This window comes from Alcaligenes sp. LTN-3 (genome assembly GCF_059735605.1).
The window spans coordinates 57672-285892 of sequence record NZ_JCAPDN010000001.1 but is presented as its reverse complement, the minus strand read 5'-3'; the positions used below and the strand labels follow the sequence as shown (position 1 = coordinate 285892).

Sequence of the window (228221 nt, the reverse complement as noted above, 5' to 3'; positions counted from 1 at the left end):
AGTTGTCGCACAATTTCCACCTTGGTGGCCGCGATATCGCGCGGATACACACCACAGACAGCCCGACCCTCGTAATGTACTTTAAGCATAAGCTGTTCGGCCTGCTCCGGGGTCTTGGCAAATACCCGCTCCAGTATATTCACCACAAATTCCATGGGCGTGTAGTCATCATTGAGCAAGATGACCTGATACATGGGTGGTGGGGCAAGCCGCGCGGATTGGCGCTCTACCGTTGTGGCGCCTTGCTTATCGATCTCAATGGCCATAATACAGAACTAGGTGCTTTCCATAGGTTGACTGGGGGGAACAAAATTCAGCATCATCCGACTGATCGTGTCAACTTCACAATAAAAAGTGGGGTGCCGCGATCACAGGCCCAGGGAGGGGCCGAAAAAAGTATCAACCATACACTAAGTTGAGAGGCAGCAAGCATGTCGGAAACTACCACCACCGCAGGCACTGGAGACAATCAAAAACTATCCGGGACCGTTAAGTGGTTCAATGATGCCAAAGGCTTTGGGTTTATTACACCCGATAACGGCGGCGAAGATCTCTTCGCTCATTTTTCATCCATTCAGATGAACGGGTTCAAGACTTTGAAAGAAGGCCAGAAAGTTCTGTATGAAGTTGCCCAAGGCCCTAAAGGCAAGCAGGCACTTAATATTACTTCGCCTTAAGATCTCTTGCGCTCTCGATTCTAACAAAAGCAGGTTCGCAACACACATGCAGTATCGCACGACGACTACGGGGCCTGCGCGCCCTGTTTTTTTTGCCTGTCTTCTGGCCGCGTTTTGTATAAGCGCCCCGGCCCAGGCCAAAGAGACTCTTCCCACCCTGACCCTGAGCCTGGGTTCCAAACAAATTCAGGCTGAAGTGGCCGATCGCGACGAGACTCGTGCTCAAGGTTTGATGCATCGAGAAAGCCTGGCCCCCAATCACGGCATGTTATTTGTATTCGAGCAAACCGGAATGCCTTGCTTCTGGATGAAGAATACGCCCTTGCCGCTGGATATTGCCTTTATTACCGATGAAGGCACGATTACCAATATCGAGGCCATGCAACCCTTTGATCTTCAATCCCACTGCCCGGTGCGACCTGTGCGCTACGCCTTGGAAATGGAACAAGGCTGGTTCAAGCAAGCAGATAAAAAGGCCGGTGAGAAAATCACCGGCCTGCCTGCCCTGAAACCGTAGTTAGACGCGCTCAAGAATCAAAGCCACGCCCTGTCCGACGCCAATACACATGGTGCACAGGGCGTAGCGACCGCCTGTGCGGTGCAATTGGTTGATGGCTGCAATTGCCAGACGCGCACCACTGGCACCCAAAGGATGACCCAGAGCAATTGCGCCCCCGTTCGGGTTCACACGCGGATCGTTATCAGCCAGACCCAACATACGAGTTACCGCCAAGCCTTGAGCGGCAAAGGCTTCGTTCAGCTCGATCACATCCATTTGATCCAGTGTTAGGCCGGCCAAGGCCAGGACTTTCTGGCTGGCCGGTGCTGGCCCAATACCCATGATACGAGGCTCGACACCCGCAAAGGCCATGGCCACCACACGAGCGCGTGGAGTCAGACCCTGAGCCTGGACCGTTGCCTTGTCGGCGACCAGCAGCGCGCAAGCGCCATCGTTCACACCCGAGGCATTACCGGCCGTCACGGTGCCATCGGCACGCACGACAGGCTTCAGACGAGTCAGGGACTCCAAGGTCGTGGCACGAGGGTGCTCGTCCTTGTCCACCACAATGGGATCGCCCTTGCGCTGGGCAATGATCACGGGGGTAATTTCTTCAGCCAGAATGCCCGCTTCCTGGGCCGCAGCCGCACGCAGTTGGCTGTTCAGGGCAAAGACGTCCTGGTCTGCACGGGACACATTGAACTGCTGGGCGACGTTTTCAGCCGTTTCAGGCATGGAATCCACACCGTACTGCTCTTTCATGGCTTTGTTGATGAAACGCCAGCCAATCGTGGTGTCATAAATGTTGGCGCTACGGGAGAACGCCGATTCAGCCTTGCCCATCACGAAGGGAGCGCGGCTCATGCTTTCTACACCACCAGCCAGGATGAAGGAGGCATCGCCAGCGCGAATCGCGCGAGCAGCCGAACCAATCGCGTCCAGGCCGGAGCCGCACAACCGGTTCAAAGTCACACCAGGTACGTCCACGGGCAGACCGGCCAGCAGCGCGGACATGCGTGCCACGTTACGGTTGTCCTCACCCGCCTGGTTGGCGCAACCGTACATTACATCGTCCAACTTGGACCAATCGACTTGCGGATTGCGCTTGATCAACGCGGCGATAGGCACTGCACCCAAGTCATCCGCCCTCACAGCGGACAGCGAACCGCCATAACGTCCGAAAGGCGTACGAATTGCGTCACAAATAAAGGCGTCCTGACTCATGAAAATCACCCTGATAACTTGAATAAAATCACGCGAGAGCGCTATAGAGAGCGCTCGAAATCTACTGTTTTGATAGTAGCGCTTGAGAGCTGGCAGGATTTTTATCATTACGGAGGCCGTCCGCTGCGCGGTCAATTTCTCAGACCCCCAATAGCCAGCTTGAAAGAAAATACGGATAGACGAAATCCACCGTTTACTGTCCAACTATCCAGCAGCTCTCTCGAACCTCAGCCTCGCCCCACCTCTCATCGTCCCAGTGTAAACCCCATGACGCGTAGCCCCATGGCATACTTTCACCGTTGGCATTCTCTACAGGCTCATCATCATGCAAGGTAATCCCGAAGTCCTCGACTATCTGAATCAATTGCTGCGCGGCGAACTCGCAGCGCGTGACCAGTACTTTATTCATTCCCGCTTTTATGAGCATCTGGGTTTCACGCAGCTTTACGAGCGCATGAACCACGAAATGGAAGAAGAAACCCAGCACGCTGACGCCCTGATCCGTCGCATCCTGATGCTCGACGGTATTCCCGACATGCGCCCCAATGCGTTTGAGCCCGGCAAAGACGTAGTCGGCATGTTGCGCAAGGACCTGGAGCTGGAATATGAGGTTCGCGCTGCTTTGCAAAAGGGCATTGAACTGGCCGAATCCGCCAGCGACTTTGTCACCCGCGACATTATTCTGGCCCAGTTGCGCGATACGGAAGAAGACCATACCTACTGGTTGGAAAAACAATTAGGTCTGATCGAGAAAGTGGGTCTGGAAAATTACCAGCAATCCCAGATGTAACGCTTTCGACAACAAGGTATGGCGGCCTCTGCCCTATGCCTTGTTTTCATTGAAGCCATAAAAAAAACCGCCAGCATGCGCATGGCGGTTTTTTCTTGCCGGGCAGCACTCCAATGAGCGCTACCCACGACCTGAGCGATTAACCCAGGTTTTTGGCGGCAAAATCCCAGTTCACCAGGTTCCAGAAAATTTCCAGGTACTTGGGACGGGCATTGCGGTAGTCGATGTAGTAGGCGTGTTCCCACACATCACAGGTGATCAAGGCAACGTCATCGGAAGTCAGGGTCGTGCCAGCGTTGCTGGTGTTGACGATATCCAGGGAACCGTCGGCCTTTTTGACCAACCAGGTCCAGCCCGAACCAAAGTTGCCAACAGCAGACTTGGTGAAGGCTTCTTTGAAGGCATCAAAGCTGCCCCATTTGGCATTGATGGCATCGGCCAGTTTGCCGGTAGGAGCGCCGCCACCGTTAGGGGACAGGCTGTTCCAGTAGAAAGTGTGGTTCCAAACCTGAGCAGCGTTATTGAACACGCCACCGGAGGATTTCTTGACCACATCTTCCAGGGAAGCATTTTCAAATTCGGTGCCAGCAACCAGGTTGTTCAGGTTGGTGACGTAAGCCTGATGGTGCTTACCGTAGTGAAACTCCAAAGTCTCTTTGGAGATGTGTGGCTCAAGGGCGTTGAGTTCGTATGGAAGAGCTGGAAGAGTGAATGCCATTTCAATTCCTTCTAAAAAAAAACCGGGTTTGGTATCCAACAAGGACGACGCAGCCTAAAGCAGATCGTGCGTGCGCACCACATCCACCGTCACATGACCGCGACTCAACTCGACATCGAGTCGTTCACCAATCTTTAAGTCTAACGCATTTTTTACAACTTTCCCCTCGCTATCCCTGACTATGGCATATCCACGATTGATGATAAGGCGCGGGGACAGGGCTTGCAGTGTTTGCTGAGCCGCAGCCAGGCGTTGACGGCGCAAAACCAGCGCATGGTCCAGACCTTTTTCCAGCCGCTGGAAAAGCATATTCAGATTTTGCTGTCTTGACGTCAGCTGCGGAATGTTGCGCTCCAAACGTGCCTGCAATGTGGCCAAGCGCAAAGCGGCAGCATCGGGCACGCTGCGGGCCACGCGTTGCAGTCTTTGGGTCAGATGATCCAGGCCTTGCTGCTGCTGGGCCAGGCGTTGATGTGGGGAAACCAGTTTGGCCACCGCTCGATCCAGACGCAAAGAGGCCCGGTCCACATGGCGCTGCACGCCGTGGCTCAAAGCCCCTATACGTGCAAAGACCTGCTCCAGCAATTGATCACGTCCCAGGCAAGCCAGTTCGGCTGCTGCCGTGGGTGTAGGTGCACGCAAGTCGGCCACGAAATCGGCAATGGTGAAATCCGTCTCATGCCCCACCCCACTAATAATAGGAATAGGACTGGAAGCGATCAGGCGCGCCAGCCCCTCATCGTTAAACGCCCAGAGATCTTCCAGGCTGCCGCCCCCGCGTACCAGCAAGAGCGTATCAACCTCGGCTCGCTCAATCGCGGTTTCCAGCGCTTGTCGCAATCGCGGTGGCGCTTCAGCACCCTGGACCGGGGCGGGGTAAACAATAATGCGCACATGCGGAGCGCGACGCTCCATCGCCGTCAGCACATCTCGCAAGGCCGCAGCAGCCAAGGAGGTGATGATGCCTATGCTACGCGGCAAGGTGGCAATGGGGCGTTTGCGTTCCGGCTCGAACAGTCCTTCGCTTTGCAACTGACTTTTCAGTCGCAAAAATGCTTCATGCAAATCCCCCAGGCCCGCGCGGCGCATGCCCTCAACCTGAACTTGAAAATCCCCACGCGCCTCGTACAAGGTCACCGAGCAGCGAAACTCGAAGCGTTCGCCTGCACGCGGCACAAAGCCCACGGTTTGGGCGCGCCCCCGGAACATCACGGCACGCACCGCCGCCTTGTCGTCCTTGATGGAAAAGTACCAATGCCCGGAAGCGGCCTGGGTAAAGTTGGATACTTCGCCGCTGACCCAAACTACCGGCATGTGCTCGTCCAGCAATTGGCTGACACGGCGGTTCAACTGCGCCACGGTCCATACTGCGGGTGCTCTAGATTCTTGATAATGCATCATATTCTTTGTTTTTGACTCGCCACGAGCTAGTTTTCCACCGCTCCGTATCCACAACTGTCATGCTTTTGTCAAATAGACGCCAAGACAATGGTTTCCGCCCAACACCTGATAGTTCACATCACATAAATTCATTAAGTAATTGAAATTACACGACATTTAAGAAAACACAAAAATGGTCGAAAATTAGCCAGAGAACCTCTAAACCACCACCCGAGCCACTATGGGATGTTTTATGCACAGAATTATCCACAGTTTTTGTGGATAGTTTTAGCACTACACTTATTACTTCAAATACATCAGGGGTTTGGCGTCATTTTGCGTGGAAAAGACGTTAAAGTGTACCGCGCCAGCGCCGGAACATTCCCGCAATGCAGACAGGGGCTCTACAATAAGTGCTGATTTATTTCCTGACCGGATAATCGACTCGTGCTTACTTTGATCCATGCCGCTGGCTGGCCTGTCTGGTTTCTGCTGGCCTGCTCCATTCTTGCCCTGGGTTTGATCCTGGAGCGCCTTCTGGCCCTGCGCAGTAAACGGATCTTACCGGCTGGACTGGCACGCCAGATCAGCGAACTGACAAACCAGAACCGTGTTCAGGATGACTCGCTGCCTCGCCTGTACGACAACTCCCCCTTGGGTCGAGTGTTAGCCACTGTACTGAAGAACCGCCACCTGTCCCCCGCCTTGCGTGAGGCTGCTGTGGAAGCAGAAGGCAAAGACATCAGCTACCAATTGAACAAATATATTCCGGCACTGGGCACCATTGCCGTGATCGCCCCCTTGCTGGGCCTGTTCGGTACAGTCATTGGCATGATCGACATTTTTGCCGCCTACGACCCCGCTGGGGGTGACCCCAGCCTGATTGCTCGTGGCATTTCCGTTGCCCTTTACAACACCGCCCTGGGGATTCTGATTGCCGTCCCGGCCATGATCTTTCACCGTTACTTTCGCAGCCGTGCCGACTATCTGCTGCACTGCCTGGAAACAGAAGCCGGTGCCCTGGATCGTCTGCTGGCTCAGAGGGCTGCCTGATGCGCTTTCGCCGAGCCCAAGACCCAGACACGCTGGAACTGAACCTAGTGCCCTTGATTGATGTCTTGCTGGTCGTGCTGATTTTTCTGGCTGCCAGTAGCACCTTCGTGCGCTATCGCCAGTTGGATGTGTCCTTGCCCCAGGCTCAGGCCCAAGCAGCCCAAACGGCTGAACTGTTATTGGCCATCAGCCAGGATGGGCGCTATGCCTTGAACGGCATGTGGCTAGACGCCAGTAGCGCCTCCCCTCTTAGTCAAGCCTTGTCGACTGAGAAAACCGACGAGAACATTAGCCTGCTGATTCTGGCCGATGCCCAGGCCCCTCACTTTGCCGTCGTTCAGGCTATGGAAGCCGCCCGTCAGGTAGGCATCCACCGCGTTCACTTTGCGACCCAGGCCCCATGAGTGTGCGTGTCCGCCTGACTGATTGGCTTCACCAACAGTGGCAGAAAAAAGGCTGGTTCAGTCTCTTGATGCGCCCTCTTTCAACGCTGGCTGCGCTTTTCGTACAGCGCAAACAACGACGCTACGAGCAAGATCCCAGCGCGTCCTACCGCAGCCCGGTGCCGGTCATTGTGGTGGGAAATATTATTGTGGGTGGCGCAGGCAAGACCCCCATCGTCCTGGCGCTGACCGAGCAATTGCGCGCGTTGGGATGGACTCCCGGCATTATCAGCCGTGGGTATGGCGTAAAAATCGGCCCCAGCCCTCGCGTAGGTCAAGGTCAGTTAGCTGCTGAACAGTTTGGCGACGAACCCGCACTCATTGCCGCCCAAACCCAGGCCCCCATTGCCGTCCACCCCCGCCGTGCGCTGGCTGCCCAGGCTTTGCTCACTAACTTTCCAGCAATCGACCTGATTATTTCAGATGACGGCCTTCAACACCTGGCCCTGCAACGCGATATGGAAGTGGTAGTTCAAGATGCCCGTGGCGTGGGCAACGGCTTGCTGCTGCCAGCCGGCCCATTGCGTGAAGGCCCCGAACGCCTGCGCAGCGTGGACTGGCTGATCAGTCAAGTGGTGGCCGATCAAACGGCTCCATCCACCCCTCAACCCGCCGAACCTGGCCGCACCCTGACCATGAACCTGCGCCCGCATCAGCTGGAGCACTTGAGCTCGGGCCGCCGCCTGAACTGGTCAGACTGGCAGCAGGAATACGGTCAACAAGAACTGCAAGCTCTGGCCGCCATTGGCCAGCCCGACCGTTTTTTTTCGATGCTGCGCACTTGTGGTCTTCATCTGAACCAGACTTTCCCCCTGCCCGACCATGCTGCCTTGCAAGCCCAGGACTTTCAGGCCCTGCATGATGGGTTGGTACTCATTACCCGTAAAGACGCCGTAAAATGCCAGCACCTTAACGACCCACGTCTGTGGGTTGTGGATGTCCAGCCCATGTTTTCACGTCCGGACTGGATTGCTGAACTGGATGGCCTGTTGCGCAAGCGGCGCTTAACCTCCCCCTCTTTACCCGGAGTTCAATAATGGAAACTCGCCTACTCGACGTACTGGTCTGCCCCCTGTGCAAGGGCCCTCTGCGCCACGACCGCGAACAAGAAGAACTGGTCTGCAAGGCCGACAAACTGGCCTTCCCTATTGTGGACGGCATCCCCACCATGCTGGTCAACGAAGCGCGCCAACTGAACGCGCAGGACCCCGCCAGCAACTGATATGACTTTTTCCGTCATCATCCCCGCACGCCTGGGTTCCACTCGTCTACCCAACAAGCCGCTGGCCGACATCGCTGGCCAACCCATGATCGTGCGCTGCGCCCAGCAAGCGGCGCTCAGTGGAGCGCGTCAGGTTTGGGTGGCGACGGACTCGACCCGCGTGCTCGAAGCCGTGCAGTCGCACGGCTTCAGGGCCTTGCTGACCGATGCCGAACATCCGACCGGCACCGACCGTCTGGCACAGGCCGCCCGTCTGCTGGAGCTGTCCGAGGACGAGATCGTGGTCAATGTGCAGGGTGACGAACCCCTGATTCAGCCCGAACACATCCATGCCGCCGCCGAACTGCTGGCTCGCAGCGAACAGGCCGATATCGCCACGCTGGCCGCGCCCATCAAGAGCGTCGAGACCCTGTTCAATCCCAATGCTGTGAAAGTGGTCTGCGACCTGCAAGGCCGCGCCCTGTACTTTTCGCGTGCGCCCATGCCCTGGGCCCGCGACGCACTGGCCCAGGGAGAGCGGGTACTGGCCGACGGACTTCCCGCATTGCACCATATTGGCCTTTATGCGTACCGAAATCGCTTCCTGCAGCAGTACGCCCAGCTACCGCGTGGGCCGCTGGAGCACTTTGAGTCTCTGGAGCAGTTGCGAGCCATGGAAAACGGCTTCCAGATTATGGTTCACCGCCTCCAGGAGATTCCTGCAGCGGGGGTAGACACCGAACAAGACCTGGAAAGAGTACGCGCTCACTTCGCAAATCGGTTATAAAAGATCTTTTTTCTGCTCCATCCGAATAAAAAATGCGCTCATTATGCTGCAACGCATCATACTGAAGCGAGAATCGGATCGACGCATTTCCTGGAGGAATTCATGCGACTTATACTGCTCGGGCCCCCTGGTGCCGGCAAAGGCACTCAGGCTGCTTTCATCACCGAGAAATTTGGTATTCCACAAATTTCCACGGGCGATATGTTGCGTGCCGCTGTCAAAGCCCAGTCCCCGTTGGGTGTAGAAGCCAAAAAAATCATGGACGCCGGTGGCCTGGTCTCCGATGACATCATCATCGGTCTGGTTCGCGACCGTCTGAAAGAAGCAGACTGTGAGCCTGGCTACCTGTTCGACGGTTTCCCGCGCACGATTCCCCAGGCCGACGCCTTGAAGGATGCTCAGGTCAAACTGGACTTCGTGATCGAAATCGACGTACCGGAAGAAAGCATTATCGAACGCATGAGCGGCCGCCGTATTCACGCTGCCAGCGGTCGCAGCTACCACGTCACATTCAACCCACCCCAAACCCCCGGTGTGGACGATGTAACTGGCGAACCCTTGCTCCAGCGCGATGATGACCGCGAGGAAACCGTCCGCCACCGCTTGTCTGTCTATCGCGAGCAGACCCGCCCTCTGGTCGATTACTACTCGCAATGGTCAGCCACCGGCGACCCGCAAGCTCCGGCCTATCGCAAGATTTCCGGCGTGGGCAGCGTCGATGAAATCCGCCAGCGCATTGTGGACGCCCTGGCAAGCTAAGCAAATCAAAATTCAGCCGGCCCCAAAAGGGCCGGTTGTTTATTATTCAAGGGAGACAAGCTCATGCAAATCAATAACAAGACTTTTATTGTCACCGGCGGCGCATCGGGTCTGGGCGCAGGCACCGTACGTATGCTGGTTCAAAACGGCGCCCGCGTGGTGATTGCCGACATTCAGGACGAGGCCGGCCAGGCTTTGGCCAAAGAGCTGGGCCAACACTATCAGCGCTGCGATGTGACTTCCGAGCACGATGCCCAGGCCGTCGTGGATCTGGCGTGCCAGGACAGCGCCCGCCCTCTGTTCGGATTGATCAACTGTGCCGGTGTGGCGCCTGCCTCGCGCACCGTGGGACGCAACGGCCCACACACGCTGGACCTATTTCAAAAAACCGTCATGATCAACCTGGTCGGCACCTTCAATATGTGTCGTCTGGCCGCCGCTGCCATGAGCAACAATACACCTGAAGCATCGGGCGAACGTGGTGTGCTGATCAATACGGCTTCGGTCGCCGCCTATGACGGCCAAATCGGCCAAGCGGCTTACGGCGCCTCCAAGGCGGGCGTGGTCGGCTTGACCCTGCCCCTGGCCCGCGACCTGGCCCAAACCGGCATTCGTGTCATGACGATTGCTCCCGGCATCTTCGGCACCCCCATGATGTTTGCCATGCCTCAGGAAGTTCAGGACTCGCTGGCAGCCAGCATTCCCTTCCCCTCGCGTCTGGGTCGCCCTGAAGATTTCTCCCAACTGGTGCAGAGCATTATCAATAACGAAATGCTCAATGGTGAAACCATCCGTCTGGATGGCGCCATTCGTATGGCACCAAAATAACTTTCTGTATCGGCTCCAATGGGTTTGTTTCGCTCGGCGGCCACGATTAGTGGCCTGACGCTGCTGTCTCGTATCACCGGACTGGCACGCGATATTTTGATTGCCCGCGCCTTTGGGGCGGGTCCGCTTACCGACGCTTTCTGGGTCGCATTTCGCATTCCCAACCTGCTGCGACGTCTGTTTGCTGAAGGGGCGTTTTCGCAAGCCTTTGTACCCATTCTGGGACAGGTGCGCAAAGAGCATGGACAAGACAAGGTGCAGCAATTGCTGGACCGTGTCGCCCTGCTGCTGACCTTTGCCGTCATGCTGGTCACGGTCATCGGCATCCTGGCCGCCCCTTGGGTGGTCAGCGCCATGGCCAGCGGCTTGACCGCCCCCGAACGACAAACCGAATTTGGCGCCGCCATCACCATGACGCGGATGATGTTCCCCTACATCATCTGCATGTCGCTGGTGGCGTTTGCGTCTGCCGTACTCAATACCTGGAGCCGCTTTGCGGTGCCGGCCTTCACCCCTATCCTGCTGAATCTGTCCATGATTGGCGCCAGCCTGTTTCTGGTGCAGTACATGGACACGCCGATTTATGCGCTGGCTGTTGGGGTGATGATAGGTGGTCTGGCCCAATTGCTGGTGCAATGGGCCGCACTGGCTCGTCTGGGCCTGTTGCCACGATTCTCGCTACGACTGGGTCAAGCGCGCCGCGACCCCATCGTGCAACGCATTCTTAAACAAATGCTGCCCGCCATTTTGGGGGTGTCCGTGGCGCAGATTTCCCTGCTCATCAATACCAATATTGCCACCTGGCTGCAGTCAGGCAGCGTAACCTGGCTATCATTTGCCGATCGCCTGATGGAGTTTCCCACCGCCCTGCTCGGTGTAGCGCTGGGCACGGTCTTGCTGCCCAAGCTATCGGCTGCCCATGCCAGTAAAGATGACCAGAACTACAGCGGTTTGCTGGACTGGGGCCTGCGTCTGGTTCTGCTGCTGGGCCTGCCAGCCGCGCTGGGCATGGCCATGCTGTCCGACGGCCTGGTCGCCACTCTGTTTCATTACGGTGCGTTTGCCGCCGCTGACGTTGCCCAGACCAAGCTGGCCGTGGGTGCGTACTCAGTGGGTCTGGTCGGCCTGCTGGCCATCAAGATTCTGGCCCCCGGTTTTTATGCCCGCCAGGATATTCGTACACCGGTGCGCATTGCCATTGCTGTTCTGATCATTACCCAGCTCTTTAACCTGGTACTGGTGCCTACCTTTGCCCATGCTGGACTGGCCTTGTCGATTGGCCTGGGCGCCACCGTCAATGCGCTGACCTTGCTGGTCATGCTGCGCAAACGCGGGATTTACCAGCCCAATCATGACTGGTTACGTTTTTTCCTGAAGATTATTCCCGCCCTGGCTGCCCTTGCTGCCGTCCTTGTGCTGGCTGACCGCTATATCGACTGGATCAGCCTGGGAGCCACGCCCTTGCTGCGTGTGCTGTATCTGGGCGGCGTGTTGCTTGCCAGCGGCATTTCTTATTTCGGCATGTTGTTTATCGTAGGCATTCGGCCCTCTTACTTTACAAAGCGGGCTTAGTGTCTTAGAATAATTGTCTTTGCCGATTAAACTTTAAAACTTAGGCTTTACTAAAAATGGCTAATACCGCACAAGCACGCAAGCGCGCCCGCCAAGCAGTGGCTCGCAACAAACACAACGCCAGCATCCGTTCCATGCTGCGTACCGCTATCAAGCGCGTTCGTCAGGCCATTGACGCCGGCGACAAAACTGCTGCTAACGAAGTTTTCCGCAAAGCGACCAGCATCATTGATCGCGTTGCCGACAAGAACATCATTCACAAGAACAAGGCTGCCCGCCACAAGAGCCGCCTGTCTGCTGCTATCAAGGCCCTGGCCTGATTGCTGAAGATTTTTAATGGTTTAATCGGCTCTGGCCTAAAAACCAGTTAGAAAGGGGGTGCTTAGCACCCCTTTTTTATTAGCCACAAAACCATTGCCTGAACATGCAGGCCAATCATGCTAAGTTATAGATTTGCTTGTTCATCAGCGAGTCCCCATGACACGTCCCATCGTGCTGCAACTGGCATCTTTGGCCCAGCACCCTTCTTTTGACGACATTGATCGTTATTTCGAGCGCATTGTCCTCCCGGACCTGAACCAGCTCTGTGCCGAACAGATCGAACGCGTACAGGTACTCCTGACCAGCGCCGTCACCCCCACCCCCGCCTCCTTGATAGACCGCCTGCCCGCTTTAAAAGCGATTTGCAGTGTGGGAGTAGGCTACGACTGCATCGACGTGCACGCCGCCCAACAGCGTGGCATCCAGGTCAGCACCACCCCCGATGTTCTGAACGACTGCGTGGCGGATATGGCCTGGGCCTTGATGCTGGATGCCGCCCGCCGGGTGACGGAGTCCGACCGCTACGTACGTGCCGGCCTGTGGGACAGCCCCAATGGTTTTGGGCTGGGCACTCGGGTCAGCGGCAAGAAACTGGGGATTGTGGGCCTGGGTCGCATCGGCCAGACCATTGCCCGCCGTGCCAGCGGCTTTGATATGGAGCTGCGCTATCACAACCGCCGTCCACGCCACGACGTCCCCTGGCACTATGAACCTTCCCTGATCGAGTTGGCCCATTGGGCCGACTTCATGGTGATTGCAGCCGTCGGTGGCGACGAGACACGCGGGCTGATCAATATAGATGTGCTGAATGCTTTGGGGCCCAAAGGGATTCTGGTCAATATCGCCCGCGGCAGTGTGGTTGATGAAAGCGCACTGATTGCCGCCCTGCAAGAAGGACGACTAGGCGCTGCCGGGCTGGATGTGTTCGAGAACGAACCCCAGGTCCCTCAGGCTTTGCGTGACCTCAAGCAGGTCGTTCTGGCACCGCACACAGCCAGTGCGACACACGAGACGCGTCAAGCCATGCTCTCGCTGGCACTGGACAATATATTGCAGTATCAAAAAACCGGCAAAGTACTGACTCTGCTTACGGTACAAAAAATAAATCGCCTACCGTTTTAACGGTGGCGACTAGTTGGATGTGCTGCCTTAATCAGGAATCGACAGGGCCCATATTGGTGGGATCAATGCCGCTGGTTTTTAAATTATTATCTTCCGCAAAGCCACAGACAAATTTCCAGGCCAAAGGCTCCAGCTCCCGCAAACGCGCATCGACCACCACACAGCGCACGCCGTCAATCAATCGCGGCACCACATAGGGCGAATACGTCAGATGCCCTCCCATCGCCCCAGCCGGACGGAACTGAGACATTACACCGGCCAAGCGTTCTGCCCAGTCACTGGGACGAAAGCGCTGATCCTGCCGGGTCACACCATGGATTACAAGTTGCTTCACTGGCTCTGTCATAACAATTGATCACTCATCGTGCAGTTCAGGTAGGCTGCACCTTTTCCTTTCTCGCTCCGCATTGTATCCGATCGCGGCCAAGCAAAGCCCGGGATTCAATAAATTAGCCACTTGACAATTTATTGCTAATCATTACCTTACCCTTTCTTTTTATCTTAAGACCAAGCTATTTCCCCTTGTCGTGCACAGGCCGGCTTTGCTCTAAATAGCTGGACAGGTTAAGATGGCTTTCTTTATCCGCAGGATTTTTTTATGGATGCCATCGTGCACGCAGGACCGCTTCGGCACTTTCTGCAATTTCGCGACTTTTCTCACGACGAAATTTTATATGTGCTGGAACGCGCACGCCTGATCAAAGACAAGTTCAAACGCTATCAGCCGCACCACACATTGCACGACCGCACCCTGGCGATGGTTTTTGAAAAAGCCAGCACCCGTACCCGTGTTTCCTTTGAAGCCGGTATGTATCAGTTGGGCGGTTCGGTCATTCACCTGACCACCACCGACTCGCAACTGGGTCGCTCCGAACCTATTGAAGATACCGCCCGCGTAGTTTCGCGCATGGTCGATATCGTCATGATCCGCACCTTCGAACAAACCCGTCTGGAGCGCTTTGCCTCCCACTCGCGTGTGCCGGTCATCAATGGCCTGACCAACGAATTTCACCCTTGCCAGATTCTGGCCGACATCTTCACCTTTATCGAACATCGTGGCGATATCAAGGGCAAGACCGTGGCCTGGATTGGGGATGCCAACAATATGGCTTACACCTGGCTGCAAGCGGCGGAAATCCTGGGCTTTACCCTGCATGTATCCGCTCCTAATGGTTACCACCTGGAGTCAGATCGTACTGGCAACCCGGACTCCAGCATCCTGCGCGAATTTGACGACCCGCTGGAAGCCTGCAAGGGCGCACACTTGGTCACCACCGATGTGTGGACCAGCATGGGTTACGAAGCCGAGAACGAAGAGCGTCGCAAAGCATTTGCCGACTGGTGTGTGGACCAGGAAATGATGGATGTGGCTGCTGCTGACGCCATCTTCATGCACTGCCTGCCCGCCCACCGTGGTGAGGAAGTCACAGGCGAAGTCATCGACGGCCCACAAAGCGTGGTCTGGGACGAAGCCGAAAACCGCTTACATGTACAAAAAGCATTGATGGAGTTCCTGATTCTGGGTCGTTTGGAAGCCTAAACGCTGCCACTCGGAGCAGATTGCTCATTGATGACAAAAGGGGATGCTACGGCATCCCTTTTTTACGCAACAACGTCGCACACCTGCATCCAGGCCATCATTGAAAAAAGCGCTTGAAGATCATTTCAATCGGGCAGGACCTAGCCTGCTTCATGTAAACGACGCGAGACGACGGCTCTGTTGAGTGCTGCGACGATACCAACTACAAGCGACTACAGCCAGACCATGACCCTGTGCTGCGCTGTGCCCCTGATGCTCAGCGCAGCGCGCCCGCCCCTATTCTTCAACCTCCAAACCCGCCAATCGGTAACCAACCTGCAATTCCGTCAACAGATACTTGGGCTGTGCCGCATCCTCTTCCAGCTTTTGACGCAACTGCATCATGTACACCCGCAAATAATGGGGCCGATCACAGTAAGCCGCACCCCATGTTTCATGCAACAAATGCTGGTGCGTCAACACCTTGCCATGACCTCGAATCAAAGCCGTCAACAAGCGAAACTCAATCGGCGTTAAATGTACCGCCTCCCCGTCGCGGAACACCTCGTGGGAGGCCAGATCCACACGGACACCACCGAAGCGAACCAGCGATGAGGCTGTCTGTGCGTTCGGGACTAATTGAGAACGCCGCAGCAAGGCCCGAATCCTGGCCAGCAACTCCGGCACCCCAAAAGGCTTGACCAGATAATCGTCCGCCCCCGCATTCAGCGCAGCCACTTTCTCCTCTTCCCGATCGCGCGCAGACAACACCAGAATGGGCGAGTAGACCCAAGCGCGCAGATCGTGAATCAAGTCCTTGCCGTCGCCATCGGGCAAACCCAAATCCACAATCATCAAATCCGGGCGACGGGTTGCCGCATCCATGCGCGCTTGCGCCAAGGTGCTGGCCTCGACCACGAACATACCTTCCTGTTCCAAGGCGATCCGTACAAAACGACGAATATTGGATTCGTCCTCCACAATCAATATCTGGGTTTTGTTCATGTCAGTAGTTCGTCACCATCCATCTGAGGAGCCGCTTTCCAAGGCAGGCTGATTTCGAAGATCACCCCATGAGGCTGACGCGGCTTGGCGCTGATCGTACCACCATGCGCGGCAATAATTGTTCGGCATAGCCCCAAACCCAAGCCTACCCCTGCTACAGAAGACTCCTTGTACCCCCGCGTAAACGTCTCAAACAAACGCTCGGGATCGCCTGGCGGCAGGCCGGGTCCATCGTCACTGATCAATAAATACATGGATTGGCCAGAACACAGGCCGCGTAGCGAGATTGTGCTGGTAGCGGGGGTATATTTAGCCGCATTATCCAACAGATTCGTCACCACTCGCTCCAGCAACACACCGTCCACCTCGACCAAGGGCAGATCCGTGGCGAACTCGGTCACAATTTTGCGGGGCTGCAAGGCGGCTGCACAGCGGGCAACGGCGATCCCCACAATCTCGCCCAAGGCATGCCACTCTTTATGCAGTTTCACTCCTTCACTTTGCATACGGGCCAAATCCAGCAAGTTAGATACCTGGCGACGCAGTTCGTCAGACTCAATACGGATGGAATGGGCAATATCCGTGCGCTCCGCCTCACTCAAGCCCTTGGGCTGCTCCAAGGTTTCAGCCAAGCCCCGGATCACGGTCAAGGGCGTACGTAAGTCGTGTGAAACAGCAGACAATAAGGTATTACGCATTTTCTCCCCCTCCATGCGCAGCACGGTATCCTGGGCAATTTCCACGTAATGAATCCGCTCCAGAGCCTGAGCCAACGTAAAGCAACAAGCATCCAGCAAGCGCCGTCCGTCAGGAGTGCTTAAAGAGGCAGCAGCCCCGGACTGCACCACCAGGACACCCCGTGGGGCCATCGGGCCTTTCAAGGGCAGGTACAAGGCACTGGCGCCGTTCAGGGTCTCCGTACCATTACCGGCAGCTTCCATGTGATCAAACACCCATTGCGCTACCGACAGCTCAACAAAGCCGGTGTGGCGGGTTGCCACCAGTTGGTTCTGTTGATCCGGCACCACCAGCACCAGTTGCATCTCAAACAAAGGCTCCAGCGTATCGCGGCAGACCGCCAGGACCTGCTCCAGGGCCAAGGCCCCCGCTAAATCCCGACTAACACGCGTTAACGCCGCCGCGCGACGTTCACCATCACGCGCAGCCCGGGCCTCGGCCTGCAGTTTGGCAGCCAACTGGCCAATAATCAGCGTCACGACCAACATGACGCCAAAGGTAAACACGTATTGGGTATCGGTGACCGAAAAGGAGTAGCGCGGCGCGACAAAGAAAAAATCAAAAAACGCCACTGAAAGCAATGACGCCCATGCCCCCGCCAGCCGTCCCAAACGCAAAGCGATAAAGACCACTGTAATCAGGAACAGCATGATGACATTGGAGAGATCAAAAAAGGACAAAAGCTGCTCGGCCAACAAGGTGGTCGCCACGCAAATAATGGAGGCGATGGACAAGGCCTTGCCCTGCGCCATGGGCTGCTCCAGCTCCAAGGGCCGGATTGGTCGCTGAACCGTATCCATGCGCAGGAGCAGCAAACCAATTTCAGGATTACTGCGGGCCAGGCGCTCGGACAGGCTGGTGCGCCAGGGCCAGGCAGAGCGCGCTGAAGAGTTCCCCAGAATCAGCTTGGTGACATTGCGCTGACGGGCATAGGCCAGAATCGTATGCGCCACATCCTGCCCGGCAATATTGGCAAACTCGGCCCCTGCATGCTGAGCACTGGCGGCCAAACGCACCAACGCCTCCTGCGCCTTGATCTGCCCGCTTTCCTGCGGCGTATCCACATGCAGCACAATCCAGGGGGTTTGCAATTGCTGCGCCAAGCGCGCCCCCTCCCGAATCAGGGCTTCCTGAGCACTATCGGCGCTGACGCAAACCATTAACAGCTCACGGGTGGGCCAGACTGTTCGTATCGCATGGGAGATTCGGTAGACATGCACATCGGCATTGACCCGATCCGCCACACGACGCAACGCCAACTCACGCAAAGCGATCAGATTGCCGCGACGAAAAAAGTTCTGGCGCGCGTGGGCGACCGAGTCGGCCAGATATACCTTGCCCGCATTCAGACGAGACAACAAATCGTCTGGAGGCAAATCCACCAGCAGGACATCCGCCGCTCGATCAAAAATACGGTCCGGCACCGTCTCCCGAACCCGTACCCCGACAATCCCGCCCACTACCTCATTGAGACTGTCCAGATGCTGCACATTCAGCGCGGTATATACATCAATACCGGCATCGAGCAGTTCCTCCACATCCTGCCAGCGTTTGGCATGACGGCTACCCTCAAGATTGGAGTGCGCCAGCTCATCGACCAGCAGCAACTGATAGCCCGACGCCAAGGCGGCATCCAGATCAAACTCCGTCACTACCCGCCCCTGACGCTGATACGCCTTGCGTGCCAGTACGGGCAAACCTTCGATCAAGGCCTGGGTTTCCTGGCGACCATGCGTTTCTACAATCCCGATGGCCACGGACACCCCTTCGGACTGGCGTTGATGCGCCTCCTTGAGCATGGCGTAGGTTTTCCCTACGCCCGCACAAGCGCCAAAGAAAATCTTAAGCTGCCCACGGCGAGGCTGATGCGGATCCTCGCCAATGACCTGCAACAGCGTATCCGGGTCCGGCCTATCCTCAGGTGACATGAATCTGTGCACTCCATCCAGAAAATAGCTATTGATCTTACGCTCTTATCCGAAAAACGGCGTCAGCAGCATATCAATCAGTTTGATACCTATAAAAGGCGCAATCAGCCCGCCCAAACCGTAGATCAGCAAGTTACGCCGCAGCAGTCTGCTTGCGGGCTCCGCCCGATATTTCACGCCGCGCAAGGCCAAAGGAATCAAGGCGATGATGATCAGAGCATTGAAAATGACCGCAGACAGAATCGCTGTGGCTGGGCTGTGCAGTTGCATCACATTCAAGGCGCCCAGAGCCGGATAGGTGACCACAAAAGCCGCAGGAATAATCGCAAAGTACTTGGCCAGGTCATTGGCAATACTGAAGGTGGTCAGAGCACCACGCGTCATGATCATCTGCTTGCCTACTTCCACCACACGCAAGAGCTTGGTGGGGTTGCTATCCAGATCCACCATATTGCCGGCCTCTTTGGCCGCCTGGGTACCGCTATTCATGGCCACGGCCACATCTGCCTGCGCCAGAGCAGGCGCATCATTCGTCCCGTCGCCAGTCATGGCCACCAGGCGACCTTCATCCTGATAGCGTCGAATCAATTGCAGCTTGTCCTCGGGCGTGGCTTCGGCCAGATAATCATCCACCCCGGCCTCAGCCGCGATTGCTGCGGCGGTCAGCTTGTTATCCCCCGTAATCATGACGGTCTTGATGCCCATGGCGCGCAGCTCGGCAAAACGCTCCTTGATACCGCCTTTGACAATGTCCTTGAGCTCCACCACACCCAGCGCCTTATTGCCCTCGGCAACGACCAGCGGTGTGCTGCCGCGCCGTGCCACCTCATTGACCAAGGTATCCAGTTCACGAGGGAACACCCCGCCCTGGGACTCAATGTGCGCGCGCATGGTATTGGCCGCCCCTTTACGGATCTGGCGACCCTCAATATCAATCCCGCTCATGCGGGTATGGGCACTGAAGGCAATGGTCTGCGCGCCCTGCAATTGACGGCCACGTAAATTGAAAAGCTGCTTGGCCAGCACCACAATAGAGCGCCCTTCGGGAGTCTCGTCGGCCAACGAGGCCAATTGAGCCGCATCCGCCAAGGCGTGCTCCGATACCTGCGGCGCGGGCAGAAATGCCGAAGCTTCTCGATTGCCCAGTGTGATGGTGCCTGTCTTGTCCAGCAACAAGACATCCACATCCCCGGCCGCCTCGATCGCACGGCCCGAGCTGGCCAGTACATTGGCCTTCATCATGCGGCTCATTCCGGCCACGCCCACTGCCGACAACAAGGCGCCAATCGTGGTCGGAATCAGGCACACCAGCAAGGCGATCAGGGCCGTAATCGTGACGGGCGAACCTTGGCCGGTCAGCGCGGTGGCAAAACTGGAGAAAGGCAACAAGGTGACGCACACCAAGAGAAAGATCAGCGTCAAGGCGACCAGCAAGATATTCAAGGCAATCTCGTTTGGCGTCTTGCCACGTTTGGCCCCTTCCACCATTGCAATCATGCGATCCAGAAAGGCTTCGCCGGGTTTGGCGGTGACCTGCATCACAATCCAGTCCGACAGAACACGCGTCCCGCCCGTGACCGAGCAAAAGTCGCCCCCCGACTCCCGGATAACCGGCGCTGACTCCCCAGTAATAGCGGACTCGTCTACCGAGGCTGCCCCCTGCAGCACTTCACCATCGGCCGGAATAATCTGGCCAGCCTCGACCAGCACATAGGCACCGGGCACCAGCTCATCGCTGGGGACAGGCCAGGAACGACTATCTCGCCTGGGCTCTTTCAACACTTTGGCCATAACCCGCTTGCGCGTAGATCGCAGCGCATCAGCCTGCGCCTTGCCACGCCCTTCTGCCACCGCTTCGGCCGCATTGGCAAACAAAACCGTAAACCACAACCAGGCAGCAATGGACCAGATAAAACCAGCGGGGGCCTCGCCCTGCCCCATCAAAGCCTGCACACCCAGCAGGCTGGTCAGGATGCTACCCAGATACACCACACACATTACCGGGTTCTTGAACTGCACCCGAGGGGACAGTTTCTTGAAGGCTTCCTTGCACACGGTGCCCCAGGGCACAGCCTGAAACACCGTTGTGTGCTCCGCCTCTTGCGAGGCTTTTAAATCAGTAATAGACATATTGACACCTGCTCCTAACGCACGACGGGCTGGACGCTCTTGGCCATATCCAGCGCAAGATTTAGCTCCAGGACCTGCACACGTGGTTCACCCAGTACACCCAATTGACGAGCATGGGTATAGCGATCAATCAAGGCCAGCACCTGTTCCAGCGACATGCCGCGCACCCTGGCAATACGCGCAGCCTGCAAACGGGCATTAGCCACCGAGATATGCGGATCCAGACCCGATGCCGACGCTGTCACGGCATCGACAGGTACGGGGGCATCCTCTGCCAAACCATTCATCAGACGATAAGCCTTGCTTCGCTCTGCCACGGCATTGAGCAAATTCTTGCTTAATGCCCCTTGATTGCTGCCCCCGCTAGCGGCGGCGTTATAGGGCTGCGAGATACTATTGGATGGATCTGAAGTGTCCACACCCAGGGTCACACTGGGGCGGCCATGAAAATACTCTGGCTGACTGAAATATTGGCCAATCTGGCGTGAACCCACGACTTGGCCATCACGCTCAATCAAGCTGCCATTTGCCTGCTCCGGGAACAAAGCCGTCCCGATGACAGTCGTTGCCAAGGGATAGGCAATCCCGGTCAGAAGCATAAAAAACACAGCCGACAGCAACACGGGACGCAGCAGGCTTTTCACCGTCGGTGCCACTGGGGTTGAAACCATAAATTGATGGGTAGACATGACAGTCAATCCTCAAAAAGTAATGCCATCGAGCATCAACAGGTGCTCCACAATCGGGCCCAGCGCCAGAGCAGGCAGAAAAGTAAGACCGCCCACCACCAGGACCACGAAAATCAACAGGCCAGTAAACAAAGGGGTGGCCGTCGACAAGGTTCCTGGACCAGCAGGAACGGCTTTTTTGGCCGCCAGCACACCGGCCAGAGCCAGCAACGGCAATAAAGTCAGATAACGCCCGACCAGCATGGCCAGCCCGATCGTGGTGTTGAAGAAAGGCGTGTTCGCGTTGAAACCGGCAAAGGCCGAACCGTTATTGGCCGTACCCGAGGTGTAGGCGTACAGAACTTCACTGAAACCATGCGGCCCCATGTTCGAGAGGCTGTCCATGGTGGACGGCAGTACGCTGGCCAAGGCCGTAAACCCCAGAATGCTGAAGGCGTGCGCCAGCATGGCCAGCATCACGTACTTCATCTCCCGGGCCTCGATCTTCTTGCCCAAAAACTCCGGGCTGCGTCCTATCATCATGCCCACCAGAAACACGGTCAGAATGGCGTAACTGACCAGGCTGATAAAGCCCACCCCGATCCCGCCAAACACATTGTTCAGCATCATTTGAGCAATCGGCACCAAGCCGCCCAAAGGGGTCAGCGACGCATGCATGGCATCGACCGAGCCAGTGGTAGCTGCGGTGGTCACCGTCGCAAACAGACTGCTTTGCGCCACACCGAAACGCAGTTCTTTACCCTCCAGATTGCCCCCACCCAGCGTACTGCTTTGGGTCTGATCGACTCCCAAAGGCGTCAACAAAGGATTGCCTGCTTGCTCGGCGCTGTAGATCAGGGACAGAAAACCGATGAACATCCCCAGAAAGGCCGCAAAAAAGGCCCAGCCCTGCCGGCGACGAGCCAGCATGGAGCCAAAGGCATAGGTCAGGGCCGAGGGCACCAGCAACATGCTAAGCATATGCACGGTATTGGTCAGCGGCGTGGGGTTCTCAAAAGGATGCGCCGCGTTCATGCCAAAGAAGCCGCCCCCATTGGTTCCCACATGCTTGATGCTTTCAAGACTGGCCACGGGTCCCAAAACAATCTGCTGCTTGAGTCCTTCCAGCGTGTTGACCACGACCTCAGAACTCAGTGTTTGCGGCATACCTTGCCAGATATAAAACAAGGCCAGCAAGAAGCTGCACGGCAAGAGCAGGCGATACAAAGAACGGGTAAAGTCCACCCAGTAATTACCAATATCAGCCGAGCTTTTACGGCTTAAGCCACGGATGAAACCACCTGCCGCCGCCAGACCCGTGGTGGCACTGATCATCATCAAAAAGGTGATGGCCGCCATTTGGGAAAAATTGGACAGACTGGATTCGCCCGAATACGCCTGCCAATTGGTATTGGTCGTAAAGGACACGGCCGTGTTAAAGGCCAAGTCTGGCGTTTGTGCGGCACGCTGCAGGCTGTCTCCGGGAATCCAGCCCTGCACCCGCAAAAGAACATATCCCAGAAGCAACATGGCGGCGTTGCTCAATAAAAGCGCCAGGCCATATCGCTTCCAGGACATTTTCTCTTCAGGATTCACACCCAGCAGCCGATACGTACCGCGCTCCATCAAACTGTGATTCGGGCTGCTGAAAAAATGGGCAATCCATTTACCCACCACCACTAACAAGACCGTTGAGACGGCCAAAATAACTAGAAACTGCATCAGATCGTCCAGCATGACAGCACCTCTTACAGTTTCTCAAGACCAAGAATAAATCCGGTCGCCATCGCAAAGAACGCGAACAGCACCGCTAGAAATAGAAAATCACTCATATGCACACCTGTTCCAAACAATGAACACTTGTCGGCCTGAAGTTAAAATTTTTCGGCCTTTATCAAGGCATAGAACAAATAAATAAACAGTCCCATAGAAATCCCTCCTGCCAGAACCGTAAAAAAAGACGCACTCATTCCACACTCCCTCTCAATGCTGGCTTGCAGCAGACAGAGAAAGTCTAGAATTGGCGGCATAAATTCAGAGCAGTGTTTACTGGCCTGCGTATAAAGACGGCATATGGATTTGGGTGCGGGCAAACCCGGAGCGCTCCAGCAACTGATCTGTCCAGCGCTGGTAAGTCTGTCTGGCAAGAAGATGCAAGGTGCTCACATGCTGATCCAGCCCAAGCAAGATATGGTCAGCATCCTGAGCGGCAGGACCGTATACCTGCGCCAGCTCGTGGCGACCGTGGTCGCACCACTGCCGAATGCTATCGGCAGTCACTTCCAGATGACCTTGAAAAGCCCAATGCGGGCCCAAGCCAAAGCCCTTGTTCAGACAATGAGGGCCATACAACGTCCGGCTGGCACCCGAAGGAATCTGAAAAGTGTCGTAATGCCAGTTAAACAGCACAGCACGTCTGGGCAGGCCCATCACACGCTGGGCATAAGGGCTGCTCCAGACCTGGCCCCAGCCTATATTCGGATACGGGCTGCGCTGCACCTTGGCGCCCAGAGAACGGGCCAGAAGCTGCGCCCCAAAGCAATGGCCCAGCACAGGAACATGGCGCTGGACTGCATCCTGCAAAAGCGCCTGTTCACACACTATCCAGGGCAGATCCTCGTTAACACTATGGTCGCTGCCCAAGACGACAATCCCGCTGTAATCACGTGCCAAGACCGGTGCTCTCCCCTCCAGCGGTGACATCAGTAGTTGATAGCAAAGGCCGTTTTTCTCCAGATGATCCAGTAATACACCTGGCCCTTGTGTAGCCTCGTGCTGCAAAACAAGAATGGGTTTCATGACGTGAAAGCCTGACCGCGCAGGCCTGTTGTTCAGGAGAGCCCACTGTAGAATCCGCCGCATCAAGACCAGGATCTGTTTCAGATCCCGCTCGTATAAGTGGCATCAATTTTGGTGAGGAACGATGCTTCCGGCCACGAAACCCGATAAGGTTCTTGGCGCCCGGCAGGAAAAAAACCGATTCGTCATTTGCCTGACATATGCCTTTGCTCAAATGTAATCGTTTTCATTTTGACGGCTGAATGTCATGGCCAATGTTGGAATCCTGGATGTTGCCAAGGCAGCGCAGGTATCGGTTGCCACGGTATCGCGTGCGCTCAACGAACCAGAGAAAGTGGGTAAAAAAACCCTACTGCGTGTGCAAACTGCCATCCAGGCCCTGGGTTATCAACCCAATGCTTCGGCCCGCAGCCTGCGTAGCCAACGCAGCCGTGTGATTGGCGTGGTCTTGCCTACTTTGCTGAACCCCGTCTTTGCCGAGTGCCTGAAAGGGATAGCCGATACCGCCGCCCATGCCGGCTACGCCATCTTGCCCTTCTTTACGGAATACCACGTCGAACGTGAATCCCAGGCCGTAGCTCTGCTGTTGGCCAGCAATGTCGAAGGCATTGTGCTGGTGGTCTCCAATCCGGCCACGTCCCCGGCATTGGAACGCTTGAGCACCACACCCTGCCCCTATGTACTGGCCTACAACCAGCATCCCGAACACCCTTGCGTCAGCGTCAATGGTGAGCAAGCCATGGTTGAGCTGATTGGTCACCTTGCCACCCAAGGGCATCGCCGCATTGCCATGGTGAGCGGACATTTGCATGTCTCGGACCGGGCCCAACAACGCAGTTGCGGTTACCTCAAAGGAATGGAAAGCGCGGGCTTGGCCCCCATGCCGCTACTGGAAGTACCTTTTATGGATCACCCTCCTGAGGACCCGACAGCCCCTGCCTCCACAGAAGGCGGCATTCATTTGGCCAGCGTCGCCCGACTGCTGCGTCAGGCTGATCGGCCTACGGCCGTCATTGGCTCCAATGACCTGATTGCCATTCGTTGTCTGCGCACCGCCCAGCAGATCGGTTTACGCGTACCCCAGGACATCAGCATCATCGGCTTTGACGGCATTGGCCTGGGGGCTGAGCTGTTCCCTCGCCCGGCCACCATTGCTCAACCCAATGAGGAAATTGGCCGCCAGTGCATTGGCCTGCTGCTGGGTTCTATCGCCCGGCAGCAAGCTGTCCCGGCTCAAGAGTCGATATTGCTGCCCTACACCTTTGATCCGGGTGAGTCCTGCGCCCCCTCTCCGTTCCAACTACAGGCGCCCTGACAATGCTGTGCCTTCCTTTCCGGGAAACTTTCCCGCAACACCCCTGCTTGCAAGCCATGCCGGCTTTATCTAGACCCACCTACTAACTGGAGTGACCAACCATGAAACACATCCTGAGCACACTGGCCTGCCGCCTCGCATTGCCATTGGCCATGCTGACATTGGGCAATGCGGCCGCCGCACAGACGGCGATTTGCTACAACTGCCCACCCGAATGGGCTGATTGGGCCAGCCAGATCGAGGCCATCAAACAGCACACCGGCATTACCGTGCCTCCAGACAACAAGAACTCCGGTCAGTCGCTGGCCCAACTGGTTGCCGAATCGGCCAACCCGGTGGCCGATGTGACCTATCTGGGTATTACCTTCGCCATTCAGGCCCAGAAAGAAGGCGTGACGCAGGCCTACAAACCCAAGGGCTGGGAGCAGATTCCGGAAGGCTTAAAGGATCCGCAAGGCCACTGGTTTGCCATTCACTCCGGCACCATGGGCATCATGGTCAACAAATCAGCCTTGGGCGATGTACCGGTCCCTGCCTCCTGGAACGACTTGCTCAAACCGGAATACAAAGGTCTGGTCGGTTACCTGGATCCTTCGTCCGCCTTCGTGGGTTATGTGGGCGCCGTGGCCATCAATGAAGCCCTGGGCGGCACGATGGATAACTTTGATCCGGCCATCAACTGGTTCAAGGCCCTGCAGCAAAACAACCCCATTGTCCCTAAGCAAACCGCCTATGCGCGCCTGATTTCCGGCGAGATCCCTATCTTGCTGGACTATGACTTCAGCGCCTATCGCGCCCAATACAAGGACGGAGAAGATGTGGCCTTCGTGATTCCGCAAGAAGGCACGATTGTGGTTCCTTACGTGATGTCGCTGGTCAACAAGGCACCGCACACCGAAGAGGGACGTAAAGTGCTGGATTTTGTGCTTTCCGAGCAAGGTCAATCCATCTGGGCCAATGCCTTCCTGCGTCCGGTTCGCAGCAGCGCCATCAGCGAACAGGCACAGTCGCGCTTTTTGCCTGACAGCGAATACGCCCGTGCCAAAGCAATTGACTATGACCGCATGGCACAAGGCCAGAAACCCTTTGCCGAACGTTACCTGGCCGAGGTCCGCTAAGCGGCCCTCTGAGATGTGGAGTTAGCGTATGCAACGCAAATACCTGTTACCCCTGTGCTCGGCCCCCGCTGTCGCTTTCTTTGCCGCCTTCTGGCTCTTGCCTGCAGCACAGCTCCTGGCACTACCCGCACAAGAAGGCATGCACACCTATTGGGTCGTTCTGACATCAGGACGTTACTTGCAGGCCCTGCTGCAAACGCTGCTCCTGTCTGCCATCGTGACGCTGGCGACCCTGATATTGGGCGCCATGGTAGGAATTGTGATGGCTCGCTATCGCGTCCCTGCCAAGCGTCTGCTGCTCTCCTTGATGACCCTGCCCCTGTCTTTCCCTGGGGTGATTGTCGGTTTTTTCATTATTTTGCTGGGTGGCCGGCAGGGGCTGCTGGCCCAAATTACACAGGGTCTGGGATTGGGACGCGTGACCTTTGCCTATGGCCTGTTAGGTCTGTTTCTGGCCTACCTGTACTTTTCACTGCCCCGCGCCATTGCCACCTACACTGCGGCGGCAGAATCCATCGACCGCAATCTGGAAGAAGCGGCACGCTCTTGCGGTGCCTCGCGTTGGGCCGTCGCCAGAGACGTCTGGATACCGGAACTCGCACCTACCTCCTTGTCCTGTGGCGCCATTGTGTTTGCCACCTCCATGGGCGCCTTCGGCACGGCCTTCACCCTGTCCAGCCGCTACGAAGTACTGCCCATCACCATCTATAACGAATTTACCAATTATGCGAATTTCACCCTGGCCGCCAGCCTATCCATTTCATTGGGGCTGCTGACATGGTTTACCTTGTGGATGGCTCGGCGTCTCGTGCGCGACCCCTCCGTCATCGCGTGAGGGTTCCATGAAGACGATCTCTTCTGGCAGCATGCATCGCCCTGCTCCTTTGCTTTTGGCGGTCACTGGCCTCACTGTTTTGTTTCTGCTGGGTCCCATCCTGATTTCGGTGATGGCGGGCCTGGTCAACAACTATCGACTGGGCCTGAAAAGCGGCCTGACCCTGAAATGGCTGGAACAGGTCTGGGTGAACTATGGCGGTACGGTCTGGCTATCACTGCAACTGGCTTTACTCTGCGTACTGGCTGTCATTGTGCTTGGTGTGCCCTGTGCCTACGCATTGGCTCGCAGCCGCTCGCGCCTGGCCCGAGCCTTTGAGGAACTGCTGACCTTGCCAGTCGCCGTTCCCGGGCTGGCCTCGGCGTTAGCCCTGCTGCTGGCCTACGGCTCCTTACAAGGTTTTCGGCAAAGCTTCTGGTTCATTTTGGTGGGCCACATTGTGTTCACCCTGCCCTTTATGGTGCGCACCACCAGTGCAGCCCTGCAAAAACGTAGCCTGACTGATCTGGAAGAAGCCGCCCGATCCCTGGGTGCCAGCTTTAGCCAGATCTTTTTCGGCATCTTGCTGCCCGCCATCCTGCCCGCGATTGTGGCGGGCAGCTTGATGGTGTTCACCTTGTCCCTGGGCGAGTTCAACCTGACCTGGATGCTGCATACGCCACTGACCCGCACCCTGCCCGTGGGGCTGGCTGACAGCTACGCGTCGATGCGTATCGAAGTGGGCTCGGCCTATACACTGATTTTCATGCTCGTCATCTTGCCCGTGCTCTGGGGGCTGCAAACACTGGCGCGCTTGCTGGAGAAACACGATGGAAAATAAACACGTCCCGGTACGTATCGAACAATGCGCCAAAACCTATGCGGATGGCACGCGGGGTTTGCATCCCAGCACACTGGACATCGACCCCGGTGAAGTCATGGCCTTGCTCGGGCCTTCGGGCTGTGGAAAAACCACCTTGCTACGATTGATCGCCGGTCTGGAAATGCCAGACGCCGGCAGCCGCATTCTGTTCGATGGGCAAGATGTCACCCATCTGCCTATTGAAAAGCGCGAGGTAGGCATGGTGTTTCAACACTACGCTTTGTTCCCCTCTATGACGGTAGAAGCCAATATCGCTTATGGCCCTAAAATCAAGGGCATGGCACCAACCCTGCGCCAAGAACGAGTCGGCGAGCTGGTCGATCTCATGCGTCTGAATGGCCTGGAAAAACGTCTGCCCTCTGCGCTGTCCGGGGGCCAACGACAGCGGGTCGCCATTGCGCGAGCCATTGCGAATCAGCCCCGCGTCCTGCTATTGGACGAACCCTTGGCCGCCCTGGATGCCAAGTTGAAAATCTCCTTACGCGATGAACTGGCCGAACTACTGCGGCGTTTACGCATCACGGCCATTCATGTCACCCACGATCAGCAGGAAGCCTTTGCGATTGCCGATCGGCTGGCCGTCATGCACGAGGGCCGTATTGTTCAAACCGGTGACGGTGAAAGCCTGTACCGCAACCCGGCCCACCCTTTTGTGGCGACCTTTTTGGGGCGTGTGAATGTACTGCAACGTACAGCGCAAAACCTGCTGAACAAGGATATTCAGCTAGCCGATCTATGCCTGCCCTGCCCCGAGACCTTGCTCGGCACCGATCAGTTGCTGGTCCGGCCAGAAGATATTGACGTTTCCATGAACAGACCAATAGGCTGGGCACAGGCACAGGTGCGTCAACGCAGTTTTATGGGAGGAAGGGTGCAACTGACACTAGGCGTCGAAGGCCAGGCAGACATGATTGCCGAAGTTGATCGGGATCACACAGCGATGGTCGGCAGTATCGTGGGCATTCGGATCAATCCCATAAAACTGATGCCAGGCACCGTGACACACTCCCAGGATGTCCCTAATCAACCCTGATCCTGAACACGCCACTTACCTTCCCCACCGAACCGTTGACACAGAAAGCGCCCACCTAAGGGAGCTCGGAAAAAGATGCTGAAAACACTACTGATTCAAATGACAGACCCGCATATCCGGGAAGAAGGCAGGCTGGCCTATGGGCGCCTGAATACCGCACCCTATCTGAAACAGGCCATAGAGCACGCTCTGACCCTGCCCCAAAAGCCAGATGCGATCGTGCTGACGGGCGATCTGACTGATTTTGGCAGACCGCAGGAATATGCCCACTTGCGCCGCTTGCTTGCCCCTCTAGGAACGATTCCTGTGTACCTGCTGCCCGGAAACCATGACGATCGACAGCAATTACGCGCAAGCTTTCCCGAGCATACTTACTTGGGCAAGACCGGCCCCGTTTGCTACGGCGTGGATATGGGTGAGTTAAGACTGTTGGCCCTGGACAGTGCCGTCGCGGGTGCCAGTGCGGGAAGTCTGGATCAGGAGCAACTGGACTGGCTGGCAGCCGAACTGAGCGCACAGCCCAAGCGCCCCACCGTCATTGCCTTGCATCACCCTCCTTTCAACACCCTGATCGGCCATATGGACAAGATTGGCCTACTGAACGGGGCAGAACAACTGGAGGCGATTGTGCGTCAGCATAGCAATGTGGAACGTGTAATCAGCGGACATTTGCATCGCAATATACAGATCCGCTTTGGCGGAACCATTGCCAGCACCGCCCCCTCTGTTGCCCACCAGGTCTGCCTGGACCTAGCTGAGGATGCCACCTCGGCCTGGACGCTGGAACCACCGGGCTACGCCGTTCATGCACTGAGTAATCACGGCCAGATCGTCACCCATACCGCCACAGTGGGTCAGTTCGATGGCCCGTTCGCCTTTCATGAGCCAAGCGGAAAACTGATCGACTGATTCGATGCCCGACGCACGCTAAGCGCAGCTTGCGTCTTGCTGGTCTCATCAAACCAAATTGACGATAGGCTCGTACCGCTCTGCGTACTCAAGCAAGTAGCGACAACTGCAGCCATTAAACAGAACGGCTCAGGAACGCTGGGCCAACTCCATAAAAAACACCCCAATGCCTGTTGAATCGGGCATTGGGGTGTTTTGACACTGCTACTTCAAATCAGGGGTTCTACTCAGAGCCCCCCGATCTGCCGCGATGTCTCACTTCTTGCTGTCTTTGAGCTGAGGCACAGCCGAACCGGCAGCAGGAGCCAGCAGGCCAACCTGGGTGTAGGTGAACAACTTATCACGTGTGTCCACGATGTCCAGATTGCGCATGGTCAGTTGACCAATACGGTCGCGTGGCGAGAACATGCTGTCCACTTTTTCCATGCTCAGGCGCTCGGCCTTGTAGGTCAGGTTAGGCGAAACCGTATCCAGGATGGAGTAGTCATTACCGCGACGCAGTTCCAGAGTCACTTCGCCCGTAACAGCACGAGCCACCCAGCGCTGGGCAGTTTCACGCAGCATAATGGCTTGTGGGTCAAACCAGCGGCCTTGGTACAGCAAGCGGCCCAAACGCAAACCGTTGATGCGGTACTGCTCGATGGTGTCTTCGTTGTGGATGCCGGTCACCAGGCGCTCGTAAGCGATGTGCAGCAAGGCCATGCCGGGAGCTTCGTAAATGCCACGGCTCTTGGCTTCGATAATGCGGTTTTCAATTTGGTCGCTCATGCCCAGACCATGACGGCCGCCGATGCGGTTGGCTTCCAGCATCAGTTCCACCGGGTCGGCGAATTCCACGCCGTTCAAGGCAACAGGCTGGCCTTCCTCGAAGCGCACACGCACCTCTTCAGCGGCCACAGCCACGTCGTCACGCCAGAAAGCCACGCCCATAATGGGTTTGACGATATTGATACCGGCGTTCAGGTATTCCAGATCCTTGGCTTCGTGCGTGGCACCCAGCATATTGGAGTCGGTGGAGTAGGCTTTCTCGGCCGACATCTTGTAGTCGAAACCGTTTTCCTGCATGTACTCGGACATCTCGGCACGGCCACCCAGCTCATCAATAAACGTCTGGTCCAGCCAAGGCTTGTAAATCTTCAGCTCAGGGTTGGTCAACAAACCGTAGCGGTAGAAACGCTCGATGTCGTTGCCCTTATAGGTGCTGCCGTCGCCCCAGATATGGACGTCGTCTTCTTTCATGGCAGCAACCAGCATGGTGCCGGTCACAGCACGGCCAATAGGCGTGGTGTTGAAGTAGGTGACACCGCCGGTGGTGATGTGAAAGGCGTTGCACTGCAAGGCGGCAATCCCTTCAGCCACCAGTTGCTGACGGCAGTCCACCAGACGGGCCAGCGTGGCACCGTATTCCTTGGCCTTGCGGGGAATCGCATCGTAATCGGGTTCGTCAGGCTGACCCAGGTTCGCGGTGTATGCGTAAGGGATCGCGCCCTTATTGCGCATCCACAAAAGTGCAGCGCTGGTGTCCAGGCCACCGGAAAAGGCAATGCCGACCTTCTGGCCGACTGGAAGAGATTCAAGGATGGTTGTCATTATCGCGTCAGTAGTGGTGTGCAAGTACAGTTCCGCCCGTAAGACTCTATAGCAGAGCCGTGCCCGCGGCAGGATCAATATGTCATTATATCGTCTTGACCGACCCTGGACACCTTTGCGTAGCTGGATTTAATTACTCGATGAACTAGAACATCCATTTTCACCTGGAGACAAGCCATGCCCGAGACACAAGCACAACCCGCTATCAGCCGTTATCCCGTCCCTACCCTGGCCGACATGCCCGAGGATATTCGCAGTCGTATTGAAGCCGTACAGGAAAAATCCGGTTTTATTCCGAATGTATTTCTGGCTCTGGCACACCGCCCTGACGAGTTTCGCGCCTTTTTTGCCTATCACGACGCGTTGATGGAAAAGCCCAGTGGTTTGAGCCATGCCGATCGGGAAATGATTGTGGTGGCTACCTCTGCCGCCAATCAGTGTCATTACTGCGTCATTGCCCACGGTGCGATTTTGCGCATCCGCGCCAAGAACCCGTTGGTGGCAGACCAGGTTGCCGTGAACTGGCGCAAGGCCGATATTCCGGCGCGTCAAAAAGCCATGCTGGCATTCGCCATGAAAGTCTCGCAAAACGCCCAGGAGATTGAAGACGCGGACTTCCAGGCCCTGCACGAGCACGGCTTCAGCGACGAAGACGCCTGGGACATTGCCGGCATCAGCGCCTTTTTTGGTCTGAGCAACCGCATGGCCAACTTCATGTCCATGCGCTGCAATGACGAGTTCTACATGCTGGGACGCGTTCCCCGCTAAGCATGATGCGTTACGCCCTGATGGTTGCCGGGTGGGTATGTGTAGCGCTGGCCATTGCCGGCGCTGTTTTACCCTTGCTGCCTACCACGCCTTTTGTGCTGCTGGCTGCATGGTGCTTCTCCCGTAGCTCCCCCCGCTTTCATCAATGGCTGCTGGACCAGCGCCATCTGGGCCCTTATTTGCGCAACTGGGAAAACGGCCAAGGCTTGACCCGCAAAGCCAAACGTCGGGCGCTGATCATGTTGTGGCTGTCGCTGGCCGCCTCGGCCTGGCTGACCAGTCACTTGGGCTGGTATCGACTGGGCTTGTTAATTCCGGGCATTTTCGCCACTCGTTATTTGCTGCGAGCCAAAACCCTGGATGACACCCCTTCCGAGCCTGTGCAAAAATAGCCTGCTTGAACCGATCCTGGCTTGACCCCTTTTGCTTGAAGAACCCATGTCTCATCCTGTCATCTTGCTGGCTGCCGCCTACATCACCAACTCTGCCGGACAAATTTTGCTGGTCCGTAAATGTGGCAGCGCCTATTACATGCAAGCCGGTGGCAAGCTGGAAGCAGGCGAGACGCCCTTGCAAGCCTTGCAACGTGAACTGGATGAAGAACTGGGCTTGAAAGCGGAAGAAACCGCCCAGGCCCGGTACGAAGCCTACTTTGAAAGCCCTGCCGCCAATGAGCCTGGCCATATGGTTCATGCCCACGTGTTTACGTTGACAGTAGACCGCGACATTCAGGCCGCTGCCGAGCTGGAAGAAGCCCGCTGGGTCAGCCCGCAAGAAATCCGTTCGCTGACGCTGGCCCCTTTGCTGGCTAACCACATCCTGCCGCGTCTGTGCGCACAGGCCGCAGCCTAAGGCTCAGCCTGCACAAGACGTCCTTCCGTCTTGTGCTGTCCAAACCACGAACCGCCTATTTTTTGGCATAATGTCGCCCTTGAGTCCCCTCTTGCGGGGACGTAGCTGTTTGCCCGACCAGCCCGCAACGGCGGGCTTTCTTTATTGAGCGCTAATTTATGTCCTCTTTGCCCTGTCAAGGCGCAATCGTCACCTTCACCCTGCAGCAGCTGCGTGCCGCCACGCAAGCCGGGGGCATTTTAGGTGTGTCCATCAAAGGACAAGGCAATCATTTTTTTGTACAAGTGGCCACGCGTGCCGGTCAGGCGGTGCTGGTTACCGCCCGCAGCAAAGATCCGCGCAGTTTCAAAAGTCCCTTGCAAGCCATGGTTCTGCTCAAGCAAGTGGGTATCGTTACAGGCCAGTTTGACCTGACCCAGTACTCGCCCGACCAACAGGAAACCGCCCCGCGCAGCCGTCGCCGCCCGGCCAAGCCCAGCAAACTGGGGCTGCGATGGAACCGAATTGCAGAACGCATCTCCAGCCCCGCTCAACCTTCTTTGGACGATCCCAGTCTGGACATCAATGAAGAACAGACGCGCCGCCTGATCGCCCGACAGGAAAACCAGCAGTTAAGCCTGCTGGGCAACTAAGCACAGCCCCTCTGTGTTTCTGGACGTGTTAAGGGCATAGGCCGCATCCAAAGCCTGTGCCAGATCTTGCTGCAGGTGCTGGGGCTCTTCCAGCCCTACATGCAAACGCAACAACTGCCCCTGCCCGAACAAGGCGCGCCCGTTGCGCTTGGGCATATCCATAGGCAAAGCCAGGCTCTCGAACCCGCCCCAGGATAGACCGATACCAAACAGGCGCAAGGTCTTGAAAAATAGAGATAACTGCGCTTGGCTCAACGGTTCCAGCACCACACCGAACAAGCCCGTAGAACCGGTAAAATCCCGCTTCCAGATCGCATGGCCGGGATGAGACTCCAGCGCCGGATGCAAAACCTGTTGTACCTGCGGATGATGTTCCAGAAAACGGGCAATCTGCAAGGCACTGGACTGGTGCTGACGTAAACGCACTCCCAGGGTACGCATGCCCCGTAAGGCCAAAAAGACATCATCAGGCCCGGCTGTCTGACCAAAATCATGCGCCGCCCGACGCAGCAACGGCCAAGCGCGTTCATTGGCCGTGGCAACTCCCAGCAAGGCATCGGAATGCCCCGTCAGATATTTGGTGGCAGCCTGGATAGACACATCCACGCCATGTTCAAACGGATTAAAAAACAAGGGGGTAGCCCAGGTATTGTCCAAAAGCACATACGCCCCGACCGCATGCGCACAACGTGCAATGGCCGGAATATCCTGAATCTCGAAGGTGGCCGAACCGGGCGACTCTACGTACACCACCTTGGTATGGGGACGAATCAGGCTGGCTATCTCCTCCCCCAAAGACGGCTCGTAAAACTGAACCTGAATACCCATCCGGCTAGCCAGTACCTGCTGCGCAAACGCGCGTACCGGTCCATAGACCGAATCCGGTATCAGCAAATGATCCCCGACTTCCAGCATGCCCAACAAAGCATGGGTACACGCCGCCAAGCCAGACGGGAACAGGCTGGCCTGAAAACCGCCTTCCAGCTCGGCCACGGCTTGCGTCAAGGTTTGCAAGGTAGGGTTGGTGAAGCGGCCATAAGAAACATAGGGATTGTCAGGTTCCTTGCGCTGGGCCCATTGCTCCAGATTGTCGGCCAAAATAGTCGAGCCACGACAAACGGGCACATTCACAAAGCCAGCCGACACGCGGGTGTCCCGGCCTAAATGCGTCAAACGCGTATTTTGATAATCGCAGTCCTGCATGCTGTTTTCCTGATCGTGATCGCTAAAGACGAATGGAAACAGTCTACGCAAGAGCCCAGGGACAATTATTGCGTTTTCACGCTACCACAGGCAGAATTCAGAGAATAAAAATCTACAACTACCGATATTATTAGGAAATTATTTCTATGCTGGATAAATTCGACAAGCACATCCTGGAGATCCTACAAAACGATGCCACCTTGGCGATCCAGGAAATTGCCGATCGGGTGGGTTTGTCCAGCACTCCCTGCTGGCGACGCATACAACGTCTGGAACAAGAGGGCTATATCGAAAAGCGGGTGGCGCTAGTCAGTTCAGAAAAGCTGAATGTAGGAGTCACGGTATTTGTGGCTATCAAGACCAATCAGCACAACAAGCAGTGGTACAGCCAGTTTTCGGCGGTGGTCGAGGCAATCCCACAGATTGTGGAGTTCTATCGCATGAGCGGCGATACCGACTATTTACTACGTGTCGTCGTGCCGGATATCAAAAGCTTTGACCGGGTTTACCAGCGACTGATCTCGGAAATAGAGCTGACCGATGTCAGCTCCAGTTTTGCCATGGAGCAGATCAAGTTCACGACACGTCTGCCCCTGGACTACGCCTGATCCGGCGCCGGTTAATGCTTAAAAGCTGTATTCCACGTCCAAGGTCTGGCCAATCGTCAGCCTCTGAGACCGGGATTCAACCAGCATGGCTTGCATGCCAAACAAGGTGCCTTGCGGAAACTGGCGACTTTGCGCCAAGGCCAAACCGGGTTGTGTGCCCACCTCGGCCGTTCGCTGGTTCACGTTGGGCATAGGGCAACGGGTGCACTGACGGACAAACGCAAAGCTCAGACCCTCGCTGCTCACACCCAGGACGTAGTCTTCCTCGTAGGCGGGCAAACCCGTGAAAACGACGTTGGCACGGAAACGATCCATGGGCACCGCTTGCTCCCCAGACTGCAGAACCAGGCGATTGAGCTCTTCCAGGGACGCCTCATTGGTGAACAAAAAAGGCAAGGCGTCGGCAAAACCAAAACCGTTTAGCTGATCACCGATCTGGCGCCAGCCCTGAGACTTTTCTTCCCAAGGGCGTACCCGTTCAGTCAGGACATACCGACGGGCACGACTATGGTTACGCAATACCCGACAAGGGGTTTGCAAAAAGTCGCTAAACCATTGCGCGACTTGATCGCCTTCATCCCGGCCCAACGTATCTGAACTCCAGATACGCACAGAGACGGCGACGTTATCCCCTACCGGAGCATCCAGAGACCAGCTCAACGTCTCCATACCGGGCGCTTGGACCGTAATCTGCCCATCCTGTACCAATGGTCGAATCAAAGACATACGCGGCCAGCGACGCTGCGTCATGAATACGCCCTGCTGGTCAACAACGACCCACTCGCGATCGTGGGCCAGGCCCGCAACGCTAACCTCAACGCCCTGCGGATGCGCCTGGGCTGCACAGGATTTGATGGGATGGGTGAACAAGCCGGTGATGGTAATCATGGGAGGCAACAACAAAAGGCAAGATAAAGAACGTATTCTAAAACAGCCTGTTCAACAGCCCGCCCCTGCTTTGACGATAGCGTGCAAAGAAGTGGATTAGAAACATCGACCTGCAGCAATGACGTCCCCCTGACACTTGACAACATCGCAAACCTATGACTTAATAGTTAGTTGATCGCGCCCATATATCCATTACATCAAGAACGTGCGATCAATATTTTCTTGAATATACCCACGTAAACAGGTCCCTTTGACCTTCTGGCATGTCCCCAAACATGCGGGTATTCATTTACTACGGCGACGGCAGCCACATCCAGACTTATTTTTTGCATCGTAGCGGACTACTTGCTCCGTCCATATGCTTGGCAAACGAATAAGGCGCTGTCCATGCTGTCACAGAGTACGTTTGCTTGACATTGTTATTGTCCAGTCAGCGATGCTCTACATTGAAATAGCAATGGCCTGACCTCCGTGTGGAGGCTGGTCCATCATGGTGTCATCAAATCTCAATAAAAAAACGATGTAATGACACCACACGATAAGGAAAAAAATATGAAAAACGTCTATCCAACTGGTTTGATCTCGCGCCCTGACCATATTGCCTTGAATAAAACCGATATTCGCATTGGCGATACGGTGTATCTGCAACCTAAAAACGGCCCTCGTATGGCTGGTACCGTGATCTTCAGTTCACCTGTACACGGCTGCACCACCTACACTGCCGACGCCCATAGTCAGGATGCCAACGTACGGTTTCGCTTCCGCCTGCAGGACGTGCATCACGTGGCCCCTCGCCATCCCATGCCCGCTCTGAATTAAGAATATGTTCCCTAATTAATACGGGGCAATCAGATACAGCCCCGTATTAGTCTCATTTGATAACACATAATTACAATCTGTAATGGCCATTCCTGCTTTCGTCCTAAAATAGTGGCGGCTTAAAACTTATCCGACGCTGTAAAGCGTCCACGTTGAGCGTGCGCTCCTATGGCAACGGATATGAAACCAAAGCAGGCTTTCTGCTTGCGCCCACCCCGGCGCTACTCCTATCTCTCCCGGTTTTTCCTGTTCAGCCTGGTCCTACTTCTGACCCTGCTGGGTACCAAGCTGCACCATTCCGATGCACTAACCATCTTCTGGCCTACCGAAGCTGTGCTTCTGGGTCTGTTTATCCGCCGCCCAGACTGGGCCAGTCAAAAATTTAACTGGCTACTCATTACGCTGGCCTATTTCTGTGCCGAGCTGCTTGCCACCAATCCCCTACCCATTGCGCTGCTTTTGACCGTAGCCGATGTCAGCGGCGTCAGCCTGGCGTATTGGCTGATCACCCGCAATCGCCAGTTGGATCTTTCCCTGCGTCGCCCCCAGGCGATGTTGACCCTGGCCTCCTACTACGGCCTGGCCTGCGTTTTATCTGCCTTGCTAGGCGGTTTTGCCCTGTATCTGCATACCGATCAGGATTTGCCTTTGGCCATTCTGTCCTGGATGCTGACTAGCTTGATTTCCTATAGCGCTATCTTGCCCGTCATCCTGACCGCCCCCGCGCGCCCTTGGCGCCGCTTTCTGGAATACTGGAACGAACCGCACCTGATGAGCCTGGCCCAGTTAGCGCCCGCTCTGTCCTTGTTATTGGCCAGCTTGTTAAGCCTGCTGATTGACGGCCCCGGCTCCCTGGCCTTTCCCGTCCTGCCTTTATTGTGGTGCGCCCTTAGCTACTCGCTCTTTTCGACCACCTTACTGACGTTGTTCTATGTGCTCTGGACGCTGTTTGCCCTGAGCCCGCCGGTGTACTTCTTGCCCAATCAGTTCCACTCCTCGCTAGACCTGCTGTCACTGCGCATCGGGATTGCTTCCATTGCGCTGGCCTCGATCACCAGCGCCAGCCTGATGTCAGCACGCAATCTGGCGGTTGAAAAACTGCAGCAACTTGCCCACCACGATGACCTGACGGGCTTGCTCAACAAACAGGCTTTTTATCAGCAAAGCCAGACAATACTGACCCAATGCCGTTTGAAACAGGTTCCTATCAGCGTCATCGTTCTGGACATCGACCACTTCAAGCCCGTTAACGACACCCACGGCCACCATGTCGGCGATCTGGCCTTGAGCGCTGTTACCCAACGTATTTCACTGGCTTTGCGCGAGACCGATGTATGTGGCCGGCTAGGCGGAGAAGAATTTGGTATTTTGTTGCCGGACTGCAGCGCACTACAAGCGCATGCTGTTGCTGAGCGAGTCCGTAAAAGCATTTCCTTGCTGCCCTTTTGCCTGGACAACGACCAACAACTGACTATGACTGCCAGTTTGGGCATCGCCACTTTGGACTCTTCAACCCTGGATCTACACGCGTTGCTACGCCAAGCAGACACTGCCTTGTACGAAGCAAAACGCGCGGGTAGGGATCAAAGTTATTCCTATCATTTGCCCGAGCCCAAGACAGGTACTTGACGCTATCCGTAAGCAAACCGATACTGATGTATCAATACGAAACAACACATCAGGGAGCGGTGATATGGCGTCAGTTTACGGCTCGCCCTTGTGCCAGGCATGTTTGGCCTTGCCACAGGGTGTCAGTACTAGCCAAGCGCATGCCGATTTGCGCTTACTTGGGCAACACCCCCCATCTCCTGACGGAGCCCACGAAACACAGTATCGCTGTCTGAACTGCCAGACTCACTGGCTACTACGCACCAATCGCTGGGGAACTCCTGAAGGGTTTCGCCTCAAGCCCGTATAGGCAAAGCCAGACACATGCACTACCATGACGGCTTTGTCTGTTAGCGATTCCTGTATGTCTGCCCTGCTGTTTGATACTGAAACCACCGGCACTGCCCAGCCTCAAGTCATCGAGGCCGCTTGGTTGCGTTTGAGCGACCCGGTATTTTTGCTGGTCAATGAAGAATTTGAGCAACGCTACCGGCCTGATCAAGCCAATACGCTAGGCGCCTTGGCCACGCATCACATCTATGACGAGGAGCTGCAGGACTGCCCCCCGCACACCGAATTCAAGCTGCCTGCCGACACCCAATACATCATCGGCCACAATGTGGACTATGACTGGGGGGTAGCCGGTTCCCCCAATATCAAGCGTATCTGTACCTTGGCCTTATCGCGCCACTTGATTCCAGGCCTGGATAGCTACAGCCAATCTGCTCTGATTTATCACATTGATCGCGCCAATGCTCGCGAGCGCCTGCGCAACGCGCACAGCGCACTGGCCGACGTACGCAATTGCCTGTCGCTGCTGCAGTATTTGTTGGGGCTCAAGCAGAACATCAACACCTGGGAACAGTTGTGGCAGCTCTCCGAGCACGCCCGCATTCCCACCGTTTTGCATTTTGGCAAACACAAGGGCATGGCTATTGCCGATGTGCCACAGGATTACAAGAACTGGTTGCTGCGCCAGCCGGACCTGGACCCTTATCTGATCAAGGCTTTGAAGGTATAAACCTCAAGGTTCGTAAAATCCCTAATGGCTACCAGCCTGCTTATGCCCAATGATGAAGGTCCCAACAAGAACTTCATGAGGTGGCAAATGATCGAGGTTGCATACGTCACGAAAGATATGCGTCGGGACCCTTACGAACGAATTACCCATCTTGGAGGAGCGGGCTGGCAACGCTCTCAACCCGATGTTGTCCAGCAAATTGAGCAGGGCCAAGAAGACTACTACATTCTTCTGGATGGCATTCCCGCCAAACTGACCGTGGCGCTCAGCCGTTTTGGTGCCAAGTACCTGAAAACTGAGCTTGAAGTTGAAGAGCCTCACATTTTGCTCAGCCTACCCAGCCAGGCTGCTTGAACAGCAGCCTGACTTTCCTTCCTCTATCTATCAGGGAACACAAAAAAACGCGGCGTGACGCCGCGTTTTTCATACCTGCCTTCAAATCTGCTTACGGTTTGAGCAAGCGCCATTGGCCGTTACGCACAGTGATCAGTTCACGACCACGCTCGTCAAAGCCGCTATGGTCCTCAGGCGACATGGTGTAGACACCTTGGGTTGCCACCAAGTCACGAGTTTGCTCCAGTGCATCACGCAAGGCAGAACGAAACTCAGGCGTACCCGGTTTGGCCTTGCTGGCTGCTTCAGGAATCGCCTTTTCCAGCAATAGGCCGGCGTCATAGACGTTGGCACCAAAGGTAGCAGGGGCCTGACCATAACGCTCGGAGTAGCGCTGGATATAATCTTGAGCAATGGGCTTGGCAGGATTGCTGTCTTCAATTTCAGGCAACACCAGCATCAGGCTGGCAGCCAGAATCGTGCCCTCCACCTGCTCGCCCCCCAGGCTCAAGAACGCAGGCAAAGCGGCACCGTGCGTTTGATAAATCTGCCCTTTGTAGCCTTGCTTGACCAAAGTCACTTGCGGCAACACGGCAGCCGCGCCCGTGCCGGCCACCAGAACCACATCCGGTTTAGCGGCGTAAACCTTCAAGGCCTGACCCGTTACCGAGGTGTCCGAACGTACATAGCGTTCCGTAGCCACAATCTTGATATTGTTTGCATCCGCCAAGTTTTTGAACACGTTCAACCAGCTCTCGCCATAGGCATCGTTGAACCCGATAAAACCCGCAGTCTTGACGCCATTGTCAACCATATGCTTGACCAGGGCCTGAGCAATAATGTCGTCGTTCTGGGTGGTTTTGAACACCCATTTCTTTTGCTCAGTCATCGGCAACACAACCGATGCCGCCCCCACCGGTGCCAACACCGGCGTGCCCGAATCAGCCGCAAACTGAATCAGGCCCATTGCGTTGGGCGAGCCAGTAGGCCCGATCAGGGCATCGATCTTGTCCTCGGAAATCATTTTCTTGAACAAGGTGACGGTCTGGTTCGGATCACTGGCGTCATCCATGGAGATGTACTCAACGGTCAGATCTCCAACCTTGGTTGGCAAGAGGGGCACTGTATTGCGCTGCGGCAAACCAACCACCGCTGTCGGCCCGGTTGCCGAGGCGATCACGCCGATTTTGACTTGTGATTGGGCCGGAGCGGCCAAGGTGGCCAACACTACGGACAAAGCGAAAGCAGTTCGAGTCAATTTCATAATATACAGAGCCAGTTAAGCCCTTCCCCCCTTGATATCAGCGTAAGCGCGCCTATATGGATTGATCGGGACACAAGACACCCAATTGCCCATGCCATACCCGCCTTCTTAGGCGACTTTCCCCGGCAGGTCTGCTTACAATTGTACGCGGGCGCGCCCAATAAAGTAGTTTATAACGAAGCTACTGTTTACCCCTTACCTGATAGAGCGAATCCATGTCACTTCAGCAAATGTTGCAACAAATTCTGCAAAGCGGCCAAAGCGCCCTGAAACAAGGCCAAGGCCAGTTAAATACCTCCGGCCTGGGTAAAAAGATCAGTGAACAGGCGGGTGGTTTTGGCGGTGGGGCCGTTGTAGGCGGCGTTCTGGGCGTACTGCTAGGCAACAAGAAATTCCGCAAAATGGGGGGCTCCATGGCCGCCTATGGTGGAGCCGCTGCCCTGGGCGCCCTGGCCGTCAAGGTGTACCAGAACTGGCAAGAACAAAATGCGGGCCAACAAGCTGCCCCTTCTCCAGTGCAAGCCGTTCCTCCCGCCCCACTGCCTTTGGCCGCCAGCAGTCAAGCCGATACACACGCCATGGTCATCCTGGCCGCTTTGGTCTCTGCTGCCAAGGCAGACGGTCACATCGGCGATGCCGAGCGCGAACTGATCGATGCAGAAATCGATAAAATGGCCGCCCCCGAACAGGCACGCCACTGGTTGTCCCAGGAGCTGCTCAAACCTGTTGACCCGCAAGCCGTTGCCCAACTGGCTCAAACACCCGAGATGGCGGCCGAGATTTATTTGACCAGCGTACTTGCCATTGACGAGCAAAGTTATATGGAACGAGCCTATCTTGATGAGCTGGCACGTTTACTATCCTTGCCAGACTCTTTGCGCAAAAGCCTGGATAATCAAGTACAGGCTTTAACAACAAACTAACTCCAACTGGCAACTGTTCCGTGCAACGACGTCACCGGAGCGCGTTTGTTTTCCTCAAGGGCGCCACACAAGGCAAGCCAAGGACTCAACAAGGAAACCACCCATGAAAAGCACCTTCAAGTTAACGATTGCGTCAATCGCACTAATGGGTCTGGCCGCCTGTGCGGCTCCAAACAACTCATCCAGCCCCGCTAACTCCGAGCGCCATATGGACAAAGAAACCGCTTTGCAAGCTTATCACTGGCGTCTATTTGCCACTGCAGGCAAAGACGGCCAGCCAGCCCCCGCTATTGCTGGCGCAGGCGGTGAACAAGTCACCCTGAATTTCACCGACAAGATGATGTCGGTCGACAATCTGTGTAATGTTCTGGGCAGCGGCTACACCTTGAAGGGCTCCAGCATTAGCTTTACTTCGCCGGTCAGCACCATGAAAATGTGCGCGGACCCCGAACTGATGCGCAATGAGCAAGCCGTGGGCAAGCTGCTGCCTACGGCAACGACATGGAGCATGAGCAAGGCCGACTCTGCGCCGAACAACCCAGCCCCTGTCCTGACTCTGAGCTTCAAGGACGGCACCCAATGGCGCCTGAAAGGGGAGCCTACTGCCACGACCCGTTATGGCAGTGAGCCTACCCGGGTGTTTCTGGAAGTAGCGGCGCAGCGCGAAGCCTGCTCGCATCCTCTCATGCCCAACTACCAGTGCCTGAAAGTACGTGAAATCCAGTACAACGACTCTGGTGTCAAAACCCACCTGGGCGAATGGATGTACTACTACGGTGACATCGAGGGCTACACCCACACACCAGGTGTTCGTAACGTGCTGCGTATCAACCGCTACGAACTGAAAAACGTCCCTGCTGATGCCTCTTCCAAGGCCGACGTGCTGGACATGGTGGTGGAATCTGAACAAATCGGCAAATAAGTCAGGCAGCTACCCTATCTGAGTGCTGTCTTCACGAATGGCCGAATTCAATACCCCCAAGGCTGGTTTAAGCCATCTTGGGGGTCATTTATTTCAGGCTGTTTTTTTATTAGGCTTAGAAAAAAACCCTATTTCAAATTGCCACAACAGGATAAGAAATCGCAGCCAGGGAGCCACAAACAGTTACGCACTGCTATGCATTGAACCTAGTCAACAAGCTTACTCATCCGTAATATGGGAATACCGGATAACATTTTCCACCTCCCTATTTATCCGGCTTCAAGCCTTGCAATATGCGAGGCTTTTTTTTGTCGCCGGGCCGCCCCAAGACAAAAATCCCCCCCGGGGGGCAGCAAGCCAAAGGCGTAGCGAGGGGGCCTTTTTTGTACCGGCAATAAGGTATTCCTTATTTCAGTGGCCCATAAAATATAAAAAATGCCCCGGCACCAATCAGCGTGAAACCGACCAGGTGATTAAGCGTAAAACTCTCTTTTAGATATAGCACCGAGAACACCACAAACACCAGCAAGGTAATCACTTCCTGCATGGTCTTTAACTGGGCCGCACTGTAAACGGTATGCCCCAAACGATTAGCCGGCACTGCCAGGCAATATTCCACCAAGGCAATACCCCAACTGATCAGTACAACTTTCAGCAATGGGCTATTGGGATACTTCAGGTGCCCATACCAGGCAATGGTCATGAACACATTGGAGACGACCAACATCAAGATAGGGAGGATCTTAGCCATTCTGGACACGAAGAAAAAAAGCGACCTGCGCCGCGACCCGGCCAGTGTAGCGTCACATTGGATTAGCGCCTATGAGGATAATCAGGCAGCAAAAAAACGGGGTATCAAGCAACGGTTATCCGTCCACGGTTTTCAGAAAATCCGCCACGATCTGCCCGCGACCACCAGACAACAGAAACTTGTGGTGGGCCGTTTGAGGTAGCAGATGGCCTTGCTCCCGCACGTCCTGATCATCCACAGGATGTTTCAAAGCTTCCGCTTGCGTCGTCTGACTACTCTCCGACGGACCCGTGTACTGAGCATGGGAAGGAAACGACAGCACGCTTGAGAACAAAGTCAGTGCAACGGCCAAGCACATTTTGACCTAAGTGGGCCCAATAACTCGTATTGTTCATCGTTTGAAACCCAACCATAACAGCAGCTATCATCAGCGTCCTGATCACAATAGCGGTGTTGGGCTTGCCTGCTTACCAAGCGCGACACCGTGGCCAGCGTTTAATTTTCGCGTCTACCGCTACTACAAACCAACCTTCATCACACCAGCACTGCACCCTGCCCCTTTTTGAGAGCATTGGCACACGCATCTGTGCCTGTCCGAGCGCTCTTTTGCTCTGCAGATCAAGGGCGACTCCATGTTGCCGGACTTCAAGGAAGGCGACCGAATTATTGTTGATTGCGAGCTCACGCCCCGCCCCGGTGATTATGTCGTCGCCAAAAATAGTGAAGAAGAAGCCACTTTCAAGAAATACCGCCTCCTGTGCATTGATGAAGGCGGGCAAGAAATCTTTGAGCTGGTGCCGCTGAACGAAGACTACCCGTCCATTCGCAGCGACCAGCATGCCATTGAAATTATCGGCACCATGGTGGAACACCGGAAATACTATCGCCGGTCATAAGCCATTGACTGCGCGGCCTACCCGGCGTGGCGCGGCCTAACGCTTTTTCATTTCCTGATCGACCTTCTCCATCCAGGCTTGGTCGCAAGGTACGGGCTCTACAGAAGCTTTCCCGTACAAACGAAAATGGACCACGTTGCACCACTCCTGCGAGCCATAATCGGGACCATGGCCTTGGCCATCTGAAACAGCTAATTGGCGATCCACCTGTTCCAACCATGCTTGGCTGCCAACTGCCTCGGTGGGCGCCATCGTTTGACAAGCGGCTAATAATAAAGCGGGGAAAAGCATTACGATTCGCATGACATCATCCAAAATAAAATAGCTATTACAGCAGAGCACAAAAAGAAATGTATTTTCAACGCTCTTTCTATGGCAAAACCCTCGGGGGTTCAAGCTCGTCCCTGGCGCGTGAGACAAAAATGAAATGCTTGTTCCTGTGCCTGATCATGGCATTGCTACCTCTCGATACGCAGGCACGAAATACCCCCTGTTCAGGCAAAAAAGGGGGTATTTCCCATTGTGAGGGGGAGGTTTTTGTATGCCGTGATGGTTCTGCCAGCGGCAGCAAACGATCTTGCCCCGCGTACATCGGTACAACAGGACGAAGTTTGCCATCGGCTCCACAAACGCTGCAGTCAAACAGCGCTTGCACATGTGCCAGTGGCACCTATTGCACGGGCCCGCGTGGGGGCCGCTATTGCGAAACCAGCACAGGTAGCAAGCGCTATCAACGCAAATAAAAATGCCGGCTGAAGTGCTTGCTTAGCAATTGCCTTTTTTCGCCTGGCCGGGTGGACAGTGGCGCTGTCCATATCCGCCGTGCCCATCTGGATCCACAATGACAGAACCTCTGGGGGTATGAACAGCACAGGCAGAAAGAATGGATGTCAGGGTCAGGGCTAAAAACAGTGTTTTCATCATTATTCTCTGGATTTCAGACGCACCCATTGTCCTCCAAGGATAAACAACAAGGTGCTACCAATCGCGAGCAAATACGGTTGGCTTCCCAGACGCCCCCATCTCTTGCGTTGCGCGCAGCTTCGCTAGGCATAAACACGGACTTTATGTAATAATTGCGGACTTGTTGCCCCTCTAGCTCATGCTTGGTTAGAGCAGCGGACTCATAATCCGTTGGTGCCGTGTTCGACTCACGGGGGGGGCACCATCCCATTCCCCTTGCCAGCGTCGGCCTACACAAATAATGCTAATGCCGAACTTGCTTGTTCTCTGCCGTTTGGCGTCCAGCCAGCAGCAAGCTTAAAACCTGGGTTTGGTGCTATTTGAGCACGTCACCCAGGCTTGAAAAGCGCTTATTTATCAACAGGCGAAAGTGAGGAGTGGTGGCTGACGATGAGCCAGTCCTGGCCGTTCCACTGATACGTATAGGTATAACGCGCGCCTACGTCTTTACCGCTGCTGCCCATATGAAACGTGTACAGGCCCGAGTCCACGGCCATATTGCAGCCCAGGGTGATTTGTCTGTCCGTTACCTTGCCTTGCGGTTTGGCGGCCAGAAAATGTTCAAAGTAGTCTACTTTTTCTGCCGTGCTAACGCGGTTTACTCCAGACAGTGTGGGCAACAGAATCGAACGCTCTGCATAGTTCTTAGCAACAACGTCAGGCTTGCCAGTTTGTAGAGACTGGTTCCAACGTTCAAACAAAGCGGCAACGCCTGACTCATCTATCGGTGCACAGCTCTGTGTCATTTGGGCGCCCGGACCACGTTCGCCCTGGGTGTGAGCCGCACACCCAGCCAGTACCAGTGTTCCCAGCAACACCATGATTTTCTTACTCATTTCCTTGTCTCCCTCTCGTTTTGTGAAGTAAATAGTAACACTGGTACCTAATCATTACATTAGCGTTTACCTCCGAATGGGACTTATCTTCTGGGCGTCCCACGGCAAGCATTCCAGCATAAATATCATCTTGGATTAAAATGCTTTAACCTCGCTTATCGTGCTCGCCTACACCTCTTATCTGCGCGCAAGGGCGGCAGCAATAATTGTTAAATATTGTTTTATATACAGACCCTTCACTGTCGAATCATTAAAATCGCTTCTTTTTTTATAAGTAGAAGGGGAAATCCATGACTTTTCGTATGGGTGCGTTGGCTGCCATGTTGGCCGTCGCTGGCCTGACCGCAGGCTGTCAGACTATGGATGTGGGTGGCTTGGTGGGTGCTGGCAGCAAGGCTGTTCAGGCTTTCAGCTTGTCTGATCAGGAAGTGGTCGCTTTGTCTGATCAATCCTGCAAGCAGATGGACGCTGAAAACAAAGTGGCCAGCGCCAACAGCAAGTACAACAAACGCCTGCAACGTGTCGTGAAACCATTGACGAAACAGTTGAACGGCCAAACACCAAACTTCAAGGTTTACCAGACTCAGGAAGTCAACGCCTGGGCCATGGCTAACGGTTGTATCCGTGTTTACGCCGGTCTGATGGACAAGATGAACGACGACGAGTTGCGCGGCGTGATCGGTCACGAAATGGGTCATGTTGAACTGGGCCACAGCAAGAAAGCCATGCAAACCGCCTACGGTCTGTCCGCCGCTCGTGATGCGGCCGCCGCGACTGGTAACAGTGTGGTGACTCAGTTGAACTCCAGCCAATTGGGCGAGCTGTCCGAAGCATTTCTGAATGCTCAGTTCTCGCAATCGCAAGAGTCCGCTGCTGATGACTACTCCTTTGACCTGCTGACCGAGCGCAAGCTCAAGACGCAAGGCCTGGTCTCTGCCTTTGAAAAATTGGCAGCCTTGGACGGCGGCGAGAGCAGCGTGATGAGCTCGCACCCCGGCTCCAAAGAGCGCGCCCAGCGCATGCAACAGCGTATCGACGCGGCTAAATAAGCCAGTTCGACGTAGCCAAGAGCATGCCTGTGACCCGTCCGCTTTTGCGGGCGGGTTTTTTATGGTGCACACATGGGCGAGCAGCAAGACTTGGACAATCGCAACGTCGCCACCACAAAGGCAAGCAGGAACTTTTCGGCAGTCAGAAATACCAATTACACAGCTTCAGTACTCGTACTAGCTCGAACACCCCAGGCATGAGAAGCCGCCGCCTTGAAAAAGTTACTTTTCGTCGCGGGGGGCCATAAGCCAATACCGGCTTTCAGGTATGCTTGTGCCATTCTTTGGTCTTGGCAGTTACGCTCTTGAAAAAGTATTCCTCTTCAAAACCTTCCTGCCCCTGTGGCAATTCCAACCCCTACGAAGCCTGTTGCGGCCCGTGGCATCAAGGCCCCCAATACTTGCAAGCTCCCGATGCCGTCACGTTGATGCGTTCACGCTACTGCGCGTTTGTACGCGACGATCTGGACTACCTTCTGGCCACTTGGCATTGCTCCACCCGCCCCCATTCACTGGAACCCAATCCACAGGGTTTGCAATGGCTGGGCCTGGACGTGCGACGCCATGAGCGTGTTTCCGACACAGAGGCGATTGTAGAGTTTGTGGCACGCAACCGTTTGCATGGCCGGGCCAATCGTCTGCATGAAATCAGCCGTTTTGTCCTTGAGCAAGGCCAGTGGTTTTACGTGGACGGGGATTTTTCATGAGCCAGCCCAGTAAGCCGGAACAAGTGCAACAGATTCATGGTTCCAGCCTACCCATGGCTTTACTCCTGGAGGCTGACCCCAGCACAAGCCTGATTGAACGCTACAGGGACACGCCGCACGCCTGGTGCATCCGGGATCAGCAACACATTGTGGCCGCCGCGATTTTGCAGCGCAACAATGCCCAGGACTGGGAACTGATGAACATGGCTGTTTTGCCCTCGCATCAAGGTCAGGGACTGGGTCACACGCTGCTGTCAGCCGTGATTGATTATGTGCGCCAACAAGGTGGACAGACCTTGTTTGTCGGCACCGGCACAATAGGCTACCCGCTGTTTTTCTATCAACGCGCCGGTTTTCGGATTGTGGCGATTGAACCCGATTACTTCCTGCACCATTACGACGAAGCGCTGTTTGAGGACGGTTTGCAGCACAAAGACCGCCTGATTCTGAGTTTCCCCCTGAACTAAAGGACAAGCCATGACTGTCCCTTCCTTCTGGTTGATATGCTAAGTACTTTAAGCAATTTTGCCGAACAAGCCACGGCGCTGATCAGCGCGCACCCTCAATGGGTTGCGCCTGCCGTATTTGCGTTGTGCCTGGTTGAGTCTCTGCCCTTTTTGGCGCTCATCATTCCAGGTACCGCTATCCTTTTATCTGTCGGTGCGCTGGTTGGCGCTGGCGAAATGGATTTGCTGCCCGTCTGGCTGGCCGTCACGCTGGGCGCAGGCATCGGCAATGCCATCTCCTTTTATCTGGGCCAGCGCTACGGCGGTAATCTGTTCCATTTCGAATGGGCGCGCAAGCGTTTGCACCTGTATGCAAAAGCACAGGCGTTTTTTGCTCGCTGGGGGTGGTTCAGTATCGTAGCCTGTCGTTTTGTGGGCCCTTTGCGCTCGACGGTTCCATTAATTGCGGGCACCTGCGCCATGTCACCCGTCAGCTTTCATATCTCCTCCTGGGCTTCAGCCGCTTTATGGGCCAGCGTCCTGCTGCTGCCTGGCTGGTTCAGTTTTCAACCTTGATTTCCCATGACTCCTGTAAGCCTGGCCTACCTGCATTTATTCGTCGCGATTATCTTCGAGATCATTGCCACCAGCTTGTTGCAACGCTCTGAGCAGTTCACCCTTGTCGTACCCAGCGTATTGACTGTGCTGTTTTATGCAGGCGCGTTTTATTTTTTGTCGCTTAGCCTGCGCGTCATGCCTGTTGGCGTGGCGTATGCCATCTGGAGTGGTGTCGGCATTGTGCTGATTTCGCTGATCGGCTGGGTGCTTTTCAAGCAGAAACTGGATTTGGCCGCTATGATCGGTATCGCCTTTATTGTGGTGGGCGTACTGATTGTGAATCTGTTCTCCAAAGCTGTCGGCCACTGATCTTCGTGAACTATCTATGATTGCCTTGATTCAACGGGTACGTCAGGCCCAAGTCGATATTGAAAACCAAACCGTTGCAAAGATTGGGGCTGGCATGGCCGTGCTGGTCTGTGCTGAACACGGTGATACCAGCGAGCAAGCCAGACGTTTGCTGGACAAGCTATTAGCCCTGCGCATTTTTTCCGATCAACAGGGCAAGATGAATCTGAACCTGTTGCAAGCGGGTGGCCAGCTTTTGCTGGTCAGCCAATTTACCTTGGCTGCAGACACGCGCAAGGGTAATCGCCCCGGTTTCAGCCGTGCGGCGCCCCCTGCCCTTAGCCAACCCCTGTTTGATGAACTGGTGTCCATGGCCCGCACCCGCCTTCCTGATACACAGTGCGGCGTGTTTGGTGCCGATATGCAATTGAGTCTGACCAACGATGGCCCAGTCACTATTCCCCTGCATATCACTCCTGACACTGCCTCAAGCTGACGTTTGCCTTAAAGAAACTCCCTCCCTATAATTGCGCAGGGTGTTTTGCTGGCATGGTGCAGCAGGGCAGGTTAAACATATACGCAAGGTCGGGCCGCCTTGTGGAGATTTGCCGACCATGTCCCACCCCTCCTCCGGTACGCCCTTACCGCGTGCCCATGTCGTAACCCGCCAGCTTCAAGCGCAATTACAGCGGCTTTTGCATATCGAAGCCCTGGGCGGGGTTGTCTTATTGCTAGCCGCTACCGTGGCTTTGATCTGGGCCAACTCCTCATTTTCCGATAGCTATTCAGCCCTCTGGCACACACAAGTGACTTTGGAGCTGGGCCCATGGCGTTTCTCGCAAGATCTGCATTTTTGGGTCAACGACATTTTGATGACCCTGTTTTTCCTGGTTGTCGGGATGGAGATTCGTCGCGAGATCCATGACGGGGCCCTGTCTGATTGGCGCTCGGCCATGCTGCCTATCTGTGCCGCCCTGGCTGCCATTACCCTGCCCGCGCTGATCTATGCGGCCATGAACCCCGATCCAAAAGTGTTGATGGGCTGGGCCATTCCTACGGCTACCGATATTGCGTTTGCCGTTGGCGTATTAGCGTTGCTGGGCCGTTCCCTGCCCCCCAGCTTGCGGATATTTTTGCTGGCACTGGCCATTATTGATGACCTGATTGCCATCCTAATCATCGCCTTCTTTTACTCTGGCGGACTGGACTACAGCGCCTTTCTAATTGCCGGTGTTGGCATTGTGGCTGTTCTGGGTCTGCAAAAAATGGGCATCGGTTCGGCTTGGGCCTACGTCGTTCCCGGCGCCATTCTATGGTTTGGCATGCTCAAAACCGGTGCTCACCCGACCTTGGCCGGTGTGGTCCTGGGCATGATGAGCCCGGTACGTGCCCTGCCCCTGCCACGCAAGGCACGACACCTGAATCTGGAGCTGGCCACCAAGCTGGAAAGCCAGCACGATACCCATGAAATCATGTATACCCTGCAAAAAATGCAGTTAGCCCAGCGTGAAATCCTGCCTCCGGTCCAGCGCATTCCCGCGTTGCTGCACCCATGGGTGGCATTTATCATCATGCCTGTGTTTGCCCTGGCCAATGCCGGGGTCAGCCTCAATGGTCTGGACCTGAATGCCGCCGGCGCGCAAAGTGCCCTGTTTGGCGTGGCTATTGCCTTGATTGTGGGTAAACCCTTGGGGGTCTTGCTAGGCACCTGGCTACCCGTGCGCCTGGGCCTGTGCACCCTGCCGGCTGGCATGAATTGGTCCGGTGTCGCCTTGATCGGTTTGCTGGCTGGTATCGGCTTTACCATGTCCATCTTTGTCGCAAACCTGGCCTTTGCCGAGGCTGTTTTGCTGGATGCGGCCAAGTTGGGCGTACTCTGCGGCTCCCTGGCATCGGCCATCCTGGGGTTGGTATGGGGCTTGATCGTACGCCGTCGCTATCAACGCTCTGCGTCTGAAGCGGCGTATAGCCAAGCATAAAAAAACAGGCCCACGCAAGCGTGGGCCTGTTTTTTTAAGGGTGAATCAATTAATCAATGGTCAGCACACGCTCGTTCAAGATACGACGGCAATCCATTTCATACTCCAGATCCTTCACGGGAGGGCGAGCCAGATGCCAGCCCAGACCATGGCTAATCGCCCCGCGCCTGGCCAACTCACTGGCCATAAAGGGGTGCACATTATGCACGGTGTAAGCATGGGTGGCCGTGGTATCGGCCCACTCATGGCCCAGCACTTCCAGACGACGCTCCATTTCATCCAGGACCCATTGGGCTTTCTTAAGTAGGCCATCAGGCGATACATCCCGATAAGCCACAATGCTTTCAATATCGTCATCGGGGGTTTCGGGCACTTCGCAACTGCCCGCGATCACAAAGGTGGCTTCTTCAATATCGGTTTCCACCGTATAGCTGAAGGCGTAAAAGCTAGGCTCGGCAGGCGCACCGACCAAAGGCGACACATTGCTGCGCGCGACCGGATTGTGTTTGCCTTTGATCAGGCCCCACTCTTTCAGCGTTTCCAGGTACAGCTCATTGAATTTGTTGAAGTCGCTGTCGCTGACTGGCTCGGGGGAGCGCAACTCGCAAGCGCACAAGGCCGTCAAAGGACGCTCTTCCGCTTCCAGCACGGCTTGAATCAGGTCAAAGCCTTCTTTCAGTGGCACGGGAGCCGAAAACACGACCCGGCAGATCTCGTAACCGGGCTGAGCGGCCACCCCGCCCGAAAAGCGGGTCACGCCGGTCGGAATGAAGCGGTAGTTGCCTTGGTCAAAATTAATCGCATTGCTCATGGTTGTTCCTGATCGTGTAGTGGGCCTGGGCCCGCCTGGGTCGAGTCGCCGCCAACGCGGCAAAGCGGGCACTATAGCACCCTCTGAGCCATCTCAAGTTCGATGCATGGGCGCAAACGCCACCTTAACCGCACAAATCATTTATCCGCACCTCATCGCAATCATTTTGACTTCCCGCGCAGACCTCCCTACGATGGCGATATTCTTCACCACGCTGATTGTCTGCTTGGGATAGCACTGAGCGGTTCTATGGGTAAATCATGGATCGATTCACAGACATACTTCACCCCTTCCATCAGCCCTTCCCCAAAAAAAATACTCGCCTGACGTTTCCCACGCCAGACCATTTTCTGTACTTGCGCGTCCACTGGAGTACTGCATGTCCCTGCCCCCCTCAACTGATTTACTAGGCCCTCAGACCCCTGTTGCCGACATTGCTCTGGCCCTGAACGAGCTGGAACGGCGCCCGGCCCTGCAAGCTGCCCAAGAGCTGGATAACCAGCGCTTACAAGCCTTGCTGGAGATACCGGAGCTGCGTTGGGCCAGTGCCATTGTGTTGGAGCTAAGCAGCCCCGAGCGCATGCCGGTGCTGGAAACACTGGCCGAAGACCGTATGGCCGACTTGCTACAGGATCTGGACCACGAGGACCAAGAGCAGATTCTGAGCCGCCTGAGCCAAGCTACCCGCACCTCCATCATGCGACTGATGCACTATCCGGCCGATACCGCCGGCGGCATCATGACCACCGAGTTTCTACAAGTGCCCATGAGCTGGAACGTCGCCCAGACCCTGCAGCATATCCGCGAAGTAGAAAGCACTCGCGAGACGGTCTACGCCATCTATGTCGTTAACGACAAACAGCAACTGCAATTTGTCGTGCCCTTGCGCAAACTGGTGTGCGCCGACCCGCAAGCCGCCTTGACTGAACTGTGGAGTGGCGACAGTCCTATCGCCGTGCAGGCGCTGACCGATAAAGAAGCCGTTGCCCAACTGATACGCCGTCACGACTTTCTGGCCATCCCGGTCGTGGACGAGACCCAGGCCATCATCGGCATTGTGACGGTGGACGACGTCATTGACGCCCTCATGGACGAGGCCGCGGAGGACATGAACCGCTTCGGGGGGGCCGAACATATTGGCAAACCTTATTTGCAGGCCGGCTTTAGCACCATGATCCGCAAACGGGGCGGCTGGCTGGCCATTCTGTTTTTGGGTGAAATGCTGACTGCCAGTGCCATGCAGTATTACGAGATACAACTGGAAAAAGCTGTGGTCCTGGCCATGTTCATTCCCTTGATCATGAGCTCGGGCGGTAACTCCGGCTCGCAGGCCACGTCCCTGCTGATTCGCGGTCTGGCCCTGGGCGAAGTCCGGGTACAGGACTGGTGGCGTGTGTTACTACGCGAACTGCCGGTGGGCCTGGTACTGGGCACCATGCTGGGGGCGATTGGCTTTGTCCGTATTGAAGTCTGGCAGCACCTGGGGCTATACGACTACGGCGAACATTCCTTACTGATCGGTTTGACGATCTGGATGGCCTTGGTCGGGATTGTCACCTTCGGATCCTGCATCGGCTCTATGCTGCCCTTCATTTTGCAACGCGTCGGTTTTGACCCGGCCAGTGCCTCGGCACCGTTGGTGGCCACTTTGGTGGACGTGCTCGGTTTGGTCATTTATTTCTCCGTCGCTGCACTGCTATTGACCGGAACATTGCTCTAGTTATGAATGTTTTTGTTCAATCCATACAAAAAATTGCACAGTGAGAGACAAACTCGGTAACCTATCCGAGTTTCAGCGTTACATTCCCTCTCATTTGCAGAGGGAGCCAAACTTATTTTGCGTAATTTGGCCCCGTGGGCCACTTCGAACATGAGCACCTATGCGGATACTCGACCAGTTCTTCATCAGTGCAGACCAAATGGCTCCCTTTTTAGTTGGCAGCTATAACAGTGGACTGGTCATCCTGTCCCTGCTGGTTGCCATCTTCTCTTCGGGCATGGCCTTGCAAACGGCCCATATTGCCCGCATGGCGGATTTAAGGCTGCATCGTCAGATCGCCATTTGCACGGGTGCCATTGCCTTGGGCGGCGGCATCTGGACCATGCACTTTATTGGCATGCTGGCCTTTGAACTCTGTACCAGCGTGCATTACGACCCGGCCATCACCATGCTGTCGGTTCTGCCCAGCGTAGGGGCATCCTGGGTAGCGCTGCAAATCCTCTCGCAAGCCCGAGTCCAGCGTTCGCATCTGATCATGGGCGGCATCTTGGTGGGTCTGGGCATTGGCACCATGCACTACAGCGGCATGGCTGCCATGCGTATGGCGCCGGCGTTGCGCTATGAACCTGTTACCTTCTTCTTGTCGATTGTGCTGGCGGTAGTACTGGCCACCGTGGCCTTGTGGATACGCTTTCGCCTGCATCGCACCCGTCTGACCTTGCTGCAGCGTGTGGTGATCAGCGGCATTGTGCTGGGCTTGGCCATCTCCGGCATGCACTACACCGGCATGGCCGCTGCCCGTTTCATTGGCCAGACCACGCCCCCCGATGACATGATCATCTTCAACAGCACCTTTGCGTCCATGGTGCTCTCCACGTTCACCATTACCGTGACCGTGCTGGTAACCGCGGCCAATGGTCTGCTGCGCTATCGCCAACTGTTTTTGAAGATGGAGGAAAGTGAATCGCACAACCGGGCCATTGTGGATACGGCGATTGACGGCATTATTACCATCAACAGCAACGGGACCATTCTGGATTTCAACCATTCGGCAGAACGCCTGTTTGGATGGAAAGCCGGGGAGGTGCTCGGTCGCAATGTGAATATGCTGATGCCCGAGCCAGACCGCTCGCGCCATGACAGCTATCTGTCCAATTACTTGCGCAGTAATGACCCCAAAATCATTGGCGTCGGTCGGGATGTGACCGGACTGCGTAAAGATGGCAGCTTGATGCCGATGCGCTTGGCCGTCGGCAAGGTTCGCCAGCCCGGTGAGCCGCTGTTTGTCGGCTTTGTCACGGATATGAGCCGCTATAACGCGCTGACCGAATCCTTGCGTCAAAGCGCCGAAAAAGCCGAGCAGGCCGCTCAGGCCAAGAGTGCCTTTCTGGCCAATATGAGCCATGAAATCCGCACCCCATTGAACGCGATTATTGGTTTTAGTGACTTGATGCTGAACGGTCAGCTCAATGCACAACAGAACAAGCACCTGAGCATCATCAATCAGTCCGCCCGCTCTTTGCTGGCCTTGCTCAACGATATTTTGGACACGACCAAGCTGGAGCGTGGCTCGGTAGAGCTGGAGCAGGTCGACTTTCCCCTGCTTGACTTGTGCAAGCAGATTGAGGCCTCGCTGCGTTTGGCTGCGGATGCCAAGAGCCTGGAATTCCGTCTGAATTATGCGCCCGAGCTGCGTCTCTTTTATAAAGGAGACCCCTTGCGTATTCAGCAGGTGCTGAACAACCTGATCGGCAATGCCATCAAGTTCACGCAAAGCGGCGCAGTACACGTCGATGTGACCCCTGAGCCCGGGCGCAATGCCGTCTGCATCCGCGTCACCGATACGGGTATCGGCATGACCCCCGATCAGTTGCGTGATGTCTTTACCCCCTTTACGCAGGCCGATGTGTCCATCAGCCGCCGCTTTGGTGGTACGGGCCTGGGTGTGTCCATTGCCCGCCAGTTGGTCGACCTGATGGGCGGCACGCTGGAAGTCCAAAGTACCTTGGGCGTGGGCAGTGTATTCGAGGTCCGCATTCCACTGGAGCCCGGTCAAGAGCCCAGCATGAGCCCGGAGGATGATCACCTGCCCAAACTGCCTGCGCTGCGCATCCTCGTGGCCGATGACGTCAGCCTGAATCAGGAACTGTTGACTCTGGCCCTGGAGCAGCACGGACATTCTGTTGTGGCAGCCGATAATGGCCACAAGGTGTTGGAGCTGCTCTCCAAGGAAGACTTTGATGTGGCTTTGCTCGATGTGCATATGCCCGAGCTGGACGGCCTGGAAACCGCCCGCCGCTGGCGCGAACAGGAACGCCGCGAAGCACGCCTGCCCTTGCCTTTGATTGCGCTGACCGCCAGCGTCATGGAGTGCGATCGCCGCGCCACCGAAGAAGCCGGGATGGACGGTTTTGCCACCAAACCGCTGAACCTACCCGCTTTGTTGCAGGAAATTGCACGGGTCATGGGTTTAACCCCCGCCGTCCCCAAAGAGCATCACGCCGAACCACAACACAGCAGCCTGATCGATTGGGAAACGGGCGTGAGCCTGTGGGGCTCGCCCGTACGTCTGCGCCGCGCCCTGCTCAGTTTCCTATCAGACCTGCAGACCCGTTACCCGCTTGATGAAATCAAGCAAGCCTCACCGAACTGGGAAGTGGTGCTGAGCAGCTTGCACGGCATTCGCGGCACCTCGGGCAATCTGGGCCTGCCACAGGTTTGTGCACTCAGCGCCGAACTGGAAGAAAAAGTTCGTCATGGCCAGACGCGCCAAATGCGTGGCCGCATTGCGCAACTGCAGGAAATGTTCAGTCGCATCGCCCACGAATTAAGCCAGGATGGCGCCCCAGCATCCTCTTCTGAGCCACAGCACGTCGTGGTTCCCCCCACCGATCTCGTCTTGAACCATCTTCATACCCTGCATAACAGCGTCTTGCTCAATGAGCTTGATGAGCCTTCTTTACAGGTGATTTGCCAGTATCTGGAAAGCACAGGGCAAACCGATACCCTGAATAATCTCAATAAAACTATCGACGTATTCGACTTCGTTCAGGCCAGCATCATCTTGTCTGCGTTAATCAAAGACCTGGATGCCAGCTTGGCTGAAGATACGCCACGCCATGAATGAATTCACCGCGCCACGCCCTACCCTTTTGCTGGTCGATGACGAACCGGCCAACCTTCAGATTCTGCGCCATACCCTACAACAGGATTTCCGTCTGCTCTTTGCCAAAGATGGCTTCAAGGCGCTGGAGCTGGCCCAGCGGGACCTGCCCGACCTGATCCTGCTGGACATCATGATGCCGCAGCTCTCGGGCTATGAGGTCTGTCGAGCCTTAAAAGCGGACCTTAACACCCGCCACATCCCTATCATTTTTGTAACAGCACTCTCGCAACCGAACGACGAGCAAATGGGTCTGGGCATGGGGGCGGTAGACTACATCTCCAAACCCTTTAATCCGGCGATCCTGCAAGCGCGCATACGCAACCACCTGTCTTTGGTGCAAATACAGGAACTGCGCGACAGTCGCCTGCAGATTATCCGATGCCTGGGCACCGCTGCCGAATACAAAGACAACGAGGTTGGCCGTCACGTTATCCGCATGAGCCACTACACTCGCATTCTGGCTCACTGGCTGGGCTACTCCAGCGAAGCGGCCGACGAGTTGCTGCATGCAGCCCCCATGCACGATATTGGCAAAATCGGTATCCCGGACTACATCCTGCAAAAGCCAGGCAAGCTGTCCGCTGAAGAATGGGAAATCATGCGTACGCACACCTTGATTGGTGCACGCATTATTGGCCAACATTCCCACGGCCTGCTGAAACTGGCACGCACCATCGCGCTGTATCACCACGAGAAATGGGATGGCAGCGGCTACCCCTACGGCTTAAAGGGTGAAGATATCCCTCTGCCTGCCCGCATTGTGGCGGTGGCCGATGTATTTGATGCGCTCGCCAGTGAGCGGCCTTACAAAAAGGCCTGGAGTGTGGAGAGCTGTATTAACTATTTACGTGAGCAATCAGGCCTGCACTTTGATCCGCAACTGGTTGCCCTGCTGGACAAATGCTTGCCCGAAATGCTGCATATCAAAGAAAAATGGGCGGATGACGCACACCCGCTGACAAAGACCTAGCCCCACCAAACAGTCCCGCCCCCATCTTCTGCAACCCGACTGTCAGACTGGCCCGCCCCCCGCATCCCGGCAGCCTTGTCTTACAATAAGGGCTTTCCCACCTACTGCCCGATCCTACATGGCCGCTTTGCGTATTCGCCAAGTCCGACTTCATAAAAAGCTGTCTCTGCGCAAGCTGGCCGAGCTTGCCCAAGTCTCCCCCGGCCTGATCAGCCAGGTGGAACGCGGGCTGACTCAACCCAGCCTGGACACCTTGCGCCAAATCGCGCGAGCACTGGATACCCCCTTGTTTTCCTTGCTGGATGACAATGTGGAGCAAGTGGCGGTGGTGCGCCAGAATCAGCGCATGAGCATTCAATCGGCCTCGGGCGTGCAGTACCAACGGGTGTCGCCAGGCTTTGGCAGCATCGAAATGCTGGCGGGCTTTTTGCCGCCGGGAGGAAGCTCAGTCGGGCAGCGCTGGAGCCACCCTGCCGAAGAGTGTGTGCTGGTCACCGAAGGCCAGCTACTGGTCGATGTCGGGGATGATCAACACTGTTTGCAAACGGGCGATAGCTGTTATTTCAACTCCAGCCTGCCTCATGCCTACCGCAACCCTTACGACAAGGATGTGCGTTTTATTGTGGCGATCACCCCACCCAGCTACTAAGTGCCAGAATTAGACGGCGCTGTGCAACTGGGCCTGAATCAGATCCAGCTCCGTCTCATGACAGCGCTGCAAGCGTAGCCAACGGTTTTCATCCATATCTGCACTACGCGTGGCCAGCATGATCAAAATGCAAGAATCCTCATCCAGCGGTTGCACCATGGCACTGATACGCGGCATACGTTGCGTAGCGTTGCCTACCCAATAGCGAATCAGCCCTTGTTCGATCAAAATCTCGACGCTGACGTGGGTTTGGCCACCGTCAAACAGGGACGTCCCCACGACCAGCCCCGGCTCCACGGTTCGTGTGTCAAAGCAGCCTAGGGACCAACGCCCCAAGGCATTCAGATCTGCCATAAAGTCCATGACCTGCGAAGCCGGACGTTCAATGCGGCGACTGGCCTGATGAGCCCACCTTAAACTATCCATTCCCCTTCCCCCTTACCAAGCTGTCTGCAAGGTGTCGCACAAGCGCAGCACATCCTGCTCGGTACAGACATTGCCAGGCGACAGACGCAAGACACCGTCGCGCTGGTCACAATACAGCTCCTGCTCGCGCAACAGATCAACCAGGGCCTGGGCACGCTGGGCACTACTGGCACGCAACATAATGCTGCCGCCGCGCTCATTCTCAGCTAATGGCGTCAGCACCGGCCAATTAGCCTTGGCAGCACGATCCAGCAAGACAGCCGTCAATGCCCGGTTTTGCTCCAGCAGGTTTTCCACGCCGCTTGCCAGCACAAAGCGCATACCGGGCAAGGATGCAATGCTGCCCAAAACAGCCGGGGTGCCATGGTCAAAACGACGCGCACCCTGGGCATAACTGAACTGGTCCAGATTCCAGTTAAAGGGATTTTCCTGACTGAACCAGCCGCGAAACTCAGGCTCGCACTGCTCGATCAAATCCGCACGCACATGCAACAGACTGGCCCCCGACACACCGCAGGCCCACTTCAAGGAAGCAGACAAGGTAAAAGCCACACCTTCATGCACGGTAAACGGCACCAGACCGGCCGCTTGCGTCAAGTCCAGCGCCATCAGGCTGCCATGTTCCGTAGCACACTGCGCCATACGATCCACATCCACCCGATGCGAGGAGGTTGAGCTGACCCACGTCACCAAGGCCACCCCCACACTGTCATCCCAGGCCTTGATGAAATCATCGTCCGTCACATAGGACAGACCGGCGCTCAAAGGCACGGTACGCAAGGTAAACCCCAAACGCAGAGCCAGCTTTTGCAGCAGGAAATGCAGGCTGGGAAAGCAATCGGCCGCCACCAGCACAGTACGTCCTTTCAGCACGTGCGCGGGCAAGGAGCCCAGAATGCTGTACAGGCCACCAGTGACGTTTTCACTAAGCGCAACATCCTTGGAGTCAGCGCCAATCAATGTGGCCCAGGCATCCATGAAAGCCTGTTTTTGGCCCAAGGCGTAGCCCCACTGCGCATCATCCGGTGCCGACCAGACCTGACTGAACTGATCCAGCTCGGCACGCATGGCGGCTTCCTTGCCCTCGAACATGCCTATGGAGTGATAAAGAAAATATCCGGACATCATTCACTTCCTTGAAAATCAATCGGCCAGCTGACGGCCAGAGGTTTCCTGCACCGTGCTCAAGGCCACAATGCCGATCAGCGCCACCACCATCACGTAAAAGGCAGGTGCCATGCTGGAACCGGTCAGACCCGTCAACCAGGATGCGACAAAAGGTGCCGTCGCCCCGCCCAGAATAGTGGCGATGTTAAAGCCCAAGGACACGCCGCTGTAGCGCACTCGTGTAGGAAACAATTCGGCATACAGGGGGTAACCCACGGCCTGGACCACAATGAACGGAAGAATGGACACGGCCACCGCAATGACGGCCAGCGGGAAGCTGCCCCAGGAAGCAACCCACATGGTCAGCGGCACCAATATCAGATAGCCCAGCAAACCAATCGTCAGCAAGGGCTTGCGGCCGAAACGGTCAGACAGGCCGCCAGCAAAAGGCATGATGAAGGCCGAGCACAAGGTGACCAGCGAAATCAGCCAGAACACCGCCGTGCCGTCGTACTTCAGAGTGTGAATCAAGTGAGTGCTTAAATAGACCACGCCCACATAGCCTGCCGCATTCTGGGCAAAACCAATCGCAATAACCTGCAACAGAGGACGACGGTAATCACGCACAATCAAGGACAAAGGCGAGTGCTCGGGATGATGGCTCTTGAGCATTTCCTTAAAGCGTGGCGAATCCTCAATACGCGAACGAGCCCAGACGCACAGAATGATCAAGGGGATGGACAGCAGAAAAGGAATGCGCCAGCCCCAATCCAGCATGGCCTGCTTGCCGACCAGCGCCGTCACCAAACCGGCAACGCCCGTTGCCAATGACAAGCCCAAGGTGGCCGCTGCCGGGTTGAATGCCCCAAAAAAACCGCGTTTGCCGGGGGGCGAGCATTCCGCCACATAGGTGGCCGCGCCGGTAATTTCGCCACCTGCAAAAAAACCCTGCAACAAACGGCACAGCAGCAACAAGGCCGGTGCAGCCAGCCCCAAGGTCGCGTAGGTCGGCAACATGCCCATTAAGGCACTGGCCACCCCGATCCCCACAATGGTGAACATCAAGGCAGCGGTGCGGCCATGCTTGTCACCGAACCAGCCAAAGAAAATCCCGCCCAAAGGGCGGGCCAGAAAGGCGCCGCCAAATACGGCCAGTGTGGACAGCAAGGCCGCGCTGTCATTACCAGTGTGGAAAAACAGGACGCTTAACGTTACCGCCAAGACGCCATACAGCTGGAAATCGTAGTATTCGATCATTGTGCCCAAACCAGCAGCACTGGCAGCACGCCAGGGCGATACGGCTGCCTCGCCCTGAGAGGACTGTTTCTTGCTCATGTCTCATCCATCCTGTTGCGCATCACGCGCTTTTCTGTTTAGTGTGGCTAAACAAATTATACGGATGAATATTTCAGCTTTCAATCACTGGGAAAACCCTAAAGGTCTTCGTCCTCGGCTTTGTCCTTGTCCATGGCTTCCTGCACCCAGCGTTGCGCCGGATGCAAGCTGATACCCTGCTGCCGCAGACGGCGCAAGATATCCAGCATCAGGTTGCTGCGCACCCGGCGATGCACCCGCATGCTATTGATGAAACAACGCGTACTGAACGCGACGCCATCACCAAAAATCCCGTCACACGTCAAGATAGGGGCAGGCTCATCCAGAATTTCCGGCTCGGCCAGCACCGCATCGCGCAAAATCTGCATGACCAGATCGGCATCTACATCCAGCGGGAATAACAGGCGGGACTCAATCGCCCCCAAAGAGGTCGGCGTGTACGTCAGGTTGCGTACCTGCCGGCCCATCATCTGGGCGTTGGGGACCATCACCATGGTGCGATCAAACCGCTCCACATAGGTCGCTCGCAAACGGATCTGGCGCACATTGCCTTCACTGCCCTCTACCTCCACCCAATCTCCCACTTTGACGGGACGCTCCACCATCAGCATCAAACCGGAAGCAATGTTCTGCACAATACCCCGCAAGCCAAAACCCACCCCCACCGTCAAAGCCGTAAAAATCCAGGTAACGGACTCAATCGGCACACCCAGCATGGATAAGCAGATCACCAACAAAACGAAGTAAGCGACATAGCCCACCATGCCGACGATGGCATTTTGCAGGCCGGGTTCCAGAGTGGTGTTGGGCATGTAGCTCTGACGTAACCAGGTACGCAGAAAGTGGATCAGTACCGCCCCCACCAGCATCACGCCCAAGGCAATCAGCCACAAGTCCAAACGCCACTGCACGGCCCCCAAGCGCAAGGCCTCACGCGAGACATCCAGGCCCGACTCCAGCATCTGTTTGGGTTCAGTCAGCCAATCCCCGCTGACCATCCAGATGGCCAGACCCAAAACAGTCATACGGGCGATAGCAAAAAACACAATAATGAACTGACTTTGCACGCGAATCGGCGCTGCATCCGGATCGTGGCTGCGATGACGCAAATACGCCAGCAAAGAGTCCGCCATGTCCTGCAACCACACCATCCCCACGTAGGCCAGCAAGCCCAGGAGCAAGGGCATGGTCATGAAATGCGACATCAAGTCATCCGACAGGCCTTGCCAGCCTGCGATGAACAAGCCCAACACCAGGGTGTACACGAGGACACCGCCTTTAAAGGCCAAACGCGCCCAACTGCGACCTGTTCTGCCTGCCCCCTGCCCCGAAGCGTCCGTACGGCTGAACAGCTCGTCACGCAAAACCCACAAACCATAGCCGTACAGGATCAGATACAGCAGGCTGCTCACACCGTCAGCCAGCGACTGAAATGCATCCGAGACACCTATCGATCCTCGGAAAAAACCACTTATGACGTCCGCGTAGACGACCAGAAAGAAAGCGGGCGCAAAGTAACGCAGTCGACGTTGAGTCTGCGTGGACACAGGGATCAAACGCCAGGAAGCCCGAGGCTGCAGCACTATACCCTTGATACAGGCTAGCGCCACGGCCGCCACCCATGCACCCACTTTCAAGTAAGCCAGGAGCTCCAACTGGGTTTGAGCAAGATCTGGCCGCTGAAACACCCGTTCAATCAACTGATCCACCACCACCCAGATGGCGATAAACCATAAGAAAAAATTGGCGATGGTCAGGCTGGAGCGACGCAAACGCCCAGTTGGCAGATAACGGCTTACCCAAACTGGCATGCCGCGAAACAATACCAGCATCAACAACACAACAGCGGCCGCCATCCACAATGAAGCACTGCTTTGCCGCCAACTGCTGTTGCTCCACGTTTCACGCCATTGCTGAGCAAAGTCGGACAGTTTCTGGCGGTCTGCAGGCCAGGCCTGGCCCAACTCGGGCAGGCTTTCCAGCAACATCAGGGAGGAATCGCGTTGCCAGCGCTTGGCGTGCTCGTAACGCTCGGTCGCCTCTCGCAATAGTTGGCGGGTCTGCTGCGCTTCCAGCTGTACCAGGCGCGCTACGCGCAAATCAGCGCGCAAGGCCGCATCAGCCCGTCGTAACTGCATTCGCTCGTTATGAAGCGTAACTTGATCCGCCTCATCCCCCGCGTCCTCACCCAACTCTTGCAAACGGGCTCGCAACAGGCGGCTGCGGCGCTCCAAGGACTGCACCGTCCGGCCAGACAGCTCCAGCGCCTGCAACAGTTTCTGATCTTGCTCGTAAGCACGCTCCGGTTGTATCGAGATCTTGTTGTCGTCCAGACGGTACTGCATCAGGCGGATTTCGTCCTGAGTCCGCTGCAGATCGCGCATCATTTGACGCTCTTGCTCGACCTCGGACAAGGTTTGTGCCTGTGCGCTTGCCCAGGCCCCTATCAGGCTCAGGCACAAGAGCAAGACCTGTACACCTAGTCGTAGCGGCTTCATGGTTTCCGTCTCCCTGGACCCTGCCTGTTGTTGTTATCTGGATTTAATCATTCAACAAGGGATTATTGTTTTCTGTCTGGCTGGCCGCCGGCGTCGTTGGCAAGACCGTCATGGTTTGCGTATGGTGCAGCGCCAACCCTTCTTTTCGCAACTCATCCAGAATATCGAACATCAAGACGCTACGTACCCGGCTGCCAATACGAGGTGACGAGACATAGCAGGTGGCGGTGAACTGCAAACCATTGGCATCAAAGCCATCGAGTGTCACATCCGGTGCGGGGTCGGCCAATACATCGCTATAGTTCTGCATCACATCCAGCATGATAGAACGCACCCGTTTAGCGTCCGTGTCGATAGGCATATTGATCTTGACTTTCACCACCCCCAAAGGATTGCTCAAGGTCACATTGCGCACGGTTTTGGTGATGAATTCGGAGTTCGGCACAATCAGGGTGGAGCGGTCAAACATCTCGATTTCTGTGGCACGAGCATTGATCTTGCGAACATTGCCCTCCACCCCGTTCAGGCTGACCCAATCGCCAATTTTGATGGGGCGCTCGGCCAGCAGAATCAAACCCGACACGAAGTTCTGCACCACCGCCTGCAAACCAAAACCGATACCCACGGACAAGGCGGAAATCACCCAGGCCATGCGCTCCAGGCCGACTCCCAAAGACGAAATTGCCGTGGCCACCACAATGAAATAGCCCACGTAGCTAAACAGATTGGCGGTAGACACGCGCATACCGGGATCAATACGCGTTGCGGGCAAAAGCTGGTTGGCAACCCAGCGTTGCAAGGTTTTCACGAACACAATACCCAGCACCAGAATCAGCACCGCCAGCAACACAGAGCTAGGTTTGAGCTGCACCTGTCCTAGAGAAAAACCCGTGACCAAAAAACCAAGACGACGCTGCAACCACTGCGTGGGATCTTCCCCAAAGGGCAGCAAGACCAGCGTAATGGCCGTGATAATCAAGCACAGACGCAGAGCCCCGGACAATACAATCACAATCTGGCTGCTGCCGCGCAATTGTGAACTGGTCCATTCATTAGCAGCCCGCTTTTCCTTGAACTGCAGCAACAGGCTTTGGCCGATATCGGCAATCAGCGCGACCAGCACATAACAGGTGCAAATCACCAGACTTAGCCACAACATCTCCTGCACAATCAAGCTGCTCAGCGCGATATAACCGAGCAAAAAGGCGATCATGCCCAGCACAATCACCACCCCCAGGGTGATGGGAATAGCCCGCAACCAGGTCGTCCCGTGCTGTACGGGGGCCGTTTTTTGCGGGTCGTCACCCGCGTCAGGCGCCGGCGTCTTGTCCCGCCCCTGACTTAAATTCCAGGCGGCGATGGCGATAAAAATGCTCAGGGTCAACGTGTTAAAGCTGTTGACCAATAACGTCGTGCTTAGCGTGGCGTTGATCAGTCCCAGCAATTGCTGCGACATCCAGGTCAAGGCCACCATGATGCCCAGCGCCAGCGGCAGCCAGGCCAACTTCAAGGCGACCTTGCTGGGAATAGGAGGCAAACGCCAACTAGGACGTTGTGCTGACAAGAGCACACGCCCCATTCCCGTCACAAAACCACCCAGGTACAAGGCAAACACGGATTTGGACACAAAGCTGGCCAGATTCGCAGTCAGATTGCCGTTCCAATAAAACAGCCCTGCCGCCACCGAAGCCAGCAAACCGGGGGTCAGGCTATAGAGCACGATCAACGCGGTGGCATAAAAAGAGCGTCGTAAACGCGAAGGCTTGGTGTGGCTGATGGTAAAGCGCTCTAATCCCCGCACCGCCCAGACCGACAGGCCCAGCAGTACGACGGCTAATGCTGCCGCCAACCACGGCACATAAACAGGCAAGTCCGTCACCCGTTGGGCCAGATCTTTGCGCATGCGCTCTACCCGAGCCAGGTCACCGGGCAAATCACGCGAGACATTGCGCCAGAAGCGCGGCGTCAAAACCGATTGCGACTGTCGCCCCAGCTCCGCCTGAAAAATCACCCGGCGCTGCTTGGACACCTGATCCAGACCTTGCGTGGTTTCCACTCCAATCAAACGAGCCAGCTTGATCATGCCGTCCAGCTCGGTCACCGCTTGCTGCAACTGTGCACGCTGACGGGCAATGTCCTCGGACTCACCGGCCGGATCATCTACCGGCCCCAACTGACTCAAACGCGCCGTGACACTCACTAACTCGGGTTCCAGGCGCATGCTCATATCCTGCGCCTGCTCTTGCGCCAGCAACAACTGATTGCGCAGGGCCACCAGATCCGAATCACCTAAACCGTCATTTTTCTGCAAACGCTCCTGCACCGTTTGCAGCGTGTCCCGCAATTCATTCAAAGATTCACTGGCTTGGGCAGGCGTCCAGGCCACCGTCTCAGCCGCAGTGGAAACCGTCACGATGCTCAGCGCAAGCACCAGCAGCCACAAGGACAAAAAAGCACACAGGCGCGAACGGCGAAAGGCGTGCATCAAGAAAACTCCGGCTAAACAATCAGGCCCCTCATGACAATGTCAGGGCAGCAGAAACATGCACAGAATACCGAAAGAATCACTCTCTTGGCACAAAACAAAAGGGACAGGCGAAAAATCCCCCTACCCCAACCGGCTCAGAGCGCCTTGCGCTGCATGCCCTACCCAGTCAGCCACGGTCAATTTCGAGTCGCCCAGGCAGCAAGCCAGTCAACACACGAACCCAAGCTTAAAAAAAACCCTTACAAGCAGGCACAAAAAAGAGAAAAACCTAAAAGAATAATCAAAGGAAATTAAAAAACAATAAAAACCCCATAAAACAAAAAGCATTATTCATAATCATTTTTTTGATTAAAAATTAAGTTATTCTTGCAGCATGCTTTAACTATAAGACGGCTATAAAAAATAAAAAAACAAATAAAACAAACAATCAGGTGACGAATAATTAACAAAAAAAATAACAATGAAAATAATTAGCCGATAAATAATCAGGTGACTTGAAATCGTTTTTTTGAAACACAAAGAAAGGAATAATTGTGCCCTCTACCGAATACAGCAAAGAAACCAACATGACATTCATCGTGATTTTTCTCAGGCTGTCACTTGCCCTCACACTTTTATCTGCGGTGGCAGACCGCTTTGGGCTTTGGGGGGCACTGAATAATTTCGATATCACATGGGGTGGAATGAACCGATTCCATCAAGATGTAGCGGTCCTGACGCCGTGGCTTTTTTCAAGCGCCATTCCCGCACTGAGCTGGTTCGTCACTCTTTTGGAATTATTGCTAGGCATTGCCTTACTGCTTAACTACAAAAGCGCACTGGCCGCTCTGATCAGCGGTGTGCTGTTTTTGATTTTTGCTCTGAGCATGAGTTTTTTTCTAAGCACAAAGCTCATGATCAATTTCAACGTCTTGGTCTGCTCGGCCAGCGCCTTTCTGTTATGGCAACTCGAAAAATACCGAACCGGCCAAAACGATAGCAAAACCCAAGGCTAAAACCGGCGTACTCACAAGAACGCCCCCCTTTTTCCCACTGACAGGAGATCCCGTGTCTGAGACTCGACTTAACCCATCTAATTTGTCCCCCAACATCTACAAGACCATCGTCAAGTACGACGCCCAGATCTACAGCGAGACCACACTGAACAAAGAATTGATTGAGCTGGTCAAGGTCAGAATCTCGCAACTGAACGGCTGCGCATTTTGCATTGATGTCCATAGCAAACATGCGCTGAGCCTGGGCATTTCCGAACGAAAACTTCTGCTTTTAAATGCGTGGAAAGAAGCCCCCCTGTTCACCGAGCAAGAGCAGGCCGCGCTGCGCTGGGCTGAGCAAGTGACCTTTATCCAGAATCTGGAAGACAAGCAGACGCAACTGCATGAACTCAAGGCTCACTTCAATGACAAGGAAATCGTTGATCTGACGTATCTGATCGGTTTGGTCAACGTCTGGAACCGGTTGGCCATCAGCATGAACTACGAAATCAGCCGCTAACAAACAGACCATTTTCCATACAAGAGGGTGACGTATGATCGACGAGCTGCATCTGGATGAACTGCTCAATGACGAGCATCTTGGAGCAGGCAATTTCATCCACAAAATCCATGAGAAGTTCTATCAGGGTAGTGATAAAAAGATTCTGTCCCTGATCGACAATGAAGCGTGCAGAAAGCAGGATTTCTCTATTCAGGAAATCATTGAAACGGCCAGACGGATTGCTTCATCCTACGAACAAACAGGTGTCAAACCCAAGGAAGTGGTCAGCCTGTATTTTCAGGACAGCATCGACTACTTCTTGCATTTCTTGGCCTTGAACAGCATTGGGGCCATTCCGGCACTGATCAATGGCGAGCTGAACACTGATATTTTGCTCAAGTTCCTGCACAGCGTGCGCCCCAACCACCTTGTCATCACACCCGAAAAAGAAGCGGAGATCACAAAGGTGTTCGCACAAGCGAACTACAGCTTGCCCGTACACACGATTGACGCGCTAAAAACACGACAACAAACCCCGTCACGACCTTTCTATTCGCATGAACCACAAGACGTGATCATGATTGGACACACATCGGGGACCACCGGCATTCCCAAGGCGGTCATTTTCACGCATGAGTCCATGTTTCATGGCGTCAGGTCGCAGGTCAAGAAACAGAAAGGGGACCATATCCTGTCCATCTTGCCCCACTCTCACGGGGCCTCGATTTCACTGCTGATGCTCTCTTTCACCCGTGGAGCACACGTCACTATCCTCAGCAAGAAAGATCCCGCAACCATTATCCGGGCAGTGCGGGAAACCCGTCCCAATGTGGTGATTGCTTTTCCGAAAGTCTATGTGGACCTGTGCCGCCACACACTGGACAAATCCGACTTCCAATCCGTCAGCTACTGGATTGCAACCGGCGATGCCAGCCATGAAAAACACATCAGAAAACTGATCTCCCTGGGCCATCACGAGCGGGACGGGCAAACGGTTCCAGGCTCGTTTTTTGTCGACAATCTGGGTTCGTCGGAATTTGCCTTTGCCATTTTCAGAAACGTCCACTCTCCCCAGTCCGACAATTACAAGCGTTGCATTGGAAAACCGTTTCCCTGGGTTGACGTGGCTGTTTTCAATGAGCAAGGACAGTACCTGCAGGAAAACAGCGTAGGCCGGCTGGCGGTGAAATCCAAATCGGTCACGCAGGGATATTGGAACAATCACTCCCTGACTGAAATGAACAAGATTGACGGCTATTGGCTGACGGGTGATCTGGTCTATTTTGATGAAAAGCGGAATTTTTATCACGTAGATAGAACCAACGATTCACTCTCGTTTAATAACGTGGAAATTTATAGTTGCCAGATCGAAGAAGCGATTATGGCGGAAATCAATGAAGTCTTCGAGGCCACGGTCATCATGACCGATAACCATGAGTTGGTCGCCTATATCGAACTGCTTGATTCCTGCGCAGCGTCAAAGGATGAAATCACCGAACGAGTCAATCAACTCATGCGTCAAAAAAACTGGCCGGCCCTGTCCACGATTGAACTGCAGTCTGCCAACGAATTCATCGGCGTAACGGGCAAGAAACTGAAAAGACAGCTACGTGAATTGGCACACTAATAAGGAAACACCATGCAAAAAACATGCCTGATCACCGGAGCCAGCAGAGGGATTGGCTATGAAACCGCCAAGGGCCTGGGCCATCAAGGCCATAAGGTTTACATCACGGCCCGCAATAGTCAAAAGGGCCAGGAAGCGGCCCAGAAACTGAGTCAGGAAGGCATACAGGCCCGCTTCATTGAACTGGACATTACAGATCCGCAATCCATTGTCCGTGCACGCACGCAATTGGCCCAACACGAGGAAAAGCTGGACGTGCTGATCAATAACGCCGGCATTATGATCGACTCCATTTTCACCCCTGACAAGGTTTCGTTTGAAGACTTTTCCTCTACCTTGTCGACCAATACCACCGGCCCCTACTTTCTTATCCAGGAATTCATGCCGCTGCTGGCCAAATCGGCCGATGCACGCGTTATCAATATGTCCAGTGACCTGGGAGCCATGACCCAGGCCTCGGACCCACAATCCCGATTCGACGCTGTACTGGCCCCTGGCTACCGTATTTCCAAAGCGGCATTGAATATGGTCACGCTGATTTATGCCAAACACTTTCGGGACACTGACATCAGCATCTGCTCCTGCAGCCCTGGCTGGTGCCAGACCAGTCTGGATCCCCACATTGACTCCTCCAAGGCGCCCAACACGGCCGTCGATGGTGCCCAAACACCGATCTGGCTTGCCTCAGAGGCCAACAAAGCGGACATCAACGGTCAGTTTTTCTATAAAAAATCCACCATCAACTGGTAGCGTTTTTCATTACGATACCGAAGGAGAGCCCTATGGACACCCTAGCCTCACCAGAACACAGCCTTGCAGACAGCGCCCTGGTCACCGTCCAGAACGCCGTTCAGGCGCAACCCGCACTCGAACAAGCCAGCGACGAGCAAATTGATGCGTTGATTACCGACATTGCCCAGGCATTTGAACAAAAACTGGAGTACTGGGCCCAAACCGAACTGGACGCCACGCGCATCGGTAACCTGCCTGACAAGATACACAAGCTTGGCTTGGTCACCGACCGGGTGTACCGGGAACTCTACGGTGAAAAAACCTATGGCCGCCTGCATGGCAGCAAAACCTTTATTGAATACGCCAGTCCGGTAGGCGTCATTTTCGCCATTGTTCCGCTGACCAATCCGGTACCAAATTCGCTGTTCAAAACCCTGCTCAGCCTCAAGACCCGAAACGCCCTGATTCTGAGCTATCCCCGCAAATCGGATCAACTGGGAGCGCAGGTGGTGGCCACGGTTCAAGCGATTCTAAAAAAGCACCACCTGCCTGAAACGCTGATTCAAGCCGTGCAGACGCCTTCGCGTGAGACGACCCAGCTCATCATGCAGTCGGACCAGGTCTCCTTGATTCTGGCAACCGGTGGCGGCGACCTGGTGAAAACGGCCTATAGCTCCGGCACTCCAGCCATCGGAGTCGGTCCAGGCAATGTCCCAGTCTATGTCAGTGCCAGCGCAGACCTGTCACAGGCAGCCGACGATATTTTGCAAGGCAAAACCTATGACAACGGCATTGTGTGCGGCTCTGAAAGCAACATCATTATTGATGAGCGCGTGTACGAGGAATTTGTCGAGATTTTGAAACAGAAAGGGGCGCTGTTGATATCGGAAAAACAGCATATTGATGCCCTTTTTGACGACAGCACAGGTCGACTGCACCGCACACTGATTGGTGTTGACGCCATGACCTTAGCCAAGCAAATGGATGTAGACAGCCCCACACCGATCAAGCTGATTCTGATTGCCGCCGATCCCGAGCAGCACAGCTTCCTGAGCCGGGAAAAAATGGCTCCGATTGTGACGCTGTACAAATCTGAGGCCGGCCAGGGAATCAGTCTGGCGGCACAATTGCTGTGGCAGGAAGGAGCCGGACACTCGGCCGTCATCCACAGCAAAGATCAGGACGAGATTCATCAGTTTGCCAGCACCCTGCCCGCCGGACGCATTCTGGTCAATATGCCCGCTACCCAAGGCATGTTGGGCATCAGCTCGGATATCCCGCTCTCATTCATGCAAGGGTCGGGTTCCTGGGGAGGCAATATTTCTACCGAGCCCGTGCATTGGCGGCATCTGGTCAACATCAAGCGCCTGACGTTCAAAAAATAAGCCCCAGGGCTGCAGCAGGCCCGCTTCCTTGCTGATCCGGCGATAGCCTTTCGGGAAGGATACGAGGCCTGGACAGCCATGCCCGCCCCATGAAAACAGGCCAGACAGACCTCACTGCGGTCTATCTGGCCTGTCACGTTTCCCGAAACGCGCTTCCCTAACGAATCTGCTCCGCCACCATGAATCCGGACGCCCCTGCCAAGCCTGGGCCCGGGTGAGTAGACGCACCGATATGGTAGACGTTTTTGTACGGGGTTGCGTGGGAGCGTGCACCATTACTGGCCGCAAAGGGGCGCATCCAGAAGAACTGGTCGGGCGAGCAGATGCCCGAATACGGGTCGCCGCCCACCAGGTTGCAGTTGATGGATTCCAGATCAGCCGGCGAGAGCACTTTCTGGCCCACGATTTGTTGACGCAAACCGGGCATGACGCCTTCCAGTTGGTCGATGATGCGCTCGGCCACGGCCTTGCTGACGTCTTCGGTCCATTTGCCGTCGGCAGGCACATCGATTTTGCCGGCCGCATCGCCACGCAGCTTGGACGGCATATCCTGCATCTGCATCCACAGTATCCATTTGCCTTCCGGCGCACGGCTGGGGTCCAAAGAGCATGGTTGGCCAATCGCCACGGTGAACTTGGCGGGGATCAAGCCATTATTGGCCTGGGCCACGCTCATGCTGACGTCCTCCAGGCTGTCGGACAGGTGCAGCAAAGGCACTTTCAGCAGCTCTGGATCGCTCCAGTTCGGCATGCTGTCCAGCGCCAGATGAATTTGCATGTCGCCACGGCCAAAACGGTAGGCATTGGCTTGCTCACGTACTTGAGCGGGTGCGCCCGGTAACAGGCGACCATAAAGCTGTGGCGGAGTGACGTTGCACACCACATGGCTGGCTTCGTAGACCTGGCCACCGGCACGTACGCCACGGGCTTTTTGTCCTTCCAGCACAATTTCTTCCACTTCGGTATTCAATTGAATACGGCCACCGGCCTTTTCAATAATGGCGCATAGCGCACGCACCAGATTCTGACCACCGCCTTTCACCACCGGCATACCACCGGCCACCACGGCGGCAAAGGTCAGCTTGCCGATCAGGGCCGAGCAGGCGTCGTCAGGGCCCAGGCCCGAGTGCAAGACCCAGGGAGCCATCATGCCACGCACACGGTCATCTTTCAGTTCACGGTCGGCCCAGCGGCGGAAGGACTCCAGGGACTCACGTCCGTACTGAACCATGCCGTCCATGCGGCGCTTGCGCCATTGCGAGAACAGCAGACCCAACAAACCACGGCTGTAAGGCTCGGTACCCAGCAAGCCAAAGGTCAGGCCGGCATCGCGCTCGAACAACTGACTGCACATGGCGCCGAAGGCATCGCCATCGCCTGCTTGCAAAGCATTGATACGCTGAATCGAATCGCCCACATCATGGCGCAAGGCCATCCCCTTGCCATCGCTACCCACCACGCCAGTGGTATAGCCGTTTTCCAGAAACTCCACGCCCTGGGCGGCCAGATCATCCTTTAGGCGGGCATAGGCAGCACCGGAGGTGAACAAGGGGTACCACGACGACAGCAGTTCATGGGTAAAACCGGGAAACAACTCCTCGGTACGGATACACCCACCCGCACGGTCGTTACGTTCCAGTACCAGGACTTGCTTGCCCTTTTGCGCCAGCAACGCCGCGCATACCAGGGAATTGATGCCACTGCCCACCACAATGACGGAATACGATTTTTTATTTGTTGAGTCTGTCATCCCACACCTTTTTTAAATTGCCCTGAACGGGGTCAGGGCTTGTGAACACGCAGCAAGAAACAGGTGTCAACAAGCCCTGGACCTCTTTTACCGCACTTTTCTATTTATGAGCCAGACGACTGCGCCTGCCAGCGTTCAAACCAGTGACGGGGCGACTTGCCCTGCTCGGGCCCGAGCACGGAAAAGCCACCGTCAACGGGCAGATCAATCCCTGTCATCCAGGAGGCGGCGCCCGACACGGCAAACAAGACCACTTGGGCCACTTCTTCGCCGGAACCGACTCGGCCCAAAGGATGCACCTGCGCCCCCACCTGATTGGCCAGTTCACGCGAACCACCACTCATGCGTTCGACCGACGGCGACCAGGTCCAGGCGGGCGATACCGTCAGCACACGAATCCCCGATGGAGCCAATTCCACGGCCAAGCTTTTGGTGAACTGCAGGATGGCCGCTTTGGAAGCCGGATACAGCGCACGTCCGGCCACGCCGAATTTGCCACCCGTACTACCCATATTGATGATGACCCCACCCTGCCCCATATGTGGCGTGGCTTTCTGGGCCAGAATCGCGCTGGAGATCAGATTCACATCCAGCGTCTGATGCCACAGCTCCCGGCTGGAAGCCAGTCCCTCGTCCCCATAGGAACAGGCATTGTTCACCACAATGTCGATGCGTCCAGTTTGTGCCAATGCGGCCTGCACGCAGGCATCCAGCTGCGCATCATCACAAATATTGGCAGCCATGAACTGGGCCTTGCCCACGGCCTGCAAGCGCGCTTCGGTACGCTGACCCTCCTCCTGACTGCGCCCCACAATCAGCACCCACGCACCGGCGGCGCACAAGGCCAGGGCGATATCCGCCCCCAGCCCTTGCGTGGACCCGGTCACGATGGCGACCTTACCCTGTAAATTCACCTTCATGTCCTGCTGCATGTGCTTCTCCTACTGTGCTTGTGGCGCGCCAAAGACGGCTGCCCAATCCTCGTCCCGATCAATATGAGCAATCAGGCTCATACTGGCCAGCGAGGCTTCATGCGTAGCTGGTGGAGCGCCACAGGCGCTGGCCACCACCGCCACCTCATAGCCCATGTCTACGGCATGGCGCACCGTGCTTTCCACCACGGAATGGGTGGCCACACCGGCAATCACCAGACGCTCCACCCCTAGACGACGCACCACCGGCTCCAGCGCGGAACCAAAGAAAGCGTTGATGCGCGTGTGATGGACTTCAAACTCGTTGGGCAAGGGAGCCAGCCCGTCAAAGAACTGGGCTCCCCAACTGCCGGTCTGCATAGCACCGATGCGTTTCACATTGTGCAGAATCGGTGCATTGCACAGCAGATCGGCATAGTCAGGCCGATAGCCCACCCGCACATGCACAATAGGCACGCCCTGTGCGCGGGCCTGCGCCAGCAAACGGCCTGCGGCCTCGATCAGGGCCTGACGCTGGGGGCTGTTGGCCTCTACCCCCACACGAATCAGGCCATCAGCATGCAGGACGTCGTTTTGGTAATGCAGGGCCAGCAAGGCGGTGTGATGGGCTGCCGACATTAGATGTATACCTGAATGGCGCCGTGAACCGCGTCACGATCCACCAGGTTCACCTGCTTCATGCGCAGTTTCCAGCCACCGCCTTCCTGGGCTTGCAGCTTGTGAATCAGACTACCCACACGGTAGACCGGATCTTTACCGCGCCACTCCATGGAGTGAAAACTGGAGCGCACTACCAGGTAACCTTCCGGATCGGTGCCGTCGATCATCAGATTGCCCAGCACGCGGCAGGACTGGGTAATCGGCTGCTGGGACCAATTGCGGTGGTTCTCCAGACGACGAATACGCAGCTCGCGCAGCAGCTTGTTTTCCCAGCACAGGGAAATGTGCTCGTACGGGCTTTCCTGATCGTAGCTGTGAGGAATCCAGTACATGCCTTCCTCGGTCCACAGATCCAGCCATGCTTGCCAGCGACGTTCATCCAATAGACGAGCTTCGTGATAGATGAACTGCTCTACTTCGCGAATGGCTTCCAGACTCAGATTCACAGGCGTGACCTGATCCACGCTGACGTCAAAATCAATATCAAACAACATAAGAATTCTCCTTGGCTCGGACAGCAGCCCGCTTAAGCCTGTGTTGCGGGGGCAATAGGCTCACCAGAGGCCGAGCGCACCGTGGCTTTACCACTGTCTTGCGACTGCGCAGGCGCATCATAAATAGTGGTGGTCATGAAGTGTTTCCAGGCGCGGAACTGGTTGCGCATGGGCAATTCACTGGTGCCGTTGGTGGCCACCATGCCGCCTTCGATAGGCTTATCGGTGCCGTCGTAGCGGTGCATGCTGATCCATTCGCCGCCATGGGTCTTATTGCCTTCCTGGCAACGGCCATAGACTTCAATATCGTCCGGCATCACATTGGACGAGGGCGAGTTGATCAGATTGGCGTACATCAGGCCACGCTTGTAGATATCGTCCGGAGCGCCTTTCAGGCGGAACAACTGGATCTCCACGTGGGTGCGGTCCACCGCTACCGGACGAATCACACGGAACTGCTGGAACACAGTGTGTGGCGAGCCACTGCCGTAAATAATGCTGTTATGACGGTTCTCGCCCAGAATGTTCAGGGCTTTTTCTTCACCATAGGCTTCTTTCAGGGTTTCGTAGTGCGCCTTGGTGACCGGGTCGGTTTCGATGGCCCCTGGATTGAAAATGCCTTCCATGTAGCCGTGGCCATTATCAAACGCGTACAGATCCAGCTTTTCCCAGAAACCGTAAGGCTCACCATTTCCGTCCATGATATGCAGTTCCAACGGCATGGAACCGTAATCCTCGGCCTGTTCGCGGGCAGCCACGTAGGACGACTCATGCGTGACATTCGCGTGCATGGTGTCGTGCAGGTTTTCGTAAAACACTTTCCAGTTGGAAGGCTGCCAGACCTTGAAGCTGCCACCGGCCACTTCCACTTCACCCACAGGCGAGCGATCGCACAGATTGTCGATGGAGGTGATGATGGGGCCTAAAAACTCTTTCAAATCCGGGCCGTGGGCGCTTTGACAGGCGAACACAAAGCCACGATAGCTTTCCACACGAGCCACACGGCGCATGGAGAAGTCCGGGTGCTTGGGATCAAAGCAGGTGTTTTCCAGGCCGTTTTTCATGGGCGCGGCCAGATGCTGGCCGTCCAGCTTGAAGGTCCAGGCGTGGTAAGGGCAGCGGAAGAACTTGCCGGCATTGCCACAGCCATCGGCCACCACTTTCGCGCCCTTATGTGGACAACGGTTGTACAGCACGTACACCTTCTTGTCGCTGCCGCGCACCATGATGACGTCCTGACCACCCAACAAGGTAGTGTGGTAGTCGCCCGGCTTAGGCACCTGGCTGTCGTGGCCGATGTAGATCCAGGCACGGCCATAAATGCGTTCCATCTCCAGACGGAAGATTTCAGGGTCGGTATAGACCGATTTATGTACGCTGTCTCCCCGCACCAATGCGGACAACTGTTCGTTGCTATAGCTCATCATTACCTCCTTGCTGCCGGATGCTTGACGCACCCTCTTTATGACTTTTCCATCTTGCACTGCGGTGCAAAATGATCCTGGAACTGCTCGAATACGGTGGACACAATCTTGTTGCTCATCTGACCTTTGTCATTCGGGGCCACTTCGCGCATGTAGTAGGTCTGCACCGGATACTGGTTGTTGTTAAAGGCAAAAGCCCCGCGCACGGACTCGAACGGTGCGCTGCGCAAGGCTTTGCGCAAGGCCTCGCGGTCGGTGGCGGCCTTGGGATCAGACTTCAATGCGCCATCCAGCAACAAAGCAGCGTCATAGCCCTGGGAGGCATACATGGACGGCAGGCGACCGTAGGTCTTTTCAAACTCCGCCACAAAACGCTTGTTGGCGGGGTTATCCAAATCCGGCGACCATTGGGCGGCGTTGGCCATGCCCTTCATGGACTCGCCAATAGCACCAATCGTGTCCTGGTCAGCCGAGAAACCAGGGGTATATACGGCCATCTGCGTAGACAGACCCGAGTTGATCAACTGCTTGATAAAAGACACGCCCATACCGCCGGGCAGGAAGAAAAACACCGCATCCGCACCCGAAGCCCGCATCTGGGCCAATTCGGCGGCGTAATCCATCTGGCCAACCTTCACATAAACTTCGTCGGCAATCTCTCCCTTGAACAGGCGCTTGAAGCCTTCAATGGACTCACGTCCACCGGGATAATTGGGGGCGATCAAATAGACTTTCTTGTGCGCCTGATCGGTCACGTACTTGCCCATGGCGGCAGGGATATCCTCGTTCTGCCAGGACACGCTAAAGAAATTGGGGTTGCAATGCTCACCCGCATATTCAGCCGGGCCCGTGTTGGCGGAAATATAGACGGTGTCGCTGCCCATAATCGTGGGCATCACGGGCAGCAGCACGTTGGAAAAAGCAATGCCGGTAATGACATCGACCTTGTCGCGCTTGACCAGACGGTCCACTGCTTGGCGGCCTTCCATCGGTTTTTGCTGATCGTCCAGCACCGCCAAGGTCACATCCACACCACCGAACTTGCCGCCCGAGTGGTTCAGGCCCAGCTCGAAACCATCACGGATTTCCTGGCCAATAGCCGCACCAGGGCCGGACAAGGTGGTCAATAGCCCCACCTTGAATACTTCCTGACTGGACGCCGGGCTACAGGCCAGTGCCAAGGCCAGCGTGCTCATACAAAACGCTACTTGTTTTTTCATGTTTGTCTCCGTCCTCTGTCTGTCAAAAAACTGGACTTCAGGTCTGCCTGGGATCACCCCCACTACGACGGAAGCTGTGTATCACTGACGCCTGTGGTTTGTGCGGCGCTTGTCCTGCAGGCCGCAGAGAACGGCCCCAAGGGACTACGTGAATACAGCAATTCCCAGTCGTATCCCAATCTGCTAAGGTGCCGGGACAGGATTACTGTTTTAGGTTTGAAATACATTAGACCGGCTCGGAACAGGCGGCTATCCAGATTCGGCAAGCCTTATCCCTAACCGGCAAAAATTTGGAGACACACATCATGCAAGCGTGGTTTATGTCAGGGCTGGCCCCCTTGCAACACAGTGCGCCGCGCTTTGAATCGCGCTGCCCGGACCAGACACGCAGCGAGACCGCCGGTTTTCTAACCGAACACCGTCTGACCTGGAATGACGGCCCAGTCGACGCGTCCCTGCGCTACGCCAGCAGCCACAGTTTTTCCTTTGTCTTGCTGAAATATGGCGCGGCGGTGCAGGTATCGCCCGGCATTCTGGAAGACTTTTTGCTGTTTCAAGTCCCCATACAGGGACGATCCTGTATTCGGGTTGGTCGGGAGTACGTCCAGGCCAACCCTAACATTGCCAGCGTGATCTCCCCTTCCCTCCAGGTTGAACTGGATTGGGAACAGGGCTGTGAGCAGTTTTTAGTGAAGATCCCACGCCACAGGCTGGAAGAAGTGGCCAGGCAGACCTTGGGCTTGAGCCTGGATCGGCCCATTGAGTTTGCGGCGGGCATGTCTCTGGACTCGCCACACGGCTGTGCCTGGCAGCACCAGATTGGCAGCTTGCTGGCCTATGGCGGGCATTTGCCGCCGGAAATGGATCAGTGGTCGCGTCAGGCCGAGGACAATCTTCTGCTGCATCTGTTCCATACCCAGCCGGGTAACTACAGCCAGCAATTGCAGCAAAGCGTGCGCCCGGCCAGTTCGCGCCGGGTACAAAGAGCCGAAGATTTCATGCGGGCCAGCCTGGACGAGGCCCTGACGCTAGAGCAAATCGCCACCGCTGCCTGTGCCAGTGTACGCAGCCTGACCTTGGCGTTCCGTACGGAACGGGGGCTAAGCCCCATGCAGTTCTTAAAGCAGATTCGTTTGGAAGCGGCCCAACAGGCCATCCGCCACGCGGTGCCGGGCACCCAGGTCAGCGAGATTGCCTTGCGCTGTGGGTTTAACCATTTTGGCCGCTTCTGTGCCGACTACAAGTCCCGCTTCGGGCGTTCGCCCTCGCAGGACTTGCGTATCGTGGATTAGTCCTTCAGGGCCTTGCCGGGAACCCAGACACGGCCATCAAACAGACGGCGCGCCGTACGGTAGAAGGAACCAGCCTTGGCATACCACTGGCCGTCTTTCTTTTCCACTTCCGCACCAACTGTCAGTACGCCAGAGGGCATGCCCAGACGCAGCGGGCCTTGCGGGGCAACCGAGTCGGACAGGCATTGCGAGGGCAGACTACCCGTCAAACGAGCCGCCACAGCGGTACACAAGGAGATGGTCAGTGGCAAGGCGCGGTGCGGCTGGCCGTTGGAAATCACGCGGGCAACCAGATCAATCTCTTGGGCGGGAACCACGTCGCCGGACAAGGTGGGGTTGTCCTGGGCGGGCGACACGATGCAGACAAAGGGCACGATGCGAATCTGACGCGCAGCGTCCACATCCGGAGCAATACCCATGCGTACCGAAGCCTGTACACGAATCGCGTCCAAACGCTCCAGCACTTCAGGGTGCGATTCCAGCCAATCAGGCAGTTCAAGACCGGTCAGGCCCACATCCGCAGCACGTACAAACACCGCCGCATTGGCCGCGTCCACCAGCGACACCTCGATACGGCCTACGCCAGGGACATCCAGCCATTCGGTCAATTCACCACTAGGCAGCAAGGAACCGGTAGAAGCACCGCCTGGTTCTACAAAGTCCAGACGGATAGGCGAACCTGTGCCGCCTACGCCGGGAATGGACAGATCGCCGTCGTAACGGGGCTGACCCTCTTCCACCGTGAAATGGGCGTGGATGATCTTGTTGGTATTGGTATTGAGGATGCGCACACACGCTTCACCGTCCTGAACCTTGACCATCCCTTGCTCAACAGCGTAGGGGCCAACTGCCGAGCTCATATTGCCGCAGTTGCCACGGTAATCCACCTTCTCTTCCTTGATCGCCACTTGCGCAAAGGTGTAGTCCACATCGGCGTCCGGATGGCTGGACGGGCCGATAATACACACCTTGGACAGAGAGGAGACGCCGCCGCCCATACCGTCCAGTTGGCGACCGTAAGGGTCCGGCGTACCCATGGCGGCGGAAAACAGAGGCGTCCAGTCGTCGCGCTCGGCAGGCAGGTCTGCAATATTGAGCATCAAGGCTTTGCTGGTGCCACCACGCATGAACACGGCGGGAAGGGATTTTTGCTTCATCACGTTATTCCTGGTTCTTGGCTTGCGCCATTAAAGAAAATTGCGCCGTCTCCTGCATGGGTTCGGCGTGAGAGACAATCGGTTCACTAAAAGAGTCTGATCGGGTCGTGCGCTGCTGTTGTCGTTCCAGTTGCTGCACTTTTTCCTCGCTGGCATTGCCCAGATGGCGGGCCAGCAAGGCGGAGGCCTGAGCGCGTTCGCCCTTTTCCAGCAAATCCAGAATCGCCAGATGCTCCAGGCATTGACGACGAATACGTTCCCGATCCAGCGTTTCCTGATATTCCAGCAAGCGCCGCAACTGGTTTTGACGCGTCACCGTCTGGGCGATAAAGCGATTGCCGGACAAGGAGGCCAAAGCCTCATGGAAGGTGGCATTGGCCTGATACATCTCGGCATGCCCGGCGTGACGCCAGCCGCCGTCGGCCAAGGCTTGCTGTTGCAGCCGCACACGGCGCAAAACGGTGGAGTCAATGGCAAAACCGGGCAGCAACATGGCGGCGGGTTCCAGCATCTGACGCAAGGTATAGCTTTCTTCGCAGGCCTGGGGGCCGTCAATCATGGGCAGGAAAGACCAGCCTTTGCTGGCACGTTGCTCTATCCAGCCCTCATTAGCAGCACGAGCCAGAATACGGCGCACACGTTCGCGCGTCAGACCGTAACGGCGCATGGCGTCGTTTTCCGACAAGGTATCACCCCAGATGCCCGAGAGCTTGTCGCGGGCCAGTTGCAAATAGATCTGGTCGTCCTGGCTGGTGCCCAGCTCTTCTTCGATCACACCGAGCTGGTCCGCCCCTTTCAACAGGTACAAGCCACGCCGAGGTGGCTGTGCGCCCACAATCCCTTTTTCCGCCAGATAGGCCAGCGCCCCGCGTATGGGCGAGCGCGAAGCACCCAGCGCCTCGGCCAGAGATTGTTCCGTCAAATGATGCCCGGCCTGCAAATGCCCGGCCCGCACGTAATCCAGCAGGCGATGCGCCAAAGTGACATGCAAAGAATTGGATTGGCTTTTCATGCCGACATTCCTAAAAATCGAAGCGATCCTGGATCGTTTTATTGTATTATATACAAACAAAATACAATTTAATTGTTTTACAAAGGCTCCAGACGCATAATTTTGTTGGGATTATTCTTGTCGAAAGCCCGCTGACATCGCGCGAGTCCACACGGATTCACACAGCGATGACGTAGTCAGAGGGCCCTCAGGTCGGCCCCCTCCAACCTTCTCATTACGGATGAATCGTTTGCCATGTCTCAGTCTCTTGCCCTAGAAACGCTGTCCCTGAACGGACGTTCCGTACGTTACGTTCCTATCGCCGACATACCCGGTATTGAAAAACTGCCGTATTCGCTGCGCGTTCTACTAGAAAACCTCTGTCGTCAAAAGGCCGTGCGTCACGCCGACGTGGATCAGGAGATTGATTCCCTGCTCCAGCGCAAGGTGGGCGACGGCATCACCTTCTACCCTGCCCGCGTATTTGGTCAGGACATTCTGGGTTTGGTGATGTTGCTGGATATGGCAGCTTTACGCGAAGGCGTTGAGGCCGCCGGTGGCGACGCCAGCCGCGTTCGGCCACAGGTGCCTATCGACGTCATTATTGACCACTCTCTGCAAGTGGACAGTTGGGCCAACCCCAAGGCGGCCGACATCAACCTGGCACGCGAATACCAACGTAATGGCGAGCGCTTTGCCTTCCTGCGCTGGTGTTCCAGCAACTTTGATGGCGTCAAAGTCGTGCCGCCCGGCAAAGGCATCATGCACCAATTGCACATCGAGCATATTGGTCAGGTTGTCTGGACCGAGGAAGGCAAGGACGTGGATCTGGTCTACCCAGATAGCTGTGTGGGCACCGACAGCCACACGCCTATGGTGAACGGCCTGGGCATTCTGGGCTGGGGTGTTGGGGGTATTGAAGCCGAAGCCGTGATGGTGGGTCTGCCCGTTGCCATCGCCCTGCCTGCCGTAGTGGGTATCGAGCTGACCGGCAAGATGAATGACGGCGTGCTACCTACCGACCTGGTGTTGGTCATTACCCAGAAACTGCGCGAACTGGGCGTGGTGGGCAAGTTTGTGGAGTTCTTTGGCCCCAGCGTGGACGAGCTGTCCCTGGGCGACCGCGGCATGATCGCCAATATGGCCCCTGAATACGGCGCCACCGCCGTATTCTTCCCGATTGACGACGCTGCCCTGCACTACATGCACATGACGGGCCGTCCACAAGAACAGATTGATCTGGTTGAGCAATACAGCAAGGTTCAAAAGCTGTGGCGCGATCCAGCTGCTCCCGCTCCTGTTTACGACACCGTACTGAAACTGGATCTGAGCAGCATCAAACCCAGTCTGGCTGGCCCCAGCAATCCCGAAGATCACCTGGATCTGGATACTGCGGCCCAGTCCTTCCCCGCCCATCACCAGAAAATTGCTGGCCGTCCTTACGACCCGCAACGTGCGGTGCCCGTGGAAGGCGAGGACTTTGTTCTGAATGATGGCGATGTGGTCATTGCCGCTATTACCTCCTGTACCAATACGGCCAACCCCGCCAATATGATGGCCGCCGGTTTGCTGGCCCGTAACGCCGTGGCTCGTGGTCTGCGCAGCAAGCCTTGGGTCAAGACTTCGCTGGTGCCCGGTAGCCAGGTCACTGCCGACGTGCTGGAACGCGCCCAACTGCAAGATGACCTGGATGTGCTGGGCTTTAACATTGCTGGTTTTGGCTGCACCACGTGTAACGGTGGTTCGGGCCCACTGCCTGCCAATATCGTCAACGCAATTGAGTCGGAAAAGCTGATCGCCACCGCCGTGCTGTCGGGCAACCGCAACTTTGAAGGCCGTATTCACGCCAACGTGCGTGCTGCTTACCTGGCATCGCCCGCTCTGGTCGTAGCCTACGCCCTGGCTGGCAACCTGAATGTAGACCTGACCCGCGACCCGCTGGGCAAAGATCAGGACGGTAAAGACGTCTACCTAAGCGACATCTGGCCCAAATCGGCCGAAGTGCAAGAAGCTATCCACGGCGCTTACGACCGCGACCTGTTCATCGAACGCTATGCCGAGCTGTACGACGGCGGCGAACCTTGGGACGCCCTGGCCCGCGAAAGCAATGGCGGCCACTACCCATGGGAAGCCGACAGTACCTACATCCGCAAACCGCCTTACTTTGACGGCCTGCAACGCGAGCCCGCCCCCGTGGCCAACCTGCGCGGCATGCGTCCGCTGGCGATTTTGGGTGACTCCATCACCACCGACCACATCTCGCCATCAGGTTCGATCAGCCTGGGTACACCTGCCGCTGACTTCCTGCTGTCCAAGGGGGTGGAGCAAAAAGACTTCAACAACTACACCACGCGTCGTGCCAACCACGAAGTGGTCAAACGTGCGACCTTCGCCAACATCCGTCTGCGCAACAAGATTGTTCCCGGCGTGGAAGGCGGTGTCACCAAGGTGATGCCTGAAGGCGAAGTGATGCGTATTTTTGAAGCGGCCCAGGCCTATCAAGAGCGTCAGGTTCCCCTGCTGGTGATTGCCGGCAAGAACTACGGTTGCGGCTCCTCGCGCGACTCCGCCGCCAAGGGCCCCGCTTTGCTGGGTGTCAAGGCCGTGGTCGCAGAAGGCTTCGAGCGCATTCACCGCACCAACCTGGTCGGTATGGGTGTGCTGCCTCTGCAGTTCCAGGACGGCACCAATGCCGACACCCTGGGGCTGGATGGCACCGAAACCTTTGATGTGAAAGGCCTGGAAGAAAACCTGGGGGTACGTTCACAAGCCGAGCTGATCATCCACCGTCTGGATGGCAGCACGCAATCCGTGCCGGTGATTGTGCGCCTGGATACGGTCGAGGACATGGAGTACTGGCGCCACGGCGGTATCCTGCCACGCGTCTGGCGCAAGTACCTGGAGAACTAAGCCTGTGCAGGCTTAGCTCATCCAGCTAGTTCGCCACATCAAACGCCAGGGGTCACACCCTGGCGTTCTTGTTTGGCCAGTCGCAACCAATGCTCGATGCGCAGCAAGGCGTGATGCGCACTTTGCTGACGGATTTCATCCCGCGTCCCATCAAACACAATGGTTTCGGTATAGACGACCAAAGGATCATATTTATCCTGCGGCTTGAACAGCCAGGCAAAACATTGCGTCCCGGCCGGAATCTGCGGCTCTGCAATATCGTCCGCCACCCCCGTATTGGCAATGATCACATTGGCCGGAGTCAATTCCGCCGCTCCTTTGGCCATAGCCCGTGCCACTGCTTCACTGCACAGATTGTTTTCTGCCAGCACCCGCTGATCGACGCCCAGGCATCGATACTTGGCCTGCGGCGAATAAGTCACAAAAGCACAATCGAGTACGGTTGCCGCCCCCGCTTGGTCAGCCAGCGTGGACGCAATCAGACCTGCTGTGCAGGATTCTGCGGTTGCCAGCGTCAGCCGGGCCTCGGTCATGGTTTTAACCAAGCGAGCAAGATCTACATCGTTCATGGCATACCCTCCTTATTGCTGAAACAAGGACGGTTTATTCAACCATAAAGTAAAAAAGCAGGAAACCAGCTCCTGCTTTCTGCTCACCATCGGGAACATGCGCTTACGCTGCCCAGAAACTTGATCAGTCCCCAAACAGGCTGGACATATCCGTTGCTTCCAGCCCCAGGTTGCTAGCCAGTTGATCAAAGCAGCGCAAGGCCGCTTCTATATCCTCGTCCGGGATCCCTTCAAACAAGGGAGCACGAGATTGGCGCAGCAATTCCAGCAAACGTTTGTGAAAGTCGCGCCCTTTATCGGTCAGGCACAAAAGGCGTGCACGCTTGTCCTGCTCGTCGGGCAGGCGCGCCAGCAGGCCGCCAGACTCCAACTGATCGATCAGACGCACCAGCGTTGGTCCCTCCAGCCGCATCATGCGTGCCAGTTGCCCTTGCCGTATCGGTTCGCCCAACTGAGCCAGATAACGGATAGGCAAAATAGTGGCCTCGGACACACCGTAACGCACCAGGGTCTGATCCAATTCACGACGGTAAAGGCGCGCCAGCACAATCATGGACAAGCCGAACCGTTCATAAAGTTGGTGATTCATCAGGAGGTCTCCACAGCGCGCGGCATAGCATTAGGCGGGTAAGCATAAACCAAAACCGGTGTGGCCCCTTGCAGGGACTGGGCGAGGTCCAATATCGCCTGCGCTAAAACGGTATCGCTGCAAGATTGGCTGATGCGCTGCAATTGTTGGGCCAATTCCTGCGGCTGGTGCTCAAACCCTTCCAGCAGCTCACCTACCAGCGATATACACGCCTGCTGCTGCGCCCCGCGCTTGGCCAGGCGTTTGAGTTCAATCACGCCACGCCCCAAATTGATCAGTGACAACAGGCCCGGCGGAGTCTGTTCCCCCATCCAGTGCAATAACTGCACCCATTGCCGGGCCACTCGCCCACGCCATACACGAAACAAACGGGGGCGGGAACGACGTATCAAGGGATACAGCTCACGCACGACTCGCCGCACCAGCGCTTGGCCACGAGGATGCGTACGACGCGGCAAAAGGAAAAAAGCGCTGCACACCACCGCCGAACCCGCCAGCAAAGGCAGGGATTCTTTCAGGATGATGGGTCCAGTCACCGCTGCCATTCCCGCCTGGCTGGCCAACTGAAAACACATATTCGCATCCAGCGCCCAAGCCGATGTTGGACGATTTGCACGCAACAAGCCGCCGATCACCACAAAGGGCAGTACCGAGGCAATCACCTGCCAGTCCGTCACCAAATGCCCCTGAAGCAGATAACGATACAAGCTGGCCACCACCACACCCACAGTAATCCCGGTAAACATGGTGCGACTCATTAACTGCGGGCGCGGCATGGAGCCCAGAATGATGGAGAAGGTACACACCCCCATGGCCATCAATTCCAGCGCCGGGCTGGACAAGGCAAAGGCAATTGCCCCGGCACTAAAAGCCGCCAAGCCACTGATCAGTCCCGTGCGAGTTGCCAAGGGCCAATCTACAGAAATAGCGGGCGTGGTCAGAAAGCGGTGGCGACCACGTCGGGCGGGCGCCTGAGTGGCAAACAAACCTTCTTCTGCCCGTTGGATTTGCCCCATGGCACGGCGCAAACGGGCCAGGCTGATTTGCCCCTCCTGTCTGGCTGCCGTCTTTGCCAGCACCTTCAAAGGCTGACCGTCCTGCAGGCGTTGCGCCTGCTCCAGCAAGGACGATGCATAATCAGCGGCGGGGCACCGCCCTCTTTCTCTTTGACGCACGATCATTTCACTGGCAGCCAGCAACTCGATCACCGCATACAAAAACGCATCCACATAAGGCAAGCGGCGATACGCATCCCAGGAACCGGCCGCCAAAATACGGGCTTGGCCGTCCAGGTCCACCATCTCCTGGCGGATCCGGCTGAGCAAGGCCTGATCCGGCTGTGCATAAGACGGCCCCAAGGCGTGCGCCGCCAAACGCAAGGCATCGGCTGCCAAAACACGCACACGCTGGTAATACGTCTTGCGCTGACTGCGCGGTGTCGTCCGGGAACACAACAAGGTTGTCACCAGCACCCCGATCAAGGTGCACTCCACCCGCGACAAGGCCAAGTCCAGCGACGTATCCGGTGCCAGCACAGACGGCAAGACCACCACACCAATGGTGATGCCTGCCAACATGGGCAAGTAGGACAAGGCACCCCGCAACACGTGGGTCAAAGCCGACGCCACGCCCACCACCAGCGCCATACCCAACAATTGCAAATAGGCGTTGGGCAAATGCAAAAACGCCAAGCCCAGCCCTGCTCCTATCAAGGTTCCCAAGATTCGCCACAAGGCCCGCTCATACACCAGGCCCCGATAGGCTTGGGACAAGACCCACACCGGCATGGCAGCCCAAAAGGGGTTATCAACGGACAACAAAACAGCAATCGCAAAGGACAGCCAGGCAGCCATGGCCATATTCAGGCCATGCAAGAGCGCAGGCCGATCCAGCTGCATCCAGGGAGAAAAGGCAAACATAAGAAAAGGGAAACTGAACAGTCGCTAAAGCATGATTATATAGATAGCTTACCTACCTATTCAATTAACACCCGCCTTTAAGGGATAAACACCCCGCGCCTGACCCCTATTTATCAGCCACCTCATTGTTCATTGTCAGTTTTCATAAACTATCGCTCTCCAGACATGGTCAAACCGTACGGGACCGTTCTATGATGTTGGCATCCTGATAGGCGGGTACCCGAAATCCCGCCCTATCACCCCGTTTTCTTGGCAGGAGTCATTATGCAAAAGTGGCTGACACGCTACACCGCCTTCTACATCATCATTGGCCTGACCGCCTTGTTCTTGCTGCTTTCCTTGTTCAAAAGCGCAAGCTGGCTATGGCTGGCGATCCCAGGGCTGGCCCTGTGTATTCAGGGCTTGGTGGACATCACGCAAACTCGTCACGCCATTCGTCGCAACTATCCGGTTATTGGCAATCTGCGCTTCATTTTTGAAGCCATTCGCCCAGAAATTCGCCAGTACTTTCTGGAGGGCGATGAGCAGCAACTGCCCTTCTCACGTGCGGACCGCTCCCTGGTGTACCAGCGAGCCAAACAGCAAATTGACAAGCAGCCTTTTGGTACCCACCAGGAGGTCTATAACAATGGATATGAGTGGATGAACCACTCCATGACGCCCAAACACATCAAGGACGCGCAGTTCCGTATTGATGTCGGCGGACCGGACTGTACCCAGCCTTACTCGCTGTCGGTGCTGAATATTTCAGCCATGAGTTTTGGGGCGCTGTCGGCCAATGCCATTCTGGCCCTGAACAAAGGTGCCAAGATGGGCAATTTTGCGCATGACACGGGCGAAGGCGGCATCAGTACCTATCACCTGCGCCACGGTGGCGACCTGATCTGGAATATTGGTTCGGGCTATTTTGGGTGCCGGGATGAACAAGGCAACTTCTCGCCCGAACGCTTTGCCGAGCGCGCCAACCAGGATCACGTCAAGATGATTGAAATCAAGCTGTCGCAGGGAGCCAAACCCGGCCACGGCGGCATCTTGCCCGGCACCAAGGTCTCACCGGAGATTGCCCTGGCGCGCGGTGTACCCGAGGGCGTGGATTGTAATTCGCCAGCCAGCCATAGCGCTTTTCACTCCCCCGTCGAATTGCTGGAGTTCGTCGCCAAGCTGCGTACTTTGTCCGGCGGCAAGCCCGTGGGCTTCAAACTCTGTATCGGGCACCCCTGGGAATGGTTTGCCATTGCCAAAGCGATGCTGAAAACAGGCATTACACCGGACTTTATTGTGGTCGATGGTGCTGAAGGGGGTACCGGTGCCTCCCCCGTGGAGTTCATTGACCACGTTGGTACTCCTTTGCGCGAGGCTCTGCGTCTGGTCCACAACACCTTGGTCGGTATTGGCCTGCGCGAGCAAATCCGCCTGGGCGCCTCGGGCAAGATCATCAGTGCCTTTGATATGGCCCGCATCATGGCCTTGGGCGCAGATTGGTGCAATAGCGCACGCGGCTTCATGTTTGCCGTGGGCTGCATTCAGGCCCAGGCCTGTCATACCGACAAATGTCCAACCGGCGTGGCAACGCAAGACCCGCAACGTCAAAAGGCCCTGGTGGTGGATGACAAGTCCTTGCGCGTGGCCAGCTTTCACGGCAATACCCTCAAAGCGCTGGCTGAATTGCTGGGTGCGGCAGGCCTGGAACATCCGAACCAGCTACGCCCTCACCATATCGCCCGTCGTATCAGCAACGGCGAAGTGCGTGTGATGTCGGCTCTGTTCCCGGATCTGAAAAAAGGCGAACTGCTGCGCGGCCACTACCGTCAAACGATTTTCCGCGTAGGCTGGCCCATGGCCAATCCCGACTCCTTCGAACCGGCCTACAGCCTGAGCAAAGCCTTGTCCTACTTGAATGATGAGGCTGACCCCGAGGACACAATCAAAAAACAGGATGCCGCCGACAGCGCCGGCCAAACCCTGGTCTGAACGCGGTATGGCGGCTGTTTCCCTAGCGAGACTGCCGCTGCATCCCTACCCCTGCATCGACTTCCCCGTAGACTTGAACACCGGAAGGCCGACTCCAGCTGCTGTCGGCTGAACGGTCCGGTGTTGAACACGCTGCCAGTCCCAAGACCATGACCAAGGCGCTCAGCACCCCATAAATCTGTCGCATATCAAGCTCCTTGATGATAGGCGTCTACTGTGCCACAGAATTTGGGCAAACAAATTTCCATCTGTACTAGAATGCTCTGATCATGGTCAGGCACTGCGCACTCCCCTTCTCAGGTACTCGCCGCCAGTTTTTACTGGTATTGGCGATATGCGCCCTGCTCTTGCGTGGCCTGATTCCCAATGGCTATATGCCCAGTGCCGACCCCGCCAATGCAGCCGCCCTCAGTTTATGCGTGCAGGGCGACCCTTTCCTGGCGCAATGGAGCGGCCAATTCTCCGGACCGGAACACGACGAGCAGCACACGCTGCATGCCGCCTGTTTATTTGCTCAGGCCCAAGCACAAAAAGCCCTGAATGATACGCCCAGCCCCGCCTGGGATCTGGCACAAACACCACGACATACCTGGGACACTGCCCAACAGGCGGCGGCTCCCGTTCTTCCCCTAACGGGCCCGCCCCTGAGTGCGCGCGGACCTCCCGCTACGTCCGTTTCCTGACTAGCCCTGGCTGCCCGGCGCAGCCACTCCATGTTGTCAATTAGCGGGATATTTCTATGAACGCCTCCTTCTCACGCCGCCAGCTCTTGCTTGCCATGCTGGCCACTCCTTTGGTCCTGAGCGCTTGCGGCGACAAAGCCCCCAAGCAGCCTGCCTTTCGCAATCTGGAAGGTGTGGACATGAGCAGTGCCGACTTTGCCAAGGATTTCAGCTTGCTCGATACCGAAGGCCAACGTCGCACCATGGCCGACTATCGCGGCAAGATCGTACTGATCTTCTTTGGTTTTACCCAATGTCCCGACGTCTGCCCGACCGCACTGACCCGGGCCGTCGACATCAAGGAGCAGTTGGGCGAGGATGGCGACAAGCTGCAAGTCTTGTTTATCTCCATTGACCCGGAGCGCGACACGCCCGAATTGCTGCGTGCCTACATGCAGGCTTTTGACCCCAGTTTTGTGGCCTTGCGCCCCACCGAAGAGGAACTGGCCAAAACCGCCAGCGACTTCAAAGTTTTTTACCAAAAGGTTCCTACCGGCTCCAGCTACACCATGGACCACAGTGCCTTGACCTATGTGTATGACACACAAGGCAAGTTGCAGATCGCCCTGCGTCATACGCAAACGGCTGAAGAAGCCGTGGCTGATATCGGCCAGGTACTGGCTTTGAGCAAATGAACCCCAACAGGATTACCAACATGAAACGTACTATTGCTTCCTCGCTTTTCTCCCTGGCCGCCTTGATGAGCCTGCCTACCCTGGCCCAGGCCGAAGTCACCGTGACCGATCCCTGGGTTCGCGCCACGGTTCCCGGCCAGCAAGCCACTGGCGCCTTCATGGTGCTGCAATCGACTGACAACGCCCAGTTGGTGGGTGCCAGCAGCAGCTTGAGCAAACAAGTAGAAGTGCATGAAATGGCCATGGAAAACGACGTTATGCGTATGCGTCAGGTCGAGAAAATCGACCTGCCCACCGGCAAAGCTGTCGAACTCAAGCCTGGTGGTTACCACATCATGCTGCTGGGTCTGGACAAGCAGGTTCAAGAAGGCAGCTCGGTGGATCTCACCTTGCAAATCCAGAATACCGCTGGCCAGAAGGAGGAGCTGAAAATCAACGCCCCGGTCCGTGCCTTGAACACCAAAGCCAACCAGGGCCACAAGGGTGCACACGGCCACTAAGCCACCTGCCTGCAGTCCTGAACACGACCTACTTTAACGGTTTGAAGGGCTTTGTTTCAGACTTGCGGGTTTTCCATAATTGGCGGGTTTTGATTCGCTGACGTACAGTGAAATCACTGACATAGTGTCAGTAAGCTGTCTGAAACACAGCTTCCCAAAACTGCCATCATGGTAGTTCACCGCCGCCAGAGCGGCATATAGGCCCTACCGCAACGGTAGGGCCTTCGTGTTTCTGGAGCCGTCTCATTGCGTATCACTAGGCCCCTGCCCAGGTCTGGAGTACAGTTAAAACCGTAGCGTCGGTTTAACCTTGCAAGGAGTACCTAGATGGCTCTAAGTCCACATGACAACAATCGCTCTGAGTTGCTACGTCAACTGCCCTTGAAACCAGGATGGTTCATTGGTCTGGGCATTGCCCTGATCATTTTGGGTCTGATCGCCTTGATCTACGTGGTTGGTGCCACGGTTGCCAGCGTGGTGTATGTCGGCATCCTGATGAGCATAGGCGGCGTGCTGCATCTGGCTCATGCATGGAGTTCCAAAGGCTGGCGCGGCTTTCTGTTCTGGAGCCTGAGCGGTATTTTGTACTTGTTCGCCGGTCTGATTGCCATTAGCAACCCCTTGGTAGGTGCCACCGTCCTGACTCTGATTTTTGGCGCCTTCCTGATTGCCTCCGGCGCATTCCGACTCTGGATCTGGTTCCAGAATCGGGCCCAGGCAGGCGGCGGCTGGATGGCCTTTTCCGGCCTGATTACGCTGGCAGCCGGTTTGATCATTGCGGCAGGCTGGCCTGGCAATAGTGTCTGGATTCTGGGCTTGATCCTGGGTATTGATTTGCTGACCCAAGGTTGGGCTAGCCTCTTGGTTGGCATGGCGATCAAACGCAGCAAGGAATAATCCCGCAGCAGGGCTCAAGGGCAAGTCCACAGCCCCTGTTAATCATCCAGAAAAACAATGCCCGACCAGAATCCGCTTCTAGTCGGGCATTTTGCTTTTTTGATCCCTGGTCGTGGGCTGTAGACCCCCCTGAGTCTGCGACTCAAGCGGAACAGAGCAAACCATAAAATCAAGTACTAGGCTTGCAGTTCCGGCAAAGCTGCATCTCGTCCTCGCAGCCAAGGCTGACGCGTATGCGCCAGCATCTGCGCATCGCCAGGGCTATCGCCATACGCCATATCCAGTGCGACTGGTTTATCCCCCAGCCAGGCCTGAAGACGATTTACTTTTTCCTGCCCCCAACAATTAGCACTGGCCATTCCCACACAGCCTTTTTGCTCATCGAAGGCCAGCTCTGTTGCCAGCACCTGCACCATGCCCTGAGCCTTAGCCCAGGCTTGCAAATAAATAGACGGCGAGGCACTGACCAGTAGCACCGTATCGCCCCGTTCTCGGTGAGCACGGATTCGTTCCATCATTTCAGGACGGACAATCTGCGGCACATAGTCCCGCACATACGTGTCGGCCAAAGCCTGAACCTGCTCCCGGTTCAATCCACCCAAGGCACTACGCAAAAAACGATGCTTGATCGCCTGACGACGCTGCGGGCCGCGATCCCACACCAACACGCGGGGCACGCAGGCTAGATAAGCACGAATACAGACCGGCCAGCCCCGCATGCGGCGTATAAAGTCCTGTAAGCTGTCCCGATCTGTAATCGTGCCATCAAAATCAAATGCGACCAGCACAGATACCCCTTTGGTGTTTGGAAAACAGGCTAGTGTAAAGGGGAACCCCCGCCCTTCCCAAGTCCGGCCTTATAAAGCCCAGCCACCCAGGTAGAAAACGGCCAACGCCAGTGCAATCAAAACCGTGCCTACATTCAAGCGGCGCAGCTCGCCGGAGAACAGGCGGCCCAGCACCAAGGTACAAAAACCCAGCATGATGCCCGTGACAATATTGACGGTCAGCACGATAAACACGGCACACACCAAACCGGCCATGGTATCGACCGTATCATCGGTATTGAGATGACGCACGCCCCCCAGCATCAACAAGCCCACGTACATCAAGGCTGGCGCCGTTGCGTAGGAAGGAACCAGACCGGCCAAAGGCGACAGGAAGATCAGCATCAGAAAACCCAGGCCCACCACCACGGCCGTCAGACCGGTACGGCCACCTGCTGCCGTCCCCGCTGCGGACTCAATATAAGCGGCAGCAGGCGACGCCCCCAGGCTGGCCGACACCAAAGAACTTAGCGAGTCTGTCGTCAAGGCGCGGCTGCCGTTGATGATTTGGCCGTCCTTGTCCAACTGCCCGGCATTGCCTGCCACCGCCCGGATCGTGCCAGTGGCATCAAACACCGCCGTCATCACCAAGGCCAGAACGCTGGGCAGAACCACGGCATTTAACGCCCCGCCTATATCCATCGCACCGATCAAGGAGTGCTCGCCCAGCAGGCTAGGCATGGCAAACAAGCCGGTAAAGCGCACATTGGGATCGAAGATCAGACCCACCGCCGACAGCCCCAGAATCACCAGCAAAATGCCGCCTGTCACACGACGGCGCTCCAGGCCAAAGATCGCGGCCAGACCCAACACGCTCAGCCATACCGGCATGGACGTAACATCCCCCAAGGCAACCGGCAAACCTGCACCGGTATTACGCGTGACCAAGCCCACTTCATTGGACGCGATCATCAGCAGGAACAGGCCAATCCCGATACCCGTGCCATGCGCGATACCCAAGGGCAAATTGCGCAGGATCCAGGTGCGAATCCCGGTGGCGGAAATCAGGGTAAAGATCAGCCCCATCAGGAACACGGCCCCTAAGGCGACAGCCGGACTGAGTTGCTGGCCCAGCACCAGATCAAAGGCCAAAAATGCCGTCAAAGACAAGGCACAGCCCACGGCAATCGGCAGATTCGCCCACAGCCCCATCAGCAAAGAACCAAAGGCACTGGTCAGACACACGGCCACAAAAACCGACGAGGTATCAAAGCCCGCCTTGCCCAGCATGGACGGCACCACAAAGACGGAATACACCATTGCCAGAAACGTGGTCAGCCCTGCCAGAACTTCCTGGCGCAAGGAGCTGCCGCGCTCTGTATAAGCAAAATGTTTTTGCAACCAACCACCCGCAAGTGGCGGGACCAGGGCCTGCTGCCCGGGTCGCAATGCGGATTCTTGCTCAGCCATACTTCATGCTCCTTTATCAGTATTGTGATGTCTGAAACGGTGCGTTGCCGTCATCAGGAATCAGTAATGGACAGTCCCAGCCCCAAGAAGGGCGAGAGGCTTCACACAAACTGAATCAAAGGAAGTACCGAGCAAAGACGAGTCCTGCCCTGCCCGCAACAAAATGCAGACATGGACGAGGAAGAAAAAGGTATACGGGGGTGTCTCCGACCGAACCGAGGCCTTTGCGGCGCTTCTTTTAATCCCGAGAATGGGAAGTGAGGCCCATTCTACGAGCCGTCAAAGACAGGAAAATCACCTCTAGGTAATGAGGGTTATCAATCGCTTGGGTGGCTGGACACAGGCATATAGGCCTGAGTGATGAACTGCTGGCGCAGCGTCTGCCATTGGGATTGCATGTCCTGGGCCTGCTGCTCGTCAGGCCGCAAACGCGCCGGCTCCAACTGCATCAAGGCCAATCCATATTTTGCCGCCGACAGCTCCTGGGCCACACTGGCCGACTGCTGCACGGCCTGAGCCGGGCGCTCCTGCCACAACGCCGCCAAGCCCATCAAGCTATCAGAGGCCTTGGCCAAACGCTGACGCACCGAACCGGCAATACTGACAGGCCAGATTTGGGTAAACATCACGTACATGACCGCATTGCCCAGCAAAATACCGATCACACGATCACGAGCCGAATCCAGATCGAAGCTAGGGCCAAAGCCTTGTAAAGTCACCAGATAAAAGGCAAAGGCAATTTGAATGCCGGCATAGGAAATACGCTCTGGGCCATAAAACACCCAGGCTCCCAGCAAGGAAACCAGGAACACGACGACCATCAGGCCGCCAATATCGAGCAAATGCGGCATCACGAACAGGATGGTGATAAATCCCAGCGCCGCCCCCAGCAAACAGCCCACAATCCGCAAAGCCAGCTTGTGCACAGTTTCCCCGGTAGAACCCAAGGCCGCCACATAGCAGGTAATCATGGCGGTATGAATACCCTGCCAGTCTGCCGCGCTGTAGATCAGATAACACAGCACGGCGGCCGCTGTTGCCTTCAAGGCATGGTGCTGATACACGGGATTGGTGAAGGCATCAGGCACCATGAAAGAGCCATGCTCCGGGTCCGCTTTGCCAATGGACACCGCCCCCGACAAAGCCAGCAAAGCATCTCGTAAGTCTTGTATCGCCAAGGAGCTGGACGCCGGCAGTTCGGGCAGATCATCCATCTGCGGCAAGCGGCCTTGTTCAATATCCTGTGCACTGCGCTCGCAAATCTGGGCAAAAGCGGTGGCCTGCTCATTATCCAGATGCTGATCGCGCACAACGGCCACGGCCAGCAAGGCGCGATAACTGTTCAAAATGGCCTGATCCAGGTCCGCCTGCTCGTGTGTGGGCCGCAAATGAAACAGCCGTATCCAGCCCAGTCGTTTTTGTTGTGCGCTAACGCCCAAGGCCAGCTCGTCCCACAAATCCTGCGTGTCTGCCTGCCCCGTCAAACCCTGAGCCGCCAAACACAAACGCGCTGCCAGCTCACGGCGCAACACCTTGTGCGGATACAAACCAAAGCACAGATTGAAGATCAGCACCAAGCCCATGGGGGCGAAGGTCATCAGCCAGGCATACAGCACCGCACGGGTCGCAATTTCGCCAAAAGGCACATAGCCCAGCAAGGTCAGCACAAAGGCGATCACCAAAGCGATAATGCCGCCCAAAGGGCCCAGCTTGCTGGCTACCCCTAAAAACAGCAGCACAAAGGACGTCAGCACCATGGCCAGCAAACGCCAGGCCGGATACTGAATCGTGACCTGGATCAGTGGTATCAGCAGCAGCACCACCAGAGACACCAGCACCACCAGGGCCAACGCCAGTACCGAGCTTTCCCCAGCGTCGGACTTCATCACAAAGAAGATGACAAAACAACTGACCGCAGATTCGGGAATGCCGTAATTCATGGCCAGCAGCACCATCAAGGCGCACAGCACGGCCACTCGCCAGCTTTGTGCCAGACGGCCAGGGGTGGGCTGCAAGTCTTGCCAGACCAGCCGAGCCAGCACCGACAAACCGGTCTTAGCAGTTGCCATCGCGATGAATAATCGTGGTGGCCGAAGCCCCCATACGCATCAAGTCCTCGGGCGGGGCATCCAGACGGATACGCACCGGAAAACGTTGTGCTACCCGCACCCAGTTCATGGATTTTTGAATATACGGCAGACTGCGCGGTAGATTGATCTGTTCCTGGCTGCTGACGCCCCAACCAATTTCCTCCACCTTGCCCGAGAGCTTGCGCGAAGGATCAGACAGCACATACACGGTGGCGCACGTGCCCGGTTTGATCTCTTTCAGATCCGTTTCCCGGTACATGCCCGTCACATACCAGGAGTCCGTATCCAGCAAGGTAAAGACAGACGTGCCCGGCAGCAGATGCTCCCCCGACCCGATACGCAAACCCACGATACGACCATTGTGGGGTGCCTTCACCTGGGTATGCTCCAGATCCCGCTGGGCCATCGCCAGCCCTGCTTGACGCGCCTGCACCATCGCTTCTTCTGCTTGCGTGTTACCGACCAGCGCCTGAGCCGCACCCGATTGCTCGGTGGCCTGTTTCAAGGTGACTTGCGCATCGCGCAACAAGGTATTGGCCTCATCCAATTGCTGTTGGGACACATAGCCCTTGGCCGCCAGATTGGCCAAACGGCGCTGGCTTTGAGCAGCCATCGCCAAATTGGTTTTTGCACGCGTAATCTGATCATCCGCAATCACAGCGTTATGCCCTTCTGCACGCACGGCACGCTGTTTCATGTCCAGCGTCGCCTGAGCCAGCGCCAGTTCAGCCTGGGCTTGCTCCAGACGCAACTGATAAAACACCGGGTCCACGGTAAAGAGCAATTCATCGCGGTGAACGAACTGGCCGTCACGCACCACCATGCGCTCAATTCGCCCTGGCAAGGAGCTGGAGATATGCACGACATCGGCACCCACCACCGCATCTTCGGACAAGGGGTTGTTGGCAGATCGCTGCCAATACCACCAGGCCAAGACAAGGGCGGCGACAACAATCAGCACACTCAGCAGGCGGGCAGCGCCTTTACGGGAAGAAGATTTCTGTGCCTGGGTCATGGCTCAGTCACTCGAAAAAAAGAAGAAGTGCGGCAAAGGTCAGGGCTAGCGTCAGGCAGGCATAGACAGGCAAACGCATGGGCAGGGCATCATCCACACCTGCGCGAATCAGCACCCAACGAATCAGTAAAGTCAGTAGCAAGGCGCCCAACACGCACACCAGCCAGGCAGGAAAGTAAGAGCCCGCCAGAGAGACCGACGGTGCAAGAGAACATCCCCCCAGCAAGGGCAAGGCGGCCAGAGCGGCTATTAGCGCACGCATGCGTGGCATCTCCCGATTGTTTTTAATACGATCTGCATAGGCTGCCCTGATCGCTGCGAAGAATTGTACCTGAGCCCTTTCAAACCCATTCCATTTATTCCTGCCCAATTAGATCCCTGTGTACCTCGCATTTTTACGCGTATAGTGACCAACCATTTTCTGCTAGGGTCTCAATGACAGCCATCATGTATGCCGAGTTGCTATGGACGAGGTAAGGCCGTTTACACTTTAGCCCGTACACACCAAATATCCGATGAAAATGCTCGCGAACGGGTCCGCTTGTTAGACCTGGTCGAATTGCATATGTCTTAAGTCCGCCCTCCTTCTTTCATGCTTTTTTGATTTTTCAGGACGCCATGCAGACTCACTCTTACCTGGGACAGTCCCCTGCCCTGCGCCAGCAACGCCAGGCCTATCGCCACGGTGTACCAGCCTGCGTTTGCGCGCACCCTTCCATCCCCTTCATTCACACGCGTTTAAGCGCCTCGGCCAGTTTTGCACCAAACGCGGCTCCCGCAGACCTGGCCTTTCAATCCGATAATGCACTGGATCAAAAGCCCATCGCCCTGGCTCCCAAACTGATTCTGAGCAATCTGCGCCTGTTTGATGGTGAAACAACTGAGCTGAAAAAAGGACTGGCCGTCCAGATTGACCAGGGTCGCATTACCGCTGTCATGCCCATTGCCAAGATTCCGGCCGACGCCACGGTCATGGACTGCCAGAACAAAGTCCTGATGCCCGGCCTGATCGATGCCCACTGGCATAGTTTGTTGTGCGCTGTCGACCAGATGACGGCCATGATGGCTGATCCAGCCGACCTGCATTTGATTGCCAGCAAAGAAGCCGAGCGCACCTTGCTGCGCGGCTTTACCACGGTTCGTGATGCCGGTGGCCCCAGCTTCTCTTTGAAGCGCGGTATTGATATGGGTTTGCTGCATGGCCCGCGCATCTATCCCAGTGGTGCCATGATTGCGCAAACGGGCGGCCACGCGGACTTCCGGATGCGCTACGAAGTCCCACGCGCCGAGGGCGAGCTAAGCCACACGGAACGAGCCGGTGTCACCTGCATTGCCGATGGAGCCGATCAAGTTCTGCGCCGCGCTCGTGAGCAACTCATGCTCGGCGCCAGCCAGATCAAGCTGATGGCCGGGGGCGGTGTTACCTCCTTGTACGATCCGCTGGAAGGGCTGCAATTTAGCGATGCAGAACTGCGCGCCGCCGTGGGCGCCGCTAGCGACTGGGGGACTTACGTGATGGTGCACGTGTATTGCGCCCGTGGCATCCAACGTGCCATCAAGGCAGGCGTGAAATCCATCGAACACGGCCAGCTTGCGGACGAGGAAACCGCTCGCATGATGGCAGGCGAAGGCGTGTGGTGGAGCCTGCAACCCTTTTTGGCTGATGAGGATGCCAACGTTCAGCACGACCCGCGCAGCAAAGCCAAGCAGCAACAAGTGGCCGTGGGCACCGTGCGTGCCTACGAGCTGGCAGACAAGTACCAGATCCAGACCGCCTGGGGCACCGACATTCTGTTCACCCCCGCCCACCTGCCCCACCAGGGCCGCATGCTGTCCAAGCTGACCCGTTTTTACGATCCGCTCAAAGTGCTGAAAATGGCCACCGGCGACAATGGCCGACTGCTGCAACTGTCGGGCTTGCGACAAGCCTATGACGGCGAATTGGGCGTAATCCGCCCCGGTGCTTTGGCCGACTTGCTGCTGATCGATGGCGAACCCGAGCAAAGCCTGAGCTTTCTGGAGCAGCCCGAGCAGAACCTGCTGCTGATCATCAAGGACGGCAAGCTATACAAGAACGCTCTACCCGCCTGACCCCCATCCTCTAGGAATGTCCATGCCAAACGAATTGATGCAGTTGTTCAAATTGATCGGTCTGGGGCTGGCGTTTTTGCTGCCCATGGCCAATCCCTTGACCTCCATGGTGATGTACCTGTCTCTGGGCGAAACCCTGAGCGCGCAAGAAAAGAAGCAGCAACTGCGCCAAGCGACGTTGTATGTCATTCTTGCTTTGCTGATTACCTATTACGCAGGTTTGTGGATCACCTCGGCCCTGGGCATCTCCATGGTGGATATGCGTATCGCAGGCGGGCTGATTGTGGCCTATATCGGCTTTCGCATGCTGTTCCCCCCGTCCGTCAGCGAGGTCGTCTCCAAAGCAGCGGATCAAAATACGGCCGCCCACGACAATATCGCGTTTGTCCCACTGACCTTGCCCTCTACCGTGGGCCCCGGCACCATGGCTCTGGTCATTAGTGCTTCCTCCAAAATGGCAGGCATGCGCGAACACTATGCCCAATGGGTGCTGGTGGCAACGCCCCTTATTCTGGCCCTGCTGATCGGCTTGATCTTCTTCATTTGCCTGCGCTCCTCGCTGAGCATCGTGCGCGTGATCGGACATAATGGCGTCGATGCCATCTCACGCATCATGGGTTTTTTGCTGGTTTGCATGGCGGTACAGCTCGTTCTGGAAGGCGGACAGCAGTATGCTGCTACGCTGCTGACTCATTCTGCCGCGTCCTGAATTTATGTCTATGTCTTGTGCTCCTGCAGTGCGTCTTACCGTGGCAGTCATGGCTGCCCTTACGCTGGCCGCTTGCGCTGCGCCCGATCGTAAGTCCATGACCCAGTCCCTGCCCGAGCAGGATGCGCCGCAGCCACCCCGCCTGACATTGGCCGAGTACAGCGGCCCTGATCAAAGCCAGCCCGCTCCCCATGTGCGGGCCAATCATGAATACAGCCTGCCTGAACTGATCGACCTGGCCCAACGCCTGAACCCCAGCACCCGCATTGCCTGGGGTGAGGCTCAACAAGCAGCCCAAGCCGCCGGCATGGTAGAAAGCACCTACCTGCCCTTGATCTCTGCCAGTGTCGTGGGCGGCTATATGCGCAGCGACCGCGACAGCAGCGTACATATTCTAGGCAGAGAGGTCGATGTGGACTACGACACGCATTTAAGCGGAGCCGTCCCGTCCCTGACCTTGAAATGGTTGCTCTTTGACTTTGGCAAACGCGCTGCCTTGCAAGAGGCCGCCGACAAGCTGGCCATGGCCAGCCGCATTACTTTCAGTGGCGTGCATCAAGCCGTGATTGCCGAGGTGTCCATCAGTTACTTCAACTACAACTCGGCCCGCCAGCGGGCACAAATCTCGGCTCAGGGCCTGAAAAATGCCACCCTGATTGAAGACATCGCCCTGGAGCGACAACGCAATGGGCTGGGTACCCAGATTGAAGTGGCTCAGGCACGGCAACTAAAAGCCCAAGCCCGTCTGCACCATGTCAACGCCAGCACCCTGACACGTCAGTCTTACCAAACCTTGCTGGGTGCGATTGGCCTGTCCCCCGACACAGAGCTGAACGTGGCCGACAGTACCGCCCGTCCCCTGCCCGATGAACTGGACATCCCCGGTAATGACACGCTGAAAAAAGCCATCGCCCAGCGGCCCGATGTGCAGGCCCTGCAAGCGGCCCATCAGGCCAGTCTGGCCGGCATAGATTCCGCCGAAGCCAGTTTCATGCCCAAGCTGGCCTTGATGGGTTTTATCTCCAAACGCATGGGTTCCTTAAGCGTAGGCAGCCTGCCCGAAGTCAGCCCGCAATCCTCCTCCCGAGGCGCCGTGCTGGCACTCAGTATTCCGCTCTACGATGCCGGACTACGCAACAAACAGGTACGTGAAGCCCAACTACGCGCTGACACTGCTCGCGAGCGCGTCGCCAAAACCGAGCAGGACGCCTACAAGCAAATGATCATCGCCGCCGATGCGCTGCGAGCGGCACTGGAATCTCACCAAGCCGCCACCAGCCTGGTCGAAGCGGCCCAGATCACCTACCAAGGTGCGCTGGAGTCCTATAAGGAAGGTCTGACCGGCATGACCTTGCTGACCGAAGCACACACGGGCTTGTTGGGAGCCCAAGAAGCCCAAACTGCCGCCCACACAGCCGGTTTGCTTGGCTCTGTGAATCTGGCTTTTTCCATGGGGGAACTCAATCAGGCTCCCAAACAGCCCTGAGCACGACGGACTACGCAATCTCGCAATCACAGCTCCAGTTTTCTCTCGCCCTGTTTCGCTCTCCCCCGCTTACAAGCGCATCAGCTCGCCTTGTTCAACTTATGCGATCACACGCAGTGTAAAAGCCAGGCTGTAATCGCGTTGGCCAGGCCGGATTTCTTGTCCTAATTGACGCTCCGTCGATAGAGGGAAAAAGTGTCAACGGAATTCAGGACGAGTCATCCACCATAAAAAAGGGAGCCACTCAGGGCTCCCTTTTATTGATGCGATTGCCAGGGCAACTTACTGTTCTTCAATCGCGTCCAGCGCCTTGGCCAAACGCTCCACCGAGCGTTCCAGATTGTTCAGCTTGTCCAGGCCAAACAGACCAATTCGGAAGGTCTTGAAATCAGCAGGCTCATCACATTGCAAAGGCACGCCCGAGGCGGCTTGCAAGCCCGCCTTGGCAAACTTCGCAGCCGAATGAATCCCGTCGTCCGTGGTGTAACACACCACCACGCCCGGCGCTTCAAAACCCGGTGCGGCCACGCTGCGGAAACCATGTTCGCTCAGCAAGGCACGCACCTTGCGGCCCAGCTCCAATTGACGATTACGGATCCAGTCAAAACCCAAGGCTTCTGTCTCGGCCATCGCTTCTTGCAGCACCTTCAAGGAATCGGTTGGCAGGGTCGCGTGGTAAGCATGCGCCCCATTCTCATACGTTTCCATGATCTGCAGCCACTTGCGCAGATCGCAGGCAAAGCTGGTGCTGGTCGTGGTTTCAATGTGCTGGCGAGCACGCTCACTTAGCATCACCAAGCCGCAACATGCCGAACCGGTCCACCCTTTTTGTGGAGCACTGATCAGCACGTCCACGCCCACCTCCTTCATATCCACCCACACGGTGCCCGATGCAATACAGTCCAGCACAAACAGACCACCCACCGCATGCACGGCATCCGCCACCTGACGCATATAGTCATCGGGCAACATAATGCCGGAAGCGGTTTCCACATGCGGGGCAAAGACCAAGTCCGGTTTTTCAGCCTGAATCGCAGCGACCACTTCTTCGATAGGAGCAGGCGCATAAGCAGCCTGCTTGCCTTGCTCAATCGGGCGGGCCTTCAGAACCGTGGTGCTGGCAGGGATGGAACCCATGTCAAAAATCTGAGTCCAGCGGTAGCTGAACCAGCCATTGCGTATCACCATGCACTTGCGATCCGTTGCAAACTGACGGGCTACCGCTTCCATACCAAACGAGCCACTGCCCGGCACCACAATAGCCGAATGCGCCTGATAGACCTGCTTGAGCGTGCGAGAGATTTCGCGCATCACTTCCTGGAAGGTCTTGGACATATGGTTCAAGGCACGGTCGGTGTAGACCACCGAATATTCAAGCAGGCCGTCCGGATCAACGGGGGTGCTGGTTTGAGACATGAAAACCTCGGAATTCAAAGGGAGAAGATATCAAGATCGACCGATTTTAGACCAAGCCGCTCTGTACGGGCAGCTTGCCCCCAAGACCCTGCCAGTCAGAGGAAAGTACACAGACAGCTTGAATAAGAAAATCTGAATGAGAATTATTGTTATTATTCACTATTCTTTTTTCTGCCTGCTCTGCTAAGTCGCTCCATGTCTCACCCTTCACGTCCCAGAAAAGCCTGGCTCGCCTCGTATAGCGAGCTGTTTGGCCTATGGCGGCGCAAGGCCGAGAGCCGGGAAGATGCGGAAGATGCCATGCACGACACCGTAGTAGGCATGCTGGAAAACAACACCGCCTTGATCGACAACCCACGGGCCTATCTGGCACGAGGCACCAGCAACCGTCTGATCAGCCGCCATCGCCACCAAACCGTCCTGACTGTTTTGCCTTTGGACGAACTGAGCGATACCGAGCATCCCCGCCAGGCCGGAGCCGACAGCCACGCCCAATTTGAACAACTGGCCGACGCTCTGGTGAGCGCGCTGGCCGACTTGCCCCCTAAATGCCGAGAGGTCTACATCAAACACCGCCTGGAGGGCTGGACCCATACTGAAATTGCCCAGGACATGGCGCTTTCCCGCAGCATGGTGGAAAAATACATGACTCGTGCCTTGCGTCACATCCATGAACGACTGCACCATTACGTACCTGACTGACGCCATGTCGTACACAAAGCCCGCGCAATGACCCGCCCCTCTTTCTCCGACGAACTGGATCACCCCAGCGATGCCGCTCATTGGTTCGCCCGACTGCAATCGGGGCAAGCCAATGAACAGGATCACCAGGCATTTCACGCTTGGCTGGATGCCGATCCAGTCAACAAGCGTCGCTACCGCGAGGTGGAATACCTGTGGCGCGCCACCCAAGCCGTCCCGGATGAACGCCTGCGCAGCTTGCTACCCCATTCCCCTGGCCTTGTCCCGTCTCCCAAACGCCGCTACCTGACACTGGGTTTGGGCGCACTCGGCGTGCTGGCCCTGTCCGCTGGTGCCATCCATCAATCAGGCTGGTTCAGACCGGTAGAAGAAACGATGCAATGGCTTACCGCCAAAGGTGAGCGTCAACAAATCACCTTGCCTGATGGCTCTGTCATGGACTTGAATACCGACACCATTGCCCAGGCCCGTGTCTCTGCATCCAAGCGGGAAATCGAACTGCTCCAAGGCGAAGCTTTTTTTACCGTCCAGCACGACCAGACGCTGCCCTTTATCGTGCGTACCGACTTGGGCATCGTAACCGTCACCGGCACCCGCTTCAATGTGCGGCGGCTGGCAGACAGCCTGCAAGTCAGTGTTCAATCCGGTTCGGTCAAGGTGCAGTCCGGCCCTTGGTGGCGTCGTCAAGAACGCCTTTTGGGTGCGCAGCAACAAGTGCTGTTGCGCCAAGGTGCAGAGCCAGGCCACGTACTCACTACCGACGTGGAAAGCCTGACAGCCTGGCAGCGCGGCAAGATCATTTTCAAGAACACACCGTTGGAAGTGCTTGTACAAGAAATGGCTCGCTACCTACCCCAGCCTTTGACTTTGGACGCCCCTGCCCTGCGCCAGCACCGTGTTTCCGGCATTTTCGATATCGATCACCCCGAAACAGTGCTCAAAGCACTACCCGCTATTGCTCCAGTCCACATTCACCGCGACGCCTCAGGCGTGCAGCGCATCGTGGCACGCTAAAACAAGCCTCTCAGGGCCTGTTACAAAATAGTCATGATTCTCATTCCGGTACTTGGGTGCTTTGTGCGTCTAGGTAGGTGAAGGCGGCCATCCCCTGGAGGGCAGCCCCCTGAGTCCCTTTGGCCAAAGGCTGAGCGCGTCTATCGCGCGAGATATATTTTCATTGGAAAACGTAGGATCGTGAGCCCCTTTACCCCACGTCGTCGCCACTCGCCCCTTTTGCGGGCGAACTTGAGTGCCTTGACCATAAGCGTGAGTCTGGCCTTTAGCCTAGCCCCTTTTGCTGTGCAGGCCCAACACACTGTTTCTCTTCAAATCCCTGCCCAGCCTTTGGGCGATGCCCTACTGAAACTGGGCGAGCAGACCGCTTTGCAGATCTTTTTCTCTCAGGATGTGGTTGCTGGCCGTCAAGCCCCGGCCGTATCGGGCCGTCTGGCACCTGAGCAAGCTTTGCGCCAGTTGCTCGACGGCAGTGGCATCAACTACACCCGAGACGGCAACACGATCACCTTGTCAGCCGGTGTCACTCAGTTGACGCCGGTCACGATACGCCGTGCCCCCACAGACACTGCCGACAGCTACGTCGCACTGAGCAGCCGTGGTGGCAAGCTAGACGTGCCCTTGATCGAAACCCCACGTTCGGTCTCCATCGTCACGCAAAAGCAGTTAAAGATTCTGGCCCCACAAAGTATTGAGCGTGCCCTGGCTTACACCCCTGGCGTTCAGACTGACGTATCCGGCTCGGGGGACCTACGCATGAGTGGCGCAGTGATACGTGGCTTTAGTGACGGCAGTGCCTACTACAAGGATGGTTTGAAGCAGCTCTCGGCGGGCACCTATGGTTCCTGGAACGATGACATGGACAGCCTGGACAGCATCGAAGTGCTGAAAGGCCCGGCCTCGGTGCTGTATGGACAAGGACGCCCCGGCGGTGTGGTCAATGTGGTGTCCAAGCGCCCCACAGCCGAACACGTCAACAGTCTGGGCCTGGGCTATGGCAGCTACCAGCGCCGTCAATTGACGGCGGATATCGGTGGAACCTTGAATGACGACCAGTCCTTGCTGTATCGCCTGAACCTGTCCGGGCGCAAAAGCCATGGACGCACCATAGACTCACGCGACGATCGTGTCTCGGTGTCCCCCTCCCTGCTGTGGAAACTGTCCGACCGTACTAGCCTGACGCTTTTAGGCTCTTACTCGCGCGAACGCGGTACCCCCAAGTCCTGGTGGCCCAATCTGTTTTATTATCCCGAAGTGACCGACCTGCCGCTCAAACGCACCGCCGGGGATCCGGCGTTTGACTACTTCAACCGCGACACCAAATCCATAGGCTACGCTCTGGAGCATGACACCGAAAGCGGCTGGCGCTGGCGTCAGAACCTGCGCTATTCGGAAATCGACATTGATTACCGCCATATCTACGCCATGGCTGTTCTGGCAGACCAGCGCAGCATCTCCCGAGCCAGCCTGGCCCAGGAAACCAAAGGTCGTACCTTCACCGTAGACAGCCGGGTCGGCAAGGACTTTAACTGGGGGCCACTGGAGCACACATTGGAATTGGGCGTGGACTATCTGCGCTACAAAGAAAACGACGGTTTGGGCTTTGGCTGGAACGTGCCGGATCTGGATATGCTCGACCCGGTATACGGGCTATCCATTGCGCCGCCCGAACTGGATTACTCCGAGCGCGATCTGAAGCAGACCGGCATTTACATGCTGAACCAGTTGAAATGGGACAAGTGGGTCGCCAATGTCAGCTTGCGCCACGACACCGCTCGCACCGTACAAAGCAGTGCGACGCAGCCTCGCATGACGGACCGCGCCACCACCGGCAGTGCGGGTTTGCTGTATCTGTTCGACAATGGTGTAGCTCCGTACATTAGCTATTCCACCGCCTTTGATCCGACCACAGGGCGAGCCGCAAATGGCACGGCGTTCAAGCCCCGCGAGGGCAAGCAGTACGAAGCCGGTGTCAAATACCAGCCACCGGGTACCGATGCCCTGATTACCGCTGCGGTGTTTGATCTGCGCCAGACCAATGTCACCACACCCGATCCGAACTTCCCGCGCTTTAGCGTACAGACAGGCGAAGTACGATCCACGGGGATTGAACTGGAAGCCAAACTGCCCATTACGTCTGAGCTAAACCTGATGGCAGGCTATACCTATCTGGACCCACGGACCACGAAAAGCGAGCGTCCGGCGGAGATTGATCGGCAGACATTACAAACCGCACGTCAGACCGCCAGCCTGTGGTTGGACTATCGGCCCCAGCAGATTCAGGGTTTGATGGTAGGGGCGGGTGTACGGTATCGGGGCAAGTCGCCCAATGATGTACGGCCCGATGGCAGTCTGAACGACAACCCCTCTTTCACCTTGGCAGATATGGCGGTGGCCTATGAGACCTCCCGCTATCGGGTGGCCTTGAACGTCAACAATGTATTCAACAAGAAGTACTACACCGGCCAATTCCGGGGCATGGAGCGCGAGGTGATGTTGAACATGAATCTGTATTGGTAAGGCTGTTGCTGGACATGGGCCTGTCTTGCCTGGCAAGCACGACTTGCTCTGACTGAGTGCAGCGGCAGGCCGCGTCTTTCTTGACTCGGTCTGCCACTCTGAGTACCGTGATGAGCACGTTTCACCTAGTCTGGGTCTCATCATCATGCAGGTAGCACGCTTTAGTCAGAACACCCTGGGACGCGATATTGCGGTTGGCGATATTCACGGTTGCTTCACCAAGCTGCACGCCTCTTTAAAGCGGATTCGCTTTGATCCGTCCAAGGATCGGCTTTTTTCGGTGGGAGATCTGGTGGATCGCGGCCCGGAGTCGCACCATGTTCTAGGGTGGTTGGACCTGCCCTGGTTTCATGCAATTTGTGGCAATCACGAACAACTGACTTGGCGGCGCGCGGTTGGGCAAGCTATTCAAGAGGTTGATCACCGTGTGCATGGCGGGCTCTGGCTGGATGATTGCACTCCGGACGAACAATCCATTATTGCGCAGCGTCTGCAAGCCCTGCCTTTAGCAATGGAAATTGAAACGCCATTGGGTTTGGTGGGGATGGTCCATGCCGACTTTCCCTACGATGATTGGCAACACATCCATACCGAGAGTTTTGATGCCCATGACCGCCATGTCTGTATGTGGTCCAGGGACCGCTATGTGACTGGCTACGATGGCATGGTCAATGGCCTCCGGGCCTTAGTGCATGGACACCAGACAACGCACAAGATGCGGCAATTGGGGAATGTGTTTTTCATTGATACCGGCGGGTGGCTGGATCATGGGCATTTCACCTTGCTGGATTTGAAGCGTTTGGTGGCTTTGTAGGTGCTTTTGTTTTCGATTACGGATTGTGAGTGCAAGATTAGTCTCTGGGGAAACGCTGTTTCGGTCCTGCTGAGGTGTCGGGGCTGAGCACTGGCCGGCGCTACGCACCGGCAAGGAGCCAAGCCCAGAGGACGGCCCCCCGGCCCAGACAGGCGTTTTCACGAAGCACTATCTAAACAAGCAGCCTCTACGTTTTTTGTCTCCATACACAGCAAACCCCCAGCTCAACACACAAACAGCCTAGCCCCCAGCAACCAAGAAACCGAAGAAGAAGAAGAAGAAGAAGAAGAAGAAGAAGAAGAAGAAGAAGAAGAAGAAGAAGCCAAAACAAAACCGCCTCGGTTCCCAAAAGAAACTGAGGCGGTCTCACCGTCAGACAAACAGCCAACAGGCCAAAGGCTTACTTCTCCACACCTCCACCCAAAATCACGCCGTTCACTTCCTTGCCGTAGTAACTTTCCTCGCCATCGTGAAACTCTGCACGCGCTTGCTCAACCGTCCCCTTCTGACGGGCATCCTTGGGACGCTCATGACTATTGATATACGCCGCTACGTCCCACGCATCCTGATCGGACAAGGAGAACGGTTTACCCAAAGGCATATTGGCCTTGATAAAACCGGCAGCCGTATCAATCCGTGCCATCCCCGCTCCCCAGTTGTAGGAGTTGGCCCCCCACAAGGGCGGGAACACCACACCACTTTCGGCATCCTTCTGTCCCTGACCGTCCACCGCGTGACACAACACACAGTTGTTGGTGTAAACCTCTTTACCCCGCGCGACGTCATAGCCCAGCTCGGTCTTTTTAAGTTTGGGAAAACCAGCACCCGGCAGCTTCTGCCCCGTCGGCGCCCCATCGGACATCCAGTACATATAAGTCATCAGGTCACGATACACATCACTGCCAGCGGGCGGCGCAACACCCGAAGGCGAAGCTTGGGCGTTCATCGAATACGTGAAACAGCCCATGATGCGATCTTCCAGGGTACTGATGGCCTTGGTCTTGGAGCGATACGCCGGGTAACGAATATACGCGCCCCACATGGGTGCCGAGTGCTCACGGCGTCCCGCATCCAGGTGGCAGTTCACACAGGCCAGGGTGTTGCCCACGTGATCCGACACGGTCGTGGAGGTTTCCATAAAAATAGTGCGACCGCGACGAACCGCTTCACCATAAGGGGTATCCGGAATGCTGCTCTCTGCAGGGGGCAGGTAATACCCATCTGCCCCCACCGGCAGCCCGGCGGTCACCGCTAACTTATCCTTGCTTTGGGTCTTGCGATCCGCTTCCATCGCCGCACGACTATAGGTAGCCTCACCCAGTTGAGAGGTTCCCTCATCGGGCGATCCCAGCGAAAACGACAGCCAGCCCTTGGCATTCAAGCCATAGCCAATTGCAAAAAGCAGCACACCAATGCCGGCCCCCCAGGCCAGCCTGCGTCCACCCGACATAGCGGATTTGCTGCGACCATTGTGTTGAGTGTCTTTCATGAAAAGCTCTCTGTTCTGATCTTATTTCGCCTGCTTGCCATCGGCGGGCAGCGAGGCGGCATAGTAGGAAACCGCATACAAGTCCTCGTAGGACAAACGCGAGGCAATATCGTCCATCAGGTTTTGCGGCGAGTTGTGGCGATGCCCGCCCTTCCAGGCCGACAACTGGCTGAACAAGTACTCGGCTTGTTGCGCGGCCAAAGGAGGGAAAGAAGCGCCCACACCTTCACCCTGACTACCGTGACAACTAATGCAGGCTGGTACGTTCTGCTTCCAGTCCCCTTGATGAAACAGGACTTCGCCACGGGCTAGGTTCGCATCCGAACTAGGCACATTAATGAGAGGTGCAGGCAGTGTGGCGTAATAGCTAGCCAGCTCTTTCATATCGTCCGGCTTCAAGCCACGAGCCACATACTGCATGGACTCGTTCAGGCGTGTCCCGTTGGCAAAATCCTCCAGTTGCTTGAGCAGATACGCTTCTGGCATACCGGCCAAACGTGGCGTGATGCCCGCACCTTCACCCGCCTCGCCGTGACAGGAAGCACAACTCCACACACTGCCCTGCCCGGAATGCACCAGCACAGGGGCATCCTTCAAAGCGGCAATAGCGGGTACCACGGGAGCCCCGCCCGCGTTGGCAACAACAAGGGGGGCGGTCGGTTCATCGGGCGCAGCATGCGGCGCCAGATCGTGCAGGTACAGGCCCACACCTGCCAAAGCCAAGGCAAACAGCACAGCCAGCAGAAAAATCGGAATGGGGCGAGGCGGCTCCCAGGGCTCGAAAGTGGGGTCGATGTTCTCGACCTGAGGCGAACTAGAAACTTTTTTCATTGTCATGACTTGTCCTATTTAGCGCCCGAGTCCGTCGAGACTTCAGCGGGGCGACGATCGTAGCCTCGATCGCGTTTATCCAGTTCCTGAGCCGTGGTCGCATAGGTGCGATCCAGCGCCAACAGATACGCCACCAAATCCAGGGCCTCCTTACGGGCAACCACGTGTTTGCCCGCTGGCTGCAAGGATTCTGGCAAACGCACGACCACGTCACCTTCAGCCAGTTGATCTTTCAGCTCGAACATATAGGGGTAGGACGGCATCAAGCTCCAGTCAAAAATCGCACGAGGCTGATACAAATGGGTCAAATGCCAGTCACGGCTTTTCATGCGCGCCCCCACGTTGAACAGGTCCGGACCAGTACGCATGGTGCCCAGCAAGTGAGGCGAGTCGTAGAAGTAATCGCCCGGAGTGGACGCACGGCCCCAGCCATGTGAGGTGTCAAACAAAGTTTGACCCGTGGAGCGTGGCTGCTGGCTGTGGCAGTACAAACAGCCGTTGGCCACGTACGCCTCACGTCCCAACAACTGCTGAGCGGTATAAGGTTTCAGCGGCTCGGGCGGTTCCGAGGTACGCAGTTGCCAGGCTGGCAGAATCACCAGCATCAAGGTCGCCAACAGCAACACGCCAATGGCCCCGATCAGTAAAGGTAAGAGTCGATTCATGACGCATCTGCCTGAGCAAGAGTAGGAGTCGCATTAACAGCGGAGTCTTTGCGCAACAAGAGCAAGGCAAAGTGAGCCGCAAAAATGAAGTGGCCCAAGGTCATCATGGTGCCGCCAATGGAGCGGGCTTCCAGATACGGAACCATCTTGCGAGTGATCTCGCCAAAGCTTGAACCAGGGTCCATCAAGCCCATGCCCTGCACCACACCGGCAATGCTCAGGGCCAGTACGTAAATCGTGAAGCCTGCGGTCACCAGCCAGAAATGGGTTTTAATCAGGGCCGGAAAGGGCCAGCGACGTCCCAGAATGTGCGGCATCATGTAATACAGCGTGCCGAACATCACCATGGACACAAAGCCGTAGGCACCCAGGTGGGCGTGACCGACGGTGTAATGCGTAAAGTGCGTGACCGAATTCACCGAGCGAATCGCTTCCAGCGAACCCTGGAAGGAGGACAAGGTGTACATCAGCGCACCAATCCACACGAAACGCAGGGCCATGGATTGCTTGAAGGCCCACAGGTTCTGCGCAACGGTCACGTGCTGGTTAATCGCCACGGCAATCACCGGCACAAACATCATGATGCTGTGTACTACGGACAAGGTAACAGCCCAGGTTGGCACCGGTCCGCCCATCAAGTGGTGAATACCGACCTGGCTATAGAACAGCGCCAGACTCCAGAAACCCAGCAAGGACACGTTGTAGGAATACACGGGTTTGCCGATGATTTTGGGGATGATGTAGTAAGCCGCGCCCACACCCATAGGCGTCAACCACAGACCCAACACGTTGTGAGCAAACCACCAGTTCACCGTTGCCTGCTGGGCACCGATATGCAGACCAGGGATGTTGGACACCAGAAACAGAAAGGGAAACCAGACCATGCCGGCCAGGAAGTACCAGCCTGACACGTAGATGTGACGCGACTTGCGGTTCGCTGCGGTCTCAATCGCAGGCCAGGCCAGGAAAAAGCCTCCTACCGCCAGCAAAATGTCGATCTGCCAGGGAAATTCCAGCCACTCGATCCCGTCAGACCAACCATTGGCCACGGCAATCGTGCCACCCAATACGCCCAGGGTCCACAGCGCGGCGCCAAAATACACCATATTGGGGCGACGCAAAGGCGTATGAAAAATACGCGGCAACAGCCACAGGGCCACACCAATCCCAGTCACCGACAGCCAGCCATAGGCCACGATGTTCAGGTGCAAGGTCCGCGCACGGCCAAAGGTCACTTGGGCCACATCGGCCAACCAGTCGGGCCAATGCAGTTTCAACGACGCCATCACACCAAACACCGAACCGATCAGCAGCCAGGTAATCCCGACGGTAACCAGCAGCAGAACCGGCCCCCGACCACTGCGGTCAATACCCGCGCGTAAAACGTCAAAACGATGGGTCTGTGCTTCGTTCTCCCCCCCAAAGGAAGCACTATCATCCGGCTGCCCAAGCTCACCTTTCATGAAGATGGTCTCGGCTTCGTTCTTCCCAACGAAAATCAGCTTGTTTGCTACGGCCCAGACAAGAATGCCCAGTGCCACCAAAGAGGCGACAAAACTGGTCGCCAGTAATATTCCTAATATAGGAGTCATGTGAGTTAATACCCGATATCTGTCATGCGGCTAAGCCTAAAGAAACGTCATTGCCCAAGCCGGTTTTATTAAAAAAGTAAGTACCGAGATACAAATGCAATGCAATCTCCTTCACAGTAGAGGATCAGGATTAAGGCCAAATTAAGAGAATTTCTCCTCTCGCCCCTACCTTCAAGACTGCTAACATGAACGCCGAAATGTAATAAAAATCAGGCTTTACCTGCACAAGCCGCATTCGCTACAGGGGGAGAGAATGCACGTTTTACTTGTTGAAGATGATGCGCTTGTCGCCAGCGGAATTGTGGCGGGCCTGCGACTGCACGGACTGACCGTGGACCACGTGGACACAGCCAGCCTGGCCGACACCGCCTTGCTGTCTTCGCACTTTGATGTCTGTATTCTGGATCTGGGCTTGCCCGATCAGGACGGGCTGACGCTGCTGCGCCGCTGGCGCGACCAAGGCCGCAAATTGCCCATTCTGATTCTGACGGCCCGCGATGCCCTGCATCATCGGGTCGAAGGACTGCTGGGCGGGGGCGATGATTACGTCATCAAACCTTTTGACCTGGACGAATTGCTGGCCCGTCTGCATGTCTTGACACGACGAGTCGCTGGCCATGAAACCGATTGCATTGAATATGGACGGCTCAGTTTCTGTGCCTCCACCGGCCACGTCACACTGGATGGCAAGCCGGTCAGCCTGGCGCGCCGCGAACTGTCCTTGCTGCGCGCCTTGCTCAATAAGCCCCACACCATCCTGAGTGCCGAACAGCTATGCGACAGCATCTATGGCTATGACCAGGATCTGGAAAGCAATGCCATCAATGTGCATATCTACCATTTGCGCCGCAAGCTGGGCAGCCATATTGTCCAGACCGTGCGCGGCCTGGGCTACAAACTGGGGCCTGCCGGCTAGGTATTGAACGCCATGAGCTTACGCCTTCGATTGCTGCTGATTATCGGCATTTCCCTGACCGTACTCTGGAGCGCAGTCGCCACCTGGATGCTGATGGATGCGCGTCACTCTTTGCGAGAGGCGCTGGATAGCCGACTGGCCGCATCGGCCCGCATGGTGGCCGGACTGGTCGCCCAGTTCCCGAATTTGCAGGAGCTGGCCCAATCGGCACAGCAACCTTTGGACATCATTGCCCGTGACGGGGTCGCCTGCGAGATCAGCGTGGTGCGCAGCGAAGTGGAAATCCAGGCTGTCAGCCGTACTGCAGGCAGCCCCGACATGTCGCAAGTGGCTTTGGGTTTTGGTACACACGTGCATGGCGGCAAGCGCTGGCGCACTTTTGTGTTGCGTGAAGGCCATATCCAGATTGCCGCCGCCGACAGTATCGAGATACGCGAATCGCTAGTGCGGGAAATCATGCTCTCGGCCGGTCTGCCCTTTGTGGTGGCCTTGTTTGGCAGCCTGCTGCTGTTATGGATTGGTATCGGTCACGGCTTGGCCCCACTGGAGCGGATTCGGGATTTGCTGTCGCGCCGCCGTCCAGGTGACGACAGCCCGCTACCCAAAGTCAAAGCCCCGATTGAGCTGCAACCCTTGCTGCGAACCATTGAAGAACTGCTGGAGCGACAACAAGCCGCCATCATGCGCGAGCGCCGCTTTACCGACAGCGCCGCCCACGAGCTACGCACCCCGTTAACAGGCATCAAAACCCATATTCAAGTTGCTCATCTGGCCGCCCAACGCCCTGGAGAGCGCAACACGCTGGATACGGCCTTGAGTCAGGCCGATCAAGGCGTGCAGCAGCTACAGAACATTTTGCAGCGACTGCTGGAGCTGGCCCGACTGGACGGTCAGGGCGCCAGTCAGGAAAGCAGCCAGGCGGACGAGGCCGTGTATGCTGCCTTGCATGCGCTTAAAGCCATTTACGGCGACACCATAGACCAAATCACGCTGGATATACGCAGCAAACCAGGCCCGGTGAAAATTGAAAAATCCCTGCTGACAGTGGCCATACAGAACCTGATCGACAATGCCTTGCGCTACACCAAAGCGCAGCAGTCCATCAGTCTGCGGATTGAAGCGGGAGAACCGGGTTACTTGCGTATCAGCGTGCTGGATCATGGCCCCGGCTTGAGCGACAGCGAGCGGGATATGGCCATGAACCGTTTTTGGCGCGGTTCGCAGCAGCAGGCGGGGTATGGGCTGGGCTTATCCATCGTGAACGCCATCGCTACCCAGCATGGCGGCACGCTGGAACTGCTGAATCGTCAAGGCGGGGGGCTGGAAGCGCGTCTGACCGTGCCAATCGGTGCGCCAAGGCCGCTCTATAACTAACGTCGCTGTTGCTCCCCAGCATCTGGCCTATTACTTGTGAAGCACGAAACGCTGATTGCTGATTGCTGATTGCTGATTGCTGATTGCTGATTGCTGATTGCTGATTGCCGAGCAGTCTACGGGCACAACGCCCGTTCTAGCCTAGTCAGACATCCTCGAACACACCGGCTGAAACCGAGTCAAGCGACAAAAAAAGCCCCCACGCTGCGCCTTCGGCTTGCGCTCCACCTCGCGGCTTGTATGCCGCTCGGATTCGCTAGGCACACAGCAGTCCACAATGGACTGCTGTGTGTCCAGGCTCATCCCCGAGGGGGAGGTTTCGCCGGGGGCGCCGAGCCTTGGGGCGGCACGGCGACAAAAAAGCCCCCACGCTGCGCCTTCGACTTGCGCTCCACCTCGCGGCTTGTATGCCGCTCGGATTCGCTAGGCACACAGCAGTCCGCAATGGACTGCTGTGTGTCCAGGCTCATCCCCGAGGGAGAGGTTTCGCCGGGGGCGCCGAGCCTTGGGGCGGCCCGGCGACAAAAAAAGGCCGGAGCCCCTAAGGGTCCGGCCTTTTCAGTTTGACGCGGTGCTTGCCTGTTCAGGCAAGCCCATCATCAAAGAATTTGGATTTTAGTTGCGCATGGGCCTTTTTGGCCTGCACCTTCGATGAAGGAAACGCGTTGGTTCTCTTCCAGAGTTTTGAACCCGGTTCCCTGAATTTCACTGTGGTGTGCGAAGAGATCCTTGCCGCCGTTCTCCGGCACGATGAATCCGAAGCCTTTTTCGCTGTTGAACCACTTCACAATACCAATTTCTGTCTTCAAAATAAGTCCTAAATGTAATAACGAACAGAGAAAATAATTTTCCCTCCCAGAACTATCCTCTGATTTTGTTCACAAAGATAGCTCCGTTACTTTTAAATCCAAAAAATCCGGCTTTTCTGTTGTTTCCTGAGCGTTTTTAAGCGTTAACCCTTACCCACAAACCAGCGTAGCCGGCCCTTGGGCAGCCTGCCTTGATGACCCGCCCCTCCCCTAAATAAGCACCGCCGCTGCGCCGCTCCTGACCGGTGTTTGACTCCCGTTCCAGCGGCATCGCCCGGCAAAAAACCCCACGCATCCCCAGCACTCTTGGCTATACTGGCTCGCACAAAGCGGTCCACTTATCCTGATTGACGTGTGTCATGTCATGATCACGAGGAACATACAATGAATCGTAGAAACTTCCTGCTGGCCACCCCAGCCGCCGCACTTGGAACGCTGGTTCTGCCCTCCACCAGCCTCTCTGCCCCCGCCATCATCACCAACACCAGCCAAATCCTGCCACGCCACACCAAAGGCCCGCGCATTGTCATTTGTGGCGGCGGTTGGGGTGGCATGACAGCTGCCAAATACCTGTCCAAACTGGTGCCGCAGGCGCAAGTGGTACTGATCGAGCGCAACCCCACGTTCTGGTCCGGCCCCATGAGTAACAAGTGGCTGATTGACATCGTCAACACCGACTTTCTGAACCACGACATGCTGGCGCCGTCCATCAAGTACGGTTACAGCCTGGTGCACGCCGAAGTCACCGCCATCGAACGCGACAAGAAAACCGTGCGCACCACCCAGGGCGCGCTGGAATACGATTACCTGATCCTGTCGGGCGGCATACGCAATGCCTACGATGCCTGGTTCGGCAATGACACCTACGCGGCAGAATACACACGCCAACACTTCCCCAATGCCTACATCCCGAATGCCGAGATGTTTGCCTTAAAGAACAAGCTCAAAGCCTTCAAGGGTGGCACCATTGTGATGACGCTGCCCCCGCCGCCCCATCGCTGCCCGCCCTCACCCTACGAACGGGCCTGTTTGATGGCCTGGCATATCAAGACCAACAAGATTCCGGGCAAGATCATTATTCTGGACCCCAAACCCACCATCGCCCCCATTGGCGAAGGCTACCGCGCGGCCTTCCAGGAGTTGTATCCGGACATCATCACCCACGTGCCCAATGCCCGAGTGCGAGAGGTTGATCCCTTCAAGAAACACATCAAAACCACCGCCGGCGACTTTGATTTTGACGACGCCGTGCTGATGCCCCCGCACCAGGCCGCCGATATGGTCTGGAATGCAGGTTTGGTCGGCACGGGGCCTGACGGCAAACCCACAGGCTGGGCCAATATTGACCCACGCCTGTTCACCGCCCGTGACGACGACCATGTTTACGTGGTCGGGGACTCCATGGGCTTTATTTCCGACCAGTTCGGCCACTATCCCAAGAGCGCCCACGTGGCGCACGCGGTGGCCAAGATCGTTTCCCAGAATCTGGCCGAACGTATCGCGGGCAAGGAAGTGGTACCCGTCCTACCCGACAACCTGTGCTACATGATGGTCAACGGGGATCCGCAAGAGGAAATCTCGGTCAAGTTTGAATACGAACTGGACGCAAGCGGCAAGGTTCTGCAAACGCAGATTGATATGGATGTCCGTACCCCCGACCTTGTTCAAGAAGACTTCCAGTGGATCCAGAGCCGTTTCAATGACTTCCTCTAAACTTCCTTCCCGTTTTGTCCGCCGCCGCCAGCTTTTGCTGGGCAGTGCGGCCGGGCTGGGCGCCGCCTGGCTACCCATCAATTTGCATGCGCAAGTCGCCTTTGATCAATTGCTGAAACCAGCCACTGCGGCCCAGGTGCAAGCCATTGTGGACGAGTTCCTGAAAGGCGCCAGCCCAGAAGAAAAAGGCATGAAGCTGGAGATGCCCGCTCTGGGCGACAACCCCGCCGCTGTGCCGGTCAAAGTGGTGCTGGACTTGCCAGCAAGCGACGATGTGTACTGCCAGGAGCTGATTATTCTGGCCCAGGGCAACCCGCACCCGCTGGCCTGCCGTTTCAACTTCACGGCCCTGGCCGGAACAACGGAAGTTGCCGTTCGCCTGCGCCTGATTGAAACCCAAACCATCCGCGCCCTGGCTCGCTTGAACGATGGCCGTGTCCTAAGCGCCCAGCATCACATTACCGTGACGGCTGGCGGTTGCGGCATGTAAACAAGGGGTACTCATGAGTAAACCACGTATCTGGATCAGCAATGCCACGCCCAAGGCGGGCGAAATGGTGCGCGTGCGCGCCCTGGTCGAACACCGCATGGAAAGTGGCCTGCGCTTAAGTAAAGACGGCCAGGTTGTGCCACGCAACATCATCCACGAATTCAAGGCCACCTTGAACGGCGAGCCCTTGTTCAACTGGTTTCCAGAAACAGCGATCTCCCAAAACCCGTACATTGAATTCACCTTTGTCGCGCGGCACTCCGGGGCACTGGAAATGAGCTGGACGGACGATCAAGGCGCCGTCATTACGGGCCAGACTGCGCTGAGCATCAGCGGCTGACTGCGGGCCACTTGCTGCCAGACGCCCTGACCTGCCCCACTCAGCGCCCCTACCGGGCGCTGAGTTCATAACAGCGCTCTATATAGTCATACAGGGTGGGCTTAACGGTAATGCTACGCTGGCGTCCTTTCCTACAACGAAGCACATTGACAAGAAGCATGCCCATGTCCCTCTCTCTGGTAGGTCGTCTCCTTATTGCCCCCGCCTTGTTAGCGGCCAGCAGCGCCGCCGCGCCGGCCTGGGCCAGTTCCACACTGGACATCAAAACGGTGGCCAGCTCCTGTGCGAACTGTCACGGCCCAGATGGGCGTTCCACAACCCTCATTCCTTCGTTGGCAGGCCGTCCCGAAGCCACCTTGCTGGAACAGTTGCGCGCCTTTGCCTCGGACACGCCCCCAGCGGGCACCACCATCATGAGTCGTCTGGTCAAAGGCTACCAGGACGCAGACCTGGAGGCCCTGGCACGTCATTTCTCTGAAATTCCTTCTACCCCACGCAGCGTTGCGCAAGGACGTTAAGCATGAGCACCCCCTTGAACTCCTCTCGTCGCCAATGGCTGAGCCGTGTCGGTAAAACCAGTGTGGCTGGCCTGGCCCTGAGCACCTTGCCCGTGTACGCACGCAGCAGTTCGGCCCATGTGATTGTGGTCGGTGGCGGCTTTGGCGGTGCAACGGCTGCCCGCTACTTGAAGCGCGGTGATCCATCCCTGAAAGTGACCTTGATTGAACCGGCCACCACTTTCTACACCTGCCCTTTCACCAATCTGTATCTGGCCGGCTTGCGCCGTTTTGAACAGCAAGGCCACGGCTTTGACGATTTGCGCGCCGCCGGGATTGAGGTCATTCACGACCTGGCCACCGCCGTCGACTCCCAAGCCAAGACCGTGACCCTGGCCAAGGGCCAGAAGCTGTCTTACGACAAGCTGCTGCTCTCGCCCGGTATTGATTTTCGCTGGAACACGCTGGAAGGCTATGACCAGGCCGCTTCCTTGCTGGCCCCGCACGCCTGGAAAGCGGGCGATCAAACCCGTTTGCTGAAAAGCCAGCTCGATGCCATGCCCAATGGCGGCACCTTCATTATGGTGGCCCCCGAAAATCCCTTCCGCTGCCCGCCCGGCCCGTACGAGCGCGCCAGCATGGTGGCTCACTACTTCAAACAGCACAAACCCAAATCCAAGATTCTGATTCTGGATGCCAAAGACGGCTTTTCCAAACAAGGCCTGTTCCAGGACGGCTGGAAACAGGTCTACGGCGACATGATCGAATGGGTGCCCTTTTCCAAAGACGGCAAAGTCGCCCGCGTGGATGCCGTCAAACTAAGCGTAGAGACCGAGTTTGGCGAAATCCACAAGGCCGATGTGCTGAACGTCATCCCACCTCAAAAAGCCGGAGCCATTGCCGAGCAGGCCGGTGTCACCAACGCCAGTGGCTGGGTGCCCATTGACCCGCATACCTTCGAGTCCGAGCAGGTCAAGGACATCTATGTGGTGGGCGATGCCACCATTGCCTCGCCCATGCCCAAGTCGGGTTTCTCGGCCAATACACAGGCCAAGCTGGCAGCGGCTTCCATCATTAATGCCTTAAGCGGCAAGCCTGCGCCCCAGGCTACGCTAAGCAATACCTGCTACAGTCTGATCGCCCCCGACTATGGCATTTCCGTGGGGCACTTGTACGCCTTTGCCGATGACAAGTTGGCCGAAGCCTCCGGCGGGGTCAGCCCCAAAGAAGCCAGCCCGGCCTTCCGTAAGCAAGAAGCCCAGTATGGCGAGGCCTGGTATGCCGCGATCAGTCGTGACATCTGGGGCACCAAAGGCTAAGTGTTCATAACCCGGTCCTAACCAGCAGCGCACATGATGAATACAGAATTTGTACTGTGGGTCAGCTTGGCCATTGGCCTGCTCTTTGGCATTAGCGGCCAGCTCAGTGGTTTTTGCTTTTATCGTGGCTTGACCGAGCGCTGGTCCGGGCGCAGCGGCTACAAGCTTCAGGGCTTTGCCCTGGCGCTGGCCGTGGCCCTGGCCGGAACACAACTGGCCGCAGGCTATGGCCTGATCAGTCTGGACAAGGCCCTGTATCTGAATCCTACTTTTTCCTGGCTGCTGGTGCCACTTGGGGGTGTGCTATTTGGTGCAGGCATGACCCTGGCCAATGGCTGTGGCGCCCGTGCTCTGGTCCTGTTAGGACAAGGCAATCTGCGCTCTTTTGTCGTACTGCTTTGTTTAGGCATCACCGCCTACATCACCTTGACAGGCCTGCTGGCGCCGCTGCGCATCAGCGTGGCCCAAGCCACCAGCGTCACCCTGCCTGCGGTCACCCTGTCTGAAGGTCCCATCCGATCTATTGTGATTGCCCTTATCGTCGCCGCCCTGATCGCTTTTGCCTTGCGGCGCCGACAGGACGGCCAACGCCTGAATGATCTGCTGGCCGGAACATTGATAGGACTGCTGATTGTGGCCGGCTGGCTGACCACGGGCTGGCTGGGCGATGATCCCTTCGAGCCCTTGCCCGTCAGCTCGCTAAGCTTTGTCGCCCCGATTGGTGAAAGCATTCAATACGCCATGATCTCCACCGGCATGAGCCCACGCTTCACCATCCTGATCGTGGTGGGTGTGGTGGTCGGTTCCTTGCTAAGCGCCCTGCTGCGTCGCCGCTGGAAACTGGAAGGTTTTGAGTCGCCCCGCCACATGCTGCGCTCCATGGCAGGCGGAGCCTTAATGGGTGTAGGCGGCGTGCTGGCCCTGGGCTGCACCATCGGCCAGGGTTTAAGCGGCCTGTCCACCTTGTCGGCCACCTCCTTGCTGGCGGTGCTCGGCATTATCGTCGGCGCACGCCTGACCTGGACCCGCCCAACAGCCTGACTCCGTGTTTCAATAAGGGCTTGATTGACGGCCCTTCAGACTGCCCAGGCCACCTCCGTCTGGCATCGCTGATGCGCTCTTATTGAGACTCCCGCAATGCGACAGATCCTGCTTGTTGTCGATGTGCAAAGCTGCTTTTCGCCACCTCCGTGGCTAATTGAAGGCATTAACGCCCTGAGCACCCGCCTGCCTTGCGCAGCCTTGATTGAACTGCACGACGAGTCGCAAACGCCCTTTTCCAGCCAGTTGGGTTGGTGTCCGCCGCGCAGTGATCGTTGTCTGGTCGATGCCAAGCAAATCTTCATCAAACATGGCTACGCCCCTAGCCCGGCCGCGATGGAGTATTTACAGCAATGTCAGGCTGATCGCATTCTGGTCTGCGGCATTCAAACCGATACCTGCGTACTGGCCGCAGGCTTTGCCTTGTTTGATGCGGGGCTGCACCCTACTCTGATTACGGATCTAACGGTCGGCTCGTCCCTGGATCGCTCCGGCGAGCTGGGTATCAAGCTGTGGAAACATCACTTCGGGCGCACAATTCACAGCAGCGAACTGTTGGCTGAACTGGACCAGCCATAAACAGCTCGCTTTCACAGCCTGCGCCTCTTCACACCCATCTGATCCCCCTTCTGTCTACCCTAGCCACAACGCCCCTCACTCGATTCCCAACTCCTGCTGCCCCACTTCCTGAAAACCGCGCCTGCTCCGTGCAAGTACAAGAGCGTGCTAGATGAAAGCTCAACCATCGCGTCCCTGACTAATCATTACGTTTAGCGTAATCATTCAACCATGGGCTTTATTGATAGCCCCATACCGCCACTGATAGGGTCGTTTCCAGAAACCTGCAAAAGGTTCACTTACAAGGAGACGAGACATATGCATTGGCTATCCATTGCCGTATTAGGAGGCATGTTCGTACTGGCAACTGTCTTACCCATCAATATGGGGCTGATTGCTTTTGTAGGCGCTTTTCTGGTGGGTACGCTGGTGGCGAGCATGGGCGCCAAGGAAATCATGGGCGGCTTTCCGGCTGACCTGTTTCTGACCCTGGCCGGTATTACCTATTTGTTCGCGCTGGCTCAAAACAATGGCACGATCAACTGGCTGGTCAGCATGGCCGTGCGGGCTGTACGTGGCCGCATCGCCGCCATTCCCTGGATCATGTTTCTGATCACGGCCGCATTGACCGCTGTCGGTGCCGTCAGCCCAGCCGCCGTTGCCATCATTGCCCCGATTGCGCTGGGCTTTGCTCGCCAGTACGGCATCAACCCGCTCTTGATGGGTTTGCTGGTGATTCATGGCGCCCAAGGGGGCGGCTTCTCCCCGATCAGTATTTATGGCGGCATCACCAACCGTGTGGTCAGCGCCGCCGGTTTGCCCTTGAATGAAATGGCCACCATGATGGCCAGCCTGGGTATCAACCTGGCCGTGTCCATTTTGCTGTTCGTGTGGATGGGTGGTTTGAAGCTGATGCGTCAGAAAGTGGACTTAAGTTCAGCAGACGTAAACGTTGCCCGCGTGGCCCATGGCTCGGGTGGCCCGCAAGTGTTTGGCGACGCTGAAGCCGAGGCCTTGGGCGAAGAGCGCAAGACCGCCCGGAAAAGTCCCGATGCCCTGGTCGAAGCCGGCAATGGTGCCAGCGAGGCCCCGCACTGGTATCGCGTCTTGACCCTGGCAGGCCTGTTTATCCTGGCCGTTCTGACCTTGTTTTTCAAACAGGATATTGGCTTTACCTCGATCACCATCGGTCTGGTACTGACCTTGATGGCCCCCAATCTGCAAAAACGCGCGCTGGGCCAAGTGTCCTGGCCTGAAATCATGCTGATTGTGGGTGTCAGCACCTATGTGGGCGTGATGGAATCCATGGGCACGATTGATTTTGTTGGCCATAGCGTTGCCCAACTGACCTCTCCCTTGATGGCGGCCTTGCTGCTGCTTTTTGTGGGTGCGGTCGTGTCGGCTTTCGCCTCTTCCACCGCCGTGCTGGGTTCGCTGATTCCGCTGGCCGTGCCCTTTTTGCAAGGCGATGGCGGCGTGGGGCCGGTGGGCTTTATTGCAGCCATGGCCGTATCCTCCACCATTGTGGACGTCAGCCCCTTCTCTACCAACGGCGCACTGGTACTGGCCAATGCTCAGGGAGTGTCGCGTGATGCCTTCTTCCGTCAGCTTTTACTGTACGGTGCTGCCGTCACGGTTATTGCCCCAGTCGTCGTCTGGCTGCTGTTTGTGGTGCTCTAAAAACACCTGAGCAAACAGAAAAGTACGGCGGGCCCCGATACCTTGGTAGCCGGGGCCTGTTTAATGGAAATTCTTACCGCATCCATGGGCAGTTCAGGTATAAAGACTCGATCCATTTTCAAGCGAGCCGCACAACATGAGCCTGACAGCAGAATGTGACGACTACTTCAAACAAGTCGAACAAGGCTTGTATGCCGAGCGCTTCGATCAGGAAGTAAACTTGCTCCCCTTCGTTCAGGCCCAAGCCTTCAGCGAACAGTTCAGCGGCCACCCCACGCTGGACGCCCTGGGCGGTCTGATTCTGGACGATCCCGATACCAGCAGTCACCATGTCTGGGTCTGCGAATCCCCACTGGCCGGGCAGGTGTTTTACTTATCCCACGACGACGACAGCCGCATTGTATTCCCGTCTTTGTCAGCCTTTCTGACGGCAGCCCAACAGGCGCTGGAACGGTCTTGTTGCTTGAGTGAGCTGCATCCATCACACACACCCTTGTGTCCTGATCAAACGGGCTTGAGCAATTTCATCACCCATTTGTGCGGGAACGATGAACATGAAGAAATCGCTATCCCGCTCATTCCCAGCCTGGACTTGCAAGACTTTCCTTTGCTAAGAAGGCTGGCCAGCGCCGACAACTTCTTTTTAAGCGAAGTCTTGGCGCAGGAAATCAAAAAACGGCCTCGGGCCGATTTGCTGACCATTGCCGAACTATGCAGTGCCCATCCTCATCCGCAAGCTGCCAAAGCGGGGGTGGCCGCTTTACGTGCGATTAAAGCGCTATAAGCCATAAGATTGGGTAGTAGGGGGGTTATGCCTGCAAAGCCTATTCCCTTCTGCCCCTCCCCGGCGGTCAGTCCTCAGCCTAAGGTACGTCAGCCTGGAGCCGACAAGGTTTACTCCCTTCCAAGTCCCACCAGCCCCCCCCTCAACTGCGCCCTCCCCCCTATGGGAAACGCCAAAACAGCTATGGCGTCGCATTGATTTCTGAATAAAACCTTGAATCCTGGCGAATTCTTACACCGTAATGAGAATGATTGCTATTATTTTGCCGTTGTTTTAAGCCTGATGCCCTCTTTCCTTCTCTGTCACCCGCTTTTCGCGTCCTGAAAAACGCGGCTTGCATGACGAGTGCAGCGTCCAAGAAGAGCGGATTCCATCCGTCACCCGCAGCGGCCAGGCAAGCACGGCTTTTCTCAGTTTTCCAGTTATCAATCCAGCACCCGGAGACGGTGCTGAAGTAGGAGGCGCGTCAGCGTGAAAGAGTCATTTCGCCAATGTATGGCATGGCTGCATACCTGGGTCGGTCTGGTAGTGGGCTGGATCCTGTTTTTCGTCTTCGTCACGGGCACGGCAGGCTATGTAGACGATGAAATCACCCGCTGGATGGAGCCCGAGCGTCCCTTGCCCATGCAAGTTCTACCTGAGCAATCCAGCCAGATGCTGGATCAGGCCCTGACGCAGCTACAAACACATGCCCCGGCAGACTCCAAAGCCTGGACCATTACCCTGCCGCATCAAGCCCTGAACCCACGTGCCACGCACGGGCTGTCCATTGCCTGGGAAGAAATGTCCCAACCCGGTCAGCGTGGCCGTCGCGGGGTCGAGGAACTGGACCCGGTCACCGGCCAGATTCAACCAGAAACAGAACCCCGCGCCACCGCTGGTGGCACGGGTCTGTATCGCATGCACTATGCGCTGCACTACATGCCGTACCCCGTCGCTATCTGGCTGGTCGGTATCTGCACCATGCTGATGCTGTTGGCCGTCATGACGGGCGTGGTGACACACAAAAAGATCTTTACCGACTTTTTCACCTTCAGACCCGGCAAGGGACAACGCTCCTGGCTGGACGCACACAATATCGTCAGCGTGATGTCCCTGCCCTTTTTCCTGATGATTACCTACACGGGCCTGATCTTTTTCATGTCCTTCTATATGCCGACCGGACGAGAGATCATGTATGGCGCAACAGAGGAAGGACGACAAGCTTACTTCCAGGATATTCGCCAGCAAAAACATGACTTCCTGCCCGTCAGCATGCCGCAGGCTCCGTTAAGCGCGATGATGCACAGCGCTGAACAAACCTGGGGCAAGAACAGCATTGCCTCGGTACACATTACGCATCCGGCAGATAGCCAAGCTTATGTAGAACTGCGCCGCACCGGCGTGACGGGCGTGTACTGGACCCGTGCCGAAACCCTGCGCTTTAACGCCATCGATGGCAGCGCCATGAAGCCGGACAACACGAGCAATATCACGGGGGACACACACCGCGTGCTGCTGGCCTTGCACGAAGGCGCATTTGCCGAATGGTGGTTGCGCTGGCTATACCTTATCTCGGGCTTGCTGGGCTGCGCCGTTATTGGAACGGGCCTGGTGCTGTGGACCGTAAAACGCCGCACCCACCATCAAAAGCGCCTGTCCAAAGCCACCGCGCTGAGCGTATCCGAGCGCTTTGATGCGGCGGGCCTGCGTCTGGTGGAAATCCTGAATGCCGGAACCCTGGCCGGTTTGCCGCTAGGTCTGGCCGCCTACTTCTGGGCCAACCGCCTCTTGCCGGTCACTATGGCCGACCGCGCCGCCTGGGAATTTCATGCGCTGTTTCTGGTCTGGGGCTGGTCCTTCCTGTATGCCTGCTGGCGACCCTTGAAGCGCGCCTGGCTGGAACTGCTCTACCTGACAGCCGCCGCCTATGGCCTGATTCCCGTCCTGAACCTGCTGACGACCGACCGCCATCTGGGCGTTACCGTCACCCATGGCGACTGGGGGCTGGCAGGCTTTGACCTGAGCATGCTTGGCCTGGCCGCCATCTTTATCTATATCGCCGTAAAAATGAAACGCAAATGGCACATTGCCAGCCTGTCTAAAAAAACCGCAACCCCTGCCAACTTGCATACTGCGGGAGTGAACGGATGAGTGGACTGACTCCTCGTTACCGCCTGCAAGTGTTGTCGCGCATCGTGGCCGCCACGGTGGGTGGCTACGCCTTGGCAGACGCCGCCACCGTATTGCTGACCTTGCTCTGGCCTTTGCCCAGAGCCCAGGCTGTCCTGGCGGCCAATATGTTGAGCTTTGTCTGGTACACCATCGCCGTCATGTGGGTGTTCAGTACCAAAAGTGCCACTCGCGCCTGGTTGGGCATGGTGCTGCCTACCGCTTTGATCGCCTTGCTCTGCTTTCTGGTGATGCCGGAAGGAGGGCTGCCATGAGCAATACCAGCCTGTGGCTAAATCTGGCCGTATTTATCAGCAGTCTGGCGGGCTTTATCTGCCTGGCCTTGGCCAGCGATCGCCAGGGTGAATTTCTGCTGCATCGCGCGCCTCGCAAGCAGGAAAGGCGGATCTTTCGTTTAATCGGCTGGCCTTTTCTGGCCGTGGCTTGGCTCTTGTGCTGGCAAGGCTGGGGCTGGAGCATCGGCACGGTTGCCTGGCTGGGCTGGCTAACCATGGCCGGCGCCGGACTGACCTTTTACCTGCCCTGGTGGCCTTGGCAGGAAAAGAAACCTGTGCGGGCCAAACCTGCGCCAGTTGCGAAGGCAGCGCCTAAAGCGGCTGGAGTAGGTAACACTGAATCGGCATCACGCATGTCTACACGTAGCCTGGTCTTGGCCAGCAGCCTTCTGGCCATCCCTGCTGCCTTCGTGATTTATCTGACGCAGCAAGGCCCGCAACCTGTCTTTGGCAACAATGCCCTGCAAAGTCAGATTGGTCCGTGGTCGTTTGCACTGGCTGAAACGAATGACCAAGCCCCTATCAGCGGGCCCACCGGCGCACATCGCAAAGCCTTCCAGATTCGCTTTTGCCAAGCCTGCGACCCGCATATACGCCGCGCCTATCTGCAAGTCAGCAAGCCCGAGCCTATGCCTACACCCCGTCAGGCGTTTAACAGCACACGCTGGACACGATCGGTAGAAATTGCCATCCCGCCCAATAGTGAGGTTGAGCATCAACTATGGCTAACTGTAGAAGCCAAGAATGGAGAAATCTACCATCAGGCTTTTGATTTCCACCAGGTATCACCCGTGACAGCGGCTTTCATTGAGCAAATGCCGTAAGCGTGACCTAAACCGAAAGGGCCAAGCATCTTGGTCCTTTTTTTATTTCTACTCAATTCAGATTTTCCACTGATCCTCACTAGTCACTGCTTAAAAATCAAAACACATCAAGAAAACATAAAACCAATAAAGACGTCAGAATAAATACGTCCCAAAATCCGCCCCCTCAATTACTGAAAATCTAAACTCGTAAACAAAGCATCAAATAACTATTTATATAAACAACTTTCCCTGTTTCATCTTTATTTCGCACCCCTGATTTTTAAATTTCATTCAAAGCAGCTAAAAAATTAGCCCACAAATTACTTATAACGCCATCCCAAAAAGCAGCAATTCTTCGCAATTCCAACAAAACCCTGCATCTGACACAAACTGCCACCTTAAGCACATTTCTCACATTTACTATAAAAAAACACCACCCTCAACAAAGGAAAACTTTTGACAGTTGTTTTCCTTTCCTTCAGTGGGTGAACCGTGCTTATCGCTAGAATGCTGCCGTGTTACATCACTAACAGGGCCATATCATGTCTTTAATTAAACGATGCACCGCAGAAACGCTGGGCACTTTCTGGCTGGTCTTTGGGGGCTGCGGAAGTGCGATCTTTGCCGCTGCCTATCCTGAACTGGGAATTGGTTTTGCCGGAGTAGCCTTGGCCTTTGGCCTGACCTTGCTGACCATGTGCTATGCCATTGGCAATATCTCTGGTTGCCACATCAATCCGGCTGTCACGCTGGGGCTGGTCGCTGGCGGACGCTTCCCCGCTCGTGACGCTATTCCCTACATCCTTGCCCAAGTTATCGGCGGCCTGCTGGCCGGCGGCGTTCTGTACCTGATCGCCAGCGGCAAAGCCGGCTTTGATCCCGTGGCAGGCTTTGCCTCCAACGGCTTTGGCGAGCACTCGCCAGGCAATTACAGCCGCAACGCGGCCCTGATCGCAGAAATTGTGCTGACCGCCTTCTTCCTGTTCATCATCATGGGTGCGACTCACAAGCGTGGTCACGCTGGCCTGGCCGGTGTGGCGATTGGTCTGGCGCTGACCTTGATTCACCTGATCAGCATCCCCATCACCAACACCTCCGTGAACCCTGCCCGTTCCACCGGCGTGGCCTTTTTCCAAGGCACCTGGGCCATGGAACAGTTGTGGCTGTTCTGGGTGGCCCCCTTGATTGGTGGTGTGATCGGCGCCTTGGTGTATCGCTTTTTACATGCCAACGACGAGTAAGCAACACTGACATCGGCATGCAGAACAAAAGAGCCGCATCGTCTGGAACAAGGCAGCCTGCCCGATTCAAGACAATGCGGCTCTGTGCAAAGGGCGCATCCTTGGTGACGTCACGGCAAAATGTCCAGCACAAACCCCACTGACAAACAAGAACCATTCTCATCAATCACCTACAGGTTAACGATAGTAGTCATCGCTTTTTACCTGTCTATACAATAGCGACGTCAATAACGGTTCAGGTGAGAGTCTTCACCTTGATGAAGCGCCGACGGAGCAACGACCCCGGAATCTCTCAGGCAAAAGAATCTTGAACCCTTGACGTTCTGGAGAGAGGCACATCAGTGCCCACCGAAGGGGACCGTCGCCCGCCGATGGATAAGCTCTCAGGTAAACGGACAGAGGGGGTACAAAGGCCATATGGTCTTTGTCCACCTATTTGTCCGGAGCCTATTTATGAGCAGATAGTCAGGCGCCTTGTCTGACCGCCTGGCACACCACCCCTTTATTCCCATTTTTATTCGCACGCAGGTCTGTTTTGGCATTTCATGTCGTCAGAACAAGGAGGACTGCTGTGCGCTCCCTACTTTATGTAGATCGGCATCAAGAAAACCGTTCTTGAGGACGGGTTGTGCCCATTGTTTTCTCGCAGCACAGTCATAATTACGCATTTGAACGAAAAAAAACTAGGAGTACAGTGTGTCTCAGCAACATTCATCTGGACTGCAACGCTCGTTGAAAAACCGGCATCTGCAACTGATAGCCATTGGAGGCGCTATCGGTACCGGGCTATTTATGGGATCAGGCCGCACCATTAGTCTGGCCGGACCCTCGGTCTTGTTTACCTACATGATCATCGGCTTCTTTTTATTTTTTGTTATGCGGGCAATGGGAGAATTGCTCCTGCATAACCTGGAATACAAATCTTTTGTGGATTTTTCCGCCGATATTCTCGGGCCCACCATGGGCTACTTTCTAGGCTGGAGTTACTGGTTCTGCTGGGTAGTTATTGGCATTGCCGATATTGTCGCCATTACCGGCTATACCCAATTCTGGTGGCCGGACATTCCACTGTGGCTACCCGGTCTGGCTTGTATTGCCTTTTTGCTGATCTTTAACCTGCTGTCGGCCAAATTGTTTGGCGAGCTCGAGTTCTGGTTTGCCCTGGTCAAGATCATTGCCATCGTGGCACTGATTGGTGTGGGCGCGTACCTGCTGTTTACCGGCTTTGTGGGCCCAACCGGCGAAAAAGCCAGCCTGACCCATTTATGGGATCGCGGCGGGATGTTCCCCAATGGTTTGAATGGTTTCTTTGCCGCTTTCCAGATCGCCATCTTTGCTTTTGTGGGTATCGAACTGGTGGGTACCGCCTCGGCTGAAACGGCTGACCCTGCCAAGAACCTGCCCAAAGCCATCAACAAGATTCCGGTTCGCGTGATTGTGTTTTACGTGTTGGCCCTGACCGCCATCATGACCGTCACCCCTTGGGATATTGTCGCGCCCAACAAGAGTCCGTTTGTAAATATGTTCTTGCTGATTGGCGTAGGTGCAGCAGCGGCCATCATTAACTTTGTGGTGCTGACCTCGGCCCTGTCGTCCGCCAATAGCGGCATGTTCTCCACGGGCCGCATGTTGTACGGTCTGTCCAAGAACAAGCTGGCTCCCGAAGCCTTCAGCCAACTGTCGCGTAACGGTACTCCCCGCAATGGTCTGATCTATTCGTGCGCCCTTTTGCTGTCCAGCCTGTTCCTGCTATACGCAGAAGGCGATGTGATGCGTGTGTTCACAATTGTGACCACCGTGGCCAGCATCTGCTTTATCTTTGTCTGGGCCGTGATCCTGATCACCTACCTGAAGTACCGCCGGGTTCGTCCTGAGGCACACGCTGCATCAAGCTACAAAATGCCCTTTGCCATTCCCATGTGCTATCTGACTCTGGTGTTCTTTGCCTTTGCGCTGTACCTGTTCAGCCAGGAAGAAGAAACCCTGATCGGCCTGATTGCCACACCTTTCTGGTTCCTGGCTCTGCTTATTTGCCTGCCTTTCTACAAGAAACGCATGAAACAAGATCTGGCCCTGAGTCTGGCGACGCAAAGCGTACGCTAAACCAAGCAGGACACAGCACAGTGCGCCCCCGCACTGTGCTGCCGCCACCGGGACTGGCCGTACTGCTGGACCTGTGTGTTTACTCGGTCCGGGCTGCCCCTTCTGGCTCGCCCCCCTTCGCCACATACAAAGTCTGACTGGGGAAGGCAAAATCGGCACCGTGCTGCTGCACAATATCAATAATCTTCAAATACACATCCTGCTGAATGCCCAACCACTCGGCCCACTGAGTTGTTTTGGTAAAGCAATACACCATGATGTTCAGTGATGAGTCTGCAAAGGCATTGAAATAGACCAGCGTCGTCTGTGTCTGATCAATATCAGGGTGTTGAGCCAGCATCTGGCCAATATCATCCACAATACCGCGCAGCTTGCCGGCATCCTCATACCTCAACCCCACCTCGGTATTGATCCGCCGATTCGTCATGCGCCCCGGGTTTTCCACACTGATGGAAGAAAACAAGGAGTTGGGCACATAAAGCGGCCGTTTATCAAACGTCATGATCTTGGTCAGGCGCCAACCAATCTCAACCACCGTCCCTTCAATATTGCGATCAGGCGAACGTATCCAGTCGCCAATCTTGAACTGACGATCAAAGTACAACATGGCACCGGAGAAGACATTGCTCAAAATATCCTTGCCTGCCATACCGATCGCAATGCCGCCGATACCGCCAAAGGCCAACAGTCCGGACATACTTAATCCGAAGTGCTCGCCAAAAAACAGCAACATGAGAACAAATGCGCCGAACTTCAACACCCGTGCAATCAGGCGTGCCGAGGTCGGATCCCGCCCTTTGCTAAGCTGCGTTTTCTCCAGACGGTTGATCAACAGCGACAACGTATGCATCAACACCGCCGCTGCCGTCAGCACAGCCACAAAATCGACCATGCGCGGTGTCACCAACGTCACGTGGTAATCGGCAATAGCCATGTTTACGTACTGGCGGGCAACCGCAATGGCGCCGTACAACAAGCCCAACTGCACGATTTGCGCGATGACATTGTGCGACCACTTGCGCCGACGATGTCTCATAAAAGCCAGAATAAATGCCGCCAGCAAGCAGGCCAGAAAGATCCCCATACCTGTCAGGTATTTGATCAACAAGGTGTGATCCTGCACTTTTCCTCCGATTGCGCCGTCCTTGGCCAAGCGATTATAACGAGTTAGGTTTACGTAAGGGTAAACCCACGTTGTGACAGGGCTTGCCTTGCTCATAGACTAAACCGTCAGTCTGAAACAATAACAATTCGCGCCAAAGGAAAACGATGGTTTTAAAGGCTATTGACTCACTCAATGAATTCATCGGCAAAATCCTCTCATTTATCGCCATTATTTTTGCCACCATTATTATTTATGAAGTGTTCATGCGATATGTGCTCAATCAGCCTACCCGATGGACATTTGATGCCACCAAACAGCTCTACGGTTTTTACTTTTTGATGTTGGGCGCCTATGCCCTCAAGCATCAATCTCATGTCCGCGTTGACCTGCTGATCCAAAAGTTTTCCCCTACCGCTCGCAAATGGACTGAGCTTGCGGGCTACCTCATTTTCTTCTTCCCCTTCGCCTGGGTATTTCTGACTCGCAGCTATGAGTTTGCCATGCGTTCTTTGGCCCAAGGTGAAACGACCTACGGCGCCGTTCAACTGCCCGTTTACCCACTGAAGATTTCCATGGTGGTGGCTGCCGCCCTGTTGCTGATTCAAGGTATTGCCGAGGTAATCCGTCTGCTGACCCAAAAGGAGCCCGGCCATCATGACGCCTGAGTTGATTGCACTGCTGATGGGTGGCCTGCTGTTGCTGGGCCTATTCATGGGCCATCCCTTGGCTTTCGTTCTGGGTGGAACAGCCGTTATTGGTACGCTCATTGCCGGCAAACCCATGGTCTTGGGCATTGTCGTCAACCGCATCTATGGCGATGTTCTGGACAACTACACGCTGATCGCCATTCCCTTGTTCATCTTGATGGCCCGCTTTCTGTCCGACTCGGAAGTCACGGACAAGATGTTCGAGGCCTTGCGACTCTTGATGTCGCGGGTGCGCGGTGGCCTGGCACTTGCCGTTGTTTTTCTCTCCATTTTGCTGGCGGCGACCACCGGCATTATCGGCGCCTCTATCACCGTCACCGGCATGATGGCATTACGCCCCATGCTGAAATATGGCTATTGCCCCAAGCTGACCACCGGCGTGATCGCCGCCTCGGGGTGCCTGGGCATTTTGATCCCACCGTCCATCATGCTGATCCTGATGGCCAGCTACTCACCGCTGTCCATTGGCGAGCTGTTTGCAGGCGCCCTGATTCCAGGCGTGCTACTGGGTTTGCTCTATGCCGCCTGGGTCGTCTTTATTGCCTGGCGACACCCCGAACGAGCCCCGTCCGTCGAGCCGGAAGAACAGATCTCAAAACCGGCCTTGATCAAAATGTTGCTCCTGGAGGCCGTCCCGCCTATTTTCCTGATTCTGGGTATTTTGGGCTCGATGCTAGCGGGTATTGCAACGGCCACAGAGGCATCAGCCATCGGGGTCTTGCTGTCCTTGCTGATCGTCATTTTCCGCGGCAAATTCCAGTGGCGCACCTTCTTTAATGCCCTGTATGAAACGGGTCGCACCTCGGCCATGATCCTGTTCATTGTGGTCGGTGCCACGGCGTTTACCGGAGTGTTCAACATTACGGGCGGACTGGGTGCGGTCCAGGACATCATGCGCGGCCTGGATATGGAGCCCTGGCTGCTGATCGTGGTGATGCTGCTGATTGTCTTTATCCTGGGCTGTTTCCTGGACTGGACGGGTATTGTGCTGCTGTCCTTCCCCATTCTGTTGCCCATCGTTCAGGAAATGGGAGTCAGTCTGCTGTGGTTTGTTGTTTTGGTTGCTGTTGTGTTGCAAACCTCATTCCTGACCCCTCCTTTTGGATACGCCCTGTTTTATCTGCGTGCCATTACCCCTCCCTCAGTCAAAACTACGGAAATTATTACGGGGGTTATTCCGTTTATTTTCCTGGTCATTCTCATGTGTATATTGATAGCCATTTTCCCCAATCTGGTCACATGGCTACCACACGTGCTGTACGGCAGTTAATACAACTAGGAGACACCATGAAGCCAACAAAAAAGATACTCACCGCACTGACCACGGCCGCTCTACTCAGCATGACAGGCCTTAGCCAGGCAGCCCCTCAAAAATGGACAATGACCAGCACCTGGCCCGCCTCCATCGAATTAGTGGAGATGGACAAAAAGTGGGTCGAGCTTGCCAATAAGCTGGTCGGCGACGAGCTGAAAATTGAATTTTTTGAAGGCGGCTCTCTTGTCCCAACCGGTGAGGTCTTTAGCGCGGTAGAGTCCGGCACCATTCAGGCCGGTGCCGACTGGCCCGGCTATTGGGCAGGCCGTAACCCAGCCTTCTCCCCGCTGGCCACGCACTCGAGCTTGTTCAATGCCATTGACTATGCCAACTGGATCAAAGAATGGGGCGGTGCAGAGCTCTATAACGAGATTTACGGTAAATACGGCATGGTCTATCTGCCCTATGCCATTACCAATAATGAGTCGGGCTTTCGCACCAACACCCCCATTCGTAACCTGGAAGAGCTAAAAGGCAAGCGCCTGCGCTTATCCGGTCTGGAACAAGGTCAGGTGCTGGAGAAAATCGGCGGCACCCAGGTATCGATGGCCGGCCAGGAGCTGTATCAATCGCTGGAGCGCGGCGTGATTGACGGCGCCGAGTTCTCGACGCCCAACGTGGATGTCTCGGCGGGCCTGCATCAAGTCACCAAGCACTGGTCCACACCCGGCTGGCATCAATCTGCCTCTGTATTTGGCGTCATGATCAATAAAGCGGCCTGGGATGCCTTGAGCGACACCACCAAGGAAAAGCTGAAGATTGCCGCCGACGCAACCATGATGTGGTCCATTGCCTTTACCGAAAAACGAGCCACCGAAGGTTTGCGCACCTTCCAAAAAGCGGGTGTTCAAATCCACCGCATGGATGACGAAAGTCTGAAAACCATTCAGCAGGTAACCAACGAGGTCATGATTTCCGTGGCCTGCAGTAACCCCGATGCCGCCAAAGTGTATGCCAGCCAGATCGAATACCTGCAAGACTACAAAGACTGGCGCGAGACCTCCATGCCCTTTAATCTGGGACGCCCCATTGACGGCCCGGACCTGGAAAAAATCAAGGCCTGCATGAAGTAAGAGCCCGCTCGTTCATGAGTCAGAAAACGATAGTGGTTCGCCACTATCGTTTTTTAACTCGCCAGACCCCGCAACAATGAGACCGTCATGAGTTTGATCTCTTTACCCGGCAGCTTACTGATTGGTGGTGGTGTTCTAGAGCAACTACCCGATTTGCTGCGCTCGATGCACTGCCAGAAAGCGCTTCTCATTACCGACCCCACCATGGTCTCGTTAGGCCATCCACAGCGGGTCCAGACTTTGCTGGCCCAGCACAACATACACTGCGATATCTTTTCCGAGACTGTCCCCGAACCCACCGCCGCCTCGATTCAGGCCGGTGTCGTTCAAGCCAGCAGCGATACGTACGATGTCTTGATTGCCTTGGGCGGTGGCAGCCCGATTGATAGCGCCAAAGCCATTTCCGTTCTGAGCCGTCATGGCGGTACGATCCGAGACTACGCCGTTCCAGCCCACGTCACCCGCAAAGGGCTTGCTCTGATTGCCATCCCCACTACGGCCGGCACCGGCTCTGAGTTCACCCGTTTCACCATCATTACCGACGAACAAAACGACGAAAAGCTACTGTGCACTGGCCCGGCCTTTGTACCGGACGCGGCGCTGATCGACTATGAGTTGACTCTGACAGTCCCGCCGCGCACGACTGCCGACACCGGCATTGACGCCATGACACACGCTATCGAAGCGTATGTCAGTCGCAAGGCCAATGCCTACAGTGACAGCCAGGCCTTGGCGGCAATGAACCTGATCGGTCCCAACCTGGAGCGAGTCTACCAGGACGGTCAAAACCGTCCTGCCCGTGAAGCCATGATGCTTGGAGCGAGCCTGGCAGGTGTTGCCTTTTCTGCCGCTTCAGTGGCACTGGTGCATGGTATGAGCCGCCCCATCGGCGCCTTCTTTCATGTTCCGCATGGTCTGTCCAATGCCATCCTACTACCGACGGTCACGGCCTTCTCCATCCCGGCAGCCCCTGAACGCTATGCACAATGTGCCCGAGCCTTAGGGTTCGCTGCACCTGAGGATAACGACACCCTGGCCAATCAAAAACTGCTGAGCACATTACATCAACTTAACCAGAACTTGCAGGTTCCCAGCCTACGTGCCCTCGGTATTGAGCAATCACATTTTGACTCTCTACGCCCAACCATGGCCCAACAAGCCCTGGCTTCAGGATCACCCAACAATAACCCCCGGCTTGCGTCTCAAGAAGAGATTGAGGCCCTGTATGCTCAACTCTGGACCTAAGCGGCCTTCAAGAACAGTCGTGTCTTGGCCCACTCCTGCTCGTCGCAACGAAAATAAAAAATAAACCCCAAATCAAAAAACGTGGGGTTCATCAGCAATCTGGATCGTGGTAAACACGATCGTTTTTTTTGTGCCCGCCAGTCAGGTTTGGCCTGCTTTGATCACTACAAGACCTCCAGAAAAGCACGTAAAGCCTGGATTTCCTCGTCACTCAAGTTCAGCTCCCGGATCCGTTCAGACTTGCGCGGCACCAATGGACCGGTTTCTTTAGGGTCCGGGCCCATTGCCGCATCGTACATACGCAGCAGGCCGTCCAGACTGGGGAACAAACCATTGTGCATCCAGGGACCGGCCTTGGCGACATTACGCAAACTGGGAGTGCGGAACAAGCCCAGATCAGCGGGGTCTCGGCTCCACTCGAACCGCCCCAGATCCTGCAAACGACGTCCATAAAAAGACAGGCCAATATTGTGAAAACCGTTGTCCGTCAACATGGGGCCGTTATGACAGTTCATGCAACGCGCCTTGGTACGAAACAGATGCAGGCCGATCAGCTCCTGATCATTCAAAGCGGCCGTATCCCCGGCGATAAAGTCATCAAAGCGCGTTGCTGCCGGACGGAGGGTGACTACATAAGCGGCCAAGGCTCGGGCCAATCGCGCGGCGTCGATGGGATTGGATGAGGATGCGCCAAAGGCTTGTTGAAATGCCTGTCTATAGTCCTCTGACTCCTGCAAACGCGGCATCAAGTCACTCAAGGCATGGTTCATTTCCAGCGGATTTTCAATAGGGCCAACAACTTGCTCCTGCAAGGTGTTGGCACGGCCATCCCAGAACAAAGCTTTGGCAAACGGCGCAGCAAACAAGGGCGGAGTACGGCGCTTGCCCATCAAGCCGTCCTCCCCGACGGCGGAGGCTTTGCCATCGGTAAAGGACTTGTCCGGCTGATGACAGGACGCACAAGAAATCTGCTTTTTGCGGGACAGTTGCTTATCAAAAAATAACCGGGCACCCAAGGAGACAATCTGTGTGTTCCTGGCATCCTCTGCCGCCTGGGGCTGGGCGCTGGAGCCCGGCCCCGGCACGGGCCCCCACTCTTGCCAGGGCTGCCCCGGATCAATAGTGGGCGCAGGCCATTGAGCGGGGACATTTTTATAGAGGATGCGTAGACACTCGGCCTCCAGCCTGTCCTTAGCTCCACAGGATTGCTCTGTTGTCTCCGACGCGGAAGGCCCCGTAGTGAGCACAGGAGCAGAAGCTAAACCTGAGCCAAGCTTCTGGTCCGCTCCTGTCTCCACTCCCCCCGCCGCGCAAGCGGCTCCTGGCAGCACGGTTGCCAGTGCCACCATCAGCAAACTTGCGCCTGCTCGCCCCCCTTTTAATATCGATAGGAAGCGCGCAACCACAGCTCTCGTCCTGTGCGATAAAGGTTCGGGTTCAGCACCGAAGTCGGGGTCGAGACCACTACGGGCGCTTGCTTGTCCAGCACGTTCAGCACATCCAGCCCCAGGCCCAGACCTTTAAGCATGGCCGGCTCCCAGTCCAGGCGCATATCCCAGGTCCAATAGGAACCGACCCGACCGGATTCATACTTTTCCAGTCCGTCGTCCTGACTCAGACCCACATAATGCACATCCATGCGCGCACTGCTCCAGTTGATCCGGTTGTTCATCTGCAAACCATAACGCGCCCACCTACCAGTCACACCGGCACTGACTCGCCAAGGCAGGTTGTAATCCCCCACTGGACGATCACCCCGGCGTATCAGGTCACCGTTGTAATAGATGTTCTCCTCCTGTGCTTCGGCCTCGCCATCGTAGCCGTCAGCCAGCTTGTTATTGCGCTTGCTGTGCTGATAAGTCACATCCACACGCGCTGTCCACAGGCTCTCGCCCAAGGTCCAAGGGGCCGTGCTCATCAGGCTCAAGGTAAAAGCATCCGTTTTAGACTTACCGTTGTTCGTGTAGGTGTAGCCTGTCTTGGCCAGCCCTTCGAGAGAGACTTGTTGACGGCCATAACGGCGTACATAGGCCAGCTCGGCGGCCACCTTGCTTGATAACTGCTGCTGCAAGCGCAAGGCCCACTCGTCGTCATACGGTGTTCTCAGCCCATCTAGCTTGTAGGCCGTGTGCGACGGCCGGTCGACCGGCTTGCCCCCCGTCACCAACAAAGTGTGTAGTTGGCTCTTGCGCTCACGCATGGCGGTTCCAAGAATATCCATGCCGTAATAACGCGACCAGCCACCTGACAGGCGAGTTTCTCCTGCTCCCAGCACATCCCATTCCAGCAAGGTACGTGGCGCCAGATTGGTGTTGCCAAAGTAATTGTCTTTATCCATGCGCAAGCCCGTGGTCAAGGCCAGATTCTGCCAGGACAGGCGATCCGACACATAAACGGATGCATTGGTATAGCTGACTCCCACCTCTCCAGCACGGTAGTAGTTCAAGGTCTGGACCTTGCTAGCTTGCCCGCCGCTGTAATGACGTTTTTGCCCCCCATACGCATCCTGATGACGGACAAACTCTCCCTTGGTGTGGGCCAGCTCAAAACCCACATAAGGCGTATGTTCAATGGCCCCGGTCTGGAACGGCTTGAACTCCAGTCGAGACTTCAAGGTCAGGTTGCGCTGCTCGGTGGATTCCTGCCCAAACCCGCCGCTGATATAGGTGTAGTCTGGTCGGCCATTGGGCAAAAACACCATATTGACCATGTACTCCGTGCCGTCGGAATTACGGTAGCTGTTCATCTGGTCATAACCCAGTTGCACACGGCCTAGCCCCCACCCAAGGTCATGGTTCAGATCGAAACCCAGACCATAGGCTTTCTGTTGATGCTGCCACTGAACCCGATTGGCCAGGATGCCGGAATCCACCAGGTCCTCGCGCCGATCCGCGTACTTGAAGGTCAGGGCGGAGTCCGTGCTGGCACTCCAACGGGTATGAACTTTGGCGAACACATTATCGACACGGTCCTTGGAGTTCGTATTCACATCGGTAAACTCCTTCTCGTGCAAGACGCGCATGGTGCGATCAATGCTGGACTCACGCCGGGACACATTGATCAAGGCAGCGGTGCTATCCGTGATGCCCACATCCAGCATGGCGGACGAAAAGCGCTTGGTCCAGGCAGGAGTGAAACCCGGTTCACCGGCCCCAAACTTTTTCTTTTGCTCTTCGGGCACAGTCTGCGACGTTAGCCCCGAGGAGTTGTAGCTGAAGTCTGCACGAAAGCTGTTATCACCCTTGGGATCTCGCACCTTGGCATCGACCACGCCCCCGGTAAAGCGACCATACTCCACGGGAATGCTGCTATCGAGCACCGTTACGCTCTCCAGCATATGGGTATCCAGGTTGTAGGCCTGAGCATAGGCGGGCACGTTGCCCACCTGCAGGTTCAAATTACGGCTGGCCGGATCAATCTGATTGGTGGAGCTGATGCCATCAATCTGGAACTGATTCTGGAAGGGGCTGGCCCCATAAAAGCTGATATCTTCCAGCGCCAAAGAGCCACGATTTGCACTGGTTTTTGCGGCTTCGTTCTGACGAACAGCCGGGTTGTCGGCCAGAAGGCTGGACAGATCACGGTTACCCGCTGCGCGTTGATCCAGTTCTTCGCGGGAATAACGGCGCTCTCCGACGCGCTGCCCGTGGACACGGACGGGATCGAGCACGGACAAGCCTTTGGCAACAGGGGCCGTCACAATCGTATAACGCTGATCGCCCTGAGCTCTGGCCGCCAGTCCCCAAGGGGCCAGCAAGGTATCCAAAGCCTGCTCAACCGTCAGTTCACCTTGCAAGGCTACAGCGCGCTTTTCCCGAACCTGCCCCGGTGAAAACGCGATCTCCACCTGGGCTTGACGGCCAATCTGCAAGAGTGCATCGGCCAAAGGCTGAGACGCCATATCCAGCACGATCGGCCCGGCCGCGTGCGCCTGCATGGGCTGCATCAGCAGCAAGACACTGGCCATCAAGATAGCCACTTGCCCCTGCTTAAAGCGCGAGCCTTGGGAAGAAGAAAAAGAGTCGGTTGCCACGCCGGAACGAACATGCCTGCGCATGGCAAAAAGAGGCGGCGTGTCCTGCAAAGCGCACTTCATGATGGAGCATCCTATGTAAACAACTACCCTCAGGACGCTGTGCTACCCCTCTTTCCTCACCCCTGATGACCATCGTATTTTTTTATTGATAATAATTATCATTAGTAAATAACTATAAGCCCCGGCAACTCCCTGATTTGTAAGCCTTGCCCCACGGTCAGCAAGTTCAGGGCGGCGGCTGGCCGAGCCGCTTGCACCACACCGGACACCCGCGTTGCCTCCGCCTTCTCGCTACCCATCCAGATCACGCGATGCGTGTACTGTCCCAACTGACGGGCCGCTTCCCGCAGGCTGACATCATCAAAACTCAGTAAACCATTCGTCCAGGCCGGGGCCGCTTCCGCGTGTGTGGAAGCCGTAGACTGGGCCAATTGCGCCTGCAATTGCCCGTGCGCCACCGTGGCCCTGTCTCCCGGCTGCAAGATCACCGGCTGCGACGTATCGCAAGACTGGCACTGCACCTGCACGGTATGTTCATACACTGCCACAGTACTGACCTGATCGTTAAAGCTGACCTCGTAGCGCGTCCCCAAGGCCGTCGCCTGCGCCAGGCCGGTTTGCACAGTGAACGGACCGGTCTGAGCCGTGGCAGGCACCACCTGAAAGAAGGCACGTCCCGACTCCACGCTGACCTGCCGTTGGCCATGTTCAAAATTCAGACGCACACGGGTCTGCGCGTCCAGAATCGCCACCGAGCCATCAGGCAGACTTAATTGGGTGATCTCTACCCCACTGTTAATCAAACCTTGCTGCTCAAACATCTGCCAGGCGTAAAAAGACGCCCCCATCAAGACACAGGCACTGGCCAGCGTTTTGACACGGGATTTTCGCTTATTACGGGCAATGGGCAGCACCGACACCTGATCCAGTCGCCGCCAACTGGCCGCCAAGGCATCATAAGTTTGAGCATGTAAAGGATCAGCCCCATACCAGGCATCGAACTGAGCCAGGGTGTCCGGCTCTAGCTTGGCACCTTCTTTGCGCACCACCCAGCGAGCGGCATCTTCATCCACACGGCTCCAGGCCGAATCTGGCGGCGCGTTCATTCTGCGCAATTAAAGACTTGGTGCGCCACCAGCAAAATACGCATCATGTGTTTTTCAATGGTGCTCTCGGACACCGACAACTTCTGGGCGATCTGCGCGTAGCTCATCTCTTCACAGCGATGCATCATAAAAATACGTACGCTGCGCTGGGACTGAGCCATCAGGGCCTGCTCCAGACGTTGCAAGGTTTCCTTGGCCTGCACTTCTTCGTACGTATCCGGCGCATGGTGATGGGCGACACTCAAGGCGTAGCCATCGAACGCAGCCTGCTCGCGTGTTTGACGCCGATTCCAATCCGCCGCGATATTGGCAGCAACTTTGAACACATAGGCTCTGTGGTTGTCCGCCGTAACCTGCTTACCCTTCTCCAACAAACGCAACCACGTGTCATGCGCGCAGTCTTGCGCCAGTTCAGAACAATGCGTACGCCTGCGCAGATAGCGGATCAAATCCGGGTAATGGGTCAGGAACGCCGCCGTCAGCTTGGACATAGAAAGACAATCAGATAAACATATAATTAATAATCATTCTCATTATTATATACACGCCCAACGCCTTGTTTGCTACTACCTGCCATTAATACGCTGACTAATGGTTGCCGTCGCCTGGATGCCTTCCCCTGTCTGCAGGCATAAAAAAAGCGCAGCGTGTCTATACGCTGCGCCTGCCAAAAACCCAAGTTTGAGTGCTTAGGCTTTCTTCAAGTACATGGCCTTTAACAAATAGCTAATGCCATCAATCTTGCAATCGACTTCGTGGTCACCCTGAACCAGACGGATGCCTTTGGCCTTGGCCCCCTTTTTCAAGGTATTGGAACCTTTCACCTTCAGGTCTCGGATCAGAATCACATCGTCGCCAGCGGCCAGCACATTGCCGTTGCTGTCTTTAACGATCAGTTCATCACCATCGGTTTCAGACTCCAAGGCCGGGTCTGCGTCTTGCCATTCATAGCCACAATCGGCACATACCCATTGCTCGGTGTCATGGTAGGTATTTTCCAAGGTGCACTGAGGACAGGGAAGCGGTGTGCTCATATTTTTTTCCTGTAAAAAGCTGGGTGCTGCTGCACCAGAAGTGCGGCCAGTTTAGCCCTTTGCATCAGGAAGGCCAAAAACGCTGAGCCCCAATACAGCCAGACCGTACGTTTCACGGGCACCTGCCTGCGTATTGCGAAACGGTTGTCTGCACAAACTCGAACCTGTTGAGCATCACACTAACAAGGCAACAATCTGTTCAAGCACCAATCCCATACCGCCTGGGCCGACTGCCTGACCGGGGCCGAGCGCTTGCGCACCAGATAGAAATCCGGCCCCAAGGTCCCTGCCTCCGCCACCTGCACCAAACGCCCGGCGGCCAGATCCATTGCCACAAAGGCCTTGCACGCCAAGGCCACACCTTGCCCCGCCATCGCAGCGTCCAATGCCAGCGTGGTCTGGTTGAATACTGCGCCCGGCAACTTGCTGCTGGTTTTCAAGAAGGTAGCCCAATGCCCCTGAGCGTCATGCAATAAAGGCAAGGCACGCAGTTGTTCACTGGACAAAGGAAGCGTCACATTCCCCACCAAACGGGGGCTGGCTACGGCCACTAGATCCTGACGAAACAATAGCTGGGCCTCCAGGTCCGCCGCAAAAGGCGGGCGAGTCAGGCGCACGGCAATATCAACCTGATCGCGCTCAAAATCCGATAAGGCCTCCGTTGCCACGGTACGCAGCTCCACATCAGGCAAGGCCGCCTGCAAATCCCCCAGGCGGGGAATCAGTAATTTGGCAGCGACCGTAGGCGTAACGCTGATCGTGACCGTATCGGGGCGTACTAACAAGCGCCCTGTTGCATCAGCCAAGGTATCAAAAGCACGAGTCACCTCGGCCAGATAGGCCGCGCCCGCTACAGTCAGCTGCAAGCCACGCGGGTGACGCTGAAACAGCGCCAGCCCCAGATGTTCTTCCAAGGCCCGGACTTGCTGAGCGACAGCACCTTGCGTCACGCCCAGCTCATCTGCTGCGGCACGGAAACTCAAACGACGGCCAGATACCTCAAAAGCACGCAAGGCATTGAGCGGAGGCAAGGAACGGCGAGATTTCATCATCTTTTTGACAGTAGTTTTTCTACATCCTTGAAGGCTTATTTATCGCATGATTTTTCTGCTTCAGGCTGAAATAATAGTATCAATCTCAACACACGGAGACTCTCATGACTGTAGAAAAAGTAGCACTTATTAGCGCAGGCGGCTCGGGCATGGGCGCCGCAGCGGCCCGCAGACTGGCTCAAGATGGCTACCGCGTCGCCATCCTGTCCTCGTCCGGCAAGGGCGAAGCCTTGGCAACAGAGTTGGGCGGTATAGGTCTGACAGGATCGAATCAATCCAACGAAGACTTGCAGCGACTGGTGGACCTGACCATGCAACGCTGGGGGCGTATCGACGCCCTGGTCAGCTCCGCCGGACATGGCCCGCGTGGCCCGGTTCTGGAGATCAGCGACGAAGACTGGCACACAGGCATGGACGTCTACTTTCTGAATGCCGTGCGCCCAGCTCGCCTGGTGGCACCCATCATGGCCGCGCAAGGTGGAGGGGCTATTGTGAATATTTCTACCGCCTGGGCGTTTGAGCCTGCGGAGATGTTCCCTACTTCCGCCGTATTCCGCGCCGGGCTGGCCAGCTTCACCAAGATTTTTGCAGACAGCTATGCAGCCAAGAATGTACGCATGAACAACGTGCTGCCCGGCTGGATTGATAGCCTGCCCGCGACCGCAGAACGACGAGAAAGCGTACCCATGGGACGCTATGGCAAAGCCGAGGAAATCGCGGCAACGATTGCGTTCTTGTTGTCGGATGGAGCTGGCTATATTACGGGCCAGAACATCAAGGTGGATGGTGGGCTGACCCGGTCGGTGTGAACTAGCTAAATCTGCTTAGGCTGCGGTGCTCACGCTAAACAAGGGGGGGGGTTAACGCGCTTGCCCGTGCCACGGAACAAGCTTGGTCTGTAAACGACGCAAGCCGACTTCAAGCACAAACGCCACCAAAGCGATAAGCAGAATCCCCGCCATCACCACATCAGTTGCCAGAAACTGCCCCGCTGACTGAACCATGAATCCCAGCCCACGCGTGGCAGCAACCAGCTCCGAAGCCACAAGGGTTGACCACCCCACTCCCAGCCCAATGCGCAGGCCCGTCAAAATATCAGGCAAGGCACTGGGGAAGATGATGTAACGCAGCAGCTGAGCACGCGTCGCCCCCAAAGATTGAGCCGCACGCAATTTCACCGGATCCACATTACGCACCCCGCCCGCCGTCGCAATCGTGATCGGCGCAAAAATCGCCAGATAAATCAGCAGCACTTTGGACAGCTCGCCAATCCCAAACCAGATCACGATCAAAGGCAAATACGCCAGCGGAGGAATCGGGCGATAGAACTCAATCAAAGGATCCAGGATGCCCTGGGCAATACGATTACGGCCAATCGCGATACCCGTAGGAATCGCCAACAGAACAGCCGCAATCAATGCCAAGCTGATCCGCCACAAACTGGCCGCCAAATGCTGCTGGACCGTGGCATCCATATAGCCCACCGAGAACAGACGAAAAACACGACTCAGCACAGCCTGGGGTGAAGGCAGAAACAGCGGATCCACATAGCCCCACTCGGTGACAGCCCACCACAAGAACAACACCCCACTTAACGTGAGCAAACTGATCACAGCAATAGAGACTTGCCGAGTCTTAGTGGACGCTGACTGATGAGGCTTGGACTCGCCACCCACGCTTAAAGACGAAGCGCCCGACAAACCAGCCATATCGCCTGCTTGCAGAACCTCGCCAGCGGTAGAGGATTTCATGAACAATCTCCTAAATTCAGGACGAAGCCACAACCGGATGCGCCGAGAACACATGCTCCAGCACGCTCTCTCGCGCCGCGATGAACTCCGGCGAGGACTTCACCTGACGCACCGGCTGCCCATCGGTGTAACGTCGCCCAAAATCCAGCGTTAAACGCTCCACCACATGCCCAGGCGTACCGCCCAAAATGATCAGGTCGGTAGCCAGAAACACGGCTTCTTCAATATCGTGAGTAATCAAAAAAACAGGCTTGGCGCTGCGCTGCCAGACACTTAACAAAAGCGTCTGAGCCTGCTCTCGGGTAAAGGCATCCAGCGCCCCAAAAGGCTCATCCAGCAAGAGCACACGCGGGTCCGCCGCCAGAGCACGAGCAATCCCCACCCGCTGCTTCTGACCACCAGACAATTGCCAGATACGGCGCTGCTCCAAACCCTCCAGCCCCACCAGAGCCAATTGATGACGCGCCACCGCCTGACGCTGCTCCCCGGACTCACCACGTAACGTCAAACCGAAAGCCACGTTCTCCAGGACCGTCTGCCAAGGCAACAAGGCATCGTCCTGAAACACCACGCCGCGATCAGCCCCAGGGCCGCGCACAGGTTCGCCATCCAAGGTAATCGTTCCAGCGCTAGGCAAGGTGAAGCCTGCAATCAAATTCAACAAGGTAGTCTTGCCGCTGCCCGAGGGGCCCAGCACCACCACCAAATGCCCCGGCCCCAATTGCAGCGATACGTCTCGCAGCGCCAGATGATCGGCGCCGGGATAACGTGCGCTGACGTGATTCAGTGTTAACTGCGCCATCAGAATTACTTGGCCTGCGAGGCAGCCGCCTCGACATATTTGCTGGTGGTGTAACCCGCGTAATCAGGCAAGACCTCGTCGATACGGCCCTGCTCCTTCAAGAAGGCGGAGGTATCGGCCAAGGCTTTGGCAGTGGGCTGACCCAGAGTCTTGATCTGATCAGCCGCAGATAAAAAGCCGCTGCCTGCCAGCACATTGGGGATTTCTTGAGGTGTCGCGCCAGTCAGACGGGACAGCTTGCTGATGTTATCGGCATTGGCGACCCAGGCAGCAGGATCACGTGTGTAGCTCTGGTAAGAAGCCAAAGTGACACGAGCAAAAGCGGACACAACATCCGGGTGTTTTTCCGCAAAATCCTTGCGCACCAACCAGACATCAAACGTTGGTGCGCCCAACTTGGCCAGCTCCCCAGAACTGATCAGCACCTTGCCGCTTTCCTTGGCCTTACTCAAGGCCGGGTCCCATGTATAAGCGCCATCAATATCGCCACGAGCCCAGGCCGCTACGATATTGGCTGGCGTCAGATTAATGATGTTGACCTGCTTGGGGTCGATCTTCCAATGCTTGAGCGCAGCCAGCAGACTGTAATGACTGGTCGATACAAAAGGTGTGGCAATCGTCTTGCCAACAAGATCTTGCGGAGCCTGAATACCCGAACCGTTACGCACAACCAGCTCTTCACTGGTGCCCAGTTCGGCCGCGATCAGGAAGGTCTCGATGGGTAATTTACGGCTGGCCGCGGCGGCCAAGGGACTGGACCCTAAGTAGGCAATCTGCACATCGCCCGAAGCGACGGCATTGATGACTTCAGCGCCACCATCAAACTTGCGCCAATCGATTTTGGCGCCGGTTTCTTTTTCATAAACACCGTCTGCCTGAGGCACGTTCGACGGAGTGGGAATGGTCTGATAGGCGACCGTCAGGCTGGTGGCCTGGGCTGTCAAAGATACAACGCTGGCGGCCAAGGCCAGGCCCAGATGCTGCAGAGTTCTCGTCAACGACATGGAGCATTCCTCGTTTATTTTTGCGGCTGAATAAGCCGTTAGATCGAGGAATCAGGATAGACAAAAGAACTTGAGGGGCAAAAGAACGATTTCGCTTATTGTTAGTGCGCGAATTTATGAGGTGTGAAGATGGCTCAACTACACACCTTACGTTGTATGAAAGTATCAGAATAAATACGATCAACCACACCGCGCCCCCCCCCCCCAGCATCTAGCCATCAGGCTTAAAAGACCTCAGAGCCAAAGCAAAATTCGTGGTTCATATTAAACAATGTCAACCTAGGTAATTTAGGAGGAGTAAGTCCGCTTAGTGATGGCACCTGAAAAATCCGAATCCACTTCGAGCTTGGCTATCACCGAATACCTCTAGACTGTTTTGGAATAGGACGATCCTGCCCTTTCCCTCCCTGCTCTTGAGGATGTAACCTAAACTAGAAGCATATCCAAAAAGACTAAAGACGCTAATGTGGTCCAGACAAGACTGTAAAAACCCTTGCCCCTAGCGCCAATCCACACTACGAACACTGTACTGAAATAAGCAAAGGTTAGAGTGAAATTAGCGGTAGAGTCGTTTCATGCTTGAAAGATACCTACCAGTTCAACCAAAGAATAGATTTACAATAACTCCGCCGTGACAGAAAAAATAACCTACATTTTGTAGGTTATTTTTTTATATTAGTGGCTTATCCTCTTGAAAAAATTCCAACAGGATAGTTTTAACCATATCCTGATGGAGGCCTGAATCCCCACAACAATAAACTCAAAAAAATTAAGAATGTACTGTGAAGATCCGATAAACCCTGTGAAAAATGCTCTACAAGGCTTCCGTCCTACTCTGACTCTCAAATGTAATGAGAACCAACTTTCTTGACACTAGGCATATTCTTTGCAGACAAACGTGGGCACATCAATTAGCTATCATCACTAGATACCCAATTGCTGAACGTACTTTCACCTTATTGTTTCGATTACCGCCTGAACATATTCCAACGTCTGGACGCCATAATTCTTCATCTTAGCGTCCTGAAACGAAAGCCCAACAATGTTCCCAAGAGCCTTGGGGTCGAGTAAGTACATATGATCAGCAACGATCAAAACCTTATCCTTAAGTAGCTTTTCCCGAAGCGCCTCACCCACGCCACCCTTGCTCATTCGTGCATGATCAATTTTGTCTTTGAACCTCGCTAGCTGCCCTTTGCTATGAGAGCGGAATGCAATTACTAATCGACGCAACGCCCGTAATGCATCCGCAGTTTCGGGGGCAACTATTGGCGGTTGTTGCATTGAATAGCCATTCCACGGATAAACTTGTGCACCTGGCCAGGCTACCTTAAGCTCAGCCTGCGCACGAACCGTTACTAACGGTAAAGATGGTTCTGCGACACAATCCTGAAACTCAAAAAGCACAAGCGGCGTTTCAACAGCTGTCTCAAGAGCACCATCGACTGCACTAGAATGCTGTGGATCAGATTTTACGATTAGCTCAGAACAACGCAACACAAGTGTTCGAGCCTGAATCGTAATTGGTGCAAGTAGCTCCAATTGCCCATTGTCTCCCATCTCAACGTCAAGACAATTTGAATCAATAAACACCCCCGACACTTTACGCCCAAGACGTAGTGTCTCACCAGGGAATGTTTTCATGTCAATCGTATTAACACGGCCTGTTTCGGTCACCGAAATACTAATCTCGACGTCCACCATGTTAGATGGGTCTCCAGGGATGTCTCCGTCGACATCACCCTCAACCGATAGCCGAACTACCTCTCCTGGACTAGCCTTCGCTTGCACCGACTCAAATAGTGCCCCAATATGCCCAGCAGGAATACCACCATCCTGAAGAGAATCAGTACTATAAAAATCAAAGAGAAATGGATTCGGTGCATGCCTGCCACTACTTGCATAGCTTTCAGCTGCACGACTAAGCCTTATATCACCCGTTTTTAATGCATGCGCCATTATCGCAGCCGAAAACACTGCCCCAGAAGGCGCATGGCCAGTGCCATCAAGGAACGGGTGCTGCTCAATAAAGCTCGTAACTGCCTTTTCGTAGGGTGCAATACAATGCGGGGGAAGATCCAGTTGAGCACCAGAGTACTCAATCCGGAGGACGCGAGCAGCCAACCGAGCTAACTGCTCTACAGGTTCATATGCGCCTTTCTCGGGAAAATCCGGCACCGTTTGACGCATTTGAGTCACTAACTTTCCAGTTTCACGCACCAGAATTTCGCTAGTTAACCGATCTAGAATATGGCCTTCTATGTCCGTGAGCTGTTCAGATCGAATTTGTGCGAGATTTGTTCGACCAGCTATGACCTTAGCTACTGCTTCAAGGACGGGCGCGTACCCGGCAAAATGATTTCCATCAGCTAACGACGTTTCGCTCAAACGGTCTACTATTTCCATAGCAGCCCGACGATACTCACTTCTACGCGTACTCAGGAGCGTTATCAATTGAGGGTGTGATGTGCTCGCCAGCCGATGAAGAGCTGCCAATACAAAATCGATAGCGCTATCTCGGCTAAAAAACTGAATATCAAAGATAGGACAGCTAATATCATCATTAACATTTAACTGCACCCAGCATTCATCAATAATACCCACCCTTCCGAGCAATACTAAAGGCAGAGAACCCAACCTTGCCACATTTACAACATCACGAAGGAAATCTTCGAATGCTGACTGAGTGACTCGCAGCCGCGCCTCATCCAGAGCGTCAATAACCAACGTAACCCGCCCAGCTTTCCAGTCTTCAAAAAGCCCATTGTGTACCATCCCCCCGATGACATAGCTACCTCCTACTGCCTCTGCAACAGCCAAGTCAACATAGACAGCCCCTGTAGCAGCACACAACTCTCGTGCAAAAGTTGACTTGCCAACCGCACCAGGAGCCGCTACAAGCCAAACAGGAGTTGTAAGATCATCAAATCCATTACGAAGCCTGAGTCCCGCCTCAACAAACGACTCTTCAGAAATACAGGTCGTATCCCATCCTACTTTCGTTATCGGAGCGTGTGTAGGGCTATCTGCTAAAAGCTGCTGTTTCCAAAAACTTTCAATGCTATAGTCCATTACTTTCCCTTTTTGATTATTTCTTTATGTATCATAATTCAAAAAGACGGGTTTCGAGTTTAATCCACATATTTCTTAATAATCCTAACAATACAAATATGCAGCGTTACCACCCCTCCTAATGCAATCAGAGCATGTAGAAAATAGACGAGATATGTACAACGGCATCTTTTCAATCTTGGCTAAACCGAGCTCAAATCTCGACATCCTTTTTAATAGAGCACAGTACCCTGATCAACTTTCCTCGAACACCCTCAAAATAGTGAACACACATACACACGAGTCATGTTCAATGAGCGGCTCTAGTCCGACGTATGAAAATGGGATAGACAGCTGAAAGAGCTACAGCAGTTCAACGTACAGGAAAACAAGCCACTCTATCTAACCCAGAATCAGGTTATAGAGTTACCAGTCGAGCTGAAGAAATCGGCCAATCCACATACTGATCTGATGTCACGAATTTGCCTTGCTACGGGTGCTCGTTGGCGCAAAGCAGAACAACTACAGCACATTCGGCAACGACTGATCCACTTTATCCGAACGAAGACAGGAAAAGTGCGAACTATACCGATCAGCAAAGAAACACAGGACGAGATTTTGACTCACCATGCCGAGCATCAGAATATGGGTGCCATCTTTGCAGGCTGTACAGGTGCTTTCAGGGAGGCAAACTGATAGTCAGTTGCCGCTGAGCCAACTGACTCATACGCTGCGGCACTCCTTCGCCAGTCACTTCATGATCACTGGTGGCAATATTTTGACTTTGCAGCGTATGCAGGGGCATCGAGACTTTAAGACAACAATGTGGTATGCGCACCACCTTACGCCAGATCACTTGGACTCTGCTCGAAAGCCCGACCCACTAGTGTTCTAAGCCCACAAAAAAACTAGCTGTCCGTTTTCAAAACCATTCATCTCGTCTCCCTATTATGAATTTAAGCCACAAAACCTGCCATTCCGCTATTTCAGGCGAAGTCGGCGAAATACTCCCTTTCCATTCGCCTGACAAGCCATTAGAAACTCTCACAACCTGCTAGCAGTGCCTAGTAGAGCAGCAAGGGGATCGACGGCCTTGCTGTCACCGATTAGTAACGGCGTAAGTAGTCGATCGGGAAACACTTCAGAAATAGGAAAGTGTGATCCACCTCCGCACACTGAGAGTCAAAGAGGAATCCCGCGTCGTGCCTCGTCCTTGATCCAGGCGGCAACCTTGTCAAGATATCCCCAGACATCGTCGTCGTCGGGACAAATATAGTTGGGAGCTGTCGGATCGCTGCCCAGCGCCTCAAAAATGTTGCGCAGCCACCTTTTGCTTCTGGGAACATTTAATCCCGGCAGCCAGTGCTCGACTTCGCCATGCCTCAGGATGAACAGACCATATTGATCAAGACGGTCAAAAAGGTTCTCGGCCTTTTCCTTCGCAGCGTCATTGAGCAGAGCAATTCCGCCATCCGACTTGGGTTTCTTGTCATTTGAGATAAGGTCTAGCCACACACCTGCGCGCTCCAGTTTTATAGAGTCGTGGGGCTTCGGGTAATTTGTGGCTTCCAAGAGGACTGGGAAGTTGGTTTCGGGGTTGAGTGCGTCGATGTCGAGAATGACCGCAACGGGTATCCCGAGTGCCCTAAGCGGCCCAACGATCTTGTTCACCGAGTCTTTTCCGTTGGCGTTGAGGAAAAGGGTGTTCGGCGCGCCTCGCCCAGATGCCTCGGCAAGAAGCCGGTCGTTGATCTCTTGATAGAAGGCTCGGTCCGCGTCTGCTTCAGTAACCACGACGCCTTCGTAAAAGACGCCCGACAGAGCATTTGCTGACCGCAAAAGGGGCTCCTGCATCATGACGCGGATGTCGTCGTTTGAAAGCATGCGAGCAGTGGCACCACCTTGCTGATAGGTCAGGCGAACGACATTGACCTTTGCTCCCGACTGGATCGCGCCCATCAAGAATTGGCTGCTATGGGTCGATACAAAAACCTGCTTGTCGCCTTGGCCTGCAGTGCGGGCGATTTCGCGGCCAAGTTTGTAGGCTAGCGTGGGGTGCAAAAAAGCTTCGGGTTCGTCAATGATCATGATCTTCGGGTCGCCTGCGCGCAGTTCCAGCAGCATGCCCGTAAAGGCCTTCATTCCATCGCTCCACTGATCGACCGAGCGAGCCTTCTTCATCCATTCCAGCGTGGCGTCCTCTATGGAGCGCTCATTTGGTGGCGGTGTATTCCCATATCGCAAGTGGATCGATGCACCCTCGGAAATGTCCATGCCCAAATAAAGGCCGAAGGCATCGAAAAGAACAGCTCGTAGCGACTGTCGACGAAGATCGTCCGTTATAAGTTTAGCAAAAGTTTTTTGCGGGTCCTTCAGATCACCTCTATCCTGTTGCACGGTCAGGCCAATTCTGCTTGCTCCGTCGAGAGTGAGCACATGTCGGGCCGCGTAGTTTGTAGCAAACTCATTTATGTCTTTCTCGGGATTCTGCAAAATCTGGCGGAAACTTGGTTCGTGGAGTCGCGTCCGCCACTTTCCAAACTTGAGATACACATAATCAGTGTAATCCACTTCCCCCGGGTTGCGCGTGTGGTCCGTCCAAGCTTCAAGGATCGCATCAACCTCCTCAGCAGAGTGTTTACGGAATTTGAGATTATCGAGAATTACACGATGCGTATTTCCGTTTCTGCTGAATTCGGCGATTTCGCGCAAAACCGTACTCTTCCCTGAGTTATTTGGCCCGACGAAGATGGTAACGGCAGGCTCGTCCAACACCAAAGGATCTGACCCTTGGGCTGCGCCGAAGTACAGCCTTGCTTCCTCAATGAGCACCAAAATCTCCTTCGAAATCATGATTAATAGACAGCAGAAACAGACAATCCGTGCCTACACCGCTCCATCTCACAGGTTTGTTCATAAGGTGCTGCATATCTGCCTCAGCGATTCGTCCAAATAGGGGAGAGCGTCAGATTCCAAACTCCTTCACGGACATCACAGTTACATAAAAAGACGGTCAGCTTTCGAGAGTTTCGCAGCCACACTTAAAAACCAACATAAAGGCGCATAACTGGCGTCAGCGCTTCAGGCCGGAGTCCACTTCTGGCCGAGAGCCACTATTGTAAGAATACTTTTCGAGACATGCCACTTATGCCGCAAATGAAGCTTGCTCCAAACCCCACACACATGCTGTGGCAAGGATTCGCTTCGCCGAGTATTCACCCGGTCCCGGCGAGCCGGGCTGCGGCTTCCGTGCCCGCCCTTGACATGGCAGGCACCATCTCAAAATGCAAATGGTGACAAGCAGCACTTGGCCAGGTCAATGATGTGTCGCCAAGACAATTTCAGCGTACCCACACATGAAGTCGAAACACGCATGCAAGCGGCGAAGACAAGAAGTGGTCAGCATCAGCAACCGTCGTTATCCAATCCTGCGTTGACACTTGGTTGACACCCGAACAGCAGAAAACAAAAAAGCCACCCGATTGGGTGGCTTTAATGTCCTGATTTAACAGGGATATTCTGGTGGCGCATCCCTGATTCGAACAGGGGACCTGCGGATTATGATTCCGTCGCTCTAACCTGCTGAGCTAATGCGCCGAAGAAGAAATTATAGCAAGGTTTCTTCTTTTGGCAAGCACTTATCTCGAACTTTTTTCATCTTTTTGATGATTTTCTCCTATGGAAACGCTAAGCCCTTGTATTTATTAGGCTTAGCCGTTTCCGGATGCTCTTACCCAGACCAGGCACATGCTACAAAAAGTAAGCACTCAAGCCATCCCCCCTTCTCTCTCCCTTGCGCGCTATCAATCCTGTTTGTCATTCTCTGTTGCTACACTGCCTGCTCGGCGCTAGATCCGTCTTCATTTAATGACTCGTCCGTGATCCGGACTTTCCACAGGAATTTTGTTTATGGCCAGTACGCTTGCTATTGTTGTCTCGCTTTTGCTGCTGATGTTTTTTGCTTATCGGGGGGTGACGGTTCTGTTGCTGGCTCCCTTGATGGCCGCCTTAGCTGTGCTGCTCTCGGGGGACTCCGGGTTTTTGTTGCCCATCTACACCTCCACCTTCATGAGCGCGCTTAGCGGCTATGTACTTCAGTTCTTGCCCATCTTCCTGTTAGGTGCCTTGTTTGGTCAGTTGATGGCAGACTCCGGAGCGGCTCAGGCAATTGCTCAATGGATTACACACAAACTGGGGCATCGCCATGCGATTGCCACCATTGTGTTGGTATGCGGCGTACTGACTTATGGGGGGGTGTCCTTGTTTGTGGTGGCCTTTGCCATCTACCCGATTGCCAAGGATCTGTTTCGTGCGGCAGGTATTCCCAAGCGTTTGATCCCGGCTTCGATTGCCTTGGGTTCCTTCACCTTCACCATGACTGCTCTGCCTGGCACGCCTGCCATTCAGAACGCGATTCCTATTCCCTACTACGGCACCAACGTGTTTGCGGCCCCTGGCCTGGGGATTATTGGTGCTTTGATCATGGCTTTGGGTGGTTTGTGGTGGCTACAGTCGCGAGCACGCAAAGCCATTGCCCGAGGTGAAGACTATGGCGATCACGGACAGGATCATTTTGATGCTAGCGCCGAAGACAGCACGCATACTCAGAAGCCCATGCCCATTTTCCTGGCTATCCTGCCTTTGATTCTGGTGATTGGCATCAACGCCTTGTTTACCTATCGCATTTTTCCCGGCACGAACTTTACATTCATGGCCGAGCGTTTCCCTCAAGTTGACCCTGCCAAGATTACGGGTCTGTGGGCGCTGATTATCGCCTTGATTACGGCAAGTCTGGTGCTGATCATCAGTCGTCTGGGTCACTGGAAAAGCCTGCGCGAGAGCATCAACAAAGGCGTGTTTGGTTTTATGCTGCCCTTGTTCAATACAGCCTCTGAAGTTGGTTACGGTGCCGTCATTGCCAGCCTGGCAGGTTTTGCGATTATTAGAGACTTTGTGTTGAACGTAGCCCCCGGCAATCCGCTGATTTCGGAAGCGGTCGCCATGACGACGCTGGCCGGGATTACGGGTTCGTCCTCGGGTGGTTTGAGCATTGCCTTGCAGACGCTGGGTTCAGATTATCTGGCGATGGCTCAACAAGCCGGCATCAGCCCGGAGCTACTGCACCGTGTGGCGGTGATGGCTGCCGGTGGTCTGGATACGCTCCCCCATTGCGGCGCGATTATTACCTTGCTGTCCATCTGCAAGCTCAATCACCGCCAGTCCTATGGCAATATCGCCATGGTGACCATGGTGACGCCTTTGATTGCGCTGATTGCAGTCATCACACTGGGGACGATTTTTGGCAGCTTCTAAGCAGGTTTAAAAAACAGACTCTCTATAAAGCAGCGATGTGCGGATTTCCGCCTAGCTGCTTTTTTTATGGGCCCTATCTTTTTTTCGCGAAAATCCGTAACGCTTTGCCATCCGGCAACCACCCTCAGCGTGCTAGGATTCAGGAATCTGGTCCCGAGTTATCAAGATCAATAATCAGGAGCACACCATGAACTACACCTACACCCTTAATGAGTTAGGCACTGAAGCCATTCGTCAGTTTGTTCTGGATCGTGGCCAGCCTGATCTGAACCTGCAGGCTTATATGGCCGCCGCCGAGGTCGAAGCTGACAATTTCAATGCAGGCGGCAGCCAGCGCGGCCAGATAGAGATCGACTCCAACTGCAGCAAGGACGGTTTGACCCACACGTTGCTACTGGAAAAACACTGGTTTGCGACCCAGCCTGTTCCTGAAACTCCCAGCGAGGACAGCTTCTTCTAATAGAAGCAGGTTTGTCTGTAAGTGCATAACCGTTAGTTAGACAGACACAAGCCCAGCTATCTCCCCCTCTCTATAGACATTGGCCCAGACACGCCCAAACGGCTGTCTGGGCCTGAAACTATCTGAAAGGCCGACACGACTCTATAGAGAAGCTGACTATTGCCTGAGGCGCTGATGTATTCGAGTGCTGGAGCAGGACAACAACAACTAGGGCTCACGGTCCTCGATCAGGCTTTGCACTGAAACAAGCCCTTCCCCGTTCTAATCCACCTGCAAACCAATCCTATACGCTAAGTCCCCAAAACGGTCGATATCATTCCAGATCATGGCCTTGAAGCCATTGGCTTGCGCTGATTGATTGCCTTCTTGCGGCGTATAGCCCAGTCCCAGCAGTTGCGATTGCATAGCTGGGTCCGCCACAATGTGTTGCACGACACGATTCAACGTTTTGATGATGTGTTCAGGCGTATGGGACGGCGCCAACAAACCGTGCCATTGGTCCAGCTCGAAATCAGTTTCACTGATTTCAGCCACGGTAGGCACATGGGGTAAAACCGGACTGCGCTGGGCTGAAGTGACGGCCAAGGCACGCAAGTGTCCAGACTCGATCAAGGTGGCCGCACTGGACAAGGTCACGATCCCGATAGGCACTTGCCCGGCAACCACGTCATTTAATGCCGGCCCGCAGCCACGATACGGGATGTGCAGCAAGGTCGTGCTCCACAAGTCGTAAAGCATTTCCCCGGCCAGATGCTGGGGAGTGCCATTACCGCAGGAGGCATACGCCAACGACGGTTCGGACTTCTGCTCCAGCACCTGTTCCAGAGTCTGAATATCGGAGTCATGCCCGGTGACAATCACGGAAGGTACAAAACCGATATTGGCGATCGGCGCAAAGTCTTCTTTGGGCTTGAAGCCCAGATTACGAAAAACACCGGGATTGATGGCAAAAGAACTATTGGCCATCAACAAGGTATAGCCATCGGCACGGGCGTAGGCTACTGCGCGTGCGCCAATATTGCCGCTGGCACCGGGGCGGTTGTCAATGATGACGGGTTGACCCAGTTTTTTTTCCAGCTCGGGCCCCAACTTGCGGGCCAGCAAATCCGTCCCGCCGCCAGGCGGAAAGGTGACAATCACGGTAATAGGCCTGACGGGATACGTTACCACCTGCCCGGCAGTCGTCTCCTTGGCCTGCGCCGCCTGATGACTCATGCCCAACGCCACGATTGCCAGCAAGGCGGCAACAGCCACCCGCTTACCCACCTGAAAACCCGCCATGACAGCCAACACGTTTCTCTACTCAAGCATCCAGACCAATATCCAGTACACGGGCACTGTGCGTAATCCAGCCCACTGCAATTCGGTCTACACCACAACGGGCAATTTCTACGGCTGTTTCTGGGGTGATACGGCCAGAGGCTTCGGTTTTGGCACGGCCTGCCACACGGGCCACGGCCTCGGTCAAGGTTGCGGTGTCCATATTGTCCAGCAGAATGCTGTCCACCCCCAGTTCCAACACCTCGTCCAGTTGCTCCAGGGTGTCAACTTCCACCTCGATGCAAACCAGATGACCAATGTACGCACGGGCCGCTTGCACGGCGGCTTTGACGCCTCCGGCCACAGCGATGTGGTTATCTTTAATTAGTACCGCGTCATCCAGACCAAAGCGATGGTTGCTACCACCACCGACCCGCACCGCGTATTTCTGCACGGCACGCAGGCCCGGCATGGTTTTGCGGGTGCAGGTGACTTTGGTGCCATAAGGCGCAATCGCGCGGGCGATGGAGGCCGTTGCCGATGCCACGCCACTTAGATGCCCCAGAAAGTTCAAGGCGCAACGTTCTGCCGTCAACATGGAACGGGCCGAGCCGCTGATGACCGCAATCTGTGCACCTGGCGTCAAGGCATCCCCATCTTGCAATTGAGCTTCAAAGCGCAGCGTAGGGTCCAACAAGGTAAACGCCAAACGCGCCAAATCCAGACCCGCCAATACGCCTTCCTCTCGGGCAAGCAAACGCATTTGAGTGCGTGTTGCTGCTGGGACAATGGAGTCCGTGGTCAAGTCACCGGCGCGGCCCAAATCTTCTTGCAAAGTGGCGCGCACCAAAGGCTCAAGAATGACGTCGGGCAAGGCAGGAATACGGTGAGCTCGTGTCTGTGCAGCTTGCGCTGCCGGCTCGGGGGCATTTGTTATGCTCATTATGAGTATTTAAATTACTAAAAATAAGGCCTACTGGCACGGTGCATTTATGCTATTCCTGAGCATAAGCACTGTCAAGCCATCGGCCCAATTTTTAGCGCGCTTGTTTGGCCAGCGGCAATTTACTGCCCGAGATGGCGCGTTCAAACAAAACGTCCCCACGGAAGCGAAACAGCTTGGCGGGTCGGCCTGACCCTCCCAGGCTCATGGCGCCAGTTTCTTCCACCAAAGCTTGCTGCTCGATCAAACGGCGGAAATTTTGCTTATGCAGTCCCCGCCCAGCCAAAGCTTCCACAGCCTGCTGCAATTGCAACAAGGTGAACTCCGGTGGCATCAGCTCAAACACCACGGGACGGTATTTGATTTTCGCGCGCAGACGCGCCAAGCCAGTGGCCAGAATACGGCGGTGATCGTGGCGCATGCCCAGACCCAGCTCATCATGCTTGCCCAGCTCTTGCTGTTCACGCTGGCGACGGCGACAGGACTCGGGCAACAAGCCCGCCTCATACAGCAGCTCGTAGCGCTGCAAGACAAAGTCCTCGTTCCAGATTGCCCCTTCCAGACCAAAACTGTAATTGACTCGCTGACGACGCAAGGCGCGCAAGGATTCATCCTGTTCGCACCAGTTCAGCAGCGCAGGCACGATGGTGCTCTGAATAATGCTGGGCGCGCCGTCGCGCCAGTCTTCCCACGGGAAATAGCGGTAACAATCCTGCCAGATCACCTGGGCCACATCCGGTTGACCCACTTCACGTGTCAGCCCGACATAGCTGACCGACACAATACGCATGCCCTGCGCATCAAAGCGATCCCTATCTGCAAAGGTATATAGCTGCTCCACATACCCTACCGGGTGATGAGTCTGGGTTTCCACCCAATCGCGCAGCCCCGTTTGCAAAGAACGGTGCGTGTGCTGAAACGGTCCGGCGGGCAAGGCCTGTCCGGCATCCGTGGTCAAAACACGAGGCTCACCGTCACTGACAGCCACCAAAACAGCCACCAGTTCCGCACTGACTACAGGTTCCTGCATATCGCTCACATATTCTCCTTCTGAATCGCGCCAGTGCGCGTCTGGCGGATTATAAGCGAGGCCCGCCCTGCTCCGATTGACGACAGCCACACTAGCGGTAAATACAGTCAGTACATTATTTTCAGATGATCAAATTATCATTCATGAACATCTAAACCTAAAGAAATGAATCTGACTGCCGTTAAGCGTTTGAACTGTATGTGTTTGCCATAAATGACAAGCAAGCGCTCAGTCAGAGGCCGGATCAGACAACAGTTTTACGCTTTGTTCTGCTCCGCCATTCGCAAAAATATAAGGCTTTTGACAATTTAGCTTGTTGACAGACAAACAGAAGCCTATGCCTTTTGCATGGCCCATGCGGGCTTGACGGCCCCCCGCGCCCCCTTTGTTCCCCTCCAGGATGATGAATGCGTAAGAATTTCCCCATTACCCAGGACGAGGTTCGCGTCCGGGCCGATCAATACCTTATTTCAAAGACCGATCTGAAAGGTCGGATTACCTACGCGAACGCGGCCTTTATTGCCATCAGCGGCTTTACCCGTGAAGAGCTGGTTGGCAAGGCTCATAATATGGTCCGCCACCCCGACATGCCGCCCGAGGCCTTCCAGGATTTCTGGGACACCTTGCAAAGCAAACGCCCCTGGATGGGCGTGGTCAAAAACCGCCGCAAAGACGGTGGTTTTTACTGGGTGTACGCCATGGCGGTGCCCATTTATGAAAATGGCACGGTGGCCGGTTATGCATCCGTGCGCGTCAAACCCAGCCAGGAACAAATCGACGAAGCAGAAAGCCTGTATGCTGCCATCAATGAAGGACGCGCCAAGGGCGTGCGCTTGCATGAAGGCCGTGCCGTTCCCACAGGCTGGCGCAAAGCCCTGAGCCAACTACGTCGCCCTTTCAGCAATTCCCTGCGTGCCAGCCTGTTCCGCATGGGCACCTTGGCGCTGGCGACCACCGGCACGGCCCTCTACTTCGCCCTGACCGGGGGAGTCCCCCAAGGTTCGGGCTTATGGCTGACAGGCGGCTTGTGTCTGGCCAGTGCCGTGATGATGGGCTACGGCTGGCTGATTGCCCAACGCGTGATCCGCCCCCTGGACCAAGCCTCCCTGATTGCTCAACAAATTGCGACCGGCAACCTGCAACTGGACATTGATCTGAACTCCAGCGAAAGCAATTCGGAAATTGGTCAGCTTTACTTCTGTCTGGACTTGATGCGCAAGAGCCTGGTGGGAATTGCCAGCGATGCCCGCGCCGGCATTGACGCCTCTATCCATGCTGCACGCATTTTGGAGGTCAACAATACCAATCTGGCCTCGCGCACTGAGGACCAGGCCGCATCCTTGCAAGAAACCGCCGCCAGCATGGAAGAGCTGACGGTGACCGTACGCCAGAACGCCGACAACGCCAATCAGGCCAGCCAACTGGCCGATGCCAGTATGCAGATTGCCCAACGGGGTGGCGAAGTGGTCAATGAAGTGGTGCAGACCATGCAAGGTATTCACGACAGCTCGCGCCGTATTGGCGATATCGTCACCGTGATTGAAGGTATTGCCTTCCAGACCAATATCCTGGCGCTGAATGCGGCAGTGGAATCAGCCCGCGCTGGTGAAGCAGGCCGTGGTTTTGCCGTGGTGGCCGGTGAAGTGCGTAGCTTGGCCCAGAAAAGCTCGCAAGCCGCAGGCGAGATCAAAAACCTGATTGATGCTTCGGTGAGCCGCATGGCCGTGGGTGCCGAGCAAGCCGCCCGCGCGGGCGACACCATGGGTGAGGTCGTCGATTCGGTTAAGCGCGTCACCGATATTATTGGCGAGATTTCAACCGCCTCGATCGAGCAAGCCAGCGGTCTGGATCAGATCAACGAAGCCATGGCCAAGATGGATGGAGTCACCCAGCAAAATGCGGCCTTGGTGCAGGATCTGGGCAACACCATGAGCGATCTGGCCACGGAAGCGTCCGAACTGGCTGACGCGATCAAGGCCTTGAATACCGGCTCAGCCGAAACTGCCCAAAATGCCCCCGCGTTGACCCAACTGAGCAAGGCGCCCACCATGCAGGTGCTGTCTTACCAGAACACGCCGCCCTTTCAGGCTCAAAGTGCCAAAACAGCGAACGCCCGCCTGGAAGCGATTCGCCGCTAAACCATAAAATCAGGCTCGGCGGTTCCCTCACCGAGCCTGACACAACTGACAGCTAGACAAAACAATAAATCTGGGATCAAGTTTTAAACCCGACATCCCTGAAAAAAATAATCAATAATAAAATCAACTAACTAAGACACAAAACCCTACCCCTGGAACCCTGGGTTTTGCATGTCATCACAATGAAACATTTAGACTCTAATACAAATACTAGGTAACAAAATTGAGTCGATATGCAACATAATGATCTGTCCTTTTCCGCCTACGTCTTTAACAGGGCCAGATCATGCGTGAAAATCAAGCCATTACGTCTCATGAAACACAGGTACCCGAAAGAACCTATTTAATCTCCAAAACAGACCTGAAGGGGCGCATCATTTACGCCAACCCCGTCTTTATCCAGGTTAGCGGCTACAGCCATGATGAGTTGATCGGGGCTCCCCACAATATCGTGCGCCACCCCCATATGCCCGCCGTGATTTTTCAGGATTTATGGCAGACCCTCAAGCAACAACGATCCTGGTCGGGGCTGATCAAGAACCGCCGCAAAGACGGCGGCTTTTACTGGGTGAAGGCCCGCGTCATTCCTTTAATCGAAAACGGCCGCGTCAATGGCTATGCCTCGGTCCGAGTACGTGCCCAGCCCAAAGAAATCAAAGAAGCAGAATATCTGTACCATTCCATCCAGCAGCAAGGGCTGCGCGGCTTTCGTCTGCATGAAGGCCAGTTGCAAGCCAGAGGCTGGCGCTCTGCCCTGAGCACCCTGCTGCAGCCCCTGAACCGCAGCCTGCGCGCCAGCTTGCTGCGCTTCGGGGTTCTAACAGGCGCCTTGGTCAGCCTAAGCGTTGGCCTGCTCCTGGGCAGTGGTGCATCGGGCACCTATCTGACAACCGGGCTAGCCTGCCTGGGGGTAGTCAGTCTGGCCACGCTGACCTATGGCTGGATTGTGGCCCAGCGCATGATGCAGCCCCTGCACAGTGCCACCCATATCGCCCAGCAAATTGCGACTGGCAATTTACTGATCGACCTGAACCCACAACACACCCGCAGCCAGGAAATTGCGCAACTGTACTTTTACATGGATATGATGCGCAAAAGCCTGCTGAGCCTGGCCACCGACGTGCATCAAGGCATTCAGGCCTCGTTGGATGTCTCCACGCAAATTGAAGACGGCAACCGCCAATTATCCAACCGTACCGCCGCCCAATCCGGCTCCTTGCAACGCACAGCTGCAAATATGGAGCAACTGACCATGAATGTGCAGCAAACAGCCGACAATGCCCGACTGGCCAATCAGTTGGCCGACCAAAGCCTGTCCAACGCGCGCCGTGGAGGTGAAGTGGTCCAGGATATGGTCAGCACCATGCAGGACATCCACAATAGCTCCGAACGTATTGGCGATATTGTGTCGATTATTGAAGGGTTGGCGTTTCAGACCAATATTCTGGCGCTGAATGCCGCCGTGGAATCGGCTCGGGCCGGTGAGGCCGGCAAGGGTTTTGCGGTGGTGGCTGGTGAAGTACGCAGCCTGGCGCAAAAAAGTGCACAGGCCGCTGGGGAAATTAAAACCCTGGTGGAAGATTCCCTGACCCGCATGGCAACGGGTGCTCATCATGCAAAACGTGCCGGCACCACCATGGATGAGATCATGCAATCGGTCTCGGATGTCACGCATCTGATCAGCGAAATCTCCACGGCTTCTAATGAGCAAGCCAGCGGCTTGGCACAGATTAACGATGCTGTCTCCACCATGGACAATGACACCAACGACAATGCCGATCTGGCCCGCAGCCTGGGAGAGACCGTCCACGAGCTAAGTCGCCAGGCACAAGAGCTGAAACTGTCCATTCAACTGCTGAATACGGGTGTGGCTAGCCGCTCCACGTATGTCCCTGATCCGAATGCCACCCAGGAGCCTGTGCCCTTGCTGAAAGTGGCCTGATAAAAAAGCATTGGGGGCAAAGCGCCGAACGTCTCTCTGCCCCCCCTTATATTCCACATTCGACACGGCCGTGGATTAAGCTCATCCTGATCAGCAATGCCCTGTTATGTTTCCCAAGCACGGCCAAGACGTTCGCATAAGGCTGATCTGGCAGGCTCTTTTTAGACCAGACCCAATAACAGGATCGCGTGCAGGCCTACGCCAACCAAGCCGCCCACCACCGTGCCGTTAAAGCGTATGTATTGCAGATCCGTACCTACAGTCAGTTCCAGCTCGCGCACCAGTTGCCTGTCATCCCATTGACGCACGGTGCGCGCGATATGGTCTTTGGCCCCCTCGCGCAATTGCTCGGCCAGGCCCGCTGCCGCGGACAGCAAGTGTTCATTCAAGGTTTCACGCAGCGTCGCATCCATATTCAAGCGTGACCCCAAATCCTGAGCGACCTGGCGCAGATGGGCCGCCACAGAAGAGTCCTCTTTGGCCAGGTCATTGCGCACAACTCGCATGACATCCGTCCAGACGCCATCAATGTACTCACCCACATCCTTATGGTGCAAAAAGCGCTGCTTGATGGCCTCCACCTGCTCCATCAACTCCGGGTCCTGACCCAGACGCTGAATATAGTCGTGTACCCATTTCTCATAATCCTTGCGCAAAGGGTGCTCGGGCTCGCTCAAAATGGTTTGCACTTCGTCTACCAGTGCACGCGCCAGACGGTCCGCCATCTTGCCCGATAGCTCGTCGACCGACGTGACCACCCCAACCATGGCCAAGAGCTTGGGCCATTCACGTTGGGCGTAGCGCACCAACACATCGGCCACGCGCTGCTTGACCGCCTCGTTGGACAGATAGCCGCCCAGTTGCTGCAAGACTTCGTCCAGCAGGCGCTGGTGACGGTCATTGCGCGTCAGCAAGCCCAGAATCTGAGAGCTGGAACCCGCCATATCCAGCCGCATCAAATAGCTGCGTACGCCATCGGTCAGTGCTTGTTTGACGCTGCGCTCGTCCAACAAACGCAGGGCCTCGCCCATGGCGGTTTGTAAGGCGCGGCTGACACGTTCACTTTGCTCGGGCTGCGACAGCCACTGCCCCAAGCGCGCCGCCGGGTCCAGACTACGCAGCTTTTCCAGCAGCATGGCGGAGTCCAGAAAGTGGTCGCGCACAAAGACGCCCAGGCTTTCACCCAGGCTGTTTTTCTTGTTGGGAATAATCGCAGTATGTGGAAACGGCAAACCCAGCGGGTGGCGGAACAAGGCGACGACAGCAAACCAGTCTGCCAACGCACCGACTGTGGCGGCTTCGCTAAAAGCACGCAGCCAGGGCCAGAATGCGGCGATAGGTGCCGCCTCGCCTTGCCGCATCATGGCGTGACTGAGCAGGAACAGACAGATAGTCAGCGCCAGCAAGGCCAAAGCGCTGCGCTTCATGCGACGCAGGCGGCGTTCGGGGGAATCAGGACGAGAGGGGGAGGTAGACATTGTCACAGTCTATGCCTAGTTCAATTGCATCATGCTATGGCCCCTTATTGTGACCCAATCCTGCTTGTCCTGTGCAGAAATACCTCCTGCAGGAAAAGTGTCATCGTCCTTTCACCTTGAGCCACTAGCATGAGCGCTACCCCCCACAACTCAGCCTTGGCGCTATTGATCACTATGAGCAAACATATCTCAGACAAGACAGTACGTAACGTCAGTCAGAACACCCCTTTCAGTGAAATTCTGGAAAAAAGCCTGTCACGCCGTGCCGTGATGCGCGGTGGTTTGGCGGCTGCCCTGGCCACCATGACCAGCTTTGGCCTGGCAGGCTGTGACAGCAACAGCACAGGTGGCAATTCCACTGATAACGGCGGCGGCGAGAAGCCGAACCCCGGTCCTGGCCCTGATCCGGAACCACCAACAAGCGTCAAACTGGGTTTTGAATCCCTGCCTACCTCCATGACCGACGGCTGTGTGGTCCCCCCCGGCTACATCGCCCACGTATTGGCTCCCTGGGGCACGCCCATCAATGACAACGCCCTACCCTGGGACAAGAACGGCAATAACAGCTCCAACGACTTGCTCAACTCCATGGGCATGCACCATGACGGCATGCACTTTTTTCCGCTGGAGGGCAGCTCTACCGAGGGTTTGCTGGCCGTCAACCACGAATACATTGACTCAACAGCCCTGCACCCCAATGGTCCGACATTGGTCAATGGCAAGCGCCCGGCCGAGGAAGTGCGCAAGGAAATCAACGCCCACGGTGTGGCCATCATCCATATTCGCCGTAGCAATGGCCGTTGGGACATCGTTCAGAACTCGCGATACAACCGTCGCTTTACCTCTGCCACTGCCATGAAACTGGCGGGCCCCGTGGGCGGTACGGACTGGGTCAAGACCCCCTTCTCGCCCAACGGCACGCAGGTGCGCGGCACCAACAATAACTGCGGTAACGGCACCACACCGTGGGGCACGTACATCACCGCCGAAGAGAACTGGGCGGCCTGCTTTGTCAACACCGGCAATCGCCCCGCACACCAGCTGCGCGTCGGCGTATCAGCAGGCCCCACTGGCCGCTACAAATGGGAAACGGCTGCCCAGGACCCTTCGGAAGTGCTGGGTGAATTCGCCCGCTTTAACGTCACCGAAACCGGCGCCAGCGCCACTGATGACTGGCGCAATGAGGTCAACGGCTTTGGTTACCTGGTCGAGATCGACCCGTACGACCCCAGCAGCATTGCCACCAAGCGCACCTCCATGGGGCGTTTCGCGCACGAGGGCTGCGCCTACAGCAAACCCGAGGCCGGCAAACCCCTGGCGTTCTATAGCGGCGACGACTCGCGCTTTGAGTACGTCTACCGCTTCGTATCTGACGCCAACTGGGACCCGAAAGATGCCCAGCGCACCGACCGTCTGGCCGTGGGCGCGAAATATCTGGACAAAGGCACCCTGTATGTGGCCCGTTTTAACGAAGACGGCTCGGGCGAATGGCTGGCACTGACAGGCACCACCCCAGGCAAAGATGGCGGCACCTTGTCTGACAAGTTCAAAACCCTGGAAGAAATACTGATCAATACCCGTGGCGCAGCCGACTTTGTGGGGGCCACCCCAATGGATCGCCCTGAATGGACGGCCACCCACCCCAGCAATGGCGATATCTACCTGACGCTGACCAACAACACCAGCCGCAACGCGTCGACCGGCACAAACGCCGCCAACCCGCGACTGAACAACGTCAACGGTCACGTTATTCGCTGGCACGACGAACCCGGTTCAAACAAGTTCAAGTGGGACATCTTCGTATTCGGCTCGGACTCGGGTGCGGACGCAGAGACCAACCGCTCTGGCTTGACCGATCTGAACCAGTTGGCCAGCCCCGACGGTCTGGGTTTCGACAGCCGTGGCATCTTGTGGATTCAGACGGACAACGGTATTGACGGCGGTCGCAAGAACAATGTCGCCCGCGCCACCAACGACCAGATGCTGGCCGTGATCCCCGGCGCGCTGGCAGACAGCTCGGGCACTGGCCCGGCCATCAATGCCAGCAATCAGTCCGATCTGCGTCGCTTCTTCGTGGGGCCAAACGAAGCCGAAATCACGGGCTTTTCCATGACGCCAGACCATACCAGCCTGTTCCTGAACATTCAGCACCCGGTGAACTGGCCTGCCTACGATACGCATGACGCGACCGTTGTCAGCATGAATATGGTACGTCCACGTTCTTCCACGGTGGTGATCCAGCGTGCGGATGGCAAGCCCATTGCCGTTTAAAAGCAAGGGCGGATTCGCGGTTTGAATCCGCCTGACTCAGCTTTTGAAGATCGGGACCGTCAATAGACGGTCCCCTTTGCTTTTGATGATGCACCGCTGCCGCTCAATATAGCTACAAGACCAAGACTCTTTCCCCTGCCTCATGGGTATCTCTATTCAGGTATTGCGCACCAGACCGGTAAAACTGAACACCTTGATCAAAAAAACAGGGCAACGGGCGAAATCATTGCGCCGCGCTACTCAACATTGGGAGTTACCATTATTATTAACATCAGTAGGCATTAACCCAACAACCCATTGATTTACAAAAATAAAAAACCAAGAGACAGGCAATGATATACACTCCAATATACACAAACATTGTGGATTTTCATGGCTGTCCTTAGCCATAGACCAAGTCGAAAAAAAACGGCCAGATTGATTGTTATAGGCTTGCTGCAACAGTCGCCGTAACCTGACAGGTGCTGAGCTATCCAGGTTTGGCTGCCGGACAACGTGAGGAACCGAGCGGGATAAGCATCTATCCCTCGCCCTAAAAACCAGATACAATGCTCATAACAAGACCCGCCAAGGCTATGCGCGAAAGCGTATCCTCAAACCGGCGGGTTACTCGTTTCTGGGCCAGTGAATAGTCAGTCAACAGGCCACTCCACTGCATAAGCGTGCTATGACGACGCCGAAACATCCATTCACCAAGCCCTCGACGACTTACGACCAACAAACTGTCATCCTCCGACAACGTGGTATGCGTGTCGATGATGAAGAGGTTGCCAGGTTCTACCTCCAACATCTGAACTACTATCGTCTTAGCGCCTATTGGTTGCCCTTTGAGACCAATCACAATCCTCACCAGTTTCATTCAGGCACCCGATTCGAGGATGCGCTGAACCTGTATGTTTTTGATCGCAGCTTGCGATTGCTGGTTTTAGATGCCATCGAACGTATAGAGGTTTCTGTTCGCAGCCAATGGGCCTACCATCTCGCTCATCAGCATGGTCCACATGCACATCTGGATATTTCGCTGGCAGCAAATCCCGCACGATGGCATTCGGACTCCCTTAAATTGACTAAGGAAGTTCAGCGTTCAGATGAGGTTTTCATTCGGCACTTGAAGGCGACGTATTCAGAGAGCCTTCCACCTGTTTGGGCCGTGTGCGAGGTAATGTCTTTGGGGCTGCTATCGCGTTGGTATGGAAATTTGAAACCTATGCCAACTCGCCGGGCAATTGCGTCAATTTACGGACTGGATGAAAAGGTATTGGCGTCGTGGCTTCATCACCTGTCATTGGTAAGAAATATATCCGCCCATCACGGGCGCTTGTGGAACCGGGAGTTTACGATCACTCCACTATTGCCACGGGCCAAGCCTGCATTCTTGAAGTCGCAGTTTCAGCCAGCTTCTCGAAAGCTCTATAACGCCTTGGTGATTATCCTGCACTGCATGGATATTGTTTCCCCCAACCACAGTTGGCGCGACAGGCTGTTAAACCTGCTTGATGAGCACAAAATACCTGTGGTTGATATGGGTTTTCCTGCGCACTGGGAAAAATTACCGATCTGGCGGTAAGTGATCTGAAAATTTCACGCATGCGTTTCAGATGCAGTCCAGTATGGGAGCAGCACGCGGGACGCTCTCAGTCACCTCACACCCGCAACCTTTCAGGCTTGTTTTCTGGCATGCAGTTCGTAGGGCAACAACGCAAGCTTGGGTGTGCAACACGCCTTCCGATACGCCGATGCGCGGGACTTGGTAGTGCCACTGGCGAAGGCCTGCACACAGGTCGGGCGGTAGCAGATCCTGATAAACATGGCTGCGACCATCAGTAGGGCCACCAGCACCACCATGTCATAGCCGTAGTTCTGAATCGTCTGGATAATGCCGCTGCCCGTACCACGCGAAGGGTTCTTCATGGCAGGCGAACCTCGCGAAAAGTCTAAGCTGAGTAGCGCAAGCAGACTGGCAGCCAGTACAGGCTGAGCAGAAGGAACCGAGCGAAGTGGACGAATAGAAAGCGAAAAGCGCAAAAGCTGAGGCGCTTGATCAGATCCCGTATTCCATACATACCAATTGGCGCATCTGGTTTGGGTTCCTTGATCAGCGTATGAATGTGAAGTGAGCCGTCCTCATGTCGCTCAATGGCTGAGTAATGGATAATTCTATTTCTTGATCTCTTGCCATATATCTCACTGCTTAATAGGTCAAAGAATTTCTTTCCCAGCGAAACCACTTCGTCGTGGTCGGTTTTCTTGTACCTGAAGGTTAATGTGATGAACCAGTCGAACTCGTGCTGGGTGATGTCATAGATGTGTTGTTCCCTTCGTCTTTGCCGGAATTGCTCTCGATCTGTGAGGGATGTATTGCAATGGAATTCGTTCATCAGGGCAGATCTGATGTCATTAAGCGTGATGGCTTTGTTGCCGTTATGGCCGTTTCCCTGTAGGGATTGGGTGTTGTGATGCGTGGTCATGTATGTCCTTTATTTGTTTTGTTGTTCCCATTACGGGCGGACTGATGTGAGATGTGTGGATTAGGTTAGTCGTGTGGTCAACATTCCTTCAATGAAGTGGTTAGAGGGAAATGTTGATTAAAGGGATATTTTGTCTTTTCTTTGGTGTTTTGCCTGTGTGGTGATTCCGTGTATGTGGTTCACTTCACTGTCTTCTTTACAGATATTTTGGGCATAGTTTCACCAAGGGCATTTACAAATGTCCGACGAATCTCCTGAACGACTGATCCCACGTTCTTGATCACAAAGTCGCCTGTAGCGTTAAATTGCGTCCTCATGGGCTATGCCCATGAGTTCAGATTGTTGAGATGAGGCCACTCGGCATCACGGGTAAAAGCCGTAGGAAACCAAGTGGCCGGGTATTTATCGAAAGCAGTCTGGAAATCGGCGTTTTCTGAGTGCGTTTGGCTCATATGTGTTATCGTTTGTCTATGAGCAAACAGGTATCAGCCGAAGAGCGATTTCGACTGGTTCAAGCCGTCTACAGCGCCGTGAATCATTCCGACAAGAAGAAGCGAAAAACAGTCACGCAAGCGTGTAAGGATTTGGGGCTGGCTCTCAGTACCTACAATCGCTGGAAGAAATCGCTGGACGAGAATCCGGAGTGGATTAAGGATGGCGTGGTGCCGACCCAAAGCAGAGCACCAAAGAAGAACGGTATGGCGTTACCTGCTGGCGTGAGGCAACGTATTGAAGATATGGCTCGGTCTGGCAAATATGCCAATCCAAGTCAGATCGGGAAGGCACTGAGGGCAGAGGGTATCAGCGTCAGCGACAATACCGTCCGGAATAATTTGGAAGCGGCTGGCATCTACGGATACCGGACCGTCGTGAGAAGCGATGGAACGTCGATCAAGAAGAAAGTGATCTTGCAATAAGGGCTGACCCCTCATCTACTGTTGCATTCCAAATAGAAGAAACCGCCAATCCCGAAGGAAGGCGGTTTCGTGTTTTGCATGAGGACGGTTGCCCATCCCCATGCTTGCCGAGAATTAACGCAGCAGGGACAGAACGCCTTGCGGCACTTGGTTGGCTTGTGCCAGAACCGACGTACCAGCCTGTTGCAGGATCTGAGCGCGAGTCATGTTGGAGACTTCGACCGCGTAGTCGGCGTCTTCAATACGCGAACGAGCTGCGGACAGGTTGGTGACGGTGTTGCTGAGGTTTGCAATCGTGGATTGGAAGCGGTTCTGAACCGCACCGAGTTCCGAGCGCAGCGTGTCCACTTGTTGCAGAGCGTCGTCGATAGCCTTCAGCGGATCGGTGGTGGCGGCTGCAATCGACGCGACGCTGTCTTTGCTAAGGTCGCGGTTATCAAGTGCGCTGGCCAAATATGTCTTGCCACCGCTGCTAACTACTTCTGTTTTTCCATCAACACCTCCGATACGGACAGCCGCGTCCGTAACAGCAGTGCCATTGGCGTCCGTAAAGTTGATGGTTTTTACGGAGATCGTGCCATCAGCAGCGATATCGGAGGCGTAAAGGTTACCGGCCTTATCTTGGATAGCAAGGATGCCGGAATCGGTTCCATCTGCGTTGTTAATCGAAACAAGCTTCGGGGTGTCTAGCGTACTCGTAGGCGCGGTGGCTGCAAATGAAGTGGCAGCAACTTGATGATTTGTGATTTCCTTCAAGTCAGCAGGATCGGGCTGTGAAGTCGCAGGAGTGACAGAGCCAGCCGTTCCAGTAATCGTCACCGCACCGCCAGCCGCTGTAGTAACAGCGTAGTACCCGTCCAAATCTTTGTTGGTAGAGCCGGAAACAAGAATGAAAGCTTCCCCGTTCTTGTCGTTAAAATACACCTTGCCGTCTGTTGTAGACGTTGCATCACCATTTGCGGTGCGCGCATCGGCATTAGTGGGAGCGGTCAAAGCTGTCGCCGAGCCATTCACATAACCGCGAGCGGTCGTCTGGAGGCTGGGTGCGGTTTGAATATTAAATTCGCTCAACTTCAACGTTTTTGAGCTGATTTCGCGGAGACCTATGGAAATGGTCTCGCCATCGTTAGCACCGACCTGCACCTTCAATTCAGAGGCGGTGGATCCGAGAACCTTCACACCGTTAAACTGCGTTTGTGCAGAAACACGATCAATTTCTTCCAAGCGTTGGTCGATTTCGGCCTGAATCGATTCCAAATCAGTGGGTGAGTTCGAGCCATTAGCGGCCTGCACGCTCAGTTCACGAACACGCTGCAGGTTGTTGTTAATTTCGTTCAACGCGCCTTCAGTCGTCTGAGCGATGGAGATACCGTCGTTGGCGTTACGGGTAGCCTGAGTCAGACCCTTGATGTTGGCGGTGAAGCGGTTAGCAATCGCTTGACCAGCAGCGTCGTCCTTGGCGCTGTTGATGCGCAGGCCGGATGACAGACGCTCAATGGCAGAGCCCAGGGCGTTCTGCGACTTGCTCAGGTTATTCTGCGAAACCAGAGCCAGGTAGTTGGTGTTGATTACGGACATTTTTGATGCTCCTGTAAGGGAAAGGCAGCGGCAGCTAGGCTACCGGTTAACCAGGAAAACCCGTTTCGGGTGGAATCCTGGCCCTTCACCGGGGTGTTGGGCAGGCCCTGTATTTCCTGTACATGCTGGTTTACGGCAAGGGCTCTGAGAGGTTTAGGGCTTGCTGCAAAAAACCTTCTGCTTGTTACAAATCAGGCTTGCTACCTGCTTCTCTTGCTTCATCTGGGTTAACGGCGGCTACAGGGAATTCTTAAAGCGGCTAACTGCCAAACTCAGGGCGAGACCTTGCGGAACGGTGGCAGGCGTGAGGCAAAAACGCTGGCTGTAGGGGCAGCGACCAGCATGGCGTTGCTAAGCCAGCGGCTGGCTTGGTCCAGGCGCTGCTTAAAGGGTTGCTATGTATATGAGTGTGCCGCTGGGGTGTGTATACGAGCCAGGGCTAGAGCTTCAGCGCCTGATAAGCCCATCAGGCCTGAGCGCACTCGCTATAACAAAACCTGAAACTCCGCGCTATCAGAAATGGCATCCCACTGGTCTTTCGCCAAGCTGGCACGGATGCGGGCCACGGCCTGACTGCGCAGTTGGGATACACGCCCTTCGGTTACTCCCAGCACCAAGGCGATTTCTTTCTGGTTCAGGTCCTGTTCGAACTGCAGGGCAAACAACAGTTTTTCGCGTTCGGGCAATTGATCGATTGCCGTAATCAGTGCCTGGCGCAAGCCCTGGGAAGTCAGCAGGTTCAAGGGGTTATCGAAATAAGCCTGTTCGCGCGTACTGTCTTCCAGAAACTCCAAGGCATCGGCTGAAGGGTCGGTATGACGTTTCAGGTCTTCGTAGTGAATCACCTGCACCCCGACCGCTTCGTCCAGCAGCTCGTAGTAATCGTCCATGCTCATGGACAGAAATTCCGCAATTTCGGGCTCGGTAGGCTCGCGCAGCAGTTCCTGACGCAGATTGCTGACCGCCACTTCAATTTGACGCGCTTTGGTGCGCACGCTGCGCGGCAGCCAGTCCTGGCTACGCAACTCATCCAGCATGGCACCGCGGATCCGGGTGACGGCATAGGTCTCGAACTGGGCTTCAGCCACCACCTGATAACGACGCACAGCGTCCAGCAACCCCATCATGCCAGCCTGCATCAGATCATCCAGTTCAACACTGGGAGGCAGGCGCAACACAAGCTGGAGCGCTTGGCGGCGCACCAATGGGGCGTACTGCTCAACCAGGACGTCTTCTGAACGAGGCATGGACAGGCACGGATCCGGACAATAAAGATTGGGCTATTTTGCCTGCCAGGTCCGCCCTACAGTCGCCAAATCAAACAGTCTTTCGCCATCTTATTCAGGCTTTAAAAAGCTTTGGAGCGGACCATAAGGAAAATTTTCCCTAAAGATACGCGCGGGGGTGCCGTAATTGGAGCGATACAGGTGCCAAGCCCCCACGAACCCGGCCTGTCACCAAGCCCCTTTTGGAGTGATGTCATGATCAACTCAGTTTCATCTCAAACGACGGCCTTGGTGCCCCTGGCTTCCCCCGTGGAGCAAAACCCTGGCACCCCTATCCCGTCGGCAGCCACTACGGTGGCCCCCATCAAGGAAAGCAGTACCGATACCCAGTTGCAGCAACGCTGGCCCGACAAACGCGAACCGGTCCCCGGTATGGTCAACTCGCTGGACGACACCCTAGACCAGATCAACAACTCGCTGCAGGCCTGGTCCACCGGCATTCGCTTCAATATGGATGACGAGGCGCAACGTCTGGTGGTCTCAATCGTGGATAACACGACCGGCGAGGTCCTGCGTACCGTACCGTCCGACGCGGTTATCCAGATCGCCAAAATGATTGTGCAATTGCAGGGCAACGCCGTCAGTGTGAAGGTTTAACAACCAAACTGGCATCGAAACTTCCCATTGACATGGGCTTTGCGCGCGGCACATTTGCGACAAAATAGGACACTACAGGAGTATTTGATATGGCTATTTCTTCAATTGGCGTGGGCTCAGGTCTGAAGCTGGACGAGCTGCTGGAAGACCTGCGCAAGGCAGAGAGTGTGCCCTTAAGCACGATTCAAAATCGTCAGACTGAAAATGCCAATCGAATCTCCGCCTATGGGAAACTCAAGGGATTGGTCTCGGCTGTGCAAACAGCCGCTAAAGCACTGAACGATGAGACCCTGTATGGTGCCGTCAAAATCAGTACAGTTGGCGATGCCATCAGCGCTACCGGCAACAATAAAGCCACTCCCGGACAATACAATATTGTCGTCACGCAACTTGCAACCCAACATACTTTAGCGAGCCGTGGGGTTGCAGAACGAGACTCCGCGTTAGGCGTGGGTGGCAAAGTTACGTTTACGCTTGCCAATGGAGACGAGCACACTCTGGACATGAGCGGCAAGGACACTTCCTTGCAAGGCATCATGAAGGAAATTAATGCGGACCCTACGCTAGGCCTTACTGCCACCATTATCAACACCGGGGATGCAACTGCGCCACACAAATTGGTTTTGACCGCCAAAGACTCGGGGGAGCAGGCCTCCATCCAATCTATTTCTGTAACGGATAACAATGAGCTCAGCGGGCTACTGGCTTACGCTGGCACGGCAGCCGAAGACCCTTCAGGTCAAAGCATCACACAAATTACCCAAGCCAAGAACGCGGAAGTTACGGTTAACGGCATTCCCGTTATTAGCCAAAGCAATACGCTTAAAGATACCGTAGAAGGGCTGGAAATTACGCTCACCAAGGAAAGCAGTGATCCAGTCCGCTTGGATGTGACTCGTGATGACAGCATCCCCACCAAAGCGATTAAAGGCTTTGTGGACGCGTATAACGCCCTTAACAGCAATATACGTTCACTGACGGCTTACGATATTGAAAACCAAAAAGGATCGCCCTTAACCGGCGACTCCATGCCTCGTCGTATTCAGTCCAGCATGCGCTCTGCCCTGGGCGTCGTTTCGGACGAAGGCAATTTGCGTACCCTGTCATCTATCGGCATTACGGTAGACCCCAAAACAGGCGATCTACTTACGGATGATAAAAAACTGGCCGCTGCTTTAAAAGACAATATGGCTGATGTTCAACGCCTATTTGTTGGCGAAGACGCTATTGGAAACCGCATTCACACAGCAGCTGAAGATTACATTAAGAAAGGCGGCTTTATTGACAATGCCACTGAAGGTGCTGACAAAATTGGCAAGGACCTTGAAAAACAAGCCCTAGCCACTGCAGAGCGCATTGACAACAAGATTGAAGCCTACCGTAAACAGTTCGTGCAGTTGGACGTGATGATCAACCGCATGCAAGGCACCAGCAACTATCTAAGCCAGCAACTGTCCATGCTGGGCAATATGAACGACAGTAAATAAACCCCTATGAGCTATCCTGCCCCTTCCCGTCGCTTTGGCCAACAATCGGTCCGCGCTTACGCCCAAGTAGGTCTGGAAACCGAGGTCCTGAGCGCAAGCCCGGAACATCTGATTACCCTGCTCTTTAACGGTGCGCGCACCGCCATGCTGCAAGCACGCCTGCATATGGAACAGGGCAATATTGCCGGGCGGGGGCAGTCCCTATCGAAGGCCATTGATATTGTCGATAGCGGGCTGAAAATGGCAGTCGATACCGAAAAGGGCGGAGAGCTGGCGCGCAACCTGGTCGCCACCTACGACCTGATCTTGCATAACCTGATGCTGGCCAATCTTCGCAATGACGCGGAAAAGCTGGCGCTGGCCGAGCGTTTGCTGACCGATATTGCTGATGCCTGGCGCAGCAATGTGGATATCCAACGCGCCAAACAGCCTGCTTGACTCCGAGGCTCGCGGGACAGGTTCTGTTCCTGACCTGCACCTCCAACCTCCTTTGCGCCTTTAGCGCCTGGTACGAACATGAGCGATACCTCTAACCCGATCGTCGATCAATATCAAATTATCGCCAGCATCACCCGTCACATGCTGGAGCTTGCCAAACTGGCACGCTGGGAGGATGTGTTTGAACAGTCCGAACACTATCAGCTCGCCGTGGAAAAGCTCAAGAACATGGAAGACCTGTCTGTCACTGAAAAACAGGCACGCCGTCAGTTGCTGACCCAAATTCTTGAAGACGATGCCCAGATCCGCCATCTGGCCACCCCCGAGCTGGGGCGCCTGGGTGCGTTGCTGGGCAATATGAAGCGCCAGCAGACCGTTTTGCAAGCGTATTACAGCCCTAGTCTTCATCCATGAGCGTAAGCGGCCCCTCCCCCTTGGGGACGCTGCTTATTCAACGGCTCGATGCCGTTCTGGGTATCAGCACCGGACAGCAAAGCAATATTGCCACGGGCGCCCGCCCGGATGCGATCAGCCAAACACCGGGCAGCCAACGCCCCGAGCGCGCTGAAAATCAAACAGCTCGCGATCAACGCCAAAGCGTAGACCAGGCCCGCGCCCATACTCAGGGCCGCGACAGCCGGAACATCCGCACACAAAGCGGTCAAACTTCGACAGACCCGGCCCTGCATGCACGTGGGCCCAATACAGCCACTACCAGCTCGGCACCCACCACGCTGGGGCGCACTGCCCAACTGATTCTGTCCTTGCTGGAGCGCTTCCCGGATCGTGCTCCTGCCATCCAGGGACGACAGGCTCTGCTGCCTGGCCGCCCCACCCTGCAAACGGACGGCAATGAATCCACGCGCCCTGGTGGCGACAGTCAGGCGGGTGCACGCTCAGGCTCAGCACAGAATACCGCCAGCACAATTGCGACTCTGGCCCAACAGCGACTGCCCTTGCCCGGCAGCACCGCAACGGGTGGAGCAAATACCGGCTCTGCCAGTGCCGCGACCGCAGGCAGCGGCGCCGCTGGAACAGGAGCACCTGCAGGAATGCCTGGCACAGGCACTGCGGCTACTGGCGCAACCACCCATGGCGCACTGCCCACCGGCAGTACCGCCGCCCTTGCCCAGCATTTCACCCAAGCCTTGCCCCAGGCCCTGCAACAAAGCGGGCTGTTTTATGAGTCGCACCTTAGCGATCTGCACTTTGGGCAACGCAGTGTGGGCGAATTGCAGCAAGAACCGCAAAATCTGAATCGCCCCCTGGCTGAAACCAGCACCGGCACCAGCCACAGCACGCAAGCCCAGGCGAGCGCCCAAGACCCAGCCACTAGCATGCTGGTACGTCAGCAACTGGACACGCTGGCCCACCAAAACCTGCAATGGCAAGGACAGGCCTGGCCGGATGCCGACATGAACTGGACGGTGCAACGACACGAGGCTCAGTCGGACGATGAAACCGAACACTGGTCCAGCACCCTGCAACTGGATCTGCCCACACTGGGCCCAATCACCTTGCGGCTCAACCTTTTGAATCAGCAACTGCTGGTCCATATACAGGCCGACCAATCCGCCGACTATCTGGATGAGAACAGCCTGCCCTTGCGTGAGCGCCTGCAAGACCAGGGCCTGTTCCTGAGTCAACTGCACATTGAAGCCGACCCGAACCTGCCGCAGGATGTGCCCGATGAGCCATGATTCTCCCACCCCTCGCCCCCAGGCTCTGGCTTTACGCTACGACCCCAAGGACGGTGCACCACGGGTGGTCGCCAAAGGCTATGGCACGCTGGCCGAGAAAATCATCGAAACCGCACGCGAGCACAATCTGTATGTACACGAGTCCCCCGAGCTGGTCGGCCTGCTGATGCAGGTGGATCTGGACCGCCACATTCCCCCTCAGCTCTATCAAGCCGTGGCCGAATTGCTGGCCTGGCTCTACGCCCTGGAACAGGGCCATCCCCAGGCTACACAAGCCTTGCAGGCCTTGCACGACGCACCCAAACCTTGATGCCCTTGTTTATAAGGGCTGAAAAGCCCCTGTTTTTGGGCTTAGATACCCTGCTTAGCCTGGCCTTCTACCCGTTACATTAAGCACGGCAAGCTGCCCACACCTGTGCGCGTGGCCTATCCTGACTTTCTGGCAAGCGAATATGTCGATTTCCAATCTTTCCAGCATTGAAAACCTTTTGGCCCAGATGCGAGCCGTCGCGCAAGCGGCCGGGGCTTCCAGTTCTGTGTCCTCCTCGGCCAGCAGCGCCGCCCCCGGGGGCTTTGCCGCCGAGCTGGCACGCTCTTTGAACCGGGTGTCCCAGGCGCAAAATGAAGCCAGCGCACAGGCCCAGGCCTTTGAAATGGGTGAGCCCGGCGTTTCTTTGAATGACGTGATGATTGACCTGCAAAAAGCCAGCGTCGGTTTTCAGGCCACCGTTCAGTTACGCAACCGCTTAGTGGCCGCCTACCAAGAAATTGCCAGTATGCCGGTATAAGCGCCTGATTCTTTCATACCCGCCGCCCTTTCCTTAATGCTGCCTGAGCACGCCCTGATTTGAACTCCCCTGATTCCATGCAGAACCCTGCCTCTGCCTCACCAAGGTCATCCATGAGTCAGACCGCACAGTTGCTGAACAAACTTCCTGGCTACGACACGCTACGCGCCCTACCCAAAGTGGTGCTGATCGGGCTGGGTGCCGCACTGATTGCTCTGATTGTCGCCCTCTTGCTGTGGAGCCGTGGGCCTGCTTACCAGGTTCTGTTCTCCAATCTGGACGACCGCGATGGCGGTGCGATTGTCTCGGCCCTGGGCCAGATGAACGTGCCGTACCAATTCAACAGCAACGGCACCGCCATTTTGGTGCCGCAGGATCGTGTGCACGATGTGCGTATGCAAATGGCCTCACAAGGTCTGCCACGCAGCGGCAATGCCGGTTTCGAGCTGCTCGATCAAAGCCGTTTTGGCGCCAGCCAGTTCACCGAACAAGTGACGTATCAACGTGCCCTGGAAGGCGAACTGGCCAACTCCATCAAGGCCGTGCATGCCGTCAAGGAAGCGCGTGTTCACCTGGCCATGCCACGTGAAACCTTATTTGTGCGCGATCGTCAGTCTCCCACTGCCTCTGTCGTGCTGTCACTGTACCCAGGCCGTGACCTGAGCGAAGGTCAGGTTTCCGCCATCAGTTGGCTGATCTCTTCCAGCGTACCCAATCTGCAGGCCGACAAGGTTTCCATCATTGACCAGAATGGCCGCTTGCTGACAGCGCCCACCGGTGAGATGGGCGCTGATAATCAGCAACGCAATTTTGTAAACGATATTGAGTACCGCGCCGTCCAACGTATTCTGACCTTGCTGAACCCCCTGGTCGGTGCCGGCAACGTCCGTGCGCAAGTTACCGCCGAAGTGGACTTCTCGCGCCGCGAACACACCTCCGAGGTCTACAAGCCCAACCAACTGCCCGGCCAGGCCGCAGTGCGTAGCCAGCAGACCAGTTCGTCCCTGCAGCGCAATCCGCAACAGCCTCAGGGCGTACCCGGCGCTTTGAGCAATCAGGCCCCCAATAATGCCGTCGCCAATCTGGTGAACCCGCCTGCCGTGCCCAATCAGCCCCAGGCTCCTGCGGCCGACCCGGCCAATGCGGCAACACAAACGGCCAATGCCGCGAACGCGACGGCTGCCGGTACAGACCCGTCGCTGGTATCCCTGGCCGAGCAAGCCCGCTTGCTGCAAAACACCGGCAATGCGCGTAACGACTCCACCGTGAACTACGAAGTGGATCGCACCATCAGCCACGTCAAAGGTCCCTTGGGCCAATTAAACCGCCTGTCGGTGGCCGTGGTGGTGAACTACCGTGATACGGACAAGGACAAGCAGCCGCTGGATCAGGCAGAACTGGACAAGATCAGCGATCTGGTCAAGCAAGCCGTTGGTTATTCGGCCGAACGAGGCGATAGCCTGAGCGTGGTGAACGGACAGTTCAACGAGCAAGGCGATATTGATACCCCCTTCTGGAAAAATCCGGAGTACCGCGAGCTCGCCATGGAACTGGTCAAATATCTAGTCTTTGCATTCATTTTGTTCATGGCGTGGCGCATCGTCATCAACCCCATCATCCAGGGCCTGATCCAGGCCAAGGCGGTCGCTGACGCGCGCGTCGAACGCCAGAAAGAGGAATCCGCTCGCGAGCAGGCCGCCGAACAACGTGCCGCTGAGATGAGCCGCTACGAAGAGAATCTGAACACCGCCCGCACGATGGCTCACGATGATCCACGCGCTGTGGCTATGGTGTTGCGCTCCTGGTTAAACAAAGATGAAAAAAATGAAAACGGCTAAACCGGACGATTCCATCGAACGCAGTGCGATTTTGATGATGTCCTTGGGGGAAGATGCCGCCGCCGAGGTGTTTCGACACCTCTCGCCTCGTGAGGTACAGCAGCTCAGTACCGCCATGGCGTCCTTAAAGCAACTGACCCGTGCCGATATGGACGATGCTCTGGAGAGCTTTCGCCAGGAAGCCGACCAGTTCATGGCGGTGGCGCTGGACTCCAATGCCTACATACGCTCCGTACTGAACAAGGCTCTGGGCTCGGACCGAGCCGCTGGTCTGATCGAAGACTTGCTGGAGAACGGCGAAGGCAGCAGTAGTGGTATTGATGCCCTGAACTGGCTGGATGCTTCCAGCGTGGCCGAGCTGATTGCCGACGAACACCCTCAAATTATTGCCACGATTCTGGTCCATCTGGAGCGTGATCGCGCTGCCGACATTCTGGGGTACATTCCGGATCGTTTGCGCGATGATGTGGTCCTGCGTATTGCCACGTTTGGTGGCGTACAGCCCACTGCCCTGAACGAGCTGACCGAAGTGCTGAACGGCATGCTGTCGGGTCAGGGCGCCAAACGCAGCAAGATGGGTGGCCCGCGCACAGCAGCGGAGATGCTGAACTACATGAACGCCAACCTGGAAGAGTCCGTGCTGACCAGCTTGCGCAGCATGGACGCGGACCTGACCCAGCGCATCGTCGACGAGATGTTCGTATTCGAGAACCTGGCCGATGTGGAAGACATTGCCATCCAGTTGTTGCTCAAGGAAATCGAAACCTCTGCATTGACCATTGCCCTGAAAGGTGCGCCCGAGGAGTTGCGCGACAAGTTCTTCCGCAATATGTCCAACCGCGCCGCCGAAATGCTGCGCGAAGACATCGACGCCCAAGGCCCGATCCGCATGTCCAAGGTGGAGCAAGAACAAAAAGCCATTGTGCAGGTGGCCCGTCGTCTGGCCGAAGCCGGTCAGATTACGCTGGGTGGCCTAAGTGGGGACGAGTATGTCTAAGTCGGCCCCGTTTGGGCAGTGCTTAGCCGCCCAAACCCTTACGATGCTGTGCCCAGGCACACACCGCCTGCGCGGGAGCCTGTAAATGTCCAGCCACCGTAAAGCCTCGGCCTATTCGGACCTTCAGGAAAGCTGGAGCCGCTGGCAAATGCAGGGGCTGGATGATCCTGTTGTCGCCCCGGAACCGGAAGAATCGGCATTCGTCCCGCCTACGCAGGAAGAACTGCAACGCGATCTGGAAAACCAGCGCAGCCAGGCCCAGGAAGAAGGTCATGCCCAAGGCTATCAGGCTGGCTTCAACCAGGGGCATGCCGCTGGTCTGGCAGCAGGCCAGGAAAGCGGTCACGCACAGGGCTATGAAGCTGGACTTGCGGCTGGCATGGCCAAGGCCCAGGAACAGATCGACCAGTACATCAAGGAATTTGTTGCTCTGAATAAGAACTGCGCCCAGTCCATCGAACTGATGGATCAGGAAATGGGCCAGTCCCTGATTGAGCTGGCCACGCGCATTGCCGAGCATGTGTTGCAAAGCACCATCAAGACCGAACCCAGCCGCATTCGCGATCTGGTGGCTGAGGTGCTGCGCAGCGATCCGGGCGATACCAGCGCCCTGGAGCTGACCTTGCACCCGGACGACATCAGCCTGGTGCGTGAATTTCTGATCGAGCAAGGCGAGCCCCGCGCCTGGCGTTTGCAAGAAGATGCCCAGCTGCAACGCGGCGAATGCCGTGTGCGCTCCAGCTATGGCGATATTGACGCCACCTTTGCCACCCGCTGGAAACGAGCCCTGGCCAGCCTGGGCTTGCCCGTGGCCTCGGAGCCTTGAATGGCAACGCCCCTATTGGCCTCCTCCCCCGAACGCTGGCGCGCCCAGTTGCTGTCCGCACAGCAGCGGGTTCAGGCCATTGAGCCGAACCTGCGCAGTGGCCGCGTGGTCCGCGCCACGGGTCTGGTATTGGAAGCCACCGGTTTGAAGCTGGCAGTAGGGGCTGCCTGCAAAGTGGAGCTGTCGGCTGCGCAAAACATCTGGGCCGAAGCCGAAGTCGTGGGCTTTGAGGGCAGATCCCTCTATTTGATGCCCTTAAGTGAAATCTCCGGCCTGCCTCCCGGCGCCCGCGTAGTACCGGTTGAGGCGCAATTGCAGCCACCCGTGCCACTACCCGACTCCGATCAGCCCGACAGCCTGCCTGCTCAGGCGCGCTCCCGCCATGTCCCGGTTGGGCCCGGCTTGTTAGGCCGAGTCGTCGATGGCAGTGGCAATCCGCTGGACGGTCTGGGTCCGATCGACGCACAAGCCTGCGTCTCGCTCAGCCACACCACCCCCAATCCGCTCAAGCGCAGCCCCATCGACACCGTGCTGGACGTGGGCGTGCGTGCCATCAATGGTTTGCTGACGGTGGGCCGTGGTCAGCGCATGGGCCTGTTTGCCGGCTCCGGCGTCGGCAAGAGTGTGCTCCTGGGCATGATGGCCCGCTACACCCAGGCCGACATCATTGTCGTGGGCCTGATCGGCGAGCGGGGCCGCGAAGTTAAAGAGTTTATTGAACACAACCTGTGTGAAGAGGGTCTGCGGCGCTCGGTCGTGGTCGCAGCACCTGCTGACGTCTCACCCTTGCTGCGTTTGCAAGGGGCGGTATACGCCACCCGTCTGGCCGAGTTTTTCCGTGATGAAGGCAAAAACGTCTTGCTGATCATGGATTCGCTAACACGTTATGCCATGGCCCAGCGTGAAATCGCGCTGGCCATTGGCGAGCCTCCTGCCACCAAGGGCTACCCTCCCTCTGTGTTTGCCAAGCTGCCTGCCCTGGTGGAGCGCGCCGGCAATGGCGAGCCCAATGCACAAGGTCGTTGCGGCTCGATCACCGCGTTCTACACCGTGCTGACCGAGGGTGATGACCAGCAAGACCCCATTGCCGATTCGGCCCGCGCGATTCTGGACGGCCACATTGTGCTGTCGCGCAGTCTGGCGGAAACCGGCCATTACCCAGCCATTGATATCGAAGCCTCCATCTCGCGGGTCATGCCCATCATTGTGGATCCGGAGCAGATCAAGATGGTGCATCGCTTCAAGAGCCTGCTCTCCAGCTATCAGCGTAACCGCGACCTGATTGCCGTTGGCGCCTATACCCGTGGCAATGATCCCGCCATTGATCAGGCCATTGACCGTTTCCCCTGGCTGCAAGCCTATCTGTGCCAGGGTATGCAACAACGTGTGGACGTGCCACGCGCCTTTGATGAATTGAACGCCGTTTTAAATAGCGAGCAATAGCCATGAAAGCCAATGCCTCTTTACAAACGCTGGTCGATCTCAGTCAGAACAAGGTGGACGATGCGGCCCGCCATTTGCAAGAGCTGCGCACGGAGCGCGATGCCGCCCATTCGCAGCTGGACATGTTGCAAACCTATCGCCAGGACTACGCCCAGCGCTTGCTGAATGTGGGTCAAACCGGGGTAACCATGGCGAATTACCACAATTTCCGCCGCTTTATCGTGACATTGGACCAAGCCATTTCCCAGCAAAATAGTGTTATCCAAGCGCTGGAAGAGAAAATGGAGCAGGGACGCCAGCTCTGGTATGGCCACCTGCAACGCTTGAAGGCCTATGAAACCTTGATCGACCGCCGACTCCAGACTCAACAAGTCCAGCAACAAAGAATGGAACAACGAAACAGCGATGAAATCGCTGCTCGTCTCTTTACCCGTAGCCAGACCGCCTATTAAACAAGCGCCGCCATGACTTCGCCCTCTCTTTCGGTTTTACCTGCGGCCCCTGCCGCACCCTCGGCCCCCGCCACTCACACGGCCGGGCCTGCGGCTGCGCATGCGCCCAAAGACGAAGGTTTTGCCCGGCACTTGCACACGCAACAGCAACAGGTGCAAAACAAAGGAGCTGGCAAAACACCGGCACCTGCCAAACAGGACAGCGCCAAAACCCAGGTTCCTACAGACAATCCCAAACTGGCAGACGCGGTAGCCGAACAAGCCGACACCAGCGAGCTGGACACCCTGATCAAGGACCCTGCCCTGCTGCTTGCCGATCAAAGCGATTTGAACCTGGACACCGAGGCTCAGGCCAATAGTGGCCTACCCGCCATGGCCTTGTCGATTCTGTCTCAAGTGCAGGCCATCAAAAATGGCAAGGCCGATCTCAACGCGGCACAAACCGATAGCAAGCTGCCTCTGAAAGGGGCTGATACACGCCAGATTCTGGCGACCGACTTGAATGACAACATCCGCCGACAGCCTCAGACGCTCCCCCTGAGCGCGGCTGAGGTGCGAACCGACGTTGACCTGAAGGCTGAACTGACTACGCCCAAAACCGTGGAAATCAGCAATCCAGTCGCTGCCATGGCTGCCCGCAAACCTGCCATCCATGCCACGCAAGTGCTCAATCACAAGCCGCTTAGCGCCGACATCTCCACCACGGCGGTCTGGTCCCAGACTCAGTTGATGGATGAAGCATCGGCCAGCCTGGCGGCCTTTGGTCGACAAATTGCTGAAGATGCGCGTGCTGGCGTGAATCTGAACCTGCCGGCGCTAGATGCGTCCTTGCTGGCCCAACTGACCGCCACACCGGGCGCTACCCAGACCCACAGCCCAGCGACTTTGCCCAGTCCCATGACGCTGGCCGTTGCCACGCCGGTTCACTCCCCCGAATGGGGGGCCGCCATGGGCCGTCAAATGATCTCTTTGGCCCAACAGGCTCAGGGGGGCGTTCAAAGTGCTGATATTCGCCTGGATCCACCCGAACTGGGCCCCTTGCGCATTACCTTGCAGATGCAAGATGGCGTGGCCCACGCCATGATTACCTCGCCCCACGCCCAAGTCCGCCACACCCTGGAACAGTCCTTGCAACAACTGCAACAGCAGTTTGCAGACAGTGGCCTGAGCCTGGGACAGGCTGATGTAGGTGACCAGCACGCCTCGCACCAAGCTTTTCACGAGCAATTGGCGGCCAAGGGCAATCAGGGCGATCAACCCCGCTTCAGCCTGGACGGGATGGCTTTGCCTGACGAGACCGGCTCCTTGGTGAACAGCAGCACTACCCGCTCGCTCAATCCTGACGCGCTGGTTGATACCTTCGCCTGACTCACAGCCTCACAGACAGCCCGGCAAAAAGCATGATTAAGCTCGAAAAGCAGCGTCTATTCGCCGGGCCTGTCCTGTCTGACCTCCGGCACAATAGCTCAGGCATGCAGTCAGGCTCAGGCCAGACATGCGTTTGTCTGTTTGTCATACGCTAGAAAATTCAACGCTCACATCACATGGCCCGAAAAGCACCCACCAAACTTGCACGCCTGATGAAAACCGGTCTGCTGGTTCTGTTTATTATCGCCGCTAGCGTGGGCGCAACGCTGTACTACTCCCTGCAACAAAGCAGCACGCCTGCCTGGTTGGCCTGGGCAGAAAAAGGCCAGTCGGTTGAAGCCGCAACTGCGCCTGATGCCCCCCCGGAGGTCAAAGTCAACGTCAAGCCCATCTTTGCGCCCCTGGATCCCTTTACCGTCACCCTGAACGAGAATGGTCGCTCGCGCATCCTGTACGTAGGCATTACCTTGCGTGTCCAGGACGATGGCTCGCGTGCCATGCTGGTGGAGTACATGCCGATGGTGCGTGACCGCGTACTCAAGATTCTGGCTGAACAGCGCCCCACCTACATCCAGACTTCCGAAGGGCGTCAAGCCTTGGTTGCACAGCTTAGCGCCGGCCTGAAAGAGCCCTACGCGCTCAATACCGCTGTACCGACCATCAATGATGTCCTGTTCACCGCCTTTGTCATCCAATAAATGTCGTATCAGAGCTTCCTATCCCAAGACGAAGTCGATGCACTGCTGGCCGGTGTTACCGGCGAAGGCGCTGACACCAAGCCCTTAAATGAAAACCTGACTGGCGTACGGGCCTATGACCTGACTTCGCCAGACCGGGTAGTGCGTCACCGCATGCAGACCCTGGAGCTGATCAACGAGCGTTTTGCCCGTCGCTTGCGCTCGACCATGCTCAGCTTCATGCGCCGCAACGCGGACATTACCGTCGGCTCCATTCGTATTCAGAAGTACTCGGACTTCGAGCGCAACCTGCCCGTGCCCAGCAATCTGAACATGGTGTCCTTAAAGCCCTTGCGCGGCGTGTCGCTGTTTACCTTCGACCCGAACCTGGTCTTTTTGATTATCGACAGCCTGTTTGGTGGCCATGGCCGCTACAACACCCGTGTCGAGGGCCGCGACTTCACCACCACCGAGCAGCGCATCATCCAGCGTTTACTGACCCTGACCCTGGAGAGCTACTGTGGTGCCTGGGAGTCCATCTACCCGCTGGAAGCGGAGTACATGCGCTCAGAGATGCACACCAAGTTTGCCAGCATCAGCAGCAGCAACGACATCGTGGTGGTGACCTCGTTCAATATTGAATTTGGTGCCCAAGGCGGCAATCTGAACATCTGCCTGCCCTACTCCATGATCGAGCCGGTGCGCGACCTTCTGACGCGCCCCTTGCAAGACAAAGGCACCAACGACATTGACCAGCGCTGGACTCACCAGCTCTCGCGCCAGGTGCGCAGCGCCGAGGTCGAACTGATTGCCAACTTCGTCAACATAGACATGACCATTGCCGAACTGACTCAGCTCAAGGTCAATGATGTGTTGCCGATTGAAATCCCCACCCTTATTGAAGCCCACGTGGATGGTGTACCGATTCTGGAATGCCAGTATGGCACCTCCGGCGGCCGCTACTCCTTGCGGGTAGAAAACATCTTGGCCACCCACGACAGCGATTTGACTAAAGGTAAGTCCCTATGAGCGACCCTCACAACCCTAACGACCGGTCTGCGCCCGAGGACGACTGGGCAGCCGCGATGGCTGAGCAACAGGCTGGCAGCCAAAGCAGCACCCAAGCCCAAGGATTGGAACAGCCCCTGCAGGATGACTGGGCCTCGGCCCTGGCCGAGCAAAGCGCTGCCGCTCCTGTGCACGACGAGCCCAGCCCAGCCAGCAATCTGTTCCCGCCCATAGAGCACGCCCAGACCAATGCCACCACCGATATCGACATGATCATGGACATTCCAGTCCAGTTGTCGGTGGAACTGGGCCGCACACGTCTGACCATCAAGAACATTCTGCAACTGGGCCAGGGCTCGGTGGTGGAACTGGACGGCCTGGCCGGTGAGCCGCTGGATATTTACGTGAACGGCTACCTGATTGCTCAAGGCGAAGTGGTCGTGGTGGACGATAAATACGGTATTCGCGTCACCGACATCGTGACCCCATCGGACCGTATCCAGCGCCTGAACGGCCGCCGCTAGAGCATGGAACAAGCCCAGCTCGTCAGAATCATGCTTAGCCTGCTGCTGGTTGTAGGCCTGATTCTGGCAGCCGCCTGGGTTGCCCGTCGTGGCGGGCTGCTGAAAAACAAGAACCAGCAACGTATCAAGATTCTGGACAATCAACGCCTGGGGCCACGCAGCAGTGTGGCCTTGGTGCAGATCGATGGCCAGGAAATTCTGATTGGCATCACCCCTCAACAGATCAGCCTGCTGCACACCGCGAACCCTGCTGGCTCCGAACCGAACTTCCAGGCCCATCTGGACCAGCACCGTGCGCCCCGCTGACCGCCTCATGACCGCACACCTTTCTCCCGCCCAGCGCACTGGCCTGATCGTGCTTCTGGCCTTGATTGGCCTGTTCCTGCCGTCCCAGACCTGGGCCCAGGCTATTCCGGCCATTACCAGCACAGCCGGCCCGAACGGTTCGCAGACCTGGTCACTCAGCATCCAGACACTGGCCATGCTGACCATGATGTCCTTTCTGCCAGCCGCCTTGCTGATGATGACCGGTTTTACCCGCGTCATCATTGTGCTGGGGCTGCTGCGAAATGCGATGGGTACGGGTACAGCACCACCTAACACTGTGCTGGTGGGCCTGGCCCTGTTTCTGACCTTCTTTGTCATGTCGCCGGTGTTTGATCAGGTCTATCAAGACGCCTACAAACCTTTGTCGGAAAACAAGATCAGCTTTGAGACCGCGCTGGAGCAAGGCGCACAGCCCCTGAAAACATTCATGCTGCATCAGACCCGCGAGGCGGACTTGAAGCTGTTTGGCGATATGGCGGGCGTGGCTGAGCTGCAGACGCCGGAAGACGTGCCCTTGCGCGTGCTGGTGCCCGCTTTTGTGACCAGCGAGCTGAAAACAGCCTTCCAGATCGGCTTTACGATTTTCATTCCCTTTCTGATCATTGACCTGGTCATTGCCAGCGTCCTGATGTCCCTGGGGATGATGATGGTCCCGCCGGTGACCATCTCGCTGCCCTTTAAGCTCATGCTGTTTGTGCTGGCCGATGGCTGGCATCTGCTGCTTGGCTCCCTGGCCCGCAGCTTCTACCAATAAAGGACTGCCATGACTCCCGAGACCGTCATGTCCATGACCTATACCGCCCTGAAACTGGCCCTGTCCATGGCCGGCCCCATGTTGATTGTGGTGCTGGTGGTCGGTTTGGGCATCAGTATTTTTCAAGCGGCTACCCAGATCAACGAGATGACACTGTCCTTCATCCCCAAGCTGCTGGCGATGGGTATTACCGTTGTGCTGCTGGGCCCTTGGCTGATCAACAATATGGTCGACTACATGCAGGGCCTCTTGCGAGGCATCCCTGGACTGGTCAACTAAGACCGGCCACCGCGACAAGGAGCCCTTTGTGAGTACACCACCGTGTGACTGGCCAAGCGCAGGGCCTTGTTCACTCAACAGGCCCTAGGTTTGCTGCCGTGCTCGACCTGAATTCTGCCCAGCTCTATGCCTGGCTTAATGCCTTTTTGTGGCCCTTCATCCGTATTCTGGCCACCCTGGCCACCGTTCCCTTTTTCAGCGAATCTGCGATCCCCAAGCGGGCCAAAGTGGGTCTGGGTTTTGTCCTGACCCTGATTATCGCGCCCTCCCTGCCGCCCCTGCCCGACCTGCCCACCGCCTCTTACGAGGCTTTGCTGATTGCAGCTCAACAAGTCTTCATCGGGATTGCGCTAGGGTTGACCATGCGTATCGTGTTTGCGGCGGTGCAAACGGCAGGCGAGTTTATCGGTCTGCAAATGGGTTTGTCTTTTGCCTCATTTTTTGACCCGGCTACCGGCGCCAATACCGCCGTGCTGTCACGTTTGCTGAACGTGATTGCCGTGCTGACCTTTCTGGCCCTGAACGGTCACCTGCTCTTGCTCGGTGTTCTGGTTCGCACCTTCCATGTGCTGCCTATCGGAGCCGACCTGCACATCAATGGCTGGGGTGCCTTGCTGGATTGGAGCAGTGAGCTCTGGGTCTCAGGCATGTTGCTGGCCCTGCCGCTGATTATTGTGCTGCTGACGATTAACCTGGCCTTCGGAATCTTGAACCGTACCGCCCAGCAACTGACCATTTTTGCCGTTGGTTTCCCAATTACACTGACGGTCGGTCTGACGTTGCTCGTGGTCGTGATCCCGCAAACCACCCCATTCCTGGCCCAACTGTTCAATTCCGGCTACGAAGCCATGATGCGAGTTGCCTTCGGGCTGGCCGGCCCTTAAAACGCGTGGGCCTGCCGTTGCTTGTGTGACTGCATCAGGCGCCGGGCCTGCCCGATGGTCACCACGCCTTTTTGCCGGGCACGCCCAATCAAGAGCTGCATCAACTGCGCACTGACCAAGGCATCACCCAAGGCATCATGGCGGTCACTGACGGGCAGGCCACAATATCTCAGACAATCGTCCAGACCCAGGCGGCGGCCACGCCACTCAGGCAGTACACAAGCAGCCAGCTCGGCCAGGTCCAGAATCAAAGGCCGGGCTTGCTCCAGACCTGCCTGCGGCCAGGCACGATCCAGAAATGCCAGATCAAAGTCGGCGTCCCAGGCCACCCACACCGTGTTTTCTGAGTAACGCGCAAAGTCACGCATGAGCTGTGGCAGCGGCTCGCCTTGCTCCTGTCGCTGTGGGCTGATCTCATGAATCAGCAGGCTTTCCGGGCTGCGCTCACCATGAGTCCGAACCAGACCGGACCAGACATTACCCAAGGCAATGGAACCGCTTTCCAGCCGTACCGCACCGATCTGCACAATATGGTGACGCTTGGGCTCCAGACCGCTGGTCTCCAGATCCAGCACGGTAAAAGCGGCGTTATCCAAGGCCTGCTCGTCTATTGCGCTCCAGGACAAGGAGAGGCGGCGTGCAGCAAACAAAGGTTTACGCCAAGGTAGCCAAGAGAGCCGTTTCATAAGCGATATCGGAAAGCCAGAATACGTTGGGCACGACGCACTTGGGACAAGGCCTCACGCAAGACACGCGCATCCAATGCGCCCAAAGCACTCAAGCGCACCAGATTGTCAGGTTCCCGCCCCTCCTGCAACTGGGTCTGATGATGCTGCAAGCGCAACAATTGCAGGTAACGGTAGGCCTCACGCAGGCCTTCTGACTCCTCGGCCGTAAAAACACCACGCTGGGTCAGCACGGCCAGCCTGTCCATGGAGGAGGGCAATTCGCAACCATGTGCCAGGGCCAGCACACGCAGCACATCCACCATCGGTGCCAAGGCCTGTTTCTTGATATCCAACTTGTCATCGCCCTGCCCCATCAAGGCCTCCAGGCGACTGCGTTTTTTACCGCTGGGAATACGGGTCTGACAGGTACTTTGGGCCAGCATGCGCTGGAACACAGGATTATCATTCACCATACCCAGAACCCGACGCTGCATGCGCTGCAACACGCTGCTTTGGCCCCAGATGGCACGGCAATCAAAATAAATCGTGGACTCCAGCAACTGCTCGGGGGCAGGCCGTTCGATCATGATCTGAAAGCGATGCAACCACTCGGCCTCAGACAGGCACAGCTCAGGATTGCTGGCCATGATATTGCCAGTACACCAGACCATCCCGCAGCGATCCAGGGCTTCATTGACCCGACGCGCAAAAGGCAAGAGCAAGGCTCGATAGGCCTTAGCCTGTTCGGGGGAGTTGGCGACAAACACAATCCCGTTGTCCTGATCCGTGTGACGGGTTTGCTCACCACGGGCCTGGCTACCAAAAGCCAGCCAGCAAAACTCGATCTCATCCAAGCCGGAGCCGGGCAAGGTCAATTCAATCGTGCGCTGAACCGTGTGGTCATTCAGGCGCGTAATGACAGCCGTCAATTGCTCGGATCGTGCACCGTGAGCCAGCATGGCATCGACCAGCCGCCCAATATCCGACTGCAAGCGCACCAGCACCGACACGTCCTGTGCACAGCGCAAGGCACGCGACAAATGCACCAGATCCACGCGTTGCAAAGAAAACACATCACGCTCGGACACCATGCCCACGACCTTGTGGTCTTGAACCAGGCAAATATGGCCGATTTGGTGCTCCACCATCAGCAAGGCCGCATCAAAGGCCGAAGACTGTGGCACCAGCCAGACCGGATCCGGTGTCATGACTTGCGACATGGCCTGAGTCGGGTCGTACTGGCCGCCCGCCACCAAGCGACGCAAATCTCGCAAGGTAAAGATGCCCAGCAAATGCTGGTCGGGATTAACGACCACTATGCTGCTGACCTGACGCTCATGCATGTCTTTGACGGCCTGCTCTACCGGACAGTCTGGCAAGCAACTGAGCAAACCGCGTTCTGTCATCGCCTGCAGACTCATGTCCAAGGTATAGCTGGCACCCAAATCCGCACTGGCACTTTGCTGGGCACTGCGCCAGACCGAAGCCAGCAAGCTGCTGGTACCTCGCAGGCAGTAATCCCGAAATGGTTCGCTCGTACTGAGCAGATGGGCAACGGCTTCACCGGACACGCACAAGGTAAAGCAGTCTTCCTGCACCTGGTAAGCACTACCCAGGGCCTGTCCCGAGACCAGCTCACGCACGGGCAGAAGATCTCCTTCCACATAGTCGTGCGTCTCGCCATGCTCCTGGCAGCTAATTTGCCCTTGGCGAACAATGTAAAGCTGATCAACCCGCGCGCCTTCTTCCAGCAGCACCTGTCCGGCTGAAAAGAACCGTAGCTCGCTATGTTCGATCAGGTAATCGCCATGCTGGGCCTGCATCTGATCAAAAGGCGGGTAAGCAATCAACCAGGCCAAGATGCCGGGCGCCTTTTGGCGCACCGCCGTCTTGGCCACGGATTCACCGGGAATCGCGAAGGACATGGGGCGTCTCTGCTGGCTATAGACAAAGAATTATTGTGCCATGCAGCATGGCCTTCACAAGCCCTGTTTTTCTAGGGGATTTCAACTATAGGCATAGGCCTGTTTTTTCCCCGCAAAACGCTTAACGCAAACGATCGTAGTCGCGCTCGCTCATGTTGATCACGTCGCCTTCCTGCACCTTGAACTGGGATACGGCCTCGGCCAAGGTCTCGGATTGCGACTGCAAGGAGCCTGCCGCGGCCGCCGCCTCTTCCACCAGTGATGCATTTTGCTGCACCACAGCATCCATCTGAGCCACTGCCGTGTTGATCTGTTCGATACCGGCAGTTTGCTCTTGGGAAGCGGAAGAAATCTCGCTCATCAAGGTGGTCACGCTGTTCACCGCACGCACCACTTCTTGAATAATGTCGCCCGCACTGGCCACTTGCTGTGTACCCGTCTGAACTTCGTTTTGCGAGGCTTCAATCAAACCCTTGATTTCCTTGGCCGCTTGCGCACTACGCTGGGCCAGACTGCGTACTTCACCGGCCACCACCGCAAAACCCTTGCCTTGCTCACCAGCGCGAGCTGCTTCCACGGCCGCGTTCAGAGCCAGAATATTCGTTTGGAAGGCAATGCCATCGATCACATTCACGATGTCAGCCACCTGTCCAGAACGGGCAGAAATCTGATTCATGGTGTTGACCACCGCGCCAACCGACTCCCCTCCCTGGCGAGCCACCTTGGCAGCGTTATGAGCCAGTTGGTCTGCCTGACCTGCATTGTCCGCATTCTGACGCACTGTGCTGGCCAACTCTTCCAGACTGGCTGCGGTTTCCTGCAAGGCGGCAGCCTGTTGCTCGGTACGGGAGCTCAGGTCCGTATTGCCTGCAAAAATCTGCGAAGAACCCGACGCAATTTCGTCCACACCTTGGCGCACGGTCAGCACAATGCTTTGCAAACTTTGTTGCATGCGACGCATGGAGTCATACAAAACCCCCACCTCATTGGCCGAGCGGTAGGTAATTTTTTTGGTCAGATCACCATTGGCAATATAGTCAAAGTGCATGCCGGCTTCACGCAAGGGCTTCAAAGCGGCACGACCCAGTATCAGACGCATTGCCACAATAATGGCGAGTCCCAGCAACAAGGCCACCGCAATGACGATGTTGGCCACACGGGTTTGCAGCTCGGTCTGCTCCAGCAGCACATCCGTCTGCTCGTTGTAGAACTTGCTCAGCTCCTCAATGCGAAACTGGAAGGTGGCAGCACGCAAAACACCAAAACCCTCACTGACAAAGTAGAACGTACTGTAGTCACGGGTTTCCAGAGCCTGGACCATGGGTTCAATCCCGTCGTCCAGATAGGCCTGGTAGGACGCAACCAGCCCCATAGCCAAGCGGCGCAACTCAGGCTCGGTAGGCATATTGGCGCGAATATCGGCAAAGGCCTTACGCACTTCATCCAGCTTCTGATTGGCCATGATCACCAGATTGTCTGCGCTTTGCAGCATATTGGCGTCATTATCAATGCCCGCTTCCTGATAAAAGCGCGCCGCACTCATCAGGCTGACGCGGGCTTCCATCATATTGTTGTTCAGTTGCAGAATCTGCATGGCACGCTGATCCTGGCGATTGATCGTGCGCAAGGCATCACCGCTTTGCTGCAGAAAATAGGCGGCCAGCCCCCCTACCGCGACAATCAGAACCAGGAAAAAAGCCATGCAAATCATCAGCATGGTGCTGATTTTCAGCCCCGAAGCCGACTTCAGGCTGGGGCGAAACGATTTGGAGGAACGACGTTTAGAAGCGCGGGACGCGGACGGAAGACTGCTTTCAATACCCAGCATTTGCTAAATCCAAAGAAAACTCTAGTGGCTGACCGGCAAGATGGTGATCATGTCCGTGCCAGGGTGTTCAATCGTGACCGAGCCGGTGGCGGCGCTGCGCGCCTGCTCGCGGTACACGGAAGGAATGTGACTGCGCTTGACCACTTGCTGGAAACGCCCCTGGGCATCAAACTGAAGCCACAGTTCCTGTCGAAAATAGACCGCATCCGTTGCCAGGGTTGTGCCCTGGAACCAAACGGCCATTTCACTGCCATCGAGCTGTCGGTAAACCTGATGAGGGCGGCCTTGCAAGGACAGCTCGGCATCGGCACGCGTACTCTGGCCCAGAATCAGATCATTCAAGCCCGAAGCCTTGAAAGAGGAACCCTGGGTAGCGCACGCTGCCAGGGTGAACAAACACAAACCTATCAGCGCCTTACGTCCCCGCCCGACCCAGAGGCTTAGTCGGGAGAAAGACATTAAAACTCCTCCCAATCATCATCGGAAGATGCGCTGTTTTGTTTGCCGCTCAAATCGGGGCGCAGCAGGCGCTGGCTATCGTCCTGAGCGGTTGCCGAAGCTTTGGCGGGCGCTGCCGCCTTGACCGGCGCGGACAAGCCTTTAGTTGCCGTACCGGCCGGTTTGCCGGCTGGCGTACTGCCTTTCAAGGAGGGGCTGCGGCGCTGTTCGGAGTCAGAGCTGGAGACACTGGCACTGCGGCGATTGGCAACACGACGAGCGCTGACATCAATGACCTCCGTACCCGGAGAGCGAAAGAAACCGATGGCCTGGTTAACCTTGGTCACCTGCTCGCTCAGGCCAGACGATGCCAGGGCTGCCTGCTCCACCAGACGGGCGTTGTACTGTGTCGTTTCGTCCATTTGCGACACGGCACGGTTCACCTGATCAATCCCGGAAGATTGCTCAATCGTGGCGGCGGTGATCTCGCCCATAATGTCGGTCACACGACGCACGGAATCCACAATTTCCTGCATGGTGGCGCCAGCACGTTCCACTTGCGAGGAACCTTCCGTTACTTTACGCACCGAGTCTTCGATCAAAGCGGTAATTTCACGCGCGGCCTGGGCACTGCGCTGCGCCAAGGCTCGCACCTCTGCCGCCACCACCGCAAAACCCTTGCCCTGCTCACCTGCTCGCGCGGCTTCCACCGCAGCGTTCAAAGCCAGAATATTGGTCTGGAAGGCAATACTGTCGATCACGCCCACAATGTCGGAAATCTTGTTGGAGCTGGCCGAAATGCCTTGCATGGTTGCAACCACTTCATTGACAGCACTGCCACCACGATGGGCGACATCCGAGGCCGTCGCAGCCAGTTGGTTGGCTTGTTGAGCGTTATCCGCATTCTGACGGACGGTACCAGCCAACTGTTCCATGCTGGCTGCGGTCTGCTGCAAGGAGGCGGCCTGCTCTTCAGTACGGCTGCTGATATTGGTATTGCCCTGGGCAATTTCCTGAGCACCGGCGTGGATCTCTTCCAGGCCCAGACGCACTGTGGTGGTCGTCTTGACCAAGGACTCCTGCATGCGGCCCAGCGACTCGAACAAATCACCAATTTCATTGGCGGTCAGCACACGGATACGCTGGGTCAGATCACCTTTGGCAATCGCATCAAAGTAGCTGGCAAAATCGCCCAAAGGACGCACCACACGGCGAAAGAAGTAACTGATAGCAGCCAGGCCCAACAGCACGGCCAGCACCAGCACAATGGTCAGAACGATATTGAACGTGCTTTGCTGCTCTTGCAAGGTACGCAATACCTTGTCGCCCGAGCCCAAGGCCAACAGACCATGAAAGTAATACAGGGCCCAGCCTGCCATGGCTACTGTCAATGCCATCAAAGCAGCAATACAAAAGGTCATGCCGACCTTTAGACTCAAATTCTTAAAAAGCATAGAAGATTCCCGCATGTGGTGCTTGACTGCCGGTTAAGGAAAAACCACCCAAAAAAGAACGCAGACTTAGCGATTCATATTGAACAAACTCATGCTCTGAATCGTCTGAAACGCCATGGCTGACATTTCCAACGCCGCCTTGCGCAACTCCAGATCCGTGGAAGCCTGAAAAACATTCAGATCTTCCAGGCGTGAAAGCTCATTGGTGTAGTTCAAGGCGCGGGCCGCGCCGTTGGCGCTCAAAGCATCAATTTCGTTCATACGCGTACCGACCGAGGAGATCACGGTTTGTACGTTATCGAAGTTCTCACCCAGGCGCTGCATGGCTGAGTTCATCGTATTGCGGAACTCGGCCTGAGCAACCGGATCACCGCTGACAGGTTTACGCAAAGCCTCAACCACCGACTGCAAGGTGTTGAACATGTTCATGTCAGCTGAGCTGGTGCTATCTACCGAGCTGACCTCAAAGCTGTCGCCCACAGCAGGCTTGCCTTCAATCTGAACACTGACGCCACCGGGCAGGTTGATGCGCTGACGCTCGTTCTCATCCAGTACACCCTGGCTGACCACCGCACCATTTACTTCAATGTCGTACTCGGTCTCCGACGTAAAGCGGATGGTGTAGTTGGCCTCTGCCCCCGTTAAGGAAGAGTTGCCATTGGGCGCACTGACCACAGCCGAACCAGTATTGGCATTGGCCTGCGTGAAGTAGGCCGTGGAACCTGGATTGGCGCGCTCGAAAATGGTACGACCGTGGTCGGCCGAGTCCATCTGACGGGTTTGCTCAACCTGAATATCGCGACCATTGGTATCGCCGGTATAGGTAAAGGTGCTACCCGAGCGCTCGAACGCTTGCGTCGTGCCTTTCGAGCCGGAGAACAAGTACTGTCCTGAACCATCCTTGGTGTTGGCAAAGCCAAACAAGGTATCCAGAGCACTTTCCATCACCGTGGCCAAGGTGCTGCGATCAGCATCGGACATGGTGCCGGTAGACGCTTCCACCAGACGGGTCTGAATACCTTGCAACTGCAGGTTGACGGCGTTGAGCAGGTTTTCCTCTTCCCCCAACGAACGCATGGCCACCTCGCGGTTTTCACCGTAACGCTTGTCCATGGCCTGGGATTGCGCCAGATTGATCGTCTGCGCCGAAGCCAGTGGATCATCCGACGGGGTGATCATCCGCTTTTGCGAGCCCATCTGCTGAAAAACCCGCATCAGATCGGACTGCTGCTTGTTGATCGAGGTCAGGCCCGTCTGAAAGAAAAGAGAAGAACTAATACGCATAGCAAGTTTCCAATTTCAAGACCAAAGAGCCGTACTCAACTACGCAGGCCTAAAAGGGTGTCAAACATCTTCGAACTGGTATCAATCAGGCGGGCAGCCGCCTGATATTGCTCCTGAAAACGTTGGAGCATGATGTATTCCTCGTCCTTGTTCACGCCGGACAAGGATTGCTGAGCGGCGTAGTTTTGCTCGATCAACTTTAATTGCGCCTTGGCCGCCGTGCCGTTTTGCTGTGTTTGCACCGCAATACGGTTCACGATCTGACCAAAAGAATCGTTCAGGCTCAACGAACCGTCAGCCAGCACCTTGGTATTGCGCAGATCGGCCAGTTGTTGAGCGATCGCGCCGTTGGCCGAACCGGTGTCTTTATCAGCGGCCGCAATATCTTGCGGACGCTTGATCTCTACCTGCAGGCTGCTGCCTGCATTGACGGTGGGCTGCACCAACCAGGAATCCCCATCCTGAGACTGGTTCTTTAAGCTGGACACATCAATTTCCAGACCATCTACCCGTGTAATCCCGCCGTTCGTATCCGGACCATTCAGGGCGGTCACATCGTTGCTGCTCAAGTTGCGCAACTGAAAACCACCCTCCACGCGCTCGATGCGGTAGTTATCACCCGTTAGCTTGTCGACGGGCTGGGTGTAACCCTTGCTGGGATCAGCCGGATCAACCAGGTCTTTGTAAAAAGACACACCAGGCACACCGCTGCTGACCGGGTTATTCCCATTGGCAATGACTTTGGGGCCACTGACGCTGAACACATCTTTGCCCGCCTCCCCTTTCAAATCCACGCCTTGGCGGTGAATGTCATTTACGGTGTGGGCCAGCCCCACGGCCAAACGCCCCAGGGCATTGATGGCAGGTTCCAGGCTTTCCTGACGGAACTGCAGCAAGCCACCCAAGGTGCCACCTTTAATGGCACCTTCGCGGAACTCGGACACCACCATCTTGCCGTCCACGTTCAAGGCAGACGTAAAGCCGACCACCATACGCTCGGGATTTTCAGCCGAACGCACGGCGTGCAAGGGGTAAACACGATCACCGCCCAGCAGCATCTGACCGCCTGCCGTGGTCACGCTCAACCGTCCGTCCTGCTCAACCGTACTCACGTCCACCAGTTGGCCCAGCTCGGCCACCAGTTGTTCACGCTGATCAAGCAAGTCATTGGGTTCGTGACCGGGCGTGGTGCCTTTGGCCGCCACGATCTGTTTATTGACGTTATCAATACGTTCCAGATAGCTGTTGATCTGGGTAACCGTGGTGCCCACCTGCGTATTGATGTTCTCGTTAACGCGATTCATGTAGGCCGTCGCGTCACGAACCTGCGTGGCCAGGCTTTCGGCACGGCCCAGCAACTCCTGACGAGCAGAAGAATCTGCTGGCTGCGAGGCGACGGCTTCCAGGCCATTGAAGAAGTTTTGCAAAGCCGGGCTGATACCAACCGTGCGGTCCGAGAACAGATTGTCCAGTTGGGAGATTTCGGTTCCATAGCTGACCAGGGCCGCGCCAGCCGTTTGCGAGCGCATCAACTGCTGATACAGGAAATTGTCATGGGAGCGCTGCACGGTGACCACCTGCACGCCACGGCCATAGTAGCCACTGCCGCTTCCCACCGACCCCGCCGTCTCGACCAGAACCGATTGGCGGTTATAACCAGGGGTATCGATATTATTAATATTGTGGCCCGTCACCTGCATGCGCTTTTGAGCGGCAAACAAGCCGGAAATACCAAGGTTGGCGAGATTCATATCAAATCCTTTCTGTCCTGCCCGGCCCGTAGTGTCCAAGGCGAAAAATGAACATGCTGCTTTTTAACGACCACCTTGGTGCAATATTTAGACCTGTATCAATAATTAAGACTTGCCACCATCAAAGTAGGCCATGATGGAGATCAGTTTTTTGGCGTAGGAAGGGTCGGTGGCGTAGCCCGCATCCTGAATACGCTGAGCGGCTTCTTGAGGCGAAGCGGCTTGTTTTACACTTTCATAACGTTTGTTATTACCAATCAGGCGGGCATAATCCGCAAAAGACTCGGCATAGGAGTCATAGGCACGGAAAGTCTGCGTCATTTTGCGCGCCACGCCGTTCTGATATTCCGTGGTCATGACCTCGACCGTTTTGCCCTTCCAGGAAGGGGTCGCCTTGATACCAAACAGATTGTGGCTGGTGGTGCCATCGGGGTGCATGATTTCACGCTTGCCCCACCCCGACTCCAGGGCGGCCTGGCTCAGGATCAACTTGGCCGGAACACCGCTGTCTTCGGCGGCCACTTTGGCGGCCGTATTCATGCGGTCTACAAACTGGCGAATATGGTTGGGTGCGCCCTGAATCGAGGAATACACGCGCTGCACTGTGCTGTTATTGCTGAGCTTGTCGATCAGTTCGGCAATGGAAGCTGCGTCAATGGAGCGGTCATTGGGCATGCGCGAGCGAAGATCCGCACGACGTGACTGAGCGGCTTCTGGATCATAGGACGCAGCACCAAAGGGCTCACTGAACTGCCCGCTCATCTGCGCTTGCAAGGCTTTGGCCAAGCCAATGCCTGGGTCAGCCAATTGCATGGCCAGTTGCTCGTCCCCCAGGCTTTGCGCCATACGCACGGACTGCGTGTCAAACATGCCGCCCGGGAGGTTGGCGGCCCGCGCCTGCTTCAAAATATTCTGAATAAACAGGGACTCGAACTGGCGGGCCACTTGCAGTTGGGTCGCCTGATTCTGGCCGTCTTGTCCGGCCCGCTGACGCAACTGGGCCAGTTGTTGCGGGTCAAAAATCGAAACCTGCGTTCCTGTACCAGGACGCGGGAAATACTGCACCGTCATTAGATGATCTCCAGATCGGCCCGCAAAGCGCCAGCGCTTTTCAGGTTCTGCAAAATGGACAACAAGTCTTGAGGGGTTGCACCCAAAGCATTCAAGGCGCGGACGACATCGGCCAAATTGGCGCTGGTCTTGACGCGTTGCAAAGAGCCGCTGTCACTGCGCATTTCAATCTGGGTGCTATCGGCCACAACGGTCTGACCGCCGCCAAATGGTGTATCCGGCTGGCTAACTTGCGGTTGTCGGCTAATGACCACAGACAGATTGCCGTAGGCAATGGCGGCTTCATCAATCGTGACGGTACGGTTCATGACCACTGAGCCGGTACGAGCATTGATCACCACGCGAGCCCGTGCCGGTGGCAGGTTCACTTGCAGGTTTTCCACATGCGAAATAAAGGCAGTTTGAGCTTGCGGATCCAAAGGACCACGCACCTGAATCAGACGGCCATCCAGGGCGGTCGCCGTGGACGGGCCAAACTGCTTGTTCAAGGCCGCCACCACGTTCTGGGCTGTACCAAAATCCGACGAATTCATTTCCAGATTGATCACGCCATCTCGTGCGTAGGTCGTGGGCACGCTTTGCTCGACCGTTGCGCCACCGGGAATCGTGCCGCCATTGAGCTGATTGACCTGCACGCTGGAACCACCGGCTTCAGCCCCCGCTCCGCCGACCAGCAAATTGCCTTGGGCAATGGCGTAGACCTGTCCGTTCGCGCCTTTGAGAGGCGTCATCAACAAGGTGCCACCGCGCAAACTCTTGGCGTTACCCATGGAAGACACCACCACATCCACAGACTGCCCAGGGCGGGCAAAAGCAGGTAAACGGGCCGTCACCATGACGGCTGCGACGTTCTTGAGCTGCATATTGCTGCCCTGGGGAATCGTTACTCCCAACTGGGACAGCATATTGGTCAAGCTTTGCTGGGTGAAGGGGGCCTGGCGCACCTGGTCGCCACTGCCATCCAGACCCACGACCAGGCCATAACCGATCAGCGGATTATCACGCACGCCCTGAATAGAGGCCAGATCCTTGATACGCTCGGCCTGGCTGGCCGGAGCCAACAACAGGCCCGCCGCCAGCATGGCTGCTTGCAGCACATGGCGATAAGAAAAAAAACGAGTACGACTCATGGAAAACGCCATATCAAGCAAAAGGCTCAGAACGGGGAAATATTCAGGAAAAAACGCTGTAGCCAGCCCATGGTCTGGACTTCATCCATGACCCCTTTGCTACGAAACTCGATACGGGCATCGGCCACCTGAGTGGAGGGCACGGTACTGCTGCCGGAAATGGAGCGCGGGTCCACCACGCCGGAAAAACGGATGTATTCGCTGCCACGGTTAATGGCGATCTGCTTTTCACCCGCAACCTGCAGGTTGCCATTGGGCAAAACGCCCACTACCGTGGTCGTCAAGGTGCCAGTAAAGGTATTATCGGCACGACTGGAACCCTTGCCCTGCGCCTTGTTCGAGCCGCTGACCTCAAAGTTCTGTTTGCTGCCTATTTCATTGGGCAGGAAAGCCGGGACACCCGTAAAGTCAAGACCACCGCTCCCCGTCCGATCCGTGTTGGTCGAGACATTCTTGGCAGCGTTGGTACGCTCCTGAATCATGATGGTGACAATGTCGCCCACATTGCGTGGCCGTCTGTCTTCAAACAGCGGGTAGTTGCCATACGCCGAGGGTTGGTAGATAGAGCCATTGGCCACCACGGCCGCCGGAACGGCCGGTGGCGGGGCCGCGGTCAAGGGGCCAGTGACCACATCTTCAGGGGGCACCAGCGCGCAACCGGACAGGACAACAAGCGCACCCAGTGCAAGACGGCTCAACAGAGCTTGGAACATTGTCACGATCTCTTCAGGTTTACAGCTGCGTCAGTCGAGCCAACATCTGGTCAGCGGTGGACACGGCCTTGCTATTGATTTCGTAGGCGCGCTGGGCACTGATCATATTGACCAGTTCCTCGGCCACGTTGACGTTGGAGGTTTCGTTGTACTTGTGCATGACCAGACCTGCGCCATCCATACCGGGCTGCAGGAAGTTGGCAGCACCCGAGGCATCGGTTTCGATGTACAGGTTCTCGCCCATGCTTTGCAAGCCAGCCGGATTCACGAAGGTGCTCAGTTGCAACTGGCCCACTTCCACACTGGCACCTGCGGCACCAGGCTGAGTGACCGATACCGTGCCATCACGGGCAATCGTCAGTTCCAGTGCGTTATCGGGAATATTGATAGGAGGCTGAATAGGATAGCCGCCGGCGGTAACCAGTTGACCATTCTGGTCGCGCTGCAAACTACCATCGCGCGTGTAGGCGAAGGTGCCGTCCGGCATTTCCACTTGCAGAAAACCGCTGCCCTGAATGGCAATATCCATATTGTGACCCGTATGCTTCATGTCACCTTGGCTATGGATACGCTCGGTCGCCACCGTGCGCACACCGGTACCGATCTGCAAGCCCGTAGGCAACTGATTGGCCGCGCCAACTTGAGCGCCGGGTTGACGAAGGGTTTGATACATCAAGTCTTCAAACACCGCACGGGTCCGTTTGAAACCGGTGGTATTTACGTTGGCCAAGTTATTGGAGATAACGTCCATATTGGTCTGCTGGGCTTCCAGACCGGTCTTGGCAATCCACAGAGAGCGAATCATGTGTGTGTAATCCTTAAAGCCAATGCCTGCGCTATCGGCGCGGCTTAGCCATTAAATGAAAGTAGAGAATTGGCCCGATCTTCGCGGGCGCTGGCGTCCTGGATGACCTTCATCTGGGTCTCAAAACGACGCGCATTGGCAATCATCGCGACCATCGCCTCCGCCGGGTTCACATTGCTTTTTTCGATGAAGCCCGACACCATGCGCACCGACGGATCAGCCGGGGCCGGCGCGCCATTGTTCATGCGAAACAAGCCATCCTGGCCACGCAGCAAATCGGCTGACGGGGGATTGACCATCTTTAACTGGCCCATCACCTGGATATCGCGCGGGTTGTCACCGGCACCCAAGGCAGTCAATTGACCGTCGCTGGAGAAGGTGATCGAACCGCGATCCGGAATTTCAATGGCCTGCCCATCGGCGCTTAGCACGGGCAAACCACCTTGTGTCACCAACTGGTTCTGGGCGTTGACCACCAGATCGCCCGCCCGCGTGTAGGCTTCCTGGCCATCCAGCGCACGAACGGCAAACCAGCCCTCGCCCGCAATGGCCACATCCAGCGCATTGCCGGTCTCGGCCATGGCACCAGGCTGAAAGCGGCTGCCCGGCGTCACCGTGGCCGTGCCGACGCGGGTTTGCGAACCCACGTCGCTGGTAACGGGAACAGAACGGTAGTACGCCAGTTGCTGGCGGAAACCGGACGTGTTCACGTTGGCCAGATTATTGGTAATGACGTCTTGTTGTTCCAGCGTGCGCTGGGCGCCATTCATGGCGGTATAAATCAGGCGATCCATGACAAGGCTTAACGCAGGTTGACCAGGGTTTGCAGAACCTGATCCTGTGTCTTGATGGTCTGGGCATTGGCCTGGTAAGTACGCTGGGCAATAATCATATTGACCAGTTCCTGTCCCATATCCACGTTGGAATCTTCCACCGCCTGACCTTTGATCGACGCCAGACCGTTCTCGCCAGGACGACCCAAGATAGGCTGACCCGATGCGCCGGTCTCGGCCCAGGCATTACCGCCCACTGGGCTCAGACCTTGCAGGTTGCTGAAGTCAGCCAACACCAGCGAGCCCAGACGCTGCGTCACACCGTTGGTATAGGACGCGACCATGGTGCCGTCCTTGTCGATGTTCATGCCAGCGTACTCACCCGTGGCGTAGCCATCCTGGTAAGGTTTGCCCTTGGCAAACTCGCCACCGAACTGGGTGGTGCCGGTGTAACGCATATCAAACACCAGATCATCCGCAGGCGAGGCATTGCCACCGGGATTGGCCAGGGTGACGTTGACGGTAGCCGGATTGGGGCTGGTCATCACGCCTGAACCGTTAAAGGTCAGGGTCGCGCTGGCAGGCGACAACGGTGTGCTGCCTTTCATGTAGTACACGTCCCACACACTCTCACCGGCCGCATTGGCGGGGCGCTTGACAAAGTATTGGGAAATTTCGTGGCTGTTACCCAGCGAGTCGTAGACGGAATAGCTAAACGAGTTGCTGTAAGTCGTGTCGTCTTTGGGATCGAATGCGTTAATGGGATTACCACTGGCATCTTCTGTAGGAATCGCTGCAGCATCCGCAGGCAAGTTGGGCTTGAAATCCAGAGCCGTCGTGGCCTTGGGAGGCACGTTGGCCGACGGCACTTGCAGACGTTGCAACTGAGTGCTGCCTGCACCATAACCGGTCAGGTAATGACCTTGGGCATTGACCAGATAGCCGGCCTTGTCTGGAAAGAACTGGCCATTACGCGAGAACAGCACGGCGCCGTTGCTTTGCTCCAGACGGAACAAGCCATTTGCCCCGTCAATGGCCATATCGAACATATTGCCCGAGTTACTGATGTTGCCGACCGAAAAACGTTGGCTGACACGCGATACCTGCACACCCAGACCGATACGGGAGTTGGCATACACATCCGCAAACTGAACCGTCGAGGCCTTGTAGCCCACGGTGCCCGAGTTGGCAATGTTATTACCGATAGAATCCAGGTTTTGGGAGGCGGCGTTCAAGCCACTCAATCCTTGTCCGAAGCTCATGAACTTTCCTTTTAATGTCGTGTTGGCCCAGCCCACTGACGGGCTGGCGGCACTTACATGATTTTGCGTATATCCAGCAGGGAGAACGAACCGGCCAGGCCAAGATCCAGCATCAAACCGCTGGAGGTGTAAGCCACGCTATCGACCTTGCCATGCGTCAATGGGCTGGCGGTGACGGCCGTGCCGTCATTGCTGGCCAAGACACTGACGGTGTACGAACCGTCGGCCAGCGGTGAACCCTCGTTATCCAGGCCATCCCACTCCATTGAGTACACACCCGCCTCTTTGGCGCCCAGATCATATTCACGTACCACTTTGCCGCTGCTGTCCTGGATCTGCACCACGGTCGACGTCGTCCCGCTGACCAGATCAATTCCGTAGGGCATAGCCACTTTTTCGCCTTCCTGGCTGGTCCCCAGAGACACTTTCGCGCCCGGCACCAGCACTTGCTTGCCGATCAGATTAGCGGCCTGCATGGACTGGCTGACGTCCATTTGCCCGGCCACCGCCAGCAAGGTGTTGTTCAGTTGCTGAATCCCCGCCACCGTGGACATCTGCGCCATCTGAGTCGTGACCTGGGCGTTATCCATAGGGTTGAGTGGGTCCTGATTACGCAACTGCGTAATCAGCATGGTCAGAAAACGGTCTTCCGTCTCGGCCATGGCGCTTTTGTTACGGGCATCCACCCCGGCCATCGCTCCTGCGGTGGGGTCCAGGGAAGTACGATCGTTATTGACTGTGCTCATGCTCTCTTTTTCCGTAAACCGGCTTACTGACCAATGGTCAAGGTACGCAACATCAGATTCTTGGACGTGTTCACCACTTCCACATTGGCCTGATAGGAGCGCGAGGCGGCCAGCATATTGACGGTCTCGGCCACCACATCCACGTTGGGCAGAGTCACGTAACCTTGCTCGTCCGCGTACGGGTTGCCAGGGTCATATTGCAGACGGCCAGGTGCGGTGCTCTCTTGCACGCCCACCACCTGCACACCACCCACGGGACTATTGCCCTGGGGTGTCATTTGAAACACCACCTGGCGAGCTTTGTAAGGCTGGCCATCGGGCCCAACCACACTATCGGCGTTCGCCAGATTACTGGCCGACACGTTCATGCGTTGGGACTGAGCCGTCAGCGCAGAGCCGGCTATCTGGAAAATACTGAAACTGGACATGAAGACTCGCTATTACTGTTGCAAGGCCGCCATCAAGCCTTTCAATCGCTGGGACGCCAGGTTGATCGTGCTTTGATAGTGCAAGGTGTTATCGGCAAATTGCATGCGCTCCACGTCCATCTCGACCGTATTGCCGTCTAAAGAAGGTTGTACAGGAACGCGATAGAGCAACTCGTCCGTACTGGGCGGACGGCTTGCCTGGGCGGGAATATGGCGGGCGGACGTCAGGGCCAAGCTGGTATTGGGCAAGGCCATCTGCCCTTGCCCCCCTAAAGCCGCCTTCATGGCGGCCGTAAAGTCCATATCTCTGGCCTTGTAGTTGGGCGTGTCGGCATTGGCAATATTGGAGGCCAACACCTCCTGGCGCTCCTGGCGCAAAGCCAGTGCCGTTTGGTAAAACTTCAGGTGCTCACCGATGCGATCAATCATGGAGTCAAGCCAATATTCTGTGTTCAAGTTTGAGATCCAGTGAACGCGCGCACGCCTTTTCACCGTCATAACAGCATGGTAGCCAGAGGTACTGCTTCACAAACCCGGGAACAAAACGCAATTTATCGGCCAATTCAGCTCTTGACCTGGCTGCCGAGTCCGTAAAATTCAGTCATGACCTTATATAGACTCCTGACCTGCCTGTGTCTGTTTACCTTGGGTGCGACAGCAAGCGTGCGCGCTCAAGAGGACGTTCAGGCTCTCAGTGTGCAAGCTATGCAGGATCAGGCGCAGGACTACCTGCTCCAGCAAGCGCAGATGTATCCTGGCATCGCCACCATCACGCTGGATGCATCGCGCCTGCACGCCATGCCCGCCTGCACTCAAAACCAGTTTTTTCTGCCCAGCGGCCAGCGTCTGCGATCGCGTATGAGCATCGGTGTGCGCTGCCTGAGCCCACAAAGCTGGAGCACCTCCATAGGTGCCACCCTTTCTATTCAAGGACACTATTACGTCCCCAACCGCCGCATCAATCCGGGCGAGACGATCCATCAGGACGACCTGCTTGAACGCGAGGGAGATTTGCTGGCCCTGGCCAACGGCGTGGTCATCAACCCCGAACAGATCATCGGTTATGTCGCCAGCCAGCGTATTCCTTTAGGCAGTGCGATACGCGCCTCGGCGCTGCGCGATCCGCAGTCGATTATGCGCGGCCAGACAGTGCGAACCGTTGCACGTGGCGCGGGCTTTGTCGCCACCGGCGAGGGCCAGGCCTTGCAAAGTGGCGCACCGGGCACCCAGATTCAGATCAAGGCCAGTTCAGGGCAAGTGATTTCAGCCACGGTACTGGATGCGTCCACGGTTCAGGTCGTTCTCTAAACTAAATCCGATGAGCATGCTAAAGTTTGCCTCCAGAGCGCCGTTACAAGATCAACGCAAAGAACAGGCCGCACGGAGAAACACGTGAAGATCAGCCCCTCCTCCCTCAAGACACCGCTTGCTGAAACCACTACCGCAGAACGCAGTACGGGTTCGAATCGTGCGCACCAAGCGTACAACAGCGGCAGCACCAACGAAGTGGACTTCAGCGCCGCCGCCCGCCAGCTCAATTCGCTGCAAGACAGCAGCGCCGATGTAGACATGCAAAAAGTCCAGGCCTTGCGCGAGGCCATTGCAGCAGGCGAGCTCAAGATTGATACCAGTCGGATTGCCGACTCCCTGATTGCCTCCGTGCGCGATCTTCTCAAGTAACCCTCCCGAAACGGCCATGTCTTTGCAAACCTGTCTTGCCGATCAACACCAGAGCCTGTTGGATTTTGAGCAGCTATTGGTAGAAGAACACACCCTGCTGCTGCGCAGCTTCGTGCCCGAAGAGCTGGCCCAGATTACCCTGCGCAAGTACCAGTTATTTGAACGCATCGAACAACTGGACCAGAGCCGTGCTCAACTCCTGCAAGAGCGCGAACTGGAGAACAACCTTCAAGGTCTGCGCTACGCCGCGGAAGAAGACGAACTGGAAGACGAGCTGGAACAACTGATCGAGCTCAGCGAGAAAGTGCGCAACGCCAGCGACAATAACCGCATTCTGGTTGACACCTTTTTGGTCGATACCCAACAGAACCTGGACGCGCTGGAAGCCTTTACAGGCCGCAACACGTTTTACGACGCATCCGGGAAAACACAGAACACGCAGTCTTCCTTGAGCTTGAAGGCTTAAGCCCCAACAGACTCAAGCAGGGTCATGCCAGAGACTGAAAGCGCCAACTAAATAGTTGGCGCTTTTTTTGTCCTGCCTGAATACGGAGAACGCTGCAAGCCACGCTAAGGTACAAGGGCTGAACGCCTGAATGTCCGCATGCCTGAACTCCATTACATTAAATATGATGTATTCTTTGAATACACCAAAAACGATGTATGTTTAAAATACATCAAATTTATTGTATTTAGAATTCAAAGGAGCTAGGCGATGCCAACAAGACTAGACGCCATTGCACTGCACAGCCCGGAGCAAATGCCCAAGCTCATCCGCTCGCTGCGCAAGCGTAAAGGCTGGAGTCAGATAGAGCTGGCAGACAAGCTGAACACGACGCAGCAAGCCATTTCGCGCATGGAAAATGACGCGTCGGGCTTATCGCTTAAAAACCTGTTTTCGGTTCTGGCCGTCCTGGAAGCCAAGATCTCCATTATTGACGCTCACGAACCTGACAAACCTGAATCTATGGAGTGGTGATGCCTGTTCTGGACCTGTGGATGAACGGTCTCTTCGTTGGAAAGTGGCATAAGCCTACCCGCGGCCCATCACAACTTCGCTACGCACCAGACTGGATCGCCCATCCTCAAGGCCGGCCGCTGTCTCTATCCCTACCCTTTACATTCAACAATGAAGCACTTCGTGGCAAGGTCGTAGACAATTACTTTGACAATCTACTGCCCGACAATCCCGGGATTCGCCAACGCATCGCCTCCCGCTTCAAGACCCGTTCGCTGGAAACGTTTGCCTTGCTCGAAGCAATAGGTCGGGATGCTGCTGGTGCCGTGCAACTTCTGCCTGAGAACTCTCCAGCGCCAGATATTCACACCCTCACGGCCCGCCCTCTCACTGAAAACGACGTTGCCGAGCATTTACGCGGCACAATTACCGCCCGCCAGGATCTGGCCCCCGAAGACTTTCGTTTTTCACTGGCAGGTGCCCAGGAAAAAACGGCGCTGTTATGGCATCACGGGCAATGGCACATTCCGCAGGGATCGACACCCAGCTCACACATCTTCAAACTACCCTTAGGATTGGCGGGCAATGTCCGCTTTGATCTGAGCCACTCGGTGGAAAACGAATGGCTCTGCATGGAGCTGCTCAAAGAACTGGGCTTGAATGTCGCCCAAACCCAAATTGGCCAGTTTGAAGATCAAAAGGTTCTCATCGTGGAGCGCTTTGACCGTGCCTGGAGCCGTCATGGTCACTTGATACGCCTGCCCCATGAAGACCTGTTACAGGCAAGTGGTTTGCCTTCCCATGCCAAATACGAGTCCGACGGTGGCCCTGGCATCCATGCCATCATGCAGGTCTTATCCGGCTCGTCCAATGCTCTGGCTGACCGACAGGCTTTCTTCAAAACCTTGTTGGTGTTCTACTTGCTGGCCGCCCCAGATGGCCATGCCAAGAACTTCAGCCTGGCCATAGAACCTGGCGGCTACTTCCGTCTGGCACCACTTTACGATGTGCTCTCGGCCTGGCCTTGGGTAGGCACAAAACAAAATCAATGCCCTATTCAGCGCGTCAAAATGGCGATGGCACTACGCACCAGCAACACTCGCTACAAGATGCAGGAAATGCTTCTCCGGCATTGGCTTGCCGTAGGAAAAACCTATATAGGACAGCAAGCCACTGAATCCTTGATCGAAGACCTTCACCAGCTTGTGGAGCCAGCCATTCAAAATGTCGCGGCACGATTGCCAGCGCATTTCCCTGAACATATCAAAGACGCCCTCTTCCAGGGACTAAGCAGCAATTTGCAGCGCTTGAAATAAAAAAACCTGCCGTGTGACAGGCTTTTTCAATCTCGCTGGATTTAGCTCATCGCTTCTTTCAGCACCAGCATCTTTACCAGCGCATCGACTGACTGCCCGGACTTCAGGTTCGGCTTGCCCAGCAAACGCGCACTGAGTTGCCGCACTCCCCGATTATCCGGCGCCTGCAACAAATCCCAGGAAGCCAGCGTTAATTGAGCAGCAGCCAGCAAATGGAGCTCTTCTTCAAACTCGGAATTGCTGGCAGGCAACAAGCCACGCACCGCATTAAACAAACGTGCCATTTCCTGTACCTCGCTACGCAGCATCATGTAGCAGGCCAGACTAGCCGGGGCAATGACCTCGGAGCCGACGCAATGATGCATCAAAGCAAAGCGGGTTTTCAACACTTTGCCATCGTGACGAGCAACGGTACGCAAAACGATCAAATCCAGATGAACAGGCTCGGCATTGCGGTGCCGCAATTGCACCGGCTCCACGGCATACCACAAGGCAATTTCACCCAGCTTGGCACGTCCCAGCGTTTCCAGATGCAGGCGCGCTGCCAAATCAGGAATGGCGTGAAAAGCCAACTGTTTGCTCAAGGCATTAGGCGTGGTCTTGCCGTCTTTGTGCCACAAGGAAGTCGCGCCTGGAATCAGAGCCAGCCAATCGGCTTGCATATCGGCCCATTGACGCCACATCGTGGGCGAACCACCTTCGAAAATATGCAGCAAATTCACAGGCTGGGCCTGAGCGTTCAGAACCTGCATGGCCTGATTCAGTGCCTGAGTGGGGCTGGGCCGCTCCATGCTGCGCACACCACGCACATCCGACCACTGCGACGGAGTTTGTCGCTGATAGTACGGAATACTGAGGGCCTGCCCTTTGGGGCTGAACAGAAAGCTAAAAGAGCATTGTTCCTGAGCACCCGCCGGTTGATGATCTGCGTGGATCACAAGCAGACGGGACATATTGCCTTCGCTGACTTCCTGACACGCGGCACGCATCAAGCCTTGCGCCCGTTGCGCCGCCGCCCCATCCTGAACGGAGGCATTGGGCGCATGCAAATCACGCCAAAAATCATAGGCTTCGGCGCAGGCCAAGCGTTCGTCCAGATCCGCCGCAGCGCGACGGGCCTGCTCCAGGGAAATAGGGCCACCGGCAGAGGCTGCCGATAACAGGCGCGGCAAAACCCGCGCCCGGCGCTCTTGTTCGGCTTGCAGTTCCTGTGCGGAGTGTCCGCCGCTTTCCAGCAAGGCCGCCAGATCGCCAGAACTGGGCGCGTACAGGGGGCGCTGACCCTCGCGTACCTGCAAGGCCGAGTCGACCAGTTCGGCAGCGCTCATAAAGCGTAGATCCTCGGGCACTTTCTGGCCATTGGATACGTAATGAATGGGCAATTTGAAGCGGATGGCGGTATCCAGAGGGCCGCCCAGCTTGATGGCCTCGTCCACCTTGGAGATGATGCAGCCACTGAGTGCAGTGCCACCATCGTGCGTATAGCTACGTGCCACCTCATCCAGGGTATCGCCTTGGCTGGCCGCATTGAGCACCAGCAAACGCTGCACCCGGCGTCCGGCACCGGCCAGCAAAGCGGCCTGCTCACGCACATAGCGGTCACGCTGGCTGATGCCCATATTGTCGATCAGGATCACCTGATCGGGGCGCACGCCCAGCATCACACTGCGCAGTTGCGCCACATCCTGGACAATATGCACGGCGACCCGCATCAAATCGCCATAAATTTTCAATTGCTCGTGCGCACCGATCCGATACGTATCGGTAGTTAGCAAAACCACTTTATCGGGACCGAAACGACGCACGGCTCGAGCCGCCAATTTGGCCAGCGTGGTGGTCTTGCCCACTCCCGTGGGCCCCACCAAGGCCAAGGCCAAGCCAGGCTGCCACAAGGAGTCCTCAGAACGCAGCACCGGCAAATGGGTTTCCAGCTCTGTACGTACCCATTGCAAGGCCGCACGCGCGCCCAGCTCCTCAGGCAAACGCTTGAGCATGGCACGCAACAAGGCGGTACTGAAACCTTGCGACAACAGACTCTGAAACAGATTCACCGCCACAGGCGTGCGACGCATCTGGTGGCTCCAGACCAAATCATCCATGCGTCCTTCCAATGCGCCACGCAATGCCCCAATCGCGCCCATGACATTGTCAGCCGCTGGGGGCGGAGCCACTTCCTGCTGACGAATGCCGGCAGCCTGATGAGGCACGCTGCCTGGCATGGGCGCACGTTCAGTGGCGGCGCCGGGCACGGAGCTGGAATCCGTCGCCAGAATCTCCACCCCGCCATTGACACGACGGTTGGACACAATCAGGGCATCGGGGCCCAAGGCAATGCGTACCTGACGCATGGCTTCACGACTGGTACTACCAAAAAAGCGACTTATATTCATTCAGACTGACCAATAATGGTGGTGACCCGAAGGATGCGTTCTTCAGGAATTTCAGCGTTAGACAAGACACCCAGCTGGGGAATGTGGTGTCGCAGGAAACGGGACAAGGTGGCCCGCAAAATGGGGGGCACAACCAGCACAGGCGGATCACCATGCTCTTCCTGGAACTGTGTCGCCCGCATGGCATCGGTCAATACCGACTCGGCCAGTCCGGGTTCGAGCGCACCGCTGCTGGTCAGCGCCTGCGTCATGACCCGCTCCAGACGAGCATCCAGACCGATCACACGCAACTCGCCTTCGCCAGGGAACCACTGCTGCACAATGGCGCGGCCCAGCGCCACGCGCAAGACAGCCAGCAGCTCACCGGCCTCCTGACCAGGCTGAACCGCGCCAGGAGCCAGAATACGCGGCGCATGCTCGGCCAAGGTTTCCACAATGCTGCGCATATCACGAATAGGAACGTCCTCAGCCAGCAGGCCCCGCAAGACCTTGAGCAACAGGCTAAGAGACAGGGTTTGCGGCACAAAATCCTCGACCAGCTTGGGCGCTTCGCGGCCCACATGATCGAGCAGTTGCTGCACTTCCTGACGACCCAGCAAATCGGCCCCGTGGCGATGCAGCAAGTGGTTGATGTGCGTGGCAATGACCGTGCTGGCATCGACCACGGTATAGCCCGCGATCTGTGCCTGCTCGCGCATACTGACATCCACCCATACTGCCGGCAAACCGAAAGCCGGATCCGTAGTCGGTGTACCGGGCAGCTTCATGGTGACGCCACCGGGATCAATGGCCAGCCACTGGCCTGGCGTTGCGGTACCACGGCCAATTTCCACCCCAGCCAGCAAAATACGATAGTCGTTAGGCTTGAGTTCCAGATTGTCCCGAATGTGAACCACAGGCGGCAAAAAGCCCACTTCCTGCGCAAACTTTTTACGCAAGCTGCGGATACGATGCAGCAGCTCGCCATTTTGCGCATGGTCTACCAAAGAGATCAGGCGATAGCCCACTTCCAGGCCCAAGGGGTCCACCATGGACACATCATTCCAGCTAGCTTCGCTGGCAGCAGAGTCAGCCGCTGCCAAGACTTCGTCGTTGGGTTCAGTGGCTTGCTGCACCTGTTCGTTCTGATGCTTTTGCATCAGCCAGGCGCCCGCTCCCAAAATCGCAGCCAGCAGCAAGAACACCAGATTGGGCATGCCGGGAATCAAACCCATCAAGCCTAAAATTGCGGCCGTGATATATAGCACCACAGGGTTGCGGAAAAGCTGGTTGACCATCTGCTGGCCCACGTCTTCGTCCGTCGCCACGCGCGAGACCACCACACCGGCAGCCGTCGAGATGATCAAAGCAGGAATCTGGGCAACCAGACCATCACCAATGGTCAGCAAGGTGTAGACGCGGCCGGCCTCCGAAAAGCTCAAACCATGCTGCACGACACCAATAACCAGACCACCAATCACGTTGATGACCATAATCAGCAGGCCCGCTACGGCGTCACCGCGCACGAACTTACTGGCACCATCCATGGAACCGTAGAACTCGGCCTCTTGCGACACCTCAGCGCGGCGGCGCCGTGCATCGTCCTCGCCGATCAAACCGGCATTCAGGTCCGCATCAATGGCCATCTGCTTGCCTGGCAAGGCATCCAGGGTAAAGCGTGCGCCCACCTCCGCAATACGCCCGGCGCCCTTGGTAATCACCACAAAGTTGATGATGACCAAAATCACGAACACGATCAGGCCAACAGCAAAACTGCCACCGACCAGAAAGTGGCCAAAGGCCTCAATGACCTGGCCAGCCGCATCCGGGCCCTTGTGACCGTTCATCAGCACCACACGCGTGGAGGCCACATTCAGGGCCAGGCGCAGCAAGGTGGCAAACAACAGCACGGCCGGGAAAGCGGCAAAGTCCAATGGCTTTTTGGTGAACATGGCCACCAGCAAGATCATGACGGCCAGAGCGATGTTAAAGGTAAACAACAGGTCCAGAAAAAACGGGGGCAAGGGCAAAATCATCATGGCCATCACCATGAGGATCAGCACCGGACCCGCTAAAAGCCGGGCGTGTTGGCCACCATTTTGTTTGAGTAAGGCAAAAAAATTGTTCATTGCTTTTCATGTTTGCGCGAACGCAGTGGGCCTTCATCCATGCCTGTCGGCACGTTCAATCGGGTGGGCATGATCGGGCGCTCGCCCTGCCCCTTGTTCCAGTTACGAAGCTGATAAACCCAGGCCAGCACTTCGGCCACCGCCGAGTACAAATCCACGGGAATCTCGCGCTCCAGTTCAACGTTAAAGTACAGGGCCCGCGCCAGCGCAGGCGCCTGCAACGTGGCCACGTTATGCTCCGCCGCCAGTCCTCGGATCTTGGCGGCAATCAAGCCCGTGCCTTTGGCCACCACACGGGGAGCACCGCCCTTGCCGTCCTGATACTTCAAGGCCACCGCGTAATGCGTGGGGTTGGTCACCACCACATCAGCGCCCGGTACCTGAGACATCATGCGCGAACGGGCCATGGACCGTTGCTGCTGCCGAATGCGACCTTTGACGTGCGGGTCACCTTCGCTTTCCTTATGCTCTTCTTTCACATCCTGATGCGACATGCGCAGCTTCTTGTAAAAGCTCCACAACTGCCAGGGCGCATCAATCAATACAATCACCAGCAAACTGGCAGCGATCAGGGCACAACACTTGATGATCAGCTCCATCCCCGTGGCAATAGCCGCCGTGGGATGCACATACATCAAGGCCGTCATCTGTTCGCGCTCGGTCCAGATGACATACATTGCCACCGAGCCCACCAGACCAGCTTTGGCCAGGGTTTTGATCAGCTCCACGACCGTCTGCATGGAAAACATGCGCTGGATGCCCTTGGCCGGATTCATGCGCTCGAACTTGGGCTGCAGGGCCTTGCCGCTAAAGCTCATACCGCCCAGCGCCATCGAGGCCATCACCGCGACCACCACCAGCAGCAAAAACAAGGGCGCCAACCCCTTTAGTGCCTCACCAGCCAGACTGGCCGCCTGCATCACCATGGCACTGGGATCGTGCGCGACACGTGGATCAAACCAGACGCTGCGCCGCACAATACCGCCAAAGGTCTCGTACAGATAGCCGGCCCCAATCCAGATTCCGCCTATCCCGGCCAGCAGCATCAGGAAGGTAGTCAGCTCTCTGGAACGCGCTACCTGCCCTTCCTCCCGCGCCTTTTCCAGGCGCCGGGGTGAGGCCGGTTCTGTTTTTTCGAGATCGCTGTCTTCTGCCATGGACTGCCAAGACGCAGGAGTTGAAAGAATGAATCACGCGCGCAGCACACATTTTGCGCTCGCACGGCATGCTGCGGGGTCATTCTAAAAGAGGGCTGTGGCTCTGATAGCGCGGAGAAAGCCTGATAAAAGCAGGCTGTTCCTCACAAGCAAAAAGGCGCTGCAATGCGCAGCGCCTTAAGAAAGCAAACCCAATGATCAGGTAGGACCAGAAATCAAAAGCCCAGATTGGCCAGCAAATCGTCCACTTGATCCTGGCTGGTGACCACTTCCGAGGCTACGGGCGAGACCACCGGACCATTGATAAGGCTATGAGTTTCTTCACGTTTTTCTGTAGGAACGTTATCGACCAGCACCTGAACCAGTTCGGTTTCAATCGTACCGACCACACCGAGCATGCGCGTGATCACCTGACCGGTCAGATCCTGAAAATCCTGAGCCATGATGATTTCCAGCAGATTGTCCTGCGTCTGCTGGGCCTTGACAGGCACATCGCGCAAAAAACCACGGGTGCGCTTGACCAGTTCGCGAGCCTGATCCTGGTCCAGGGGCTGTTCAAACCATTGGTCCCATTCGGCATCCAGCGCCTGGGCGTCTGCCTGCAGGGACTCTTGCAAAGGACGCACTTGCTCGGCTGCATTGAGCACCCGGTTGGCGGCCTGCTCAGTCATGCGAGCCACATAGTGCAGACGATCGCGGGCATCCGGAATCGCGTGCGCGGCATCTTTAATGGCCTGATCCAGACCCAATTCGCGCATGCTTTCCCGCAACAGACGGGTCAGATTGGCGATGCGGTAAACCAGATCAACCGGTACGCTCTGGGGGTCGGGATGATTCGATGTTTGCTGTGGATCCATGACGTACTCCGTATTAACCGGCCATTTTCTCGAAGATCTTGTTCAGCTTCTCTTCCAGCGTTGCGGCGGTAAAGGGCTTGACGACGTAGCCATTGGCGCCCGCCTGAGCGGCGGCAATAATGTTCTCTTTTTTGGCCTCGGCCGTCACCATCAGCACCGGCAAAGAAGACAGGCTGGCATCGGCGCGAATCTGCTTGAGCATCTCCAGCCCGTCCAGATTCGGCATGTTCCAGTCAGAGACTACAAACTCAAAATTGCCATTACGCAATTTTTCCAAGCCCATCTGACCATCTTCTGCTTCGTCTACATTCTCGTATCCCAGATCCTTGAGCAGGTTCTTGATAATCCGGCGCATGGTGGGAAAGTCATCGACGACGAGAATTTTTATATTTTTTTGTACCATTTACATTCTCCAAATGAGTAGCATGCCAGTGCGTTCAGGACCGTTTATACACGGTGCCCAAAAGCCCCCACACTGGCCAGAATTCGTTCGCTAATCTGCCCCAAGGGCAACGCTATGTCGGTTGCGCCAATTTGCAAGGCTTCACGCGGCATGCCAAAGACCACGCTGGTGGCCTCGTCCTGGGCAAACGTCATGGCACCGGCCTGTTTCATGGCCAGCAAACCTTGCGCGCCATCCTTGCCCATACCAGTCAGAATGACCCCCACGGCATTGCGTCCGGCCAGTTCGGCGGCAGAGTGAAACAGCACATCGACCGAGGGCCGGTGGCGATTGACAGGTTCACTGTCCACCAGTTTGACCACATAGTTGGCACCCGAGCGGGCCAGCTTCATGTGCGCCACGCCACCAGGAGCCAGATACACGTGACCGGGCAACACGCGTTGGCCATCTTCCGCCTCGTGCACCTGCATGGAGCACAGACCATCCAGCCGGTTTACGAACGAGCGCGTGAAACCGGCTGGCATGTGTTGAGTGATCATGATGGCCGGGCAGTTGGCGGGCAAGGGCTCCAGCACCTGACGAATCGCCTCGGTGCCACCGGTGGAGGCGCCAATCATGATGAGTTTTTCAGTCGTTGAAAAATTATGCGTCAAGCGACGCACCGGGGCCGAGCCTGGCACTGCCGGGACAGCACGGCGCGGACGGGCAATGGAGGCGGCACGGATCTTGTCGGCAATCAGGTCCGAATAATCCAGCAGACCATCGCGCAGACCCAGCTTGGGCTTGGTCACAAAGTCCACTGCACCCAGCTCCAACGCGCGCAAGGTCACGTCCGAATTGCGCTCGGTCAGCGAGGACACCATCACCACGGGCATGGGACGCAAGCGCATCAGACGCTCCAGAAAGTCCAGACCGTCCATGCGGGGCATCTCGACATCCAGCGTCAAGACATCCGGATTGTGCTCTTTGATCAGCTCTCGCGCCACCAGCGGATCGGGGGCAACGGCCACCACTTCCATATCCGCATGGCTATTGATAATTTCCACCATCAGGCTGCGCACCAAGGCGGAGTCATCTACACACAAAACTCGAATTTTCTTCATGCTACTCATAATCCCGATTTCAAGCGCCAACAGAGCTCAGGGCGTGCAAGCCCCCCTTGGACCCTAGTTCCGGACATACACCGTCTGACCCAGCAGGCGAAAGGCTTTGGTCAGGTAGGAGAAGTTCTCGGAATGCCCCACAAACAACAGGCCACCCGGTTTGGTCACAGCGGCGAATCGCTCCAGAATGCGCGTCTGATCGTCCCGGTCAAAATAAATCATGGTGTTTCGACAGAAAATCACATCAAAACGACTGGACGAAGGCCAGGCCGACCCCACCAGATTGAACTCCTCGAACTCCACCATATTGCGCAGCACCGGTTTGACACGCGCCAGGCCTTTGCGAGCCCCCACACCGCGCTGAAAGTAACGCGGCAGCCACAAATCGGGTACGGGCTGGATACGCTCCAGGGTGTACACGCCCTGACGGGCCTTATCCAAGGCGGCCGAATCAATGTCGCTGGCCAGGATAGACACATTCACATCCGGCGAAGGGCAATGTTCGCGCACCGTCATGGCAATGGAATAGGCTTCCTCGCCGGTGGACGCTGCGCTGCACCAGATATCCAGAGGTTTGCCGCGTGTACTGACAAACTTGCCCAGAATATCGAAGTGATGTTGTTCACGGAAAAATGCCGTGTGATTGATGGTGAACGCGTTAACGAAGTCCTGCCACTCCTGGCTATGGGTGTCCTGCTCCAGAATATCCAGGTACTGTCGCACCTCCCGCATACCCGCGTTCTGGCTGCGCATACCCAGTGTGCGGGCCACCATATCTTCTTTGTGGGTACCTAAGATGATGCCCGCATACGACTTGAGCAAGCGCGCGGCTCGCTCACAGTCGGCCCTCGAGGCCTGCGGGATCGAGGGCAATGTATAAACAAAAGGTTCCACAGATGTGCTCATATAACTACAGGCTGGCCAAGGTCCCGCTAAAAGGCCCCGTCGACAGACGCTCGCCGGAACGCAATCGCTCCGGCTCGGGCGCCTCATACGGATCATCGATAATGTCTTGTGCGCTCACTTTGAACGCCGACACCGCGTCGGACAGACGGGTTGCCTGATCCTGCAAGGAGCCCGCTGCTGCGGTTGCCTGCTCGACCAAGGCCGCATTTTGCTGCACAACCACATCCATTTGTGCAACTGCCCGGTTAACCTGCTCAATTCCTTCTGACTGTTCGTTCGAGGCTGACGAAATTTCCGCCATGATAGTGGTCACACTCTGTACCGAACTGACCACCTCCATAACCACTTTGCCCGCCTCATCGACCTGACGGGTTCCTTCTTTAACTTTGGCCAACGACTGCTCGATCAAACCCTTGATCTCACGGGCCGCTTGCGCGCTGCGCTGGGCCAGGCTGCGAACTTCGCCGGCCACCACGGCAAAGCCCTTGCCCTGCTCCCCTGCCCGGGCCGCCTCTACCGCCGCGTTCAAGGCCAGAATATTGGTCTGGAAGGCAATACCATCAATGACATTTACAATCTGGGCAATTTGTCCCGAACTGGCCGACAAGTCTTCCATGGTCTGCACCACAGTCGAGACCGCCTGTCCGCCACGCAGCGCCACATCCGACGCACTCTTGGCGACCTGATCCGCTTGCTGGGCATTGTCCGAGTTCTGACGTACGGTGCTGGCCAACTGCTCCATGCTGGCCGCAGTTTGCTGCAAGGAGGCCGCCTGTTCTTCCGTGCGGCTGCTCAAATCCGTATTGCCCACATAGATTTCACGCGAGCCAAACGTAATTTCTTCCACCCCCTGACGCACGGTATGCACCATGGACTGCAAACTGTTTTGCATGCGTCGTACGGCGTCATACAGCACACCGATTTCATTGGTGGACTTCACTTCCACACGCTGGGTCAAATCGCCGCTGGCAATGCGATCAAAATGTGCACCCGCCTGACGCAAGGGACGCAGCACCATGCGGTTCAGGAACACATACACCGCCAAGGAGATAAACAGGCAAAACACCATCGCCAGCCCCACCAGACGGACCACCATGTTGTACTGCTCGTTTTCTTTCTGGTACTGCTCATCGATAGAGCGCTGCTGAGCTTGCTGCAAGGAATTCAAGGCGCTATAGAGATCTTCTTCCAAAAACTTGGTCGTGGTGGCCACATAGCCACGAAAACCAGCGATATCGCCCTGCTCCAGATAGGCAATCAAAGGCAGCACCCCACCTTGCATCAAGGACATGAAGGCGGCATCCACGCGCTGATAATAGTCGTTGGTGCCTTCCAGTTGCGTGGCAATGCCCTGATACTCAAAAAATGCTTCCTGCGCCAGCTCGAACTGCTTGCGTGTTGCCTCCAGGGCATCCTGGGTCGCTGTGCTGATTGCCGAGGTTTTGGGAGCAACGTCGCTCCACTCGGCCATCAGGTCCTGATTTTGCAGATCGTTGCTGACCACATAGCTGATAGCCGCTCGTCCAATCAGGGTTTGGGTCTCTTTGTAGCTCTCGATGGCCTGATACATGGCCGAGCCTACTCGCTGATTGACCACGATGCTTTGCAGCGCACCGTTATTGGCGCGCAGGGACAAAATCCCCAACGCAGCACCTGCCACCAGCATGACTAAAAAAAACACCAGTACCAGAATCAGACTGGTCCGCACCTTCAGATTGGCCAAACGTAATCCATCCAGCATTGCAAGCACCTTGTCTAGAGTAGATCCGAACATCAGAGGCGCTTGTGACGCCTCCCCCGACCCGAACATTCCTTAAAGGACCCGGTAAACAGGTCCCCGCTTTGCCAGTCTTTGCAGACTCGGGCGATCAGGCCACTGCGCTATCGACCAGCGCCATCTCTTCGCTGGTCATCAATTTTTCAATATCCACCAAAATCAGCATACGTTCACCCAGCGTACCGATCCCGGTCAGGTATTCGGTCGAGAACGCCGTGCCAAAGCTGGGGGCGGCGCTGATCTGGGACGACTGCAAAACCAGCACGTCCGACACACCATCGACCACCACACCGACCACACGGTCGCGCAGATTCAGAATCACCACCACGGTCTGGTGGTCGTACTCCACCCGCTCCATGTTAAAGCGCACCCGCAAGTCCGCGATCGGCACAATCACGCCGCGCAGATTGGTGACACCCTTGATGAAGTTCGGTACGTTGGCAATGCGGGTTACGGTCTGGGAGTCGTAGCCCCGGATCTCCTGAACTTTCAGAATATCGATGCCGTATTCCTGGTCGCCCAGAGTAAATACCAGATACTCCTTGCCGCCAGCCTCGGCAGCTTCGGAGTGGGAAGTAAAGTCGTTGGACATAAAGATCTCCGAATAATCAGGCCCACGTCGAGGCGGGGTCACGCGCCAGACGTTGCAAGGCAAAAACATCAACAATCAGGGCTACGCTGCCATCGCCCAAAATGGTGGCAGCAGAAATACCCGGAATTTTTCGGTAGTTGGCTTCCAGGTTCTTGACCACGACTTGATGCTGACCAATCAGGTGATCGACCAGCAAGGCAAAGCGCATGTCTTCGGCCTGCAAGATAACGGCAATTGCGCGGGTCACATCTTTCTCGGCCTCTTCAACCGAGAAAATATCCCGCAGGGAAATCAGGGGCAGATACTCGCCGCGCACAAACATCACGTGATCGGTATCGGATACACGGCGCAACTGCTCTTCGGTGGGCTGCATGGATTCGGTCACGTGGGCCAACGGCAAGATAAAGACCTCATTGCCTACCTGCACCGACATGCCATCCAAAATGGCCAGCGTCAGGGGCAGGACAATACGGGTGGTAGTGCCCTGACCCGCACGTGAGTACAGTTGCACGTGACCACCCATGCTTTGAATATTGCGTCGCACCACGTCCATACCCACGCCACGCCCGGAAATTTCCGTCACTTTCTCGGCCGTAGAAAAGCCCGGTGCAAAAATCAGTTGCCAGACCTCATCGTCCGGCATGGTATCGGTCACTGGCAAGCCCGAGGACATGGCTTTTTTCAGAATGCGTTCGCGGTTCAGACCAGCGCCATCGTCCACCACCTCGATAATGATGTGGCCACCTTGATGCTGGGCCGACAAGGTCAGCACGCCCTCTTCTTCCTTGCCCACAGCCAGACGATCCTCAGGCATTTCAATGCCGTGGTCGATACTGTTGCGCACCAGGTGAGTGAGCGGGTCAATAATGCGTTCGATCAGGCTCTTGTCCAGCTCGGTGGCCTGCCCTTTGGTGACCAGACGAATTTTCTTGTTCATGCGCGCGGCGCTTTCACGCACCACACGCGGGAAGCGGCTGAACACATAGTCCATGGGCATCATGCGGATGGACATCACGGACTCTTGCAAATCACGTGCATTGCGTTCCAGTTGCTCAATACCGTTGAGCAAACGATCATGGACGACTGGATCCAGCGTCGAGGCCGTTTGCACCAACATGGCTTGGGTAATGACCAGCTCGCCCACCAGGTTGATGATTTGATCCACTTTCTCCACACCGACACGGATAGTGCCGGACTCTTTGGGAGCGGCAGCCTTGGCCGGTTTTTCTGCTGCTTTGGCCGTGGCAGCAGGCACAACCGCTTGGGTTTTCTCAGGTTCGGCAGCCGCAGCAACTGGCGGAACTGGCGCAGCAGTCGCTTGTGCTGTCACGGGAGGCTCGGCAGCCTCGGTACTCACAGAAGCCACGGTCGCCTCTGAAGCCTGAGCAGGTGCAGCGGCTTGTCCCGGCACAGCGGCCGGTTTTACCGACACCTGATCGGCATTCAAAATAAAGCAGCACACAGCCAGAATATCGTCAGCCGAACCCGTGGTTTCCACCCAGATATCCAGGCGGTCACCCTCGCGTGTCTGATGGACGATGGTGCCCATCAGCTCCATTTCCTGTTGCAAAGCCTGGGCATCTTTATCCGACACCGGTCCCATGGACACCCGCAGCGGCAGGCCGGTTGTATCGGCAGCCGGTTCGGGTTCCGGTTCAGGCTCGGCCTGCAAAATCGCTTCGGTGCCTTTCGTATCGGTTGCCAAAATGCCCTTTTGTTCCAGGGCCAATTGCCTCAGTTGCGCGCAGATGCGGGTGTAGGCTTCCTCGTCAGGCTCCTGTTCCTCGCGGTAGGCATTGACTTGTCCGGTTAGCACGTCCTTGGTTTCCAGAAAGAGGTCAATCATGTCCTTGCGCAATTGCATTTCGCCATTACGGACCAGATCGAGCAGATTTTCGAGTAAGTGGGTGGTTTCAGCCAGCTGACCGAAGCAACCAAACGTGCCGGCACCACCCTTGATTGAGTGCGCGGCCCGGAAGATGGCATTGAGCTGATCGCGATCAGGCTCGTCCAGATCCAGCTCCAGCAGCAAGCGCTCCATGTCCGCCAGCAACTCATCGGCTTCATCGAAAAAGGTTTCGTAAAACTGACTCAGATCTACGCCGGAGCTCATGAACACTTCCTTCCTGGTTATGGCTTAGAACAACAAAACAAAAAGCACAGCCCAATCGCGTAGGCCATCGGGCCTATTAACAGGCCTTAAGGCACCATTGGCAAGGCAGAAGGCATTTCAGGCAGACCGGGAATATGAATACTGATGGGTCCCTCGGTCTCCTGCATGGCTTCGCGCAAATCAAACTCTTCCGAACCGCTTGCGGCCTGCTCATCCATGCGTCGTTCCGCCCGGCTATTGAGCACGAGCAGGCTGATACGTCGATTTACGGCTGCAGCCGGGTTATCTTTAACCAGACTTACACTATCGGCCAAACCCACCACCTGCTTGACTTTGGCCTCGGCCAGGCCGCCAGCCACCAGCTCCTGTCGAGCGGCATTGGCACGGTCGGCGGACAACTCCCAGTTACTGTACAAACGCTCGCCACTGGCGTACTGCAGCGAATCGGTGTGACCGGAAATCAGAATCCGGTTAGGCATCTCGTTCAAGGGGGAACTTAGCGAGCGCAAAATGGCCCGCATGTAAAGTTGCACCTGGGCACTGCCCGTAGAGAACATGGGGCGGCTTTGACGGTCAATAATCTGAATACGCAAACCGTCCTGGGTCATGTCCAGCAACAACTGCGGACGGAACTCTTTCAGGACGGGATCAATACGAATTAACTCCTCCAGCGCTGATTTCAAATCCTCCAGACGCTCGACGTCCTGACGGTCGTCGGCGGCCTGGTTGTTGCTGACACCAGGATGAGGATTGGGAACCAGACTGGGCTGACCACCCGGGATGACACTGCGTGAATAGTCAGACTGATGGCCACCAGAGACGGCATCCATCAAGGGCATGCGAAAGTAATCGGCGATTTCCTTCAAGTCCTGCTTGGGAACCAGAGAAAGAATCCACATCACCAGAAAAAAAGCCATCATTGCCGTCATGAAATCGGCATAGGCAATTTTCCAGCTACCACCATGGTGCTCGGCATGGGCCATCTTCTTGCGACGGATGACCACGCGATCCTTATGATTGCTCATGAACGCATCCGCTTACGCTTTGCGACCAGCACCCGAGCGGGCCTGACGCACATGCTCCTCCAGTTCCTGGAACGAGGGGCGATCGGAGGAAAACAGCACTTTACGGCCAAACTCCACCGCCAGTTGGGGAGGGTAGCCATTCAGGTTGGCCAGTAAGGTCACCTTGATGCATTCCAGAACCTTGACCGAGTCCGACGTACGGCGCTCGATCGTTGCGGCCAGTGGCGCGACAAAACCGTAGGCCATCAAAATACCCAGAAAGGTCCCCACCATGGCCTTGGAAATCAGATCAGCCAGCACGGCGGGCGGCTGGTCAACCGAAGCCAGGGCTTTCACCACCCCCAGCACCGCCGCCACAATGCCGAAAGCGGGCAAGGCATCAGCCACTTCACGCAAGGCGCGCGCTGGCACATTCAGCTCATGCTCGTGGGTTTCAATGTCCTGATCCATCAGCGTTTCAATTTCAAACGAGCTCATATTGCCGCTGATCATCAAACGCAGGTAGTCGGACACAAAGTTCATCAGAACCGGATCCTTCACCACATTGGGGTAATCGGAAAAGATAGGACTTTGCTGAGGATTTTCGATATCGGCCTCGATAGACATCATGCCATCGCGCCGTGCCTTGTTCAGCAGCACCGACAGCATGCCCATCAGTTGCATATATAACTGCTTGTTGTAGGGGCTACTGCGAAAGGCGGTCGGCAAGGCTCTGGCCAGCAGCTTGATGGACTTACCGCTGTTGGACGCAAAGTAGGCCCCAAGGGCCGCGCCACCAATCAGCAATAACTCAAAAGGCTGGTAGAGCGCACCCAGATGCCCACCCAGCCCCACAAAGCTCCCGAAAACGGAAACGAAAACAATGATATATCCAAGGATGATAAGCACGGATACGCCTTCTTCAAATACACGCTGCTAATGATGGCGGCAAGCAACCGGGCTAAAACGACGCGTTAATGGCCTTTTTCCAGCCTAGATCGACGCTTCCAGTTGCCTTGACACGTTCAGATTCTTATCAGATCCACATCAAAAACCAGCATCCATCCGGCTTTGCTGCACACTGACGATACAAAAGCTCTTGTTAAACGGGCACGTCTACCTGGACGTTGACATGCCCCGGGGCTCTGGATTGCGACTGCCTGACAGGCTCCGATTTTCGGCTTTTGCTAGCAGGAGACGTAGAGGCGCTGCGCGCCTTGCTGGCACGCGTCTTGCCTGCCCGTGGGGGCGGACGGCAAATGGCACAAATAAAGCCCGCGTCAGGGTCGTGCGCATGGGCCACAAAGCCCCCTTTGCAGCGTTCGCATTGGGACAGTTGCAGCAAGCCACTATCAAAAAAGCGCAACAGCATCCACGCACGGGTAAAACTGAGCACAGGCTCTTCATCTGGCTCGAGCTCCGAGCGCCCGGCCGAGGATTGCTCCAGGTACAAACGATAGGCCTCAACCAGCGCACGACTTTTGTCGCAAGGCGTATGCACAGCCATGAACTGGTAAATACTAAAGAAAAGACTGGAGTGGATATTGGGCAGCCAGGTCATGAACCAGTCGACAGAAAAAGGGAGCATGCCTTTAGGCGGCGAGCAGCCTTTGACTTCGCGGTATAAACGGGCCAGCCGGTCATAGCTCAATGATGTTTCTGCTTGCAAAACCTGCAAGCGCGCCCCCAGCTCAATCATGTCGGAAGCCAGCCCAATTTCCTGGGCTTCTTTGGCGACGCTTTTTATAGCCATAGTTCTTGATGTAATAAGTTCGCAGCGGGTTTAACCGGCTTGCTCTGCCGTCGCGCGTTGGGACAGAAGAATGGTGGAGTGGGCCTGCTGCAATACCCCTCCGAGCACATCCTGCGTCAAGGTGGTAAGCAGGTCGTAATCGTTGAAACGGAAACCGCAAATCAACGAACTGGAGCTGGCCAGTTTGACCAATTGAGCAGGTGACAGACGCAGCAAAGTCTCTGCCACATCGGAGTCAAAGCCCAAACGGAACATACCTGCCGAAAAATTCTCCCGCAGCAAACGTTGTGCGAGTAACAAGTACGACAAATTGACTTCCTGAATATCATTCAGCAGCGAATTTTCCGATACGGGCATGTCAGCCATCCTTGTAAAACTGTTAATCAGCTAGTTCTGTAACGAAACATATTTAAAACATATAAAGTTACATAAATATGTTTCATGCCTTGCAATATATTGCATGAATACATTTTTTACATTATCAACGCTCTCGACACAAACTGTCCATGAATACTCTAAAAACATGGAAAACGTCGGATATATGCAATAAACGTATCAAGACACAGCAGAATATTATCAGATGCTCACTTAATGTTGTATATATAAACTAGATGTAACATGACAAAAATCAAAACGCTTGTATCAAAAATGTGTTTTGTTGCATGTATTAATCATTAATTCATGACTATTTCGTCGATCCCGCTTAGGCTCTGCCTGAAAATCGACGAAATATCGGATATTCTTCCGATAAGCGTTTGTGTCGCCAACCCCACATCCGTTTTGTAACAGCCCATGATTCCTGCTGCTTTTACGCAACGTCTGCTTACCCTGTGCCTGACTCTGCTTCTGGCGGCTTGCGCACATACCCCTTCTTCACGCCCTCCAACTACCCATACCTTTGAGCTTGATGAGCAACGGCGTTCCGCCGTGGTCCTGTCCGCCTTGAGCCTGCTGGATACCCCGTATCGCTACGGCGGGCACAAACCATCTACCGGCTTTGATTGCAGTGGGCTGGTGCATTATGTATTCAGTCAGGAATCCAGCTCCCCTGTTCCGCGTCGTACCAGC

General features: G+C 56.0%; 217 protein-coding genes, 2 tRNA genes and 1 riboswitch (2 of these 220 cut by a window edge). Of the genes, 119 read left to right on the top strand and 100 right to left on the bottom strand.

Features of this window, described 5'->3' with window-relative positions:
* Positions 1-266: the 5' portion of an ATP-dependent Clp protease adapter ClpS gene (clpS, locus tag AC6I6N_RS01360; RefSeq protein WP_026482895.1), read on the bottom strand. The gene continues 58 nt to the left of window position 1, outside the view; 266 of the gene's 324 nt are visible here — the first part of the coding sequence; it begins with the start codon at positions 264-266; its stop codon lies off the left edge, out of view.
* 165 nt (positions 267-431) lie between these two features.
* On the opposite strand from clpS, the gene AC6I6N_RS01355 reads away from it, so the two are divergent.
* Both AC6I6N_RS01355 and AC6I6N_RS01350 read left to right on the top strand, forming a co-directional pair.
* Positions 432-677: a cold-shock protein gene (locus AC6I6N_RS01355; RefSeq protein WP_003801483.1), complete on the top strand. Its 246-nt coding sequence runs from the start codon at positions 432-434 to the stop codon at positions 675-677.
* 46 nt (positions 678-723) lie between these two features.
* Positions 724-1194: a DUF192 domain-containing protein gene (locus tag AC6I6N_RS01350; protein ID WP_094196381.1), complete on the top strand. Its 471-nt coding sequence runs from the start codon at positions 724-726 to the stop codon at positions 1192-1194.
* Here the strand turns inward: AC6I6N_RS01350 and pcaF are convergent, their stop codons facing one another.
* Complete coding sequence (pcaF, locus tag AC6I6N_RS01345; RefSeq protein WP_094196380.1) at positions 1195-2400, bottom strand: 3-oxoadipyl-CoA thiolase; 1206 nt, start codon at positions 2398-2400, stop codon at positions 1195-1197.
* A gap of 325 nt (positions 2401-2725) precedes the next feature.
* Here pcaF and bfr point away from each other — a divergent pair, with 325 nt between their 5' ends.
* Complete coding sequence (gene bfr / locus AC6I6N_RS01340; RefSeq protein ID WP_042487888.1) at positions 2726-3190, top strand: bacterioferritin; 465 nt, start codon at positions 2726-2728, stop codon at positions 3188-3190.
* Positions 3191-3329: 139 nt separating this feature from the next.
* Here bfr and sodB read toward each other — a convergent pair whose 3' ends face one another.
* Positions 3330-3908 carry a superoxide dismutase [Fe] gene (sodB, locus tag AC6I6N_RS01335; protein ID WP_094196379.1) on the bottom strand — a complete coding sequence of 193 codons (579 nt, stop codon included), beginning with the start codon at positions 3906-3908 and terminating at the stop codon, positions 3330-3332.
* Between the two features lie 54 nt (positions 3909-3962).
* Positions 3963-5309, bottom strand: a complete 1347-nt coding sequence (gene xseA / locus AC6I6N_RS01330; RefSeq protein WP_108727306.1) for an exodeoxyribonuclease VII large subunit — start codon at positions 5307-5309, stop codon at positions 3963-3965.
* A gap of 426 nt (positions 5310-5735) precedes the next feature.
* On the opposite strand from xseA, the gene AC6I6N_RS01325 reads away from it, so the two are divergent.
* The 10 genes from AC6I6N_RS01325 (at position 5736) to AC6I6N_RS01280 (ending at position 13374) form a co-directional block, all read left to right on the top strand.
* Positions 5736-6341 (top strand): MotA/TolQ/ExbB proton channel family protein, encoded by a 606-nt coding sequence (locus tag AC6I6N_RS01325; protein ID WP_230018606.1) that lies wholly within the window; start codon positions 5736-5738, stop codon positions 6339-6341.
* Entirely contained in the window at positions 6341-6745 is a 405-nt protein-coding gene (locus AC6I6N_RS01320; RefSeq protein WP_497942741.1) for an ExbD/TolR family protein, read from the top strand. Before AC6I6N_RS01325 ends, AC6I6N_RS01320 begins: the two co-directional genes overlap by 1 nt.
* Positions 6742-7821, top strand: a complete 1080-nt coding sequence (gene lpxK / locus AC6I6N_RS01315; RefSeq protein WP_497942739.1) for a tetraacyldisaccharide 4'-kinase — start codon at positions 6742-6744, stop codon at positions 7819-7821. Before AC6I6N_RS01320 ends, lpxK begins: the two co-directional genes overlap by 4 nt.
* Positions 7821-8006, top strand: a complete 186-nt coding sequence (locus AC6I6N_RS01310) for a Trm112 family protein (protein ID WP_094196374.1) — start codon at positions 7821-7823, stop codon at positions 8004-8006. The genes lpxK and AC6I6N_RS01310 overlap by 1 nt, the downstream gene beginning before the upstream one ends.
* Position 8007: 1 nt before the next feature.
* Positions 8008-8772, top strand: a complete 765-nt coding sequence (kdsB, locus tag AC6I6N_RS01305; RefSeq protein ID WP_094196373.1) for a 3-deoxy-manno-octulosonate cytidylyltransferase — start codon at positions 8008-8010, stop codon at positions 8770-8772.
* Positions 8773-8874: 102 nt separating this feature from the next.
* On the top strand, positions 8875-9531 hold the full coding sequence (adk, locus tag AC6I6N_RS01300; RefSeq protein WP_094196372.1) for an adenylate kinase: 657 nt from the start codon (positions 8875-8877) through the stop codon (positions 9529-9531).
* 63 nt (positions 9532-9594) lie between these two features.
* Positions 9595-10359 (top strand): 3-hydroxyacyl-CoA dehydrogenase, encoded by a 765-nt coding sequence (locus tag AC6I6N_RS01295; protein ID WP_108727303.1) that lies wholly within the window; start codon positions 9595-9597, stop codon positions 10357-10359.
* Positions 10360-10377: 18 nt separating this feature from the next.
* Complete coding sequence (murJ, locus tag AC6I6N_RS01290; RefSeq protein WP_094196370.1) at positions 10378-11931, top strand: murein biosynthesis integral membrane protein MurJ; 1554 nt, start codon at positions 10378-10380, stop codon at positions 11929-11931.
* Between the two features lie 56 nt (positions 11932-11987).
* Positions 11988-12251 (top strand): 30S ribosomal protein S20, encoded by a 264-nt coding sequence (rpsT, locus tag AC6I6N_RS01285; RefSeq protein ID WP_094196369.1) that lies wholly within the window; start codon positions 11988-11990, stop codon positions 12249-12251.
* 157 nt (positions 12252-12408) lie between these two features.
* On the top strand, positions 12409-13374 hold the full coding sequence (locus tag AC6I6N_RS01280; RefSeq protein WP_497942733.1) for a 2-hydroxyacid dehydrogenase: 966 nt from the start codon (positions 12409-12411) through the stop codon (positions 13372-13374).
* Positions 13375-13405: 31 nt separating this feature from the next.
* Here the strand turns inward: AC6I6N_RS01280 and AC6I6N_RS01275 are convergent, their stop codons facing one another.
* The gene (locus tag AC6I6N_RS01275) at positions 13406-13720 is read right to left on the bottom strand and encodes a DUF3579 domain-containing protein (RefSeq protein WP_094196367.1); all 315 of its coding nucleotides are present in this window, start codon (positions 13718-13720) and stop codon (positions 13406-13408) included.
* A 252-nt stretch (positions 13721-13972) separates the two neighbouring features.
* Here AC6I6N_RS01275 and argF point away from each other — a divergent pair, with 252 nt between their 5' ends.
* Positions 13973-14914 carry an ornithine carbamoyltransferase gene (gene argF, locus AC6I6N_RS01270; protein WP_094196366.1) on the top strand — a complete coding sequence of 314 codons (942 nt, stop codon included), beginning with the start codon at positions 13973-13975 and terminating at the stop codon, positions 14912-14914.
* 276 nt (positions 14915-15190) lie between these two features.
* Here the strand turns inward: argF and AC6I6N_RS01265 are convergent, their stop codons facing one another.
* The 7 genes from AC6I6N_RS01265 to AC6I6N_RS01235 form a co-directional block, all read right to left on the bottom strand.
* Positions 15191-15898, bottom strand: coding sequence for a response regulator (locus AC6I6N_RS01265; RefSeq protein ID WP_094196365.1), 708 nt, complete (start codon positions 15896-15898; stop codon positions 15191-15193).
* The gene (locus AC6I6N_RS01260) at positions 15895-18564 is read right to left on the bottom strand and encodes a DUF4118 domain-containing protein (protein ID WP_395029327.1); all 2670 of its coding nucleotides are present in this window, start codon (positions 18562-18564) and stop codon (positions 15895-15897) included. Before AC6I6N_RS01260 ends, AC6I6N_RS01265 begins: the two co-directional genes overlap by 4 nt.
* Before the next feature lie 45 nt (positions 18565-18609).
* The gene (kdpB, locus tag AC6I6N_RS01255) at positions 18610-20694 is read right to left on the bottom strand and encodes a potassium-transporting ATPase subunit KdpB (RefSeq protein WP_208393571.1); all 2085 of its coding nucleotides are present in this window, start codon (positions 20692-20694) and stop codon (positions 18610-18612) included.
* A gap of 14 nt (positions 20695-20708) precedes the next feature.
* Positions 20709-21383: a potassium-transporting ATPase subunit KdpC gene (gene kdpC, locus AC6I6N_RS01250; RefSeq protein ID WP_497942724.1), complete on the bottom strand. Its 675-nt coding sequence runs from the start codon at positions 21381-21383 to the stop codon at positions 20709-20711.
* A gap of 12 nt (positions 21384-21395) precedes the next feature.
* Positions 21396-23099 carry a potassium-transporting ATPase subunit KdpA gene (kdpA, locus tag AC6I6N_RS01245; protein WP_199827877.1) on the bottom strand — a complete coding sequence of 568 codons (1704 nt, stop codon included), beginning with the start codon at positions 23097-23099 and terminating at the stop codon, positions 21396-21398.
* A 137-nt stretch (positions 23100-23236) separates the two neighbouring features.
* Positions 23237-23332, bottom strand: coding sequence for a K(+)-transporting ATPase subunit F (gene kdpF, locus AC6I6N_RS01240; protein ID WP_107685428.1), 96 nt, complete (start codon positions 23330-23332; stop codon positions 23237-23239).
* Between the two features lie 76 nt (positions 23333-23408).
* Positions 23409-24161, bottom strand: coding sequence for a type 1 glutamine amidotransferase (locus AC6I6N_RS01235; protein WP_094196361.1), 753 nt, complete (start codon positions 24159-24161; stop codon positions 23409-23411).
* A gap of 247 nt (positions 24162-24408) precedes the next feature.
* Here AC6I6N_RS01235 and AC6I6N_RS01230 point away from each other — a divergent pair, with 247 nt between their 5' ends.
* The 6 genes from AC6I6N_RS01230 to AC6I6N_RS01205 all read left to right on the top strand — a co-directional run bounded on the left by AC6I6N_RS01230 (position 24409) and on the right by AC6I6N_RS01205 (position 30233).
* Positions 24409-25476, top strand: a complete 1068-nt coding sequence (locus tag AC6I6N_RS01230; RefSeq protein ID WP_321266110.1) for a LacI family DNA-binding transcriptional regulator — start codon at positions 24409-24411, stop codon at positions 25474-25476.
* Between the two features lie 152 nt (positions 25477-25628).
* The gene (locus AC6I6N_RS01225; protein WP_230018814.1) at positions 25629-26594 is read left to right on the top strand and encodes an ABC transporter substrate-binding protein; all 966 of its coding nucleotides are present in this window, start codon (positions 25629-25631) and stop codon (positions 26592-26594) included.
* 28 nt (positions 26595-26622) lie between these two features.
* A complete protein-coding gene (locus tag AC6I6N_RS01220; RefSeq protein WP_094196358.1) occupies positions 26623-27429 on the top strand; it encodes an ABC transporter permease in 807 nt (268 codons plus the stop codon).
* A 7-nt stretch (positions 27430-27436) separates the two neighbouring features.
* Positions 27437-28249: an ABC transporter permease gene (locus AC6I6N_RS01215; protein ID WP_376912725.1), complete on the top strand. Its 813-nt coding sequence runs from the start codon at positions 27437-27439 to the stop codon at positions 28247-28249.
* The gene (locus AC6I6N_RS01210) at positions 28239-29324 is read left to right on the top strand and encodes an ABC transporter ATP-binding protein (protein ID WP_094196356.1); all 1086 of its coding nucleotides are present in this window, start codon (positions 28239-28241) and stop codon (positions 29322-29324) included. Before AC6I6N_RS01215 ends, AC6I6N_RS01210 begins: the two co-directional genes overlap by 11 nt.
* A gap of 75 nt (positions 29325-29399) precedes the next feature.
* Positions 29400-30233 carry a phosphodiesterase gene (locus AC6I6N_RS01205; protein ID WP_121738677.1) on the top strand — a complete coding sequence of 278 codons (834 nt, stop codon included), beginning with the start codon at positions 29400-29402 and terminating at the stop codon, positions 30231-30233.
* A 255-nt stretch (positions 30234-30488) separates the two neighbouring features.
* On the opposite strand, the gene argG is transcribed toward AC6I6N_RS01205, so the two are convergent.
* Entirely contained in the window at positions 30489-31823 is a 1335-nt protein-coding gene (argG, locus tag AC6I6N_RS01200) for an argininosuccinate synthase (RefSeq protein ID WP_108727294.1), read from the bottom strand.
* 177 nt (positions 31824-32000) lie between these two features.
* On the opposite strand from argG, the gene AC6I6N_RS01195 reads away from it, so the two are divergent.
* The 4 genes from AC6I6N_RS01195 to AC6I6N_RS01180 all read left to right on the top strand — a co-directional run bounded on the left by AC6I6N_RS01195 (position 32001) and on the right by AC6I6N_RS01180 (position 34075).
* Positions 32001-32591: a peroxidase-related enzyme gene (locus AC6I6N_RS01195; protein WP_094196353.1), complete on the top strand. Its 591-nt coding sequence runs from the start codon at positions 32001-32003 to the stop codon at positions 32589-32591.
* Between the two features lie 2 nt (positions 32592-32593).
* Positions 32594-32983, top strand: coding sequence for a YbaN family protein (locus AC6I6N_RS01190; protein WP_094196352.1), 390 nt, complete (start codon positions 32594-32596; stop codon positions 32981-32983).
* Positions 32984-33029: 46 nt separating this feature from the next.
* Positions 33030-33443 (top strand): NUDIX hydrolase, encoded by a 414-nt coding sequence (locus tag AC6I6N_RS01185; protein WP_497942710.1) that lies wholly within the window; start codon positions 33030-33032, stop codon positions 33441-33443.
* A 158-nt stretch (positions 33444-33601) separates the two neighbouring features.
* Entirely contained in the window at positions 33602-34075 is a 474-nt protein-coding gene (locus AC6I6N_RS01180) for a hypothetical protein (protein WP_094196350.1), read from the top strand.
* Here the strand turns inward: AC6I6N_RS01180 and metC are convergent.
* Positions 34055-35278 (bottom strand): cystathionine beta-lyase, encoded by a 1224-nt coding sequence (metC, locus tag AC6I6N_RS01175; protein WP_497942705.1) that lies wholly within the window; start codon positions 35276-35278, stop codon positions 34055-34057. The genes AC6I6N_RS01180 and metC overlap by 21 nt on opposite strands.
* A gap of 146 nt (positions 35279-35424) precedes the next feature.
* Between metC and AC6I6N_RS01170 the strand changes: the two genes are divergently transcribed.
* Positions 35425-35886 (top strand): Lrp/AsnC family transcriptional regulator, encoded by a 462-nt coding sequence (locus AC6I6N_RS01170; protein WP_497942703.1) that lies wholly within the window; start codon positions 35425-35427, stop codon positions 35884-35886.
* A gap of 18 nt (positions 35887-35904) precedes the next feature.
* Here AC6I6N_RS01170 and AC6I6N_RS01165 read toward each other — a convergent pair whose 3' ends face one another.
* On the bottom strand, positions 35905-36774 hold the full coding sequence (locus tag AC6I6N_RS01165; protein WP_094196348.1) for an MOSC domain-containing protein: 870 nt from the start codon (positions 36772-36774) through the stop codon (positions 35905-35907).
* Positions 36775-37326: 552 nt separating this feature from the next.
* Here AC6I6N_RS01165 and AC6I6N_RS01160 point away from each other — a divergent pair.
* From AC6I6N_RS01160 to AC6I6N_RS01145, 4 genes are all read left to right on the top strand, one after another.
* On the top strand, positions 37327-37593 hold the full coding sequence (locus tag AC6I6N_RS01160) for a hypothetical protein (RefSeq protein WP_108727290.1): 267 nt from the start codon (positions 37327-37329) through the stop codon (positions 37591-37593).
* A 180-nt stretch (positions 37594-37773) separates the two neighbouring features.
* The gene (locus tag AC6I6N_RS01155) at positions 37774-39222 is read left to right on the top strand and encodes a GGDEF domain-containing protein (protein WP_108727289.1); all 1449 of its coding nucleotides are present in this window, start codon (positions 37774-37776) and stop codon (positions 39220-39222) included.
* Between the two features lie 343 nt (positions 39223-39565).
* Entirely contained in the window at positions 39566-40222 is a 657-nt protein-coding gene (locus tag AC6I6N_RS01150; RefSeq protein WP_094198314.1) for a 3'-5' exonuclease, read from the top strand.
* Between the two features lie 87 nt (positions 40223-40309).
* On the top strand, positions 40310-40576 hold the full coding sequence (locus AC6I6N_RS01145) for a DUF3892 domain-containing protein (RefSeq protein WP_230018614.1): 267 nt from the start codon (positions 40310-40312) through the stop codon (positions 40574-40576).
* A 91-nt stretch (positions 40577-40667) separates the two neighbouring features.
* Here the strand turns inward: AC6I6N_RS01145 and AC6I6N_RS01140 are convergent, their stop codons facing one another.
* The gene (locus AC6I6N_RS01140) at positions 40668-41819 is read right to left on the bottom strand and encodes an ABC transporter substrate-binding protein (protein WP_230018615.1); all 1152 of its coding nucleotides are present in this window, start codon (positions 41817-41819) and stop codon (positions 40668-40670) included.
* 215 nt (positions 41820-42034) lie between these two features.
* Between AC6I6N_RS01140 and AC6I6N_RS01135 the strand changes: the two genes are divergently transcribed.
* Together AC6I6N_RS01135 and AC6I6N_RS01130 are read left to right on the top strand one after the other, a co-directional pair.
* A complete protein-coding gene (locus AC6I6N_RS01135) occupies positions 42035-42742 on the top strand; it encodes a tellurite resistance TerB family protein (RefSeq protein ID WP_121738671.1) in 708 nt (235 codons plus the stop codon).
* 103 nt (positions 42743-42845) lie between these two features.
* Entirely contained in the window at positions 42846-43664 is an 819-nt protein-coding gene (locus AC6I6N_RS01130; protein ID WP_094196342.1) for an META and DUF4377 domain-containing protein, read from the top strand.
* A gap of 406 nt (positions 43665-44070) precedes the next feature.
* Here the strand turns inward: AC6I6N_RS01130 and AC6I6N_RS01125 are convergent, their stop codons facing one another.
* Both AC6I6N_RS01125 and AC6I6N_RS01120 read right to left on the bottom strand, forming a co-directional pair.
* Positions 44071-44415 (bottom strand): DMT family protein, encoded by a 345-nt coding sequence (locus tag AC6I6N_RS01125; RefSeq protein ID WP_094196341.1) that lies wholly within the window; start codon positions 44413-44415, stop codon positions 44071-44073.
* Positions 44416-44530: 115 nt separating this feature from the next.
* A complete protein-coding gene (locus AC6I6N_RS01120; protein WP_257790048.1) occupies positions 44531-44665 on the bottom strand; it encodes a hypothetical protein in 135 nt (44 codons plus the stop codon).
* Positions 44666-44999: 334 nt separating this feature from the next.
* Between AC6I6N_RS01120 and AC6I6N_RS01115 the strand changes: the two genes are divergently transcribed.
* The gene (locus AC6I6N_RS01115; RefSeq protein ID WP_376913135.1) at positions 45000-45311 is read left to right on the top strand and encodes a LexA family protein; all 312 of its coding nucleotides are present in this window, start codon (positions 45000-45002) and stop codon (positions 45309-45311) included.
* Positions 45312-45347: 36 nt separating this feature from the next.
* Here AC6I6N_RS01115 and AC6I6N_RS01110 read toward each other — a convergent pair whose 3' ends face one another.
* Complete coding sequence (locus AC6I6N_RS01110; RefSeq protein ID WP_108727262.1) at positions 45348-45614, bottom strand: hypothetical protein; 267 nt, start codon at positions 45612-45614, stop codon at positions 45348-45350.
* Between the two features lie 47 nt (positions 45615-45661).
* Between AC6I6N_RS01110 and AC6I6N_RS01105 the strand changes: the two genes are divergently transcribed.
* On the top strand, positions 45662-46054 hold the full coding sequence (locus AC6I6N_RS01105) for a YdcA family protein (RefSeq protein ID WP_497942697.1): 393 nt from the start codon (positions 45662-45664) through the stop codon (positions 46052-46054).
* A gap of 346 nt (positions 46055-46400) precedes the next feature.
* Positions 46401-46479, top strand: a tRNA-Ile gene (locus tag AC6I6N_RS01100).
* Positions 46480-46624: 145 nt separating this feature from the next.
* Here AC6I6N_RS01100 and AC6I6N_RS01095 read toward each other — a convergent pair.
* A complete protein-coding gene (locus AC6I6N_RS01095) occupies positions 46625-47110 on the bottom strand; it encodes a DUF4440 domain-containing protein (protein WP_321266023.1) in 486 nt (161 codons plus the stop codon).
* A 290-nt stretch (positions 47111-47400) separates the two neighbouring features.
* Here AC6I6N_RS01095 and loiP point away from each other — a divergent pair, with 290 nt between their 5' ends.
* The 7 genes from loiP (at position 47401) to nhaA (ending at position 52197) form a co-directional block, all read left to right on the top strand.
* A complete protein-coding gene (gene loiP, locus AC6I6N_RS01090; RefSeq protein WP_108727259.1) occupies positions 47401-48159 on the top strand; it encodes a metalloprotease LoiP in 759 nt (252 codons plus the stop codon).
* A gap of 401 nt (positions 48160-48560) precedes the next feature.
* Entirely contained in the window at positions 48561-48866 is a 306-nt protein-coding gene (locus tag AC6I6N_RS01085) for a YchJ family protein (RefSeq protein ID WP_395013465.1), read from the top strand.
* Positions 48863-49333 carry a GNAT family N-acetyltransferase gene (locus AC6I6N_RS01080; protein WP_108727257.1) on the top strand — a complete coding sequence of 157 codons (471 nt, stop codon included), beginning with the start codon at positions 48863-48865 and terminating at the stop codon, positions 49331-49333. The genes AC6I6N_RS01085 and AC6I6N_RS01080 overlap by 4 nt, the downstream gene beginning before the upstream one ends.
* A gap of 36 nt (positions 49334-49369) precedes the next feature.
* Positions 49370-49888, top strand: a complete 519-nt coding sequence (locus tag AC6I6N_RS01075; RefSeq protein WP_108727256.1) for a DedA family protein — start codon at positions 49370-49372, stop codon at positions 49886-49888.
* Between the two features lie 6 nt (positions 49889-49894).
* Entirely contained in the window at positions 49895-50239 is a 345-nt protein-coding gene (locus AC6I6N_RS01070) for a DMT family transporter (RefSeq protein ID WP_094196252.1), read from the top strand.
* Between the two features lie 16 nt (positions 50240-50255).
* The gene (gene dtd / locus AC6I6N_RS01065; RefSeq protein ID WP_264672665.1) at positions 50256-50714 is read left to right on the top strand and encodes a D-aminoacyl-tRNA deacylase; all 459 of its coding nucleotides are present in this window, start codon (positions 50256-50258) and stop codon (positions 50712-50714) included.
* Between the two features lie 118 nt (positions 50715-50832).
* Complete coding sequence (nhaA, locus tag AC6I6N_RS01060; RefSeq protein ID WP_125277580.1) at positions 50833-52197, top strand: Na+/H+ antiporter NhaA; 1365 nt, start codon at positions 50833-50835, stop codon at positions 52195-52197.
* A 49-nt stretch (positions 52198-52246) separates the two neighbouring features.
* Here nhaA and cnbZ read toward each other — a convergent pair whose 3' ends face one another.
* A complete protein-coding gene (cnbZ, locus tag AC6I6N_RS01055; protein WP_094196249.1) occupies positions 52247-53008 on the bottom strand; it encodes a 2-amino-5-chloromuconate deaminase CnbZ in 762 nt (253 codons plus the stop codon).
* A gap of 379 nt (positions 53009-53387) precedes the next feature.
* On the opposite strand from cnbZ, the gene mgtE reads away from it, so the two are divergent.
* From mgtE to AC6I6N_RS01035, 4 genes are all read left to right on the top strand, one after another.
* Positions 53388-54728: a magnesium transporter gene (gene mgtE, locus AC6I6N_RS01050; RefSeq protein WP_497942690.1), complete on the top strand. Its 1341-nt coding sequence runs from the start codon at positions 53388-53390 to the stop codon at positions 54726-54728.
* 199 nt (positions 54729-54927) lie between these two features.
* Entirely contained in the window at positions 54928-57855 is a 2928-nt protein-coding gene (locus AC6I6N_RS01045; protein WP_497942688.1) for an MHYT domain-containing protein, read from the top strand.
* A complete protein-coding gene (locus AC6I6N_RS01040; protein WP_108727254.1) occupies positions 57848-58864 on the top strand; it encodes an HD-GYP domain-containing protein in 1017 nt (338 codons plus the stop codon). The genes AC6I6N_RS01045 and AC6I6N_RS01040 overlap by 8 nt, the downstream gene beginning before the upstream one ends.
* 118 nt (positions 58865-58982) lie before the next feature.
* Entirely contained in the window at positions 58983-59513 is a 531-nt protein-coding gene (locus tag AC6I6N_RS01035) for a helix-turn-helix domain-containing protein (RefSeq protein WP_094196245.1), read from the top strand.
* Positions 59514-59522: 9 nt separating this feature from the next.
* On the opposite strand, the gene AC6I6N_RS01030 is transcribed toward AC6I6N_RS01035, so the two are convergent.
* The 5 genes from AC6I6N_RS01030 to AC6I6N_RS01010 all read right to left on the bottom strand — a co-directional run bounded on the left by AC6I6N_RS01030 (position 59523) and on the right by AC6I6N_RS01010 (position 67364).
* The gene (locus AC6I6N_RS01030; protein ID WP_230018642.1) at positions 59523-59939 is read right to left on the bottom strand and encodes a hypothetical protein; all 417 of its coding nucleotides are present in this window, start codon (positions 59937-59939) and stop codon (positions 59523-59525) included.
* Positions 59940-59951: 12 nt separating this feature from the next.
* Positions 59952-61067, bottom strand: coding sequence for an aminotransferase class V-fold PLP-dependent enzyme (locus tag AC6I6N_RS01025; RefSeq protein WP_238988639.1), 1116 nt, complete (start codon positions 61065-61067; stop codon positions 59952-59954).
* A 15-nt stretch (positions 61068-61082) separates the two neighbouring features.
* Positions 61083-62381 carry an MFS transporter gene (locus tag AC6I6N_RS01020; protein WP_094196242.1) on the bottom strand — a complete coding sequence of 433 codons (1299 nt, stop codon included), beginning with the start codon at positions 62379-62381 and terminating at the stop codon, positions 61083-61085.
* Between the two features lie 98 nt (positions 62382-62479).
* Positions 62480-64879 carry a mechanosensitive ion channel family protein gene (locus AC6I6N_RS01015; RefSeq protein WP_497942682.1) on the bottom strand — a complete coding sequence of 800 codons (2400 nt, stop codon included), beginning with the start codon at positions 64877-64879 and terminating at the stop codon, positions 62480-62482.
* A 43-nt stretch (positions 64880-64922) separates the two neighbouring features.
* Complete coding sequence (locus AC6I6N_RS01010; protein WP_395029302.1) at positions 64923-67364, bottom strand: DUF3772 domain-containing protein; 2442 nt, start codon at positions 67362-67364, stop codon at positions 64923-64925.
* 536 nt (positions 67365-67900) lie between these two features.
* Here AC6I6N_RS01010 and AC6I6N_RS01005 point away from each other — a divergent pair.
* From AC6I6N_RS01005 to AC6I6N_RS00985, 5 genes are read left to right on the top strand one after another with little or no spacing between them, the layout of a single operon-like run.
* Positions 67901-68362 carry a DoxX family protein gene (locus tag AC6I6N_RS01005; RefSeq protein ID WP_497942679.1) on the top strand — a complete coding sequence of 154 codons (462 nt, stop codon included), beginning with the start codon at positions 67901-67903 and terminating at the stop codon, positions 68360-68362.
* 52 nt (positions 68363-68414) lie between these two features.
* Positions 68415-68861, top strand: a complete 447-nt coding sequence (locus tag AC6I6N_RS01000) for a carboxymuconolactone decarboxylase family protein (protein WP_108727249.1) — start codon at positions 68415-68417, stop codon at positions 68859-68861.
* A 34-nt stretch (positions 68862-68895) separates the two neighbouring features.
* On the top strand, positions 68896-70470 hold the full coding sequence (locus AC6I6N_RS00995) for a class I adenylate-forming enzyme family protein (RefSeq protein ID WP_497942675.1): 1575 nt from the start codon (positions 68896-68898) through the stop codon (positions 70468-70470).
* A gap of 12 nt (positions 70471-70482) precedes the next feature.
* Complete coding sequence (locus AC6I6N_RS00990) at positions 70483-71220, top strand: SDR family oxidoreductase (RefSeq protein WP_094196236.1); 738 nt, start codon at positions 70483-70485, stop codon at positions 71218-71220.
* Between the two features lie 32 nt (positions 71221-71252).
* The gene (locus AC6I6N_RS00985; RefSeq protein WP_108727247.1) at positions 71253-72587 is read left to right on the top strand and encodes an aldehyde dehydrogenase family protein; all 1335 of its coding nucleotides are present in this window, start codon (positions 71253-71255) and stop codon (positions 72585-72587) included.
* A gap of 157 nt (positions 72588-72744) precedes the next feature.
* On the opposite strand, the gene AC6I6N_RS00980 is transcribed toward AC6I6N_RS00985, so the two are convergent.
* From AC6I6N_RS00980 to AC6I6N_RS00955, 6 genes are all read right to left on the bottom strand, one after another.
* Positions 72745-74337: a phytoene desaturase family protein gene (locus AC6I6N_RS00980; RefSeq protein WP_123048933.1), complete on the bottom strand. Its 1593-nt coding sequence runs from the start codon at positions 74335-74337 to the stop codon at positions 72745-72747.
* A 104-nt stretch (positions 74338-74441) separates the two neighbouring features.
* Positions 74442-75269 (bottom strand): SDR family oxidoreductase, encoded by an 828-nt coding sequence (locus tag AC6I6N_RS00975; protein ID WP_042488955.1) that lies wholly within the window; start codon positions 75267-75269, stop codon positions 74442-74444.
* A 9-nt stretch (positions 75270-75278) separates the two neighbouring features.
* Positions 75279-75887 (bottom strand): cysteine hydrolase family protein, encoded by a 609-nt coding sequence (locus AC6I6N_RS00970; RefSeq protein ID WP_042488957.1) that lies wholly within the window; start codon positions 75885-75887, stop codon positions 75279-75281.
* On the bottom strand, positions 75887-76423 hold the full coding sequence (locus tag AC6I6N_RS00965; protein ID WP_094196231.1) for an aromatic-ring-hydroxylating dioxygenase subunit beta: 537 nt from the start codon (positions 76421-76423) through the stop codon (positions 75887-75889). Before AC6I6N_RS00965 ends, AC6I6N_RS00970 begins: the two co-directional genes overlap by 1 nt.
* Positions 76424-76455: 32 nt before the next feature.
* Complete coding sequence (locus AC6I6N_RS00960) at positions 76456-77847, bottom strand: aromatic ring-hydroxylating dioxygenase subunit alpha (protein WP_094196230.1); 1392 nt, start codon at positions 77845-77847, stop codon at positions 76456-76458.
* 38 nt (positions 77848-77885) lie between these two features.
* Positions 77886-79067 carry an ABC transporter substrate-binding protein gene (locus AC6I6N_RS00955; protein WP_094196229.1) on the bottom strand — a complete coding sequence of 394 codons (1182 nt, stop codon included), beginning with the start codon at positions 79065-79067 and terminating at the stop codon, positions 77886-77888.
* Positions 79068-79372: 305 nt separating this feature from the next.
* Between AC6I6N_RS00955 and AC6I6N_RS00950 the strand changes: the two genes are divergently transcribed.
* On the top strand, positions 79373-80359 hold the full coding sequence (locus tag AC6I6N_RS00950; RefSeq protein WP_094196228.1) for an AraC-like ligand-binding domain-containing protein: 987 nt from the start codon (positions 79373-79375) through the stop codon (positions 80357-80359).
* Here the strand turns inward: AC6I6N_RS00950 and AC6I6N_RS00945 are convergent.
* Both AC6I6N_RS00945 and AC6I6N_RS00940 read right to left on the bottom strand, forming a co-directional pair.
* Positions 80356-81516 (bottom strand): 2-methylaconitate cis-trans isomerase PrpF family protein, encoded by a 1161-nt coding sequence (locus tag AC6I6N_RS00945; RefSeq protein ID WP_094196227.1) that lies wholly within the window; start codon positions 81514-81516, stop codon positions 80356-80358. The two genes, AC6I6N_RS00950 and AC6I6N_RS00945, sit on opposite strands and share 4 nt — an antisense overlap.
* A 4-nt stretch (positions 81517-81520) precedes the next feature.
* Positions 81521-82528, bottom strand: coding sequence for a GntR family transcriptional regulator (locus AC6I6N_RS00940; RefSeq protein ID WP_094196226.1), 1008 nt, complete (start codon positions 82526-82528; stop codon positions 81521-81523).
* A 234-nt stretch (positions 82529-82762) separates the two neighbouring features.
* Between AC6I6N_RS00940 and acnA the strand changes: the two genes are divergently transcribed.
* Positions 82763-85417, top strand: a complete 2655-nt coding sequence (gene acnA, locus AC6I6N_RS00935) for an aconitate hydratase AcnA (RefSeq protein ID WP_108727245.1) — start codon at positions 82763-82765, stop codon at positions 85415-85417.
* Between the two features lie 38 nt (positions 85418-85455).
* Here acnA and AC6I6N_RS00930 read toward each other — a convergent pair whose 3' ends face one another.
* From AC6I6N_RS00930 to AC6I6N_RS00920, 3 genes are all read right to left on the bottom strand, one after another.
* Complete coding sequence (locus AC6I6N_RS00930) at positions 85456-85986, bottom strand: CinA family protein (protein WP_094196224.1); 531 nt, start codon at positions 85984-85986, stop codon at positions 85456-85458.
* 124 nt (positions 85987-86110) lie between these two features.
* Positions 86111-86575, bottom strand: coding sequence for a MarR family winged helix-turn-helix transcriptional regulator (locus AC6I6N_RS00925; protein WP_094196223.1), 465 nt, complete (start codon positions 86573-86575; stop codon positions 86111-86113).
* Positions 86575-88494 (bottom strand): FUSC family protein, encoded by a 1920-nt coding sequence (locus AC6I6N_RS00920; protein ID WP_497942663.1) that lies wholly within the window; start codon positions 88492-88494, stop codon positions 86575-86577. Before AC6I6N_RS00920 ends, AC6I6N_RS00925 begins: the two co-directional genes overlap by 1 nt.
* Before the next feature lie 264 nt (positions 88495-88758).
* Here AC6I6N_RS00920 and AC6I6N_RS00915 point away from each other — a divergent pair, with 264 nt between their 5' ends.
* On the top strand, positions 88759-90465 hold the full coding sequence (locus AC6I6N_RS00915; protein WP_427957833.1) for an FMN-binding glutamate synthase family protein: 1707 nt from the start codon (positions 88759-88761) through the stop codon (positions 90463-90465).
* A 22-nt stretch (positions 90466-90487) separates the two neighbouring features.
* Here the strand turns inward: AC6I6N_RS00915 and AC6I6N_RS00910 are convergent, their stop codons facing one another.
* The gene (locus AC6I6N_RS00910) at positions 90488-90652 is read right to left on the bottom strand and encodes a hypothetical protein (RefSeq protein WP_159063903.1); all 165 of its coding nucleotides are present in this window, start codon (positions 90650-90652) and stop codon (positions 90488-90490) included.
* Between the two features lie 82 nt (positions 90653-90734).
* On the opposite strand from AC6I6N_RS00910, the gene AC6I6N_RS00905 reads away from it, so the two are divergent.
* The 4 genes from AC6I6N_RS00905 (at position 90735) to AC6I6N_RS00890 (ending at position 93219) form a co-directional block, all read left to right on the top strand.
* Complete coding sequence (locus tag AC6I6N_RS00905) at positions 90735-91148, top strand: hypothetical protein (RefSeq protein WP_159086108.1); 414 nt, start codon at positions 90735-90737, stop codon at positions 91146-91148.
* 56 nt (positions 91149-91204) lie between these two features.
* Positions 91205-91822: an SCO family protein gene (locus tag AC6I6N_RS00900; RefSeq protein WP_094196219.1), complete on the top strand. Its 618-nt coding sequence runs from the start codon at positions 91205-91207 to the stop codon at positions 91820-91822.
* A gap of 20 nt (positions 91823-91842) precedes the next feature.
* On the top strand, positions 91843-92322 hold the full coding sequence (locus tag AC6I6N_RS00895) for a copper chaperone PCu(A)C (RefSeq protein WP_497942660.1): 480 nt from the start codon (positions 91843-91845) through the stop codon (positions 92320-92322).
* A 327-nt stretch (positions 92323-92649) separates the two neighbouring features.
* The gene (locus tag AC6I6N_RS00890; protein ID WP_497942658.1) at positions 92650-93219 is read left to right on the top strand and encodes an HdeD family acid-resistance protein; all 570 of its coding nucleotides are present in this window, start codon (positions 92650-92652) and stop codon (positions 93217-93219) included.
* A gap of 176 nt (positions 93220-93395) precedes the next feature.
* Here the strand turns inward: AC6I6N_RS00890 and AC6I6N_RS00885 are convergent, their stop codons facing one another.
* The 5 genes from AC6I6N_RS00885 to AC6I6N_RS00865 all read right to left on the bottom strand — a co-directional run bounded on the left by AC6I6N_RS00885 (position 93396) and on the right by AC6I6N_RS00865 (position 98823).
* Complete coding sequence (locus AC6I6N_RS00885; protein WP_249461822.1) at positions 93396-94007, bottom strand: HAD-IB family hydrolase; 612 nt, start codon at positions 94005-94007, stop codon at positions 93396-93398.
* 69 nt (positions 94008-94076) lie between these two features.
* Entirely contained in the window at positions 94077-95456 is a 1380-nt protein-coding gene (locus AC6I6N_RS00880; protein WP_094196215.1) for an NCS2 family permease, read from the bottom strand.
* 317 nt (positions 95457-95773) lie between these two features.
* Positions 95774-97525, bottom strand: coding sequence for an FUSC family protein (locus AC6I6N_RS00875; RefSeq protein ID WP_427957828.1), 1752 nt, complete (start codon positions 97523-97525; stop codon positions 95774-95776).
* Positions 97512-98561 carry a multidrug transporter subunit MdtN gene (mdtN, locus tag AC6I6N_RS00870; protein ID WP_094196213.1) on the bottom strand — a complete coding sequence of 350 codons (1050 nt, stop codon included), beginning with the start codon at positions 98559-98561 and terminating at the stop codon, positions 97512-97514. Before mdtN ends, AC6I6N_RS00875 begins: the two co-directional genes overlap by 14 nt.
* 7 nt (positions 98562-98568) lie before the next feature.
* Positions 98569-98823 carry a YtcA family lipoprotein gene (locus AC6I6N_RS00865; RefSeq protein WP_249461813.1) on the bottom strand — a complete coding sequence of 85 codons (255 nt, stop codon included), beginning with the start codon at positions 98821-98823 and terminating at the stop codon, positions 98569-98571.
* A gap of 356 nt (positions 98824-99179) precedes the next feature.
* Here AC6I6N_RS00865 and AC6I6N_RS00860 point away from each other — a divergent pair, with 356 nt between their 5' ends.
* The 3 genes from AC6I6N_RS00860 to AC6I6N_RS00850 are packed head-to-tail and all read left to right on the top strand — an operon-like array spanning position 99180 to position 102847.
* Positions 99180-100652: a metal-dependent hydrolase family protein gene (locus tag AC6I6N_RS00860; RefSeq protein ID WP_427957826.1), complete on the top strand. Its 1473-nt coding sequence runs from the start codon at positions 99180-99182 to the stop codon at positions 100650-100652.
* Positions 100653-100674: 22 nt separating this feature from the next.
* The gene (locus AC6I6N_RS00855) at positions 100675-101361 is read left to right on the top strand and encodes a MarC family NAAT transporter (RefSeq protein WP_230018661.1); all 687 of its coding nucleotides are present in this window, start codon (positions 100675-100677) and stop codon (positions 101359-101361) included.
* A gap of 49 nt (positions 101362-101410) precedes the next feature.
* Complete coding sequence (locus AC6I6N_RS00850) at positions 101411-102847, top strand: TolC family protein (protein WP_460196194.1); 1437 nt, start codon at positions 101411-101413, stop codon at positions 102845-102847.
* Between the two features lie 282 nt (positions 102848-103129).
* On the opposite strand, the gene AC6I6N_RS00845 is transcribed toward AC6I6N_RS00850, so the two are convergent.
* Entirely contained in the window at positions 103130-104263 is a 1134-nt protein-coding gene (locus tag AC6I6N_RS00845; RefSeq protein ID WP_264672647.1) for an aminotransferase class V-fold PLP-dependent enzyme, read from the bottom strand.
* A gap of 195 nt (positions 104264-104458) precedes the next feature.
* Between AC6I6N_RS00845 and AC6I6N_RS00840 the strand changes: the two genes are divergently transcribed.
* The 4 genes from AC6I6N_RS00840 to AC6I6N_RS00825 all read left to right on the top strand — a co-directional run bounded on the left by AC6I6N_RS00840 (position 104459) and on the right by AC6I6N_RS00825 (position 109313).
* A complete protein-coding gene (locus tag AC6I6N_RS00840; protein WP_230018663.1) occupies positions 104459-104965 on the top strand; it encodes an RNA polymerase sigma factor in 507 nt (168 codons plus the stop codon).
* Between the two features lie 27 nt (positions 104966-104992).
* The gene (locus AC6I6N_RS00835; protein ID WP_497942648.1) at positions 104993-105979 is read left to right on the top strand and encodes a FecR family protein; all 987 of its coding nucleotides are present in this window, start codon (positions 104993-104995) and stop codon (positions 105977-105979) included.
* Positions 105980-106159: 180 nt separating this feature from the next.
* Positions 106160-108499 carry a TonB-dependent siderophore receptor gene (locus tag AC6I6N_RS00830; RefSeq protein WP_406611851.1) on the top strand — a complete coding sequence of 780 codons (2340 nt, stop codon included), beginning with the start codon at positions 106160-106162 and terminating at the stop codon, positions 108497-108499.
* A gap of 145 nt (positions 108500-108644) precedes the next feature.
* On the top strand, positions 108645-109313 hold the full coding sequence (locus tag AC6I6N_RS00825) for a metallophosphoesterase (protein ID WP_108727232.1): 669 nt from the start codon (positions 108645-108647) through the stop codon (positions 109311-109313).
* Positions 109314-109713: 400 nt separating this feature from the next.
* Here the strand turns inward: AC6I6N_RS00825 and AC6I6N_RS00820 are convergent, their stop codons facing one another.
* Genes AC6I6N_RS00820 through AC6I6N_RS00805 form a run of 4 tightly spaced genes read right to left on the bottom strand, consistent with a single transcriptional unit; the run spans position 109714 to position 113890 of the window.
* Entirely contained in the window at positions 109714-110802 is a 1089-nt protein-coding gene (locus AC6I6N_RS00820) for a c-type cytochrome (protein WP_249461797.1), read from the bottom strand.
* 21 nt (positions 110803-110823) lie between these two features.
* On the bottom strand, positions 110824-111639 hold the full coding sequence (locus AC6I6N_RS00815; RefSeq protein WP_125277608.1) for a c-type cytochrome: 816 nt from the start codon (positions 111637-111639) through the stop codon (positions 110824-110826).
* Positions 111640-111647: 8 nt separating this feature from the next.
* Positions 111648-112298: a cbb3-type cytochrome c oxidase subunit II gene (locus tag AC6I6N_RS00810; protein WP_094196201.1), complete on the bottom strand. Its 651-nt coding sequence runs from the start codon at positions 112296-112298 to the stop codon at positions 111648-111650.
* A complete protein-coding gene (locus AC6I6N_RS00805; RefSeq protein WP_094196200.1) occupies positions 112295-113890 on the bottom strand; it encodes a cbb3-type cytochrome c oxidase subunit I in 1596 nt (531 codons plus the stop codon). Before AC6I6N_RS00805 ends, AC6I6N_RS00810 begins: the two co-directional genes overlap by 4 nt.
* A 253-nt stretch (positions 113891-114143) precedes the next feature.
* Between AC6I6N_RS00805 and AC6I6N_RS00800 the strand changes: the two genes are divergently transcribed.
* Together AC6I6N_RS00800 and AC6I6N_RS00795 are read left to right on the top strand one after the other, a co-directional pair.
* Complete coding sequence (locus AC6I6N_RS00800) at positions 114144-114806, top strand: response regulator (protein WP_497942642.1); 663 nt, start codon at positions 114144-114146, stop codon at positions 114804-114806.
* 12 nt (positions 114807-114818) lie between these two features.
* Positions 114819-116180, top strand: a complete 1362-nt coding sequence (locus AC6I6N_RS00795) for an ATP-binding protein (RefSeq protein ID WP_321265961.1) — start codon at positions 114819-114821, stop codon at positions 116178-116180.
* 599 nt (positions 116181-116779) lie between these two features.
* Here AC6I6N_RS00795 and AC6I6N_RS00790 read toward each other — a convergent pair.
* A complete protein-coding gene (locus AC6I6N_RS00790; RefSeq protein WP_009461028.1) occupies positions 116780-116989 on the bottom strand; it encodes a cold-shock protein in 210 nt (69 codons plus the stop codon).
* Between the two features lie 384 nt (positions 116990-117373).
* Between AC6I6N_RS00790 and AC6I6N_RS00785 the strand changes: the two genes are divergently transcribed.
* The 14 genes from AC6I6N_RS00785 to AC6I6N_RS00720 all read left to right on the top strand — a co-directional run bounded on the left by AC6I6N_RS00785 (position 117374) and on the right by AC6I6N_RS00720 (position 132008).
* A complete protein-coding gene (locus tag AC6I6N_RS00785) occupies positions 117374-118702 on the top strand; it encodes an FAD-dependent oxidoreductase (protein ID WP_108727230.1) in 1329 nt (442 codons plus the stop codon).
* Positions 118689-119192, top strand: coding sequence for a thiosulfate oxidation carrier protein SoxY (locus tag AC6I6N_RS00780; protein WP_094196180.1), 504 nt, complete (start codon positions 118689-118691; stop codon positions 119190-119192). The genes AC6I6N_RS00785 and AC6I6N_RS00780 overlap by 14 nt, the downstream gene beginning before the upstream one ends.
* A 13-nt stretch (positions 119193-119205) precedes the next feature.
* Positions 119206-119532, top strand: coding sequence for a thiosulfate oxidation carrier complex protein SoxZ (gene soxZ, locus AC6I6N_RS00775; protein WP_094196179.1), 327 nt, complete (start codon positions 119206-119208; stop codon positions 119530-119532).
* Positions 119533-119696: 164 nt separating this feature from the next.
* Positions 119697-120050: a c-type cytochrome gene (locus AC6I6N_RS00770; RefSeq protein WP_094198305.1), complete on the top strand. Its 354-nt coding sequence runs from the start codon at positions 119697-119699 to the stop codon at positions 120048-120050.
* A gap of 2 nt (positions 120051-120052) precedes the next feature.
* Entirely contained in the window at positions 120053-121348 is a 1296-nt protein-coding gene (locus AC6I6N_RS00765) for an NAD(P)/FAD-dependent oxidoreductase (protein ID WP_203226739.1), read from the top strand.
* Positions 121349-121381: 33 nt separating this feature from the next.
* Positions 121382-122389 (top strand): YeeE/YedE family protein, encoded by a 1008-nt coding sequence (locus tag AC6I6N_RS00760; protein WP_497942635.1) that lies wholly within the window; start codon positions 121382-121384, stop codon positions 122387-122389.
* 96 nt (positions 122390-122485) lie between these two features.
* Entirely contained in the window at positions 122486-122968 is a 483-nt protein-coding gene (locus AC6I6N_RS00755) for an isochorismatase family protein (RefSeq protein ID WP_249461775.1), read from the top strand.
* 297 nt (positions 122969-123265) lie between these two features.
* Positions 123266-124627 (top strand): SLC13 family permease, encoded by a 1362-nt coding sequence (locus tag AC6I6N_RS00750; RefSeq protein WP_497942631.1) that lies wholly within the window; start codon positions 123266-123268, stop codon positions 124625-124627.
* Positions 124628-124763: 136 nt separating this feature from the next.
* On the top strand, positions 124764-125411 hold the full coding sequence (locus AC6I6N_RS00745; protein ID WP_125277617.1) for a hypothetical protein: 648 nt from the start codon (positions 124764-124766) through the stop codon (positions 125409-125411).
* A 471-nt stretch (positions 125412-125882) separates the two neighbouring features.
* Positions 125883-127544: a PepSY-associated TM helix domain-containing protein gene (locus tag AC6I6N_RS00740; protein WP_321265948.1), complete on the top strand. Its 1662-nt coding sequence runs from the start codon at positions 125883-125885 to the stop codon at positions 127542-127544.
* Positions 127541-127837, top strand: coding sequence for a DUF3649 domain-containing protein (locus AC6I6N_RS00735; protein ID WP_108727225.1), 297 nt, complete (start codon positions 127541-127543; stop codon positions 127835-127837). The genes AC6I6N_RS00740 and AC6I6N_RS00735 overlap by 4 nt, the downstream gene beginning before the upstream one ends.
* A complete protein-coding gene (locus tag AC6I6N_RS00730; protein ID WP_497942629.1) occupies positions 127834-128682 on the top strand; it encodes a DUF3325 domain-containing protein in 849 nt (282 codons plus the stop codon). The genes AC6I6N_RS00735 and AC6I6N_RS00730 overlap by 4 nt, the downstream gene beginning before the upstream one ends.
* A gap of 524 nt (positions 128683-129206) precedes the next feature.
* Positions 129207-129905 carry an aquaporin Z gene (gene aqpZ, locus AC6I6N_RS00725; protein ID WP_094196172.1) on the top strand — a complete coding sequence of 233 codons (699 nt, stop codon included), beginning with the start codon at positions 129207-129209 and terminating at the stop codon, positions 129903-129905.
* A gap of 228 nt (positions 129906-130133) precedes the next feature.
* Positions 130134-130223: riboswitch (glycine riboswitch) on the top strand.
* Positions 130224-130601: 378 nt separating this feature from the next.
* On the top strand, positions 130602-132008 hold the full coding sequence (locus AC6I6N_RS00720) for an amino acid permease (protein WP_094196171.1): 1407 nt from the start codon (positions 130602-130604) through the stop codon (positions 132006-132008).
* A 79-nt stretch (positions 132009-132087) separates the two neighbouring features.
* Here the strand turns inward: AC6I6N_RS00720 and AC6I6N_RS00715 are convergent, their stop codons facing one another.
* Positions 132088-133131, bottom strand: coding sequence for a mechanosensitive ion channel family protein (locus AC6I6N_RS00715; protein WP_276310375.1), 1044 nt, complete (start codon positions 133129-133131; stop codon positions 132088-132090).
* Positions 133132-133277: 146 nt separating this feature from the next.
* Here AC6I6N_RS00715 and AC6I6N_RS00710 point away from each other — a divergent pair, with 146 nt between their 5' ends.
* The 4 genes from AC6I6N_RS00710 (at position 133278) to AC6I6N_RS00695 (ending at position 137453) form a co-directional block, all read left to right on the top strand.
* A complete protein-coding gene (locus tag AC6I6N_RS00710; RefSeq protein WP_094196170.1) occupies positions 133278-133778 on the top strand; it encodes a TRAP transporter small permease subunit in 501 nt (166 codons plus the stop codon).
* Positions 133768-135090, top strand: a complete 1323-nt coding sequence (locus AC6I6N_RS00705; RefSeq protein WP_094196169.1) for a TRAP transporter large permease — start codon at positions 133768-133770, stop codon at positions 135088-135090. The genes AC6I6N_RS00710 and AC6I6N_RS00705 overlap by 11 nt, the downstream gene beginning before the upstream one ends.
* A gap of 17 nt (positions 135091-135107) precedes the next feature.
* On the top strand, positions 135108-136208 hold the full coding sequence (gene dctP / locus AC6I6N_RS00700) for a TRAP transporter substrate-binding protein DctP (protein ID WP_094196168.1): 1101 nt from the start codon (positions 135108-135110) through the stop codon (positions 136206-136208).
* 87 nt (positions 136209-136295) lie between these two features.
* Positions 136296-137453 carry an iron-containing alcohol dehydrogenase gene (locus AC6I6N_RS00695; RefSeq protein WP_230018675.1) on the top strand — a complete coding sequence of 386 codons (1158 nt, stop codon included), beginning with the start codon at positions 136296-136298 and terminating at the stop codon, positions 137451-137453.
* A gap of 164 nt (positions 137454-137617) precedes the next feature.
* Here the strand turns inward: AC6I6N_RS00695 and AC6I6N_RS00690 are convergent, their stop codons facing one another.
* From AC6I6N_RS00690 to AC6I6N_RS00665, 6 genes are all read right to left on the bottom strand, one after another.
* Complete coding sequence (locus tag AC6I6N_RS00690) at positions 137618-138802, bottom strand: cytochrome-c peroxidase (protein WP_497942621.1); 1185 nt, start codon at positions 138800-138802, stop codon at positions 137618-137620.
* A 29-nt stretch (positions 138803-138831) separates the two neighbouring features.
* Positions 138832-141549: a secretin and TonB N-terminal domain-containing protein gene (locus tag AC6I6N_RS00685; RefSeq protein WP_497942618.1), complete on the bottom strand. Its 2718-nt coding sequence runs from the start codon at positions 141547-141549 to the stop codon at positions 138832-138834.
* A 101-nt stretch (positions 141550-141650) separates the two neighbouring features.
* Positions 141651-142595, bottom strand: a complete 945-nt coding sequence (locus AC6I6N_RS00680) for a FecR family protein (protein WP_497942617.1) — start codon at positions 142593-142595, stop codon at positions 141651-141653.
* Positions 142592-143086 (bottom strand): RNA polymerase sigma factor, encoded by a 495-nt coding sequence (locus AC6I6N_RS00675; protein ID WP_497942616.1) that lies wholly within the window; start codon positions 143084-143086, stop codon positions 142592-142594. The genes AC6I6N_RS00680 and AC6I6N_RS00675 overlap by 4 nt, the downstream gene beginning before the upstream one ends.
* Before the next feature lie 198 nt (positions 143087-143284).
* Complete coding sequence (locus AC6I6N_RS00670) at positions 143285-143629, bottom strand: zinc ribbon domain-containing protein YjdM (RefSeq protein ID WP_125277626.1); 345 nt, start codon at positions 143627-143629, stop codon at positions 143285-143287.
* Positions 143630-143808: 179 nt separating this feature from the next.
* A complete protein-coding gene (locus AC6I6N_RS00665; RefSeq protein WP_497942615.1) occupies positions 143809-144681 on the bottom strand; it encodes a LysR substrate-binding domain-containing protein in 873 nt (290 codons plus the stop codon).
* Between the two features lie 104 nt (positions 144682-144785).
* Between AC6I6N_RS00665 and AC6I6N_RS00660 the strand changes: the two genes are divergently transcribed.
* Entirely contained in the window at positions 144786-145490 is a 705-nt protein-coding gene (locus tag AC6I6N_RS00660) for an SDR family oxidoreductase (RefSeq protein WP_497942613.1), read from the top strand.
* Between the two features lie 51 nt (positions 145491-145541).
* Here AC6I6N_RS00660 and tauC read toward each other — a convergent pair whose 3' ends face one another.
* The 4 genes from tauC to AC6I6N_RS00640 form a co-directional block, all read right to left on the bottom strand.
* Complete coding sequence (gene tauC / locus AC6I6N_RS00655) at positions 145542-146432, bottom strand: taurine ABC transporter permease TauC (protein WP_497942611.1); 891 nt, start codon at positions 146430-146432, stop codon at positions 145542-145544.
* Between the two features lie 16 nt (positions 146433-146448).
* Complete coding sequence (tauB, locus tag AC6I6N_RS00650) at positions 146449-147234, bottom strand: taurine ABC transporter ATP-binding subunit (protein WP_497942609.1); 786 nt, start codon at positions 147232-147234, stop codon at positions 146449-146451.
* 5 nt (positions 147235-147239) lie between these two features.
* Positions 147240-148238, bottom strand: coding sequence for a taurine ABC transporter substrate-binding protein (tauA, locus tag AC6I6N_RS00645; RefSeq protein ID WP_497942608.1), 999 nt, complete (start codon positions 148236-148238; stop codon positions 147240-147242).
* 951 nt (positions 148239-149189) lie between these two features.
* Positions 149190-151310: a hypothetical protein gene (locus tag AC6I6N_RS00640; protein WP_497942606.1), complete on the bottom strand. Its 2121-nt coding sequence runs from the start codon at positions 151308-151310 to the stop codon at positions 149190-149192.
* 607 nt (positions 151311-151917) lie between these two features.
* Between AC6I6N_RS00640 and AC6I6N_RS00635 the strand changes: the two genes are divergently transcribed.
* Positions 151918-152184: a tyrosine-type recombinase/integrase gene (locus tag AC6I6N_RS00635; protein WP_497942604.1), complete on the top strand. Its 267-nt coding sequence runs from the start codon at positions 151918-151920 to the stop codon at positions 152182-152184.
* A gap of 287 nt (positions 152185-152471) precedes the next feature.
* Here the strand turns inward: AC6I6N_RS00635 and AC6I6N_RS00630 are convergent, their stop codons facing one another.
* Together AC6I6N_RS00630 and AC6I6N_RS00625 are read right to left on the bottom strand one after the other, a co-directional pair.
* The gene (locus AC6I6N_RS00630; RefSeq protein WP_497942603.1) at positions 152472-154142 is read right to left on the bottom strand and encodes an ATP-dependent nuclease; all 1671 of its coding nucleotides are present in this window, start codon (positions 154140-154142) and stop codon (positions 152472-152474) included.
* 667 nt (positions 154143-154809) lie between these two features.
* A tRNA-Met gene (locus AC6I6N_RS00625) sits at positions 154810-154886 on the bottom strand.
* Between the two features lie 312 nt (positions 154887-155198).
* Here AC6I6N_RS00625 and AC6I6N_RS00620 point away from each other — a divergent pair.
* Positions 155199-156602, top strand: coding sequence for a GntP family permease (locus tag AC6I6N_RS00620; protein ID WP_264672631.1), 1404 nt, complete (start codon positions 155199-155201; stop codon positions 156600-156602).
* Between the two features lie 187 nt (positions 156603-156789).
* Entirely contained in the window at positions 156790-157062 is a 273-nt protein-coding gene (locus AC6I6N_RS00615; RefSeq protein ID WP_094196159.1) for a hypothetical protein, read from the top strand.
* Between the two features lie 261 nt (positions 157063-157323).
* On the opposite strand, the gene AC6I6N_RS00610 is transcribed toward AC6I6N_RS00615, so the two are convergent.
* The 3 genes from AC6I6N_RS00610 to AC6I6N_RS00600 all read right to left on the bottom strand — a co-directional run bounded on the left by AC6I6N_RS00610 (position 157324) and on the right by AC6I6N_RS00600 (position 160295).
* A complete protein-coding gene (locus AC6I6N_RS00610) occupies positions 157324-158343 on the bottom strand; it encodes a tripartite tricarboxylate transporter substrate binding protein (RefSeq protein WP_497942600.1) in 1020 nt (339 codons plus the stop codon).
* A gap of 22 nt (positions 158344-158365) precedes the next feature.
* A complete protein-coding gene (nadC, locus tag AC6I6N_RS00605; protein ID WP_125277772.1) occupies positions 158366-159265 on the bottom strand; it encodes a carboxylating nicotinate-nucleotide diphosphorylase in 900 nt (299 codons plus the stop codon).
* Positions 159266-159359: 94 nt separating this feature from the next.
* On the bottom strand, positions 159360-160295 hold the full coding sequence (locus AC6I6N_RS00600) for an NUDIX hydrolase (protein ID WP_162496925.1): 936 nt from the start codon (positions 160293-160295) through the stop codon (positions 159360-159362).
* Between the two features lie 407 nt (positions 160296-160702).
* Here AC6I6N_RS00600 and AC6I6N_RS00595 point away from each other — a divergent pair, with 407 nt between their 5' ends.
* Both AC6I6N_RS00595 and AC6I6N_RS00590 read left to right on the top strand, forming a co-directional pair.
* Positions 160703-162433 carry a methyl-accepting chemotaxis protein gene (locus tag AC6I6N_RS00595; protein ID WP_376913809.1) on the top strand — a complete coding sequence of 577 codons (1731 nt, stop codon included), beginning with the start codon at positions 160703-160705 and terminating at the stop codon, positions 162431-162433.
* Between the two features lie 286 nt (positions 162434-162719).
* Positions 162720-164375, top strand: a complete 1656-nt coding sequence (locus tag AC6I6N_RS00590; protein WP_406611838.1) for a methyl-accepting chemotaxis protein — start codon at positions 162720-162722, stop codon at positions 164373-164375.
* Between the two features lie 161 nt (positions 164376-164536).
* Here the strand turns inward: AC6I6N_RS00590 and AC6I6N_RS00585 are convergent, their stop codons facing one another.
* Entirely contained in the window at positions 164537-165853 is a 1317-nt protein-coding gene (locus tag AC6I6N_RS00585; RefSeq protein WP_497942592.1) for a DUF445 domain-containing protein, read from the bottom strand.
* Positions 165854-165982: 129 nt separating this feature from the next.
* On the opposite strand from AC6I6N_RS00585, the gene AC6I6N_RS00580 reads away from it, so the two are divergent.
* Entirely contained in the window at positions 165983-168124 is a 2142-nt protein-coding gene (locus AC6I6N_RS00580; RefSeq protein WP_497942588.1) for a PhoX family protein, read from the top strand.
* Positions 168125-168791: 667 nt separating this feature from the next.
* The gene (locus tag AC6I6N_RS00575; RefSeq protein ID WP_497942584.1) at positions 168792-169691 is read left to right on the top strand and encodes an Abi family protein; all 900 of its coding nucleotides are present in this window, start codon (positions 168792-168794) and stop codon (positions 169689-169691) included.
* A gap of 92 nt (positions 169692-169783) precedes the next feature.
* On the opposite strand, the gene AC6I6N_RS00570 is transcribed toward AC6I6N_RS00575, so the two are convergent.
* Together AC6I6N_RS00570 and AC6I6N_RS00565 are read right to left on the bottom strand one after the other, a co-directional pair.
* A complete protein-coding gene (locus AC6I6N_RS00570) occupies positions 169784-170035 on the bottom strand; it encodes a TIGR03745 family integrating conjugative element membrane protein (RefSeq protein WP_257504456.1) in 252 nt (83 codons plus the stop codon).
* Positions 170036-170058: 23 nt separating this feature from the next.
* On the bottom strand, positions 170059-170592 hold the full coding sequence (locus AC6I6N_RS00565) for a hypothetical protein (protein WP_497942580.1): 534 nt from the start codon (positions 170590-170592) through the stop codon (positions 170059-170061).
* Between the two features lie 470 nt (positions 170593-171062).
* Here AC6I6N_RS00565 and AC6I6N_RS00560 point away from each other — a divergent pair, with 470 nt between their 5' ends.
* Complete coding sequence (locus AC6I6N_RS00560) at positions 171063-171509, top strand: transposase family protein (protein WP_497942578.1); 447 nt, start codon at positions 171063-171065, stop codon at positions 171507-171509.
* Positions 171510-171623: 114 nt separating this feature from the next.
* On the opposite strand, the gene AC6I6N_RS00555 is transcribed toward AC6I6N_RS00560, so the two are convergent.
* Together AC6I6N_RS00555 and AC6I6N_RS00550 are read right to left on the bottom strand one after the other, a co-directional pair.
* Positions 171624-173087, bottom strand: a complete 1464-nt coding sequence (locus tag AC6I6N_RS00555) for a flagellin N-terminal helical domain-containing protein (RefSeq protein ID WP_497942577.1) — start codon at positions 173085-173087, stop codon at positions 171624-171626.
* Positions 173088-173572: 485 nt separating this feature from the next.
* Positions 173573-174334, bottom strand: coding sequence for an RNA polymerase sigma factor FliA (locus tag AC6I6N_RS00550; protein ID WP_125277762.1), 762 nt, complete (start codon positions 174332-174334; stop codon positions 173573-173575).
* Positions 174335-174568: 234 nt separating this feature from the next.
* Here AC6I6N_RS00550 and AC6I6N_RS00545 point away from each other — a divergent pair, with 234 nt between their 5' ends.
* From AC6I6N_RS00545 to fliR, 20 genes are all read left to right on the top strand, one after another.
* On the top strand, positions 174569-174970 hold the full coding sequence (locus AC6I6N_RS00545) for a flagellar protein FlaG (protein ID WP_226791333.1): 402 nt from the start codon (positions 174569-174571) through the stop codon (positions 174968-174970).
* 89 nt (positions 174971-175059) lie between these two features.
* Positions 175060-176457, top strand: a complete 1398-nt coding sequence (fliD, locus tag AC6I6N_RS00540; RefSeq protein ID WP_125277761.1) for a flagellar filament capping protein FliD — start codon at positions 175060-175062, stop codon at positions 176455-176457.
* Between the two features lie 6 nt (positions 176458-176463).
* The gene (gene fliS, locus AC6I6N_RS00535) at positions 176464-176895 is read left to right on the top strand and encodes a flagellar export chaperone FliS (RefSeq protein ID WP_497942571.1); all 432 of its coding nucleotides are present in this window, start codon (positions 176464-176466) and stop codon (positions 176893-176895) included.
* Between the two features lie 78 nt (positions 176896-176973).
* Complete coding sequence (locus AC6I6N_RS00530) at positions 176974-177309, top strand: flagellar protein FliT (protein WP_094196136.1); 336 nt, start codon at positions 176974-176976, stop codon at positions 177307-177309.
* The gene (locus AC6I6N_RS00525; protein WP_497942570.1) at positions 177306-178595 is read left to right on the top strand and encodes a flagellar hook-length control protein FliK; all 1290 of its coding nucleotides are present in this window, start codon (positions 177306-177308) and stop codon (positions 178593-178595) included. The genes AC6I6N_RS00530 and AC6I6N_RS00525 overlap by 4 nt, the downstream gene beginning before the upstream one ends.
* Positions 178585-178905, top strand: coding sequence for an EscU/YscU/HrcU family type III secretion system export apparatus switch protein (locus tag AC6I6N_RS00520; protein ID WP_045931729.1), 321 nt, complete (start codon positions 178585-178587; stop codon positions 178903-178905). The genes AC6I6N_RS00525 and AC6I6N_RS00520 overlap by 11 nt, the downstream gene beginning before the upstream one ends.
* A gap of 142 nt (positions 178906-179047) precedes the next feature.
* Entirely contained in the window at positions 179048-179383 is a 336-nt protein-coding gene (gene fliE, locus AC6I6N_RS00515) for a flagellar hook-basal body complex protein FliE (protein WP_094196133.1), read from the top strand.
* Between the two features lie 113 nt (positions 179384-179496).
* Positions 179497-181221, top strand: a complete 1725-nt coding sequence (fliF, locus tag AC6I6N_RS00510; protein WP_497942566.1) for a flagellar basal-body MS-ring/collar protein FliF — start codon at positions 179497-179499, stop codon at positions 181219-181221.
* Complete coding sequence (gene fliG / locus AC6I6N_RS00505) at positions 181208-182218, top strand: flagellar motor switch protein FliG (RefSeq protein WP_094196131.1); 1011 nt, start codon at positions 181208-181210, stop codon at positions 182216-182218. Before fliF ends, fliG begins: the two co-directional genes overlap by 14 nt.
* Positions 182219-182303: 85 nt before the next feature.
* On the top strand, positions 182304-183044 hold the full coding sequence (gene fliH, locus AC6I6N_RS00500; RefSeq protein ID WP_497942564.1) for a flagellar assembly protein FliH: 741 nt from the start codon (positions 182304-182306) through the stop codon (positions 183042-183044).
* On the top strand, positions 183045-184487 hold the full coding sequence (gene fliI, locus AC6I6N_RS00495) for a flagellar protein export ATPase FliI (protein ID WP_497942562.1): 1443 nt from the start codon (positions 183045-183047) through the stop codon (positions 184485-184487). It abuts the gene before it with no gap.
* Positions 184488-184489: 2 nt separating this feature from the next.
* On the top strand, positions 184490-184939 hold the full coding sequence (gene fliJ / locus AC6I6N_RS00490) for a flagellar export protein FliJ (protein ID WP_121738542.1): 450 nt from the start codon (positions 184490-184492) through the stop codon (positions 184937-184939).
* 12 nt (positions 184940-184951) lie between these two features.
* Complete coding sequence (locus AC6I6N_RS00485) at positions 184952-186307, top strand: flagellar hook-length control protein FliK (RefSeq protein WP_376913824.1); 1356 nt, start codon at positions 184952-184954, stop codon at positions 186305-186307.
* Between the two features lie 176 nt (positions 186308-186483).
* Entirely contained in the window at positions 186484-187005 is a 522-nt protein-coding gene (locus AC6I6N_RS00480; RefSeq protein ID WP_094196127.1) for a flagellar basal body-associated FliL family protein, read from the top strand.
* On the top strand, positions 187006-188013 hold the full coding sequence (fliM, locus tag AC6I6N_RS00475) for a flagellar motor switch protein FliM (protein WP_094196126.1): 1008 nt from the start codon (positions 187006-187008) through the stop codon (positions 188011-188013).
* Positions 188010-188516: a flagellar motor switch protein FliN gene (gene fliN, locus AC6I6N_RS00470; RefSeq protein WP_094196125.1), complete on the top strand. Its 507-nt coding sequence runs from the start codon at positions 188010-188012 to the stop codon at positions 188514-188516. Before fliM ends, fliN begins: the two co-directional genes overlap by 4 nt.
* Before the next feature lie 30 nt (positions 188517-188546).
* Positions 188547-188822: a flagellar biosynthetic protein FliO gene (gene fliO / locus AC6I6N_RS00465; protein ID WP_094196124.1), complete on the top strand. Its 276-nt coding sequence runs from the start codon at positions 188547-188549 to the stop codon at positions 188820-188822.
* A 7-nt stretch (positions 188823-188829) separates the two neighbouring features.
* Positions 188830-189597: a flagellar type III secretion system pore protein FliP gene (gene fliP, locus AC6I6N_RS00460; RefSeq protein WP_107685427.1), complete on the top strand. Its 768-nt coding sequence runs from the start codon at positions 188830-188832 to the stop codon at positions 189595-189597.
* A gap of 9 nt (positions 189598-189606) precedes the next feature.
* Complete coding sequence (gene fliQ, locus AC6I6N_RS00455; protein WP_003804652.1) at positions 189607-189876, top strand: flagellar biosynthesis protein FliQ; 270 nt, start codon at positions 189607-189609, stop codon at positions 189874-189876.
* A 98-nt stretch (positions 189877-189974) separates the two neighbouring features.
* Positions 189975-190760 carry a flagellar biosynthetic protein FliR gene (fliR, locus tag AC6I6N_RS00450; protein WP_094196122.1) on the top strand — a complete coding sequence of 262 codons (786 nt, stop codon included), beginning with the start codon at positions 189975-189977 and terminating at the stop codon, positions 190758-190760.
* Here the strand turns inward: fliR and AC6I6N_RS00445 are convergent.
* The 16 genes from AC6I6N_RS00445 to flgB all read right to left on the bottom strand — a co-directional run bounded on the left by AC6I6N_RS00445 (position 190757) and on the right by flgB (position 207465).
* On the bottom strand, positions 190757-191446 hold the full coding sequence (locus tag AC6I6N_RS00445; RefSeq protein WP_121738538.1) for a 3'-5' exonuclease: 690 nt from the start codon (positions 191444-191446) through the stop codon (positions 190757-190759). The two genes, fliR and AC6I6N_RS00445, sit on opposite strands and share 4 nt — an antisense overlap.
* Entirely contained in the window at positions 191443-193353 is a 1911-nt protein-coding gene (locus AC6I6N_RS00440; protein WP_497942554.1) for a DUF294 nucleotidyltransferase-like domain-containing protein, read from the bottom strand. The genes AC6I6N_RS00445 and AC6I6N_RS00440 overlap by 4 nt, the downstream gene beginning before the upstream one ends.
* 121 nt (positions 193354-193474) lie before the next feature.
* Complete coding sequence (locus AC6I6N_RS00435) at positions 193475-195181, bottom strand: methyl-accepting chemotaxis protein (RefSeq protein WP_497942552.1); 1707 nt, start codon at positions 195179-195181, stop codon at positions 193475-193477.
* A 21-nt stretch (positions 195182-195202) separates the two neighbouring features.
* Positions 195203-195640: a hypothetical protein gene (locus tag AC6I6N_RS00430; RefSeq protein WP_094196118.1), complete on the bottom strand. Its 438-nt coding sequence runs from the start codon at positions 195638-195640 to the stop codon at positions 195203-195205.
* Positions 195640-197073 carry a methyl-accepting chemotaxis protein gene (locus AC6I6N_RS00425; protein ID WP_269467005.1) on the bottom strand — a complete coding sequence of 478 codons (1434 nt, stop codon included), beginning with the start codon at positions 197071-197073 and terminating at the stop codon, positions 195640-195642. Before AC6I6N_RS00425 ends, AC6I6N_RS00430 begins: the two co-directional genes overlap by 1 nt.
* 66 nt (positions 197074-197139) lie before the next feature.
* The gene (flgL, locus tag AC6I6N_RS00420) at positions 197140-198357 is read right to left on the bottom strand and encodes a flagellar hook-associated protein FlgL (protein WP_094196116.1); all 1218 of its coding nucleotides are present in this window, start codon (positions 198355-198357) and stop codon (positions 197140-197142) included.
* A 35-nt stretch (positions 198358-198392) separates the two neighbouring features.
* The gene (gene flgK / locus AC6I6N_RS00415) at positions 198393-200108 is read right to left on the bottom strand and encodes a flagellar hook-associated protein FlgK (protein ID WP_108727145.1); all 1716 of its coding nucleotides are present in this window, start codon (positions 200106-200108) and stop codon (positions 198393-198395) included.
* A 105-nt stretch (positions 200109-200213) separates the two neighbouring features.
* Positions 200214-201179 carry a flagellar assembly peptidoglycan hydrolase FlgJ gene (gene flgJ / locus AC6I6N_RS00410; RefSeq protein WP_108727144.1) on the bottom strand — a complete coding sequence of 322 codons (966 nt, stop codon included), beginning with the start codon at positions 201177-201179 and terminating at the stop codon, positions 200214-200216.
* Positions 201179-202309 carry a flagellar basal body P-ring protein FlgI gene (locus tag AC6I6N_RS00405; protein WP_108727143.1) on the bottom strand — a complete coding sequence of 377 codons (1131 nt, stop codon included), beginning with the start codon at positions 202307-202309 and terminating at the stop codon, positions 201179-201181. The genes flgJ and AC6I6N_RS00405 overlap by 1 nt, the downstream gene beginning before the upstream one ends.
* Before the next feature lie 26 nt (positions 202310-202335).
* Positions 202336-203022: a flagellar basal body L-ring protein FlgH gene (locus AC6I6N_RS00400; protein WP_108727142.1), complete on the bottom strand. Its 687-nt coding sequence runs from the start codon at positions 203020-203022 to the stop codon at positions 202336-202338.
* Between the two features lie 19 nt (positions 203023-203041).
* Positions 203042-203827 carry a flagellar basal-body rod protein FlgG gene (flgG, locus tag AC6I6N_RS00395; protein WP_094196111.1) on the bottom strand — a complete coding sequence of 262 codons (786 nt, stop codon included), beginning with the start codon at positions 203825-203827 and terminating at the stop codon, positions 203042-203044.
* Between the two features lie 44 nt (positions 203828-203871).
* Positions 203872-204621, bottom strand: coding sequence for a flagellar basal-body rod protein FlgF (gene flgF / locus AC6I6N_RS00390; RefSeq protein WP_108727141.1), 750 nt, complete (start codon positions 204619-204621; stop codon positions 203872-203874).
* Between the two features lie 8 nt (positions 204622-204629).
* The gene (gene flgE, locus AC6I6N_RS00385) at positions 204630-205862 is read right to left on the bottom strand and encodes a flagellar hook protein FlgE (RefSeq protein ID WP_094196109.1); all 1233 of its coding nucleotides are present in this window, start codon (positions 205860-205862) and stop codon (positions 204630-204632) included.
* A gap of 53 nt (positions 205863-205915) precedes the next feature.
* Positions 205916-206608 carry a flagellar hook capping FlgD N-terminal domain-containing protein gene (locus AC6I6N_RS00380; RefSeq protein WP_094196108.1) on the bottom strand — a complete coding sequence of 231 codons (693 nt, stop codon included), beginning with the start codon at positions 206606-206608 and terminating at the stop codon, positions 205916-205918.
* 23 nt (positions 206609-206631) lie between these two features.
* A complete protein-coding gene (gene flgC / locus AC6I6N_RS00375; protein ID WP_094196107.1) occupies positions 206632-207036 on the bottom strand; it encodes a flagellar basal body rod protein FlgC in 405 nt (134 codons plus the stop codon).
* A gap of 12 nt (positions 207037-207048) precedes the next feature.
* Positions 207049-207465, bottom strand: a complete 417-nt coding sequence (gene flgB / locus AC6I6N_RS00370) for a flagellar basal body rod protein FlgB (RefSeq protein ID WP_094196106.1) — start codon at positions 207463-207465, stop codon at positions 207049-207051.
* Positions 207466-207639: 174 nt separating this feature from the next.
* On the opposite strand from flgB, the gene flgA reads away from it, so the two are divergent.
* The 5 genes from flgA to AC6I6N_RS00345 all read left to right on the top strand — a co-directional run bounded on the left by flgA (position 207640) and on the right by AC6I6N_RS00345 (position 210990).
* Complete coding sequence (gene flgA, locus AC6I6N_RS00365) at positions 207640-208344, top strand: flagellar basal body P-ring formation chaperone FlgA (RefSeq protein WP_094196105.1); 705 nt, start codon at positions 207640-207642, stop codon at positions 208342-208344.
* Positions 208345-208428: 84 nt separating this feature from the next.
* Entirely contained in the window at positions 208429-208716 is a 288-nt protein-coding gene (gene flgM, locus AC6I6N_RS00360; protein WP_094196104.1) for a flagellar biosynthesis anti-sigma factor FlgM, read from the top strand.
* Between the two features lie 16 nt (positions 208717-208732).
* Complete coding sequence (flgN, locus tag AC6I6N_RS00355) at positions 208733-209182, top strand: flagellar export chaperone FlgN (protein ID WP_094196103.1); 450 nt, start codon at positions 208733-208735, stop codon at positions 209180-209182.
* A gap of 249 nt (positions 209183-209431) precedes the next feature.
* Positions 209432-209695, top strand: coding sequence for a helix-turn-helix domain-containing protein (locus AC6I6N_RS00350; protein WP_052363008.1), 264 nt, complete (start codon positions 209432-209434; stop codon positions 209693-209695).
* Positions 209696-209715: 20 nt separating this feature from the next.
* Positions 209716-210990, top strand: a complete 1275-nt coding sequence (locus AC6I6N_RS00345) for a type II toxin-antitoxin system HipA family toxin (RefSeq protein ID WP_497942545.1) — start codon at positions 209716-209718, stop codon at positions 210988-210990.
* A 41-nt stretch (positions 210991-211031) separates the two neighbouring features.
* Here the strand turns inward: AC6I6N_RS00345 and flhF are convergent, their stop codons facing one another.
* The 14 genes from flhF to flhD all read right to left on the bottom strand — a co-directional run bounded on the left by flhF (position 211032) and on the right by flhD (position 227510).
* Positions 211032-213380, bottom strand: coding sequence for a flagellar biosynthesis GTPase FlhF (gene flhF / locus AC6I6N_RS00340; protein ID WP_094196102.1), 2349 nt, complete (start codon positions 213378-213380; stop codon positions 211032-211034).
* Complete coding sequence (gene flhA, locus AC6I6N_RS00335; protein WP_094196101.1) at positions 213377-215488, bottom strand: flagellar biosynthesis protein FlhA; 2112 nt, start codon at positions 215486-215488, stop codon at positions 213377-213379. Before flhA ends, flhF begins: the two co-directional genes overlap by 4 nt.
* Complete coding sequence (gene flhB / locus AC6I6N_RS00330) at positions 215485-216645, bottom strand: flagellar biosynthesis protein FlhB (protein WP_230018712.1); 1161 nt, start codon at positions 216643-216645, stop codon at positions 215485-215487. Before flhB ends, flhA begins: the two co-directional genes overlap by 4 nt.
* Positions 216646-216860: 215 nt before the next feature.
* Positions 216861-217502 carry a protein phosphatase CheZ gene (cheZ, locus tag AC6I6N_RS00325; protein WP_108727136.1) on the bottom strand — a complete coding sequence of 214 codons (642 nt, stop codon included), beginning with the start codon at positions 217500-217502 and terminating at the stop codon, positions 216861-216863.
* A 13-nt stretch (positions 217503-217515) separates the two neighbouring features.
* Entirely contained in the window at positions 217516-217905 is a 390-nt protein-coding gene (gene cheY / locus AC6I6N_RS00320) for a chemotaxis response regulator CheY (RefSeq protein ID WP_094196098.1), read from the bottom strand.
* Positions 217906-217949: 44 nt separating this feature from the next.
* Positions 217950-219008 (bottom strand): protein-glutamate methylesterase/protein-glutamine glutaminase, encoded by a 1059-nt coding sequence (locus AC6I6N_RS00315; protein ID WP_094196097.1) that lies wholly within the window; start codon positions 219006-219008, stop codon positions 217950-217952.
* Positions 219009-219071: 63 nt separating this feature from the next.
* Complete coding sequence (locus AC6I6N_RS00310) at positions 219072-219914, bottom strand: CheR family methyltransferase (RefSeq protein WP_230018714.1); 843 nt, start codon at positions 219912-219914, stop codon at positions 219072-219074.
* 4 nt (positions 219915-219918) lie between these two features.
* The gene (locus tag AC6I6N_RS00305) at positions 219919-221655 is read right to left on the bottom strand and encodes a methyl-accepting chemotaxis protein (RefSeq protein WP_094196095.1); all 1737 of its coding nucleotides are present in this window, start codon (positions 221653-221655) and stop codon (positions 219919-219921) included.
* 127 nt (positions 221656-221782) lie between these two features.
* The gene (locus tag AC6I6N_RS00300) at positions 221783-222283 is read right to left on the bottom strand and encodes a chemotaxis protein CheW (protein ID WP_094196094.1); all 501 of its coding nucleotides are present in this window, start codon (positions 222281-222283) and stop codon (positions 221783-221785) included.
* Between the two features lie 16 nt (positions 222284-222299).
* Complete coding sequence (gene cheA / locus AC6I6N_RS00295) at positions 222300-224396, bottom strand: chemotaxis protein CheA (RefSeq protein ID WP_264672606.1); 2097 nt, start codon at positions 224394-224396, stop codon at positions 222300-222302.
* A gap of 86 nt (positions 224397-224482) precedes the next feature.
* A complete protein-coding gene (gene motB, locus AC6I6N_RS00290) occupies positions 224483-225421 on the bottom strand; it encodes a flagellar motor protein MotB (protein ID WP_108727133.1) in 939 nt (312 codons plus the stop codon).
* A 12-nt stretch (positions 225422-225433) separates the two neighbouring features.
* Entirely contained in the window at positions 225434-226309 is an 876-nt protein-coding gene (gene motA / locus AC6I6N_RS00285; RefSeq protein WP_108727132.1) for a flagellar motor stator protein MotA, read from the bottom strand.
* A 193-nt stretch (positions 226310-226502) separates the two neighbouring features.
* Positions 226503-227153, bottom strand: coding sequence for a flagellar transcriptional regulator FlhC (flhC, locus tag AC6I6N_RS00280; protein WP_094196090.1), 651 nt, complete (start codon positions 227151-227153; stop codon positions 226503-226505).
* A gap of 30 nt (positions 227154-227183) precedes the next feature.
* The gene (flhD, locus tag AC6I6N_RS00275) at positions 227184-227510 is read right to left on the bottom strand and encodes a flagellar transcriptional regulator FlhD (protein ID WP_094196089.1); all 327 of its coding nucleotides are present in this window, start codon (positions 227508-227510) and stop codon (positions 227184-227186) included.
* Positions 227511-227945: 435 nt separating this feature from the next.
* Here flhD and AC6I6N_RS00270 point away from each other — a divergent pair, with 435 nt between their 5' ends.
* A protein-coding gene (locus tag AC6I6N_RS00270) for a C40 family peptidase (protein WP_108727131.1) crosses the window boundary here: on the top strand, positions 227946-228221 show its 5' portion. It continues 222 nt past the right edge of the window; the window shows 276 of its 498 coding nt (coding positions 1-276); the start codon lies at positions 227946-227948; its stop codon lies off the right edge, out of view.

What these genes read in the sequence shown, in the direction of transcription:
- AC6I6N_RS00630 (WP_497942603.1), bottom strand. Translation starts at nt 154,142, where the DNA reads ATGATTTCGAAGGAGATTTTGGTGCTCATTGAGGAAGCAAGGCTGTAC.
- AC6I6N_RS00580 (WP_497942588.1), top strand. Translation starts at nt 165,983, where the DNA reads ATGAGCGCTACCCCCCACAACTCAGCCTTGGCGCTATTGATCACTATG.
- AC6I6N_RS00970 (WP_042488957.1), bottom strand. Translation starts at nt 75,887, where the DNA reads ATGTCGGCAGCCCATCACACCGCCTTGCTGGCCCTGCATTACCAAAAC.
- AC6I6N_RS00440 (WP_497942554.1), bottom strand. Translation starts at nt 193,353, where the DNA reads ATGTCCTTCGCGATTCCCGGTGAATCCGTGGCCAAGACGGCGGTGCGC.
- AC6I6N_RS01135 (WP_121738671.1), top strand. Translation starts at nt 42,035, where the DNA reads ATGTCACTTCAGCAAATGTTGCAACAAATTCTGCAAAGCGGCCAAAGC.
- AC6I6N_RS01075 (WP_108727256.1), top strand. Translation starts at nt 49,370, where the DNA reads ATGCTAAGTACTTTAAGCAATTTTGCCGAACAAGCCACGGCGCTGATC.
- AC6I6N_RS00810 (WP_094196201.1), bottom strand. Translation starts at nt 112,298, where the DNA reads ATGAATCGACTCTTACCTTTACTGATCGGGGCCATTGGCGTGTTGCTG.
- AC6I6N_RS00955 (WP_094196229.1), bottom strand. Translation starts at nt 79,067, where the DNA reads ATGAAAAAACAAGTAGCGTTTTGTATGAGCACGCTGGCCTTGGCACTG.
- nadC (WP_125277772.1), bottom strand. Translation starts at nt 159,265, where the DNA reads ATGAGCATAACAAATGCCCCCGAGCCGGCAGCGCAAGCTGCACAGACA.
- AC6I6N_RS00525 (WP_497942570.1), top strand. Translation starts at nt 177,306, where the DNA reads ATGAGCGTAAGCGGCCCCTCCCCCTTGGGGACGCTGCTTATTCAACGG.
- AC6I6N_RS00890 (WP_497942658.1), top strand. Translation starts at nt 92,650, where the DNA reads ATGGCTCTAAGTCCACATGACAACAATCGCTCTGAGTTGCTACGTCAA.
- AC6I6N_RS01320 (WP_497942741.1), top strand. Translation starts at nt 6,341, where the DNA reads ATGCGCTTTCGCCGAGCCCAAGACCCAGACACGCTGGAACTGAACCTA.
- flgK (WP_108727145.1), bottom strand. Translation starts at nt 200,108, where the DNA reads ATGAATCTCGCCAACCTTGGTATTTCCGGCTTGTTTGCCGCTCAAAAG.
- AC6I6N_RS00795 (WP_321265961.1), top strand. Translation starts at nt 114,819, where the DNA reads ATGAGCTTACGCCTTCGATTGCTGCTGATTATCGGCATTTCCCTGACC.
- AC6I6N_RS00770 (WP_094198305.1), top strand. Translation starts at nt 119,697, where the DNA reads ATGTCCCTCTCTCTGGTAGGTCGTCTCCTTATTGCCCCCGCCTTGTTA.
- AC6I6N_RS00670 (WP_125277626.1), bottom strand. Translation starts at nt 143,629, where the DNA reads ATGAGCACACCGCTTCCCTGTCCTCAGTGCACCTTGGAAAATACCTAC.
- loiP (WP_108727259.1), top strand. Translation starts at nt 47,401, where the DNA reads ATGACTTTTCGTATGGGTGCGTTGGCTGCCATGTTGGCCGTCGCTGGC.
- AC6I6N_RS00800 (WP_497942642.1), top strand. Translation starts at nt 114,144, where the DNA reads ATGCACGTTTTACTTGTTGAAGATGATGCGCTTGTCGCCAGCGGAATT.
- AC6I6N_RS01080 (WP_108727257.1), top strand. Translation starts at nt 48,863, where the DNA reads ATGAGCCAGCCCAGTAAGCCGGAACAAGTGCAACAGATTCATGGTTCC.
- acnA (WP_108727245.1), top strand. Translation starts at nt 82,763, where the DNA reads ATGTCTCAGTCTCTTGCCCTAGAAACGCTGTCCCTGAACGGACGTTCC.
- AC6I6N_RS00345 (WP_497942545.1), top strand. Translation starts at nt 209,716, where the DNA reads ATGAACGGTCTCTTCGTTGGAAAGTGGCATAAGCCTACCCGCGGCCCA.
- murJ (WP_094196370.1), top strand. Translation starts at nt 10,378, where the DNA reads ATGGGTTTGTTTCGCTCGGCGGCCACGATTAGTGGCCTGACGCTGCTG.
- AC6I6N_RS00305 (WP_094196095.1), bottom strand. Translation starts at nt 221,655, where the DNA reads ATGCTGGATGGATTACGTTTGGCCAATCTGAAGGTGCGGACCAGTCTG.
- AC6I6N_RS01045 (WP_497942688.1), top strand. Translation starts at nt 54,928, where the DNA reads ATGGCTCCCTTTTTAGTTGGCAGCTATAACAGTGGACTGGTCATCCTG.
- AC6I6N_RS00990 (WP_094196236.1), top strand. Translation starts at nt 70,483, where the DNA reads ATGCAAAAAACATGCCTGATCACCGGAGCCAGCAGAGGGATTGGCTAT.
- fliJ (WP_121738542.1), top strand. Translation starts at nt 184,490, where the DNA reads ATGAAAGCCAATGCCTCTTTACAAACGCTGGTCGATCTCAGTCAGAAC.
- AC6I6N_RS01130 (WP_094196342.1), top strand. Translation starts at nt 42,846, where the DNA reads ATGAAAAGCACCTTCAAGTTAACGATTGCGTCAATCGCACTAATGGGT.
- fliN (WP_094196125.1), top strand. Translation starts at nt 188,010, where the DNA reads ATGAGCGACCCTCACAACCCTAACGACCGGTCTGCGCCCGAGGACGAC.
- bfr (WP_042487888.1), top strand. Translation starts at nt 2,726, where the DNA reads ATGCAAGGTAATCCCGAAGTCCTCGACTATCTGAATCAATTGCTGCGC.
- fliO (WP_094196124.1), top strand. Translation starts at nt 188,547, where the DNA reads ATGCTTAGCCTGCTGCTGGTTGTAGGCCTGATTCTGGCAGCCGCCTGG.
- AC6I6N_RS00350 (WP_052363008.1), top strand. Translation starts at nt 209,432, where the DNA reads ATGCCAACAAGACTAGACGCCATTGCACTGCACAGCCCGGAGCAAATG.
- AC6I6N_RS00635 (WP_497942604.1), top strand. Translation starts at nt 151,918, where the DNA reads ATGCCGAGCATCAGAATATGGGTGCCATCTTTGCAGGCTGTACAGGTG.
- AC6I6N_RS00560 (WP_497942578.1), top strand. Translation starts at nt 171,063, where the DNA reads ATGAGCAAACAGGTATCAGCCGAAGAGCGATTTCGACTGGTTCAAGCC.
- tauA (WP_497942608.1), bottom strand. Translation starts at nt 148,238, where the DNA reads ATGTCGTTGACGAGAACTCTGCAGCATCTGGGCCTGGCCTTGGCCGCC.
- AC6I6N_RS00730 (WP_497942629.1), top strand. Translation starts at nt 127,834, where the DNA reads ATGAGCAATACCAGCCTGTGGCTAAATCTGGCCGTATTTATCAGCAGT.
- AC6I6N_RS00755 (WP_249461775.1), top strand. Translation starts at nt 122,486, where the DNA reads ATGCGACAGATCCTGCTTGTTGTCGATGTGCAAAGCTGCTTTTCGCCA.
- AC6I6N_RS01220 (WP_094196358.1), top strand. Translation starts at nt 26,623, where the DNA reads ATGCAACGCAAATACCTGTTACCCCTGTGCTCGGCCCCCGCTGTCGCT.
- AC6I6N_RS00640 (WP_497942606.1), bottom strand. Translation starts at nt 151,310, where the DNA reads ATGGACTATAGCATTGAAAGTTTTTGGAAACAGCAGCTTTTAGCAGAT.
- flgE (WP_094196109.1), bottom strand. Translation starts at nt 205,862, where the DNA reads ATGAGCTTCGGACAAGGATTGAGTGGCTTGAACGCCGCCTCCCAAAAC.
- AC6I6N_RS00610 (WP_497942600.1), bottom strand. Translation starts at nt 158,343, where the DNA reads ATGGCGGGTTTTCAGGTGGGTAAGCGGGTGGCTGTTGCCGCCTTGCTG.
- AC6I6N_RS00865 (WP_249461813.1), bottom strand. Translation starts at nt 98,823, where the DNA reads ATGCGTGCGCTAATAGCCGCTCTGGCCGCCTTGCCCTTGCTGGGGGGA.
- AC6I6N_RS00825 (WP_108727232.1), top strand. Translation starts at nt 108,645, where the DNA reads ATGCAGGTAGCACGCTTTAGTCAGAACACCCTGGGACGCGATATTGCG.
- AC6I6N_RS00845 (WP_264672647.1), bottom strand. Translation starts at nt 104,263, where the DNA reads ATGTCTCAAACCAGCACCCCCGTTGATCCGGACGGCCTGCTTGAATAT.
- adk (WP_094196372.1), top strand. Translation starts at nt 8,875, where the DNA reads ATGCGACTTATACTGCTCGGGCCCCCTGGTGCCGGCAAAGGCACTCAG.
- AC6I6N_RS01035 (WP_094196245.1), top strand. Translation starts at nt 58,983, where the DNA reads ATGGCCGCTTTGCGTATTCGCCAAGTCCGACTTCATAAAAAGCTGTCT.
- AC6I6N_RS00485 (WP_376913824.1), top strand. Translation starts at nt 184,952, where the DNA reads ATGACTTCGCCCTCTCTTTCGGTTTTACCTGCGGCCCCTGCCGCACCC.
- AC6I6N_RS01190 (WP_094196352.1), top strand. Translation starts at nt 32,594, where the DNA reads ATGATGCGTTACGCCCTGATGGTTGCCGGGTGGGTATGTGTAGCGCTG.
- AC6I6N_RS00675 (WP_497942616.1), bottom strand. Translation starts at nt 143,086, where the DNA reads ATGTCCAAGCTGACGGCGGCGTTCCTGACCCATTACCCGGATTTGATC.
- AC6I6N_RS00660 (WP_497942613.1), top strand. Translation starts at nt 144,786, where the DNA reads ATGACTGTAGAAAAAGTAGCACTTATTAGCGCAGGCGGCTCGGGCATG.
- pcaF (WP_094196380.1), bottom strand. Translation starts at nt 2,400, where the DNA reads ATGAGTCAGGACGCCTTTATTTGTGACGCAATTCGTACGCCTTTCGGA.
- AC6I6N_RS00425 (WP_269467005.1), bottom strand. Translation starts at nt 197,073, where the DNA reads ATGCTTTTTAAGAATTTGAGTCTAAAGGTCGGCATGACCTTTTGTATT.
- kdpF (WP_107685428.1), bottom strand. Translation starts at nt 23,332, where the DNA reads ATGAGTGCGTCTTTTTTTACGGTTCTGGCAGGAGGGATTTCTATGGGA.
- AC6I6N_RS00880 (WP_094196215.1), bottom strand. Translation starts at nt 95,456, where the DNA reads ATGGCTGAGCAAGAATCCGCATTGCGACCCGGGCAGCAGGCCCTGGTC.
- AC6I6N_RS00805 (WP_094196200.1), bottom strand. Translation starts at nt 113,890, where the DNA reads ATGACTCCTATATTAGGAATATTACTGGCGACCAGTTTTGTCGCCTCT.
- AC6I6N_RS00445 (WP_121738538.1), bottom strand. Translation starts at nt 191,446, where the DNA reads ATGAAACGGCTCTCTTGGCTACCTTGGCGTAAACCTTTGTTTGCTGCA.
- fliQ (WP_003804652.1), top strand. Translation starts at nt 189,607, where the DNA reads ATGACTCCCGAGACCGTCATGTCCATGACCTATACCGCCCTGAAACTG.
- AC6I6N_RS00925 (WP_094196223.1), bottom strand. Translation starts at nt 86,575, where the DNA reads ATGAATCACCAACTTTATGAACGGTTCGGCTTGTCCATGATTGTGCTG.
- AC6I6N_RS00685 (WP_497942618.1), bottom strand. Translation starts at nt 141,549, where the DNA reads ATGAAGTGCGCTTTGCAGGACACGCCGCCTCTTTTTGCCATGCGCAGG.
- AC6I6N_RS00965 (WP_094196231.1), bottom strand. Translation starts at nt 76,423, where the DNA reads ATGTTGTTTGATATTGATTTTGACGTCAGCGTGGATCAGGTCACGCCT.
- aqpZ (WP_094196172.1), top strand. Translation starts at nt 129,207, where the DNA reads ATGTCTTTAATTAAACGATGCACCGCAGAAACGCTGGGCACTTTCTGG.
- AC6I6N_RS01030 (WP_230018642.1), bottom strand. Translation starts at nt 59,939, where the DNA reads ATGGATAGTTTAAGGTGGGCTCATCAGGCCAGTCGCCGCATTGAACGT.
- AC6I6N_RS01350 (WP_094196381.1), top strand. Translation starts at nt 724, where the DNA reads ATGCAGTATCGCACGACGACTACGGGGCCTGCGCGCCCTGTTTTTTTT.
- fliI (WP_497942562.1), top strand. Translation starts at nt 183,045, where the DNA reads ATGGCAACGCCCCTATTGGCCTCCTCCCCCGAACGCTGGCGCGCCCAG.
- lpxK (WP_497942739.1), top strand. Translation starts at nt 6,742, where the DNA reads ATGAGTGTGCGTGTCCGCCTGACTGATTGGCTTCACCAACAGTGGCAG.
- AC6I6N_RS00665 (WP_497942615.1), bottom strand. Translation starts at nt 144,681, where the DNA reads ATGATGAAATCTCGCCGTTCCTTGCCTCCGCTCAATGCCTTGCGTGCT.
- AC6I6N_RS01015 (WP_497942682.1), bottom strand. Translation starts at nt 64,879, where the DNA reads ATGAAGCCGCTACGACTAGGTGTACAGGTCTTGCTCTTGTGCCTGAGC.
- fliE (WP_094196133.1), top strand. Translation starts at nt 179,048, where the DNA reads ATGTCGATTTCCAATCTTTCCAGCATTGAAAACCTTTTGGCCCAGATG.
- AC6I6N_RS00915 (WP_427957833.1), top strand. Translation starts at nt 88,759, where the DNA reads ATGCAAAAGTGGCTGACACGCTACACCGCCTTCTACATCATCATTGGC.
- AC6I6N_RS00835 (WP_497942648.1), top strand. Translation starts at nt 104,993, where the DNA reads ATGACCCGCCCCTCTTTCTCCGACGAACTGGATCACCCCAGCGATGCC.
- AC6I6N_RS00950 (WP_094196228.1), top strand. Translation starts at nt 79,373, where the DNA reads ATGCAAGCGTGGTTTATGTCAGGGCTGGCCCCCTTGCAACACAGTGCG.
- flhD (WP_094196089.1), bottom strand. Translation starts at nt 227,510, where the DNA reads ATGCCCGTATCGGAAAATTCGCTGCTGAATGATATTCAGGAAGTCAAT.
- kdsB (WP_094196373.1), top strand. Translation starts at nt 8,008, where the DNA reads ATGACTTTTTCCGTCATCATCCCCGCACGCCTGGGTTCCACTCGTCTA.
- AC6I6N_RS00765 (WP_203226739.1), top strand. Translation starts at nt 120,053, where the DNA reads ATGAGCACCCCCTTGAACTCCTCTCGTCGCCAATGGCTGAGCCGTGTC.
- AC6I6N_RS00570 (WP_257504456.1), bottom strand. Translation starts at nt 170,035, where the DNA reads ATGAAGAACCCTTCGCGTGGTACGGGCAGCGGCATTATCCAGACGATT.
- AC6I6N_RS01025 (WP_238988639.1), bottom strand. Translation starts at nt 61,067, where the DNA reads ATGATGTCCGGATATTTTCTTTATCACTCCATAGGCATGTTCGAGGGC.
- AC6I6N_RS00430 (WP_094196118.1), bottom strand. Translation starts at nt 195,640, where the DNA reads ATGTCTTTCTCCCGACTAAGCCTCTGGGTCGGGCGGGGACGTAAGGCG.
- AC6I6N_RS01105 (WP_497942697.1), top strand. Translation starts at nt 45,662, where the DNA reads ATGTATTTTCAACGCTCTTTCTATGGCAAAACCCTCGGGGGTTCAAGC.
- AC6I6N_RS00575 (WP_497942584.1), top strand. Translation starts at nt 168,792, where the DNA reads ATGACGACGCCGAAACATCCATTCACCAAGCCCTCGACGACTTACGAC.
- tauC (WP_497942611.1), bottom strand. Translation starts at nt 146,432, where the DNA reads ATGAAATCCTCTACCGCTGGCGAGGTTCTGCAAGCAGGCGATATGGCT.
- AC6I6N_RS01295 (WP_108727303.1), top strand. Translation starts at nt 9,595, where the DNA reads ATGCAAATCAATAACAAGACTTTTATTGTCACCGGCGGCGCATCGGGT.
- kdpA (WP_199827877.1), bottom strand. Translation starts at nt 23,099, where the DNA reads ATGCTGGACGATCTGATGCAGTTTCTAGTTATTTTGGCCGTCTCAACG.
- flhA (WP_094196101.1), bottom strand. Translation starts at nt 215,488, where the DNA reads ATGAACAATTTTTTTGCCTTACTCAAACAAAATGGTGGCCAACACGCC.
- AC6I6N_RS00530 (WP_094196136.1), top strand. Translation starts at nt 176,974, where the DNA reads ATGAGCGATACCTCTAACCCGATCGTCGATCAATATCAAATTATCGCC.
- AC6I6N_RS00595 (WP_376913809.1), top strand. Translation starts at nt 160,703, where the DNA reads ATGCGTAAGAATTTCCCCATTACCCAGGACGAGGTTCGCGTCCGGGCC.
- AC6I6N_RS01010 (WP_395029302.1), bottom strand. Translation starts at nt 67,364, where the DNA reads ATGCACGCCTTTCGCCGTTCGCGCCTGTGTGCTTTTTTGTCCTTGTGG.
- AC6I6N_RS00850 (WP_460196194.1), top strand. Translation starts at nt 101,411, where the DNA reads ATGGCTGCCCTTACGCTGGCCGCTTGCGCTGCGCCCGATCGTAAGTCC.
- AC6I6N_RS00620 (WP_264672631.1), top strand. Translation starts at nt 155,199, where the DNA reads ATGGCCAGTACGCTTGCTATTGTTGTCTCGCTTTTGCTGCTGATGTTT.
- flgG (WP_094196111.1), bottom strand. Translation starts at nt 203,827, where the DNA reads ATGATTCGCTCTCTGTGGATTGCCAAGACCGGTCTGGAAGCCCAGCAG.
- AC6I6N_RS00520 (WP_045931729.1), top strand. Translation starts at nt 178,585, where the DNA reads ATGAGCCATGATTCTCCCACCCCTCGCCCCCAGGCTCTGGCTTTACGC.
- AC6I6N_RS01095 (WP_321266023.1), bottom strand. Translation starts at nt 47,110, where the DNA reads ATGAGTAAGAAAATCATGGTGTTGCTGGGAACACTGGTACTGGCTGGG.
- flgF (WP_108727141.1), bottom strand. Translation starts at nt 204,621, where the DNA reads ATGGATCGCCTGATTTATACCGCCATGAATGGCGCCCAGCGCACGCTG.
- argG (WP_108727294.1), bottom strand. Translation starts at nt 31,823, where the DNA reads ATGACAACCATCCTTGAATCTCTTCCAGTCGGCCAGAAGGTCGGCATT.
- AC6I6N_RS01225 (WP_230018814.1), top strand. Translation starts at nt 25,629, where the DNA reads ATGCTGACATTGGGCAATGCGGCCGCCGCACAGACGGCGATTTGCTAC.
- AC6I6N_RS00400 (WP_108727142.1), bottom strand. Translation starts at nt 203,022, where the DNA reads ATGTTCCAAGCTCTGTTGAGCCGTCTTGCACTGGGTGCGCTTGTTGTC.
- AC6I6N_RS00590 (WP_406611838.1), top strand. Translation starts at nt 162,720, where the DNA reads ATGCGTGAAAATCAAGCCATTACGTCTCATGAAACACAGGTACCCGAA.
- AC6I6N_RS00905 (WP_159086108.1), top strand. Translation starts at nt 90,735, where the DNA reads ATGGTCAGGCACTGCGCACTCCCCTTCTCAGGTACTCGCCGCCAGTTT.
- AC6I6N_RS01205 (WP_121738677.1), top strand. Translation starts at nt 29,400, where the DNA reads ATGCTGAAAACACTACTGATTCAAATGACAGACCCGCATATCCGGGAA.
- flhC (WP_094196090.1), bottom strand. Translation starts at nt 227,153, where the DNA reads ATGGCTATAAAAAGCGTCGCCAAAGAAGCCCAGGAAATTGGGCTGGCT.
- AC6I6N_RS00815 (WP_125277608.1), bottom strand. Translation starts at nt 111,639, where the DNA reads ATGACAATGAAAAAAGTTTCTAGTTCGCCTCAGGTCGAGAACATCGAC.
- fliS (WP_497942571.1), top strand. Translation starts at nt 176,464, where the DNA reads ATGAGCTATCCTGCCCCTTCCCGTCGCTTTGGCCAACAATCGGTCCGC.
- fliM (WP_094196126.1), top strand. Translation starts at nt 187,006, where the DNA reads ATGTCGTATCAGAGCTTCCTATCCCAAGACGAAGTCGATGCACTGCTG.
- flgJ (WP_108727144.1), bottom strand. Translation starts at nt 201,179, where the DNA reads ATGACGGTGCAGTATTTCCCGCGTCCTGGTACAGGAACGCAGGTTTCG.
- AC6I6N_RS00680 (WP_497942617.1), bottom strand. Translation starts at nt 142,595, where the DNA reads ATGAACGCGCCGCCAGATTCGGCCTGGAGCCGTGTGGATGAAGATGCC.
- AC6I6N_RS01125 (WP_094196341.1), bottom strand. Translation starts at nt 44,415, where the DNA reads ATGGCTAAGATCCTCCCTATCTTGATGTTGGTCGTCTCCAATGTGTTC.
- AC6I6N_RS00980 (WP_123048933.1), bottom strand. Translation starts at nt 74,337, where the DNA reads ATGACAGACTCAACAAATAAAAAATCGTATTCCGTCATTGTGGTGGGC.
- AC6I6N_RS01020 (WP_094196242.1), bottom strand. Translation starts at nt 62,381, where the DNA reads ATGAGCAAGAAACAGTCCTCTCAGGGCGAGGCAGCCGTATCGCCCTGG.
- fliH (WP_497942564.1), top strand. Translation starts at nt 182,304, where the DNA reads ATGTCCAGCCACCGTAAAGCCTCGGCCTATTCGGACCTTCAGGAAAGC.
- AC6I6N_RS01155 (WP_108727289.1), top strand. Translation starts at nt 37,774, where the DNA reads ATGAAACCAAAGCAGGCTTTCTGCTTGCGCCCACCCCGGCGCTACTCC.
- AC6I6N_RS00480 (WP_094196127.1), top strand. Translation starts at nt 186,484, where the DNA reads ATGGCCCGAAAAGCACCCACCAAACTTGCACGCCTGATGAAAACCGGT.
- flgA (WP_094196105.1), top strand. Translation starts at nt 207,640, where the DNA reads ATGACCTTATATAGACTCCTGACCTGCCTGTGTCTGTTTACCTTGGGT.
- AC6I6N_RS01235 (WP_094196361.1), bottom strand. Translation starts at nt 24,161, where the DNA reads ATGAAACCCATTCTTGTTTTGCAGCACGAGGCTACACAAGGGCCAGGT.
- metC (WP_497942705.1), bottom strand. Translation starts at nt 35,278, where the DNA reads ATGCAGGACTGCGATTATCAAAATACGCGTTTGACGCATTTAGGCCGG.
- AC6I6N_RS01195 (WP_094196353.1), top strand. Translation starts at nt 32,001, where the DNA reads ATGCCCGAGACACAAGCACAACCCGCTATCAGCCGTTATCCCGTCCCT.
- AC6I6N_RS00995 (WP_497942675.1), top strand. Translation starts at nt 68,896, where the DNA reads ATGATCGACGAGCTGCATCTGGATGAACTGCTCAATGACGAGCATCTT.
- AC6I6N_RS01170 (WP_497942703.1), top strand. Translation starts at nt 35,425, where the DNA reads ATGCTGGATAAATTCGACAAGCACATCCTGGAGATCCTACAAAACGAT.
- AC6I6N_RS00940 (WP_094196226.1), bottom strand. Translation starts at nt 82,528, where the DNA reads ATGAAAAGCCAATCCAATTCTTTGCATGTCACTTTGGCGCATCGCCTG.
- soxZ (WP_094196179.1), top strand. Translation starts at nt 119,206, where the DNA reads ATGAGTAAACCACGTATCTGGATCAGCAATGCCACGCCCAAGGCGGGC.
- cheY (WP_094196098.1), bottom strand. Translation starts at nt 217,905, where the DNA reads ATGGTACAAAAAAATATAAAAATTCTCGTCGTCGATGACTTTCCCACC.
- mdtN (WP_094196213.1), bottom strand. Translation starts at nt 98,561, where the DNA reads ATGACCCAGGCACAGAAATCTTCTTCCCGTAAAGGCGCTGCCCGCCTG.
- AC6I6N_RS01180 (WP_094196350.1), top strand. Translation starts at nt 33,602, where the DNA reads ATGTCCTCTTTGCCCTGTCAAGGCGCAATCGTCACCTTCACCCTGCAG.
- cheZ (WP_108727136.1), bottom strand. Translation starts at nt 217,502, where the DNA reads ATGGATCCACAGCAAACATCGAATCATCCCGACCCCCAGAGCGTACCG.
- AC6I6N_RS00565 (WP_497942580.1), bottom strand. Translation starts at nt 170,592, where the DNA reads ATGACCACGCATCACAACACCCAATCCCTACAGGGAAACGGCCATAAC.
- AC6I6N_RS01040 (WP_108727254.1), top strand. Translation starts at nt 57,848, where the DNA reads ATGAATGAATTCACCGCGCCACGCCCTACCCTTTTGCTGGTCGATGAC.
- dctP (WP_094196168.1), top strand. Translation starts at nt 135,108, where the DNA reads ATGAAGCCAACAAAAAAGATACTCACCGCACTGACCACGGCCGCTCTA.
- kdpC (WP_497942724.1), bottom strand. Translation starts at nt 21,383, where the DNA reads ATGTCTACCCATCAATTTATGGTTTCAACCCCAGTGGCACCGACGGTG.
- AC6I6N_RS01260 (WP_395029327.1), bottom strand. Translation starts at nt 18,564, where the DNA reads ATGTCACCTGAGGATAGGCCGGACCCGGATACGCTGTTGCAGGTCATT.
- AC6I6N_RS00705 (WP_094196169.1), top strand. Translation starts at nt 133,768, where the DNA reads ATGACGCCTGAGTTGATTGCACTGCTGATGGGTGGCCTGCTGTTGCTG.
- AC6I6N_RS00750 (WP_497942631.1), top strand. Translation starts at nt 123,266, where the DNA reads ATGCATTGGCTATCCATTGCCGTATTAGGAGGCATGTTCGTACTGGCA.
- AC6I6N_RS00920 (WP_497942663.1), bottom strand. Translation starts at nt 88,494, where the DNA reads ATGTTTGCCTTTTCTCCCTGGATGCAGCTGGATCGGCCTGCGCTCTTG.
- AC6I6N_RS00820 (WP_249461797.1), bottom strand. Translation starts at nt 110,802, where the DNA reads ATGAAAGACACTCAACACAATGGTCGCAGCAAATCCGCTATGTCGGGT.
- AC6I6N_RS00975 (WP_042488955.1), bottom strand. Translation starts at nt 75,269, where the DNA reads ATGCAGCAGGACATGAAGGTGAATTTACAGGGTAAGGTCGCCATCGTG.
- flhB (WP_230018712.1), bottom strand. Translation starts at nt 216,645, where the DNA reads ATGGCAGAAGACAGCGATCTCGAAAAAACAGAACCGGCCTCACCCCGG.
- fliP (WP_107685427.1), top strand. Translation starts at nt 188,830, where the DNA reads ATGACCGCACACCTTTCTCCCGCCCAGCGCACTGGCCTGATCGTGCTT.
- AC6I6N_RS00300 (WP_094196094.1), bottom strand. Translation starts at nt 222,283, where the DNA reads ATGTCCAACGACTTTACTTCCCACTCCGAAGCTGCCGAGGCTGGCGGC.
- AC6I6N_RS01160 (WP_108727290.1), top strand. Translation starts at nt 37,327, where the DNA reads ATGAAAAACGTCTATCCAACTGGTTTGATCTCGCGCCCTGACCATATT.
- AC6I6N_RS01110 (WP_108727262.1), bottom strand. Translation starts at nt 45,614, where the DNA reads ATGCGAATCGTAATGCTTTTCCCCGCTTTATTATTAGCCGCTTGTCAA.
- AC6I6N_RS00785 (WP_108727230.1), top strand. Translation starts at nt 117,374, where the DNA reads ATGAATCGTAGAAACTTCCTGCTGGCCACCCCAGCCGCCGCACTTGGA.
- xseA (WP_108727306.1), bottom strand. Translation starts at nt 5,309, where the DNA reads ATGATGCATTATCAAGAATCTAGAGCACCCGCAGTATGGACCGTGGCG.
- AC6I6N_RS01275 (WP_094196367.1), bottom strand. Translation starts at nt 13,720, where the DNA reads ATGACAGAGCCAGTGAAGCAACTTGTAATCCATGGTGTGACCCGGCAG.
- AC6I6N_RS01215 (WP_376912725.1), top strand. Translation starts at nt 27,437, where the DNA reads ATGAAGACGATCTCTTCTGGCAGCATGCATCGCCCTGCTCCTTTGCTT.
- AC6I6N_RS01150 (WP_094198314.1), top strand. Translation starts at nt 39,566, where the DNA reads ATGTCTGCCCTGCTGTTTGATACTGAAACCACCGGCACTGCCCAGCCT.
- flgL (WP_094196116.1), bottom strand. Translation starts at nt 198,357, where the DNA reads ATGCGTATTAGTTCTTCTCTTTTCTTTCAGACGGGCCTGACCTCGATC.
- AC6I6N_RS00735 (WP_108727225.1), top strand. Translation starts at nt 127,541, where the DNA reads ATGAGTGGACTGACTCCTCGTTACCGCCTGCAAGTGTTGTCGCGCATC.
- AC6I6N_RS00585 (WP_497942592.1), bottom strand. Translation starts at nt 165,853, where the DNA reads ATGTCTACCTCCCCCTCTCGTCCTGATTCCCCCGAACGCCGCCTGCGT.
- AC6I6N_RS00855 (WP_230018661.1), top strand. Translation starts at nt 100,675, where the DNA reads ATGCCAAACGAATTGATGCAGTTGTTCAAATTGATCGGTCTGGGGCTG.
- AC6I6N_RS00960 (WP_094196230.1), bottom strand. Translation starts at nt 77,847, where the DNA reads ATGAGCTATAGCAACGAACAGTTGTCCGCATTGGTGCGGGGAGACAGC.
- AC6I6N_RS00760 (WP_497942635.1), top strand. Translation starts at nt 121,382, where the DNA reads ATGATGAATACAGAATTTGTACTGTGGGTCAGCTTGGCCATTGGCCTG.
- kdpB (WP_208393571.1), bottom strand. Translation starts at nt 20,694, where the DNA reads ATGTCTATTACTGATTTAAAAGCCTCGCAAGAGGCGGAGCACACAACG.
- AC6I6N_RS00780 (WP_094196180.1), top strand. Translation starts at nt 118,689, where the DNA reads ATGACTTCCTCTAAACTTCCTTCCCGTTTTGTCCGCCGCCGCCAGCTT.
- AC6I6N_RS00555 (WP_497942577.1), bottom strand. Translation starts at nt 173,087, where the DNA reads ATGTCCGTAATCAACACCAACTACCTGGCTCTGGTTTCGCAGAATAAC.
- AC6I6N_RS00545 (WP_226791333.1), top strand. Translation starts at nt 174,569, where the DNA reads ATGATCAACTCAGTTTCATCTCAAACGACGGCCTTGGTGCCCCTGGCT.
- AC6I6N_RS00435 (WP_497942552.1), bottom strand. Translation starts at nt 195,181, where the DNA reads ATGCTGGGTATTGAAAGCAGTCTTCCGTCCGCGTCCCGCGCTTCTAAA.
- AC6I6N_RS00945 (WP_094196227.1), bottom strand. Translation starts at nt 81,516, where the DNA reads ATGAAGCAAAAATCCCTTCCCGCCGTGTTCATGCGTGGTGGCACCAGC.
- AC6I6N_RS00315 (WP_094196097.1), bottom strand. Translation starts at nt 219,008, where the DNA reads ATGAAGAAAATTCGAGTTTTGTGTGTAGATGACTCCGCCTTGGTGCGC.
- cnbZ (WP_094196249.1), bottom strand. Translation starts at nt 53,008, where the DNA reads ATGAGCAATGCGATTAATTTTGACCAAGGCAACTACCGCTTCATTCCG.
- AC6I6N_RS00310 (WP_230018714.1), bottom strand. Translation starts at nt 219,914, where the DNA reads ATGAGCACATCTGTGGAACCTTTTGTTTATACATTGCCCTCGATCCCG.
- flgC (WP_094196107.1), bottom strand. Translation starts at nt 207,036, where the DNA reads ATGTCCAGTTTCAGTATTTTCCAGATAGCCGGCTCTGCGCTGACGGCT.
- AC6I6N_RS01145 (WP_230018614.1), top strand. Translation starts at nt 40,310, where the DNA reads ATGATCGAGGTTGCATACGTCACGAAAGATATGCGTCGGGACCCTTAC.
- fliG (WP_094196131.1), top strand. Translation starts at nt 181,208, where the DNA reads ATGAAAACGGCTAAACCGGACGATTCCATCGAACGCAGTGCGATTTTG.
- AC6I6N_RS01265 (WP_094196365.1), bottom strand. Translation starts at nt 15,898, where the DNA reads ATGAACAAAACCCAGATATTGATTGTGGAGGACGAATCCAATATTCGT.
- AC6I6N_RS00690 (WP_497942621.1), bottom strand. Translation starts at nt 138,802, where the DNA reads ATGGTGGCACTGGCAACCGTGCTGCCAGGAGCCGCTTGCGCGGCGGGG.
- cheA (WP_264672606.1), bottom strand. Translation starts at nt 224,396, where the DNA reads ATGAGCTCCGGCGTAGATCTGAGTCAGTTTTACGAAACCTTTTTCGAT.
- AC6I6N_RS01280 (WP_497942733.1), top strand. Translation starts at nt 12,409, where the DNA reads ATGACACGTCCCATCGTGCTGCAACTGGCATCTTTGGCCCAGCACCCT.
- argF (WP_094196366.1), top strand. Translation starts at nt 13,973, where the DNA reads ATGGATGCCATCGTGCACGCAGGACCGCTTCGGCACTTTCTGCAATTT.
- nhaA (WP_125277580.1), top strand. Translation starts at nt 50,833, where the DNA reads ATGTCCCACCCCTCCTCCGGTACGCCCTTACCGCGTGCCCATGTCGTA.
- flgB (WP_094196106.1), bottom strand. Translation starts at nt 207,465, where the DNA reads ATGATTGATCGCATCGGTGAGCACCTGAAGTTTTACCAAACGGCACTG.
- AC6I6N_RS00710 (WP_094196170.1), top strand. Translation starts at nt 133,278, where the DNA reads ATGGTTTTAAAGGCTATTGACTCACTCAATGAATTCATCGGCAAAATC.
- tauB (WP_497942609.1), bottom strand. Translation starts at nt 147,234, where the DNA reads ATGGCGCAGTTAACACTGAATCACGTCAGCGCACGTTATCCCGGCGCC.
- AC6I6N_RS00550 (WP_125277762.1), bottom strand. Translation starts at nt 174,334, where the DNA reads ATGCCTCGTTCAGAAGACGTCCTGGTTGAGCAGTACGCCCCATTGGTG.
- AC6I6N_RS00860 (WP_427957826.1), top strand. Translation starts at nt 99,180, where the DNA reads ATGCAGACTCACTCTTACCTGGGACAGTCCCCTGCCCTGCGCCAGCAA.
- AC6I6N_RS00840 (WP_230018663.1), top strand. Translation starts at nt 104,459, where the DNA reads ATGTCTCACCCTTCACGTCCCAGAAAAGCCTGGCTCGCCTCGTATAGC.
- AC6I6N_RS00745 (WP_125277617.1), top strand. Translation starts at nt 124,764, where the DNA reads ATGAGCCTGACAGCAGAATGTGACGACTACTTCAAACAAGTCGAACAA.
- AC6I6N_RS00900 (WP_094196219.1), top strand. Translation starts at nt 91,205, where the DNA reads ATGAACGCCTCCTTCTCACGCCGCCAGCTCTTGCTTGCCATGCTGGCC.
- AC6I6N_RS00615 (WP_094196159.1), top strand. Translation starts at nt 156,790, where the DNA reads ATGAACTACACCTACACCCTTAATGAGTTAGGCACTGAAGCCATTCGT.
- dtd (WP_264672665.1), top strand. Translation starts at nt 50,256, where the DNA reads ATGATTGCCTTGATTCAACGGGTACGTCAGGCCCAAGTCGATATTGAA.
- motB (WP_108727133.1), bottom strand. Translation starts at nt 225,421, where the DNA reads ATGAGCAATCATAAGGATCGCGTGGTCATCCGTCGCAAGAAGATGGCC.
- AC6I6N_RS01185 (WP_497942710.1), top strand. Translation starts at nt 33,030, where the DNA reads ATGTCTCATCCTGTCATCTTGCTGGCTGCCGCCTACATCACCAACTCT.
- AC6I6N_RS00380 (WP_094196108.1), bottom strand. Translation starts at nt 206,608, where the DNA reads ATGAGCACAGTCAATAACGATCGTACTTCCCTGGACCCCACCGCAGGA.
- AC6I6N_RS00875 (WP_427957828.1), bottom strand. Translation starts at nt 97,525, where the DNA reads ATGGCAACTGCTAAGACCGGTTTGTCGGTGCTGGCTCGGCTGGTCTGG.
- AC6I6N_RS00895 (WP_497942660.1), top strand. Translation starts at nt 91,843, where the DNA reads ATGAAACGTACTATTGCTTCCTCGCTTTTCTCCCTGGCCGCCTTGATG.
- rpsT (WP_094196369.1), top strand. Translation starts at nt 11,988, where the DNA reads ATGGCTAATACCGCACAAGCACGCAAGCGCGCCCGCCAAGCAGTGGCT.
- AC6I6N_RS00695 (WP_230018675.1), top strand. Translation starts at nt 136,296, where the DNA reads ATGAGTTTGATCTCTTTACCCGGCAGCTTACTGATTGGTGGTGGTGTT.
- fliF (WP_497942566.1), top strand. Translation starts at nt 179,497, where the DNA reads ATGAGTCAGACCGCACAGTTGCTGAACAAACTTCCTGGCTACGACACG.
- AC6I6N_RS00910 (WP_159063903.1), bottom strand. Translation starts at nt 90,652, where the DNA reads ATGCGACAGATTTATGGGGTGCTGAGCGCCTTGGTCATGGTCTTGGGA.
- AC6I6N_RS00600 (WP_162496925.1), bottom strand. Translation starts at nt 160,295, where the DNA reads ATGCAGGAACCTGTAGTCAGTGCGGAACTGGTGGCTGTTTTGGTGGCT.
- fliD (WP_125277761.1), top strand. Translation starts at nt 175,060, where the DNA reads ATGGCTATTTCTTCAATTGGCGTGGGCTCAGGTCTGAAGCTGGACGAG.
- sodB (WP_094196379.1), bottom strand. Translation starts at nt 3,908, where the DNA reads ATGGCATTCACTCTTCCAGCTCTTCCATACGAACTCAACGCCCTTGAG.
- AC6I6N_RS01310 (WP_094196374.1), top strand. Translation starts at nt 7,821, where the DNA reads ATGGAAACTCGCCTACTCGACGTACTGGTCTGCCCCCTGTGCAAGGGC.
- AC6I6N_RS00405 (WP_108727143.1), bottom strand. Translation starts at nt 202,309, where the DNA reads ATGAGTCGTACTCGTTTTTTTTCTTATCGCCATGTGCTGCAAGCAGCC.
- AC6I6N_RS01140 (WP_230018615.1), bottom strand. Translation starts at nt 41,819, where the DNA reads ATGAAATTGACTCGAACTGCTTTCGCTTTGTCCGTAGTGTTGGCCACC.
- AC6I6N_RS01165 (WP_094196348.1), bottom strand. Translation starts at nt 36,774, where the DNA reads ATGATTACCATCACCGGCTTGTTCACCCATCCCATCAAATCCTGTGCA.
- AC6I6N_RS01230 (WP_321266110.1), top strand. Translation starts at nt 24,409, where the DNA reads ATGGCCAATGTTGGAATCCTGGATGTTGCCAAGGCAGCGCAGGTATCG.
- flhF (WP_094196102.1), bottom strand. Translation starts at nt 213,380, where the DNA reads ATGAATATAAGTCGCTTTTTTGGTAGTACCAGTCGTGAAGCCATGCGT.
- AC6I6N_RS01355 (WP_003801483.1), top strand. Translation starts at nt 432, where the DNA reads ATGTCGGAAACTACCACCACCGCAGGCACTGGAGACAATCAAAAACTA.
- AC6I6N_RS01070 (WP_094196252.1), top strand. Translation starts at nt 49,895, where the DNA reads ATGACTCCTGTAAGCCTGGCCTACCTGCATTTATTCGTCGCGATTATC.
- AC6I6N_RS00930 (WP_094196224.1), bottom strand. Translation starts at nt 85,986, where the DNA reads ATGAACGATGTAGATCTTGCTCGCTTGGTTAAAACCATGACCGAGGCC.
- flgN (WP_094196103.1), top strand. Translation starts at nt 208,733, where the DNA reads ATGTCTTTGCAAACCTGTCTTGCCGATCAACACCAGAGCCTGTTGGAT.
- AC6I6N_RS00985 (WP_108727247.1), top strand. Translation starts at nt 71,253, where the DNA reads ATGGACACCCTAGCCTCACCAGAACACAGCCTTGCAGACAGCGCCCTG.
- mgtE (WP_497942690.1), top strand. Translation starts at nt 53,388, where the DNA reads ATGTCCCTGCCCCCCTCAACTGATTTACTAGGCCCTCAGACCCCTGTT.
- AC6I6N_RS01210 (WP_094196356.1), top strand. Translation starts at nt 28,239, where the DNA reads ATGGAAAATAAACACGTCCCGGTACGTATCGAACAATGCGCCAAAACC.